Source organism: Erythrobacter sp. (assembly GCF_011765465.1).
In the GTDB taxonomy this organism is placed as follows: Bacteria; Pseudomonadota; Alphaproteobacteria; order Sphingomonadales; family Sphingomonadaceae; genus Erythrobacter.
Window position 1 is genome coordinate 1744370 of record NZ_CP050265.1, and the last position, 224912, is coordinate 1969281.

The 224912-nt window shown below is 67.7% G+C and carries 218 protein-coding genes, 4 tRNA genes and 1 riboswitch (2 of these 223 running past the window's edge); of the genes, 102 read left to right on the forward strand and 120 right to left on the reverse strand.

The annotated features are described in order from the left end of the window. The 5 genes from thiL to G9473_RS08380 all read left to right on the forward strand — a co-directional run. Positions 1–223 carry the end of a thiamine-phosphate kinase gene (gene thiL, locus G9473_RS08360; protein WP_291132368.1) on the forward strand. 638 nt of this gene lie to the left of the window's left edge, so 223 of the gene's 861 nt are visible here — the last part of the coding sequence; its start codon lies off the left edge, out of view; the stop codon is at positions 221–223. A 228-nt stretch (positions 224–451) separates the two neighbouring features. Continuing rightward, positions 452–2560 carry a sodium-translocating pyrophosphatase gene (locus tag G9473_RS08365; protein ID WP_291132371.1) on the forward strand — a complete coding sequence of 703 codons (2109 nt, stop codon included), beginning with the start codon at positions 452–454 and terminating at the stop codon, positions 2558–2560. 223 nt (positions 2561–2783) lie between these two features. Further along, entirely contained in the window at positions 2784–3980 is a 1197-nt protein-coding gene (locus G9473_RS08370) for a GNAT family N-acetyltransferase (protein WP_291132374.1), read from the forward strand. Beyond that, positions 3977–4852, forward strand: a complete 876-nt coding sequence (locus G9473_RS08375) for a transcriptional regulator (protein WP_291132377.1) — start codon at positions 3977–3979, stop codon at positions 4850–4852. Before G9473_RS08370 ends, G9473_RS08375 begins: the two co-directional genes overlap by 4 nt. Before the next feature lie 41 nt (positions 4853–4893). Beyond that, a complete protein-coding gene (locus G9473_RS08380; RefSeq protein WP_291132380.1) occupies positions 4894–5817 on the forward strand; it encodes an acyl-CoA thioesterase II in 924 nt (307 codons plus the stop codon). 99 nt (positions 5818–5916) lie between these two features. Here the strand turns inward: G9473_RS08380 and G9473_RS08385 are convergent, their stop codons facing one another. Then, positions 5917–6732, reverse strand: coding sequence for a universal stress protein (locus G9473_RS08385; protein WP_291132383.1), 816 nt, complete (start codon positions 6730–6732; stop codon positions 5917–5919). Between the two features lie 137 nt (positions 6733–6869). Here G9473_RS08385 and G9473_RS08390 point away from each other — a divergent pair, with 137 nt between their 5' ends. Next, positions 6870–8462, forward strand: coding sequence for a carotenoid oxygenase family protein (locus G9473_RS08390; protein WP_291132386.1), 1593 nt, complete (start codon positions 6870–6872; stop codon positions 8460–8462). A gap of 24 nt (positions 8463–8486) precedes the next feature. On the opposite strand, the gene G9473_RS08395 is transcribed toward G9473_RS08390, so the two are convergent. From G9473_RS08395 to uvrC, 3 genes are all read right to left on the reverse strand, one after another. Continuing rightward, the gene (locus G9473_RS08395) at positions 8487–8765 is read right to left on the reverse strand and encodes a S24/S26 family peptidase (RefSeq protein ID WP_291132389.1); all 279 of its coding nucleotides are present in this window, start codon (positions 8763–8765) and stop codon (positions 8487–8489) included. Between the two features lie 165 nt (positions 8766–8930). Continuing rightward, complete coding sequence (locus tag G9473_RS08400; protein ID WP_291132391.1) at positions 8931–9401, reverse strand: MarR family transcriptional regulator; 471 nt, start codon at positions 9399–9401, stop codon at positions 8931–8933. A 98-nt stretch (positions 9402–9499) separates the two neighbouring features. Continuing rightward, positions 9500–11458 (reverse strand): excinuclease ABC subunit UvrC, encoded by a 1959-nt coding sequence (gene uvrC, locus G9473_RS08405; protein WP_291132393.1) that lies wholly within the window; start codon positions 11456–11458, stop codon positions 9500–9502. Between the two features lie 259 nt (positions 11459–11717). Here uvrC and G9473_RS08410 point away from each other — a divergent pair, with 259 nt between their 5' ends. Both G9473_RS08410 and G9473_RS08415 read left to right on the forward strand, forming a co-directional pair. Further along, positions 11718–13142 carry a heme peroxidase family protein gene (locus G9473_RS08410; RefSeq protein WP_291132396.1) on the forward strand — a complete coding sequence of 475 codons (1425 nt, stop codon included), beginning with the start codon at positions 11718–11720 and terminating at the stop codon, positions 13140–13142. A 146-nt stretch (positions 13143–13288) separates the two neighbouring features. After that, on the forward strand, positions 13289–14458 hold the full coding sequence (locus G9473_RS08415) for an NAD(P)/FAD-dependent oxidoreductase (RefSeq protein ID WP_291132399.1): 1170 nt from the start codon (positions 13289–13291) through the stop codon (positions 14456–14458). A 111-nt stretch (positions 14459–14569) separates the two neighbouring features. Here G9473_RS08415 and G9473_RS08420 read toward each other — a convergent pair whose 3' ends face one another. After that, the gene (locus G9473_RS08420) at positions 14570–17704 is read right to left on the reverse strand and encodes a hypothetical protein (RefSeq protein ID WP_291132402.1); all 3135 of its coding nucleotides are present in this window, start codon (positions 17702–17704) and stop codon (positions 14570–14572) included. 221 nt (positions 17705–17925) lie between these two features. Here G9473_RS08420 and infA point away from each other — a divergent pair, with 221 nt between their 5' ends. From infA to purC, 6 genes are all read left to right on the forward strand, one after another. Next, on the forward strand, positions 17926–18171 hold the full coding sequence (infA, locus tag G9473_RS08425) for a translation initiation factor IF-1 (RefSeq protein WP_007163491.1): 246 nt from the start codon (positions 17926–17928) through the stop codon (positions 18169–18171). A 19-nt stretch (positions 18172–18190) separates the two neighbouring features. Then, positions 18191–18763: a Maf family nucleotide pyrophosphatase gene (locus G9473_RS08430; RefSeq protein WP_291132443.1), complete on the forward strand. Its 573-nt coding sequence runs from the start codon at positions 18191–18193 to the stop codon at positions 18761–18763. Continuing rightward, positions 18756–19718, forward strand: coding sequence for a ribonuclease E/G (locus G9473_RS08435; RefSeq protein ID WP_291132446.1), 963 nt, complete (start codon positions 18756–18758; stop codon positions 19716–19718). Before G9473_RS08430 ends, G9473_RS08435 begins: the two co-directional genes overlap by 8 nt. Continuing rightward, a complete protein-coding gene (locus G9473_RS08440; protein WP_291132448.1) occupies positions 19715–19903 on the forward strand; it encodes a DNA gyrase inhibitor YacG in 189 nt (62 codons plus the stop codon). Before G9473_RS08435 ends, G9473_RS08440 begins: the two co-directional genes overlap by 4 nt. Positions 19904–20010: 107 nt before the next feature. After that, positions 20011–20086: transfer RNA gene (locus tag G9473_RS08445), tRNA-Phe, on the forward strand. A gap of 35 nt (positions 20087–20121) precedes the next feature. Next, positions 20122–20922: a phosphoribosylaminoimidazolesuccinocarboxamide synthase gene (purC, locus tag G9473_RS08450; RefSeq protein ID WP_291132450.1), complete on the forward strand. Its 801-nt coding sequence runs from the start codon at positions 20122–20124 to the stop codon at positions 20920–20922. Between the two features lie 477 nt (positions 20923–21399). Here the strand turns inward: purC and G9473_RS08455 are convergent, their stop codons facing one another. Next, positions 21400–23610, reverse strand: a complete 2211-nt coding sequence (locus G9473_RS08455; RefSeq protein ID WP_291132453.1) for a TonB-dependent receptor — start codon at positions 23608–23610, stop codon at positions 21400–21402. Between the two features lie 270 nt (positions 23611–23880). On the opposite strand from G9473_RS08455, the gene purS reads away from it, so the two are divergent. Both purS and purQ read left to right on the forward strand, forming a co-directional pair. Next, positions 23881–24123 (forward strand): phosphoribosylformylglycinamidine synthase subunit PurS, encoded by a 243-nt coding sequence (purS, locus tag G9473_RS08460; protein WP_291132456.1) that lies wholly within the window; start codon positions 23881–23883, stop codon positions 24121–24123. Next, on the forward strand, positions 24123–24812 hold the full coding sequence (gene purQ, locus G9473_RS08465; protein ID WP_291132458.1) for a phosphoribosylformylglycinamidine synthase subunit PurQ: 690 nt from the start codon (positions 24123–24125) through the stop codon (positions 24810–24812). Before purS ends, purQ begins: the two co-directional genes overlap by 1 nt. Before the next feature lie 17 nt (positions 24813–24829). On the opposite strand, the gene G9473_RS08470 is transcribed toward purQ, so the two are convergent. Further along, positions 24830–27184, reverse strand: coding sequence for an EAL domain-containing protein (locus tag G9473_RS08470; RefSeq protein WP_291132460.1), 2355 nt, complete (start codon positions 27182–27184; stop codon positions 24830–24832). 238 nt (positions 27185–27422) lie between these two features. Between G9473_RS08470 and G9473_RS08475 the strand changes: the two genes are divergently transcribed. The 5 genes from G9473_RS08475 (at position 27423) to G9473_RS08495 (ending at position 32170) form a co-directional block, all read left to right on the forward strand. Further along, positions 27423–27722 carry a hypothetical protein gene (locus tag G9473_RS08475; protein WP_291132463.1) on the forward strand — a complete coding sequence of 100 codons (300 nt, stop codon included), beginning with the start codon at positions 27423–27425 and terminating at the stop codon, positions 27720–27722. Between the two features lie 303 nt (positions 27723–28025). Then, positions 28026–28394, forward strand: coding sequence for a PAS domain-containing protein (locus G9473_RS08480; protein ID WP_291132466.1), 369 nt, complete (start codon positions 28026–28028; stop codon positions 28392–28394). A gap of 61 nt (positions 28395–28455) precedes the next feature. Then, positions 28456–29892: a chemotaxis protein CheW gene (locus tag G9473_RS08485; protein ID WP_291132468.1), complete on the forward strand. Its 1437-nt coding sequence runs from the start codon at positions 28456–28458 to the stop codon at positions 29890–29892. A 2-nt stretch (positions 29893–29894) separates the two neighbouring features. Beyond that, on the forward strand, positions 29895–31337 hold the full coding sequence (locus tag G9473_RS08490) for an aromatic amino acid lyase (protein ID WP_291132471.1): 1443 nt from the start codon (positions 29895–29897) through the stop codon (positions 31335–31337). After that, positions 31334–32170: a hypothetical protein gene (locus G9473_RS08495; RefSeq protein ID WP_291132474.1), complete on the forward strand. Its 837-nt coding sequence runs from the start codon at positions 31334–31336 to the stop codon at positions 32168–32170. Before G9473_RS08490 ends, G9473_RS08495 begins: the two co-directional genes overlap by 4 nt. A 45-nt stretch (positions 32171–32215) precedes the next feature. Here G9473_RS08495 and G9473_RS08500 read toward each other — a convergent pair whose 3' ends face one another. After that, positions 32216–32860: a DUF1826 domain-containing protein gene (locus G9473_RS08500; RefSeq protein ID WP_291132477.1), complete on the reverse strand. Its 645-nt coding sequence runs from the start codon at positions 32858–32860 to the stop codon at positions 32216–32218. A gap of 76 nt (positions 32861–32936) precedes the next feature. On the opposite strand from G9473_RS08500, the gene G9473_RS08505 reads away from it, so the two are divergent. Further along, positions 32937–33314 carry a MerC domain-containing protein gene (locus tag G9473_RS08505; RefSeq protein ID WP_291132480.1) on the forward strand — a complete coding sequence of 126 codons (378 nt, stop codon included), beginning with the start codon at positions 32937–32939 and terminating at the stop codon, positions 33312–33314. Between the two features lie 49 nt (positions 33315–33363). Here the strand turns inward: G9473_RS08505 and glmS are convergent, their stop codons facing one another. The 3 genes from glmS to G9473_RS08520 form a co-directional block, all read right to left on the reverse strand. Next, positions 33364–35199 (reverse strand): glutamine--fructose-6-phosphate transaminase (isomerizing), encoded by a 1836-nt coding sequence (gene glmS / locus G9473_RS08510; RefSeq protein WP_291132483.1) that lies wholly within the window; start codon positions 35197–35199, stop codon positions 33364–33366. A gap of 114 nt (positions 35200–35313) precedes the next feature. Then, the gene (locus tag G9473_RS08515; RefSeq protein WP_291132486.1) at positions 35314–36201 is read right to left on the reverse strand and encodes a DMT family transporter; all 888 of its coding nucleotides are present in this window, start codon (positions 36199–36201) and stop codon (positions 35314–35316) included. A 66-nt stretch (positions 36202–36267) separates the two neighbouring features. Then, a complete protein-coding gene (locus G9473_RS08520) occupies positions 36268–37641 on the reverse strand; it encodes a hypothetical protein (RefSeq protein WP_291132489.1) in 1374 nt (457 codons plus the stop codon). Between the two features lie 325 nt (positions 37642–37966). Between G9473_RS08520 and G9473_RS08525 the strand changes: the two genes are divergently transcribed. After that, positions 37967–39505 carry an ATPase, T2SS/T4P/T4SS family gene (locus G9473_RS08525; protein WP_291132491.1) on the forward strand — a complete coding sequence of 513 codons (1539 nt, stop codon included), beginning with the start codon at positions 37967–37969 and terminating at the stop codon, positions 39503–39505. Positions 39506–39610: 105 nt separating this feature from the next. Here the strand turns inward: G9473_RS08525 and G9473_RS08530 are convergent, their stop codons facing one another. Continuing rightward, the gene (locus G9473_RS08530) at positions 39611–39859 is read right to left on the reverse strand and encodes a hypothetical protein (RefSeq protein ID WP_291132494.1); all 249 of its coding nucleotides are present in this window, start codon (positions 39857–39859) and stop codon (positions 39611–39613) included. Between the two features lie 83 nt (positions 39860–39942). Here G9473_RS08530 and G9473_RS08535 point away from each other — a divergent pair, with 83 nt between their 5' ends. The 3 genes from G9473_RS08535 to G9473_RS08545 all read left to right on the forward strand — a co-directional run bounded on the left by G9473_RS08535 (position 39943) and on the right by G9473_RS08545 (position 41298). Continuing rightward, positions 39943–40881 (forward strand): DMT family transporter, encoded by a 939-nt coding sequence (locus G9473_RS08535; protein ID WP_291132498.1) that lies wholly within the window; start codon positions 39943–39945, stop codon positions 40879–40881. A gap of 38 nt (positions 40882–40919) precedes the next feature. Then, positions 40920–41048, forward strand: coding sequence for an entericidin A/B family lipoprotein (locus G9473_RS08540; protein ID WP_150132460.1), 129 nt, complete (start codon positions 40920–40922; stop codon positions 41046–41048). 118 nt (positions 41049–41166) lie between these two features. After that, positions 41167–41298 (forward strand): Entericidin EcnA/B family protein, encoded by a 132-nt coding sequence (locus tag G9473_RS08545; RefSeq protein WP_291132500.1) that lies wholly within the window; start codon positions 41167–41169, stop codon positions 41296–41298. A gap of 6 nt (positions 41299–41304) precedes the next feature. Here G9473_RS08545 and G9473_RS08550 read toward each other — a convergent pair whose 3' ends face one another. The 15 genes from G9473_RS08550 to G9473_RS08620 form a co-directional block, all read right to left on the reverse strand. After that, complete coding sequence (locus tag G9473_RS08550; RefSeq protein WP_291132502.1) at positions 41305–41904, reverse strand: DUF938 domain-containing protein; 600 nt, start codon at positions 41902–41904, stop codon at positions 41305–41307. Continuing rightward, a complete protein-coding gene (locus G9473_RS08555) occupies positions 41901–43490 on the reverse strand; it encodes a fatty acid--CoA ligase (protein ID WP_367159093.1) in 1590 nt (529 codons plus the stop codon). The genes G9473_RS08550 and G9473_RS08555 overlap by 4 nt, the downstream gene beginning before the upstream one ends. Before the next feature lie 49 nt (positions 43491–43539). Beyond that, positions 43540–43992, reverse strand: a complete 453-nt coding sequence (locus G9473_RS08560; RefSeq protein WP_291132504.1) for an ABA4-like family protein — start codon at positions 43990–43992, stop codon at positions 43540–43542. A gap of 5 nt (positions 43993–43997) precedes the next feature. Beyond that, the gene (locus G9473_RS08565) at positions 43998–44732 is read right to left on the reverse strand and encodes an NAD(P)H-binding protein (RefSeq protein WP_291132506.1); all 735 of its coding nucleotides are present in this window, start codon (positions 44730–44732) and stop codon (positions 43998–44000) included. Positions 44733–44744: 12 nt separating this feature from the next. Further along, positions 44745–45923 carry a deoxyguanosinetriphosphate triphosphohydrolase gene (locus tag G9473_RS08570; RefSeq protein ID WP_291138355.1) on the reverse strand — a complete coding sequence of 393 codons (1179 nt, stop codon included), beginning with the start codon at positions 45921–45923 and terminating at the stop codon, positions 44745–44747. A 300-nt stretch (positions 45924–46223) separates the two neighbouring features. After that, positions 46224–46934 carry an amino acid racemase gene (locus G9473_RS08575; RefSeq protein ID WP_291132507.1) on the reverse strand — a complete coding sequence of 237 codons (711 nt, stop codon included), beginning with the start codon at positions 46932–46934 and terminating at the stop codon, positions 46224–46226. 78 nt (positions 46935–47012) lie between these two features. Next, positions 47013–48017, reverse strand: coding sequence for an alpha/beta hydrolase (locus G9473_RS08580; RefSeq protein WP_291132509.1), 1005 nt, complete (start codon positions 48015–48017; stop codon positions 47013–47015). Then, the gene (locus tag G9473_RS08585) at positions 48014–49057 is read right to left on the reverse strand and encodes an SO2930 family diheme c-type cytochrome (protein WP_291132511.1); all 1044 of its coding nucleotides are present in this window, start codon (positions 49055–49057) and stop codon (positions 48014–48016) included. The genes G9473_RS08580 and G9473_RS08585 overlap by 4 nt, the downstream gene beginning before the upstream one ends. After that, a complete protein-coding gene (locus G9473_RS08590) occupies positions 49023–50234 on the reverse strand; it encodes a parallel beta-helix domain-containing protein (protein WP_291132513.1) in 1212 nt (403 codons plus the stop codon). Before G9473_RS08590 ends, G9473_RS08585 begins: the two co-directional genes overlap by 35 nt. Before the next feature lie 59 nt (positions 50235–50293). Next, the gene (locus tag G9473_RS08595) at positions 50294–51790 is read right to left on the reverse strand and encodes a hypothetical protein (RefSeq protein ID WP_291132515.1); all 1497 of its coding nucleotides are present in this window, start codon (positions 51788–51790) and stop codon (positions 50294–50296) included. A gap of 53 nt (positions 51791–51843) precedes the next feature. After that, positions 51844–52251 carry a hypothetical protein gene (locus tag G9473_RS08600; RefSeq protein WP_291132517.1) on the reverse strand — a complete coding sequence of 136 codons (408 nt, stop codon included), beginning with the start codon at positions 52249–52251 and terminating at the stop codon, positions 51844–51846. Position 52252: 1 nt separating this feature from the next. Beyond that, positions 52253–53752 (reverse strand): NAD(P)(+) transhydrogenase (Re/Si-specific) subunit beta, encoded by a 1500-nt coding sequence (locus G9473_RS08605; protein ID WP_291132519.1) that lies wholly within the window; start codon positions 53750–53752, stop codon positions 52253–52255. A 2-nt stretch (positions 53753–53754) separates the two neighbouring features. After that, positions 53755–54036, reverse strand: a complete 282-nt coding sequence (locus tag G9473_RS08610; RefSeq protein WP_291132520.1) for an NAD(P) transhydrogenase subunit alpha — start codon at positions 54034–54036, stop codon at positions 53755–53757. Between the two features lie 57 nt (positions 54037–54093). Beyond that, positions 54094–55206 carry an NAD(P) transhydrogenase subunit alpha gene (locus G9473_RS08615; protein WP_291132522.1) on the reverse strand — a complete coding sequence of 371 codons (1113 nt, stop codon included), beginning with the start codon at positions 55204–55206 and terminating at the stop codon, positions 54094–54096. Positions 55207–55244: 38 nt separating this feature from the next. Then, positions 55245–55367, reverse strand: a complete 123-nt coding sequence (locus tag G9473_RS08620; protein ID WP_291132523.1) for a hypothetical protein — start codon at positions 55365–55367, stop codon at positions 55245–55247. A gap of 369 nt (positions 55368–55736) precedes the next feature. Between G9473_RS08620 and G9473_RS08625 the strand changes: the two genes are divergently transcribed. Both G9473_RS08625 and G9473_RS08630 read left to right on the forward strand, forming a co-directional pair. Continuing rightward, on the forward strand, positions 55737–57131 hold the full coding sequence (locus tag G9473_RS08625; RefSeq protein ID WP_291138358.1) for a sigma-54 dependent transcriptional regulator: 1395 nt from the start codon (positions 55737–55739) through the stop codon (positions 57129–57131). 32 nt (positions 57132–57163) lie between these two features. Further along, on the forward strand, positions 57164–57928 hold the full coding sequence (locus G9473_RS08630) for an SDR family oxidoreductase (protein WP_291132525.1): 765 nt from the start codon (positions 57164–57166) through the stop codon (positions 57926–57928). 10 nt (positions 57929–57938) lie between these two features. On the opposite strand, the gene G9473_RS08635 is transcribed toward G9473_RS08630, so the two are convergent. The 5 genes from G9473_RS08635 to G9473_RS08655 form a co-directional block, all read right to left on the reverse strand. After that, positions 57939–59096 (reverse strand): alkaline phosphatase, encoded by a 1158-nt coding sequence (locus G9473_RS08635; RefSeq protein ID WP_291132527.1) that lies wholly within the window; start codon positions 59094–59096, stop codon positions 57939–57941. Between the two features lie 79 nt (positions 59097–59175). Next, complete coding sequence (gene folP / locus G9473_RS08640) at positions 59176–60303, reverse strand: dihydropteroate synthase (RefSeq protein WP_291132529.1); 1128 nt, start codon at positions 60301–60303, stop codon at positions 59176–59178. Between the two features lies 1 nt (position 60304). Then, positions 60305–61438 (reverse strand): site-specific DNA-methyltransferase, encoded by a 1134-nt coding sequence (locus G9473_RS08645; RefSeq protein ID WP_291132531.1) that lies wholly within the window; start codon positions 61436–61438, stop codon positions 60305–60307. Positions 61439–61666: 228 nt separating this feature from the next. After that, positions 61667–62590: a sodium:calcium antiporter gene (locus G9473_RS08650; protein ID WP_291132533.1), complete on the reverse strand. Its 924-nt coding sequence runs from the start codon at positions 62588–62590 to the stop codon at positions 61667–61669. 30 nt (positions 62591–62620) lie between these two features. Beyond that, entirely contained in the window at positions 62621–63256 is a 636-nt protein-coding gene (locus G9473_RS08655; RefSeq protein ID WP_291132534.1) for a ribonuclease HII, read from the reverse strand. On the opposite strand from G9473_RS08655, the gene G9473_RS08660 reads away from it, so the two are divergent. The 6 genes from G9473_RS08660 to G9473_RS08685 all read left to right on the forward strand — a co-directional run bounded on the left by G9473_RS08660 (position 63255) and on the right by G9473_RS08685 (position 68322). Then, the gene (locus G9473_RS08660; RefSeq protein WP_291132536.1) at positions 63255–64424 is read left to right on the forward strand and encodes a PQQ-dependent sugar dehydrogenase; all 1170 of its coding nucleotides are present in this window, start codon (positions 63255–63257) and stop codon (positions 64422–64424) included. The genes G9473_RS08655 and G9473_RS08660 overlap by 2 nt on opposite strands. A 14-nt stretch (positions 64425–64438) precedes the next feature. Next, positions 64439–64981 (forward strand): GNAT family N-acetyltransferase, encoded by a 543-nt coding sequence (locus G9473_RS08665; RefSeq protein ID WP_291132538.1) that lies wholly within the window; start codon positions 64439–64441, stop codon positions 64979–64981. Positions 64982–65043: 62 nt separating this feature from the next. Further along, positions 65044–65592 (forward strand): DUF1285 domain-containing protein, encoded by a 549-nt coding sequence (locus G9473_RS08670; protein ID WP_291132540.1) that lies wholly within the window; start codon positions 65044–65046, stop codon positions 65590–65592. A 6-nt stretch (positions 65593–65598) separates the two neighbouring features. Next, positions 65599–66213 carry a CoA pyrophosphatase gene (locus tag G9473_RS08675; protein WP_291132542.1) on the forward strand — a complete coding sequence of 205 codons (615 nt, stop codon included), beginning with the start codon at positions 65599–65601 and terminating at the stop codon, positions 66211–66213. Positions 66214–66314: 101 nt separating this feature from the next. Next, on the forward strand, positions 66315–67487 hold the full coding sequence (locus tag G9473_RS08680; RefSeq protein ID WP_291132544.1) for a CCA tRNA nucleotidyltransferase: 1173 nt from the start codon (positions 66315–66317) through the stop codon (positions 67485–67487). A gap of 262 nt (positions 67488–67749) precedes the next feature. Further along, positions 67750–68322: a hypothetical protein gene (locus G9473_RS08685; RefSeq protein ID WP_291132546.1), complete on the forward strand. Its 573-nt coding sequence runs from the start codon at positions 67750–67752 to the stop codon at positions 68320–68322. Positions 68323–68542: 220 nt separating this feature from the next. Here G9473_RS08685 and parC read toward each other — a convergent pair whose 3' ends face one another. After that, positions 68543–70849, reverse strand: a complete 2307-nt coding sequence (gene parC / locus G9473_RS08690) for a DNA topoisomerase IV subunit A (protein WP_291132548.1) — start codon at positions 70847–70849, stop codon at positions 68543–68545. 191 nt (positions 70850–71040) lie between these two features. Between parC and G9473_RS08695 the strand changes: the two genes are divergently transcribed. After that, on the forward strand, positions 71041–71583 hold the full coding sequence (locus tag G9473_RS08695) for a type 1 glutamine amidotransferase domain-containing protein (RefSeq protein ID WP_291132549.1): 543 nt from the start codon (positions 71041–71043) through the stop codon (positions 71581–71583). A 159-nt stretch (positions 71584–71742) separates the two neighbouring features. Here G9473_RS08695 and G9473_RS08700 read toward each other — a convergent pair whose 3' ends face one another. The 5 genes from G9473_RS08700 to G9473_RS08720 all read right to left on the reverse strand — a co-directional run bounded on the left by G9473_RS08700 (position 71743) and on the right by G9473_RS08720 (position 75853). Continuing rightward, positions 71743–72837 (reverse strand): AI-2E family transporter, encoded by a 1095-nt coding sequence (locus G9473_RS08700; RefSeq protein ID WP_291132550.1) that lies wholly within the window; start codon positions 72835–72837, stop codon positions 71743–71745. An 83-nt stretch (positions 72838–72920) separates the two neighbouring features. Beyond that, positions 72921–73400, reverse strand: coding sequence for a hypothetical protein (locus G9473_RS08705; RefSeq protein ID WP_291132552.1), 480 nt, complete (start codon positions 73398–73400; stop codon positions 72921–72923). A gap of 34 nt (positions 73401–73434) precedes the next feature. Next, positions 73435–73764, reverse strand: coding sequence for a 2Fe-2S iron-sulfur cluster-binding protein (locus G9473_RS08710; protein ID WP_291138361.1), 330 nt, complete (start codon positions 73762–73764; stop codon positions 73435–73437). Positions 73765–73766: 2 nt separating this feature from the next. Next, positions 73767–74864 carry a cysteine desulfurase family protein gene (locus tag G9473_RS08715; RefSeq protein ID WP_291132553.1) on the reverse strand — a complete coding sequence of 366 codons (1098 nt, stop codon included), beginning with the start codon at positions 74862–74864 and terminating at the stop codon, positions 73767–73769. Then, on the reverse strand, positions 74861–75853 hold the full coding sequence (locus tag G9473_RS08720; RefSeq protein WP_291138364.1) for an aminotransferase class V-fold PLP-dependent enzyme: 993 nt from the start codon (positions 75851–75853) through the stop codon (positions 74861–74863). Before G9473_RS08720 ends, G9473_RS08715 begins: the two co-directional genes overlap by 4 nt. A gap of 177 nt (positions 75854–76030) precedes the next feature. On the opposite strand from G9473_RS08720, the gene G9473_RS08725 reads away from it, so the two are divergent. After that, on the forward strand, positions 76031–76687 hold the full coding sequence (locus G9473_RS08725; RefSeq protein WP_291132554.1) for an alpha/beta hydrolase: 657 nt from the start codon (positions 76031–76033) through the stop codon (positions 76685–76687). 199 nt (positions 76688–76886) lie between these two features. Further along, a complete protein-coding gene (locus G9473_RS08730; protein WP_291132555.1) occupies positions 76887–77579 on the forward strand; it encodes an energy transducer TonB in 693 nt (230 codons plus the stop codon). An 18-nt stretch (positions 77580–77597) separates the two neighbouring features. Here G9473_RS08730 and G9473_RS08735 read toward each other — a convergent pair whose 3' ends face one another. After that, the gene (locus G9473_RS08735) at positions 77598–77813 is read right to left on the reverse strand and encodes a hypothetical protein (protein WP_291132557.1); all 216 of its coding nucleotides are present in this window, start codon (positions 77811–77813) and stop codon (positions 77598–77600) included. A gap of 115 nt (positions 77814–77928) precedes the next feature. On the opposite strand from G9473_RS08735, the gene G9473_RS08740 reads away from it, so the two are divergent. Continuing rightward, positions 77929–79818, forward strand: a complete 1890-nt coding sequence (locus G9473_RS08740) for a DUF885 family protein (protein ID WP_291132559.1) — start codon at positions 77929–77931, stop codon at positions 79816–79818. 126 nt (positions 79819–79944) lie between these two features. Next, positions 79945–81585, forward strand: coding sequence for a DUF1570 domain-containing protein (locus G9473_RS08745; protein WP_291132560.1), 1641 nt, complete (start codon positions 79945–79947; stop codon positions 81583–81585). Positions 81586–81602: 17 nt separating this feature from the next. On the opposite strand, the gene G9473_RS08750 is transcribed toward G9473_RS08745, so the two are convergent. Together G9473_RS08750 and G9473_RS08755 are read right to left on the reverse strand one after the other, a co-directional pair. After that, positions 81603–81962, reverse strand: coding sequence for a hypothetical protein (locus G9473_RS08750; RefSeq protein WP_291132562.1), 360 nt, complete (start codon positions 81960–81962; stop codon positions 81603–81605). Positions 81963–82079: 117 nt separating this feature from the next. Next, positions 82080–83687: a phosphoenolpyruvate carboxykinase gene (locus G9473_RS08755; RefSeq protein WP_291132564.1), complete on the reverse strand. Its 1608-nt coding sequence runs from the start codon at positions 83685–83687 to the stop codon at positions 82080–82082. Positions 83688–83989: 302 nt separating this feature from the next. Here G9473_RS08755 and G9473_RS08760 point away from each other — a divergent pair, with 302 nt between their 5' ends. From G9473_RS08760 to G9473_RS08790, 7 genes are all read left to right on the forward strand, one after another. After that, positions 83990–84868: a response regulator transcription factor gene (locus G9473_RS08760; RefSeq protein WP_291132566.1), complete on the forward strand. Its 879-nt coding sequence runs from the start codon at positions 83990–83992 to the stop codon at positions 84866–84868. A 121-nt stretch (positions 84869–84989) separates the two neighbouring features. After that, positions 84990–86525, forward strand: a complete 1536-nt coding sequence (locus G9473_RS08765; protein ID WP_291138367.1) for a stimulus-sensing domain-containing protein — start codon at positions 84990–84992, stop codon at positions 86523–86525. An 8-nt stretch (positions 86526–86533) separates the two neighbouring features. After that, entirely contained in the window at positions 86534–86983 is a 450-nt protein-coding gene (locus G9473_RS08770) for a serine kinase (RefSeq protein WP_291132568.1), read from the forward strand. 76 nt (positions 86984–87059) lie between these two features. Next, the gene (rapZ, locus tag G9473_RS08775) at positions 87060–87998 is read left to right on the forward strand and encodes an RNase adapter RapZ (RefSeq protein ID WP_291132570.1); all 939 of its coding nucleotides are present in this window, start codon (positions 87060–87062) and stop codon (positions 87996–87998) included. 60 nt (positions 87999–88058) lie between these two features. Continuing rightward, positions 88059–88496 carry a PTS sugar transporter subunit IIA gene (locus G9473_RS08780; RefSeq protein ID WP_291132572.1) on the forward strand — a complete coding sequence of 146 codons (438 nt, stop codon included), beginning with the start codon at positions 88059–88061 and terminating at the stop codon, positions 88494–88496. 32 nt (positions 88497–88528) lie between these two features. Next, positions 88529–88819 (forward strand): HPr family phosphocarrier protein, encoded by a 291-nt coding sequence (locus tag G9473_RS08785; protein ID WP_291132575.1) that lies wholly within the window; start codon positions 88529–88531, stop codon positions 88817–88819. A 20-nt stretch (positions 88820–88839) separates the two neighbouring features. Beyond that, a complete protein-coding gene (locus G9473_RS08790; RefSeq protein ID WP_291132577.1) occupies positions 88840–89640 on the forward strand; it encodes an RNA methyltransferase in 801 nt (266 codons plus the stop codon). Positions 89641–89891: 251 nt separating this feature from the next. On the opposite strand, the gene G9473_RS08795 is transcribed toward G9473_RS08790, so the two are convergent. Genes G9473_RS08795 through G9473_RS08805 form a run of 3 tightly spaced genes read right to left on the reverse strand, consistent with a single transcriptional unit; the run spans position 89892 to position 92533 of the window. Further along, positions 89892–90596: an SH3 domain-containing protein gene (locus tag G9473_RS08795; RefSeq protein WP_291132578.1), complete on the reverse strand. Its 705-nt coding sequence runs from the start codon at positions 90594–90596 to the stop codon at positions 89892–89894. 54 nt (positions 90597–90650) lie between these two features. Next, positions 90651–92087, reverse strand: a complete 1437-nt coding sequence (gene rmuC / locus G9473_RS08800; protein ID WP_291132580.1) for a DNA recombination protein RmuC — start codon at positions 92085–92087, stop codon at positions 90651–90653. 59 nt (positions 92088–92146) lie between these two features. After that, positions 92147–92533 (reverse strand): DUF1622 domain-containing protein, encoded by a 387-nt coding sequence (locus G9473_RS08805; RefSeq protein ID WP_291132582.1) that lies wholly within the window; start codon positions 92531–92533, stop codon positions 92147–92149. A gap of 108 nt (positions 92534–92641) precedes the next feature. Between G9473_RS08805 and G9473_RS08810 the strand changes: the two genes are divergently transcribed. Next, positions 92642–93055 (forward strand): four-helix bundle copper-binding protein, encoded by a 414-nt coding sequence (locus G9473_RS08810; protein ID WP_291132583.1) that lies wholly within the window; start codon positions 92642–92644, stop codon positions 93053–93055. A gap of 132 nt (positions 93056–93187) precedes the next feature. Here the strand turns inward: G9473_RS08810 and G9473_RS08815 are convergent, their stop codons facing one another. Genes G9473_RS08815 through recR form a run of 3 tightly spaced genes read right to left on the reverse strand, consistent with a single transcriptional unit; the run spans position 93188 to position 94619 of the window. Then, positions 93188–93760 carry a peptide deformylase gene (locus G9473_RS08815; protein ID WP_291132585.1) on the reverse strand — a complete coding sequence of 191 codons (573 nt, stop codon included), beginning with the start codon at positions 93758–93760 and terminating at the stop codon, positions 93188–93190. Between the two features lie 50 nt (positions 93761–93810). After that, positions 93811–94026: a hypothetical protein gene (locus G9473_RS08820; protein ID WP_291132587.1), complete on the reverse strand. Its 216-nt coding sequence runs from the start codon at positions 94024–94026 to the stop codon at positions 93811–93813. Further along, positions 94023–94619: a recombination mediator RecR gene (recR, locus tag G9473_RS08825; RefSeq protein ID WP_291132589.1), complete on the reverse strand. Its 597-nt coding sequence runs from the start codon at positions 94617–94619 to the stop codon at positions 94023–94025. The genes G9473_RS08820 and recR overlap by 4 nt, the downstream gene beginning before the upstream one ends. 53 nt (positions 94620–94672) lie before the next feature. On the opposite strand from recR, the gene fmt reads away from it, so the two are divergent. From fmt to G9473_RS08845, 4 genes are all read left to right on the forward strand, one after another. Then, entirely contained in the window at positions 94673–95590 is a 918-nt protein-coding gene (gene fmt / locus G9473_RS08830) for a methionyl-tRNA formyltransferase (RefSeq protein ID WP_291132591.1), read from the forward strand. Further along, entirely contained in the window at positions 95587–96363 is a 777-nt protein-coding gene (gene truA, locus G9473_RS08835; RefSeq protein ID WP_291132593.1) for a tRNA pseudouridine(38-40) synthase TruA, read from the forward strand. The genes fmt and truA overlap by 4 nt, the downstream gene beginning before the upstream one ends. Next, complete coding sequence (locus G9473_RS08840) at positions 96360–97472, forward strand: zinc-binding dehydrogenase (protein WP_291132594.1); 1113 nt, start codon at positions 96360–96362, stop codon at positions 97470–97472. Before truA ends, G9473_RS08840 begins: the two co-directional genes overlap by 4 nt. Positions 97473–97655: 183 nt before the next feature. After that, a complete protein-coding gene (locus G9473_RS08845) occupies positions 97656–97943 on the forward strand; it encodes a GIY-YIG nuclease family protein (RefSeq protein WP_291132596.1) in 288 nt (95 codons plus the stop codon). A 124-nt stretch (positions 97944–98067) separates the two neighbouring features. Here G9473_RS08845 and G9473_RS08850 read toward each other — a convergent pair whose 3' ends face one another. The 4 genes from G9473_RS08850 to G9473_RS08865 form a co-directional block, all read right to left on the reverse strand. Further along, a complete protein-coding gene (locus tag G9473_RS08850) occupies positions 98068–99054 on the reverse strand; it encodes an asparaginase (protein WP_291132597.1) in 987 nt (328 codons plus the stop codon). A gap of 1 nt (position 99055) precedes the next feature. After that, positions 99056–99892, reverse strand: coding sequence for a hypothetical protein (locus G9473_RS08855; RefSeq protein ID WP_291132598.1), 837 nt, complete (start codon positions 99890–99892; stop codon positions 99056–99058). Positions 99893–99984: 92 nt separating this feature from the next. After that, positions 99985–101403 carry an amidohydrolase family protein gene (locus tag G9473_RS08860; protein ID WP_291132599.1) on the reverse strand — a complete coding sequence of 473 codons (1419 nt, stop codon included), beginning with the start codon at positions 101401–101403 and terminating at the stop codon, positions 99985–99987. 82 nt (positions 101404–101485) lie between these two features. Beyond that, on the reverse strand, positions 101486–103270 hold the full coding sequence (locus G9473_RS08865; RefSeq protein ID WP_291132601.1) for a DUF885 domain-containing protein: 1785 nt from the start codon (positions 103268–103270) through the stop codon (positions 101486–101488). A 170-nt stretch (positions 103271–103440) separates the two neighbouring features. Between G9473_RS08865 and G9473_RS08870 the strand changes: the two genes are divergently transcribed. Together G9473_RS08870 and G9473_RS08875 are read left to right on the forward strand one after the other, a co-directional pair. Continuing rightward, positions 103441–104268 carry a mechanosensitive ion channel domain-containing protein gene (locus G9473_RS08870; RefSeq protein ID WP_291132602.1) on the forward strand — a complete coding sequence of 276 codons (828 nt, stop codon included), beginning with the start codon at positions 103441–103443 and terminating at the stop codon, positions 104266–104268. A gap of 73 nt (positions 104269–104341) precedes the next feature. Next, positions 104342–104417, forward strand: a tRNA-Val gene (locus G9473_RS08875). A gap of 89 nt (positions 104418–104506) precedes the next feature. Here G9473_RS08875 and G9473_RS08880 read toward each other — a convergent pair. Beyond that, positions 104507–106159 (reverse strand): DUF885 family protein, encoded by a 1653-nt coding sequence (locus G9473_RS08880; RefSeq protein WP_291132604.1) that lies wholly within the window; start codon positions 106157–106159, stop codon positions 104507–104509. A gap of 83 nt (positions 106160–106242) precedes the next feature. After that, positions 106243–106824: a TlpA disulfide reductase family protein gene (locus tag G9473_RS08885; protein WP_291132605.1), complete on the reverse strand. Its 582-nt coding sequence runs from the start codon at positions 106822–106824 to the stop codon at positions 106243–106245. A 55-nt stretch (positions 106825–106879) separates the two neighbouring features. On the opposite strand from G9473_RS08885, the gene argH reads away from it, so the two are divergent. Genes argH through G9473_RS08905 form a run of 4 tightly spaced genes read left to right on the forward strand, consistent with a single transcriptional unit; the run spans position 106880 to position 110649 of the window. Further along, positions 106880–108271, forward strand: a complete 1392-nt coding sequence (gene argH, locus G9473_RS08890; protein WP_291138370.1) for an argininosuccinate lyase — start codon at positions 106880–106882, stop codon at positions 108269–108271. Next, positions 108268–108516 carry a lipoprotein gene (locus G9473_RS08895; RefSeq protein ID WP_291132607.1) on the forward strand — a complete coding sequence of 83 codons (249 nt, stop codon included), beginning with the start codon at positions 108268–108270 and terminating at the stop codon, positions 108514–108516. The genes argH and G9473_RS08895 overlap by 4 nt, the downstream gene beginning before the upstream one ends. Before the next feature lie 15 nt (positions 108517–108531). Beyond that, a complete protein-coding gene (gene lysA / locus G9473_RS08900; RefSeq protein ID WP_291132609.1) occupies positions 108532–109788 on the forward strand; it encodes a diaminopimelate decarboxylase in 1257 nt (418 codons plus the stop codon). Between the two features lie 15 nt (positions 109789–109803). Continuing rightward, positions 109804–110649, forward strand: a complete 846-nt coding sequence (locus tag G9473_RS08905; protein ID WP_291132610.1) for a bifunctional precorrin-2 dehydrogenase/sirohydrochlorin ferrochelatase — start codon at positions 109804–109806, stop codon at positions 110647–110649. On the opposite strand, the gene G9473_RS08910 is transcribed toward G9473_RS08905, so the two are convergent. The 3 genes from G9473_RS08910 to G9473_RS08920 all read right to left on the reverse strand — a co-directional run bounded on the left by G9473_RS08910 (position 110646) and on the right by G9473_RS08920 (position 113640). Beyond that, positions 110646–111629 (reverse strand): MarR family transcriptional regulator, encoded by a 984-nt coding sequence (locus tag G9473_RS08910; RefSeq protein ID WP_291132612.1) that lies wholly within the window; start codon positions 111627–111629, stop codon positions 110646–110648. The genes G9473_RS08905 and G9473_RS08910 overlap by 4 nt on opposite strands. Positions 111630–111722: 93 nt before the next feature. Continuing rightward, entirely contained in the window at positions 111723–112283 is a 561-nt protein-coding gene (locus G9473_RS08915) for a L,D-transpeptidase family protein (RefSeq protein ID WP_291132614.1), read from the reverse strand. 67 nt (positions 112284–112350) lie between these two features. Continuing rightward, complete coding sequence (locus tag G9473_RS08920; RefSeq protein ID WP_291132616.1) at positions 112351–113640, reverse strand: adenylosuccinate synthase; 1290 nt, start codon at positions 113638–113640, stop codon at positions 112351–112353. Positions 113641–113830: 190 nt separating this feature from the next. Here G9473_RS08920 and G9473_RS08925 point away from each other — a divergent pair, with 190 nt between their 5' ends. Both G9473_RS08925 and G9473_RS08930 read left to right on the forward strand, forming a co-directional pair. Further along, complete coding sequence (locus tag G9473_RS08925; RefSeq protein WP_291132618.1) at positions 113831–114886, forward strand: alpha/beta hydrolase; 1056 nt, start codon at positions 113831–113833, stop codon at positions 114884–114886. A 238-nt stretch (positions 114887–115124) separates the two neighbouring features. After that, positions 115125–115748 carry a hypothetical protein gene (locus tag G9473_RS08930; protein ID WP_291132620.1) on the forward strand — a complete coding sequence of 208 codons (624 nt, stop codon included), beginning with the start codon at positions 115125–115127 and terminating at the stop codon, positions 115746–115748. Between the two features lie 111 nt (positions 115749–115859). Here the strand turns inward: G9473_RS08930 and G9473_RS08935 are convergent, their stop codons facing one another. The 4 genes from G9473_RS08935 to G9473_RS08950 form a co-directional block, all read right to left on the reverse strand. Continuing rightward, the gene (locus tag G9473_RS08935) at positions 115860–116162 is read right to left on the reverse strand and encodes a RidA family protein (RefSeq protein WP_291132622.1); all 303 of its coding nucleotides are present in this window, start codon (positions 116160–116162) and stop codon (positions 115860–115862) included. Between the two features lie 81 nt (positions 116163–116243). Beyond that, positions 116244–117374: an ATP phosphoribosyltransferase regulatory subunit gene (locus G9473_RS08940; protein ID WP_291132624.1), complete on the reverse strand. Its 1131-nt coding sequence runs from the start codon at positions 117372–117374 to the stop codon at positions 116244–116246. Positions 117375–117462: 88 nt separating this feature from the next. Then, entirely contained in the window at positions 117463–119049 is a 1587-nt protein-coding gene (gene serA, locus G9473_RS08945; RefSeq protein WP_291132626.1) for a phosphoglycerate dehydrogenase, read from the reverse strand. Positions 119050–119167: 118 nt separating this feature from the next. Further along, complete coding sequence (locus G9473_RS08950) at positions 119168–120349, reverse strand: phosphoserine transaminase (RefSeq protein WP_291132628.1); 1182 nt, start codon at positions 120347–120349, stop codon at positions 119168–119170. 354 nt (positions 120350–120703) lie between these two features. Here G9473_RS08950 and G9473_RS08955 point away from each other — a divergent pair, with 354 nt between their 5' ends. Further along, positions 120704–121885 (forward strand): glycosyltransferase family 1 protein, encoded by a 1182-nt coding sequence (locus tag G9473_RS08955; RefSeq protein ID WP_291132630.1) that lies wholly within the window; start codon positions 120704–120706, stop codon positions 121883–121885. A gap of 22 nt (positions 121886–121907) precedes the next feature. Here G9473_RS08955 and G9473_RS08960 read toward each other — a convergent pair whose 3' ends face one another. After that, positions 121908–122384, reverse strand: a complete 477-nt coding sequence (locus G9473_RS08960) for a hypothetical protein (protein ID WP_291132632.1) — start codon at positions 122382–122384, stop codon at positions 121908–121910. Between the two features lie 129 nt (positions 122385–122513). Continuing rightward, positions 122514–123167, reverse strand: coding sequence for a PadR family transcriptional regulator (locus tag G9473_RS08965; protein WP_291132633.1), 654 nt, complete (start codon positions 123165–123167; stop codon positions 122514–122516). Between the two features lie 100 nt (positions 123168–123267). On the opposite strand from G9473_RS08965, the gene G9473_RS08970 reads away from it, so the two are divergent. The 3 genes from G9473_RS08970 (at position 123268) to G9473_RS08980 (ending at position 125627) form a co-directional block, all read left to right on the forward strand. After that, on the forward strand, positions 123268–124590 hold the full coding sequence (locus G9473_RS08970; RefSeq protein WP_291132635.1) for a replication-associated recombination protein A: 1323 nt from the start codon (positions 123268–123270) through the stop codon (positions 124588–124590). Next, the gene (locus G9473_RS08975; protein WP_291132637.1) at positions 124587–125483 is read left to right on the forward strand and encodes a hypothetical protein; all 897 of its coding nucleotides are present in this window, start codon (positions 124587–124589) and stop codon (positions 125481–125483) included. The genes G9473_RS08970 and G9473_RS08975 overlap by 4 nt, the downstream gene beginning before the upstream one ends. Positions 125484–125551: 68 nt before the next feature. Next, positions 125552–125627, forward strand: a tRNA-Thr gene (locus G9473_RS08980). A 15-nt stretch (positions 125628–125642) separates the two neighbouring features. Here the strand turns inward: G9473_RS08980 and G9473_RS08985 are convergent. Continuing rightward, positions 125643–126038 carry a hypothetical protein gene (locus G9473_RS08985; protein WP_291132639.1) on the reverse strand — a complete coding sequence of 132 codons (396 nt, stop codon included), beginning with the start codon at positions 126036–126038 and terminating at the stop codon, positions 125643–125645. 122 nt (positions 126039–126160) lie between these two features. Between G9473_RS08985 and G9473_RS08990 the strand changes: the two genes are divergently transcribed. Then, positions 126161–127441 carry an NADH:flavin oxidoreductase/NADH oxidase family protein gene (locus G9473_RS08990; protein WP_291132641.1) on the forward strand — a complete coding sequence of 427 codons (1281 nt, stop codon included), beginning with the start codon at positions 126161–126163 and terminating at the stop codon, positions 127439–127441. 69 nt (positions 127442–127510) lie between these two features. Here the strand turns inward: G9473_RS08990 and G9473_RS08995 are convergent, their stop codons facing one another. The 3 genes from G9473_RS08995 to queF all read right to left on the reverse strand — a co-directional run bounded on the left by G9473_RS08995 (position 127511) and on the right by queF (position 129204). After that, positions 127511–128215 (reverse strand): autotransporter outer membrane beta-barrel domain-containing protein, encoded by a 705-nt coding sequence (locus G9473_RS08995; RefSeq protein ID WP_291132643.1) that lies wholly within the window; start codon positions 128213–128215, stop codon positions 127511–127513. Between the two features lie 60 nt (positions 128216–128275). Next, positions 128276–128626, reverse strand: coding sequence for a hypothetical protein (locus tag G9473_RS09000; protein ID WP_291132645.1), 351 nt, complete (start codon positions 128624–128626; stop codon positions 128276–128278). A 116-nt stretch (positions 128627–128742) separates the two neighbouring features. Beyond that, positions 128743–129204, reverse strand: coding sequence for a preQ(1) synthase (gene queF / locus G9473_RS09005; protein ID WP_291132646.1), 462 nt, complete (start codon positions 129202–129204; stop codon positions 128743–128745). Between the two features lie 941 nt (positions 129205–130145). Here queF and G9473_RS09010 point away from each other — a divergent pair. The 8 genes from G9473_RS09010 to G9473_RS09045 all read left to right on the forward strand — a co-directional run bounded on the left by G9473_RS09010 (position 130146) and on the right by G9473_RS09045 (position 137307). Further along, positions 130146–131000, forward strand: a complete 855-nt coding sequence (locus G9473_RS09010; protein WP_291132648.1) for a sulfurtransferase — start codon at positions 130146–130148, stop codon at positions 130998–131000. After that, on the forward strand, positions 130997–132220 hold the full coding sequence (metC, locus tag G9473_RS09015) for a cystathionine beta-lyase (RefSeq protein ID WP_291132649.1): 1224 nt from the start codon (positions 130997–130999) through the stop codon (positions 132218–132220). The genes G9473_RS09010 and metC overlap by 4 nt, the downstream gene beginning before the upstream one ends. Then, positions 132217–133293, forward strand: coding sequence for a mechanosensitive ion channel domain-containing protein (locus tag G9473_RS09020; RefSeq protein WP_291132651.1), 1077 nt, complete (start codon positions 132217–132219; stop codon positions 133291–133293). The genes metC and G9473_RS09020 overlap by 4 nt, the downstream gene beginning before the upstream one ends. 81 nt (positions 133294–133374) lie before the next feature. Next, complete coding sequence (gene cobA, locus G9473_RS09025) at positions 133375–134157, forward strand: uroporphyrinogen-III C-methyltransferase (RefSeq protein WP_291132652.1); 783 nt, start codon at positions 133375–133377, stop codon at positions 134155–134157. Further along, positions 134154–134453: a DUF2849 domain-containing protein gene (locus tag G9473_RS09030; RefSeq protein ID WP_291132654.1), complete on the forward strand. Its 300-nt coding sequence runs from the start codon at positions 134154–134156 to the stop codon at positions 134451–134453. Before cobA ends, G9473_RS09030 begins: the two co-directional genes overlap by 4 nt. A 1-nt stretch (position 134454) precedes the next feature. Next, positions 134455–136083 (forward strand): nitrite/sulfite reductase, encoded by a 1629-nt coding sequence (locus tag G9473_RS09035; protein WP_291132656.1) that lies wholly within the window; start codon positions 134455–134457, stop codon positions 136081–136083. Then, on the forward strand, positions 136076–136555 hold the full coding sequence (locus G9473_RS09040) for a DUF934 domain-containing protein (protein ID WP_291132658.1): 480 nt from the start codon (positions 136076–136078) through the stop codon (positions 136553–136555). Before G9473_RS09035 ends, G9473_RS09040 begins: the two co-directional genes overlap by 8 nt. Continuing rightward, complete coding sequence (locus G9473_RS09045) at positions 136552–137307, forward strand: phosphoadenylyl-sulfate reductase (protein ID WP_291132660.1); 756 nt, start codon at positions 136552–136554, stop codon at positions 137305–137307. Before G9473_RS09040 ends, G9473_RS09045 begins: the two co-directional genes overlap by 4 nt. Positions 137308–137311: 4 nt before the next feature. On the opposite strand, the gene G9473_RS09050 is transcribed toward G9473_RS09045, so the two are convergent. The 30 genes from G9473_RS09050 to G9473_RS09195 all read right to left on the reverse strand — a co-directional run bounded on the left by G9473_RS09050 (position 137312) and on the right by G9473_RS09195 (position 170552). Beyond that, complete coding sequence (locus tag G9473_RS09050; protein WP_291132662.1) at positions 137312–138256, reverse strand: NAD(P)-dependent oxidoreductase; 945 nt, start codon at positions 138254–138256, stop codon at positions 137312–137314. Then, positions 138253–139380, reverse strand: coding sequence for a glutamate 5-kinase (gene proB / locus G9473_RS09055; protein WP_291132664.1), 1128 nt, complete (start codon positions 139378–139380; stop codon positions 138253–138255). The genes G9473_RS09050 and proB overlap by 4 nt, the downstream gene beginning before the upstream one ends. Then, entirely contained in the window at positions 139365–140435 is a 1071-nt protein-coding gene (cgtA, locus tag G9473_RS09060; protein WP_291132665.1) for an Obg family GTPase CgtA, read from the reverse strand. The genes proB and cgtA overlap by 16 nt, the downstream gene beginning before the upstream one ends. Before the next feature lie 39 nt (positions 140436–140474). Beyond that, the gene (locus G9473_RS09065; RefSeq protein WP_291132666.1) at positions 140475–142391 is read right to left on the reverse strand and encodes a TonB-dependent siderophore receptor; all 1917 of its coding nucleotides are present in this window, start codon (positions 142389–142391) and stop codon (positions 140475–140477) included. A gap of 170 nt (positions 142392–142561) precedes the next feature. Next, a riboswitch (cobalamin riboswitch) is annotated at positions 142562–142781 on the reverse strand. 58 nt (positions 142782–142839) lie between these two features. Beyond that, positions 142840–142915 (reverse strand) — tRNA-Ala (locus G9473_RS09070). A 114-nt stretch (positions 142916–143029) separates the two neighbouring features. Then, a complete protein-coding gene (locus tag G9473_RS09075) occupies positions 143030–144028 on the reverse strand; it encodes a hypothetical protein (RefSeq protein WP_291132668.1) in 999 nt (332 codons plus the stop codon). A 164-nt stretch (positions 144029–144192) separates the two neighbouring features. Next, positions 144193–144933, reverse strand: coding sequence for a Bax inhibitor-1/YccA family protein (locus G9473_RS09080; RefSeq protein ID WP_291132669.1), 741 nt, complete (start codon positions 144931–144933; stop codon positions 144193–144195). A 152-nt stretch (positions 144934–145085) separates the two neighbouring features. Beyond that, complete coding sequence (locus tag G9473_RS09085) at positions 145086–145886, reverse strand: pyrroline-5-carboxylate reductase dimerization domain-containing protein (RefSeq protein WP_291132670.1); 801 nt, start codon at positions 145884–145886, stop codon at positions 145086–145088. Positions 145887–145895: 9 nt separating this feature from the next. Then, positions 145896–146402, reverse strand: a complete 507-nt coding sequence (locus tag G9473_RS09090; RefSeq protein ID WP_291138373.1) for a YbjN domain-containing protein — start codon at positions 146400–146402, stop codon at positions 145896–145898. Between the two features lie 182 nt (positions 146403–146584). Then, positions 146585–148051, reverse strand: a complete 1467-nt coding sequence (locus G9473_RS09095) for a tetratricopeptide repeat protein (protein ID WP_291132671.1) — start codon at positions 148049–148051, stop codon at positions 146585–146587. A gap of 124 nt (positions 148052–148175) precedes the next feature. Further along, positions 148176–149864: a cell division protein FtsZ gene (gene ftsZ, locus G9473_RS09100; protein ID WP_291132673.1), complete on the reverse strand. Its 1689-nt coding sequence runs from the start codon at positions 149862–149864 to the stop codon at positions 148176–148178. Positions 149865–150061: 197 nt separating this feature from the next. Next, positions 150062–151390, reverse strand: a complete 1329-nt coding sequence (gene ftsA / locus G9473_RS09105) for a cell division protein FtsA (protein ID WP_291132675.1) — start codon at positions 151388–151390, stop codon at positions 150062–150064. Beyond that, complete coding sequence (locus G9473_RS09110) at positions 151390–152322, reverse strand: FtsQ-type POTRA domain-containing protein (RefSeq protein ID WP_291132677.1); 933 nt, start codon at positions 152320–152322, stop codon at positions 151390–151392. The genes ftsA and G9473_RS09110 overlap by 1 nt, the downstream gene beginning before the upstream one ends. After that, on the reverse strand, positions 152315–153250 hold the full coding sequence (locus G9473_RS09115) for a D-alanine--D-alanine ligase (protein ID WP_291138376.1): 936 nt from the start codon (positions 153248–153250) through the stop codon (positions 152315–152317). Before G9473_RS09115 ends, G9473_RS09110 begins: the two co-directional genes overlap by 8 nt. Positions 153251–153279: 29 nt before the next feature. Beyond that, positions 153280–154257 carry a UDP-N-acetylmuramate dehydrogenase gene (gene murB, locus G9473_RS09120; protein WP_291132678.1) on the reverse strand — a complete coding sequence of 326 codons (978 nt, stop codon included), beginning with the start codon at positions 154255–154257 and terminating at the stop codon, positions 153280–153282. Beyond that, entirely contained in the window at positions 154254–155714 is a 1461-nt protein-coding gene (gene murC, locus G9473_RS09125) for a UDP-N-acetylmuramate--L-alanine ligase (RefSeq protein WP_291132679.1), read from the reverse strand. Before murC ends, murB begins: the two co-directional genes overlap by 4 nt. Beyond that, complete coding sequence (gene murG / locus G9473_RS09130; RefSeq protein ID WP_291132681.1) at positions 155711–156937, reverse strand: undecaprenyldiphospho-muramoylpentapeptide beta-N-acetylglucosaminyltransferase; 1227 nt, start codon at positions 156935–156937, stop codon at positions 155711–155713. Before murG ends, murC begins: the two co-directional genes overlap by 4 nt. After that, positions 156934–158160, reverse strand: a complete 1227-nt coding sequence (locus G9473_RS09135) for an FtsW/RodA/SpoVE family cell cycle protein (protein WP_291132683.1) — start codon at positions 158158–158160, stop codon at positions 156934–156936. The genes murG and G9473_RS09135 overlap by 4 nt, the downstream gene beginning before the upstream one ends. After that, positions 158160–159545, reverse strand: coding sequence for a UDP-N-acetylmuramoyl-L-alanine--D-glutamate ligase (gene murD, locus G9473_RS09140; protein ID WP_291132685.1), 1386 nt, complete (start codon positions 159543–159545; stop codon positions 158160–158162). Before murD ends, G9473_RS09135 begins: the two co-directional genes overlap by 1 nt. A gap of 10 nt (positions 159546–159555) precedes the next feature. Further along, the gene (mraY, locus tag G9473_RS09145) at positions 159556–160626 is read right to left on the reverse strand and encodes a phospho-N-acetylmuramoyl-pentapeptide-transferase (RefSeq protein ID WP_291132687.1); all 1071 of its coding nucleotides are present in this window, start codon (positions 160624–160626) and stop codon (positions 159556–159558) included. An 18-nt stretch (positions 160627–160644) separates the two neighbouring features. After that, positions 160645–162114, reverse strand: coding sequence for a UDP-N-acetylmuramoyl-tripeptide--D-alanyl-D-alanine ligase (gene murF, locus G9473_RS09150; RefSeq protein WP_291132689.1), 1470 nt, complete (start codon positions 162112–162114; stop codon positions 160645–160647). Then, positions 162111–163625: a UDP-N-acetylmuramoyl-L-alanyl-D-glutamate--2,6-diaminopimelate ligase gene (locus tag G9473_RS09155; RefSeq protein ID WP_291132691.1), complete on the reverse strand. Its 1515-nt coding sequence runs from the start codon at positions 163623–163625 to the stop codon at positions 162111–162113. Before G9473_RS09155 ends, murF begins: the two co-directional genes overlap by 4 nt. Next, entirely contained in the window at positions 163622–165496 is a 1875-nt protein-coding gene (locus G9473_RS09160) for a penicillin-binding protein 2 (RefSeq protein ID WP_291132693.1), read from the reverse strand. The genes G9473_RS09155 and G9473_RS09160 overlap by 4 nt, the downstream gene beginning before the upstream one ends. Further along, complete coding sequence (locus tag G9473_RS09165; protein ID WP_291132695.1) at positions 165493–166071, reverse strand: hypothetical protein; 579 nt, start codon at positions 166069–166071, stop codon at positions 165493–165495. Before G9473_RS09165 ends, G9473_RS09160 begins: the two co-directional genes overlap by 4 nt. Next, positions 166068–167027: a 16S rRNA (cytosine(1402)-N(4))-methyltransferase RsmH gene (rsmH, locus tag G9473_RS09170; protein ID WP_291132696.1), complete on the reverse strand. Its 960-nt coding sequence runs from the start codon at positions 167025–167027 to the stop codon at positions 166068–166070. The genes G9473_RS09165 and rsmH overlap by 4 nt, the downstream gene beginning before the upstream one ends. After that, positions 167024–167518, reverse strand: a complete 495-nt coding sequence (locus G9473_RS09175) for a division/cell wall cluster transcriptional repressor MraZ (protein WP_291132698.1) — start codon at positions 167516–167518, stop codon at positions 167024–167026. Before G9473_RS09175 ends, rsmH begins: the two co-directional genes overlap by 4 nt. Before the next feature lie 220 nt (positions 167519–167738). Then, positions 167739–168725 carry a hypothetical protein gene (locus G9473_RS09180; RefSeq protein ID WP_291132700.1) on the reverse strand — a complete coding sequence of 329 codons (987 nt, stop codon included), beginning with the start codon at positions 168723–168725 and terminating at the stop codon, positions 167739–167741. Further along, complete coding sequence (locus G9473_RS09185) at positions 168722–169144, reverse strand: hypothetical protein (protein ID WP_291132701.1); 423 nt, start codon at positions 169142–169144, stop codon at positions 168722–168724. Before G9473_RS09185 ends, G9473_RS09180 begins: the two co-directional genes overlap by 4 nt. Positions 169145–169153: 9 nt before the next feature. Beyond that, entirely contained in the window at positions 169154–170179 is a 1026-nt protein-coding gene (locus G9473_RS09190) for a cysteine synthase A (RefSeq protein WP_291132703.1), read from the reverse strand. A gap of 55 nt (positions 170180–170234) precedes the next feature. After that, positions 170235–170552 carry a 2Fe-2S iron-sulfur cluster-binding protein gene (locus tag G9473_RS09195; protein ID WP_291132705.1) on the reverse strand — a complete coding sequence of 106 codons (318 nt, stop codon included), beginning with the start codon at positions 170550–170552 and terminating at the stop codon, positions 170235–170237. Between the two features lie 124 nt (positions 170553–170676). Between G9473_RS09195 and G9473_RS09200 the strand changes: the two genes are divergently transcribed. The 3 genes from G9473_RS09200 to G9473_RS09210 all read left to right on the forward strand — a co-directional run bounded on the left by G9473_RS09200 (position 170677) and on the right by G9473_RS09210 (position 174243). Continuing rightward, entirely contained in the window at positions 170677–171294 is a 618-nt protein-coding gene (locus G9473_RS09200) for a DNA-3-methyladenine glycosylase 2 family protein (RefSeq protein ID WP_291132707.1), read from the forward strand. Between the two features lie 115 nt (positions 171295–171409). Continuing rightward, positions 171410–173365 (forward strand): S9 family peptidase, encoded by a 1956-nt coding sequence (locus G9473_RS09205; protein ID WP_291132708.1) that lies wholly within the window; start codon positions 171410–171412, stop codon positions 173363–173365. A 68-nt stretch (positions 173366–173433) separates the two neighbouring features. After that, the gene (locus G9473_RS09210) at positions 173434–174243 is read left to right on the forward strand and encodes an SDR family oxidoreductase (RefSeq protein WP_291132710.1); all 810 of its coding nucleotides are present in this window, start codon (positions 173434–173436) and stop codon (positions 174241–174243) included. A gap of 10 nt (positions 174244–174253) precedes the next feature. Here the strand turns inward: G9473_RS09210 and G9473_RS09215 are convergent, their stop codons facing one another. After that, a complete protein-coding gene (locus G9473_RS09215) occupies positions 174254–174544 on the reverse strand; it encodes a 4a-hydroxytetrahydrobiopterin dehydratase (protein WP_291132711.1) in 291 nt (96 codons plus the stop codon). A gap of 68 nt (positions 174545–174612) precedes the next feature. Here G9473_RS09215 and ccmA point away from each other — a divergent pair, with 68 nt between their 5' ends. From ccmA to G9473_RS09230, 3 genes are read left to right on the forward strand one after another with little or no spacing between them, the layout of a single operon-like run. Then, positions 174613–175233, forward strand: a complete 621-nt coding sequence (gene ccmA / locus G9473_RS09220; protein WP_291132712.1) for a heme ABC exporter ATP-binding protein CcmA — start codon at positions 174613–174615, stop codon at positions 175231–175233. After that, positions 175230–175880 (forward strand): heme exporter protein CcmB, encoded by a 651-nt coding sequence (locus G9473_RS09225; RefSeq protein ID WP_291132714.1) that lies wholly within the window; start codon positions 175230–175232, stop codon positions 175878–175880. The genes ccmA and G9473_RS09225 overlap by 4 nt, the downstream gene beginning before the upstream one ends. Further along, complete coding sequence (locus G9473_RS09230; RefSeq protein ID WP_291132716.1) at positions 175880–176542, forward strand: hypothetical protein; 663 nt, start codon at positions 175880–175882, stop codon at positions 176540–176542. Before G9473_RS09225 ends, G9473_RS09230 begins: the two co-directional genes overlap by 1 nt. 18 nt (positions 176543–176560) lie before the next feature. On the opposite strand, the gene G9473_RS09235 is transcribed toward G9473_RS09230, so the two are convergent. The 3 genes from G9473_RS09235 to G9473_RS09245 are packed head-to-tail and all read right to left on the reverse strand — an operon-like array spanning position 176561 to position 178676. Beyond that, entirely contained in the window at positions 176561–176965 is a 405-nt protein-coding gene (locus tag G9473_RS09235; protein ID WP_291132718.1) for a hypothetical protein, read from the reverse strand. Between the two features lie 24 nt (positions 176966–176989). Next, positions 176990–177817 carry a type I methionyl aminopeptidase gene (gene map, locus G9473_RS09240; protein ID WP_291132720.1) on the reverse strand — a complete coding sequence of 276 codons (828 nt, stop codon included), beginning with the start codon at positions 177815–177817 and terminating at the stop codon, positions 176990–176992. A gap of 52 nt (positions 177818–177869) precedes the next feature. Continuing rightward, entirely contained in the window at positions 177870–178676 is an 807-nt protein-coding gene (locus G9473_RS09245; protein ID WP_291132722.1) for a hypothetical protein, read from the reverse strand. Positions 178677–178751: 75 nt separating this feature from the next. Here G9473_RS09245 and G9473_RS09250 point away from each other — a divergent pair, with 75 nt between their 5' ends. The 8 genes from G9473_RS09250 to G9473_RS09285 all read left to right on the forward strand — a co-directional run bounded on the left by G9473_RS09250 (position 178752) and on the right by G9473_RS09285 (position 190198). Then, positions 178752–180140, forward strand: coding sequence for a M17 family metallopeptidase (locus G9473_RS09250; RefSeq protein WP_291132724.1), 1389 nt, complete (start codon positions 178752–178754; stop codon positions 180138–180140). Positions 180141–180226: 86 nt separating this feature from the next. Then, positions 180227–180607 carry a hypothetical protein gene (locus G9473_RS09255; RefSeq protein ID WP_291132725.1) on the forward strand — a complete coding sequence of 127 codons (381 nt, stop codon included), beginning with the start codon at positions 180227–180229 and terminating at the stop codon, positions 180605–180607. Beyond that, entirely contained in the window at positions 180604–181536 is a 933-nt protein-coding gene (argC, locus tag G9473_RS09260) for an N-acetyl-gamma-glutamyl-phosphate reductase (protein ID WP_291132727.1), read from the forward strand. The genes G9473_RS09255 and argC overlap by 4 nt, the downstream gene beginning before the upstream one ends. Positions 181537–181690: 154 nt before the next feature. Continuing rightward, the gene (locus tag G9473_RS09265) at positions 181691–182029 is read left to right on the forward strand and encodes a P-II family nitrogen regulator (protein ID WP_034903458.1); all 339 of its coding nucleotides are present in this window, start codon (positions 181691–181693) and stop codon (positions 182027–182029) included. An 80-nt stretch (positions 182030–182109) separates the two neighbouring features. Continuing rightward, complete coding sequence (gene glnA, locus G9473_RS09270; RefSeq protein ID WP_291132730.1) at positions 182110–183519, forward strand: type I glutamate--ammonia ligase; 1410 nt, start codon at positions 182110–182112, stop codon at positions 183517–183519. A gap of 358 nt (positions 183520–183877) precedes the next feature. Beyond that, positions 183878–187288, forward strand: coding sequence for an autotransporter domain-containing protein (locus G9473_RS09275; protein WP_291132732.1), 3411 nt, complete (start codon positions 183878–183880; stop codon positions 187286–187288). Positions 187289–187425: 137 nt separating this feature from the next. Next, positions 187426–189375, forward strand: coding sequence for an alkyl sulfatase dimerization domain-containing protein (locus G9473_RS09280; protein ID WP_291132733.1), 1950 nt, complete (start codon positions 187426–187428; stop codon positions 189373–189375). Positions 189376–189523: 148 nt separating this feature from the next. Beyond that, the gene (locus tag G9473_RS09285) at positions 189524–190198 is read left to right on the forward strand and encodes a lysozyme (protein ID WP_291132735.1); all 675 of its coding nucleotides are present in this window, start codon (positions 189524–189526) and stop codon (positions 190196–190198) included. 3 nt (positions 190199–190201) lie between these two features. Here G9473_RS09285 and G9473_RS09290 read toward each other — a convergent pair whose 3' ends face one another. Both G9473_RS09290 and G9473_RS09295 read right to left on the reverse strand, forming a co-directional pair. Next, positions 190202–191050 carry an arginyltransferase gene (locus G9473_RS09290; protein ID WP_291132737.1) on the reverse strand — a complete coding sequence of 283 codons (849 nt, stop codon included), beginning with the start codon at positions 191048–191050 and terminating at the stop codon, positions 190202–190204. A gap of 215 nt (positions 191051–191265) precedes the next feature. Continuing rightward, positions 191266–192531 (reverse strand): threonine ammonia-lyase, encoded by a 1266-nt coding sequence (locus G9473_RS09295; RefSeq protein ID WP_291132739.1) that lies wholly within the window; start codon positions 192529–192531, stop codon positions 191266–191268. A 167-nt stretch (positions 192532–192698) separates the two neighbouring features. Here G9473_RS09295 and G9473_RS09300 point away from each other — a divergent pair, with 167 nt between their 5' ends. The 3 genes from G9473_RS09300 (at position 192699) to G9473_RS09310 (ending at position 195891) form a co-directional block, all read left to right on the forward strand. Beyond that, the gene (locus G9473_RS09300; protein ID WP_291132741.1) at positions 192699–193604 is read left to right on the forward strand and encodes an NAD(P)-dependent oxidoreductase; all 906 of its coding nucleotides are present in this window, start codon (positions 192699–192701) and stop codon (positions 193602–193604) included. 2 nt (positions 193605–193606) lie between these two features. Next, complete coding sequence (locus G9473_RS09305; RefSeq protein WP_291138380.1) at positions 193607–195247, forward strand: amidohydrolase family protein; 1641 nt, start codon at positions 193607–193609, stop codon at positions 195245–195247. 425 nt (positions 195248–195672) lie between these two features. Next, positions 195673–195891 carry a hypothetical protein gene (locus G9473_RS09310; RefSeq protein WP_291132743.1) on the forward strand — a complete coding sequence of 73 codons (219 nt, stop codon included), beginning with the start codon at positions 195673–195675 and terminating at the stop codon, positions 195889–195891. A gap of 230 nt (positions 195892–196121) precedes the next feature. On the opposite strand, the gene tatC is transcribed toward G9473_RS09310, so the two are convergent. The 9 genes from tatC to G9473_RS09355 all read right to left on the reverse strand — a co-directional run bounded on the left by tatC (position 196122) and on the right by G9473_RS09355 (position 203881). Then, entirely contained in the window at positions 196122–196964 is an 843-nt protein-coding gene (gene tatC, locus G9473_RS09315) for a twin-arginine translocase subunit TatC (protein WP_291132745.1), read from the reverse strand. A gap of 7 nt (positions 196965–196971) precedes the next feature. Next, positions 196972–197406: a Sec-independent protein translocase protein TatB gene (tatB, locus tag G9473_RS09320; RefSeq protein WP_291132746.1), complete on the reverse strand. Its 435-nt coding sequence runs from the start codon at positions 197404–197406 to the stop codon at positions 196972–196974. 77 nt (positions 197407–197483) lie between these two features. Then, positions 197484–197729 carry a twin-arginine translocase TatA/TatE family subunit gene (locus G9473_RS09325; protein ID WP_291132748.1) on the reverse strand — a complete coding sequence of 82 codons (246 nt, stop codon included), beginning with the start codon at positions 197727–197729 and terminating at the stop codon, positions 197484–197486. A 132-nt stretch (positions 197730–197861) separates the two neighbouring features. Then, complete coding sequence (gene scpB / locus G9473_RS09330; RefSeq protein ID WP_291132750.1) at positions 197862–198506, reverse strand: SMC-Scp complex subunit ScpB; 645 nt, start codon at positions 198504–198506, stop codon at positions 197862–197864. Next, a complete protein-coding gene (locus G9473_RS09335; protein ID WP_291132752.1) occupies positions 198503–199390 on the reverse strand; it encodes a ScpA family protein in 888 nt (295 codons plus the stop codon). Before G9473_RS09335 ends, scpB begins: the two co-directional genes overlap by 4 nt. Beyond that, positions 199387–200412 (reverse strand): beta-N-acetylhexosaminidase, encoded by a 1026-nt coding sequence (nagZ, locus tag G9473_RS09340; protein ID WP_291132754.1) that lies wholly within the window; start codon positions 200410–200412, stop codon positions 199387–199389. The genes G9473_RS09335 and nagZ overlap by 4 nt, the downstream gene beginning before the upstream one ends. An 85-nt stretch (positions 200413–200497) precedes the next feature. Next, a complete protein-coding gene (locus G9473_RS09345) occupies positions 200498–201241 on the reverse strand; it encodes an SPOR domain-containing protein (RefSeq protein WP_291132756.1) in 744 nt (247 codons plus the stop codon). Then, complete coding sequence (gene argS / locus G9473_RS09350; protein ID WP_291132757.1) at positions 201238–203040, reverse strand: arginine--tRNA ligase; 1803 nt, start codon at positions 203038–203040, stop codon at positions 201238–201240. The genes G9473_RS09345 and argS overlap by 4 nt, the downstream gene beginning before the upstream one ends. Before the next feature lie 193 nt (positions 203041–203233). Then, positions 203234–203881, reverse strand: coding sequence for a hypothetical protein (locus G9473_RS09355; protein WP_291132759.1), 648 nt, complete (start codon positions 203879–203881; stop codon positions 203234–203236). A 151-nt stretch (positions 203882–204032) separates the two neighbouring features. Between G9473_RS09355 and ispH the strand changes: the two genes are divergently transcribed. The 3 genes from ispH to rnhA are packed head-to-tail and all read left to right on the forward strand — an operon-like array spanning position 204033 to position 206527. Continuing rightward, positions 204033–205037: a 4-hydroxy-3-methylbut-2-enyl diphosphate reductase gene (gene ispH, locus G9473_RS09360; protein ID WP_291132760.1), complete on the forward strand. Its 1005-nt coding sequence runs from the start codon at positions 204033–204035 to the stop codon at positions 205035–205037. A gap of 24 nt (positions 205038–205061) precedes the next feature. After that, positions 205062–206033, forward strand: coding sequence for a homoserine kinase (locus tag G9473_RS09365; RefSeq protein ID WP_291132762.1), 972 nt, complete (start codon positions 205062–205064; stop codon positions 206031–206033). Between the two features lie 53 nt (positions 206034–206086). Next, entirely contained in the window at positions 206087–206527 is a 441-nt protein-coding gene (gene rnhA / locus G9473_RS09370; protein ID WP_291138383.1) for a ribonuclease HI, read from the forward strand. A gap of 133 nt (positions 206528–206660) precedes the next feature. Here rnhA and G9473_RS09375 read toward each other — a convergent pair whose 3' ends face one another. The 3 genes from G9473_RS09375 to G9473_RS09385 all read right to left on the reverse strand — a co-directional run bounded on the left by G9473_RS09375 (position 206661) and on the right by G9473_RS09385 (position 209047). Then, complete coding sequence (locus G9473_RS09375; protein ID WP_291132764.1) at positions 206661–206837, reverse strand: YegP family protein; 177 nt, start codon at positions 206835–206837, stop codon at positions 206661–206663. Positions 206838–206930: 93 nt separating this feature from the next. After that, positions 206931–208037: an FAD-binding oxidoreductase gene (locus G9473_RS09380; protein ID WP_291132766.1), complete on the reverse strand. Its 1107-nt coding sequence runs from the start codon at positions 208035–208037 to the stop codon at positions 206931–206933. A gap of 8 nt (positions 208038–208045) precedes the next feature. Continuing rightward, positions 208046–209047, reverse strand: a complete 1002-nt coding sequence (locus G9473_RS09385; RefSeq protein ID WP_291132768.1) for an alpha/beta hydrolase — start codon at positions 209045–209047, stop codon at positions 208046–208048. A gap of 112 nt (positions 209048–209159) precedes the next feature. On the opposite strand from G9473_RS09385, the gene G9473_RS09390 reads away from it, so the two are divergent. From G9473_RS09390 to G9473_RS09420, 7 genes are all read left to right on the forward strand, one after another. Then, positions 209160–209726 carry a prepilin peptidase gene (locus tag G9473_RS09390; RefSeq protein WP_291132770.1) on the forward strand — a complete coding sequence of 189 codons (567 nt, stop codon included), beginning with the start codon at positions 209160–209162 and terminating at the stop codon, positions 209724–209726. Between the two features lie 77 nt (positions 209727–209803). After that, positions 209804–210889, forward strand: a complete 1086-nt coding sequence (cpaB, locus tag G9473_RS09395; RefSeq protein ID WP_291132772.1) for a Flp pilus assembly protein CpaB — start codon at positions 209804–209806, stop codon at positions 210887–210889. 107 nt (positions 210890–210996) lie between these two features. After that, complete coding sequence (locus tag G9473_RS09400) at positions 210997–212619, forward strand: type II and III secretion system protein family protein (RefSeq protein WP_291132774.1); 1623 nt, start codon at positions 210997–210999, stop codon at positions 212617–212619. Positions 212620–212642: 23 nt separating this feature from the next. Continuing rightward, complete coding sequence (locus G9473_RS09405; protein ID WP_291132776.1) at positions 212643–213344, forward strand: CpaD family pilus assembly protein; 702 nt, start codon at positions 212643–212645, stop codon at positions 213342–213344. 3 nt (positions 213345–213347) lie between these two features. After that, positions 213348–214634, forward strand: coding sequence for a pilus assembly protein CpaE (locus G9473_RS09410; RefSeq protein WP_291132777.1), 1287 nt, complete (start codon positions 213348–213350; stop codon positions 214632–214634). Positions 214635–214794: 160 nt separating this feature from the next. Continuing rightward, positions 214795–215766 (forward strand): type II secretion system F family protein, encoded by a 972-nt coding sequence (locus tag G9473_RS09415; RefSeq protein WP_291132779.1) that lies wholly within the window; start codon positions 214795–214797, stop codon positions 215764–215766. Between the two features lie 16 nt (positions 215767–215782). Continuing rightward, entirely contained in the window at positions 215783–216775 is a 993-nt protein-coding gene (locus G9473_RS09420; protein ID WP_291132781.1) for a type II secretion system F family protein, read from the forward strand. Between the two features lie 85 nt (positions 216776–216860). On the opposite strand, the gene G9473_RS09425 is transcribed toward G9473_RS09420, so the two are convergent. From G9473_RS09425 to G9473_RS09435, 3 genes are all read right to left on the reverse strand, one after another. Beyond that, positions 216861–217373, reverse strand: a complete 513-nt coding sequence (locus G9473_RS09425) for a MarR family winged helix-turn-helix transcriptional regulator (RefSeq protein ID WP_291132783.1) — start codon at positions 217371–217373, stop codon at positions 216861–216863. Between the two features lie 73 nt (positions 217374–217446). Then, a complete protein-coding gene (locus tag G9473_RS09430) occupies positions 217447–218319 on the reverse strand; it encodes a crotonase/enoyl-CoA hydratase family protein (RefSeq protein WP_291132785.1) in 873 nt (290 codons plus the stop codon). 133 nt (positions 218320–218452) lie between these two features. After that, complete coding sequence (locus tag G9473_RS09435) at positions 218453–219541, reverse strand: hypothetical protein (RefSeq protein ID WP_291132787.1); 1089 nt, start codon at positions 219539–219541, stop codon at positions 218453–218455. Between the two features lie 269 nt (positions 219542–219810). Here G9473_RS09435 and G9473_RS09440 point away from each other — a divergent pair, with 269 nt between their 5' ends. Beyond that, positions 219811–219924 (forward strand): enoyl-CoA hydratase, encoded by a 114-nt coding sequence (locus G9473_RS09440; protein WP_291132789.1) that lies wholly within the window; start codon positions 219811–219813, stop codon positions 219922–219924. 90 nt (positions 219925–220014) lie between these two features. Here the strand turns inward: G9473_RS09440 and G9473_RS09445 are convergent, their stop codons facing one another. The 3 genes from G9473_RS09445 to G9473_RS09455 form a co-directional block, all read right to left on the reverse strand. Continuing rightward, positions 220015–220992 carry a hypothetical protein gene (locus tag G9473_RS09445; RefSeq protein WP_291132791.1) on the reverse strand — a complete coding sequence of 326 codons (978 nt, stop codon included), beginning with the start codon at positions 220990–220992 and terminating at the stop codon, positions 220015–220017. Positions 220993–221157: 165 nt separating this feature from the next. Next, positions 221158–221943, reverse strand: coding sequence for an SDR family NAD(P)-dependent oxidoreductase (locus G9473_RS09450; protein ID WP_291132792.1), 786 nt, complete (start codon positions 221941–221943; stop codon positions 221158–221160). A 41-nt stretch (positions 221944–221984) separates the two neighbouring features. After that, positions 221985–223154, reverse strand: coding sequence for an acetyl-CoA C-acetyltransferase (locus G9473_RS09455; RefSeq protein ID WP_291132794.1), 1170 nt, complete (start codon positions 223152–223154; stop codon positions 221985–221987). A 142-nt stretch (positions 223155–223296) separates the two neighbouring features. Here G9473_RS09455 and G9473_RS09460 point away from each other — a divergent pair, with 142 nt between their 5' ends. Both G9473_RS09460 and G9473_RS09465 read left to right on the forward strand, forming a co-directional pair. Then, entirely contained in the window at positions 223297–224043 is a 747-nt protein-coding gene (locus G9473_RS09460; RefSeq protein WP_291132796.1) for a 2OG-Fe(II) oxygenase family protein, read from the forward strand. Continuing rightward, positions 224040–224912, forward strand: partial view of a putative 2OG-Fe(II) oxygenase gene (locus G9473_RS09465; RefSeq protein WP_291132797.1) — the 5' portion only. 876 nt of this gene lie beyond the right edge of the window; only the first 873 of its 1749 coding nucleotides appear in the window; its start codon is at positions 224040–224042; its stop codon lies beyond the right edge, outside the window. The genes G9473_RS09460 and G9473_RS09465 overlap by 4 nt, the downstream gene beginning before the upstream one ends.

Consider the following 224912-nt stretch of genomic DNA (forward strand, 5'->3'; position numbering starts at 1 on the left):
GCTGATCGACCCGCAGCTCGTCCCCGTCGCCGCGCCCGACCGGGTCGACGACTGCATGCGCTGGGGCGATGATTACGAGCTGCTCTTCACCGCCAGCTGGGACACGGAAATCCCGGTGGACGCGGTGCGGATCGGCTGCATCGAGGAAGCGGGCGCGGCCCCGCTGGTGCTCGGCGCGTCGACCTTCACCGATCCGGACGCGCTGGGCTACCAGCACGGCTGAGCCGCACGCCGCGCGCCGCGCGGCGCCCCCTGTCAAAATGAGGGAAATCCCCCGCTTTGCGCCGCGCCGAGGCGGTTAAAGGCTTGCCACGCCCCGAGCGCGCCATAGACTGACGTCACGCAGCCCCCGCTGCGCACAAGTGGGATCGGGGGAAAGGACGGGGGCTCGATCCCCCGCGCGACTCCGGAAAAACCGGGGCGATTCCCACGTCAGGAGAGGGGATTTTTCGTGGAGCTTGTCTATATTTCCATCGGGCTGGGACTGCTCGCCGTGGTCTACGGCTTCGTCACCAGCAGCCAGGTGCTCGGCGCGAGCGCGGGCAATGAGAAAATGCAGGAAATCGCCGGCGCGATCCAGGAAGGCGCGCGGGCCTATCTCAACCGGCAATACACCACCATCGGCATGGTCGGCGTGGTCGCGGCGATCGTGGTCGGGGTCTTCCTCGACATTATCCCGGCAATCGGCTTCGTCATCGGTGCGGTGCTGTCGGGCGTGGCGGGCTATATCGGGATGAACATCTCGGTGCGCTCGAACGTGCGCACCGCTGCCGCGGCCGAGGCGGGTCTCCAGCAGGGCCTAACCATCGCGTTCCGCGCGGGCGCGATCACCGGGATGCTGGTCGCCGGGCTCGCCCTGCTTGCCATCGCGGTGTTCTTCGCGGTGCTGGTCGGGCCGATGGGCCTTGCGCCTGCCGACCGGACGGTGATCGACGGGCTGGTCGGCCTCGCCTTCGGCGCTTCGCTGATCTCGATCTTCGCGCGTCTGGGCGGCGGGATCTTCACCAAGGCGGCCGATGTCGGCGCGGACCTCGTCGGCAAGGTCGAAGCCTCGATTCCCGAGGACGACCCGCGCAACCCGGCGACCATCGCCGACAATGTGGGCGACAATGTCGGCGACTGCGCCGGCATGGCCGCCGACCTGTTCGAAACCTATGTCGTGACCGTCGGCGCGACCATGGTGCTGACGGCGCTGCTCTTTTCCGAGGCGCTGGGCGACCTGCTCCTGCCGATGATGGCGCTGCCGCTGCTGATCGGGGGCGCGTGCATCGTCACCTCGATCATCGGGACCTATTTCGTGCGGCTCGGCAGCGGGACCAACGTGATGGGCGCGATGTACAAGGGCTTCATCGTCACCGCCGTGCTGGCGATCCCGCTGATTTTCTTCGTCACGCAATATGCGCTCGGCGACATGAACGCGGCGCTCGGCACCGGGCCGGGCGGGGTCGGCTTCAACGGCATGGACCTGTTCCTTTGCTCGCTGATCGGGTTGGCTCTCACCGGCGTCATCATCTGGATCACCGAGTATTACACGGGCACGAATTTCCGCCCCGTGCGCTCGATCGCCAAGGCTTCGGAGACGGGCCACGGCACCAACGTGATCCAGGGTCTTGCGATCAGCCTTGAATCGACCGCGCTGCCTACGGTCGTCATCATCGCGGCGATCATCGCGGCCTACCAGCTCGCCGGCCTCATCGGCCTGGCCTATGGCGCGACCGCGATGCTGGCGCTTGCGGGCATGGTCGTGGCGCTCGATGCCTATGGCCCGGTAACCGACAACGCGGGCGGCATCGCCGAGATGGCGGGGCTCGACGACAGCGTGCGCGAGAAGACCGACCTGCTCGACGCGGTCGGCAACACGACCAAGGCCGTGACCAAGGGCTATGCGATCGGTTCGGCGGGGCTTGCAGCGCTCGTGCTGTTCGCCGCCTACACCGCGGACCTGCGCGAATTCTTCCCCGATGCGAACGTCGATTTCGGGCTGGAGAACCCCTACGTCATCGTCGGCCTGCTGCTGGGCGCGCTGCTGCCCTACCTGTTCGGGGCGATGGGCATGACCGCCGTGGGCCGCGCGGCGGGCGACGTGGTGAAGGACGTACGCGAGCAATTCGCTGGCGATCCGGGCATCATGGCGGGGACCTCGCGCCCCAACTACGCCCGCACGGTGGACCTCGTCACCAAGGCCGCGATCAAGGAGATGATCGTGCCCTCGCTGCTCCCGGTGCTCGCGCCGATCGTGACCTATTTCGTGATTCTCCTGATCGCGGGGCAGGACAACGCCTTCGCGGCGCTGGGCGCGCTGCTATTGGGCGTGATCGTCGGCGGGCTGTTCGTCGCGCTGTCGATGACCGCCGGCGGCGGGGCGTGGGACAACGCCAAGAAATACATCGAGGACGGCAATCACGGCGGCAAGGGCTCCGAAGCGCACAAGGCCGCGGTGACGGGCGACACGGTCGGCGATCCCTACAAGGACACCGCCGGCCCGGCAGTGAACCCGATGATCAAGATAACCAACATCGTCGCCCTGCTGCTGCTCGCCGCGCTCGCCGGCGCGCACTGAGCGCGGCCCCTAAGGCACACAGGAAACCCCGCCGGGCGCCCTGCCCGGCGGGGTTTTCCTTTGGGCAGGGTTTTCATTGGTGGCGCCTTAACCTTTACGCCGGGCTAACGTCCCACCTGCGGACAGGGCCTAAGCGAGCGCGCGCATCGCTGCGCCGCGTGTGGCATAAGCCTCGGGCACGCGCGGGGATTGCCGCGCGGCAGACGGACGGGAAACGCACGCGATGGATCTGGCGAATGCGCCGAAGCCGAGCTGGCGGAGGGGGCGCGCGGCGGCGCCCGCGCCGCCGCGCGCCCCTTGCGCCCCCTCCCAACTCGAAGCGGGACGCATCGTCCTGCTCGATGCCGAGGCGCTCGCCGAACCGGGTTTTCGCGGACAATGGGAAAGCCTCGCGCGCGAGGCGAGCGTGCCCAATCCCTTCTTCGAACCCTTCTTCCTGCTCCCCGGCCTCGAGCGCTGGGGCAGGGACGCGCGGGTCACGGTCAAGGCGTATTTCGTCGGCGGGCAATTGTGCGGCCTCTACCCCGTGGTGCGCTGGAGGCGCTACTATGGCTACCCGGTGGCCCATGCGACCGGCTGGCTCCACGCCAACGCCTTTTGCGGAACGCCCTTGGTGGCGCGCGGGCACGAAGAGGCGTTCTGGCGCGCCCTGCTCGCCCATTTCGACCGCTCCGCCCGGCGCGCGCTGTTCCTCCACCTGCCGCAGCTGCCCGAAGGCGATGCGGTGGGCGATGCGCTCGAAGCCGTGCTCGCCGAGCAGGGCCGTATGCGCACCGTCGCCAGGCGCGAAAGCCGCGCCATGCTCGCCTCCGAACTTTCGCCGGAAGCCTATCTCGAAGCCTCGATGAGCGCCAAGAAGCGCAAGGAACTGCGCCGCCAGCACAAGCGGCTGGGCGAGGAAGGTGCGCTCACTTTCGAGCGGCTCGAAGGCGAGGCGCGGCTCGTGCAATGGACCCGCGAATTCCTCGCTCTCGAAGCGGCGGGGTGGAAAGGCGAGGCGGGCTCTGCGCTCGCCAGCGCGGAGGAGACGCGCACCTTTTTCGCCGAAGCCCTGCGCGGCGCGGCGGAAGGCGGGCGGCTCGAACGGCTCGCGCTGCGGCTCGACGGGCGGCCGGTCGCCATGCTCGCCAACCTCATTGCGCAGCCGGGCGCGTTCAGTTTCAAGACCGCCTTCGACGAACGCCACGCGCGTCATTCGCCCGGCCTGCTGCTGCAGCTCGAAAACCTCGCCCTGCTGGAGCGGCCCGGCATCGCATGGGCCGACAGCTGCGCGGTGGAAGGCCATTCGATGATCGAGCGGCTGTGGCGCGAAAAGCGCACGCTCACCAGCCACAACATCGCGATCGGCGGACCCGCGCGCCGCGCGCTTTTCGCCGCGCTGATGGCGTGGGAGAACCGGCATCGCAGGAGGCCATCATGAACGCACCTTTCCGCCCCTTCGCGCCGAGCCTGCGCCCGGTCTTCGATAGCGAGACGCGCCGGACCTTCGCCGCGCATTACCCGGAAAAACCGGTGAAGCTCGCCCACGGACTTGCCGGACACCACCTGCTCGAAATCCCGGCGCTGGCCGAGCTTGCAGAGCGGCTCCCGGAAAGCAGCGTCGAATACAATCGCGGGGATTTGCCCGTCGGCATCGACGGCAAGCCGGGCGCGACGGGGCTTTCGATCACCGAGACGATCCTCTCGATCGCGCGGGCGAACAGCTGGGCCGTGCTCAAGAATGTCGAGCAGGTGCCCTCCTACGCCGCGCTGCTGCACGACCTGCTGGGCGAGCTGGCCGAGGCGATCGAGCCCAAGACAGGCCCGCTGATGGACCCGCAGGCGTTCGTGTTCATCTCCAGCCCGGACGCGGTCACGCCCTATCATTTCGATCCCGAACACAACATCCTGCTGCAGCTTGCCGGGACCAAGGTCATGACCCAGTTTCCCGCGGGCGACCCGCGCTTCGCCCCTGACGAGCGCCATGAGCAATACCACCTCGGCGGCCCGCGCGAGCTGCGCTGGGACGAGAGCTTCATGGACGCCGCCCGCGAATTCCCGCTCGCCCCGGGCGAAGCGGTCCACGTGCCCGTCATGGCCCCGCATTTCGTGCGTAACGGCCCCGAAAGCTCGATCTCGCTGTCGATCACCTGGCGCTCCGAATGGAGCCATGCGGAAAGCGACGCGCGCTGTTTCAACGGCATGGTCCGGCGCTTCGGCCTCGCGCCGCGCGCGCCCGGCCGCTGGCCCGAGACGAGCCGGGGCAAGGCGCTTGCGTGGCGGGCTTACAGACGGCTGTTCGTGAAGGGCTGACGCTTGACCTTGGCGCATGGTCGCAGCACAGCCTCGCTCCCATGACCGATACGCCCTCCGCTGAAAAACTCGTCGCCGGCCTCGTGCGCCTGCTCACCGTCGAAAAGCGCGCCGCCGACGTCTATCTCGGCCATGCCCAGAAGGGAGGCGTGGGCCGCGTCTTCGGCGGGCAGGTGCTCGCGCAGGCGCTGATGGCGGCGCAGGGCTCTATCCCCGCTGGGAAAGTCGCCCATTCGCTCCACGCCTATTTCCTGCGCGGCGGGCGCGAGGGCAGCCCAATCGAATACCGCATCGCGCGCGATTTCGACGGGAGGAGCTTCGCCAACCGCCGCGTCGTCGCCGCGCAGGAGAACGAGGACGGATCGTGCACCCCGATCCTCAACCTCACCGCGAGCTTCCAGACGCCCGAGGACGGCCTCGAACATTGCGACGCGCCCATGCCCGACGTCGCCGGGCCGGAGGAACTGAAACCCGATATCGAAACCCGCCGCGAACTCGCCGAGGCGATGGGCGACCGGCTCGACGAGGCGCAGCGCGCCATGATGCTGCGCCCGCGCCCGATCGAGATGCGCACCCTCGACCAGCTCCACTGGATGAGCCGCGAGCCGCGGGAGCCGCGCGCGCACACCTGGTTCCGCACGGTCGCGGCCCTGCCCGACGACCCGCTGCTCCACCGCGCGGTCATCACCTATGCGAGCGACTACACGCTATTGGGCACGAGCGCGCTGCCGCACGGGCTTTCGTGGATGCGCAACGAGTTGGTGGGCGCGAGCCTCGACCACGCGATCTGGTTCCACCGCGAAGCGCGCGCGGATGAATGGCTGCTCTACGCGACCGACGCGCCGTGGTCGGGCGGCGGGCGCGGCTTCAACCGCGGGCGGATCTTCGACCGCGAAGGCAATCTCGTGGCGAGCGTTGCTCAGGAAGGCATGATGAGGAAGCGGCGCGCGAAGAAGGCCCAGTAAGCCCCATCGCCCATGTCTCCGCCCGCACAGCGGCCGCAAGCGTCACCACGTGCCCGCAGCGAGGCGTGATGGGCAGCCCGGATGGACTGCCCACAAATATCAGTGCGCCAGCAGGATCGGCATCTGCGGGTCCGACAGGCTGCGCCGCGTGACACCGCCGAACAGCATCTCGGCCAGCCGCGAATGGCCATAGGCGCCCATCACCATGAAGCCGCATTCGCGCACCTGCGCCGCCGAGAAAAGCGTGTCGGAAATCTGCGCCTCGCCGCGCGGTATCTCGATGATTTCCGAAGCGATCCCGTGGCGACTGAGGTATTTCGCGCCCTCGGTCGGGGGGAAGTCGAACCGCTCGCGCTCCGAATCCTCCGACACGGTGGCGAGGTAGACCTTCGAGGCGTGCTTGAGCAGCGGCACGGCGGCGCGCAGCGCGACGCAGGCTTCGCTCGATCCGTTCCACGCGACCAGAGCGGGCTGCGACAGGTCGAGCCTCTTCGTGTCCTTGGGAATGACGAAGACCGGGGCGGGCGCTTTCAGCACCAGTTCGCCGACCATGGCCGAGGGCGCGCGCCCTTCCTCCCCGACATCGTTCGGCCCGACGAGGATGACGTCGTGCAGCGCCGATTGTTCGAGCAGGCGCGTATCGGCCATGCCGTACATGAAGCGCCATTCGAAGGAGACGCCTTCGTTTTCGAGATCCTTTTCGATCTCGCCGCGCAGTTCCTCGGCCGCTTCCTTGATCCGCGGCATCGCGGCGGCGAGCGCGGAGCCGTAAAAATCGCCCGGCGCGAAGACCTCGTAGCTGACCGCCTGCAGGCAGGTGATATGCGCATCGCACGTGCGCGCGATGTCGAGCGCGGCCTGCTTGCGCGCCTCCATGCAGCTGTCGCCTTCGATGTGAAGCAAAATGGATTTCATGGCCTGTCTCCCTCGATATGCGGGCCGTTCTGCCCCGCGCCGCGCGAGGCTGCCTTGATCGGGATCAAATTTGCAGGCGAGCGGCGCGCTTGCAACCCGCCCGGCGCGCGCTAGGCTCGCGGGCGAGGAGAGAACCCATGGAAATCACCCGCCTGCCGCCTGTCAGGACGAGCCTGAAGCCGTCGAACCATCCCTATCTGTCGGGTCCGTGGACCCCGCTCCACGAAGAGGTCGACGTCGCCGAACTCGAGGTGATCGAGGGCGCTATTCCCGCCGACATCGACGGCATCTACCTGCGCAACACCGAAAACCCGGTGCACCAGCCGCTTGGCCGCCACCATCCCTTCGATGGCGATGCGATGATCCATGCGGTGAGCATATCGGGCGGCAAGGCGAGCTATCGCAACCGCTTCGTGCGCACGCATTGCTTCGAGGCGGAACAGATCGCCGGCGGCTCGCTGTGGGGCGGGCTGATGGACCCGCCGGGAACCTCGCGGCGGCCCGGTTTCGGCGCGCATGGGGGGCTCAAGGACACCGGCTCGACCGACATCGTGGTTCATGCAGGCATCGCCTATGCGACCTTCTACCAGTGCGGCGAGGCTTGGATGGTGGACCCCGTCACGCTGGAAACGCTCGGCAAGGCGCCGTGGGGGCCGCTGGACGGCGTATCCGCCCATCCCAAGGTGGACGAAGAGACGGGCGAGCTGATGTTCTTCAACTATTCGAAGCACGCGCCCTTCATGCATTACGGCGTGGTCGATCGCGCCGGGCGGCTCGCCCATTACGTGCCGATCCCGCTGCCGGGGCCGCGCCTGCCGCACGACATGGCGGTGACGAAAAACTGGTCGATCCTCAATGATATGCCGCTGTTCTGGGACGCCGGGCTGCTCGAACGCGGAATCCATGCGGCGCGGCTGCACGACGGCGTGCCGACCCGCTTCGCCCTGATCCCGCGCCGCGGCCAGCCGGAGGATATCCGCTGGTTCGAGGCCGCGCCGACCTATGTCCTGCACTGGACGAATGCGTATGAGGACGGCGACGAGGTGGTGCTCGAAGGCTATTTCCAGGACAAGCCGATGCCCGACCCGCTCGAGGAAGCGGGCGAATACAGCCACATGATGGCCTATGTCGACGAACACTCGTTCCAGTCCCGCCTGCACCGCTGGCGCTTTAACCTTCGCACGGGCGAAACCCGCGAGGAGCGCCTGTCCGACCGGATCGTCGAATTCGGCATGATCAACCCGGCCTTCGCGATGACAAAGAGCCGCTATGTCTGGTCGACCACGACGAAGCCCGGCTGGTTCCTGTTCGACGGCTTCGTCTGCCACGACACCGAAACCGGCGCCGAAGAGGTCTACCGCCTGCCCGAGGGTGTCTATGCGAGCGAAGCTCCGGTCGTGCCGAAGAAGGGCGCGGCAGGCGAAAAGGGCGCCTCAAGCAGCGAAGCGGTAGGCGGGAAAGACGCCTCAAGCAGCGCAGCGGTAGGCGAGAAAGACGCCTCAAGCAGCGAAGCGGTAGGCGAAAAGGACGCGTATCTCGTGACCTTCCTGATCGACGAGAACACCGGCACATCGAACTGCGCAATCCTCGATGCGGGCGACATCGCGAAAGGCCCGGTGTGCCGGATGAAGCTGCCGCACAAGATTTCGAGCGGGGTGCATTCGACCTGGGTGGAGCACGCGCAATTGCGACGGGACGCCGAATGGAAGCGCGCCGCGACCGGAGCCTGAGCCCTTACAGCGGCGCCTGAGCCCTTACAGAATACGGCAGACCATCGCCCCGCGCACCCATTCGGGCTCGATCGGGCCGAGACGAAGGCGTTGCTCGGACTGTCCCAGAGGTTCGAGAGAATAGCGGCCCTTGCGCCCAACCACGTGGAGACGCCGGACAATCTTTCCATGCTCCGGGTGGCGCACGAGCAGGATGTCACCGCGAACGTAAGCGCGCTTCTTCATGAACAGCGCAAGGCTGCCGCCCGGCAGAATGCGGCTCATGCTTTTGGCAGGCACCCATGCCAGCCTGATGCCGACCATTTCCTCTTCCCGTTACTTATCTTCTTTTTGGGCGCATTGCCGGTCTTTGGAGACTGAGCAACGCCGTTAATTGCAAGTTTGGAATTGAGCAAGCCTCACCGTGCAGCTGGGCAAAAATGCTTGATCCTGCGCAGGAATATGTCGGTTTCCTGCACGTTTGCTCCTTTACTCCGGCCGGGACACGCGTGCCCATTCGACCAGACGGGCGAAGTCGCGCAATTGCTTCGCCGCCGCCTCGCTGCGTCCCTGCCCGAGCCGCTGCGCGATGCGGTCGGTGATCGCGGCGAGCGGGGCATAGGCTTCGCCGACGGCGCGGCGAGCGGGCGGCAAAGCGTGGACGGTGAGCGCGCGGCGGTCGGCGGGATCGTTTGCGCGCCGCACGAGCCCGCGCGCCTCGAGCCGGTCGATCAGCGTGGTGACGCTGCCGCTGGTGAGGCCGAGCGCATGGCCGATCGCGCGCGGAGGCTGCGCCCCGCCCTCGACCAGCAGGCGCAGCGCGCGCCAGTCGTTCCGCCCGAGCCCGAGCCTCTGCGCCGCCTCCACGTCGAATCGGTCGATCGCCCCCTGCAGCGAACGCATGGCATCGGACAGCCTGGCATCGGACAGGCCCAGGGGCTCGGGAGGGACGGCGGCCATATCCCTTGGATCGCCCGTCATCGCTCGCCGATCAAGTGAGGGGAAACGCGTGTTTGCGGGCAATCGAGATGCTCGATCGTCAAGCGACCCGGCGGTTCTCAGCCCCCCGCGTGGTAGAAATCATAGACCGTGCGCGCGACCTTGTCGCTCACGCCGGGCGCGCGGCGCAGGTCTTCGAGCGCGGCGGCGCGGACCTTGCTCGCGGTGCCGAAATGGAGCAGCAGCGCGCGCTTTCGCGCCGGGCCGATGCCGGGGATCTCGTCGAGCGGGCTCGCCGTGATCCCCTTCGACCGCTTCGCCCGGTGCGCGCCGATGACGTAGCGGTGGACCTCGTCGCGCAGGCGCTGGGCGTAGAACAGGACCGGCGAATTGGTCGGCAGGGTTTTCTCCCTCCCGTCGGGAAAGTGGAACACCTCGCGCCCCTCGCGGCCGTGATGCGGGCCCTTGGCGATGCCGACCACCGGGACATCGTCGGCGAGCCCGTATTCCTCGAGCACGGACATGACACTCGACAGCTGGCCCTTGCCGCCGTCGATCAGGACCAGGTCGGGCAGGACAGCGTGGTGGCCCTTGGCACCCTCCCCCGGCTCCTCCCCGTCGGCAAAGCGGCGAAAGCGGCGGCGCATCACCTCGCGCATCATGCCGAAATCGTCGTTCGATTGCGCCTCGCGGATGTTGAACTTGCGGTATTGCGACTTCTCGAAGCCTTCGGGGCTGGCGACCACCATCGCGCCCACCGCTTTCGCGCCCTGGATATGGCTGTTGTCGTAGACCTCGATGCGCTGCGGCGGTTCTTCGAGTTCGAGGAATTCGGCCAGTTCGCGGTGGACTTTCGCCTTGGTCCCCGTCTCGGCCAGCCGCCGGTCGAGCGCTTCCACCGCGTTGCGGCTCGCCTGCGCCATGAGCTTGCGCCGGTCGCCGCGCTGGGGGACCGAAAGCACGACCTTCTTTTCCGCCAGTTCGGACAAAGCCGCCTCGACCAGCTCGCGCTCGGGCAAGTCGCGGTCGACCAGCACGGTCGGCGGGGGCGGCACTTCCTCGTAGAATTGCAGCATGACATCGGTCAGGACTTCGGCCTCGTCGACCTCCTTCACGTGGCGCGGGAAGAAGGCGCGGTGGCCCCAGTTCTGCCCGCCGCGGATGAAGAAGGCCTGGACGCAGATCTGTCCGCCCTTGGCGGCAAGCGCGAAGACGTCGGCATCGCCCACCGCCTTGGCATTGATCGCCTGGCTCCCCTGGATGAAGGTCGCCGCGCGCAGCCGGTCGCGCAAAATCGCGGCGGTCTCGAAATCGAGCTCTTCCGCCGCCTTCGCCATCTGCCGTTCGAGATCGGCCTGCACCGCGCCCGATTTGCCCGCGAGGAAGTCCTTCGCCTGCCGCACGAGGCCCGCATAATCCTCTTTCGAGATGCGCCCGACGCAGGGGGCCGAACAGCGCTTGATCTGGTAGAGCAGGCAGGGGCGGTCGCGGTTGTTGAAGAAGCTGTCGGTGCAGCTTCGCAGCAGGAACAGCTTCTGCAGCGCGTTCAGCGTCGTATTCACGCTCCCGGCGCTGGCGAAGGGGCCGTAGTAATTGCCCTTCGCCCGGCGCGCGCCGCGATGCTTGTGGATGCGCGGGAATTCATGATCGGCGCGCAGCAGGATGAAGGGGAAGCTCTTGTCGTCGCGCAGCAGCACGTTGAACGGCGGGCGGAAGCGCTTGATGAGCTGCGCCTCGAGGAGCAGCGCCTCGGCCTCCGAATTCGTCGTGACGATCTCCATGCTGCGGGTCTGGCTGACCATCCGCTGGAGCCGCCCGGAGAGCGCCTTCCACTGGGTGTAGTTCGCCACCCGCGCTTTGAGGCTGCGCGCCTTGCCCACGTAAAGCACGTCGCCCCTCGCATCGACCATGCGATAGACGCCGGGGACCGGCTTCAGCACCTTCACCGTCTCGCGGATCGCGCTCACGCCTGCCTCGAGGTCGGGCTGGGCGCGCGCGACCGTGGAGGCCGCGCGGCTTTCGTCGAAGCGCCCGGCCCCTCTCGGATCGTGCGGCGTGCCGGCTTCGGTTCGGGACATGGCCGAGGAGATAGGGCGCATCGGCGCGCGATGGAAGATGCGCGCCCGACGATTGCCACAGGCCGCGGGTCCCTTGCGTTCACCGGGGACGCAGCGAACCGGCGCAAAATGTATTCGTCCCTAAAAATGCACGAAAAGGCGCAATGGATTCGCGCAATATCCTTCTAAAGACAAATCTATATCAATAAATATCGAATCGGGTTGCCTTACTTTTAGTTAACTTCTCTTTCCGTATCGGTTTTATTGGGGGATTAATGGCATGAGTAACACCGAACACCATGGAATGAAGCCGCTTGAAGGTCTTTCGCCCTATTGCCGGATGAGCCAGTATTCCGCGCAGCAGCGCGACGACCGCTTCGGCCGGCTCTTCAAGGATCTCTCCCCGGCCTATACCCGGCCCGAAATCCTGCAGGCGATCGGCGCGCCTGGCGGGCCGATGGACGGCAAGAGCCAGGCCGACCGGACCGACACGGTCGCGGTCGGGCAGGTCTTCTTCGGCCAGTTCGTCGACCACGACATCACATTGGATGCCTCGACGACATTCGACAGCGTGGTCGACGATCCCGGCGAGATCGCCAACCTGCGCACGCCGACGCTCGATCTCGACTGCATCTACGGGCTCGGGCCCGAGGCGCAGCCCTACCTGTTCGAACAGGGCGGCGATTTCGGCGGGGTGCGGCTGCTGACCGGGGCGGACAATCCGGGTCAGGCGGGGCTGCCGGAGCACGACCTGCTGCGCGCGCCCAACGGCCGGGCGATCATCGGCGACCCGCGCAATGACGAGAACCGGATCATCAGTCAGATCCAGCTCGCCATCATCCGTTTCCACAACCTCGTCGCCGAAACGATCCATTCGGAAGAAGGGCTGACCGGCCATTCGCTCTACGAAGAAGCGCGGCGGGTGACGACCTGGCATTACCAGTGGGCGGTGGTGCACGATTTCCTCGTCGCCATGTGCGGCCTGCCGGTGGTCGAGCGCATCCTCGGCTGCGGGCGGCAGGTCTATTGCGGCCCCGTCCCCTTCATCCCGGTCGAATTCTCGGTCGCGGCCTACCGCTTCGGCCATTCGATGATCCCGATGAAAATCCAGACGCAGAAGGGCGGGAGCCAGTTCGAACTCTTCGGATCGACTCTGGGTTCGGGCTTCGACCCGCTGTCGGACCCCGACGCGGTGGTGGACTGGCACGAATTGCTGTTCACGCCCGAGAACCGCCAGGTCGAACGCGCGCTGAAGCTCGATACCAAGCTTGCGGGCGACCTGCTCAAGCTGCCTTTCATCAACAACCCGCCCGACGAGGATTCGCTCGCCACCCGCAACCTGCTGCGCGGCAACACCTTCCTGCTGCCGGGCGGGGAGAAGGTCGCAGAGGCCGTCGGCTGCCCGCAGGCGCAGATCGACACCGTGCTCGACCTGGTCGAACAGGTGAACGGCGACCTCGGGCGCGACGGCATTCCGCTGTGGCTCTACCTGCTTGCCGAAGCCGAGGTGATCGGCCGGGCCGAGGCGAACGGCAGCGACAAGGAGGGCGAAGGGCTCGGCCCGGTCGGCGCAACCATCGTCGCCGAAGTCATCATCGGCCTGATGGAACTCGACGACCATTCCTTCCTCGGCGCGAACCGCAACTGGTCCCCGCGCGAGGAGTGGAACACGCTCGGCAAGCTGGTCACCGCGGCCCAGCCCTGAGCGCGCAATCCGCGCCGCCTCACCAAACGGCCCCGGCTGGGGCGGCGCTCCTTGCGGGACGGGACGGCCATTTGCGACCCCGGGCCGACCCGTCCCGCGCTTTTTGCCCCCTTCCTTGGCGGCGCGCGCGGCCCTATCGCGCGAGGATGGAGCATTACGACGCGATCATCCTCGGTGCGGGCGCGGCCGGCCTGATGTGCGCCGCGCGCGCGGGCCAGCGGGGGCTGCGCGTCGCCGTGCTCGAACGCGCGGAAAAGCCGGGCAAGAAGATCCTCATTTCGGGCGGCGGGCGGTGCAATTTCACCAACCTCGACGCCGGGCCGGAAAATTACCTTTCGGCCAACCCGCATTTCGCCAAGAGCGCGCTCGCCCGCTACACGCCCGCCGATTTCATCGCGCTGGTCGAAAGCCACGGCATCGCGTGGCATGAAAAGACGCTCGGGCAATTGTTCTGCCACGGGTCGGCCAAGCAGATCGTCGCCATGCTGCTCGCCGAGTGCCCGGGCAGCGTGGACGTGATCTGCAACGCCGATGTCACGGCGGTGGTGAAGGATGGGGACCACTTCGCCGTGTCCGCGTCGGGCGTCAGCTATGCCGCCCCGTCGCTCGTCATCGCCACCGGCGGGCCGTCGATCCCCAAAATGGGCGCGACCGGCTTCGCCTACGAGCTTGCGCGGCAATTCGGCCTCAAGGTGGTCGAACCGCGCCCCGCGCTCGTCCCGCTGACGCTGGGGGGCGAGGACGTGCTGTTCCGCGAATTGTCGGGCGTCTCCGCCTCGGTCCGGGCGCGCTCGGGCAAGGGCAGCTTCGACGAGGCGGCGCTGTTCACGCACAAGGGGCTGTCGGGCCCGGCGATCCTGCAGGTCTCCTCCTACTGGCGTTCTGGCGAGGAGGTCGCCGTAACCTTCCTCCCGCAGGCGAAGCCGGACTGGCTGGTGGAACTGAAGCGCGACCGGCCCAAGGCGACCTTGCGCGCGGCGCTGCGCGAACACCTGCCCGACCGGCTAGCCGATGCGCTCGCCGAAAGACTGGGCGTGGAGCGCGAACTCGGCAACGTGTCGGATGCCGCCCTTCGCGAAGCGGGAGCGCGCCTCGCGAACTGGCGCTTTCGCCCGACCGGGACCGAAGGCTTCGCCAAGGCCGAGGTGACGATCGGCGGCATCTCCACGGACGAACTCTCCTCGCGCACGATGGAGGCGAAGCGCGTGCCCGGCCTCTACGCCATCGGCGAGGCGGTCGACGTCACCGGCTGGCTCGGCGGGTACAATTTCCAGTGGGCCTGGGCGAGCGGGGTCGCCTGCGGGGAGAGTGTTTGATTTGCGCACGCCATCCGGCGTGCGATGTCCTCGGCCCTTACGGGCCTGCGGGCGGCCGGTCGGCCTTGCGGCCCTTCGGGCCGGTCCAGCGCGACCGATCTATCGTCCTTCCTAGAACAACTTCCTTATGTCGATGCCGAGGAACAGCCCGTTGGGGTCGATCAGCAGCGGCTGGTAATTGATCGGCGTGTTGCCCGCCTCGTCCCGCACCCGGCGCTGGGCGTCGAAGATGTTGTCGGCCCGCAGCGAGACGCGGACATTGTCGAGCCACTTCTCCTCGCTGCCGGTCAGCTCGTCGATATTGGCGAAGATGCGCAGGTCGAAAGTCACGATGTCGTCGAAGAACAGGTCGGTGCTGCCCGGCAGGCCCGACCCGTCGAGCCGCGTCTTGCCGGTGTAGCGGCCCGAAAGGCGGAAACCGAGGCCTTCGCCGAACACGCCCGCTTCGAGCCGCGAGGTGTGGCGCGGCAGGCCGAAGGCACCGGTCGCATCGCCATCGAGCTGGTCGAGCACGGGCACGCCCGGCGCGATTCTGATCTCGTTCTGGAGCTCGATCGTGTGAGTCAGGTTGGCGAAGTAGAAGAAGCCGCTCGGCCGCCCGTCGCCCGCGAGCGGGTTGAACGCCGGGCCGCCGCCTCCGCCGCCGCGCTGTCCTTCGTCCCCGGCACTCTGGCAGATGCGCGAGCGGAAGCGTTCGAGCACTTCGTCGGGGATGGTCCCGTCGGGCCCGCGCGAGCGGTCGATGCCCATCTTGACGAAAGCCGGATCGACACCGGGCAGCAGCGCGGACACGTCCTCGCCCGCCTCGATCCTGGCGATCAGTTCCCTGAGCGCGGCTATCCCTTCGTCCCCGCACAGGCGCGCGCGGAAGGCTTCGTATTCCGGGGACTGCTCGCCGCCCCCGCCCGGTGCCGCCGGAGCGCCTGCCGGGGGACCGGAACGCCCGCCCATCATGGCCGGGTCGATGGCGCAGATGCGCTCGCGGAACATGGCGAGGCGCTCGGTGTCGATGGTCCCGTCGTCGCCGCGCGCGCGGGCGATCATCGCCTTGAAGCGATCGGCATCGAAGCCGGGTATTTCAGCCGAGAGGTCCTCGCCCGCATCGGCCCGCGCGATGAGGTCGGTCAGCCATGCGACCCCGTCATCGGCGCACAGGCGGGTGCGGAAGGCCATGAACTGCTCGCGCCGGTCGGCCGAAGGCGCGCCGCTCTCGCCGCCGCCGCGCGAGGCGCCCGGAGGCGGCCCGCCCTGCGGCCTGCCGCCGCCGCTCCGATCGCCGCCGCCGCGCGCGCCCGGAGGCCCGCCGCGCTGGTCGTCCCCGCCGAAGCGCCCGCGCGTGCCGAGCGTGAACTGCAGCCGGTCCGAGCGCGTCTCGGCAAAGCTCACCGCGCGCCGGTCGAGCGCGACCAGCCGCCCGGTCGCATCGCGCGTGATCCGGTCGGGGAAAGCCGCCTCGATCTCGGGCGTGACCTGCGGAAAGCCGCTCGTCACATTGTCCGAACGGTTGCGGATATATTCGACCGTGAAGCGCGTGTTCTCCCAGAAGGGCAATTCCCAGTTCGCCTGGAACCGCCAGTCGGTCTGGGTCTCGGCGGGAAGGTCGGGATTGCCCCCGGTGGTGACGGTCGCGAGCACGGTCTCGCCGGTGACGAGGTCGAACACGGGCACATTGGGCTGGACCACCTGCGGATTGCCGAGCGTCGCCAGCCCCGGCGCGACCTCGCGGTAGATATAGGTCGCCGACAGGTCGAGCTTGTCGGTCACGCCCCAGTTCAATCCGACCGAATAATCGCCGAGCGTGCCGAAATCCGACAGGTCGTTGATGCCCGCATTGAGGTTGAGCGTGAAGCTGCCGAGCGCATCGGCAAAGCCGCGGCGGCGGCTGGTGATCGGCACGACGAGGTTCGCGCCGGTCGAGATATCGCCGCGTGTCAGCTGGACCGGCAGGTTGCCGCGCGTGTCCGATGTCTCGATCCGCTGCCAGTCGTAGCCGAGATCGAAGGTCGCCATTAGCTCGCCGCCCGGCAGGTCCGCGAGCGGGCCGTTCAGCGTGTGCAAGGTCGTCGCATTGATCCCGCGCGAATTCGCGACGTCGAATCCGCCGTCCACCGCGCCCGGCAGCGGCGCGTCGAGCGCGAGCGTCCCGGCGAGCGCCTGCGCCTCGAGCGCGGAGGTGTCGAAGCGGCGGTCGATGACCTGCTCGGTTTCGGAAAGCCCCGCGTCGAAGGTGCCCGTGTACTGGAAGGCATTGACCCGCTTGCTCAGCGAACCCGAGGCGTTGAGGAAATCGCTCGCGCTGGTCTGGGTGAGCGGGGTCTCCTCGCCGAAAGTGCGCGTCAGGCTGTCGCCGCCCGGCCCCGTCAGCGTGACGAAATTGAGCCCGTTCAGCGACCGGCTGTCGTTGCGTTCGTAATTGATATTGGCCGAGATCGACACGCCGGTGTCGATGAAAGCCTTGGCATAGCTCAAGTTCGCATCGAGCGAACGCGTGTCGGCGAGCAGGCTGCGGAACTCGGCCTGGTCGGGATCGCCCGCAAGGTCGGAGGTCGAACCGGGCGTCTGGATGATGCCGCGCTCCGCCTCGGTCAGCAGCGAGCGGTCGCGCGCGGTGAAATTGGCGTTGATCCGCCCGCCGTCGGCGATGCGCAAATATCCCAGTTCCTGCTCGGTCTGGAGATAGCCGCCGCGGCTCGGCCCCTCGAATTCCAATTCGACCTCGGCGTTGTCGTAATTGTCCTTGAGGATGAGGTTGATGACGCGGCGGTCGGGCGGGAAGCCGAAACGCTGGGCGACTTCCTCGGGGAACACTTCGACCCGGGCGAGCGCCTCGGGCGGATACTGCGCGAATTCGCGGAAGGAGCCGACGCGGATGCCGTTGACCAGCACGACCGGCCGCCCCCCGCCCCCGCGCCCGCGCGCCGAGCCGGTGCGCGCCTGGATCTGCTGGATGAGATCGCTGATCGAAGCGACGCCTTCGGACGCGATCGCTTCCTCGTCGAGTTCGAGCAGCGGGGCCTGTTCGACATCGAGCTGGCCGCGCAGGCGCTGGGCGCGCACGATGATCTCGCCCCCGCCGCTCGAATCCTGCTCTTCCGCCTCCTGCGGCGCGGGCGCGGGCGCCTCGGCGCTCTCGCTCCCCTCGCCCGCCTCCTGCGCGCCGAGCGGCATCGCGCAGAGCGCGAGCCATGCGGCGGAAGAGGCAAGGACGGCGCGCGTTGGGGTGCGCGGGGAGGCAAAGCGGTTCATGCGGCTCTCTCTTGAGCGGAAGGGGGCACGGCGCAAGCGCTTCATTTGTAACGCTTTGCACCCGGACCTACGGATCGCTGGCGCAAGGGGATGCAATCCGCTCGCCCCCGCGCGCACGGCCCCCTAACGCACGACCCTTCCCTTTTGTCCCATGCATCGCTAAATGCCGCGCTCACATCGACGAACGCATTGTGCGTTGCAACACGGGTGCAAGGAATTTCATGGCGAAAGAAGAACTCCTCGAAATGCGCGGGCGTGTGGTCGAGCTGCTGCCCAATGCGATGTTCCGGGTGGAGCTTGAAAACGGCCATGAAGTGCTCGGCCATACGGCGGGCAAGATGCGCAAGAACCGCATCCGCGTGCTCGTCGGCGACGAAGTGCTGTGCGAGCTGACCCCCTACGACCTCACCAAGGCGCGGATCACCTACCGCTTCATGCCGGGCCGCGGCGGTCCCGGCCCGCAGTAATCTGCGCGCTGCCCGGCTGATGGGCGCGCTTCACCTCACTCTCGCATCGGCCTCGCCCCGGCGGCGCGACCTGCTCGCGCGGCTGGGCCTCAAGCCCGATGCGGTCACGCCCGCCGACATCGACGAGACACCGCTGAAAGGCGAGCTTCCGCGCGACTATGCGCTGCGCATGGGGCGTGAGAAGGCGCTCGCCGTGGACGCTCCCGGCCATGTGCTGGCGGGCGACACCGTGGTCGCCGCAGGCCGCCGCATCCTTCCCAAGACCGAGACGCGCGAGGAGGCGCAAGGCTGCCTCAAGCTGCTTTCGGGCCGCCGCCACACCGTGCTTTCCAGCGTTGTCCTGCGCGCGCCCGACGGAACCCTACGCGAACGGCTGAGCGAGAACACGGTGCGCTTCAAGCCGCTCTCGCGCGAGGAGATCGCCGCCTATCTCGCGGGCGATGAATGGCGCGGCAAGGCGGGCGGCTATGCGATCCAGGGCGCAGCCGAAGGGCTCATCCAGTGGATTCGCGGGAGCCATTCCAGCGTGATGGGACTGCCGCTCTACGAAACGCGCGCGCTGCTCAAGGCGGCGGGGTTCCAGATTGCCTGAGTGGCTGGTCGAAGACGGAATCGGCGAGCGGCGCGCGCTGCTGGTCGAAGGCGGCGAAGCGCTTGCCGCGAAGGTGCTGTGGCCCGGCGAGATGCGCGCGGGCGACGTCGTTTCGGCACGGCTCGTCGCCAAGCGGGCGGGCAAGGCACGCGGCTCGGCGCGGACCGAAAATGGCCGCGAAATCCTCGTCGACCAGCTGCCGTGGGGCGTGACCGAGGGAGCGGCGCTCACCGTGCTCATTACGCGGGCAGCGATCGCCGAACGCGGACGGCTGAAACGCGCGCAGGGCCGGGTCGTGGACGGCGTGCCGAAAAATGAGGCAGCGCACCGGCCGACCCCCGACGCGCGCCTCGTTCGCCATTTTCCCGCCGGGCTGTGGGAAGAGGCGTGGCACGCGGCGTCCTCTGGCAGCCTCGACTTTCCGGGCGGCGAGGTTCTGTGCTCGGTCACGCCCGCCATGACCGTGATCGACGTGGACGGCGACGGACCGCCCCGCGACCTCGCGCTCGCCGCGATCCCGACCATCGCCCGCGCGCTCACCCTGTTCGACCTCGGCGGCAATATCGGCATCGACTTTCCCAGCATCGAGGCCAAGGCCGACCGGCGCGCGGTGGACGAGGCGCTGGCCGCGGCGCTCGCCGATTTCCCGCACGAGCGCACGGCGATGAACGGGTTCGGATTCGTCCAGATCGTCGCGCGGCTCGAAGGGCCATCGCTGCTCCACCGCTTCGCCGCCAGCCGCACCGGGATGTGCGCGCGCGGCGCCCTGCGCGTGGCCGAGCGCGCCGAGGGCACGGGGCCGATCCTCGAACTGCGCGTCCACCCGGCGCTCAGGGCCAAGCTCAAGGCCGAATGGCTGGACGAACTCGCCCGCCGCACGGGACGCGAGGTGCGGATCGAAACCGATCCCGGCCTTGCGCTCGAGGCGCCGAGTGCTCAGGTTCTTGCGCAATGACGACGAATCCGACCCGCCCCTGCCCGATCTGCCGCAAGCCCCGAAGCGCCGATTTCGCCCCCTTCTGCTCGCAGCGCTGCAAGGACCGCGACCTCGCCCAGTGGTTCGGCGACGGCTATGCCGTGCCCGGCCGCCCGGCGCTTCCCGAAGAACTCGCCGAGCGCAACTGGGACGAGCAGGACTGAACCTTCCGCGCAGAGGAATTTGCCTCTTGCCAAGGCGGCTGCCTTGTCCCATAGGCCCGCTCTCATTCGCTCGCCGGCATGGTTTCCATGTCGCCGCGGAGTAGAAAGCCCAAGTAGCTCAGTTGGTAGAGCATACGACTGAAAATCGTAGTGTCGGTGGTTCGATTCCGCCCTTGGGCACCACTCCCCTCCCTGACGCGAGGCCCTTGCACAGCATCATGTCCCGCCGCACCAAGATCTACGAAGGCAAGGCCAAGATCCTCTACGAAGGGCCCGAGCCCGGCACGCTCATCCAGTATTTCAAGGACGATGCGACCGCCTTCAACGCGGAGAAGAAGGGCACGATCAGCGGCAAGGGCGTGATCAACAACCGCATCAGCGAACACGTCTTCACCCGGCTCGCCCATATCGGCATCCCGACCCATTTCATCCGCCGCCTCAATATGCGCGAGCAGTTGATCCGCCAGTGCGAGATCATCCCGATCGAGGTCGTGGTGCGCAACGTCGCGGCGGGGTCGATTTCCAAGCGGCTCGGGATCGAGGAGGGCGAGCCCCTCCCCCACACGCTGATCGAATATTACTACAAGGACGATGCGCTGGGCGATCCGCTTATCGCCGAGGAACACATCGCCTGTTTCAACTGGGCCAGCAACGAGGAGATGCACGACATTTCCTCGATGGCGATCCGTGTGAACGATTTCCTGTGCGGGATGTTCGCCGCGATCGACATCCGCCTGGTCGATTTCAAGCTCGAGTTCGGGCGGCTCTACGACGGCGATTACAGCCGCGTGATCCTCGCCGATGAAATCAGCCCTGACGGCTGCCGGCTGTGGGACATGAGCACGGGCGAAAAGCTCGACAAGGACCGCTTTCGCCGCGATCTCGGCGGCGAGGAAGAGGCTTACCGCGAAGTCGCCCGGCGGCTCGGCCTGCTGGCGGGCGAGGATAACGGGCCGGGCGAAGTGCTCGACCTGTCGACCCACCGCTCGCGCCTGCGCACGCCCCCGCCCAAGAAATAACCCCGTCCTGCGCGCGGGGTCGAACCGCGCCTGACGCCGCCGGGCCGCTCGCTCGCCCTGCCCGATTGACGGGCAGCAGCAACAAGGCCGAGCGGACGCCTTGGCGCTGCCACCAATGCGTACCGCGAAAGCGGGCAGTCAGACGAGCAGGGCCGGTGTGCCGCTTTGCGCGGCAGTGCTTCAGGAACGGGCAGGCGCACCGGGCCAAAGTGAGCGGTCGCGCACTCGCTTCGGCCCGAAAACTCGCCATGCTCGCGAATCGAGCAGGCGGATCGTCGTGATCGATGCCCGTTCTCCGGGCAGCTCGCGCAGCGCCGGCAAGAGGATGCCGCGATTCGTGCCGCGTCCCGGCAACCGCGCGCCGTCCTTGCCCGCGGTTTGCGCACAAAAAAGGGGCCGGCAAGTCGCCTCTTGCCAGCCCCCATTCTGATAATCGGGTCCGGGTTCGAAGCCCGTCCCCCCTCTCGTTGTGCCCCCTTAGTAATCGACTCCGAAGGAAACGCCAATAATGCGCGGGTCGTTCACGAAGGCGGTGAGGTTGTTGAAGTCGACCGCGCCGAGGATGTTGTCCTCGTTGGTGATGTTGCGCGCGAAGAGGGCAAGCTCCCACTGGCCGTCATTGCCGGCATAGCCGACGCGCAGACCGCCCTCGATCCGGCTGTCGGCGTTGAACTCGGCGCTTTCGTAGAGGAAGAAATTCGTCTCGCCGAGGTAGATCCAGTCGGTGAAGACGAAGAACTCGCCCGAATCGCCCACCGGCACGCCATAACGCGCGGTGAAGTCGCCGCTCCATTCGGGCGCGTTGGGGAAGGGGTTGCCGTCCACCAGCGCGCGGGTCGCGCCGCCGAGATTCACCGTCGGGTCGAGCACGGTGCACTGCGCGCACACACCGACCGCGAGATTGGGATCGTTGATCTGCGTGTCGTTGTAGGCGACGCCGAGCGTCAGGGTGAGGTTCGGCGTCGGCTGGAACGCGGTGTCGAATTCGAAGCCCCACGCCTCGCCTTCGTTCGCGTTGATCAGTTGGACGAGATTGCCCGCCCCGCCGACCGCGGTGAACTGCGGGTCCTCGACCGTGTAATAGAACGCCGCGCCGTTGATGCGCACCTTGCGGTCGGCGAACTCGGACTTGAAGCCCGCTTCGTAGCTGGTGATATTCTCCGACTGCGCGACCGAGGGCGCGGCGAAGAAGGCGACGTCTCGGCCCTGGATGGTCGGCGCGCGGAAGGCATTGGCGACGCGGGCATAGACGCTGGTCGTGTCGGTCACGTCGGCGAACAGGCTGATGTCCCAGTCGATATTGTCGTCCTGCACGTTGACCGGCTGGAGCGGCGCGCCCGAGCGCACGAAGAAGTCCTTTTCATCGTCGGTGTAGCGCAGGCCCGCGGTCACGCGCAGCGCCTCCGTCAGCTCGTAGCTCGCCTGCCCGAACACAGCCCAGGCGGTGTTGGTGTGGTTGACGGTGACGGGCGGCGGGAAGGTGAAGCCCACGGTCGTCACGTCGAAATCGCTGTCGAAGAGGAACGCACCGACCTGCCATGACAGCGGCCCGTCGCCGTTCGAGGCGAGGCGCACTTCGTGGGTGAATTGTTCGAGGTCGATCGAATCCTGCGTGTCCGAGGGGAAGGGAATGAAGCCCGGGCCCGTCACGAGGTTGCCCCCGTCGATGTCGCCGCGGCTGAAGCCTTCGGACGTCCAGTAGCTGGTGATCGAGGTCAGGGTGGCGAAATCGAATTCGTAGGAACCGTTCAGCGTCGCGCCGAACTGGTTGTATTCGGCCGGGTTGCCGCCGCCCGCATCGTAGAACACGGTGTCGCGGTCGTAGTTCTGGTTGAGCTCGTTGCTGCCGGGCGACAGGACGTTCGCGCGGAAGAAGGTCGAGGAGCCCTTGAGGTCGCGGAAATTGACCTGTGCGAGGATTTCGCTGCGCTCGTCCGGAGTCCACAGCAGCTGGCCGCGCACCGCGAAATCGGTGAACCCGCCGAGCGCGTTCTCCTCGCCGGTGAAGCCGTTGTCGATCCAGTCGCCGCGGCGCTGGAGCTGGGCCGACACGCGGAAGGCCAGCGTGTCCTCGACGATCGCCCCGCCGACCGCTCCGTTCAGCGACAGCGTGTCGAGCGAGGCGAAGGAAACGCTCGCCTGCACGTCGCTTTCGAAGCCGGGCTTGACCGTCTCGATCTTGACGATGCCCGCCGGGGTGTTGCGGCCGAACAGCGTGCCCTGCGGCCCGCGCAGCACTTCGACGCGCTCGACATCGAACAGCGGGAAGCTTTTCAGCGTCACGTTCTCGAGCACGATCTCGTCGAGGATGACCGAAACCGGCTGCGAGGCGGCGAGGTCGAAATCGGTGTTGCCGAGCCCGCGGATGTAGAAGCGCGGGGCGACGCGCCCGTTCGAGCTTTCGACGTTGAGGCCGGGCGCGGCGCCGGCGAGCGCGGTCGTGTCGGCGGAGCCGGAGAAGATGAGGTCGATGCGGCCTTCGTCGAGGATGTCGGCGGAAACGGCGACGTCCTGCAGGCTTTCCTCGCGGCGGTTGGCGGTGACGATGATGGTCGGAAGCTCGCCTTGTGCGGCTTCGGCCGTTTCATTGTCCTGCGCCGCGGCCGGGGCGGCAAGGCCGAACGCGGCGGCGGAAATCAGGCTTGTCGAGGCCCACAGGGCGCGGCGGAACGGAACAGGCTGTGACATCGTGGAAATTCCCCTTGCTTGTCACATGGAGAGGCGGTGACGCCTTACGCGCTGGCAGGTTTGCGCGATTCTGGCGAGATGCTGCAGCGCATCAATGACGGACAAGCGGCGTTTGCGCGTCATTCTCGCGTCACCTGTGGCAATCCGGTTACATTTGTTAATATCTGCGCGCCGCCTCCCGAACCGGGGAGAGACACCGCAAAACCCCTCCCACTCGCGCTCTTGCCTCGCTATAGGCCGCCCCACCACTCGCAGTCGCAGGAACAGCCCATGAAAGTCCGCATCCTCGTCCGTCTCAAGCCCGGCGTGCTCGATCCGCAGGGTCGCGCGGTGCATCATGCATTGGACGGGCTCGGCTTCACCGGAGTCGAGGACGTGCGCGTGGGCCGGATGATCGAACTGGAGGTCGCGGAAGGGACCAGCGACGAGACGCTGGCGAAGATGTGCGAACAACTGCTCGCCAACATGGTGATCGAGGATTACGCGATCGAGCATATCGGGGAGCGCGGCTGATGGGCTTTCGCGCAGGGGTCGTCACCTTTCCCGGCTCGAACTGCGACCGGGACATGGCCGTGGCGCTCGAAAAGGTGTCGGGCGAAAAGGCGATCCGCATCTGGCACGGCGATGCAAGCCTGCCCGAAAATCTCGACCTGATCGCGCTGCCGGGCGGCTTTTCCTATGGCGACTACCTGCGTTCGGGCGCGATGGCCGCGAAAAGCCCGATCCTGCGCGCCGTTGTCGAAGCCGCCGGGCGCGGCGTTCCGGTGCTGGGCGTGTGCAACGGCTTTCAAGTGCTGACCGAGGCGGGCCTGCTGCCCGGCGCGCTGATGCGCAATGCCAACCAGACCTTCATCTGCCGCACCGTGCCGCTGACGGTCGAGAACGCCTCCAGCCCCTTCACCCGCGGCTATGACAAGGGCGAGACGATCCGCATCCCCGTCGCGCATCACGACGGCAATTATTTCGCGGACGAAGACACGCTCGACCGGCTCGAAGGCGAAGGCCGCGTCGCGTTCCGCTACGGCGAGACCTGCAACGGCTCGCGCCGCGACATCGCCGGGGTGCTGAGCGAGAACGGGCGGGTGCTCGGCATGATGCCGCATCCCGAACGCGCGATCGAGCCTGCGAGCCATCCCTCGCTCGGCGGGGACGACGGACGGCGGCTGTTCGAAGGGCTGATCGGCGCGCTCGCTACTGCCTGAACCTTTGCGGCCCGACGTCAGGCGCGGATGCGGCGCTGGCTCCTGAACAGGCGGCGCGCTTCCTCGTTCGACATCGGGCGGCCGAAATAGAAGCCCTGGATCTTGTCGCAGCCCAGGTTGCGGATGAGCGCGGCTTCCTCGGCATTCTCGACCCCTTCGGCGGTGGTCGTCATGTCGAGGCTCTTCGCCATCGCCACCACGGCGTTGATGATCGCGAGGCTTTCATTATTCCCCTGCGCCGCGCCCTGGACGAAGCTGCGGTCGACCTTGATCGTCGAGAACCGCAGCTTCCGCAAATAGCCGAGCGAGGAATAGCCGGTCCCGAAATCGTCCAATGCGACCGAACAGCCCAGCGCCATGACCTGTTCGAGCGCGTTCCTCGCGACGCTCGCATCGCGCAGGAAAATGCTTTCGGTGACTTCGACCTCGAGCCTTTCGGGGCGCAGGCCCGAGGCGGCGAGCGCGTCCACGACATCCTGGTGGAAATCGGGTTCTAGCAATTGCTCGGGCGAGACGTTGACGTTGACCTTGACGTCCTCGGGCCATTCGCGCGCTTCCATGCACGCCTGGCGCAGCACCCACTTGCCGATCGGGACGATCAGGCGCGTGTCCTCCGCGAGCGGGATGAACTTGCCCGGGCTGACGAAGCCGTGCTCGGACGAATTCCAGCGCACCAGCGCCTCGAAGCTGACCACGTGTTCGCTGCGCGCATCGACCACCGGCTGGTAGTGGAGCACGAATTCGTCGAGCCCCAGCGCCTTGCGCATCGCCACCTCGAGCTGGCGACGCTCTTCGGCCGATGCGTGCAGGACCGGTTCGAAACGGCAATGCTCGCCCCCGCCGATGTCCTTCGCCTGGTAGAGCGCGAGGTCGGCGTTGCGCATCAGCTCCTCGACCGTCTTGCCGTCGCGCGGGCCGATCGCGGAGCCGACGCTCGCCCCGACGTAAAGCGTGTGCTGTTCGACCTGGTAGGGCTCGGACAAGGTCTCGATCACCCGCCGCGCGACCGTGCCGACGAGTTCGCGGTCGCTCGCATCGCGGATGACGATGGCGAATTCGTCCCCGCCGAGACGGCCGCACATGAGCTCCTCGTTCATGAGCCCCTTGAGCCGCGCGGAGACCTGCGCGAGCAGCTTGTCGCCCGTCATGTGGCCGAGCGAATCGTTGACCGCCTTGAAGCGGTCGAGATCGACCATCAGCAGCGCGCAGCGCGAGCGCCATTGCTCGGCATAGCGCAGCGCCTCGCCCAGCGCCTCGGTGAGCTGGAGGCGGTTGGGCAATTGGGTGAGCGTGTCGTAGCGCGCGAGATAGGCGATCTTTTCCGACGACTGGCGCTGCTCGGTGACGTCCGAGCCGACCCCGCGGAAGCCGTCGAACCGCCCGCGCTCGTCGCGCATCGGCGTGCCCGACAATTCCCACCAGCGCTTCTCGCCCTGGATCGTGACCTCGACCAGCAGGTTGGAGAAGCTCTCGCGGTTCTTTAGCTTGTCGGCGAGTTCGTGGAGGCTTTCGGGAAAGCGCCCCTCGCCCCAGCGCCCGCCCGTGACCAGTTCGAGCAGCGGCTTGCCCGTCACCGCAGCCTGCGTCGTGCCCAGCGCGAAGGCGAAGCGCGGGCTGACCGAGCGCAACTTCCTCGCGGTGTCCACCTCCCACAGCCAGTCGGCCTCGTTCTCCTCGAATTCGCGCAGCAGCAGCGAGACGACCTCCTCCTTTTCCGCGACCGCCGCTTCGGCGAGGCGAGCGATGAGGTATTGCCGACCGGTCTCGATCGAACCGATGACCGTGACGATGGTGAAGACGACCGAGACGACCATGGTGAGCCATTCGCCCGCGATGGCGAGCGCCAGCGCCGTGCCCGTGCCGACGATGACCGCAAAGACCACCACGCCCAGCGGGGCGGCGGTGTTGAAGAACACGCCGCCGGTGATGAGAATCGCGAGGATATAGAGCATCGCTCCGAACGCGCCGGGCGATCCGAACTGGCCGAAGCCGACCACGGCGCCGGCCCACAGCAGCCCGGAAATCGCCGGGGTGAGCGTCTGGCGATTGAATTCGCTGGTCGTTATCCGGCGGTGCTCGACATCGCCGAGCGAGCGGTCGAACGCCGCCCCCCGGACATGGACGAAGGCCAGCGCCGCCATCCACAGCGCGATCCACACGAAAGGCACGCTGTCGCGATAAAGCACCGCGACGAAGAGCGCGAAAAGGGCGTGCGAATAGGAGCGCAGGAAAGTCAGCCCGGAGAGCGCGGAATACTGGAGCCCTCTCAGCCGCGCCCATTCGGCCCCGCCGCGGTCGGAAAGGCCGAGCACGGCCGCAGCCGTCAGTCCGGGTATCGCCGGCTGGGATTGGGATGATGACTGCTCGCTCACGGCCACCGCGATTAACCGAGAAAGGTTAGAGGCCAGTAAAGCAAGCGGGCTTTTCACAAGCGGGCGGCCGGAGTCGCAGGCCGGCTTTTGCGCCCGCTGCGAACCTGCGCGCCGGGTTTTCCCGCGGCCCGGCGCGAGGCCCGTATTTTCCCCCGCCTTGCCCGCGCCGCGATCTTAACCGCCCTCATCCATCACCCTTTCCGACATTGCGACAATGTCCAACGAAAGGAGAGTGAACATGACCGAACCACTGACGGGATCGTCCGGCAATCTTGCGGAAATGCTCGAGAGCCTCGAAGCGCAGCTGGTCGCGCTCTACGAGGAAAAGCAGGCCGCAGGGTCCGACGGGGCCGAAATCGCCGCCATGCGCGAAAGCCTCGCCAGTCTCGAAGCACAGATCGTCGAACTCTACCGCGAGAAGGAAGAGCTGTCGCGCCCCGAGGGCGTGCTCGCGCAGAAGGACGAGACGATCGCCAATCTCGAGGCGCAGATCGTCGAACTCTACCGCGAGAAGCAGGAAACCGCCCTCGCGGCGTGAGCGCCCGCGGGAGCCCCGCGTGCCCGCCACCCCGTGACGCCTGCGCCGCCCGGCTTCCTGCAGAGGATAACGGCCAGCGCCGGGCCACCGAAGGTCGCCGATGGCAATCCCTCTCCGCCGCTGCGCGAAGGAGGGACCGGCTTTGCGGCATCCTTCCTCGGCGCGCCGACCCGCTTTTCCGGGTCCGGGGCGTCCCAAGACCGTGTCCCGACAGGTCGATCATGCCGGCCCATCATGTCGCGACAGCCATGACGTAACCAATCCCCAACCCCGAAGCCCAACCTGAATACGAGGAGAAGAATGATGTCTTTCGTTACCGCCGAAATCGATTCCGGCCTTGCCACCCTCTCGCGCGAAGCGGCCGATGCCGCCGACTTCGGCATCGTCAAGGTCGACGACGAGGGCAAGATCGAACTCTACAACAAGTACGAGGCCGAACTCGCCGGCGTCACCCCCGCGGCGGCCGAGGGCCGCAACTTCTTCACCGAGATCGCGCCCTGCACCAACAACAAGCTGTTCCACGGCCGTTTCAAGTCGGGTGTCGAAGCCGACGAGCTCGACACCGAATTCAACTACACCTTCACCTACAAGCTGCGCCCGACCAACGTCGCGATCCGCCTGAAGCGCGACAAGGAAAGCAAGTCGAACTGGGTCTTCGTCAAGAAGAAGTGATCCACCGGCAACCGACCGGGCCGCCTCGCGGGGCGGCCCGGCCCGGCCAAGGGCGAGGACGATGGACAACCCGACCTCGAAAGTTGAGGCGCTGCGCCGCGCGCTGCTCGACCCGGCCGAGGTCGAGGCGACGATGGCGGTCGTCGCGCTCACGCCCGATGTCACGCCCGAAATGCTCGCCGAGATCGAGGCCGACTATCGCGCCCGCTGCACCGACATCTGCACCGCGATGGAGGATCTCACCTTCGAAGGCGACGAGAGCGAGGCGGAAAAGCACATCCCGCTGACTTGGCTCGCGCTGCGCTACGAATGGTCGCGCTGCAACGACCAGATGCAATACCAGACCATCATCAAGGGCCAGGCCGACACAAGGACCATGGCCCACGGGTCGATGCTGTCGAAAATCGCGGAAAAGCTCGAGGGGCTGCAGACCCGGCAGGAATTGTTCTGGACCCTGAAGCTCGCCGCCGACCCGTTCGGCACGGTCGGGCGGATTCCCACCATGGCGCGGCGACTGATGAGCGTCACAGCCTCGGCCGGCCGCGCGGTCGGCGAGGTGCTGCAGGAATTCAACGCCGCGCGCGATCTTGTCGGCAGCGTGATCGAGGATCGCGACGTCCTCGACAAGATCGACAAGTCGCTCTCGCGCTCGATCGAATGCGTCGATCGCAATGTCGGGATCGAATTGGACGACCTGCACGCCGCGCTCGAGGCGGAACTCGTCGAACGGCTCGCCGATGCCGGTGTGACCGCGCTCATCGAACTGAGGAATCCCGACGGCTCGCAGCTCATCCCGCCCGATGTTTCGGACCTCTTCTTCGCTCTCGCTCGGCTCTGGTTCGAGCACCTCTTCACCCATTCGATCGAACCCACCCCCGAAGATCGCGAGAAAAGCGGCAAGAACGCCCATGTCACGCTGGGGTGGCGGATCGAGCGCGACGAGCGCAAGCTGAGCTTCATCCTCGAGGACGACGGCCTCGGCGCGGCCGGCTTCGCGGTCCCGCGCGACGCGCTCGCGCCCGGGCTGCAGGTGCGCCAGTCGCACGATCCGGGGTTGGGCAGCAAACTGGTCGTCGAATCCAATTTCATGCTGAGCGGCAATGCCGAATACCTGAGCTTCTCGGTCCATAACGGACGCGATTGCTCTACCCTCGCGGTCCCGGCGCAATATGTCAGCTTCATCGAACTGGTCGACGCCGCGCGCCTCGCCTCGGCGGCCAACCTGCTCTCGACGTCGAGCGGGGATTACTACCCCGTGCTCGACACCTCGCTCGCCGTGTTCGGCGCGCGCGCCGATTACGAGCGCAATCTCGTCGTCTTCGCCGATCTGGGCGATGCCGGGCGGGTGGCGCTCAGGGCGAACGAAATCCACGGCATCACCCGCGGGCGGGTGCGGCCCTTGCCCTTCGATGCGGGCGGCCACCGGGTCGCCGGCGTGCTCAACACTTCCGGGGATCTCGTGATGGTCCTCGACATCGAGGAAATGCTTTCATCGTGAACATGGCCGCTCCCGTCTTCGCCCCGTCCGCGCCGCCGCAATCCGAGCGGGAAAGCTGCCGCGACGCGCCCGAGCGCGCCGGAATTCCCGCGCTCGACGAACTCGATGCCCTGGGCGATGCCGCGCTCGCGTTCGAGCCGTCGCGGGCCGAATACGAGCCCGCCCGGCGCGCTTACGAGGCGCTGATGCAATTCCTCGCGGCCAACCCCGAAAAGCGCATCTACGGCATCCACACCTATTACGGCGCCGATATCGAGGATCCGCGCGATCCGATCGACTGGCGGCGGCAGCAGGCCGAATTGCTGCGCTATCTCCATGTCGGTGTCGGTGCCCCGCTGCCGGCCCGCGTGGTGCGACGGGCGCTCAGGATCCAGGCGCTCAAGTCACTGCAAGGGCGCTCGGCAATCCATCCCGACACGATTGCCGGGCTCGTCCGCCTTGCGAACGGCGATGCGCTGCCACAGGTGCCACGCTTCGGCAGCCTCGGGGCGAGCGGCGATCTCGTGCCGATGGCCCATGCGATCGCTCCGGTGATCGAGGCAGGCGGGGTGCTTGGCCCGCGCGACGTACTCGGCCTCGTCAACACCAATGCCATGATGAGCGCGCTGGCGGTCGAGCTGTTCGGCAAGGTGCGCGAGCTTTTCGCACAGGCGTGCCGGACGACGGCGCTCGCGAGCATCGCGCTCGGCCTCGACGAGGAATTCTGCGCCGGGGGAACGCTTGCGATCAATCCCGCCCATCGCCGCAACGCCGAGGCAGGCGCGATGATCGCGTTCGCGCGGCGGCATTTCCTTGCGCGGCACGGCGGGGGCGAGATCGAGCGCGAGCCGGAATGTCCGCCCCAGCCACGCTATTCGATCCGCTGTGCGCCGCAGGTGCTCGGCAATGCGCTCGCCCAGCTTGAATTCGCCGCCGAGCGGATCACGGCGGAAGCGCTGTCGGTAGCCGACAACCCGATCATCACCGCCGAGGACGGGGCAATCGAGGTCGCGCATGGCGGCCTGTTCTACACCGCCGGCCTTGCGACCGCGGCCGACCAGATGATCGATGTCGCCTGCAAGTGCGCCGAGATGCTCAATCGCCAGACCTTTCTGCTGGTCGACCCGCGCGAGAGCGGGGGGCTGCCGCGCAATCTCGAATGCGCGCCGGGCGACCACGTCAAGGGCGTGCACCAGCTCGTCAACGCGCTCGAACAATCGCTGCGGGCGGGCGGCGTTCCGGCGCGCAACATGACCTCGCCCGCCGAAGGCTACAACCAGGACATCGTGCCCGGCAGCATGGCGGCGCTGCTCGATTGCGGCGAACGGATCGGGATCGCGCACGACCTGTCCCGCGGGGCCGCCTTCATCGCCGAGCGCGCCGCCCTGCTGCGCCGGGAACGGCCCGTGCCCGAGCGCCTGACCCTTGCCGCTTGGCCCGACTTCGCCCTGCCGACCGCGGCATGAGGGCCTTCTTCAAGCAACTGCTGAAAGGCTGCGGCACGCCGGTCATCCAGACCGCCGGAGCGGAAGGAGAGACGATCCTTTCCGCGGCCAATATCTGGACGTCGGCCCATGCCCGGCGAATTGCCCTGCGCGACCGGGGTGTGGCGGCGGGCGACGTGGTGTGCGGCGCGCCCGGCCCGTTCGAGGCGGCGGTCGATTTCGTCGCCTGCTGCATCGGCGGCTTCACCTATGTGCCGCTGGGACCGGAAAGCCTGTCCGACCTGCGCGCGGAACTGGCAGAACGTCCAGCCCCCGGGCGCGCAGGGTTCGCGATCATCCAAGCCGACGGGATCGCGCATCACCCCGCGCTGCTTCCGGAAAGCCTCGCCGCCCTCCACGACGCCCCGCAGGCGCAGCTGGCGCTCTTGCCGCCGGCCCTTGCCCATTTCACCGGCGAGCAAATCGAGCGCATCCTCGAACGGCTCTCCTGCGAACTCGCGACGCCTGTCGGCGCAAGCCGCCTGACCCGGCGCGGGGCGCTCGACGACGCGGGTTTCATCAGCGACTTCCTGCTCGCGCTCGCCTGCCGCCAGACGATCCACTGGCGCGGGCAGGAACGGCCGGACGAAGCGGAAACCCTCGCCGAGATCTTCGCGCTCAGGATCGACGACCTCGTCCTGCCGCCTGCCCTGCTCGCGCCGTTCGACCACGTCGCCGCGCGGCTCGCCGAAGACACGCGTGGTAAGCTGTCGCGGGTCAGGCTCCACACCGGCGGAGAAGCCCTGTCGCCCGCCCAGCGCGAAATCGCGGAGCGCCTGTTCGCAACGGTCCTGATCGAACCGCCTTTCGAATAGCGCGCCGCATGATGCGGTCTTTGGCGCTGGCGCCAGCCGTCGCCGTCACTTGCTCTCCAAGCTGTTGAGCACGAGCAGCAGCCGTTTGCCCTGCGCGCTCGCGATCGGGGGAGAGCGGTGGATCGCGGGATATTCGGTCGCGAGCTTGCCCTTGAAGATGCCGACATCGCCGGGTTCGAGCTGGTGGATACGGCGCGGCTCGCCGCCGCTGCGCACGCGCGCGGCGTCCTCGCGCGTGAGCCATTGCGTGCCCGGCCCGACATAGGTCGTGATGAGCCGCGCGGCGACGTAATCGGCGTGGAACTTGCGGCAGGAATCGGTCGTCACGACCTCGAGCCGCACTTCGACGCTGTCGCATTGCATGACCGCGCAGAGGCGTCCCGCGAGCAGGGCGACGTCCTCGGCGAAAGCACGGTGGAGATGCCGGCCGCCGAAGCCGTGATCGGCCAGCGAGGCCGTGAAACGAGGTGCAAGCGCGGCGCGCGAGGTTTCGAAGCGGATGTCCCGCGGGCTCCCTTCGAGCAGCGCGCTCCAGTCGAGGATCGCGTTGCGCTGCCAGACGGCGAGGCTGCAATTGGCGTTTCTCACGGCATCGAGTATCCCGGCAGCGGTAGAGATCGCAGCGCCGGTCTCGCCGAGGGTTTCGGGGTGGGGCGCAAGAGCGGTTTCGGAAGCGATCGTGGCGGTCAAAGCGAATGCCTTTGCGATATTGATGTAATGTTGTAACGTCGCTCTATCCTCTCTCCCCCGCCCATGCAAGGGACCCATGAAAACCGCCCCGAACCCTCTCTTCGATTCCGCCGGGATCGCCCTTTCCGCGCTGTGCCTCGGCCATTGCCTCGCCTTGCCGGTCGCGCTCGCCCTCCTGCCCGTGCTCGCATCGAGCGGCCTCGCCAGCCTCGCAGAGGCCGAGCTGTTCCACGCCGCGTTGCTGGTCCCGGTCTTCCTCGTCAGCGGCACCGTCCTCGGCCGGCGGGCGCTGGTCGTGCGGTGGCTCGGCCCGCTCCTCGTCGTCGCGCTCGGCGCCATGACGGGCGCGCTTTTCGTCGAGGCGGAATGGCAGGAGCAGGCCCTGACGGCGGGCGGGGCCAGCCTGCTCATCATCGCACACTGGCTGAACCTTCGCGGACGCGTCCGGGCCTGACCGCGCGACACACGCGCGAATACGGGGACGGGCTACTGCGCGAGCGCGCTCACTCCACGGTGACGGATTTCGCCAGGTTGCGCGGCTGGTCGACATCCGTGCCTTTCACCACGGCGACATGGTAGGCGAGCAGCTGGACCGGAATCGCATAGACCAGCGGCGCGATCAGCGGGTGGACCACCGGCATCTCTATCGTCGCAAGGCAGCCCTCGCCCGCCTCGGCGACTCCCTTGGCATCGGAAATCAGCACCACCTGCCCGCCGCGCGCGCGGACTTCCTCCATGTTGGAGACGGTCTTCTCGAAAAGCGGACCCGAAGGCGCGATCACCACCACCGGCACCTCGTCGTCGATCAGCGCGATGGGGCCGTGCTTCATTTCTCCGCTGGCATAGCCTTCGGCGTGGATGTAGCTGATTTCCTTGAGTTTCAGCGCGCCTTCCAATGCCAGCGGATAGTCCTGCCCGCGCCCGAGATACAGCACGTCGCGCGCGGGGGCGATCAGCGGGGCGATAGCGGCGATGTCCTCATCATGGTCGAGCGCCGCGTTCAGCGCCGCGGGCGCTTCGAGCAGGTGGCCGACCACCTCCCGCTCTTCCTCGCGCGTGAAATGGCCCTTCCTCACCGCCATGTGAGCGGCGAGCGCGGCGAGCACGGCGAGCTGGCAGGTGAACGCTTTGGTCGATGCGACGCCGATCTCCGGCCCGGCATGGGTCGGCAGCAGCAGGTCCGCCTCGCGCGCCATGGTGCTGGTCGGCACGTTAACGACGACGCCGATGGTCTGCCCCTGTTCGCGGCAATGGCGCAGCGCAGCCAGCGTGTCGGCGGTCTCCCCGCTCTGCGAAATGAACAGGGCAAGCCCGCCTTCCTCCAGCACCGGCTCGCGGTAGCGGAACTCGCTCGCCACATCGACATCGACCGGCAGGCGGGCGAAGCGTTCGAACCAGTACTTCGCCACCATCCCGGCGTAGAAGGACGTGCCGCAGGCGACGATGGTGAGCCGCTTCACGCCCGAAAGGTCGAAATCGAATTGCGGCAGGGCGACCGTGTTGTCCTCGCGCCGGAGATAGGAGCCGAGCGTCTGTGCCACGACCGTCGGCTGCTCGAAGATCTCTTTTTGCATGAAGTGGCGGTAATTGCCCTTCTCGACCGCCGCCGCCGAAGCGCCCGAAGCGCGGATTTCGCGCTCTACGGGCTTGTTTTCGGCATCGAAGACCTGCGCCCCGCTGCGCCCGACGACAACCCAGTCGCCTTCCTCGAGATAGGAGATGCGCTGGGTGAGCGGCGCGAGCGCGAGCGCGTCGGAGCCGAGATACATCTCCGCCTCCTCTCCTTCCGGCCCATAGCCGACCACCAGCGGCGAGCCGAGCCGCGCGCCGATCAGCAGGTCCGGATGCGAGCGAAAGGCGATCGCGAGCGCGAAGGCTCCGCGCAGGCGCGGGAGCACGTCCTTGACCGCATCGACCGGGTCCATGCCCGCCTCGATCCGGCTCGAGATCAGGTGCGCGACGACCTCGCTGTCGGTCTCGCTTTCGAAGGTGCGCCCTTCGGCGGCAAGCTCGCTGCGCAGTTCTTTGTAATTCTCGATGATGCCGTTGTGGACGATCGCCACTTCGCCGGTCGCGTGGGGGTGGGCATTGGTCGCGGTCGGCGCGCCGTGAGTCGCCCAGCGGGTGTGGGCGATGCCGGCATTGCCGGGCGCCGGGTCCTCTCCCAGCACGCGGGCGAGATTGGCGAGCTTGCCCTCGGCCCGGCGGCGCACCAGCGCGCCCTCGTGCAAGGTGCAGACTCCGGCGCTGTCATAGCCGCGATATTCCATCCGCCTGAGGCCGTCGAGAAGCCGCTCCGCGACCGGCGTGCTGCTGACGATACCCATGATGCCGCACATAGACCCTGCCCTTTTCTCCGGCGGCAAGCACGTCTGCGCCGCCTTGCGGATTGCCCTCCGGTCGCTCTAGCGTTTCACATGGTCACGGCAAGCCCGAGCGTTTGCGATAGGAACCTATGCCCGCCGCGCGCCCGAGCGCCAGAGATACAGTCCCGATGCGATGATCAGCGTGGCCCCGGCGATGGTGTAGCCGTCGGGCACGTTGCCGAACCACCACCACCCCATGCCGACCGCCACGAGCATCTGGACGTAGATCGCAGGCGCAATGGTGGAGGCCCCCGCCTTCGCCGTGCCGATATAGACCAGCCAGTGCGCGCTGCTCGCGGTCACCGCCACCACCGCGCAGCGCGCGACGACGTGCCATTCGGGCCAGCCGAAATCGAGCGCGGGCACGCCGGACAGCTTTGCCGCCGCGGCCAGAAAAATCAGGATAGGCGCGCAGATGCCGGCGACGAAGACCTGCATCGACAAGGCGCTGCCCTGCCCGGCGCTCGCCCGGTTGGTAATCATCAGCAGGGCGAAGAAGGTCGCCGAGACGAGCGGGAGGAGCGCGCCGAGGCCAAGCTCGGCAAGATTGGGCCGCAGGATGATCGCAACGCCGCAAAGCGCGACCAGCGAGACGAGATAGACCGACGGGTGCACCTTCTCGCCCAGCAGCGGGCCGGCGAGCGCCTGCGTAAGCACCGGTGCGAGGAAAGCGATCGCCATCGCTTCGGCGAGCGGCATGATATAGATCGCCGAAAAGAACGCGACCGACGCCAGGGCGAGGCACGTGCCCCGCGCGAGCTGGAGCCAGGGATGGGTCGGACGAAAGGCGCGCGGCCCTTCCGAGCGCGCGAGCAGCGCCGCAAGCCCCATAGCGCCGAGACTGAACCGCAACGCCGCAACCGCGAAGGCGGGCCAGTCGGAGGCCATCGACTTGACCACCGCATCGCCCACCGAAAGCGTGGCAAAGCCCGCGATCGCATAGAGCAATCCCGATCGACGCTGGTTGTCCGCCATGCGGGCTCCCTAGGGCCGGGATACCTCGTCTGGCAATCGCTATCGCGTCGGTCGGCAGAGCCGGGTCTAGCTCACTTCCGGTTCCGGATCCTGCACGGCCTCGCGGGCCGCCCTGTTCTCGAGGTAAATCCACGGCACGTGGGCCGAATCGAAGCGCGTGCGGATCGTGCGCTGGAAGAACGGCGGCATATGATCGCCCACGATCAGCAGGTCGGCTTCCGGGAAGGAGGGGTCCATGACCTGCTCGACGATCGCATCCGCGACGACCTTGTGCACCTTGTAGCTGCGGCACAGCATCGGGAAGGATTCGCTCCATTCGCCATTGCCGAGCGAACACTCGTTCGTGCCGAACTTCTCGTCCGGAGGCACGGGAAGGTGCGCATTGAGCGTCAGCCAGTAGATGAGATTGCGCTCGGCGGGCGAATTGCGAAGGTCCTCGGCGATGATCCGGGGAACGTCGGGGTCGCAGGCCCCGGGAAAGACCCCGTCGCAATGGCGCGCCCCGCGAGCGAACAGATCCAAGTCGAAATGGGATTCCTGGAAGCCGATCTTGGGATACCATTCCCCGCGGTCGAAGAATTCGTCGTTGAAGCTGTGATAGGCAACGGTGCGAAAGCCCGCCTGCCGAAAGCGTTCGGGAAGGCAGTCCACCTTGTCGAAATCGGTCGACAGGTGGTCTCCCCAAAGGCTGCACCATTCGCGCACTTCGGCATTGGTGGTCGAGCCGTAATAGGTGCTGACGCCCCGGCTTACCGCATAACGGGACGCGACGCGGTCGAGCGCCCAGATTTCATCGTCCAGCGCGCGTTCGAACGGGTTGGACGGAACGCCCCAGCTTTCCACCATGATGACCACCAGATTGTCGGCGGCCACGGTCTCGGGCGAAATCGCGGTCTGCAGAATCGCCGAATCCACCGGGGCATCGTCCGGTGCGACGGTCTTGTAGGTTCCCCTCGTCCCGAAAGTGGCCGCCGCATCGGCATTGACCAGCAAGGCGACAAGGGCGAATGCGCCGAGGAGCTGGTTGCGATTGTTCATCTTCTCGATGCGCACACCAAAGCGCATCGAACAGACGATCGCGATGACGACGACCGCGGCTGCAACGACATATTCGGGCGATTTCGCGGGGTTCAGTTCGGCCAGATACTGGTCGAGCAGCATCACGTTCCAGAAGTCGATGTTGAACGAGGAGGTGACGTAGAGTGTCAGCTGGACGAGGAAGATCATCAGCAAGGTGATCGCGCGCGCGATCCGGCTTTCGCTTTGCACCGCGATGACCGCGATCGTCCCGCTGATCAGCATCGAAGCCGCCATCATGGGCCCGCCGATCGGCCACATCACCATGAAGGCCAGGTTCGGCAGGACAAGCCACCACAACGCCCAGCTCCACGGAATTTCCCGGATGATGCTCTTCTGCCAGTAGTTCGCGAGTGCCGCCATCAATCCAACCTCCGTTGGTTGCGACTAGGGGATAATGGTTAATGATTCGCTTGAGCGCGCAGGAAGCGCCCGCCTCTGCCCAGGCTGCAAGCAAGGCGCGACGTGGCCGCAGGCACCCTTTCCCGCTCGCCGAGGGCAATCGCGCAACCGCTTCGCCGTTCTCCTTCGACGCCGGGGCGGGCGGGCAAGCGCGGCTACAGGTCTTCGGCCCGCTTTAGGAAAAAGATAAGGTTTCCCAATTATTGACTGCGGTTCGAGAGGCACGGTTTGCCGGACGGCGAAACGTGCGCGGACATGACCTAAAAAAGCCTCGGGGGCTTCGACAATGAGCGCATTCGGCAAGAAGGGCGGCGGGAGCATGAAGCCCGGCGGGCGACCTGCTTTCGGAGTGGCCCGGCCGATGAAGGGGGGCGGACGCCCCAGCGAACCGCAGGGCGGCGACCAATTCCCGCCGCTTCCGGGCGAGGAAAAGCCCGCCGTGCCCGAAGCGCCGGGGCCGGCGCAGGCCAGCCCGCCCAAGGGCGGCGCGACCTCGGACGCGATGGATCGTCTCGCCGAGCGCATGAACGCGGTCCACAATGCCGATTCGGAAGTCGGCGGCTTCGAGGCCAGCGTCCACAAGATCAAGGAACAGGTGCTCCCGCGCCTGCTCGAGCGAGTCGATCCCGAAGCGGCGGCGACGCTGTCGAAGGAGGAGCTCTCCGAGGAATTCCGCCCGATCATCATGGAAGTGCTGGCCGAGCTCAAGGTCACGCTGAACCGGCGCGAACAGTTCGCACTCGAAAAGGTCCTGATCGACGAGCTGCTCGGCTTCGGCCCGCTCGAAGAGCTGCTGAACGACCCGGACGTGTCCGACATCATGGTGAACGGGCCCGACCAGACCTACATCGAAAAGAAGGGCAAGCTGGTGCTCGCCCCGATCCGTTTCCGCGACGAACAGCACCTGTTCCAGATCGCGCAGCGGATCGTGAACCAGGTCGGCCGCCGCGTCGACCAGACGACGCCGCTGGCCGACGCCCGCCTCAAGGACGGCAGCCGTGTCAACGTGATCGTCCCGCCGCTGTCCCTGCGCGGCACCGCGATCTCGATACGTAAATTCTCCGAGAAACCGATCACCTTGGATATGCTCAAGGAATTCGGCTCGATGTCGGAAAAGATGTGCACCGCGCTCAAGATCGCGGGCGCGTGCCGAATGAACATCGTCATCTCGGGCGGTACGGGTTCGGGTAAGACGACCATGCTCAACGCCCTGTCGAAGATGATCGACCCGGGCGAACGCGTTCTCACGATCGAGGACGCGGCGGAACTTCGCCTGCAGCAGCCGCACTGGCTGCCCCTCGAAACGCGTCCGCCGAACCTCGAAGGCCAGGGCGCGATCACGATCGGCGACCTCGTCAAGAACGCCCTGCGTATGCGCCCCGACCGCATCATCTTGGGCGAAATCCGCGGCGCGGAGTGTTTCGACCTGCTCGCCGCGATGAACACCGGCCACGACGGCTCGATGTGTACGCTTCACGCCAACAGCCCGCGCGAATGCCTCGGCCGTATGGAAAACATGATCCTGATGGGCGACATCAAGATCCCCAAGGAAGCCATCAGCCGCCAGATCGCGGAGTCGGTCGACCTCATCGTGCAGGTCAAGCGCCTTCGCGACGGTTCTCGCCGCACCACCAACATCACCGAGGTGATCGGGATGGAAGGCGACGTGATCGTGACGCAGGAGCTCTTCAAGTTCGAGTATCTCGAAGAGAGCGAGGACGGCAAGATCATGGGCGAATTCCGCTCGTCGGGCCTGCGCCCCTACACGCTGGAAAAGGCGCGCCAATTCGGCTTCGACCAGGCGTATCTTGAGGCGTGTCTTTGACACGCAGATCCGGGCCGTCCGGTCCGGCATCTGCGGCCTGACGGCCGGCGCGCAGTCGCACTTGAGGCGGCTGCTCCGCCGGGGTCTTCCTCCGAAAGCCGGCGCCTACAACATCTCGCCCAGCACCACCGGCGCGCTCATCGACAGCATCCCGCCGCCGATGATCGCGCAGCCGACGAAGATCGGGGTCCAGGGAACCCAGCCGACCGCCTCCAGCCGTTCGAGCGGGCGTTTTCTGACCCGCCGCCGCTCCATCAGCAGCGCGAAACCGGCGACCAGCCAGAATGCGAGCCCCGCGAGCGTCATCAGCACGGCGTCGCTCGCGAGCAGAAGGCGGTGGAAGAGGTCGATCATGGCAGGCGCTCCGGGCGGTCGCCGGAGCATTTAGGCGCGCTCGGCGCTTGCGCAATCCCCCCGCCGGCCTAAGTCCTCATGCGATGGATGGCTCGATCGCCCGCCCCCGCCCCTTTCTCGCGCTCGCCATCCGACTTGCGACCGCAGGCGTGCTCGCGACAATGGGAATGCTGGTCAAGCTGGCAGGCGAACGCGGCGCGCACCTGCTCGAACTGATCTTCTGGCGGCAGGCGCTGACCGTCGTCGCGGTCGCGGGCCTGCTTGCCGCGTGGGGCCGTCTTGGCACGATCCGCACCAAGCGCATCGGCGCCCATGCGCGCCGCGCGGCCTATGGCATCACCGGCATGATGTTCGTCTATGGCGCGGTCATGCTGCTGCCCCTGCCCGAGGCGACCGCGATCAGCTTCACCGCGCCCTTCTTCGCCGTGATGATCTCGGTCGTCCTGTTTGGCGAGCGCGTGGGCCTCTATCGCTGGGGCGCGGTCGCGCTGGGATTTGCCGGAGTGCTCGTCATCACCTCGCCCGGCTTCGGTCTCGCGGAGGGCAGCGCGATCGACCCCTGGGGCGCTCTCGTGGGCCTGATCGCGGCCTTTCTCGTGGCGCTCATCAGCTTCCAGGTGCAGGATCTCAACACGACCGAAAGCCCGTGGAGCATCGTCTTCTGGTTTTCCGCCATCACCGCCCCGCTGATGGCGCTCGCCCTGCCCTTCGTGATCGGGCCCCACGACACCGAGACCTGGCTCATCATCCTCGCCATGGCGCTGTGCGGGGCGCTCGCGCAGATATTGCTGACCACCTCGCTCAGGTTCGGATCGGCGGCGGTGATCCTGCTGATGGACTACACCTCGCTTTTGTGGGCGACCTTCTACGGCTGGCAGGTGTTCGGCCGCGCTGCGCCTGCGAGCCTGTGGATCGGCGCGCCGCTCATCATCGGGGCGGGCGCGCTGATTGCGTGGCGCGAGCGGCAACTCGCCCGCCAAAGGGCGCGGCCCGCCGCAGTTTCGGAACGCCCGTCCGCCTGACTCCTTGATTCGGCGTGAACCACAAGGAGAGCAAGACAATGATCCGCAAGACATTCATCGCCATCGCCGCGAGCACCCTGACCCTCGCCGCGGCCGCCTGCAACACCGTCGAAGGCGCGGGCGAAGACCTCGAATCCGCCTCGAACGAAGTCGAAGAGGAAATCTGATCCCGCCGCCATGGCAAAAGGGGGTTCGCCATCGCGGCGAGCCCTTTTTTCGTTGCGTTTCGCGCCCGCGATGCCAATTTCGACGCCCGAAGCCCCCAGAACAACCGAGGTCCAGACGATGAAACTGAAGATCCTGAGCGCCGCCGTCCTTGGCGCCCTTCTCGCCGCCACCAGCGCCTGCAACACGGTCGACGGGCTGGGCGACGACATCAAGTCGGTCGGACAGGCGGGCAAGCGCGCGATCGACTGACGCGGCTCAGCGCCGCCTGTAGACAAGAGTGAGGTTGTTGGCCGGCATCGCGTGGCGCGCGGTGCGGGTGAAGCCGCTGCGCGCGGCGAGCCGGTCGACCTCGGCGAGATCGCGGATGCCCCAGCGCGGGTCGCGCGCTTTCAAAGAGCGGTCGAATTCGAGATTGGACGCGGCAGGCTCGACGTCCGCCTCGAAATAGGGCCCGTAGAGGATGAGCGGCGCGCCCTTTGCAAGCAAGCGGGCGGCACCGTCGAACAGGCCGGTGCTCGCCTCCCACGGGCTGATATGGACCATGTTGACGCAAAGCACGGCGTCGGCCCGCTCCACCGGCCAGTCCCGCGCCGAGGCATCGAGCATGACGGGGGCGGCAAGGTTTTCGCCCGCGTAATCCTCGCGGTAAGCGGCGATTGAGGCGATCGCTTCGGGCGAAGGATCGCTCGGCATCCATTCGACCTGCGGGAAAGCGCCTGCAAAGAACACGGCGTGTTCGCCCGTCCCGGCCGCGATTTCAAGCACGCGCCCGCTCGTCGGCAATTCCTTGCGCAGCACGGCGAGGATCGGTTCGCGATTGCGCAGCGTTGCGGGGGCGTGTTGTTTCGCGGTCACGAAACCTGCCTTTCCTGCCCCTCCCAATAGGGCGCGCGCAGCTGGCGGCGCAGGATCTTGCCCGAGGGGTTGCGCGGCATTTCGGGGATGATGTCGACGCTCTTTGGAGCCTTGAACGCGGCGATACGTTCGCGCGCATAGGCGATGACTTCGGCCTCGTCGATCTGGGCGCCGGGCTTGGGCACGACGCAGGCTTTGACTTCTTCACCCCACTTCTCGCTCGGCACACCGATGACGGCGACCTCGGCGATGGCGGGATGGCCGAAGATCGCGTTCTCGACCTCGGCCGGATAGACGTTCTCGCCGCCGGAGATGATCATGTCCTTGATGCGGTCCTGGATGTAGATGTAGCCGTCCGCGTCCATGATCCCGGCATCGCCGGTGTGAAGCCAGCCGTCCGGGTCGATCGTCTTCGCGGTCGCCTCGGGCAGCTTCCAGTAGCCCGCAGTGTTCGAGGGCGACTTGATGCAGACCTCGCCGATCTCGCCTCGGGGAAGCTCGGTGTTGTCCGGCCCCCTCACCTCGATCGTGACCCCCGGCACGGCCTTGCCCGCCGAACGCATCCGCTCGTTGCCTTCGAGGCTGTGGTCCTCCGGCGGCAGGATCGAGATGGTCCCGCTCGTCTCGGTCATGCCGTAGGCTTGGAGGAACTTCGTCCCCGGCATGGTGCGCACCGCCTGCTTGAGCAGTTCGAGCGGCATGGGCGCCGCGCCGTACATGAGATAGCGCAGGTTGGAAAAATCCGTCTCTGCCGCGCGCGGGTGCTGGACCACCATCTGCAGGGCGGCGGGCACGATGAACATATGCGTCGCCCCGTTCTCGATCGCCTCGAGCACACCGACGGGGGTGAACTCGGCCTGCACAAGGCTGCGCACGCCGTTAGCGACGGCGATGTTCATCAGTCCCGTGCCGCCGATATGCGCGCACGGCATGGCGATCAGCATACAGTCGCCCGGCTCGTAATAATTCCATTCCAGCCCGGCCTCGTTGCCCGGATTCCTGAGGCCGAGCAGGTTGCGATTGGACAGCACCGCGCCCTTCGGATTGCCTGTCGTGCCTGAGGTATAAAGCTGCAGCACGGCCTCGTCCGGACCCGGCGCCTCGAAACTCGCCGGGGGAAGCGCCGCCGCCTCGCGCCGGGCCGCCTCGGCCTCGATCACCTGCGGCTTGACCGGCACGTCGCCCGCGACCCGGCTCGCCGTCTCGACGAATTCCGCGCCGCAGAACAGCAGCTTGGCGCCGGTATCCTTGAGGATGTAGGCAATCTCGGGCGGGGCGAGCCGCCAGCCGATCGGGACCATGACCGCCCCCACCCGCGCGGCGGCGAGATAGAGCAGGAAATAGGTGTCCGCGTTCTTGCCGAGCCAGGCGATCCGGTCGCCCTTGTGGACGCCGCGCTCGCGGAACAGGGTGATCAGCCGCCGGGTCAGCTCGTCCGTCTCGGCAAAGGTGGTCACGCGGCCTTCCTGTTCGAAGGCGGGAGCATCGCCGCGTTCCTTCGCCCAGAAGGTCAGGATTTCGTCGAAGGTGTAAAAGTCGTGGTGGGCCTCTCGCGCCATGGCCGTGCTCTCTCCCAGCTTGGTCACAGGCGGGGGATTAAGCACGGCGGGCGGGCGAGGTCCACCGCCTAGATTGTCAGCGGAACCGCCCGGAACGCCGCGCGGCGGGTTCGCGCGCGACCAGCCAGATCAGAAGCCCCAGCGGCCCGGCCATGAAGGTCGCGAGCAGGATCGGAGCCTGGATGAGGCGCGAGACCGCCTTCGCGTCGGCATCGCGCGCGATCCACAGGCCGACGAAAAGGTCGAAGGCGAGGTAATGCGTCCAGCCCACGGTCACGCCCGCGCGCGTGGCGAAGATCGCCTTGACCCCTTCGATGCTGGTGAAATCGACCCCGCCGGTGGCTTCGGGATTGGGAATGAGACCGCTCACGAGCCCGATCATGCAGGCGGCGTAGACAAGGCACAGCAGCCCGACGCCGAGATAGAGCACGCCCGAAAGCACCGCCGGCCAGCGCGGCAGCAGGATGAGCGCGCCCCAGGCGAGCAGCGCAAGCAGGTTCACCGCGTTGAAGATCGCTCCCCAATCCATGCCTCTCAGCTCCTTCTCGCGCGCCAGTCGCGCGCGGCGCGTTTCATAGCCTCGTTGTCGTGGGTGAAGCGTCCCTGCGCGCGCCGCTGGGCAAGGAACAGCGCAGCCTCGGCGACCACGTCCGCCTCGATCGAGCGGTATTGCGCCCATTTCGCCGGAAGGAACGGCTCGATCACTGGGCTCGCCATCAGCGCGAGCCTTTCGGCGAGCCGCCAGTCATCCTGCCGTTCTCCCCTGAGCAGGCCCGGGCGCAGGATGTCGAGCCGCTTGAACCCGACCTTGGAAACCATCGCCTCCGTCTCCCCCTTTACCCGCATATAGAGGCTCTTCGCATCGCGGTCCGCGCCCGCGGCGCTGACCAGCACCATGTTCGGCACGCCCGCCGCCTGCGCGGCCTTTGCGGTCGCAACGATCAGGTCCTGGTCGACCGCCCGGAACGCGGCCTCGTCGCGGCCCGCCTTCTTCCATGTCGTCCCGAGCGCACATATCAGCGCGCGCGGGCGCACTGCCTCGAAGATTTCGCCCCACTTGTCCGCTTCCGCGACGAAGACTTCGACCCGCGCGCCTTTGGGCAAGGGAACCTCGCGCCGGGCGATCCCGACGATGCGGCACTCCTCGCCCGCACTGGAAATCGCAATCAGCCGGCTGCCGATGAGGCCGGTCGCCCCGACCAGCGCGAGCCGCACCGGGCCGGAGCGACGCGTCGTTTCCTCGTCGGCCCCGTGCAAGGGGCGGCTCACACGCGCCTCCCCTCAGACATTGGTGAGGCCCATCGGCCGCTCGCCATAGATTTCGGCACAGGCGCGGATCGCGAAGCGATCGCTCATCCCGGCGATGAAATCGGTGATGACGCGGCTGCGATATGGCTCGCGCTCGGGCAGGCGCTCCTGCCATTCGGCGGGCATCAGCGATGAATCCTGCGAATAGGCCGCGACCAGCCGCGCGACGACATCGCGTGCGCGTTCGGCGGCGGCGATCTGGTCGGGGTGGTAATAGAGCTTGTCGTACATGAACCGCTTGAGGCGGCGTTCGGCCTCGGCCATTTGCGGTGAGAACCCGGCGAGCTGGCGGCCCGCCGCGCGCACCTCGCCGACAGAGCCCACGTCCTTCACCTGTTCGCGCGTGTGGGCGATCACGTCGTTCACCATCAGCCCGATCTGGTCGCGCACCATCTCGCGCAGCAGCCGCTCGCGCGGGGCGTTCGGAAAGCGCTTCTCGACGCTGCGCCACTGCTGGCTGAGGAAATCGAGCTGCATCAGGTCGTCGAGATCGAGAAAGCCCGCGCGCAGCCCGTCGTCGATGTCGTGGTTGTCATAGGCAATGTCGTCCGACACCGCCGCGACCTGCGCCTCGAGCGAGGGCCAGGTCGAAAGGTCGAGCGGGAATGCCTCGTCGAGTTCGGCCAACGCCCAGTTCGGCGCGGTCACTGGGCCGTTGTGCTTGGCGAGCCCTTCGAGAAGATCCCAGGTGAGGTTCAGCCCCTCGTGCTCGGGATAGGGGCTTTCGATCCGCATCACCGTGCGCAGCGCCTGCGCATTGTGGCAGAATCCGCCATGGCGCAGCATGGCATCGGACAGCGCCGCCTCGCCCGCATGGCCGAAAGGCGGGTGGCCGAGATCATGCGCGAGGCACAACGCCTCGGTCAGATCCTCATCGAGGCCGAGCGCGCGCGCGATCACCCGGCCGATCTGCGCAACCTCGAGGCTGTGGGTGAGCCGGGTGCGATAGTGATCGCCTTCGGGCGCGATGAAGACCTGGGTCTTGGACTTGAGCCTGCGAAAGCTCATCGAATGGATGATCCGGTCGCGGTCGCGCTGGAAATCGGTGCGGGGCCCGCGCTGCTCGCCGCGCGGCTCGGCATCGCCGGGCCGGCCGGTCCATTCGCGCCCCCCATGGGCGTGCGGGTCGGCTGCATAGGGCGCGCGCGTCATCACGCCGACGCGCTTAGGTCAGCGCGCGGCGCGGCTCAACGGGAACAGATCGGCAACGCCGACCGGACGGGCTGGAAAAAGGGGGAAAGGGGCCACTCCCCGGGTGCATTGGGGGGGAAGGAGAGCGGCCCCAAGAGCCTTGCGGCCCTGGGCCATCGGTGCGACCCGAAGACCCGGAACTTGTCGTTACGTTTGTATGACGAAGTTCTGCCGGCTCACGTAGGCCCGCCGCTGCACCCTTGCATCCCTTGCAATGGAGCATTGCGGCGGAACGTGTGGATTCATCGACCAGCCGCCGGGTCAGTCGACAAGCTCCTGATCGAGCACCCAATCGGCGGCCGCCTCGCAGTGAATCCGGGTCGAATCGAACACGGGAAGGACATTGGCGTCGATGTCGACCACGAGGTTCAATTCGGTGCAGGCGAGCACGATCGCATCGGCCCCTTCCTGCGATTTCGCGGTGATCATGGTCTTCATCTCGCGCTGCGCGTCGCGGCTGACCTTGCCCACCATCAGCTCGTCATAGATGATCCGGTCGAGCGTCTCGACATTGTTCATGTTCGGCGGCAGCAGGTCGATCCCGTGCGCCACGAGCCGCTTGCGATAGAAACTTTCGGTCATCACGTTGCGCGTCCCGATCAGTGCGGCGCTCTTGTGGCCCGACCGCTTGAGCGTACGGCCGACATAGTCTGCGATGTGCAGGATCGGGATGTCGACCGCGCCGGCGACGTCGTCATAGACCTTGTGCATCGAATTCGCGCCGATGATCAGCCCCTCGGCCCCGGCCTGCTCGAGACGCCTGGCACTCTCCGCGAGCACTTCTGCCGCGCGTTTCCAGTCCTGCTCTTCGCGCAGGGCATAGAGCTGGGCGAAATCGAGACTTTCGATCAACAGCGGCGCGCTCGCCATGGGGGCTGCGCGTTTCTGAACGATGCGGTTGATGCGATCGTAATAGATGCCGGTCGACACCCAGCTCATCCCGCCGATCAATCCGAGTTTGCGCAGTGCCATGCCGATATTCCGTCTGTCCTTCCCCGTTCGTGTAGCGAGGAAGCGCAAGGACAGTCCATAGCATGCGTTTAGACGAGCCTATTTCGCGGCTTGCGTAGTAAATTGACGGTTTGCGAGCCACTCGCGGACATCCGCGAGGCTGCGCTCGGGCACCTCCTTCTGCGGCAGGTGGCCGACTTCCTCATACACGACGAACGTGCTTTGCGGCATGACCCGGTCGAGCCAGCGTCCCGCAGCGAGCGGGATAAGGCGATCCTCGGCGCCCCAGATGATCAGCGTCGGCGCGGCTATTCCGGCGATCTCCTCCTTACTCAGCGGGTCGTACTCGCCCGAAAAGCGCTGCAGCGTCGCGCGGCGATTGCCGGGATAGCGCAGCAGTTCCCAGTAGCGGTCGATCAGTTCCTCGGTGACGACCGACTTGACCGAGACGCTCTGCTCGAGGCTGCTTTCGATGAGCGAGCGCGGCGTGACCTGTTCGACGATCCGGTTGATTCCCGGCATCTGCGCTATGGCGAAACCGATATTGCCGCCGCCGTCGTCGTCCTGCCCTTTCTCGCCTTCCTGCTCGATTGCCTCGCGCAGCATCGGCCCGCCGCTCGCATCGACGAGGACGAGGCCGAGCACCCGCTCGGGATGGGCCGAGGCGTAGGCGAGCGCGTGCTTGCCGCCCATCGAGTTGCCGCCGATGACGAACGCTTCGAGGCCGAGCGCGTCGGCGACCTCGCCGATGTCGGCGGTGTAGTTGGCGCGACCATAATCGGCCTGAGGGTCCGGCCCGGTCAGCCCGTGGCCGACCTGGTCGAAGCGGATCACGCGATAGGTGTCCTCCAGCCCGGTCGCCCATTCGTCCCAGGTGTGGAGATCCGAATTGGAGCCATGAAGGAGCACGATCGGCAAGCCGTCGCGCGGGCCGGTGTCGCGCAGGTGGACGACCGCGCCATCTCCGATCTCGACGAACTGCGAGGGCGCGCCACCATATTTCGCGCGCATCGCCTCCGCGTCCGTGTCGGGCGTGCGAAAGATGAGGAACAGGACGACCAGCGCCGCGACCAGCGCTAGCCCTGCACGAAGCACCCATTTCATTGGTGAGGCATCTCCGAAATCCAGCGCCGCACGACAGCGACGCCGTCATGATCGACGGTTTCCTTGCCGAGCTCGGGCATGGCGATGCCGGGCTCTGCCGATTGCATCCGGTAGGCGAGGATCGAGGCGTCGGGATCGCCCGGAGCGATGCTGACGAGGAGCCCGCCCGCGCCGCGCCCGGCGGCGACCGGCGGCTTGCCGATGCCGATCGCGTGCGGGTCGTCCTGTTCCCAGCGCAGGTCGAGCCCGGAATTGGACGCCGCCCCGCCCAGCTGGTGGCAATGGGCGCAATTGACATCGAGATAGGCCCGCGCGAGCGCCGCAGTCTCTCCCTCGCCCGCGCTCCAATCGGGCAGGGTATCGAAACTTTCCGGCATGGCGGTGAGCAGTCCGGCGCGCTCCATGTCGGTGAGCCATTCGGCCGACAGGTTGCGCGCCTTGGGCCCGATGGGGATGACCTCGCCGTCCTTCGAATGGCACGACTTGCACTGGTTCTTGTTAGGGATGCGGTAGCTGATTTCCTCGCCCGCCGGCGTGGTTATCGGCAGCCTCGCCCCGGCGAGAGCGAGCGCCGCGTCGGTCTGCTCATCGTTCCAGCGATAGGGCAGCGCGACCCAGCCTTCGGCCCGGTGCAGCAGGACGCGGGTTTCGATCAGGCGGCGCTCGGCCCCCTCCCCGAATGCGAAGGTCTTGATAATCGCGGAACCGACGGGAAAGCGCAGCAGGCCCTCTCCGTCCGGCTCCAGCGGCGCGCCTTGCGGCACATAGACGAAGCGCAGCTTGTCCGCCCCGTCCGACCAGAGCGGTGTGTTGAGCGCGTATCCGGCGACCCGGGGGCAGGCACCTGCGCGACGGGATCGGCGAAAAAGCCGTATTCGGACAGCGCGCGCGGCATCCCTTCCATCACGGCGGCATCGTTCACGCCCGCAGGGGCAGGCGCGGCGGAATGACCGACCGCCCCCGCCAGCGCGAGCGTCGCCGCCGCAAGAAGGGCTGCGCCGCGCCTCACTTGAGCCGCGCTTCCAGTTCGGCAGGCGCACCAATGTCGCCCATGTCCCACGGCGAGGTGTAGGCCGGCGCCGCGAAGGGCGCGGGACTGGCCTCGGCAAGCGGCTGGCCCTGCCGCGACAGGCCGAGCGACCAGCCGCGAATGTCGGGATGGGTGGCAAGCGGGTGGACATCAGGACTGCCCGGATCGGCAAGCCCGTCGGTAACCAGCGGGGGCAGCGTCCCGCCGAACGCCGCGAGCAGCATCTCGCCGCCCGGAAGGTCGGGATCTCTCGCGCCCGCATCGACCGTGTTGTCCGCGATCACGACCTCGCGCGGATAGGGATTGTAGCGCGCATCGTCGAAGGCTTGCGTATAGGCGATCACCATGAAGGGCGCGGTGGGATTGTCCATCACCACGTTGTCCTCGACCCAGACCTTCTCGTTCGCCATCACCATGATGCCCGTGCCGCGCGGCACGCCGCCCACGATATTGCCGGGAGGCGCGAAATTGGGCGTGTTGTTGCCCGAGACGAGGTTGTTCTTCACCAGCACGTTGCCCCCGCCCATCACCGGCAAGCCCGGCAAGTCGAAGACGAGGATGCCGCCGGTGTTGCGGGTGACGTAGTTGTCGGTGACGATCGCATCGCGGCTGTTCTCGATCTCGATCCCTGCGACGTTGTCGGTCGCGATGGAATTGCGCACCGTGATCTTTGTCGATTGGCCGACATAGATCCCCGCATCCGACGCGCCGGAGACTTCCGAATGGCTGACGAGCACCCCGGTGCTTTCGACCGGATAGATGCCGTAGGCGCCGTTCTCCGGCTTCGGCCCGCCGGTCCAGGTCACGCGGATGCGGTGATAGACGATGTTGTCCGCGCCCTTCGACTTGATCCCGTCGCCCTTGGGGTTCTCGAGCGCGAAATCGCGCAGGGTCACGCCGTCGCTGGTGACGAGCAGACCCTCGCCCGCGCCTTGCTGGGTCGTGAAGTCGAGCACGCTCTGCGCCGGCCCGGCCCCGCGCACGGTGACACCATCGACATCGAGGCTGAGCCCGTCGGTGAGCGTGTAGCGCCCCGCTTCGAGCACGATCTCGTCGCCCGGTTCGGCCAGGATGAGCGCTTCCTGCAGCCGCTCCTGCGCGCCCTCTCCCGGCGCGATCACATGGGTTTCGGCGGCAAGCGGGGCGGCACCTGCCAGCAGCAGCGCGCCAAGGGCAAATCTGGTCATCGTCTCTCTCCCTCCAGTCCGCGCACTCTGGCCCATGAAAGGGAGCGATGACAAGGGTTTCACGTGCCCGAGGTCGCCGCTTCGAGCCCCTTCAGCGAAAGCAGACGACCCGGCGCGAAGGCGAGCGACTTGCGAAACGCGTCCGCGGCTTCGGCCTTGCGCCCCGACGCCAGCAATTCCTCGCCGAGCAGTTCCCAGCTCGGCTTGGGCATGGCGGGCGGACCGAACACGGTCGGAAGCGCGGATTCCGCCTCGGCGGCGGCGCGCAGGGCCGCAAGGCCGTCCTTCTTGTCTCCCGCGGCGAGCAGCGCGAGCGCCTCGACCTGTGCGATCGCGCGTTCGACCCATGGCATCGTGGTGCGATCATCGGGCGCCATGCGTGCAAGCAGGCCGGGAACGGCCTCGGCATCGGCCCGCATTTCGGCAAGCGCGGCTTCGACAGCTTGCGGATCGTCGCGGCCCCGCAGCGCTTCGACATGGGTGAGAGTAAGCCGCGGCAGAAGAAAGGCGCGTGCCTCCTCGCCCAGAGGCTCGGGCCATTCGCCGGCATCGACCGCCTGCCACGCGGCCATCACGCTGTAGCTCCTGACCGGGCCGTAGGAAGGCTCGTCCGTGTCGGCGGCAGCGCGGCAGGCCGCCACGCGCTCGCTCGCGTCCTTGCCCTGCTGGAGCAGCGCATAGACCAGCCATTCGTTGTAGTGCCCGCAATCGGCCGGCGCGCGCCCCGCTGCGATGCGCTGGCGATCGACCACCGCATCCGCCTTGATGTTGGCCGCTTCCGACGCCTCCCAGTCGGCGAGCGCGTGGAAGATGTGGCTTATCATGTGCTGCGCGTGGCCCGCATCGGGCGCGACGGTGGCGTAACGCTCGGCCATGCGTTCGCCGAGCGGGGCGTGGACCGGGTCGTCGTAGGAATGAATGAGGTAGTGCAGGATGCCCGGGTGCTGCTCGTGCGTCATGAAGCCCAGTTCGAGGATGCCCGCCGCTTCCATGTAGATCGGCACCTGCCGCCCGCCATGCGAGGAGCCGAGCACGGCAAGTCCGGTAAAGGCGCGCACGTCGATGTCGTCGGGCCAGCGTTCAAGCATCGCGCGCATCTTTGCGAGATAGGCGAGGTCGCGCTCCTCCTTGGTCCCCTCCTCGGCATAGAGCGTCTCGATCGCGTCCAGCCATGCCGCCTCGCGCGCGTTCGCGGCCTTGGCAGCACGGTCGGCGGCGGTGGGTGCGAGCCGGGCGAGGATCCCGCGCGCGGCCTCGCGGTCCTGCTCCTCCCACAGCGGGTGATTGTAGGTCATCGCCTCGCCCCAATAGGCCATGGCAAAGTCAGGGTCGGCCTCCTGTGCTGAGCGGAAGGCGGCGGCGGCGCGGGAATATTCGAAATTGTGCAGCAGCGCGAGGCCGCGCAGGAACTGCGCCTCGGCCGCTTCGCTCGCCTCGGTGTCGAAGACCATGAATTCGGTTCCGACCCGCTCGCCCGCGGTATCGGCATTTTGCGCGTGGAGAGCCCCCGGCACGGCAAAGGCGAGCAAGGCGGCGGCGAGCGAAAGTCTGGTCATGAAAGTCCTCCCTTGGCGGCAGTCTGCGCAAGGGACAGGGGCAAGGCAAGCGTTCAGAAGCGTTCGCGCAGCAATTCCACCCCGCAGCCCGCCGCCGAGGTCGCGAGCGCTTCGACCGCAGCGGGATCGTCCACGCGTCCGAGCCTGTCCAGCGCCTCGCGCACGGAGCTCGGGACGGCGGCTTCCCCTTCCTGCGGGGCGAGGCGTTCGAGGCGGCGCAATTGCGCGATCGTCAGACGATCGACGAGGCGTTCGCCCATGCACTCGGCCATCGGCGCGGGCATTCCATTGGCAACCAGCGCATCCTCGACCCGCTCGGCCGTCACCTGTTCGAGCAGGCCGTCCTCGCGCAGGACGAACCACGCGCCGAGAGCGATGAGGACGATGGCGATGAGGACGATGGCGAGGAGGATCGCAAGAAGCCGCAGCGGGCGCGCTCCCTGTCCTCCCTCGCTCGCCACCTCAGTCGAGCGCCTTGACGATTTCCTCGACCATCTTCTTCGCGTCGGAAAGCAGCATGGTCGTCTGGTTCATGTAGAACACGTCGTTGTCGACCCCGGCATAGCCGACCCCGCCCATCGAACGCTTGATGAAGAAGACCTGCTTGGCCTTGTCGACGTCGAACACCGGCATCCCGTAGATCGGCGAGGACTTGTCGGTCTTGGCCGCCGGGTTCACCACGTCGTTCGCGCCGATGATGAAGGCGACGTCGCAGCTGGCGAATTCGGAGTTGATGTCCTCCAGCTCGAAGACCTTGTCATAGTCGACGCTGGCTTCGGCGAGCAGCACGTTCATGTGGCCCGGCATCCGGCCCGCGACGGGGTGGATGGCGTATTTGACCTCGACGCCCTTCTCCTCGAGCAGTTCGGCCATTTCCCTGAGCGCGTGCTGCGCCTGCGCCACCGCCATGCCGTAGCCGGGGATGATGATGACCTTTTCCGCCTGTTCGAGCATGAAGGCGGCATCATCGGCGCTGCCCTGCTTGTAAGGACGCTGCTCGCGCGCCTCGCCGCCTGCGCCTCCGGCATCGTCCGCGCCGAAGCCGCCCGCGATGACCGAGATGAAGCTGCGGTTCATCGCGCGGCACATGATGTAGGACAGGATCGCGCCCGAGGAGCCGACCAGAGCGCCGGTGATGATCATCGCCGTGTTGCCGAGCGTGAAGCCCATCGCCGCCGCGGCCCAGCCGGAATAGGAGTTCAGCATCGAGACGACGACCGGCATATCGGCCCCGCCGATGGGGATGATGAGAAGGAACCCGATCGCAAAGGCAAGGGCCGCGATCACCAGCACCATCCAGCCTTCGCCCGCTGCCCCTTGGGGCGACACGGCATAGAGCCCGATCAGCACGAGGATAGCGGCGAGCGTGCCGAGGTTGATGAGGTGGCGCGCCGGCAGCAGGATGGGCGAACCGCTCATCCGGCCCGACAGCTTGAGAAAGGCGATGACTGAACCGGAAAACGTGATCGCGCCGATCGCGATGCCGAGCCCCAGCTCGATCCGGCTCACCAGCAGGATCTGCTCTGCATCGTCGAGGATCCCGAACGCGCCCGGATTGAGCCACGCGGCGAAACCCACCAGGACGGCGGCCATGCCGACGAGGCTGTGAAAGCCCGCGACCAGTTCGGGCATCGCGGTCATGGCGATGCGCCGCGCGATGATGAAGCCGATCACACCGCCGATGGCGATGGCGATGGCGATTTCGACGATATTGGCGATGTCGTGGGTGACAAGAGTGGTCGCCACGGCGATCACCATGCCGATCATGCCGTTGCGATTGCCCGCCCGGCTGGTCGAGGGATGCGAAAGCCCGCGCAGCGCCAGGATGAAGAACACGCCCGCGACAAGATAGGCGAGCGGAACCCAGGTCGGCACGCCTTCAGCGGCGGTCGCGGCGTGGGCGGGAGTGGCGAGCAGCGCAGTCAGCGCGGCGAGAGCGAAGGAGGGAAGCAGGCGGCCCATGCTCACTTCTCCTTCTTCTTGTACATCGCGAGCATTCGCTCGGTCACGGCGAAGCCGCCGAAGATGTTGACGCTGGCGAGCACCACGCCCGCAAGGCCGAGATACTTGGCAACGTCGCTTCCCGCTTCTGCGGACGCGATCAGCGCGCCGACCACGATGACCGAGGAAATCGCATTGGTCACCGCCATTAGCGGCGTGTGCAGCGCCGGGGTGACCGACCACACCACGTAATAGCCGACGAAACACGCCAGCACGAAGATCGAGAGGATTGAGACGAATTCCATTGCTTACCCCTGTCCGGCACCCGGCCCGCTGATGTCCTTGGTCGATGCGCCTCGGCGCTATCCCTTCAGCCTTTCGCTCACGATCTCGCCGCCCTTGGTCAGGCGGATCGCATCGCCGATTTCCTCGTCGAGTTCGGGCTTGCCCGCCTCCTTGTCCCAGAAGGCCGAGAGGAAATTGAAATGGTTGCGCGCGAACAGCGCCGATGCGTCGGCGGGAAGATGCGCGGGCGTGTTCGAATAGCCCATGATCTTCACCCCGTGCTTCACCACGACCTCGTCGGGCTTCGAGCCCTCGACATTGCCGCCCTGCGCGACGGCGAGGTCGAAGATCACGCTGCCTTCCTTCATCGTCGCGATCTGTTCGTCGGTGATCAGCACCGGCGCCTTGCGCCCCGGGATGAGCGCGGTCGTGATGACGAGATCCTGCTTGGCGATGTGTTCGGAAACGAGCGCGGCCTGCTTGGCCTTCTGCTCATCGCTGAGTTCGGCCGCGTAACCGCCCTCGCCAGCCGCCTCCAGCCCTTCGGCGAAAACCGCCTTGGCGCCCAATGAGGTGATCTGTTCCGCGGTCTCGGGCCGCACGTCGGTCGCCGAAACCTGCGCGCCGAGGCGCTTCGCCGTCGCGATCGCCTGGAGGCCCGCAACGCCCACGCCCATGACGAAGCAGCGCGCCGCCTGCACCGTGCCGGCCGCGGTCATCATCATCGGGAAGGCGCGCCCGTATTCGTCCGCCGCCGCAACCACCGCCTTGTATCCGGCGAGGTTCGACTGGCTGGAAAGCACGTCCATCGACTGCGCGCGGGTGATGCGCGGCATGAATTCCATCGACAGCGCCTCGAGCCCGGCCTTGGCATAGGCTTCGACCCGCTCGCCCTGCTGGAAGGGATCGAACAGCGCCGCGACCCACGCGCCCGGCTTCGCGCCCTTGAGCAGCGCCACGTCAGGCGCCTGCACGCCGAGGACGATGTCCGCGTCCTTGATCACCGCCGCCGCATCGCCGGTGGTCGCGCCCGCTTCGCCATAGGCTTCGTCGGTGATCGAGGCGGACGCGCCCGCGCCTGCCTCGACCGCGACTTCATTGCCGAGGCCGATGAATTTCTTCACCGTTTCCGGCGTCGCCGCGACGCGCGTTTCCCCTGCGGCGCGTTCTTTCAGGACTGCGATCTTCACTAATGCCCCCCAGGAAGCTTCGGCAAGATTTCGGGCGTTTACCCGGCGATGAGCGAGACGACGAACAGGGTGATGAGGGCGATGATCGGGACGGCCCACTTGAGCGCGGTCATGAACGACTCATAGGTCGAGCGCGCCTTGTCCATGTCGTGCGTTGCCATGATTGTTTGTTCCCCTTGAAAGTGCCTAACGGGATTCAGGGCAAAAGGTTGCCGTGAAAAGTGATAGGCGCACGCGTTATCCGAGCCTGCCCGCACGCTCAAGTGCGCAGCTTCCCATTTGCGCCTCTGACCGGGCGCGACAAAGACCGGGCAATGCCAACAGGCTTAATCCAGTCTTTACCTGCCTGCCGTAAAGCGATCCGACGTTTCACCCCGGGACGGTTGTCCGGGGCGCTGAGGGAGCTTGGGCACGCGGCCATGTCGGAAAAGGCGATCCCCGATTCGAACCGGCAGGTGGCGGCGCAGGCCGGGGCTCTCGATCACCTCGGCGAGGCGGCGCGGACGGAAAGCGAGACGCCGCGCCTTGTCATGCTGATCGACGACGAGCCGGCGCAAAGTCGGCTCATTTCCGCGATTGCCGCGCGCGAAGGCTGGCGCACGCTGGTCGCGCCCGATGCGGACACCGCGATCGCCATGCTCGGCACGCGCGAGGGGATGCAGCTGTCGGCGATCCTGCTCGACCAGTGGGTTCCGGGCGACGATGCCTGCGCGCTCATCGCCGAACTCAAGCAGCGCCGCCCGGCGCTGCCGATTCTCATGCTGACAACCAGTGCCTCTCCCGTCCTCGCGGTCGAGGCGATGCGCGCGGGCGCGAGCGACTATCTCGTCAAACCCGTCTCTCCCGACCGGCTGATGGAGGCGCTGCGCGCGGTCACGACCAATGAACGCCAGCGCGACGAACTCGCCCCGCTGACCGAGAAGATGGGCGCCGACCTCGATTTCGACGCGATGATCGGCACCGCGCCCGGCTTTCGCACCGCGCTCGCTCAGGCCGCCAAGGCTGCACGCGGGCACGGCCATGCTCTGATCGAGGGCGAAAGCGGGACGGGCAAGGAAATGCTGATCCGCGCGATGCACCAGGCGAGCCCGCGGGCAAAGGAAGCGCTGCGAATCGTCAATGTCGCGAGCATCCCGGCCGGATCGCTCGAATCGGTCCTTTTCGGACACGAACCGGGCGCCTTTCCCGGCGCTTTCGACCGCCAGATCGGCGCATTGCAGCATTGCGACGGCGGCTCGCTTGTCCTCGACGAGGTCGACCGCCTGCCTGCGAGCGTCCAGCAGCGCCTGCGCGAAGCACTGGAAAGCGGTATCGTGCGGCCGGTCGGGGCGAGCTACGGCTATCGCATCGATATGCGCCTGTTCGTGGCTAGCAATGTCCCGCTTGCGATGCTGGTCGAGGAAGGCGGGTTCGATGCGGAGCTCGCGCAACGCCTGTCGGCCACCCGCATCGTCCTGCCGCCCCTGCGCGAAAGGACCAGCGACATTCCCGCACTTACCCGCCATTTCCTCGCCCGGATCGGCGAGCAGCCGGGGCTCAATCACCTCTCGGTGTCCGACAGCGCGCTGGCGCTGCTCGCCGCCTATGACTGGCCGGGCAATGTCCGCCAGCTGCAATCGGTCCTGTTCCGCGCGGCTGTCTATTGCGAAGGCCAGACCCTGACAGCTGAAAGCTTCCCGCAATTGTCCGAAGTCGTCGGCGAGCGCGGCGAGCCACCTGTCCCCGCCTTCAACGAGGGCGCAGGCGTCATGCTCTACACCGAGGACGGAAACCTGCGCCCGCTCGAAGAGATCGAGGCCGACGTGATCCGGCTTGCGATCGGCCATTATCGCGGGCGCATGACCGAAGTCGCCCGGCGGCTCGGCATCGGTCGCTCGACGCTTTACCGCAAGCTTTCCGACCTTGGAATCGACAACGCCGCTTGAACGCGCGACTCGCCGGGCCTAGCGCTCTGGCCATGAATGACACCAAACATGATTTCGAAGGGCGCAGCGCGCTTGTCACCGGCGCAGGCTCGGGCATCGGGGCCGCCTGCGCCGAAGCGCTCGCCGCGCGCGGTGCGGCCAAGCTGTTCCTGAACGACATCGACGCGGCAGGGCTGGAAAAGCTCGACCTCGGCCAATGCGAAGTCGTGCGGGTCATCGGCAGCGTCGCCGACCCCGAGCTATGGGCCGACCTCGAGGGCGACCTCGCCGGGCTTGACCATGCCATCGTCAATGCGGGTGTCGGCGCGGGCGGTGCGCTGACGGAGCTCGACTTCGCCGAGTGGCGGCGGGTGATGGACATCAATCTCGACGGAGCCTTCCTGACGCTCTCGACCGCGATGCGGGCTATGGCCGGCAAGGGCGGGAGCGCAGTGGTCGTCTCCTCCACCACCGGTCTGAAGCCCGTGCCGGGCATCGGACCCTATGGGGTGTCCAAGGCGGCAGTCGCGCACATGGCCCGCATCGCCGCGGTCGAGGGCGCGCCGAAGAAGATCCGCGTCAACGCGATCGCACCGGGCGGGGTCGACACGGCGATCTGGGAATCCTCGGAGGACTTCAAGCGTTCGGTCGAAGCGCATGGCCGCGAGGCGACGCTCAAAGCAATGGCGAAAACCACGCCGTCGGGGCGCTTCGCCAGTTCCGCAGAAATGGCCGAGACGATCCTGTTCCTGCTGGGCGATGCCGCCGCCAACGTCACGGGTCACGTGATGGTGTCGGACGGCGGCTACACGCTCTAGCGCTCGGCGGTCACCAACTCACGGTCCGGCTGGCGCGCTCCTCGCCCTGGTTCCCGCGCAGGGTCAGGGTGAAGGTGCGCGCCTGCCAGTCGATGTCGACGAGGCCGAAATTTTCCTCGGAAATGAAATCGGTCAGCCGCTTGGGATCGGGTTCGCGCGCGGTGTTGGTCGCGGTGTCGTTGAAAGCGAGGTTGAGCGAGGAACTGGTCAGCTCCCACAATTGCTCGCCGCCTGTCTCTTCCGGCGTGTCGGTGTAGATGCCGCCCGCGTGGCGATCGCCCGAAAGCAGCACCAGCCCGCTGTCCTCGCGCGCCGCAAGCAGGCGGTAGAGCTTTGCGCGCTCGAGCGGCATCGTCTCCCACGCCTCGTAGTTGTGCGCGTCGGTCAGCACCTGGATCGAGCTCGCCACGATACGGAAATCTGCCGGTTTCGCGAGTTCGGCCTCGAGCCATTCCCACTGTTCCTCGCCCAGCATGGTCTTTTCCGGGTCGCTGCTGGGCACATAGGGACCGAGCGGCGGGCGGCGTTCGGAATAGCCCCCTGTCTCGAGGTCCGAACGGAAGAAGCGGGTGTCGAGCAGGATCACCTGCACGCGCCGCCCCTCTTCGCCCACGATGCGCGAATCGTAGACGCCCGGCCGCGAGCGGACCTCTTCGGAAGAGCCCCAGAACGTCTCGAAGATGGTTTCGGACCAGCGCCGCGGCGTGAAGCTCCCCCCGCCGTCGTTGAAGCCGTAATCGTGATCGTCCCACACCGCCATCATCGGCACGGCCTTGCGGAAGGCGGCAAGTTCGGGTGTCTCGGCCTGCTTGGCATAGGCCGCGCGCAGCGATCCGAGGGCAGCATCGCCCTCCCAGCCGTTGTCGCCATAGTTGTTGTCGCCGATGAAGAGGAAAAGCTGCGGGTCGGCCGCGGCGATTTGCGCCCACATATGCTGGGAACGGCTCTGGTGGTTGCACGAACCGACGCCGATGCGGGTAAGCACCGTGTCCTCGGCAAGCGCCGCTCCGGGCGGAGCGACGGGCAGGTCGAGTTCACGCTCGAGCTTGGCGTAATAGGGCGCGAGCATATCCTCGGCGCTCACCTCCACCTCGGGATTGGCGGAAAGCGGCGCGATGGCGGCGAGCGCGGCGGTTCCGACCGCGGCGAGAAGGAGTGGAAAACGCATCGAGAAAGTCCTTGTCGTGTCTGGCGAGAGGCCCTTGCCTTCCCTCCATGACGCGATTGCGACAGCGCGCAAGACCCAATCAGGAAAGCGGCGGCAATTGGCTGAAATCGGTCAGCGCCGCATCGCGCAGGCCGCGCCAGACATTGCGGGCCTGCACCGTTTCGGGAACGTCATGGACGCGCAGGACGTGGACGCCCGCATCCATAGCCTTCACGGCAAGCGCGATCGATCCGGCAAGGCGGTCGCTTGGCCCTTCCTCGTTGGAAAGCGCGCCGATCATCCTCTTGCGGCTGACACCGACCAGCAGGGGCGAACCGAGCGCATGGAACAGCGGCAGCGCGTTCATCAGCGCGAGATTGTCGGCGAGCGACTTGCCGAAGCCGATACCGGGATCGAGCAGGATGCGCTCCTCGGCGATGCCGCCGGCGATCGCCTTCTCGCGGGCGTGGCGCAGGAAATCGAACACCTCGGTCACGACATCGCGGTATTCGCCGCCCTCGTGGAGATTCTCGCCGCTGCCGGGCGCGTGCATCAGCACGACCGGGCATTCATAGGCCTCAACCACCTCGCTGCTGCGCGGGTCGTAGCGCAGCGCGGAAACGTCGTTGGCGATATGCGCGCCCGCGGCAAGCGCCTGTTCGATCACGCCCGCGCGGCGCGAGTCGATGCTGATCGCAGCCCCCATCGCGGCGCAGTAGCGCACGGCGGGCACGACGCGCTCGATCTCCTCGGTCTCGAAGGTCGCCTCCGCACCCGGGCGCGTGCTTTCGCCGCCGATGTCGATGATCGCCGCGCCCGCTTCGAGCATGGCGGCGGCATGGGCACGGCCTTCCTCTTCCTTGCCGTCGAAGGCGCCTCCGTCCGAAAAACTGTCGGGAGTCACGTTGAGCACACCCATGACCTGCGGCTGGTCGAGCCGGATCACCCGCTCGCCCGCGTCGATCGGGGGGTGGACGCGCGCGAGGTTGGCCCATTGCCGCCGCGCCTCGGCTTCCTCGATCGGGCCGAGCGTCTCGAAGACGCGTTCGGCATCGGCGAGACCGAAGACGTGCCGGTCCACAACCGCGCCATCCTCGCGCAGGACCAGCGCGAAGCGGCTGGCATAGGCCATCGACCCGCCCAGCCGGATTGCGCCCGGACCGTGCTCGCCCGCCTCGGCCTGCGGGCCGGAAGCGAGCGCGATGGGGTGGAGATAGACGTCGCTCACCTCAGTCTTCGCTCGCAAGCAGGTAGAGCTGGCGCGCGGCATCCACGGGGACGATCTCCCCGCCCTTCTCGTAATGCCAGAAGCTCCACCCGTTGCACGAAGGCGCGCCCTGGAGATCCTTGCCGAGCCCGTGGATCGAGCCCACCTGCCCGGCGCAATCGAGCGAGCCGTCGGCGCGGACGGTCGCGGTCCAGCGGCGCTTCTTGTCGAACACCTTCGTGCCGGGCGCGATCAGTCCGTTTTCCACCAACGTCCCGAAAGCGACCCGCGGCGCGGATTTCTTGCTCTGCATGGTCTTCAATGCGCTCTCGTCGAGCGGCAATTCCTTTTCGATCCGCTTCAGCGCGACCTCGCGGTAGAAGCCCTCGCGCTCGCAGCCGATCCATTCGCGCCCGAGCCTTTTCGCGACCGCCCCGGTCGTGCCCGTGCCGAAGAAGGGATCGAGCACCACGTCGCCCTTTTCCGTGGTCGCCAGCAGGACGCGGTAGAGCAGCGCCTCGGGCTTCTGCGTTGGATGCGCCTTCTTTCCGTTTTCCTTGAGCCGCTCGCCCCCGGCGCAGATCGGGATGACCCAATCCGAGCGCATCTGAAGCTCGTCGTTGAGCGTCTTCATCGCGCGGTAATTGAAGTGGTAGCGCGCCTTCTCGCCCATGCTCGCCCAGATCAGAGTTTCGTGCGCATTGGTGAAGCGCGTGCCCTTGAAGTTCGGCATCGGATTGGTCTTGCGCCAGACGATGTCGTTCAGGATCCAGAAGCCGGTGTCCTGCAGGATCGCGCCGACGCGGTAGATGTTGTGGTAGCTGCCGATCACCCAGAGCGAGCCGTCGGGCTTGAGCACGCGGCGCGCTTCGGCGAGCCAGGCGCGGGTGAAATCGTCGTAGGCCCGGAAGCTGTCGAAGCGGTCCCAATCGTCGGTCACGGCATCGACATGGCTGCCGTCGGGACGGTTGAGATCGCCGCCAAGCTGGAGGTTGTAGGGCGGATCGGCGAAGACGCAGTCGATCGAATTGTCGGGCAGCGAGCGCATCGCCTCGATGCAGTCGCCCGCGAGGATCGTGCCGAGCGGAAGCGCGGTCTTTGCGGACGCTGGGGCGGGCGCGGCTTCGCGGGCTTTCGTGCCCGTCCTCGCGCGCATTTTCGCCGTCTCCATAACGCCCACGTCTCGTCTCCCTGATGCCCTGGATGCAAAGTTATCCACAGGCATGAGTCCAAGCGGACTCCCCGTCAACCCGGTAAATCTGGCGCAGGTATGGTTAAGGAAAAGTGAGCGGCGCGGAACGAAACGGGACCGCAACAAGATATGGAGTCCGCCCCCGCAGGCAGGACTCCAGATCGGGTGGTGTTGCCGAAAGGACTCGCCCGGTCAGCTGAACACCAGCACCACATTCCCGGCAAAGGCGGCGACCAGCAGCGCGCCGATGACCCGCCCGATCCGCTTCCCCCACCAAAGCAGCGCGAGCAGGACAGCCGCGCTCGCGGTCAGCAGCGCCATCTGCACCCCGGCAAGGTCGGCGGGCAGCGGGTAAGGCGCGATGCTCATGGTCGCACCGCCGATCAGCAGGATGTTGTAGATGTTCGAGCCCACGACATTGCCGAGCGCCAGCCCCGCCTTGCCGCGCAGGGCGGCGGCGATCGAGGCGGCGAGTTCGGGCAGCGAAGTGCCTACCGCTACGACGGTAAGGCCGATGACGGTCTCGGGCACCTTGAGGATCGTCGCCAATTCGATCGCGCCGTAGACCAGCGCATTGCCTCCCGCCACCAGCACGCCCAGCCCGCCGAGGAACAGCAGCGCGGCGAGCCAAGCCTTCATCGGCGCGGCCTCCACATCGCTGTCCGGCGGCGAGCTTCCCGGGTGGCGATAGCGCCAGACGATATAGGCGAGAATTCCGAGAAGGAAGGCGAACCCGATCCAGCGCCCGCCCAGGCCCGACAGCGCGAGCGCCCACAGCACCAGCGTCAGGCCGAGCGCCGTCACCGCGTCGCGCCGCCCGGTCCCGATCAGCACGATCGGCGCGACCAGCGCGGACACGCCGAGGATCAGCAGCGTGTTGGCGAGATTGGAGCCCACGATATTGCCCCATGCGATCTCGGGCGAACCCGACAGCGCGGCCTGCACGCTCGCCACCATTTCGGGCATCGAGGTGGCGAAGCCGACGATGACGAGTCCGGTGAAAAGGGTCGACACGCCGAGCTTCTGCGCGATCCCCACCGCCCCGCGCACGAGGAGTTCGCCGCCCACGGCAAGGCCGACCAGCCCGGCCAGCGCATAGAGGATCGCTTCGATCATGGGGCTGGGCGCCTAGCCCAATCCGCAGCGCTAGAGAAGGTTCGCCTGCGCGACGGGTGCGAAGGAACGGCGATGAAGCGGGCTCGGTCCATGCAGGCGCAACGCCTCGCGGTGTTCGGCCGTTCCGTAGCCCTTGTTGCGTTCCCAGCCATAGGCTGGGTGCTCCCGCGCGGCCTCGATCATCAACCGGTCGCGCCATTCCTTGGCGATGATCGAGGCGGCGCTGATGCACGGCTCGATCCCGTCGCCGCCGACGATCGGGCGTGCCTTCCAGCGCCATCCTTCGCAGCGTCCGTGCGGCGTCATGTTGCCGTCGATCAGCACTTCGCGCGGGGGCCCGTCGAGCGCGGCGCAAAGCTCGGCAACGCAGCGGGTCATCGCCTCCATCGTCGCCATGAAGATGTTGAGCCGGTCGATCTCCTCGGGTTCGACCACCGCCACAGCCCAGCGGCATTTCTCCCGGATGACGAAGTCGAGTTCGGCCCGGCGCGCGGGCACAAGCTTCTTGGAATCGTCGAGCCCGGCGGGTATCGGCTCGCACAGCACCACCGCGGCCGCGACCACCGGCCCGGCGAGCGGCCCGCGCCCGGCCTCGTCGACACCGATGACGAAATCCGGCGCGGCGCGCTCGGCACGAAAGAAGTCCTGGGGAGTTGCCGTATCCATGAAAAGCCCGAACCCGATCCTCGCCGCCTTGTCGCTCCCCGCGCTCGCTCTCGCAAGCTGTGCGCAGGCTGAAACCGGGGATAGCGCCGCTCAGACCGACAGCCAAAGCGGCGAGCGCCCCTTCGCGAGCGAGGTCAAGGCGGTGTTCGAGGAACCCTGGGCGATCGAATTCGCGCCGGGCACGGGCGTGCTTTTCGTGACCGAACAGGGCGGCACGCTCAAGGTGATGGACACATCGACCGGCGAGATCGGGACCGTCTCGGGCGTGCCCGAAGTCGATTACGGCGGCCAGGGCGGCCTGGGCGACATCGCCTTCCTCCCTTCGCAGGAGGACATGATGCTGACCGGGCGCACGATCTACCTGTCCTATGCCGAGGCCGGCGAAGGCGACACGCGCGGCGCGGCGCTGGGCCGGGGCACGCTCGATTGCAGCGCGACCGACGATTGTTCGATAGAGGGCTTCGAGGTGATCTGGCGGCAGGCGCCCAAGGTCACGGGGCGCGGGCACTATTCGCACCGCATCCAGGTTTCGCCGGGCGGCGAGCACCTCTTCGTCGCGAGCGGCGACCGCCAGAAGCAGACGCCCGCGCAGGATCTCACCAACACGCTCGGCACGATTGTCCGCCTGAACCTCGACGGGACGCCCGCTGCGGGCAACCCCTTCATGGACGAGCCCGGCGCGCCGGACGAGATCTGGTCCTTCGGCCATCGCAACATCCTCGGCATGGATTTCGATGCCGAAGGCCGCCTTTGGGAAGTCGAGCACGGCCCGGCGGGCGGGGACGAACTCAACCTCGTCCTTGAAAGCCGCAATTACGGCTGGCCGGAGCGCTCCTATGGCGACAATTACAACGGCACACCGATCCCCGACCACGAACCGCGCGACGGGTTCGAAAAGCCCAAGGTCCACTGGACCCCGGTGATCGCACCGGGCGACATGATCATCCACTCGGGCAAAATGTTCGAAGGCTGGCAGGGCGATGCGCTGATCGCCGGGCTCAAGACGCAGGCGATCATTGTCGTCGCGCTCGAGGGCGAAAACGCGCGCGAGGTCGCCCGCTACGACATGAACAGCCGGTTGCGATCGATCGAGGAAGGTCCGGACGGCGCGGTCTGGATCGCCGAGGACGGCGACGAGGGTCGCCTGCTCAAGCTCACGCCGCGCTGATCGCGCCGACACGCATGACCGGCGAAGACGCCACCCTGATCCCGCTTTCCGCGGTCCCGCCCGCCATGGTCGAGGACCTGCTCGACCGTGCCTTCGGCGAGGACCGCCATGCCCGCACCGCCTATCGCATCCGCGCCGGGATGGAGGCGCTGGACGCGCTCAGCTTCGCCGCGCTCGATGCCGAGGAAATGCTGGTCGCGACGATCCAGTGCTGGCCGATCGCGCTGGTCACGCCCGAGGGCAATTCTGTCCCGCTCGTCATGGTCGGCCCGGTCGCGGTCCTGCCCGAGCGGCAGGGCGAAGGCTTCGGCAAGGGGCTGATGGCGGCGATGCTCGATGCCGACGCGCGGCTGGCGAAGGAGACGGGGGCGAGCTTTCCGCAGGTGCTGATCGGCGATGCGGACTATTACGGGCGCTGGGGTTTCACCGACGCGCATACACGGAGCTGGCGCTGCCCCGGCCCGTATGACCAGGAACGCCTGCTCGCGCGCGGTGCGGCGCTTGCCGCGATGCCGCACGAGGGGATGCTGGGACCGTGGCCGGGTTCCACGTCCTGACCCCTTCACGGGCCCAAACCCCTTCACGGGAACGCGGCGATCTGGCAACGCATTTCCCGACCATGCCTTACGAACCGCCTCCCTACCTCGCCGAACTCACCCTCGCCGAAATCGCAGAGCAGGTCGCCGCGCGCAAGATCCCGCCGGTCGAGAACTGGGCGCCGCAGCAATTGGGCGAAAGCGCGATGCGGATCGCCGCCGACGGGACGTGGTATCACGAAGGCTCGCCGATCACCCGGCCGGCCATGGTGCGCGCCTTTTCCGGCCTGCTGACCCGCGACGACACCGGCCAGCACTGGCTGATGACCCCGTTCGAGCAGCTCTCGATTGAGGTCGATGACGCCGCCTTCATCGCGGTCGACTGCGCATTGAAGGAAGGCGAGATCGCTTTCCGCCTCAACACCGACGAACTGGTCGTCGCCGGGTCCGACAATCCCCTGCGCGCGGCGGGCGACCCGGACACGCCCGCGCTCTACCTCGGCGTGCGGCGCGGCTGCGAAGCGCGCTTGAACCGTTCGACCTATGCCCAGCTCGCCGAGATCGCGCTCGAGACGAATGGCGACGAATGGATCGTCTCGAGTCAGGGCGCGATCTTCTCGCTGGTTCCCTGACGCGCCATGGGCGACCTGTTCGACCGGCTTTCGCAAAGCCTCGCGCGCGGGCACGAGCGGGACATTCCCGACCTGTTGTCCGATGCCCGCTTCGCGACCGGCGAACCGACCCCGGCCGCCGTCCTCATCGCCGTCACCGACCGGGCCGAGCCGGGCATCGTCCTGACCCAGCGACCCAAAGGTATGCGCGACCATCCGGGCCAGGTCGCCTTTCCCGGCGGCAAGCTCGACCCGGGCGAGGACGCGATCACCGCCGCCCTGCGGGAAGCGAACGAAGAACTTGCCATGCCGCGCGAGGCGGTGCGCGTGATCGGCGAGACCGACCGCTATCAGACCGGGACCGGCTTCATCGTCACCCCGGTCCTCGCCGTGATACCGCCCGATCTCCCGCTCGAACCCCATCCGAGCGAGGTCGAGGCGTGGTTCGAGGCTCCGCTCGCGCTGCTGCTCGACGAGGAGGCGTGGACCGCCAACGAGGTGTTCTGGCGGGGCGCGACGCGGCGCTATCTCGAGATGGACTATTCGGGTTTTCGCATCTGGGGGGTGACCGCCGCGATCATCGCCAACCTCGCCCGGCGGATAGCGGTCGAGGAGGTGATGCCCGGTGCGCGGCGAGGCTGACCCCTTCGCTAAGGCTTGTGAAAGGCGCTCATAATCCCTTAACCCTCCTGCCGCGACGAGGATAAGGGGCCGCGAATGGTCCGCTCACGGAAATTGGGCCGGTGAACCGAACGCTCGACAATGCCGACTGGACCAAGCGAGCGGGCCTCGCGGCGCTGACGCGCGCGCTCGGCGCGGAGAATATCCGCTGGGTCGGCGGAGCGGTGCGTGACGGGCTGCTCGGCATTGCGGTCCATGACCTCGATTGCGCCACCGTGCTGCTGCCGCAGGAGGTGATCGAACGCTGCGCCGAGGCCGGGCTCAGGACCGTGCCGACCGGGATCGAACACGGCACGGTGACCGCGATCCTCGAGGACGGCCCGGTCGAGGTGACGACCCTGCGCCACGACGTTTCGACCGACGGGCGGCGCGCGACGATTCGCTATGCGAGCGACTGGCGCGAGGACGCGGCGCGGCGCGATTTCACCATCAATGCGCTCTATGCCCACCCCGAAACGCTGGAGATCGTCGATTTCTTCGGCGGGCTCGAAGACCTGCGGGCGCGGCGGGTTCGTTTCATCGGCAACCCGCGCGAGCGCATCGCCGAGGACCACCTGCGCATCCTGCGCTATTACCGCTTCCAGGCGCGCTTCGGGGCGGAGCTGGACGAAGCGGCGGAGGAAGCCTGCGCCGATATGGCCGCGACGCTCAAGGGGCTCTCGCGCGAGCGGATCGCGAGCGAGCTGCTTGCCATTCTCGCCCTTCCCGACCCGCATCCGACCGTGGAGCGGATGCACGCGCGCGGCGTGCTCGGCGTGATCCTGCCCGAAGCCTGCGCCGCGCACCTCGCAGCGCTCGCCCGACTGGTCGCGGCCGAGCGCGAGCAGGGCTTCGCGCCCGAGCCCCTGCGCCGCCTCGCCGCGCTGCTGCCGCCCTCGCCCGACATCGCCGAAACGGTCGCCGCCCGCCTGCGCCTGTCGAAAGCCCAGCGCGCGCGGCTGGTGAACGCCGCCGAGCGCGGCGCGGGCGATGCGTCGGACATCCATGCGCTTGCCTATCGCGCCGGACCCGATTTCGCGGTCGATCGGCTGCTCCTTTCCGGGGCGGACGCTCGCCCGCTTGCAGGCTGGCAACCGCCCCTCTTCCCGCTCAAGGGAGGCGAAATCGTTGCGCAAGGTGTTGCAGCAGGGCCGCAAGTTGCAAAAATTCTCCAGGCGGTGGAACGGCGCTGGATTGCGGAGGGCTTTCCCGATGCTGCGCGGGTGCGACAGATCCTTTCCGAGGAGATCGACTAAGCGATTGATAAAGCGTTCAGCACCGCTTCATGCGCGCCCTGCCATAAGCATAGCCGGGTCGCTCGTGTTGTCACACAAGTCATTTTTCCCTAGGGAACCCCTTGCGCGTTTTGCACATTGAACATTCGCGCGCATCCATCCGCACCTGGCACAGTCCGGGGCTTCACCGCCCCGAAGGATCGCTTGGTGTCGCGTGTCCGGCCCGCGTCGCCCGCTCCCGTGTGGCGGCGTCTCGTTGAACTGAAGAACGGAGTACTCTCAGATGAAACTTGCCAAGCTGGCTTTCCTGGCCACCGCCATGGCGGCGACCCCGATCGCGGCTTCCGCGCAGGACGTGGGCGATACGGTTTACGGCAATGACGGCAACCCGATCGGCACGGTCACCGTGACCGACGATGCCACCGTCACCGTCGACACCGGCACCTACAAGGCTCCGCTGCCGCGCGGCGCGATTGCCGAGCGGGCGATCAACGATGCGGGCGACATGGGCTTCCGGGTCGAGGCGACCAAGGGCCAGATCGACGCCATGATGGCCGACCAGGTCGCCAAGGCGAAGGCCGCCGAGGAAGCGCGCAAGGCCGAACTCGCCAAGGCCGAAGCCGAAGCGATGGCGAAGCTCGCCGAACTGCTCGTGGTCGGCGCGCCGATCGTGACCGCCGACGAACAGCCGCTCGGCATGGTGGAAACCATCGAGAACGAAGGCGAGATCATCGTCGTCAAGGTCGAGGAAGAACTGATCAGCCTGCCGCGCACCCTGATGTGGGTCGACGAGGACGACACCATCATGGCGCGCGCCAATTACGACGACATCATGGCCGCCGCTCACGGAGGCTGAACCGAACCGGACGCACCGTTCGGTCGGACGAAAAGGGCCGGCAGGAGCAATCCTGCCGGCCTTTTTTGTTTGCGCAGCGCATCCGCGCTGCGATGTCCTCGCTCACACGGCCTCGGGGCCGCATCGCCCCGGGTGCGCGTCGAGGTGTGCTTCGCTCATCTGAACCTTCGGCTTCGACATCGCGCTTGCTCCGGGGTCACGGCCGCAAGACCCGCAGACCTCAGTCAAACCTGTTATCCTTGGGGAAGCCCTGCGGCGGCATCCGCCCCGCCGCCCCGCGCGCAACCTTCCACTGCCAGATCTCGGTCTCGGTCCGCGTACGCCCCTGCGCGCCCCCCATCGTCCAGCTCAGCCCGTCCTCGAGCCGGAAGGTCGTCGCGTCCGACAGCCCGCCGTCGCGGTAGCGTTGCAGCTGCACGCCCTGCCCGCGCGCCATCTCGGGCATTTCCTCGATGTTGAAGACGATCAGCTTGCGATTGTCGCCGACTGCCGCGACGTGGTCGTGCTCAGCCGCGACCTGGCGAACCACCTGCAGCCGCGCGCCGCCCTTGAGATTGACCACCTGCCGCCCCTTGCGCGTTTCGGCCAGCAGGTCGTCGCTCTTGGCGAGAAATCCCTTCCCGCTCGAGGCCGCGAGCAGCAGCCGACCGCCTGCTTTATGGACAAGCATCTTGGCAATCGAGCTTTCCGCTTCGAGATCGATCATGGTGCGCACCGGCTCTCCGAACCCGCGCGCGCCCGGCAGCTTGTCGCAGCCCAAGGTATAGAACCGCCCGTCAGACCCGGCGATGAGCAGCTTGTCGGTCGTCTGCGCGTGAGCGATGAAGGCGAGCGCATCGCCTTCCTTGTACTTGAATTCCTGGTCCAGCGGGACGTGGCCCTTGGCCGCGCGGATCCAGCCCTTCTGCGAGAGGATCACCGTGATCGGCTCCTTCTCGATCATCGCGTCCATCGAGAATTCGACCGCGGGCGCGGCCTCTTCGATCTTCGTCCGCCGCGCACCCAGCGCCGTGTCCTCGGCATAGTCCTTGCGCAGCGCCTTGAGGTCGCGCTTGAGCCGCGTGCGCTGGCGGGCCGGGCTTTCGAGCAGCTTGGTCAGCTCATCCTGCTCGGCCAGCAGGTCGTCCTTTTCCTGCCTCAGCTGCATTTCTTCCAGCTTGCGCAAGGACCGCAGCCGCATATTGAGGATGGCCTCGGCCTGCCGGTCGGTGAGCGAGAATTCCTCCATCATCACCGGCTTGGGCTCGTCCTCGGTGCGGATGATCTCGATCACCCGGTCGAGGTTGAGGAAGGCGATGATGTAGCCCTCGACCAGTTCGAGCCGCTTTTCTATCTGGTCCAGCCGGTGGCGCGTGCGGCGCTGGAGAATCTCGATCTGCGCCGCGACCCAGTTGCCGAGCAGTTCCTTCAGCCCCATCACCATCGGCGTGCGGTTGGCGTCGAGCACGTTGAGATTGAGGCCGAAGCGCGTTTCGAGGTCGGTCAGCTTGAAGACGCTCTCCTTGAGGAGGTCGGGATCGACATTGCGGCTCCTTGGCACGAGGACGATGCGGATTTCCTCGTCGCTCTCGTCGCGCACGTCCTCGAGGATGGGGAGCTTCTTGTCCGCGATGGTGGCGGCGATCTGCTCGATCAGCTTGCCCTTGGCGACCTGGAACGGGATTTCGGAGATGACGAGCTGCCATTGCCCGCCGCCGAGCCGCTCGATCCCCGCCTCGCGGTCGGCCTCGGCTTCGGCCTCGGGCGCGCGAAACACGCCGCGAACCCGGAACGAGCCGCGGCCGGTCGCATAGGCTTCCGAAATCGCGTCCTTGCTGTCGACGATATGGCCGCCGGTCGGGAAATCCGGCCCGGCGAACAGCTCCATCAGGCGGGCGTGTTCGACATGGGGATTGTCGATCAACTCCAGCGTCGCGTCGATGATCTCGGCAACGTTGTGCGAGGGGATATTGGTCGCCATGCCGACCGCGATCCCGCTCGCGCCGTTGGCGAGCAGGTTCGGGAACAGGCCGGGCATGAGCTCCGGCTCCTGCTCCTCGCCATTATAGGTCGGGATGAAAGTGACAGTGCCCTCGTCTAGGCCCGCCATCAGCTCCATCGCGGTCTTCGTCAGCCGCACTTCGGTGTAGCGGTAGGCGGCCGCGTTATCGCCGTCGATATTGCCGAAGTTCCCCTGCCCCTCGACCAGCGGGTAGCGCAGCGAGAACGGCTGGGCGAGGCGGACCATCGCGTCGTAGGCGGCGACGTCGCCGTGCGGGTGGTACTTGCCGACCACGTCGCCGACGACGCGGGCGGATTTCTTGAAGGCGCTGTCGGGGCGCAGGCCCAACTGCCGCATCGCCCACAGGAGGCGGCGATGGACGGGCTTCAGCCCGTCGCGCAGGTCGGGAAGCGAGCGGGCGGTGATGGTCGAGAGCGCGTAGACGAGGTAGCGCTCCTCGAGCGCCGCATCGAAGGGCGCATCTACGATCTGGTCGAAGGGATCTTCCGGCGGCGCGGGCGCGCCCGGAGCGGTCGTGTCTGCCATGGAAAAAGCCTCTAGCAAGCCTCGCACGCCCGTGGGAGAGGCGTTTCCACAGTCTCGCACCGCCATGCACCGCGCATCGACGCCCGCGGTTCACGCCCCGCCGAGACAGAACAACGCACGAGCGAAGGAAGCGGAACGCGCCTTCTCCTTTTTCCGTTGATTGCTCAAACGCTTAAAAGGAGACCCCCGATATGAAACGCATCCTGATCATCGCCACCGACGGTTTCGAGCAGTCCGAACTGACGAAGCCGCGCGATATCATGTCCGATGCCGGCGCCGAAGTGACCATCGCCAGCCCCGAAGACGGCTCGATCAAGGGCTGGGACAAGGACAACTGGGGCGACAGCGTCGATGTCGACATCACGCTCGACGAGGTTTCGAGCGGCGATTTCGACGCCCTCATGCTCCCCGGCGGCCAGATCAACCCAGACGTGCTGCGGCTGAAGCCCCGCGCGATCGAACTGGTGCGCGAATTCGATGCCGCCGGAAAGCCGGTTGCCGCGATCTGCCACGCGCCCTGGCTTCTGATCGAGGCAGGCATCGCCAAGGGCAGGACCATGACGAGCTGGCCCTCGGTGCGCACCGACCTCGCCAATGCCGGAGCCGATGTGGTCGACCGCGAAGTCGCGGTGGACGGCAACATCATCACCAGCCGCAAGCCGGACGATATCGGCGCGTTCGCCGCTGCCCTGAAGGAAGCGCTCGCGATGGAACGCGTCGGCGAGAACGCCTGAATGGAACGCGTCGGCGAGAACGCCTGAGCCAGCCCAGATCCGGCCCGGCTCGACACAGTCAAAGCCGCGGCCGGTCCCGACCTCCCCTCTGCGGGGCCGGTCGTGGCAAGCGCCCCGTCGCGCCATTGGTGCGGCGGGGTTTTGCTGCCCGCCCGCGCCTCAGTCGGGGCTGCGGTATTCCTCGAGCTCTTCCATGGTCGAACAATCGGTCAGCAGCAGGGCAAAGCCCTTGGTCCGGTCGAAATGGGCCATCACCATGGTCAGCAGGACCGTCAGAGGCACGGCCAACAGTGCGCCGGGAATGCCCCAGATAATCGACCAGAACATCAGGGCGACCAGCACCACCAGCGGCGAGATCGCGAGCCGCTTGCCCATCAGCCTGGGGTCGAGGAAATTGCCGATCACCTGCTCGATCGCAAGCAGGCCCCCGCCGATGATCGCCGCCGTGCCGAGGTCGCGGGTCACCAGAACGTAGAACACCGGCAGCACTCCGCTGATGATCGACCCCACCGTGGGAATGAAATTGAGCAGCACGGTCAGCACAGCCCACAGGACGAGGTAATCGACCCCGAACAGCGCCAGCCAGCCTATATAAAGAGCAGCGCTGATAAGGCTGACGATGAAGCGCGTGGTGAAATAGGCGCGGAATTTCTGCCCGACGCTGCGCCCGATCTCGATCCAGCGCCGGTCGCCGCCCTGGCTCGACAGGGTGAGGATCTTGCTGTGCCAGTTCTCCGCCTCGGTCAGCATCAGCAGCATCAGGAAGACGATGAGGATGAGCCCTCCCAGAGTGCTGGCGGTCATATCGAGGGCGGTCAGGGCGGTGGACACCAGCGGGCCGTCGGCCGACAGCGCGCTCCCGCCGGGCGATCCGTCGAGGAAATCGGGCATCGGGCCGGGCAACGCGCCGAGCCTCTCGCGCAGGGCCGGGCCGACATCCTGCGCAAGGCCGTAGACCTGCTGCGCGGCAAGGCCGAGGCCGAAGAGGAAGGCGGCGAGGATACCCACCACCAGCAGCATCCCCGCCAGCGCCCCGGTCCACTTGAGCCGCGGCGGCATCGCCTCGCGGATCGGCTCGACCAGCGGCCACACGCCCAGCGCCAGCAGCAGCGCGGCGAAGAACGGCATGGAGATGGTCATCGTCTCCATCAGCAGCCAGAAAACCGCGGCGAAGGCGACCGCGCCAAGCAACGCGTTGCGCACCGCGCCGGTGCGTTTGGAGGTCTGGTCCGCTTCGTGGGTGTTCTCTTCCATGCAAGTGATTGAACGAGGTGCGCCCGTGGGCGTTCCGGCGCGCAGAGCGGCTTCCGGCTGCCAAGACTTAGGACAACACGGGCTCAGCCGAACTTGGCCTCGCGAGCAAGAAAGCCGAGCATCTCCTCGTAATGCGCATCCGCCTTACGGTTGAAGATCAGATGGAAGGCGATCGGAACCGCTGCGAGCGCCATCGCTGCCGCGGCGACGAGCAGCGGTCCTGCGTCTTCATGCCTGGTGCTGGCCGGTAACAGGATCAGGCTTGCGGAGATGATGCCGAAAAGCCCGTACCACACGGCGAGGAACACGCGCAGAAAACCGCTCGCGCCATAGGACGCCGTAAGCCGCGTTCCCTTGCCCGTGGCGACCAGCCTGCCCGCGAAGACCGGACGAAAGCCGTTTTCGAACATGGGGATGCTCCAGACCAGCCGAACGAAACCGAACCGCGCCCACCCCGCGACACCGTGATGCGCGAAGGACCACACCGGGCCTGCCGTCCGGTCGATCCGCCTTGCGGCCTCGTCGGGCGGCAGCGGCGAATGAAGCGTGACGCGCCGTCCCAACAGGTACTCCCGAAGCCGCACGCGCCCTTACCGCCTACATCCGCCGCGCGTCGACGCTTTCGCCCGGCACGGTGACGGTCAGCCCGTCCATCGCCTCGGTCAATTCGATCTGGCAGGACAGGCGGCTCGTCCGGCGCACGCCGGCGGCGAAGTCGAGCATATCCTCTTCCTCTTCGCTCGCCTCGGAAAGCCGCTCGAACCATTCGGGCGCAACGACGACATGGCAGGTGGAACACGCCATCTGGCCCTCGCACGTCCCTTCGAGCGGCAGGCCCGCCGCCTGCCCGACGCGCAGCAGGCTGTCGCCCGGCTCGGCCTCGGCTTCGACCACGCGGCCATCGGGGGCGATGAATTTCACCTTTATGCTCACGGCCACTGCCCTCCGGCGGCATCGACGATCGCGCCTGCCGCCTGTTCTATGTCGTCCATGCGCGTGTAGCGCCCGAAGCCGAGCCGGATCGAGCTTTTCGCCTCGCGCTCGCCGAGCCCGATGGCGGTCAGCACATGGCTCGGTCGGCCCGACCCGCTGGCGCAGGCGCTCCCGGCGGAGAACATGACATTGCGGCAATCGGACATCAGGCGGGCAACGTCCAGCCCCTCGCGGCGGATATTGAGATTGCCGTGCCATCTTTCGGTGGCGCTGCCGTTGAGGGTCCAGTCCGCGAAGAGTTCGCGCGCGCGGGTCCACAGGGCCTCGACGTGCTCGGCATCTTCGGCCATGCGTTCCTCGGCGATCTGGGCGGCCGCGCCGAAGCCGGCGCACAGCGCGGGCGAAAGCGTGCCCGAGCGCAGGTGCGCCTCCTGCCCGCCTCCGAACATCAATGGTGCGAGTTCCACCCCATCGCGCACCCACAGCGCGCCGATGCCCTTGGGCCCGTGGATCTTGTGCGCCGAGATCGCGATCATGTCGGCATCGAGCTCGGTCAGGGGCACGCGGCCATAGGCCTGCACCGCGTCGACCAGCACCAACGCGCCTGCCTGCCGGGCGACCCGCGCGATTTCGGCAAGGGGATGGCGCGTGCCGATCTCGTTGTTGATCGCCATGGCGGCGACGAGGCCGGTATCGGGACCAATCGCGCCTTCGAGCGCGGCGAGATCCGCGCGCCCGTCCCGCTCCACCGGCAGCACGGCAAAGCCTCTCCCAGTCGCCTCCACGGGCCGCGCGCAGTCGAGGACGGCGGCGTGTTCCGTGGCGAAGGTCAGCACGTCGCCGCTTGTCCCACGAAGCGCGGTGTTGAGCGCCTCGGTCGCGCCGCTGGTGAAGACCACGCGCCCGCCCGGCGGCAGCAGCGCGGCGACCCGTTCGCGCGCCGCCTCGACCGCGGCGGAGGCCGAGCGGCCCATGCGGTGCGCGCTGTGCGGATTGCCGAAGCCGCTCCCTTCCGGCCCTTCGAGCCAGCGCAGCATCGCCTCGCGCGCCTCGGGCGCGAGCGGGGTGGTGGCCTGGTAATCGAGGTAGATCATGCGCGCGCGAACTCCCGCCATTGCTCGCAGAACCGCTCCACCTCTTCGCGCGTCGTCGACCAGCCGACCGAGACGCGGATCGTGTTCGCGGCGATGCCCGCATCGAGCCCCATTGCCTCGAGAACGTGGCTCGTCTTCATCGTGCCCGACGAACAGGCCGAGCCCTGCGAGACGGCAAAGCCCGCCATGTCGAAGCGCATCACCTGCGCGCTCCCGCTCATGCCCGGCATGGCGAGCGCTCGGACATAGGGCGTGGGGTCCGCAAGAGTATCTCCAAGCCATGTCCCGCCGAGCGCGCGACAGTCCGCGGCCAGCGCCTCGAAGGGTTCGAGCACGTCGGGCGCGACGTAAGGCTCGCCGCAGGCCTCGAGCGCGGCCGCCATGCCGAGCGCGCCGGGCAGGTTCTCGGTCCCGCGCCGGTATCCGCGTTCGTGCCCGCCGGAAGGCTCCAGCATCGCGTAATCGCGCACCAGCAACGCGCCCACGCCGATCGGTCCGCCGAACTTGTGCGCCGAGACGATGGCCATGTCGCAAGGGGGCAGCGCGAACCTACCCGCCCCTTGCGCGCAATCGGCGAGCAGCAGCCCGCCAGCCTCGTGGACGATGGCGGCGATGGCTGCGAGGTCCTGCCGGTTGCCGGTTTCCGAATTGACCTGCTGCACCGCGACCAGCGGGCGCTCGCGCTGCACCGCTTCGCGCAAGGTGTCGAGGTCGAGCGCGCCATCAGGGCGGACCGGCAGGCGCTCGGCATCGGGCGCGGCTTTGAGGATCGCGTCGTGTTCGAGAGCGCTCACCAGCCGCGCGCGCGCCTTGGCGCGGGTCAGGGCAAGCTCGGCGCTTTCGCTCGCGCCGCTGGTGAAGATCAGCTCGCCCTGCCAGCCGAGCGCCGCCTTGATCCGCGCGCGCGCGTCCTCGAGCGCCGCCCTCGCCTTGCGTCCTTCGGCATGGGGGCTCGACGGGTTCGCCCACTGCGCGAAGCCTTCCTCCATCGCGCGCCTCGCCTCCGGACGCAGCGGCGAGGTCGCGGCGTGATCGAGATAGATGCGCGTCACGCTGGGATCACCCGACAAAAAATTGCGAAATTGCCATCGCGGCCTATATAGAGCGCGCTTTCGCGGGGACCAACCGGTCGTCCGCCATCGATTCTACGCAAGGTTCACACCCAGATGCCCTCAGTCATCTTCCCCGGCCCCGAAGGCCGCCTCGAAGGCCGTTTCTCCCCCCCGCCGCGCCCGCGCGCGCCGGTCGCGCTCATTCTCCACCCGCATCCCGAAGGCGGCGGCACGATGAACGACCGGATCGTGCAGCGGCTCTACAAGACCTTCGCCGACCGAGGTTTCGCCACGCTCCGCTTCAATTTCCGCGGGGTCGGGCGCTCGCAGGGCAGCTTCGATTCGGGCGTGGGCGAGTTGTCCGACGCGGCTTCGGCTCTCGACTGGGTGCAGTCGATCCATCCCGAAGCGCAGACCACCTGGGTTGCGGGCTATTCCTTCGGCGCGCTGATCGGGATGCAGCTTCTCATGCGCCGCCCCGAAGTGCGCGGCTTCATCTCGGTCGCGCCGCCTGCGAATATGTACGACTTCTCCTTCCTCGCGCCCTGCCCGGCCTCGGGCATCTTCGTCCAGGGCGCGGCCGACACCGTGGTCCAGCCCGCGGCGGTGCAGAAGCTGGTCGACAAGCTGCGCACACAGAAGCACATCACCATCCACCATGAGGAAATACCGCGCGCCAACCATTTCTTCGAGAACGAGCTCGAGGAATTGATGGGTTCGGTCGACAATTACCTCGATTTCCGGCTTTCTCCCGACTGCCCCATAAAGTGACGTCGTACATGCGGGGTCTTTCCGAAACTTATTCTTTGCGTAATTAAATTGCGCAAGTAGGATTGGTTTCAATCCGCGACGGGTCGCAAAGCGCAACTCGAAACAACTTCGTTTCCTTCCCGTTTGACTATAGCCTCCCTGTCGAGCGGGCCGTCCCCTACGGCCCGCCGCCCAGGAGGCAACGGGAAAGGAGCCTTTCATGAACTATGTCGCATCCCGCGCGAAGCCGAACCCGGCCGCGCTTGCCGGCGCGCTCGGCGTGCCGACCGCTATCGCCACGCTGCTCGTCGCCGGCCTCGCCGTCACCGTCGTCGCGCCCGAATTCGTGCCCAACCCCGAGGCGACCCAGATCGAGGACAAGCCGGTGCTGGTCGAGGTCCCGCCCGAGCCCGCAAGGCCCGAGCGGCCCGTCGATCCCGCCGCGACCGCGAACCGCGACAACCTGATCCTTCCGCCCCGGCCCGACCGGCCCGTCGACAGCGCTTTCGACTTCGGCGAAGCATCGCCCATCGAAAGCCTCCCCGGCGCGGGCGAAGCGATCGGGGACATCGGCGACATCGGCCCCGTAGGGCTGCCGCCCGGCCCGTCCTTCGCCGATCCGGTGCTCGCGAAGCCGCGCGGCAATCCCCGCGAATGGGTCACGGATGCCGACTATCGCGCGCGCTGGATTCGCGAAGGGATGAGCGGCACGGCGCGCTTCACGCTCGCGATAGAACCTTCGGGCAAGGTCGGCGAATGCACCATCACGCGCTCGTCCGGCCATGCCGAGCTGGATGCCGCCACCTGCCGCCTGATCGAGCGCCGCGCGCGCTTCGAACCGGCGCGCGATGCGCAAGGCAACCGCGTCGCAGGGAGCTATTCGAACGCGATCAACTGGAAGATCCCCGATTGATGGCGGGGCCGGGGAGGCTCAGCCCTTCCCGGCCTCCTCCAATCCGTCCAATGGCCGCGTCCCGTCCTCGCCCGGCACGGTCCAGATGAGGACATTGGCGAGCGCGACCAGCGCCAGCACCACCATCAGCGCGGGGTTCCTGACTTCGCCCGTGCGCCGCCACAGCACGAAGGCCCCGGCGAGCAGCGCGAGCGCCGCCAGCATCACGATCGAAAGCACGATGTCGGTGTTCATCAGGTGTCCTTAGCGGCGAATGGGCCGCGCGCGATATGATCGCCGAGCGCGCGCGGATCAAGCGCGCCGGGCCGCGCGATTGACACCTCGCCCCCGGCCTTTAACACCCGCGGGCATGAGAGAGAGCACCCCCACCACCATCGCCGCCCGCCCCGTCAACCGCCGCGAGGCGCTCGGCACGCTTGGCGGCGTCTCGGCGCTCGCCCTGCTGCCGGGCTGCGCTGCCGGATATTCCCAGCCGAGCCTGCGCGATGCGCCTCCGGCGACGCTGACGCCGGGCGAGATGCTCGACAAGATCGCCTACGCCATGCTCGAACACGAACCGGGCCGTGCGACCGGGCTGGGCATCGACAACGGCGAATTCGCAGGCTGGCGCGGGACGTTCGGCACGCTTGGCGAGGAGGGGCGCGAAGCCTATGCAGCGACCCTGCGCAGCTCGCTCGAACAGGCGCGCGCCTTTCCGCGCGAAGGGATGAGCGCGGACGAGCGGGTCGGCTTCGAGGTCGTCGAAACCGCCTTCGCCAGCGCGTTGGAGGGCATGGCGCTGCCCTATGGCGAAGTCGCGGTGGGAAGCTGGCGCAACGCGCCCTATGTCGTCATCCAGAACGTCGGCGGCTATATCGACTACCCGCGCTTCTTCGGTTCGACCCAGCCGGTGCGCTCGAAATCCGACGTCTATTTCTACCTCAATCGCCTCAGCCAGATTCCCGCCATCCTCGATGCCGAGCGCGAGCGGATGCGCGAGGCGCGGGGTATGGGCGTGGTGCCGCCTTCCTTCCTGCTCGACAAGGCGATCGCCCAGATGGAAGCGAGCATCGCTGCCGCGAACGAGGGCACGCCCTATGCCGGCCCGCTCGCCGAGGGCATCGCGCAGAACGTGCCCGACGGCTCCTTCGACCAGCAGGTGGAGATGGCGCGCGAAATCAGCCGGCTCGACATCGCGCCCGCGCTCGACAAGCAATTGGAGGAGCTCAAGGCCCAGCGCGCGCTTGCCACCGACGATGCCGGGATGTGGGCCCGCCCGCGCGGCGAGGAATGGTACGACTGGGCGATCCGCGCCTCGACCACGACGAGGCTGTCGCCCGACGAAATCCACGAACAGGGGCTTGCCGAACTGGCCGAGCTGCACGGGAGAATGGACCCGATCCTCAAGGAAATCGGCTACACCAAGGGCTCGGTCGGGGAGCGGATGCAGGCGCTGTCGAAAGACCCGCGCTACCAGTTCGCGCCGGGCGATCCGGGCCGCGCCGAAATCATGGCCTTCATCAAGGAGCGCATCGACTGGATCAGGGCGCAGATGCCGCGCGCCTTCACTCAGCTGGTCGATCCCAATCTCGAAGTGCGCCGTCTGCCGCTCGCCGAAGAGCCGGGCGCGCCGGGCGCCTATGGCGGGGCGGGCAGCAAGGACGGGACGATCCCCAGCCGGATGTGGATCAACCTGCGCACCACGGACCTGCACCGCAAGTACGACCTGGCCGACCTGACCTATCACGAGACGATCCCCGGCCACGTGTGGGAAGGCGAGTTTTCCAACCGCCTGCCGCTGATCCGCTCGATCCTCGCCTTCAACGCGTTCAGCGAAGGCTGGGCGCTCTATGGCGAGCAGCTCGCCGACGAACTCGGCGCCTATGACGATTTCAAGGTCGGGCGGCTCGGCTACCTGCAGAGCCTCGCCTTCCGCGCCTGCCGGCTGGTGGTGGACACGGGGCTGCACCACAAGCGCTGGACCCGCGAGGAAGGCCGCCGCTTCTTCGTCGAGGAGAACGGGTCGAAAGCCGAGGAAGTGGCATCCGAAGTCGATCGCTATTGCAGCTGGCCGGGGCAGGCCTGCGGCTACAAGGTCGGCCACACCCGCATCGTCGAGGAACGCGCGCGGGCGAAGGCGGCGCTCGGCGGAGCGTATGACCTGCGCGATTTCAACACCGCGGTGATCCTCGGCGGCAATGCGCCCCTCAACGTGGTCGAGAACACGGTGAGCCGATATATCGCCGAGGCGCGCGGGTAAGGTCGCTCGCGCCGCGCGGTCTTGCCAAGTGCTTCAATAATCGAGGTTTCGAGGTGGCAATGTAAAACCGCCTCGTTATAGTCCCGCCTGCCGACCAGCGTATCGCAGACGCTCAAGGGGGGACTCATGATTACCGACATCGCGCGCCTTTTCGCCCGCGCGGCCGCGTTTTTCGCCGCCGCGCTCGTTCTCGCCGTGCCTGCGCAGGCCGAATGGCACCGGGCCGAAAGCGAGCGTTTCATCATCTATTCCGATTCGCGCGCGGATGATCTTGCCGAATTCGCCGAGACGCTCGAACGCTACCACGTCGCGCTCTCGCTCGAGACCGGGCGGCAGGTTCCCGTGCCGAGCCCGTCGAGCCGGCTCACCGTCTACATGGTCGGCAGCCGCGACGACCTCAAACGGCTCTACGGCTCGCGGCGCTCGGCGGTGGGGGGCTTCTACATCCCGCGCGCCAACGGGTCGGTCGCCTTCGTCCCGAATGTCCGCGTGCGCGTGCGCGATGCGGGCCGCGGGCGGGTCGGCACGCGCTATTCGCGCAGCGTCAATGTCGGCGTGGACCCCGCGCTGTCGACGCTGCTGCACGAATATGCGCACCATTTCCTGATCGGCTCGGCCCGCCATGCGATGCCGAGCTGGCTGAGCGAAGGGGCGGCGGAATATTTCTCCTCGGCGCGGTTCAACGAGGACGGATCGGTCGATATCGGCCTGCCCAACAACGACCGCGCGTGGGAACTGAGCCAGGCCGCGCCCGTGTCGCTCGCCGAACTGCTCGATTACGAGCTCTACCGGGAGAACAAGGGCAATCGCTACGATGCCTATTACGGCAAGGCGTGGCTGCTCTATCACTACCTGCGCTTCGAGCCCTCGCGCGCGGGCCAGCTTGCGACCTACTGGCAGGCGGTCGCGCAGGGGGCCGGGTCTCTCGAGGCGGCGCAGGCGATTTTCGGCGACCTTGGCAGGCTCGAAAAGGAACTCCACGCCTACGCCACCCAGCGCCGCATGGCCGGGATGCGCTTTGCCGCGGACGACATCCGGATCGGTGCGGTCCGGGTCGAGCCGCTGTCGGAAGGGCACGCGGCGATGATGGACGTGATCCTGCGCTCGAAGCGGGGGGTCGACGAGGAACTCGCCGCCGAGGTGGTCGCCGATGCCCGCGCGGTCGCGGAGCGCTATCCGGGCGATGCGGAGGTGCTGGCAGCGCTCGCCGAGGCGGAATACGACGCCGGGAACGACGACGCGGCGATTGCCGCTGCGAGGCGCGCCATCGCGGCGGATCCTTCCGTGACCAACGCCTATGTCCAACAGGGCTATGCCCTCTTCCGTAAGGCCGAAGCGGCGCAGGATGCCGCAGCCGCCTTTGCCGCTGCGATGGCTCCGTTCGAGGCCCTCAACGCGCTCGAGACGAACCACACCCAGCCGCTGATCTATTACTACCGCAGCTTCACGCGGCAGGGGATCAGCCCGCCCGAAGACGCGCGCTTCGCGATCGAGCGGGCGACGCAGCTCGCCCCGTTCGACAAGAACCTTGCGATGGAAGTCGCGGTGATGAAAGCGGGCGAGGGACAGCCGGCCATCGCGCGCTACCTGCTCGCGCCGGTCGCGGCCGATCCGCACGGCGGCAGCCGCGCGGCGACTGCGCGCGAGATGATCGCTGTCCTCGAGAAAGTGCCCGACGGGCGGCGCGTGACCTTCAAGAACCTAGGCGAGGCCGGGGACAAGGAAGGCGATGACGGGGATAACGGGGGCGGAGGCGAGGGCGACTGAGCCTCGCCCGCACCCGGTCAGCCCTTCCCGCCGAACAGCCCCTTCGCCATGCCGGCGATGTCGTCCATCGGATTGCCGTCGCCGTCGAAATCGAGCAGCCCCGCAAGCAAGGACGGATCGTCCTGCACCATGCGCGCGAATTCGCCGAGCGAGCCCTCGCCGCCGATCTGCGCCACGATCTGCGACAGGACCCCGGTGTCGAGCCCGGTGCGCTGCGAGGCGAGTTCGACCGTGTCGCCGTCCATCTGGTGCGTGCGCGACAGCACCGCGATAGCCTTTTCCGCCAGCCCCGGGTCGATCCCGACCTTGCTGGCGAGATTGGCCACGTCGTCGGGCGCCCCGCCCACATTCTTAAGGATACCGTCGAGCACGCTCATACCCGTCCTCCCTCTGGTGACCGCGCGAAGGGGATTCGCGCGCGGGACGCGATGATGACAGGCTGATTTTCCGGTGCAAGGACACTCCCTGTTTTCGGCGGGGAGCGCCCCGCCCGATCAGGCCGCGACCGGCGCCGCCTTCCGCACGCCCTCGTCGACGTGCTCCGCGAATTCCGCGAAGTTGTCGATGAAGAGCTGCACCAGCTTCGCCGCGGTCGCGTCGTAATCGGCCTTGTCGTCCCATGTGCTGCGCGGGTCGAGGATCGACTGCTCGATCCCCGCCTCGGACAGCGCCGGGACCGAGATCGGCACGTCGAAGCCGAAATTGGGATCCTGCCGGAACTCGACATTGTCGAGATCCCCGTCGAGCGCGGCATTGAGCAGCGCGCGGGTCGCCTTGATCGGCATCCGCTTGCCGACCCCGTATTTCCCGCCGGTCCAGCCGGTGTTGATGAGCCAGCACTGCACCCCGCCAGAGGCGATCCGCTCTTTCAGGAGATTGCCGTAGACGCTCGGATGGCGCGGCATGAAGGGCGCGCCGAAGCAAGTCGAGAAGGTCGCTTCCGGCTCGGTCACGCCGATCTCGGTCCCGGCGACCTTGGCGGTGTAGCCCGACAGGAAGTGATACATCGCCTGCTCCGGCGTCAGCCGCGCGATCGGAGGCAGCACGCCGAAGGCATCGGCGGTGAGCATCACCACGTTCGACGGCACGGGGCCGAGGTTCTTTTCGCTCGTGTTGGGGATGAAATCGATCGGATAGGCCCCGCGCGTGTTCTCGGCGAGCGAGTTGTCGTCGAGGTCCAGCTCGCGCGTGTCGGGGTCCATTACCACGTTTTCGAGCACCGTGCCGAACCGGCGAGTCGTGGCGTAGATTTCCGGCTCGGCCTCTTCGGACAGGCGGATCATCTTGGCATAGCAGCCGCCTTCGAAATTGAAGACCGCGGTGTCCGACCAACCGTGCTCGTCATCGCCGATTAGCGTGCGGCTGGCATCGGCCGACAGCGTCGTCTTGCCCGTGCCCGACAGGCCGAAGAAGACGCTGGTCTTGCCGTCGGCGGAGATATTGGCCGAACAATGCATCGGCATCACCCCCTTCGTCGGCAGCAGGTAGTTGAGGATGCCGAAGACGCTCTTCTTCATCTCGCCGGCGTATTTCGTGCCGCCGATGAGGATCAGCTTTTCCGAGAAATTGACCGCGATCACCGTCTCGGAGCGGGTGCCGTGGCGTTCAGGGTCGGCGCGGAAGCTCGGCAGGTCGATGATCGTGTATTCGGGAGCGAAATCCGCCAGTTCATCGGTGGTCGGACGGACCAGCAGGGTGCGGATGAACAGGTTGTGCCAGGCGAGCTCGTTGATGACGCGGACATTCACCCTGTGTTCCGGCTGCGACCCGCCGAACAGGTCGGCGACGTAGAGCTTTTCCTTCTGCGCCACCGCCTTCATGAAATCGGCCTTCAGCGCGGCGAAATGTTCGGGCGTCATCGGCACGTTGACCTTGCCCCACCACACGCTGTCCTCGGTTTCGGCGTCGCGCACGATGAACTTGTCCTTCGCGCTGCGCCCGGTGTGCGCCCCGGTTTTCACCACCAGCGCGCCGTGCTTCGACAGGGAACCCTCGCCATTGGCAAGCGCGGCCTCGACCAGTTCTGGGGTGGAGAGATTGGGGTGGATTTCGGCCGGGGTCTCGATGCCCTGGCCGGCAAGCGAATGGGCGAGCGGGGTCAACTTCTTGATCTCCTGATCCGGATGGTGCTGATGCGGGCCGTCATATTCGTCTTCGTTTCGGAAGGCCGGCGAATGCACAATCGCACCTCACGAATGCGGAGCGATTCGCAATGGTCCAGACCCCCTTGGCGCTTGGGCATAGGGGCGCGCCGCGGCTCCGTCAAACCGGGCTGCGGCAGGCCGGGGCGAGGCTCGTGCGGACCGCCCTGCAGGCGCGCGGCAGGCCCCGCGGCGTTGCCCTGACGGGGCGCGCGCGCTAATCCGGCACGAGGGGGCAGAGCGCGCGAGAGAGGAAGGCACGAATGTCTGGCAGCGACGAGGCAAGCGGCGCAAGCGGACCGCCCCCCGGCCCCGATGCGCCCGTCTCCGCGGACGCGCCCCGGCCCGCGTCCCCGCCCCCGCCCGTGACGGCGCAGGGCCAAGCCGCCCCTGCGACCGGCGCTCCCAAGGGCGGCGAAATCGCGCTGGTCGACGATGATCGCAACATCCTCACCACCGTCTCGATCGCGCTCCAGGCCGAAGGCTTCGTCACGCGGCTCTATTCGGATGGCGAGACGGCGCTCAAGGCGCTGCTCGACAATCCGCCCGACCTTGCCGTGTTCGACATCAAGATGCCCAAGATGGACGGGATGGAACTGCTGCGCCGCGTGCGCGAACATTCGCCGCTGCCGGTCATCTTCCTGACCAGCAAGGACGACGAGGGCGACGAGGAAGCGGGGCTGGAACTGGGTGCGGACGATTACATCTCCAAGCCCTTCAGCCAGCGCCTGCTGATTGCCCGCATCCGGGCGATCCTGCGGCGGGCCGAACCGCTTCGCGCGAGCGGCGCAGAAGGAGGCGAGAGCAGCGGCGAAGGCGGTGGGGCCGAGGCGGCGCATCCGACCATCGCGCGCGGGCGGCTGTTCATGGACCCCGCGCGCCACCACGTCACGTGGGACGATCGCCCGGTCAGCCTCACCGTGACCGAGTTCCTGATCCTCGAAGCACTCGCCGCCCGGCCCGGCGTGATCAAGAGCCGCAACCAGTTGATGGATGCGGCCTATCCCGACGACGTCTTCGTCGACGACCGGACCGTGGACAGCCACATCAAGCGAATGCGCCGCAAGTTCCGCAGCGTCGATCCCGAATTCAGCGCGATCGAGACGCTTTATGGCGCGGGCTACAGTTTCAATGACGGCTGACCGCAGCGGGCCTGCGGCGCGGCCCGCCGCACCCCTCCCGCCGCGCGCGCTCTCGCCCGCCCGCGTTCCGGGCCGCCTGCCGCCGGGCGCGCGGCGGGGCGCGGGCGAGGGCAAGTCCGCGATGCGTTCGGGCGAACAGTTCACCACCACCGGCCGTTTCGCGCTGACCGCGCGCATTCTCGTGGTCAACATCATGCCGCTGGCGCTGCTGGGCGGCGGGCTGTTCTATCTCGACGGCTATCGCACGCAGCTCATCAATGAACGCTTCAAGCTCGCCCGGATCGAGGCGCAGATCACCGCCGAGGCGCTCGCCGGGGCGACCCGCGAGCGGCAGGAGGCGCTGCTCGTCCAGATCGGCAAGGAACAGCGGATGCGCCTGAGGATGTTCGATGCCGAGGGCCGGCTATGGGCCGACAGCTTCGCGCTGGCCGAGCCCGCCTTCCAGTTCGACGACATCACCGACGACAGCTGGGACCAGCAATTCGCCCGCTGGCTGGACCGGACTGTGGACACGATCGTCTCGGCCGAGCCGGTGCAGGACTATATCGAACCCGAAGCGCAGGAGGCCGATGCCTGGCCCGAACTCGCCCGCGCTCGCGAGGAAGGGGTGAGCCAGGTGCGGCTCTACGACTGGCGCGACGGAACGCCCGTCATCACCGCGGCCGCGCCGGTCGGCCTCAACGGCGCGACCCTGCTGACCGTGCGCAACGCGGTCGACATCACCGAAAGCGTGCGCGCGGCGCGCTCGACGCTGGGGATAGCGGTGCTGTGCGTGCTCGCCGCCTCGATCCTGCTCTCGCTCTTCCTTGCGCGGACCATCGTCACTCCGCTGCGCCAGCTCGCCAAGGCGGCGATGCGGGTGCGCGCGGGCCGAGAGCGCGAGGTCGAGGTGCCGCGCCTGCCCGAACGCCGCGACGAAATCGGCCTGCTCGCCCGCGCGGTGTCCGACATGACCGGCGCGCTGCGTCACCGGATCGACGCGGTCGACAGCTTCGCCGCCGATGTCGCGCACGAGATCAAGAATCCGCTCGCGTCGCTGAGGAGCGCGATCGAGTCCCTCCCCCGCGTCGAGGATCCCAAGCTGCGCCGCGAGCTCGAACAGATCGCGACCCACGATGTGCGCCGGATCGACCGGCTCGTCTCCGAGATCTCCGATGCCAGCCGGATCGACGCCGAGATGAGCCGCGCGACACTGGAGCGGATCGACCTCGCCGAACTCGTGCGCGCGATCATCGGCAGCCGCGAACACCGCTCCGAGAACGAAGGCCGCGCGATCGAGCTTACGACGCGCGGTTTCGCCGCGAACGTGGCGGGAGTCGGCGCGCGGCTCGAGAGGGTGGTCGAAAACCTGCTCGACAACGCGGTGTCCTTCTCACCGCCCGATGCGCCGATCGAGGTCGGGATCGACAATGACGGCGACTGGGTGACGCTGACCGTGTGCGACCACGGGCCCGGCATCCCCGACGACGCACGCGACAAGGTGTTCCAGCGGTTCCATTCGGTCCGGCCCGAGCAGGAGGATTTCGGCAACCATTCCGGCCTCGGCCTCGCCATCGCCCGCGCCATCGCCGAAGCGCATGACGGCACGCTTGCCGCCGATGCCCGGCCCGACGGCGCGCGCGGCGCGTGCCTGCGGCTGCGCCTGCCTGCAGCCTGAGCGCAGGCATGGCGACCTCGCGCGAAACCGTCCTACAGGCGAGCGCGGTCGCGATCGGCGGGCGCGCGCTGCTGATCGAAGGGCCGCCGGGCAGCGGCAAGTCGAGCCTCGCACTCGCTCTGATCGACCGCGGCGCGGGCCTGATCGGGGACGATGCGGTGAGGCTTTCGCGCAGGCCGGACGGCGTGCTGGTCGCATCGCCCCCGCCCAATATCGCCGGGCTGATCGAATTGCGCGGTGTCGGCCTAGCGGCGCTCGAGACCGCCCCGCCCGCGCCGGTCGCGCTGGTACTCGCCCTGCCCGGCCCGGGCGATGCGTCACCCGAGCGCCTGCCCGAAACGCTCCCGCGCCGCGCCCTGCTTGGCTGCAATGTGCCGCTGCTGCGCTTCGACCCCGGCGGCATCGCGCCGGCTGTTCGCGCCGAGTGGGCGCTGCGCCTCCACGGCCTGTCGCCATGAGCGCTTCCGCACCCTGCAGGGCAAGGTGCAAAAAAGGCGCTTCCCATTGCCGCCGCGGGGCGCGAAAAGGCGCGCCATGACGCAAACGGGCGAAACCGACACTCCTGCGGGCGAGACGAGCCGCCAGCGCCTGCTGCTCGTCACCGGCCTGTCGGGCGCGGGCAAGTCGACCGCGCTCGACGTGCTCGAGGACCTCGGCTGGGAGACGATCGACAATTTCCCCGTCCGGATGCTCAAGCGGCTGGTCGCGCGCCCCGGCGAGGAACACGGGAAGCTCGCGATCGGGTTCGATTCGCGCACCCGCGGCTTCGTCCCCGCCGATGTTATCGCGCTGGCGAAGGATCTCGCCGGGCGCGAAGGGCTGACCACCAGTTTCATGTTCATCGACTGCGCCGATGCCGAGCTTGAGAGGCGTTACAACGAGACGCGCCGCCGTCACCCGATGGCGCAGGGCCGCCCGGTTCTCGACGGGATCGCCGCCGACCGCGAACTGCTCGAGCCGCTGCGGCGCTGGGCAGACATCGTGATCGACACGACCACGCTCTCCACCAACGAGCTGCAGGCGCGCGTGCGCGAACTCTTCGGCGAACGCAGCGGCGACGAGACGACGCTGACCATCTCGAGCTTCGGCTTCGCGCGCGGGATGCCGCCGCTCGCCGACCTCGTCTTCGATATGCGCTTCCTCGACAACCCGCACTGGGTTCCGGGCCTGCGCGAACTGACGGGGCGCGATGCGGCGGTGGGGGCGCATATCGAGAAGGATCCCGCCTTCGCCGACGCCTTCGCGCGCATCCGCGACCTGCTCTTGACACTGCTCCCGCGCTACCATGCCCAGAGCAAGGTCTATGTCCACGTCGCTTTCGGCTGTACCGGGGGAAGACACCGCTCGGTCTACACCGCCGAGCGCATGGCAGGGGCCTTGCGCGAGGCGGGTTTTTCGCCCACTGTCCGCCACCGCAACCTCGCCTCGCGCGCCGCCGACGAGCTGGAGCGCACGCGGACCGGGGCGACATGATCTCTCTCCTCTCCAAAGAGGCGCGCCAACGCCCTTAGAATACACGGATTTTTGCCCCGCATGATTGGTTTGATCCTGGTCACACACGGCCGCCTTGCCGACCAGTTCGTCGAGGCGATGGAGCACGTCGTCGGGCGGCAGGAAGGAATCGCGACGGTCTGCATCGGACCGAACGACGACATGGAACAGCGCCGCGCCGAGATCGCCGAAGCGATCGCCGCGGTCGATGCGGGCGAGGGCGTGATCATCCTCACCGACCTGTTCGGCGGGACGCCTTCGAACCTCGCGATCTCGCTGCTCGACGCAGGGAGGGTCGAGGTGATCGCGGGGATCAACCTGCCGATGCTGATCCGCCTCGCCGGCGCGCGCAAGACGATGGGCGTGGTCGAGGCGGTCGAAGCGGCGCAGAGCGCCGGGCGCACCTACATCACGGTGGCGAGCGAGCTGCTCGGCGACGACAGGAGCGCGCCGCGCAAGGCGAGCGGCGGATCGGGCTGAGCGCGCCGGAAAGGCCGGGGAGAGGGGCCGGGATGAACGAGAACACGACCGAAATTCGGCGAGAGGTGACGATCGTCAACCGTCGCGGCCTCCATGCCCGGGCGAGCGCACGTTTCGTCGGCGCGGTGAGCGCCCTGCCCGAAGGCGTAGACGTGCGCGTGGCGAAGGACGGCAACAGCGCGGCGGGCGGGTCGATCCTCGGCCTGATGATGCTCGGCGCGGCCAAGGGCGACACGGTCGAACTGATCGTCGCCGGCGACAACGCGGCTGGCGTGATGGACGAGCTTGCCGCGCTGGTCGAAAGCGGCTTCGGCGAGGACTAGGGCGCAGGGCCGGCACTTCGATGCGCAGACACATCACCGGTTTCTCCAACCCGACGGTCAAGCACTTGCGTTCGCTGCGCGACAAGAAGCACCGGCGGCGCGCGGGCGAATTCCTCGTCGAGGGGCTGCGCCTGCTCGAGGACGCGCGCGCCAGCGGCCGCCTGCCGCGCCTGCTCGTCATGGCCGAGGAGCGAAGCGCCCACGACCTGCTCGCCCGGCTCGAGGCCGAGGTCGAGGCGGCGGGCGGCGAGATCGTCACGACGACGCCCGACATCCTCTCCAGGATCACCGGCAAGGCCAATCCGCAGGCGGTCGCGGGGGTCTTTGCCGAATGGGACACGGGGCTCACCCGAATCGACCGGAGTGCCGCGCCGATCTGGCTCGTCGCGCAGGACCTGCGCGATCCGGGCAATCTCGGCACCATGCTGCGCACCGGCGACGCGGTGGGCGCGGGCGGGCTGATCCTCGTGGGCGACTGCGCCGATCCCTTCAGCGCCGAGGCCGTGCGCGCGAGCATGGGGGCGGTCTTCACCGTGGCGCTGGCGCAGGCGCGGTGGGAGGAATTCCTCGGCTGGCTGCGCGGCGGAAAGGGCCAGCTCGTGGCCGCCTCCCTGCGCGATGCCGTGCCCTATCGCGGCGCACCTTACGAAGCGCCCTGCTTCCTCCTCGTCGGCAATGAATCGCAGGGTCTGCCCGAGGCTTACGAGGCCGAATGCGACCTGCGGGTGACCATGCCGATGAAGGGCCGGGCCGATTCGCTCAACGCAGCCGTTGCCGGTGCGGTGCTGGCCTATGAGGTGCTCGCCGCGCTGGGGGAATAAGGCGCGAAAAGCGGACAAAGATTACACCCTGTCACCTTTACTTGGAACAGACGTTCCGTTCGTTTCCAGCGACATAAAGCGGGTTTCGGCGAGCGGACGGACAGGGAGGACGGGCCTGTTTTCGTTCCCCCCCCGTCGCATGGATCGCGCGTCGTGGCGGTTTCGGACCGTGGGAAAGAGCCGGGCGCGATGATCGGCCTGCCGCGCCAAGTAGGAAATGGCCCGGAAGGCCCCAATCCGCGGCGTCCGCTTCAATCCCCCGCAACGAAGGCGGTGAGCCGCCATTCGCCCTCGACCCTGCTTGCAACCAGGCGATAATCGACGAGACTGCGCAGATAGGCACGCGCAATATAGCCTGCCTGCCCGCCGAGCGTTTCGACCCGCGCATAGGGGCGCGTGGCCGATTCTTCGGTGTAAGGTTCGACAAGGCGGACGTAGTCCCAGCTGACCGATCCGATCACGGGCGCATCGAGCGATGGGCCGGAGCGCAGGCGCACGCCCTCGCCGGTGACGATATGGGCCTCGAAGGCGTCGAAAGGCGGATCGCGGTCGGCAACGAAATACCAGGGCCAGGAGGCATAGGTTTCGCCGCCATCGCCGTCGACCGGTTTCGAGAGACCGCACCCCAGCGCGAGCGCGCGGTCGATCTCGTCCCACAGCCGGTAATCCGGCGCATTCAGCCGGCGGCGCAATTCCGCCTTGCCCGAGCCGCCACCGAAGTCGAGCAGGATACCGTCATCGGCAAGCGCCAGCAGCGCATCGGCATCGCGCGCGGCGAGGGCGCGTTCGAGATGTGCGACGAGTTCGGCGAGCCCCGGCACAGCGCTGCATTCATCGCGCGGGGCGAGCGGGCCTGCGGGCGTTTCCGCATGGCTGCCGAGCGGGAGCAGGAGCGCTGCACCCAGCACCGCGACAACGCGCGCCTCTATCGATGAAATGCGCCTGCTTCGCCCCATATGCTCCCCCTTGCAACTGATGGGAAAGTGGCGCGGCCCCGCGCTCCCTGCAAGCTATTCCGCAGCGTCGCGGTCCGCCGGAAGCGCCGGATATTCTTCATCCACCCCTTCGGCATCCTCAGCATTGTAGCGCGGCGCGGCTTCGACCAGCGGGACTTCCTCGATTTCCTTGGCGATCTCGAGGCCCTTTTCGGCCATGCGCCGCCCGGAGGTGAGCACGTTGCGCTCGAAACTGCCGACGAACTTGTTGTAGTTGTTGACCGCCGTCTCAAGGCCGCCACCGACGCGCTTCATGTGTTCGGCGGCCACCCGCAGCCGGTCGTAGAGTTCGGCGCCCATGCGTCCGATCTCCGCCGCCTCGCTCGCCATCTTGTCCTGCCGCCAGACCTGCGCGACCGTGCGCGCGATCGCTACAAGGTTGGTCGGCGTCGCCAGCAGCACCTTGTTGTGGAAGGCGAAGTCCCACAGTCCCGGATCGTGTTCGAGCGCGGCGGCGACGAAATGTTCGCCGGGCACGAACATCACGACGTAATCGGGCGCGTCCTCGAACTGGCTCTGGTAGCCCTTGCTCCCCAAGGTCTGCACGTGATTGCGCATGGATTTGGCGTGGAGATCAAGGTGACGCTTGCGCTCGGCATCGTCCTCGGCCTCGAACGCGGCCTGGTAGGCGTTCAGCGACACCTTGGCGTCGATCACCAGCTTCTTCTGGCCCGGCACGTTGACGATCGCATCGGGGCGCAGCCGCCCGCCCTCGGTCTCGACCGATTGTTCGAGGCTGAAATCGGTGTGCTCGGACAGCCCGCATTGCTCGAGCACGTTCTGCAAGGCCCGCTCGCCCCAGCGCCCGCGCGCCTTGGGCGCGTTGGTCAGCGAATTGCCGAGCCGCTGCGCTTCCTTGCGCACTTCCTCCTGCGAGAGGCGCATGCTTTCGATCTGCTGGTGCAGGCGCGAGAAGGCATCGGCGCGCTGTTTTTCGAGCGTGCCGACCTGTTCCTCGTATTTCTGAAGGCGTTCGCTGACGGGCTTCAGCAGGTTCGCGACCGCTTCCTTGTGCTGGACCTGCGCTTCGCCCAATCGCTTGGTCGCCTCGCTGTCGAAGCGCTCGCGCGCGGCCTCTAGCACCTTGGCGCCTGTATTCTCGAATTCCTTCAACAGCTTCTCGCGCGACTCCTCGAGCAGGCGCTTCTGCTCCTCGAACCCGGCGCGCTCGGCGCGGAAGGTCGCGTTCTCGCCGCGCATCTTCTCGAGCTCTTCGGAGAGACGCGCCGCGTGGGACGCGCGCTCGTTCGCCGCCGAAAGTTCCGCCTTCGCATCCGAAAGATCGACCCGTGCCTCCCCCAGTTCGGCGACCGCCGTCTTGAATTCTTCCTCACGCGAGGCGAGCCTTGCGCGCAGGTCCGCGACCGGGCGCGCGCCGAACCAGTGGCCTGCGGCAAGGCCGAAAATCGCGCCGACCAGCAGCGCGCCGAGAGCGAGAATCGTCGGGTCCATGCTGCTTCCCTACACGGAACGAATAGGGAACGCCAGAGGCTTTTCCATGATTTCCCCGACTATTGCCCGCCCCTCTGCCCCTTCCCTTTCTGCCAGGGCCAGCGCCCGTCGATCTCGACTTCGAGACTGAAGGAAAGGAAGGTCCGGATCAGCACGATCGCGCCCAGCACCAGCACACTGTCGAGCGTCGGGTCGACCGCCACCGTCAGGATGATGTCGGCCGCGACCAGCAGTTCGAGGCCCGTGAGGATCGCGCGGCCGAGCATCCGGCGAAAGCGCGCGATGCTGTCCTCTTCGTCCTGCTCGCTGCGCTTGCCGCGCAGCGAATCCTTCGCCAGCCGGCCGAAAGCGATAAGCGCGCCGAGGATGATCGCGGCAATGCCCGTAAGCTCGAACCCGCGCGCCACGGTCTCGGTGATGAGCAGCATTGTTTCGTCGTTGACCATGCAACGCCAACGGGCGGCGGAGCGGGCGCGTTCCGCTCTGAGCGGGCGCGATCTCGGAACCGATTGCCCGCGCGGCTCGCTTGTCTGGGTGAAGGAGGAGCGAGCCCCATGTCGATCAAGGAAATGCTCAAGGAACATCCGCTGGACAGCGGCGATCACGGCGACAAGCTGGGCGAGGCGGTGAAGCACGCCATGTACGGCGCTGCGATCATGAACGCCTGCGCCGATGCGTGCCTTGCCGAAGCCGATGCCGAGGACCGCGCCGAATGCATCCGCCGCTGCCTCGATGCGTCCGACGCCTGCACGGCGTTCACCCGCATCGCCTCGCGCCGGGTGGGCGGACACGTCCGAACGATCAAGGCGGCGGGCGCTGCGGCGATCATCGCCTGCGAGGAATGCCACGCGCTGTGCAAACAGCACGAGGACGCCCATTGCCAGCGCTGCGCCCGGATGTGCGAGGAAGTGATCCGCGACGCGAAAGCCGCCGTGCAGGGCCTCGTCGACAGCGAAGCGGCGAGCTGAAGCGCGCCGTTCCCTAGCGCGCTGATACGGCGCGAAGCGCCGCAAGCGCGACTGCGCGCCCGCAGGGGCCCCGCAGCGAAGCGAAGGGAACAGCCCCGAGGACGAAGGCGCGGATGCGCCTTCGCAGAAATGTCACGCCGCCTGGCGCAGCTTCTTGAGCTTCTTCAGCGCCATCGAGCGCTTCAATCGCGAGAGGTGGTCGATGAACAGGATGCCCTCGAGGTGGTCCATCTCGTGCTGGAGGCAGGTCGCCATCAGCCCTTCCAGGTGCTCCTCATGGGTGTTCCCGTCGAGGTCCTGGTAGCGCACCGTGCAGGTCGCCGGGCGATCGACGTCGGCGTAGATGTCGGGGACCGAAAGGCAGCCTTCCTGATAGGTCGACAACTCCTCCGCCGGATCGAGGATCACCGGATTGATGAAAACGCGCGGGTCTTTCTTTGTTGCCGGATGCGTGTGCTTGTGCCCGTCATGCTCGCATTCGACGGGTTCGGCGTCCGGGTCCTCGGGCTGGAGGTCGATCACCAGCACGCGCTTGGGCACGCCGACTTGGATCGCGGCGAGGCCGATGCCGGGGGCATCGTACATCGTATCGAACATATCGGCGACGAGCGTGCGCAACTCATCATTGAATTCGTGCCCTTCCACCGGGGTCGAGACGGTCTTGAGCCGGGGGTCCGGCACTTCGAGGATTTCGCGGATAGCCATGGGACAAAAGATAGTCGCGGGGCGAGCCTGCTGCAAGCGGGCAGCTTCGATCAGAGTGATCGGCTGACCGTGCGCAGCGAGACGCGGCCGCAGGCCCGGCAGCGCCCGCGGACCCGCTTCGTCCCGGCCGCCTTGTAACGAATACCGCCCAGCTCCCACACGCTTTCGGCATGGCGGCAATGGCCGCATTCGACCATCCACTGGCGGGACTCGCGCGCGACGCCGGGGCCGAGCATCCACGTCGCAAGGCGCTGGGCGAGGTTCATTCCACCGGCCGCCGCGCCCTAAGGGCCTGCGCCAGCGTGCCCTCGTCGAGATAGTCGAGCTCGCCCCCGACCGGCAGGCCGTGGGCAAGCTGGGTGATGCGGACCTTGTGCGGCTCGAGGCGTTCCGCGAGGTAATGCGCGGTCGTCTGCCCTTCGAGCGTCGCGTTCATCGCGAGCACCACCTCGTCGACCGCGCCGCCTTCCACGCGCGCGAGGAGCGAGGGGATCGCGAGGTCTTCCGGACCGATGCCGTCCAGCGCGGAAAGCCGCCCGCCGAGCACGTGGTAGCGCCCCTGGAACAGCCGCGCGCGGTCGAGCGCCCAGACGTCGGCGACATCTTCGACCACGCAGATCGCGCGCGCGTCGCGGCGCGGGTCGGCGCAGATGCCGCAGGGGTTGCGCGTATCGACATTGCCGCAGGTCTCGCATTCGACGAGGCTCTGCGAGACCGCATCGAGCGCCTCGAGCAGCGCGGGCAGCGCCGCCTCGCGGTTCTTGACCAGCCACAGCACCGCGCGCCGCGCCGAGCGCGGGCCGAGGCCGGGCAGCCGGGCGAGCGCGCTCGCGAGGGTCTCGATCTCTTGCGATGCCATGGGGGGAGAGATAGGGGCGCGGGACGGTTTCACAAAGCTCGGCCCCTGCCTTTATGCGCATCATCTTCATGGGAACGCCCGATTTCGCCGTCCCGGCGCTGGTCGCGCTGCACGGGGCAGGCCACGAAATCGCCTGCGTCTACACCCAGCCGCCCGCGCGCGCCGGGCGGGGGAAGAAGCTGCGCCCCTCCCCCGTGCAGGCGAAGGCGGAGGAGCTGGGCCTGCCCGTGCGCCATCCCAAATCGCTGAAAGGGGCGGCAGAACAGGCCGAATTCGCCGCGCTCGGCGCGGATGTCGCGGTGGTCGCCGCCTATGGCCTGATCCTGCCGCAGGCGGTGCTCGATGCCCCCGCTCAAGGCTGCCTCAACATCCACGCCTCGATCCTGCCGCGCTGGCGCGGGGCCGCGCCGATCCACCGCGCCGTGCTGGCGGGCGACGAGGCAACCGGCGTGACGATCATGCAGATGGAAGCGGGGCTCGACACGGGACCGATGCTGCACGTGGTCAGGACTCCGGTCGCGCACAAGACGACCGGAGAGCTGACCGCCGAACTGGCGCAGATGGGCGCGGAGGCGATGGTGGACGTCCTCGCCGACCTTGCCGCCTTCCCGCCCCAGCCGCAGGACGATGGCGCGGCGACATACGCGCCCAAGATCGACAAGGCCGAGGCGCGGATCGAATGGACCCGCGACGCCGCGGAAATCGAGCGGCAGGTGCGCGGCCTCGCCCCGTTTCCGGGCGCGTGGTTCGAATGGCCGAATGACGACGATGCAGAGCGGGTGAAGCTGCTGCTCGCCGAACGGGTGGAAGGCTCGGGCGAGCCGGGCGAAGTGCTGGACGCGGACATGACCATCGCCTGCGGCACGGGCGCGATCCGCCCGCTTCGCCTGCAACGCGCAGGCAAGCCCGCGATGGGCCGCGAGGAGGTGCTGCGCGGACGGCCCGCGGTGCCGGGGACGCGCCTGTCTTGACCCGCTTCGCCCTCACTCTCGAATTCGACGGCGCGCCTTTCCACGGGCTCCAGCGGCAGGCGCACGGGGCCAGCGTGCAGCAAAGCATCGAGGAGGCGCTCGGGCGCATCACGGGGGAGGAAGCCACGCTCCACAGCGCCGGGCGCACCGATGCCGGGGTCCACGCGCTCGCCATGCGCAGCCATGTCGACATCGAAAAGGACATCGCCCCGTTCCGCCTGATGGAAGCGCTGAACGCGCACCTGCGGCCCGACCCGATTGCCGTGACCCATTGCGAGATCGTCCCCGACGACTGGCACGCGCGCTTTTCCTGCATCGGGCGGCGCTATCTCTATCGCATCGTCAACCGCCGCGCGCCGCTGACGCTGGGCAAGGGGCGCGCGTGGCACGTCGCGACCGAGCTGGACCCGGAGGCCATGCACCGCGCGGCGCAGGCGCTGGTCGGGCGGCACGATTTCACCACCTTCCGCTCGGTCCAGTGCCAGGCGAAGGATCCGGTCAAGACCCTCGACCGGCTCGACGTGACCGCGCACGACGGCGAATTCGGCCCCGAAATCCATATCCGCGCCGAGGCGCGCAGCTTCCTCCACCACCAGGTCCGCTCGATGGTCGGCTGCCTCAAGCTGGTCGGCGCGGGAAGCTGGCCCGAACGCCGCGTCGCAGCCGCGCTGGCCGCGCGCGACCGCGCCGAATTGGGGCTTAACGCCCCGCCTCACGGCCTCTACTTCGTCGAGGCGATCTATCCCGAAACCGGAGAGGAACAGAAATCATGACAACGACCGGAAAGCAGCTTTTCACAACCCTTACCGCCGACGGCAAGCTGACGCTCGAAATCGCCGAGGAGACCTTCCCCGAGCCGACCGGCAACCAGGTCCTCGTCAAGATGGAGGCGGCGCCGATCAACCCGTCGGACCTTGCGATCCTGACCGGTGCGGCCGATTTCGAAAACGCCGAATATTCCCCCGGCAAGGTCGTCGCGACCATGCCCGAGCCGTTCCTTTCGGGCCAGAAGGGCCGCCACGGCCAGCGCCTGCCCGCGGGCAACGAGGGCGCGGGCACGGTTGTCGCGACCGGCGACAGCGACGCGGCGAAGGCGCTGATGGGCCAGCGCGTCGCCTGCGTGCCGGGCACGGCCTTCTCGCAATACGCCATTGCCGATGCGATGATGTGCCTGCCGCTGGGCGATCACAGCGCGGAGGAAGGCGCGTCCTCCTTCGTCAACCCGATGACCTCGCTGGGCTTCGTCGAAACGGCGCGCATGGAAGGCCACGACGCGATCGTCCACCTCGCCGCCGCGTCGAACCTCGGCCAGATGCTGAACCGGATTTGCCAGGAGGACGGCATCAAGCTCGTCAACATCGTGCGGCGCAAGGAGCACGTCGATCTGCTGAAGTCGCAGGGCGCGCAATATGTCGTCAATTCCTCGGACGATGACTTCATGGACCAGCTGCGCTCGGCCATCGCGGAAACGGGGGCTTTTCTCGGCTTCGATCCCATCGGCGGCGGGCAGAACGCCGACCACGTGCTGAAGGCAATGGAACAGGTCGCCGCCAGCCAGATGAAGGAGTTCTCCCGCTACGGCTCCAATCAGGACAAGAAGGTCTACATCTACGGCCGGCTCGATTTCGCGCCGACGATCCTGACTCCGTCCTACGGGTTGCAATGGACCGTGTCGGGCTGGCTGCTGACGCCCTTCCTGCAGCGCGCAGGGATGGAGACGGTGGTGAAGATGCGCCAGCGGGTTCTGTCGAACCTGACGACAACCTTCGCCTCGCACTACAAGACCAAGGTCGATCTGGAAGGGATGCTGACGAAAGAGGCGATTCTCGACTACCGCCAGATGAAGACGGGCGAGAAATACCTCGTCACGCCCTGGGGCTGATCCGGGCGCGCCTCCGCTGCGGCGGGGGCGGCTTTACCGCGCGGATGGCGGCTTTCATGGACCGCCGGATTAGCGGATTGTTGCAGGGATTGGGTGGGTAGCTGCCGTCTTGCAAAGCTCCTCGGCAAACCCCCGCTCAGCCTGAGCTTGTCGAAGGCCAAGCACCAAGGTTAGCCTCCAGGTATGGACTTTCACGCCTACCTGCTGCGGTGCAATGACGGCAGCTATTACGCGGGCCACACCGACAATCTCGAAACCCGCATCGCCAAGCATCGGTCCGGCGCGCTCGGCGGATACACCGCCAGGCGGCTGCCGGTGACACTGGTCTGGTCCGAGGCATTCGCAACCCGGGACGAAGCGTTCGCCGCCGAACGCCGGATCAAGGGATGGAGCAGGGCGAAGAAAGAGGCGCTGATCGCGGGCGACTGGAAACAGATTTCCCTTCTCGCCCGCAACAGGCAGGAAGATTGAGGCAATGTCGGCGCGCGGCCTTCGACAGGCTCAGGCCGAGCGGGTGTTGTGCGTGGCGTTGCTACCGCAATTGGGTCGTTGGCGGACAGTCCGCTTTCGGCCTCGGAAACGCAGGAAGCAGATCTCACCGCCCGTCGAATGCCGCCTGTATCCGCGCTGCATCCCTGATTCCGTTCGCGATCAGCACCATCAGGAGGATGCGCGCCTTTGCCGGACCCAGCGCGCGGGCCGCGACGAAGCCGTGGGCGTCGTCGTCTACCTCGACATTGCGGTCGACCATACCCTCGTCGACCCGGGCCGAGCGGACAACGGGGACGCCGTTCGCCGCCGCCTTCGCCAGCGCCTCGATCACCACGCGCGGCGCGTTGCCCTGCCCCATGCCCGCAAGCACGATGCCCGCGCACCCGATGCCGAGCAGCGCCTCGACCGGCTTTTCGTCCATGCACGCCCCCGCCGTCAGGATCGCGACGCGCGGCAGCGCTTCGGGCCAGGCGTAGCGCGCCGGGCTGCCCACGCGGTGTGCGGGGGCGAACCAGTCGAGGCTCGACGGCGTGACGCGCGCGAGCGGCCCGCGCGGAAACCCTCGGAAGGCGTCGACATTGGCGGTCGCGGCCTTGCGCACATCGGCGGCGGCGAAAACCGTGTCGGCCATCACCACCAGCACTCCGCGCCCGGCGCTGTCAGGATCGCTCGCCACCCGCACCGCATTGGCGAAATTGCGCATTCCGTCGCTGCCCACCGCATCCGAAGGGCGCATCGCGCCGACCAGCACCACGGGTTTGCCCGCGGGCAGGGTGAGGTCGAGCAGGAAGGCGGTTTCCTCCGCCGTGTCGGTCCCGTGGGTGACGATCACCCCGGCGATCTCGGGATCGTCCTCGGCCCGTGCGATTTCGGCATGGAGCGCATCCCATTCGCGCCAGCCGATGTCCTGCGAGCCGATCCGCGCGACCGGCCGAGGAACCAGCTCCGCCTCCAGCCCCAGGGCGCCGACCTCGCCCAGCATCGCTTCGAGCGCGACCTCGCCCGCGGCATAGGCTTTGCCCGTGCGCGAACGCGCGGTCCCGGCGATGGTCCCGCCGGTGCCGAGGACGAGGAGGCGCGGTAAAGCCACGTCAGAGCGCGAGCGCGACGCGCGAGGAAGCGGCGAGCAATTCGCCCGGCTCGGCATCGAGGCGCGCCGGGCGTTCGGCCCCCGGATAGGCCCGCGCGAGCAAGTCGAGCGCGGCACGAATGCGCGCTGCCAGATCGGGCTTCACGGCGAGGATCGCGGGCTCGGCGTCCTCGAACGCGCCCGCTCCGGCCAGCGTGTAGCCGTAGCCGTCGAGATAGGGCTCGTAGCGCTCCGAGCCTTCCGCCTCGCGGTACATTGCGGCGGCGCGGGCGATCATGTCGGCGATGACGCGCGCGGCGATGTCGGCCTCGGCCATGTCGCTGCCGGGCGCCTTGGCCGCAGCCTGATCGAGCGCGGCGAGGATCGCGCCGTAGCGTTCGTCCACCTCGACCGCGCTGCGCCCGTCCAGCACCGCCTGCGAAGCCTCGTTGAAGCGCGCCGTGAAATCGGCAACGCCCAGTTCGGAGAAGACCGGCCCCATGTCGGCGAGCACCTCGCTTACCGGGTGGCCGAACATCTCGGCGGCGGGGTCGGTCTTCCCGGCGAGGAAGGCTTCGTGCGCGGCCATGGCATGGGCCTGTGCAACGGCAAGCGCGGTGCGATAGGCGACCGGATCCTTTGCGGCGGCGGCGACATCGACCCCGCCTTCGCCGCTTTCACCGCCCTCGCCTGCTTCGCCGCCTTCGCCTTCCCCAGCCTCGCCGCCCTCGCCGGGCTCGACCGCCTCGGTGAGGTCCGCGTCATCGCCCGGCGTATCCTCGGCGCATCCGGCAAGGCCCGAGCCGATCAATGCACCCGCGAGCCCGAGCCCGGCCCAAGTCTTCATTTCGGTCTTCATCGCGCCCTCGTCCAAATGGGTTCTCGCGCCCGCCCCTACGCCCGGCAGGCGCTTCGCGCAAAGGAAACGCTGCGCGATGAAAGGGCGCGCGCTCACAAGCCGAGGCTGGCCGGGTCAATGCCCTGCGCCTCCAGCGCCTCGACGAGGTTCGCCTGCGTGCGCGCGACGTCATGCTCGGCGGAGGAGCGGCCCATTTCGGCGAGCGCGGCCCGGTCGAGGAAGCGCCCCGCAACGATCACCGCTTCGGGTTCGGCCAGCACGGCAAGATCCGCGCGCGGGTCGCCGCCGAGCAGCAGGAGGTCGGCGCGCTGGCCCTCCGCCACCGATCCCCATTCGCCTTCCTCGCCCAGCACGCGCGCCGCGTTCAGCGTCGCCATGCGCAGTGCGTCGGCAGGCGCGATCCCCGCCTCGACCAGCAGGCGCAATTCGTCGTGGAGCGAGACGCCGGGGATGTTGGTGAAGATGCCCGCATCGCTGCCTGCGACCATCAGCACGCCTTCCTCATGCAGCATCCGCGTCATCGCCTTATAGAATTCGAACGCCTCGCGGTGGCGCGCCGGGTCCTCGTTCGACCAGCGTTCGTATTCGGCCCCGCTGGTGGCGACGAGCAGCGGGTTGATCCGCTCGGTTCCGGGGCGGGTGAGGTATTCGCCCTTCGTCTCGGCGACGCGCAGAAGGTTGTAGAAGGCGAGCAGGGTCGCATCGACCGGCACGCCGGCTTCCGCGATGCGCCGGGCGAGCGCGCGGCCCTCGCCCGCGTCCCGCCCATCGCGAAGGCCGTGCCAGACGATCGATTCGACGTGCTCGATCGTGACGAAGCCGTCGTCCAGCACCTCCTCGAAAGCGATGTCGAAGGGCTTCCGATAGGGCATTCCGGGCCGCCGCTCGCCTTCGGGCGTGTGGCCCATGATCGTCATGCCGAGCAGATCGGCCTCGTCCCGCACGGCCTCGTAGGCTTCGCGCGTGAGATTCGAATAGACCTTGAGCCGGCGAAAGCCCGCTGCGTGATGCGCGCGCACCGCCGCGCGGGCTTCCTCGGCGGTCGCGACCATGTGGTGATTGACCTGCGCATTGGGGCCGGGGCTGTTGAGGATCGGGCCGGTGGTGACGAGCCGGGGGCCGAGCACCTCGCCGCGCTCGATCCGCCCTGCGAGCCGCAGATGGAACGGCATCCCCGAGGCGTTGCGCACCGTCGTCACCCCGGCGGCGAGATAGGCGCCGAGCGACGCCTCGTCCCAGACGTGAACGTGCATATCGACCAGTCCCGCCATGACCATGCGGCCCGCCCCGTCCACGACGCGCGCGCCGTCGGGCGGCATGATCGTCCCGGCGGCGGCAATGCGCGTAATCGTACCGTCCTCGACGAGGACCGAGCGGCCTTCCGCGAGCTGCGCTTGCGCGCCCGAAAGGTCGAGCACCGCGACATCGCGCAAGAGCAGCGCGTCGCGCGCCTCGACCGGAAGCGCGGCGAGGATCGCCGCCAAAACGATGACGAAACGCGCGAACCTCATTTCCCTCTCCCTTGCGTCCCTTGCGGACGCCCGACAGGTGTCATGGCACGTTCGCGCGCGCCGGGCCAGCGCGGGGGCCTTTTCAGCCGCCGCGCTGGGCGGGGATGAATTCCTCGCGCACCGCCTTCGCGATCAGTTCGAGCGGGATGACCCCCTGGCTCAGCAGGAAATTGTTGAACGCCTTCTCGTCGAAGTCCTCGCCCAGCGCGAGTTCGGTTTCGACCCTCAGGTCGATGAGCTTGCGATAGCCGTAGTAATAGGACCCCGCCTGACCCGGCATCCGGAACTGGTAGCGGTCCAGTTCCTGCTTGGTCATGCCGGGCGAGAAAAGCGCCTCCTCGCGCAGCACGCGCTCGGCTTCCTCGCGGGTGGTGAGGCCGAGGTTGAGCGCGGGATCGAGAAACGCGCGCGCCGTGCGCAGCAGGCGGAACTGAAGCGCGATGAACTGGCCCTCGATCGGCTCGTGCGGGAGCATCTCGGCCTCGGCATAGAGCGCCCAGCCCTCGACGTTGACGCTGTTGAAGGCATAGAGCAGCCGGGCGAGGCTGACGCCCTGTTCGACGAGGGCTGCGAACTGCATCTCGTGACCGGGCCGCGCCTCGTGCGCGCTCAGCGTCCAGCTCGCGGCGGGGAAGTTGAAGTCGTCGTAGCGGTCCTCCGGCCCCGCGGTCGGATTGCCGACGGTGAGCACGAAAGTGCCCTGCTCGCCCGTGTTCCCGACGAGGCGCGGCGGGCGCATGTGGGGGGCGGGCTGGGCCGCGCTTTCGGCGGGCGAGGCGACGCGCATCTGCAATTCGGTGTCGGGCAGCGAGACGATGTCGTGTGCGCGGATTTCCGCTTCTAGCTTGCGGTTGATCTCGCGGTAGAACTCCTCGATCTCGTCATCGGGCACGGTCATCTGCTTGAGCCGCGCCATGACCGAGGCCATGTCGGTTTCCTCCCAGCCGTATTTGGCCGCGATCTGCGGGGCGAGCGCTTCCATCTGCGCGCGCAGTTCATAAAAGCCGCGCCGCGCCTCGCTCATCAGCGTGCGCGGGTCCTGGTCGATCCCGACGCGCCTCAAATTGAGCGCATAGAGCTCTTCCGGCAGGCGCGCCTCGGTGCGACTCGCAGGGATCACGGTGGTGCGGGTCCATTCGCCATATCCGGTGAGCTGGCGCTCCATCGCATCGAGCGATTCTTCCGCGCCCGCGATCTCGTACTTGGCGAAAAGCTCGCGGATGCCGGCGATGAAGGTCGGGATCTTGGCGATCGATTCCTCGACCTCGACGCGGTACGGCCCGATCTTGCCCTCGTCCCGGCTCGCCTCGAAACGGGCCTTGGCAAGCTCGGTCATCGGCTCGGTGCCGGGATAGGTCCCGGTATAGCGCTGCAGCAGTTCGAGCGCCTTGCCGCGCCGCTCGGGCGCGGTCTGGTCGGACAGGAGCTGGCCGATATCGCGGAACATCGCCTGCGGCACCTCGATGAATTCGAGCGTCAGGCGGTTGCCGAGCTCGATCCCTTCGATGTCGAGCCGGAGCGAATCGATCAGGATCTGCAAGTCCTGCCGGACATAGGGATTGCTCTCGCGCGCCTTCGCCGCCTCGAACCGCTGCGCCAGCGCGCGGGCGGCGGCGAGATAGCGTTCGTCGCGGTCCGGCGCCATGTCGTTCACGAGGCCATCATATTCCTCGTAGCCCGCCGAGGATGCGCCGGTCGGAAAGAACTGCGCCTGCATCTTCACCACTTCTTCGGTGTAGGCGTTGCTGGTTTCGACCCAGTCGGGCGTGGCGGGCGCTTCGGCGGTTTCCTGCGCGGTGAGCGGCGCGGAGGCGAGAGCTAAGGTGGAGGCAGTGCCGAGCGCGATGGCGGCGATGAGATGCTTCATGTGGATTTCCCCGTTTCGATGCCGCCGGAGTGATCTCTGCGCACCTCGAGGGCAAGCGCCCCTTCGACGAAGCCCGCCTACAGCCGGACGAGAGACGAGCGGCAGGTCTGCAAGCAGCGCCCCTTACGGCCAATTGCGCTGGCGCGGGACGGGGGGTAATCGGCTGGCCCATGCCGCTCGCGCCCCGAAAGGCCCGCCACGATATGCCGACGAACCTGCCGCTTCCGCCCGAATCCTCGCTGCCCGACGTGCTCGCCTCGATCGCGCTGCTGGCCGCGCTGCTGGCGGCCTGGGCGATCACCGGGCGCGCGCTCAAGGCGAAGGGCGATCTCTCCCAGCAGGTCGCGCGGCGCTGGACCGCCAATGTCCGCAACGCGCTGCTGCTGGTCGCGGTCGTCGGCCTGCTGATGATCTGGGCGCCGCAGCTTCGCACCTTCGCGCTGTCGCTGACCGCCGTCGCGGTCGCGATCGTCGTGGCGACCAAGGAGCTGATCCTGTGCCTGTCGGGCTCGGCCTTCCGCACTTTCACGCGGGCCTATTCGATCGGCGACATCGTCGAGATCGGCGACAATCGGGGCGAGGTGCTCGACATCAACCTCCTGTCGACGCGGCTGCGCGCGCTTGACGGACGCGAGGGGTCGCTCAGGTTCTCTGGCAATAGCGTGGTCGTGCCGCACAGCCTGCTGTTCACCCAGCCCGCCCGCATTCTGGCGCGCGAAGGCAGCCCCACGCGCCACGGCTTCGCGCTGGTGTTCGAGACGAAGGCCGACCTGTTCTCGCGCCTCGACGAGATCCGCGAACGCGCGGCCGCCGCCCTGCGCACCGGGGATGGCGAGGCGGACGAGCCCGCCGTCGCGATTGCGACCACCGACCTGGGTCGCACGCGGCTCGAATTTGAAATCGCAACAAGACCAGAGGATGCCGGGCGGCTCGAACAGGCGATCGCGGTCGCGGTGGGCGGCTTCGTCCTCGCTCTCCCGCCCGCGCAGGAGGCGTGAGGCGCGCGGCGGGCTTGCCCCGATCGGCGCTTGACCACCCCCTTCCGGCCCCGTAATCGGCGCGCTCCCACGGGGGCGATTAGCTCAGTTGGTAGAGCATCTCGTTTACACCGAGAGGGTCGGCAGTTCGAGCCTGTCATCGCCCACCAGTTTTTACTGGCCGAAACCGTCCGGGGGACCGTTTCGCGTAAAAACTCCCGAGCGCAAGCGAAGGGCGAGCGGCCCTCGCGCCCAAGGACTAGCGTGCGGCGGGGATCGGCGGCGTTTCCCAGAATAGTGCCACTTCCTCGTCCCTGCCGGTCATCTCGTAGCGGATGAGCGCGATCGGCAGGCGGCCAGCGGCGAGGAATTCATCGTGGAATTCGCGCAAGCCGAAGGCTTCGCCCAGTTGGCTCGCGCGGTCGGCGAGGAGCGCGTCCATCTGCAGCTTCCCGATCGTGTAGGCGATGCCGTAGCCCGGCGGGCGGCGCAGGTAGATTTCGGCATCGACCCGCGCGACGTCCTCGTCGAGCCACGGCGTGCGCTCGCGCATATAGGCGACCGCCTCGGCGACGCTCCAGCGGTTGTGCTGCATGGCGATGTCGGCGGGGACGCGCGCGGCGCGAAATATGCCGAAGATCTGCATGAATTCGTCCGCGCGCGGCGAATGGCGCGTCGCCCCGGCCAGCATCAGCGCTTCCTCGAGATAGGTCGCCCAGCCTTCGGCCCGGCCCCCGTCGCTGTAGCGGCCCCGGATCGGCCGCGTGTCGCGCGCGGCCAGCACGGCGTCGAAGCGATGGCCCGGAATGACCGCGTGGAGATGATCGGGAATGGGATCGCGGAACTGGATCTGCTCCCAGAAATTGGGCCCGCCGGGGCGCTCGATATAGGGCGTGTTGCTGCCCAGCTCGCCGACGAAATCGGGGACGGTGACGATGTCCTCCTCCACGAGGAAGCGGCGCACGATGGCATCGGTCTCGGCGATCTTGGCGGCCTGTTCCTGAGCGCTGCGCGAAAGCTCCAGTTCCGGCTCGTCCCGGTTGCGGTGGCGCAGCAGGGCGAGCGCGGCGGTCATCCTTTCGTGCTCGCGCTCGGCAAGGACCAGCATCTCGGACGCCTTCAGCGGGATCATGCGCACATGGCGGATATACCAGTCATAGCGCTCTGCCCCGACACCCGCAGGCGCGGTCATGCGGGGTCGTTCGGCTTCGAGCCAGTCCCTGAAGGCGACCAGCGCCTCCCGCGCCGCGACGACGTCCCGGGCGAGGTCGGGCCGCGCCGCGCGGCTGCGTTCGAGCAGGTCGTCGTACCAGCCGATGATCCCGGCGGGCGGGACCGCGCGATAGGGGTGGTAGTGATTGACCCCGTCGCTGTTTTCGAGGTTGTAGAGCGCAAGATCCGCGAAATCGCCCGCGACTTCGGTCAGGTTGGCGCGGGCCGAGGCGAGCAGCGGCGGCACGAGCCTGAGCTGTCGGCGCAGTTCCTCGATGTCCGCGCTCTCGCCGGAAACTTCCGAAAAGGCGACGCGCATCAGCGGGTCGAGATAGAAGCCCGGATCGCGCTTCCACGGGCGCAGCACTTCGAGATTGAAGCGGTAGCCGTTGAGGATCGATTTGACCGCGAGGAAATCGACCTGCTCGGCGCGGGTCCAGTCCTCGACCGGCATGGCCTCCAGCCGCGCCTCGAACCGGTCGAGCCCGGCGAGCTTCGCCGCCATGACCTCGTCGCCATAGACCTCACCGATGCGCGCGCCGGATTCGAGCACGACCCCGGCGGTGAAGCCGGGAACCATGTACTCGCGCAATTCCTCGTGCAGTTGGACGAGGTCGTCGTAGTCGGCGGCAGGCTCCTGCGCCTGCACCGCGCCTGCCCAGAGCATCGCCAGGCCAATAAGGAAAAAGATTGATCGCATTACCGCCTCCCTGCCGGGCGAGATTGCGTAAGCGCTGCGCTGCTGTCCAGAGCAGTTCTCGCTGCGGGCGAGAAAGCCGCCGCCTAGTTCCCCAGAGCCTCGGCGATCAGCGCGCGCGCTTCCTCGCTGTCCCATTCATACCCGCCCGCGACCCGCAGCACTTCGCGCCCCTCGGCATCGTAGAGCACGGTGAGCGGCAATTGCCCGCCCTCGCTCATCCGCACGGCGAGCTCGCTGTCGGGATCGAGCCACGGTTCGAGCGCGGCGAAATCGCGCTGCTCGAAGAAAGGCACGACCTTTTCCGCCCCGCGAATGTCCTGGCTCACGGTGACGACGCGAAGCTCGCCCTCCATGTCCCGTGCCAGCGCATCGAGCATCGGCATTTCGACGACGCAGGGCGCGCACCATGTCGCCCATAGGTTAAGCAGGACCGGCTGGCCTGCGAGCGCGGCGAGGTCGAGCGTGTTCCCTTCCGGATCGGTCACGGTAAAATCGGGCAGCGGCGAGCCCGCCTGTTCGCGCGAAACAACGCCTGCCAATGCGCTCGCATCGGACGCCCCGTCGGCTTCGGGCGCGCTGGCCGGTTGCGCCTCGCCCTCGCTCGCCCTATCGCAGCCGCCGAGCGCACAGACCATCGCGGCGAGAATGAACGAGACACGCAACATAAAGGATACCCCTTCCGACGCCGCGCCCGCCACCGGGACAGGCGGCGGCAACACAATGTGGGGCGGCAGGTTCGCCGAAGGCCCTAGCGCCATCATGCGCGAAATCAACGCCTCGATCCCCTTCGACAAGGCGCTGTGGCGGCAGGACATCGCCGCGTCCGAAGCGCACGTCGCCATGCTCGCCGCGCAGGGCATCGTCTCGGCCGAGGACGCGCGCGCGATCAGCGACGGGCTCGCTTCGATCGCCGCGGAGTACGAACGCGATGGCGTGCCCGAGGACTGGGACCTCGAGGACATCCACATGACCACCGAGGCGCGGCTCGCCGAACTGATCGGGCCTGCCGCCGGGCGGCTCCACACCGCGCGCAGCCGCAACGACCAGGTCGCGACCGATTTCCGCCTCTGGGTGCGCGAGGCGATCGACCAGATGGACGAAGGGCTTACCGCGCTCCAGCGCGCGCTGGTGACGCGCGCGGGCGAGCACGCCGCGAGCATCATGCCCGGTTTCACCCACCTCCAGACCGCACAGCCGGTGACGCTCGGCCATCACCTCATGGCCTATTACGAGATGTTCCGCCGCGACCGCTCGCGCCTTTCGGACGCGCGCGCGCGCCTCAACGAATGCCCGCTGGGATCGGCGGCGCTGGCAGGCACGGGCTTTCCCATCGACCGCGAGATCACCAGCGAGGCGCTGGGTTTCGACCGGCCGACCGCCAATTCGCTCGATGCCGTGTCCGACCGCGATTTCGCGATGGATTACCTCTTCGCCGCGAGCCAGTGCGCGCTCCATCTATCACGGCTTGCCGAGGAACTCGTCCTGTGGGCGAGCCAGCCCTTCGGCTTCGTCCGCCTGCCCGACAGCCTCTCGACCGGCTCCTCGATCATGCCGCAGAAGAAGAACCCCGATGCCGCCGAACTCGTGCGCGGCCATGCGGGCCGGGTGATCGGCTGCGCGACCGCGCTGATGGTGACGATGAAGGGCCTGCCGCTCGCCTATTCGAAGGATATGCAGGACGACAAGCCGCCGGTGTTCGAAGCCGCCTCGCTGACGGCGCTGTCGATCGCGGCGACGACCGGCATGGTCGCCGATGCCACCTTCGACACCGCGCGGATGCGGCAGGCGGCGGAGCAGGGCTATGCCACCGCGACCGACCTTGCCGACTGGCTGGTGCGCGAGGCGGGTATACCCTTCCGCGAAGCACATCACATCACCGGCGCGGCGGTCAAGCTGGCCGATGGCCGCGGCGTGGCGCTCGACGCCGTGCCGCTCGAGGACTTGCGCGCGATCGACGAACGCATCGACGAACGCGTGTTCGAGGCGCTGTCGGTCGATGCATCGGTCGCGGCGCGCGCATCCTATGGCGGAACCGCACCGGTCGAGGTGCGCCGCCAGGTCGAACGCGCGCGCGCCGCGCTCGGCATGGCGCAAGGCGAGGTGGGCGGGTGAACCGCGCCGCGCCGACAATCGCGCTCATCGCGCTTGCCGGCGTGCTCGCCGCTTGCGGGACGACCGCGCCGCTCGAGCCGCCGCCCGGCGAAACCCTGCCGCCCGCACCCTATGGCGCGCCCGCGCGGCCCGATGCCGAAGAACTGCTCGAACTCGATGCCCTCGCCGCCCCCGAACGCTCGGTCGAGCTGCGCCGCCGCTCGGAAGAGCGCGAGGACGACCCCTTCGATTTGCCCCCCGAATAGAAGCCCGGACCGACCATGGATCATTTCGCTTACAAGGCCGGCGTCCTGCACGCCGAGGACATTCCCCTGCCACGCATCGCCGAGGAAGTGGGAACCCCCGTCTACGTCTATTCGCGCGCGACGCTGGAGCGCCACGCGCGTGTCTTCCGCGAGGCGCTGGACGGCGTGCCGGACAAGCTGATCGCCTTCGCGGTCAAGGCCAATCCCAACCTCGCCGTGCTCAAGGTGCTGAAGGGACAGGGGTACGGCGCGGACGTGGTTTCGGTGGGCGAGATGCGGCGCGCGCTGGCGGCAGGGATTGCGCCGGAAAAGATCGTGTTCTCCGGCGTGGGCAAGACCGCAGCCGAGCTCGCCGCCGGGCTGGAAGCCGGGATCGGCCAGTTCAACATCGAAAGTGCCGAGGAAGGCGAGGAGCTCGCCGCGATCGCTGCCGGGATGGGGCGGACCGCGCGCTGCGCGCTGCGGGTGAACCCCGATGTCGATGCGGGCACGCACGACAAGATTTCGACCGGCAAGGCCGACAACAAGTTCGGCGTACCGATCGACGAGGCGGGGCAGATCTTCGGCCAGCTCGCCGGGCAGCCGGGCGTCGAGATGCGTGGGATCGCGGTGCATATCGGGAGCCAGCTCGCCGACCTCGCCCCGCTCGAGCGGGCCTTCGGCAAGCTCGGCGAACTCGTCGGCGCGCTGCGCGGGGCGGGGCACACCATCACCCATGTCGATCTCGGCGGCGGATTGGGCGTGCCCTATCGCCGGGGCGAGGAATTGCCGAGCCCGGCGGAATACGGCGAAATGGTCGCGCGGGTGACGAAGGACTGGGGCGTGACCCTGATCTTCGAGCCCGGACGGGTGATCGCGGGCAATGCCGGCGTGCTGCTGACCCGCGTGGTGCGGGTGAAGCGCGGGCTCAACCATCCCTTCGTCATCGTCGACGCGGCGATGAACGACCTTGCGCGCCCGGCGCTCTACGGCGCCTATCATGATTTCGTCGCAGTCGAACCTTCGGGCGAGCACACGACCGCGAATATCGTCGGGCCGATCTGCGAGACGGGCGACACCTTCGCCATGGGCCGCGAATGCGACAAGCTGGCGGCGGGCGAGCTTGCCGTGTTCCGCACCGCGGGAGCCTATGGCGCGACCATGGCCTCGTCCTACAATTCGCGTGGCTTCGTCGCCGAAGTGCTGGTCGACGGCGACCGCTACGCCGTGGTCGCCGACCGGATCGAGGCCGGCGCGATCATGGATGCCGAGCGCGTCCCCGAATGGCTCTGAACCACGCCCGCCGAGATGGCTGAACTCGCCAGCCTCCCCCTGTTCCACCGGATCGCCGGGCAGCAGGTGCTGGTGCTGGGCGAGGGACCGGCTGCCGAACCCAAGCGCCGCCTCGTCGAACGCGCGGGCGGAATCGTCGTCGACGACATCCAGCGCGCGATCGACGAAGGCGTTCGCATCGCCTTCATCGCCTTCGAGGACGCGAAGGCCTGCGAAACGGCGGCGATCAACCTGCGCTGTGCCGGGATGATCGTGAACGTCGTCGACCGGCCCGACCTGTGCGATTTCACCACCCCGAGCGTGCTCGACCGCAACCCGGTGCTGATCGCGGTCGGAACCGGGGGGGCGTCTGCGGGGCTCGCCAAGCACGTGCGCCTGCGCTTGGAGCGGCTGCTCCCCTTTACGCTCGGCAAGCTGGCCGACGCGCTTTACGCGGCGCGCGGAAAGCTGCGCGAGCGCTTTCCCGATGGAACGGAGCGCCGCCGCGCGATCGACGCGGCCCTGCGCGAGGGCGGCGCGCTCGACCCGCTCGACCCGTCATCGCATGAGCGCGTCGGCGACTGGCTGGAGCGAGGCGACCGCCCTGCGATGCCCGAGGCGGTCGAATTCGCCATATCCAGCGACGATCCGGAGGATCTCACCGTGAAGCAGGCGCGAATGCTCGGCGAGGCGGATGTCGTGTGCGCCGAGCCCGGCGTTGCGCCGGCCATTCTCGCCCGCGCCCGCGCCGATGCGGAGCGCCTCGCCTGCGACGGGATGTCCTGCCGAAGTGCGGGCCTGACCCGCTGCCAAAGACTATGCGCACAGGGCGAGAACCCCGGCCTGACCGTGATCCTGCGCCGCGAGCGCGCGGCGGACTAGGCCGCCTGCGCGAGCGGCACCTCGACCTCGGCGAAATAGCGGGACATCGCCTCGAGCGAACTATCCGACAATGCGATGAAGGCGCGGCGACGGTCGGTCTCGTCCGCGATGCGGCGGAATATCCCGGTATCGACCATCTGCTTCAGCCAGCGCAGCGCGGTCGTCGCGGGAACCCCGGCCGCGATGCACAGCGAGGTGACGGACACCTGCTGCCCTTCGCCATGCGCGGCGGTGAGGTCGAGCAGCATATCCCATGCCGGATCGGCGAACAGGGCGCTGTCGAAAAAGCGGCCGCGCGCCTGTCGGCTGGCGATGATCTTGCGCACCATGCGCGGGTCGGGCAGCGGCGGCTTCTTCGAATCGTAAAGCAGCGCCGGGCTGGAGGGCTGGCGCGCGGCCCTGTCCGGAAGAGATTGCGAAGGCCGCACGGCCTGTTCGTGCGGAGCGGCGAGCGGGGCGCTGCCCGAAAGACCTTCGAGTTTGTTCGCGATCGCTTCGACCTGCTGCGACAGGCGCAGCAGGCTCAGGCGGTCTTCTTCCGTCATTTCGCGCACCCGCGGGTCGGCGATTTCCGCCATCACACGCCCGACCGCGACAATCCGGTCCGCCCGGCTGGGCGAAACGAGAATCTGCGGTTCGCTCTGGTCAAGCGCGGCGAAGACATCGTCGAGCGCTTCCATCGAGGTCGAGACGACCAGCCGCGCCCCGGACTGCGCCACCCGCATATCGAGCCGGGCGAGCGCGGCGAGATGCGGCGCTTCGAGCACGGGGCACTCGACCAGCACGACATCGCCCATCAGCGTGATCGGCCCGTCGATCAGCGCGTCCAGCGTGCCTCCGTCGACCGAGCGGAAGCCCGCCCCGGCAAGATCGCCGAGCATTTCGTCGCGCCGGGATGCAACGTCGGCGAAGACGGCGATGCGGGAGGGAAGTCCGGCGGCATCTTCCGCCAGGTCGTAGGTGAAATCACTCGCGCTCATCGAATCGCCCCTTTCGCTTTAGTGAACGAAGGTAGAACAAAGGGCGATCATGTCAAGTCCAGCAACCGTCCGACCCCCTGGACGCGGGGGCGCTCAGGGGCGGATTTCGATGGTTGTCCCGTCGGGGACAAGCCGCCACAATTCCTCGATTTCGGCGTTGGAAACCGCGATGCAGCCGTCGGTCCAGTCGCCCGGAAGCGGCGGGCCGGGATAGCCGTTCGGCTGACCGTGAATGAAGATGTCGCCCCCCGGCGAACGCCCGAAGCGCGCGGCATAGGCGCGGTCGCGCGCGTTGGGATAGGAGATGCGCAAGGAAAGGTGATAGCGGCTGTTCGGATTGCGCCAATCGATCGTGTAGATCCCTTCGGGCGTGCGTTCGTCGCCTTCGAAACGTTTGTGCCCGGTGGGCGCGTCACCGAAGGCGAGCCCGCGATAGGCGCGGATCGGCTCGCCCTTGCTGTAGGCGACCATCAGCCGCTCCGACTTGTCGACAAGCAGGTAGTCGGCAACCAGTCTGCGGCCCGAAGGCAATTCGCGCGAGGCCGGGGGCCTCGTCTTCGAAATGCCTTCGCCCGGAGCGCGCACCACCTCTTCGGGCGGGCCCGCGCAGGCTGCGAGGACGAGGCAAAGGAAGGCGGCGAGGAGGCGGGCCATCGGGTGCATAGCATACAGCCGCGCACCTTACCCGGCAATTGCACCGCTTCTCCGGCGCGCCCCCGCCTCAGTCCTCGAACGGGTCGCGCATCAGGATCGTGTCGTCGCGCTCCGGCGAGGTCGAAACCAGCGCGACGGGGCATTCGATCAGTTCCTGGATCCGCTGGATGTACTTGACCGCATTGGCGGGAAGGTCGGCAAAGCTGCGCGCGCCCGCGGTCGATTCCTTCCAGCCGTCCATTTCCTCGTAGATCGGCTCGACCGCCGCCTGGTCGCCGGCATGGCTGGGAAGGTAGTCGTAGACATTGCCGCGCAGGCGGTAGCCGGTGCAGATCTTCACCTTGTCGAGCCCGTCGAGCACGTCGATCTTCGTGAGAGCGATGCCGGTCACGCCGGAAATCGCGCAGGTCTGGCGCACCAGCACCGCGTCGAACCAGCCGACGCGCCGCTGGCGGCCGGTCACGGTGCCGAATTCGTGGCCCCGCTCGCCCAGCCGCTTGCCCGTGTCGTCGTCGAGCTCGGTCGGGAAAGGGCCGGAGCCGACGCGGGTGGTGTAAGCCTTGACGATGCCGAGTACGAATCCGGTCGCGTTCGGCCCCAGCCCGCTGCCGCTCGCCGCGGTGCCACTCACCGTATTGGAGCTGGTGACAAAGGGATAGGTGCCGTGGTCCACATCGAGCAGCACGCCCTGCGCGCCCTCGAACAGGACCTTGGCCCCGGCCTTGCGGATCTTCTTCAGCCGCTTCCACACCGGCTGGGCGAAGCGCAGGACGAAGGGGGCGACATCGCGCAGTTCGGAAAGCAGTGCGGCGCGGTCCACCGGAGGCTGGTCGAACCCGGCCCGCAGAGCGTCATGGTGCGCGCACAGGCGGTCTAGCTGCGGCTCCAGCGTGTCGAGATGGGCGAGGTCGCACACCCGGATCGCGCGCCGTCCCACCTTGTCCTCGTAAGCCGGGCCGATCCCGCGCCCGGTGGTCCCGATCTTGCCCTTGCCCGCCGCACCTTCGCGCAGCGCGTCGAGATCGCGGTGGAGCGGCAGGATCAGCGGGCAGTTGTCGGCAATGGCGAGGTTGTCGTCATTGATCGCAACGCCCTGCTTTTCAAGCTTTTCGACCTCGTCCCGCAGCGCCCAGGGGTCGAGCACCACGCCATTGCCGATGAGACTCATCGTACCCGAGACGATGCCGGACGGCAGCAGCGAAAGCTTGTAGGTCGTCCCGTCGATGACGAGCGTGTGGCCGGCATTGTGCCCGCCCTGAAAGCGCACCACGGCATCGGCGCGGCTCGCCAGCCAGTCGACGATCTTGCCCTTGCCCTCATCGCCCCACTGGGCGCCGATCACGGTGACGTTGGCCATGTATGTCCCTTGTGAAAATCCTCGGACGCGGCGGCGGGGCCGCGCGCAAACCGGGCGGGGTTAGGCGCTTGGGGAGCCGAGAGCAAGCGGCACGCGGCGAGCGGTCTTGCGCGCGTCACCCGGCTGCGCGAAGGGTCGCAGCGCGCCGCGCGTTTCCCTTCGCGAAACCATCCACGCAAAGGCTTGCCCCATGAACCGACCCGTTCGCATTCTTGCCCACCTGCTCGCGGGCACACTCGCCGCGACGCCGATCCTCGCGCAGCAGCAGCGCGGGGCGGGCATATCGGAGGATTGCCGTGAGGAACTCATCCAGCTGTGCTGGGAAGCGGGCGAAAGCGACCGCGCCGCCTTCCGCGCCTGCGTGCGCGAGAAGCGGGCCGAAATCTCCGAAAGCTGCACCGCCGAATTGCGCGAGCGGATGCGGTCGCGCGGACGCGCCGGGCCGCTCGAAACCCGGCCCGAGGGCCTGCGCCCGGCGGCGCGACCGGCGCGCAGCGTGCTCTACGGCGAGCATCCGCGCCAGCAGGTCGACGTCTACGAGCCCGAAGCCGCGGTCGACCCGCTGCCGCTGGTCCTGTTCGTCCACGGCGGCGGATGGCGGATCGGGAGCCACAAGCTGGTGCAGGTCAAGCCTGCGCATCTGAACGCGCAGGGCTATTACTTCGCCTCGACCGGATACCGGCTGGTCCCGAACGTCACCGTCGAACAGCAGGCCGAGGACATCGGCGCGGCGCTGAAGGCGCTGCGCGGACAGGCGGGCGCGATCGGGTTCGATGCGGACCGGATCGTGCTGATGGGCCACAGCGCGGGCGCGCACCTCGCCGCGCTGGTGGCGACCGATCCCAAGTATGCGGGCGAGGCGTTCGAGGCGATCCGGGGCGTCGTCCTCCTCGACGGGGCGGGCTACGACGTGAAGGCGCAGATGGCGGGGGCCGCGCCCGAGCTCTGGCAGGTCTATTACAACGCCTTCACCGCGGACGAGGCGGTGCAGGAGGCGCTGTCACCCGTCACCCATGTCGGCGGCAGGGACGCGCCGAACTGGCTCGCGCTCTACGTCGCGGACCGCGAGGCTTCCTCGGCCCAGTCCGAGGCGCTCACCCAGCGCCTGCGTGCGTCGGGCGTGGAGGCCGAGGCTGTGGCGGTCGAAGGGACCGACCACGGGCGGATGAACCGCGAGCTGGGGATGGAAGCGGGCGAAGCGCAGACGCGTGCGGTGGATGCGTTTCTGGCGCGGGTTTTTGGGTAGTCTTCATTCAGCCGGATCAGGCCAGCGGTTAACGAGCTCCTTCTCCAGCCATAGGCAAGAGCACTCCTGCGGCGTTTTACTCGGCCATTATCTTCCAATCACTTGGCCAAGATAATTTGGGACGGCTGGCTCGCCTGCATCACGCTCGGGGTCAATTGTTACCTTCCCATTCACTTTGCCGATTCAGCTTTCCTTCTCGAAGCCCTGAAAAAAGAGTTTTGAAATCAAGGAGGAAATCATGAAGAAGATTGCAATTCTCACTTCGTTGATCGGCTGTCTGACGGCTATCCCCGCCGGAGCGCAGGAAACCTATCAATGGCCTGCAACCGAAACGAGCACCGAACTTCAGAAATTCTATTTCTCTCGCGGCACGCCTGTCGAACTCCAGACGACTCACTTGATTTCGACGAAAGACTTCGAGCCGGGCGATCGGGTCTATCTCGAAGTCGCCGAACCTCTCATGTTTCGCGGACAGACTATTGTGCCCGCCGGAACGAGGGTGCGAGGCGAAGTCGCGACGGTCCAGCGCAACGGCCACTTCGGCCGCAAGGGCAAGATCGAAATCAGGCTGGTCTCAATGGTGACGCCGCACGGACCGGTCCGTGTGTCCGGCTCGGAGTATGATGAGGGCGAGAGCGGTGCGGTCGCCTCATTCGGAACCATGCTCCTGGTCTCGGGCCTCGGTTTCATCATCAAGGGGACGAGCGGCTACATCCAGCCGGGAACGCCCGTCACCGCGCGCCTCGATGAGGACCTCCAGTTCACCTACAATCCTTCGGCTCGCTCACTGGCCCGCAAAGGAGCGGAAGTTTTCCCTGACGGAACGAGGACCGCTGCCCCGGGATTCTCCCTGAGGGACTGACGCAAGGCCCTTGACCGTTCGGATAATGAGGGGCGCAAAGCCCAACCAGCAACCCCCTCCTTTCCGAGGAGGGGGTTGAAGGATCTTTCACGCCAATTGAGATGACCTTTCTCAAACCACCGCGGTAACGTCGATCTCCACCATCAGTTCGGGCAGCGCCAGCCCCTTCACCTCGACCGTCGTATCGGCCGGGTAAGGCGGCTTGAAATAGCGTTGCCGCGCTTCCACGATCTTCGGGAAATGCGCCATGTCGGTCATGTAGATCACGACCTTGATCACCTTGGAAAGATCGCTTCCCGCCGCGGCCAGCACGCGCTCGATATTGGCGAAGGTCTGGGCAAGCTGGGCGTCGAAATCGCCCTCGCCCACGATGCTGCCGTCCTCGGCGATGCTCGCCTGCCCGGAGCACAGCACGAGGTCGCCGACGCGCCATGCGGGCGCGATGAAATAAGGGGCGAGCGGGTCGTTCTCGACTTCGATAGGGGCGGCTTTCGGTCATTGGATAGCTTCCAGTTCCTTCGGCGTATCGCCTTCGAGAACGTGGGTGCAACCCAGCCCCGCTGCATCCTCGCCCTCGCCCAGCTGCGCGAGCGTGCGCCAGCCCTCGGCGCGCAGCTTCGCCGCCGCGCCCGCGTCGTGGCCAAGCGGGAGGTAGACGAGCCGCCCACCGTCCGCCTCGGGCGCGACCTCGGCGAGGTGGTCGACATAGAGCGAAAAGCCTGTCGCCGCCTCCTCGCTCCCGCCGATGCGGTAAGTCCCCCCGCGCCCCGCCGCGCCGCGCAGGGCCTCGGCATAGAGCGTGAAGCCGAACCAGCTCTGGTATTCGAAGCCATATCGCTCGGTCGGGTCGAGCGTCAGGCGCACGTCGGGCCCGTGCGCCGCCTTGACCCGCGCGGCGATCGCTTCCAACCCGTCGAGCCGCGTCGCGAGCGCCCCGCCCGCATCATATTCGCGCAGGTCCGCGAGCGCGCTGTCGAACGGCCCGGCGGCATAGAGCAGCGGGAGATAGGCTTCGCCGCCTGCATCCTTCAAACCCCCTGCGTCCTTGGTATCGAGCTCGCGCCGCACCGCCTCTATATGCTCCGGGTCGCTGTCACCGTCGCGCGCGACGAGCGTGTCGACGAGGTCGGGCAGAGTGAAATCGACGCTGATGCCGGTCAGCCCGGCGGCCTTGAGCGCCTCGACCGCGACCATCACGATCTCGCTCGCCGCAGCGACCGTATCCGCGCCGATCAGCTCCGCGCCCAGTTGCAGCCTCTCGCGCGCCGGGTCGAGCTGGCTTGCGCGGATGAGCGCCGTGTCGCCGCAATAGGCGAGGCGAAGCGGGCGTGGGCAGCGCCTCATGCTGGTCGCCGCGATGCGTCCCACCTGCGGGGTGATGTCGGACCGCAGGGCGAGTGTCCGAAGGCTCGCCGGGTCGACGAAGCGGAACATGGCCTGCGTGCGAAGCCCGCGCATCCGGCTCGCCAGCGAGCGCTCGAATTCGAGCAGCGGCGGGCGCACCCGCTCGTAGCCATGCGCATGGAGCACGTCGAGGCAGGCGCGCATCGCATTGGTGATGCGCGCGGCGGACAAGGGCAGGCGGTCCTCGAGCCCCTCGGGCAGCAGGTCGGTCGGTCGGGTCATGATGGCGCAGGCGCTAAAAGGAAAACGGCCCCCCGGCAAGCATTCGCGCCGGGGGGCCGCCGGATGGTCTCGCGTTGGAGGCGTAGGATCAGAAGGTGAGAGCCTTCACCGTCTTCACGCCTTCGAGTGCTTCCGCCTCGGCCATGATGTCGGCGCCCGGATGCTCGTCGAGGCTCAAAAGCAGCACCGCTTCCCCGCCCGCGTCGCGGCGGCCGAGGTTGAAGGTGCCGATATTGATCCCGTGGCCGCCCAGCATGGTCCCGATCCGGCCGATGAAGCCCGGCTTGTCGTCGTTGACCACGTAGAGCATATCGCCTTCGAGTTCGGCCTCGATACCGATGCCGAAAATCTCGACAAGGCGCGGGGACTGCGTCCCGAACAGCGTGCCCGCGACCGAGCGCGGTCCCGAGGAGGTTTCGACCGTCACGCGGATCAGCGTGTTGAACGCGCCTTCGCGGTCGTGGCGGATTTCCGACACGTCGAGCCCGCGCTCCTTGGCGAGATAGGGCGCGTTGACCATGTTCACCGTGTCGGAATAGCGCCGCATGAAGCCCGCCAGCACCGCGCCGGTGATCGGCTTGCCGTTCAATTCCGCCGCCGCGCCCTCGCGCTCGATGCTGATCTTGGTGAGGCTTCCGTGCGCGAGCTGGCCGACGAGGCTGCCGAGCTTTTCCGCAAGCGCCATGTAGGGCCGCAGCTTGGGCGCCTCCTCGGCCGACAGGCTGGGCATATTGAGCGCGTTGGTGACACCGCCGTTGACGAGGTAGTCGCTCATCTGCTCGGCCACCTGCAGCGCGACGTTGACCTGAGCTTCAGTGGTCGAGGCGCCGAGATGCGGGGTGCAGATGAAATTGGGCGCGCTGAACAGCGGGTGGTCGGCAGCCGGCGGTTCGGTCTCGAAAACGTCGAGCGCAGCGCCCGCGACCTGCCCGCTTTCGAGGCAGTCTTTCAGCGCCACCTCGTCGATCAGCCCGCCGCGCGCGCAGTTGATGATGCGGATGCCCTTCTTCGCGTTTTCCAGCCGCTCGCGCGAGAGGATGTTGCGCGTCTCGTCCGTCAAAGGCGTGTGGAGCGTCACGAAATCGGCGCGCGCCAGCAGGGTGTCGAGGTCAACCTTTTCGATGCCGAGTTCGACCGCGCGATCCTCGGTCAGGAAAGGATCATAGGCGATCACCTTCATGCGCAGGCCCAGCGCACGGCTGGCCACGATCGAGCCGATATTGCCCGCACCGATCAGGCCCAGCGTCTTGCTGGTGACCTCGACCCCCATGAAGTCCTTCTTCGGCCATTCGCCCGCCTTGGTGCGGACATTGGCATCGGGGATCTGGCGGGCGAGCGCGAACATCATCGCGATGGCGTGTTCGGCGGTGGTGATCGAATTGCCGAAAGGCGTGTTCATCACGACCACGCCCTTGCCGCTGGCATAGGGTATGTCGACATTGTCGACACCGATCCCGGCTCGGCCGATCACCTTGAGGTTGGTCGCCGCGTCGAGGATGTCGGGCGTGACCTTGGTCGAGGAACGGATCGCGAGGCCGTGATAGTCGCCGATCACGGCCTTGAGTTCGTCCGGCGTCATGCCGGGCTTCACGTCGACCTCGCAGCCGCGCTCTTCGAAGATGCGCGCAGCGTTGGGGTCCATCTTGTCGGAAATGAGTACCTTGGGCTTGCTCATGGGAAATTCCTCGAATGCGTCATTCCCGCGCACGCGGGAACCCAGTGCGGCTTGGTGAAGCGTTCTGAAACCCTGGGTCCCCGCGTTTGCGGGGATGACGAGGGAAGGGAAAGGAGGCTCAGGCCGCGCCCTTGACGGTGGCGTACGCCCATTCGATCCACGGCAGGAGACGCTTGATATCCTCCTGTTCGACCGTGCCGCCGCACCAGATGCGCAAGGACGGGGGCGCGTCGCGATAGCCGTTGAAGTCGTAGCCGACGTGCCGCTCCTCGAGCAGTTTGACGATTTTCTTGGGTACCGCCGCCTTCTCGTCCTCGGGCAGGTTGTCGTACCATTCGCCCTGGAAGACCATGCACACGCCGGTGTTCGTGCGCAGCGCGGGATCATCGACCATGTTGCGCAGCCACGGGGTCGATTCGATCCAGTCGTGGAGGATCTTGGCGTTCGCATCGGCGCGCTCGATCATCGCCTTGCGCCCGCCGATCGACTTCGCCCATTCGAGCGCGGCGATGTAATCCTCGGTCGCCAGCAGCGAGGGCGTGTTGATCGTCGCGCCCTCGAAGATACCGCGGTTGAGCTTGTCGCCCTTCTTCAGGCGGAACAGCTTGGGCAGCGGCCATGCGGGATCGTAGCTTTCAATCCGCTCGACCGCCTTGGGGCTGAGGATGAGCATCCCGTGCTGGGCTTCGGAGCCCATCACCTTCTGCCAGGAATAGGTCGTCGCATCGAGCTTCGGCCAGTCCATTTCCTGCGCGAAGATGGCGCTGGTCGCATCGTTGATGGTGACGCCTTCGCGGCCCTTTTCGAGCCAGTCGGTGTTCGGAATCTTCGCGCCGGAGGTCGTGCCGTTCCAGGTGAAGACGACGTCGTTGCGCTGCGGGATCGTGGTGAGGTCGGGGATCTGCCCGTAGTCGGCGGAAAGGACCTGCAGGTTGGGAAGCTTCAATTGCTTGACCGCATCCTGGATCCAGACATTGCCGAAGCTTTCCCACGCCGCCACCGTCGCAGGGCGCGCGGGGTCGAGCATGGTCCACATCGCCGCCTCGAGCGCGCCGGTGTCGCTCGCGGGCATGATGCCGACGAGATAATCGTCGGGCACGCCGAGCAGCTCTTTCGACAGGTCGATCGCGTATTTGAGACGGCCCTTGCCCTCTGCCGAACGGTGCGAACGGCCGAGCGAGGCGGTCTTCAGCTTGTCGAGGGACCAGCCCGGGAATTTCACCGTGGGGCCGGAGGAAAATTGCGGACGTTCAGGTTTCACGGGCGGCTCGTGCAGGAGCCCGCGTGCGTATGCAGTCATGTATTCTCTCCTTCCAGAGAGCTCGCGCGGCGTTGGGACCGCGTGGCCCGCAGACGCAGTTAGAGGGATTGCGGGACAAGTCAATGACGCTGCGAGTTTATTTCTCACGGCGCTGTTTTCGGGAACTTTTCCGACCACATCTGCGTTACGCGCGCACCCGAGCCACGGCCCTGCCGTCTCCACCCTTGCACAAGATCCGGTCGCCGGGATGCCGAATCCGTCGGCCCTGCCGCCCGGCCTGCGCCCATGGCGATGCTCGCGGTGCGACACCGCACGTCAGCTCGCTCACCCCTTTCGGTCTCCTTGACCTGTCTGCTTGAGCGCGCGCCTCCGCTGGCCTAAACGGACCGGCTAATGGAAACCCGTGACCTCCGCATCGCCCTGTTCAGCGGCAATTACAATTACACCCGCGACGGGGCGAACCAGGCGCTCAACCGGCTGGTGGGCTCGCTGCTCGGCAAGGGTGCGGCCGTGCGGGTCTATTCGCCGGTCGTGGCCGAGCCCGATTTCGAGCCGACCGGCGACCTCGTCGGTGTGCCGAACATCCCGATGCCGGTGAAGGGGCGCGGCGAATACCGCCTGCCGACCGGGCTCGGCGGCAAGGTGAAGCGCGACCTCGAACGCTTCAAGCCCAACATCGTCCACCTTTCATCGCCCGATCCCGCAGGCCACGCCGCGCTCAGATGGGCGCAGGAGCACGACGTGCCGGTGCTCGCTTCGGTCCACACCCGGTTCGAGACCTATCCGCGCTATTACAACATGGCCTTCCTCGAGCCGCTGGTGGTGCGGTTGCTGCGGCGGTTCTACAATCGCTGCGACGCGCTCGTCGCGCCCTCGCAGAGCATGATCGACGAACTGCTGGCGATGAAGATGCACGACGACATCGGCCTTTGGAGCCGCGGGGTCGACCGCACGGTTTTCGCCTCTTCGCGGCGCAATCTCGAATGGCGCCGCTCGCTCGGCCTCGCCGACGAGGAGGTGGCGATCGTCTTTCTCGGGCGGCTGGTGATGGAAAAGGGGCTCGACATCTTCGCCGAGACGATCGTCCAGTTGAGGAAGCGCCAGGTCCCGCATCGGGTGCTGGTGATCGGCGACGGCCCGGCGCGCGGCTGGTTCGAGGAGGCGCTGCCCGGCGGCATCTTCGCAGGGTTCAAGACCGGCGCGGCCTTGGGCGAAGCGCTCGCCAGCGGCGACGTCTTCTTCAACCCGAGCATCACCGAGACCTTCGGCAACGTCACCCTCGAAGCCATGGCGAGCGGGCTTCCGGTGGTCGCGGCGGGGGCGACTGGCGCGTCCAGCCTCGTGGTCGACGGGAAGACTGGGCGGCTGGTCCCACCCGGCAATGCCGGCGCCTATGCCGAGGCGATCGCGCCCTATTGCACCGACCCGGCCCTGCGCGCGGCCCACGGTGCGGCCGGCGAAGCCAGGGCGCGCGAATACAGCTGGGAGGCGATCAACCAGGTCGTCGCCGACATCTACATCCGGCTTGTCGAGGAGCGGCGAAAGCTCCAGCAGCAGGAAGCCGAAGCGGCCTGACGCGCCTCGCTCGCCGGGCCGGTCAGCGCATCACCCCCGCCCGCGTCATCCAGCGCGAATAGGCCCACTGGCCGATGATGGTCGCGAAGATCAGCGCGTTGAAGCCCCAGAAGAACACGCCCGCGCTGACGCCTTCGAGCGGTGCGACCAACTGGTAAATGACGCCCAAGACGAAGCCGATCGCCGACAGCGCGAAGGCGAGCGCGGCGAAGCGGCTGCGCAGCAGGATCAGCACCGACCCCGCGACCGCGCCCCACACGCCGAAGCCATAGGCGATGTCGGCCCAGAGCGGGTAGTTGGCGAAATAGTCGCTCACCACTTCAGGCGTTGTCCCGAGCATCTCGGCCTGCCGGGCGAAGAATTCGGGGCTCGCCTGCTTGACCTGCAGGTAGTTCGCAGCCCCGCCCCCGCCGTTCCAGAGCAGGCCGAGCACGCCGACCACCCACAGGTGCCACGGCGCTTTGGCGCGTGCGCCATCTTTCGGAATCGTATCGGCCATTGCCAAGCCTCCCCTTCCCCGAGGCGCGACCCGTCATGCGAGGCTAGGCCGAAGGGGGCCACGCGGCAACCACGCTTGCGGACGAACCGCGCGAACGCCTCTGCGAACGGCCTCGGCAAAGCGCGGCGGCTAGAGCCGCTCGATGCGCTTGGCGACCTCGTCGATGATGTCGACGATCTCCTCCATCGCCGCCTTGTCGAGCCCGCCGGAGCGCGCCTTGTTGCGCAGGACACTGGCGAGGTTGCCGAGCGCGCGCATCAGGTCGGGCGAGCGGGCCTTCTGAGCACGGTCGCCCTGTTCGTCCAGCCGACCCATCAGCGCCTCGACCTCGTCCCTGCGCTCTTCCAGCTCGGCGCGGCCCTCCTCGGTCGCCTCGAAGGGCTTCTTCGCGCCTTCCGCCTCGGCCTCTGCGATCTTTCCCTCGTCGGCGAGCAGCTGGAGCGTCGGATAGACCGCGCCCGGGCTCGGCGCATAAGTGCCGCCGGTCATGTCCTCGATCGCCTTGATGAGTTCGTATCCGTGGCGCGGCTGCTCGGCGACGAGCGCGAGGAGAGCAAGGCGCAGTTCGCCAGACCCGAACATCCGCTGGCGCCGCCGACGCCTTCCGCCGCGCGAGCCGCCGAAAGCGTCGCCCATGTCGTCGGCAAAGTCCGCGCCCCAGTCGGCGTTCCAGCCACCTCTGCGCCCGCCCGAGGCGGCCATCGCCATCAGCGGGCCGTAGAACTGCCACGCCGAACCGCGCCGCCCGCGCCCGCCATGGCGGGTGTACCGAAATCCTGTCATTGCATCCTCCGTGTCTTAGATGGCTCAAAGATATATCTTGGATACAGCGATGCAAGCGCGCCGTGGCATTTTCCGACCGAAAGCCTATGTCGCCGGACGAATGGCAGACCTTTTCGGAGACGACGCACCCCCGCCCCCTTCGCGCAATGCCCTGCGCGAGGATGCCCCCTTGGCAGACCGCCTGCGCCCGCAGTCGCTCGCCGAGGTGATCGGGCAGGAGCACCTCACCGGGTCCGAAGGCGCGATCGGGCGGATGGTCGCTGCCGGGAGGCTTTCGAGCATGGTGTTGTGGGGCCCGCCCGGCACGGGCAAGACCAGCATCGCCCGCCTGCTCGCGGACGCGGTCGGGATGCGCTTCGTCTCGATCAGCGCGGTGTTCTCCGGGGTGGCGGACCTCAAGAAGGCTTTCGCCGAAGCGGACCGCATGGCCGAGGCGGGGCAGAAGACGCTGCTCTTCGTGGACGAGATCCACCGCTTCAACCGCGCCCAGCAGGACGGCTTCCTTCCTTACGTCGAGCGCGGCACAGTGACGCTGGTCGGCGCGACGACCGAGAACCCGAGCTTCGCCCTCAACGCCGCGCTGCTCAGCCGCGCGCAGGTCTTGATTCTCGAACGGCTCGATCACGAGGCGCTCGGCAAGCTGCTCGCCCGCGCCGAGGCGCTCGAAGGGCCCCTGCCGCTGACGGACGACGCGCGCGCCGCGCTTATCGCCAGCGCCGACGGCGACGGGCGCTTCCTCTTGGGACAGGCCGAAACGCTCTATAATGCGGGGCTAGCCGAGCCGCTCGGCCCGGCGGAGCTGGGTGCCTTCCTCCAGCGCCGGGTGGCGGTCTACGACAAGGACCGCGACGGGCATTACAACCTCATCAGCGCGCTTCACAAATCGCTGCGCGGCTCCGACCCGCAGGCGGCGCTCTACTACCTCGCGAGGATGCTGACCGCGGGCGAGGAACCGCTCTATGTCCTGCGCCGCCTCGTGCGCTTCGCCTCGGAGGATATCGGGCTTGCCGACCCGCAGGCGCTCACGCAATGCCTCGCGGCGAAGGACGCCTACCAGTTCCTCGGCAGCCCCGAAGGCGAGCTCGCGATCGTGCAGGCGTGCCTCTACTGCGCCACCGCGCCCAAGTCGAACGCCGCCTATGCCGCCCAGAAGGCCGCGTGGAAAAGCGCGAAGGAGACGGGCAGCCTGATGCCGCCCGCCAACATCCTCAACGCGCCGACCAAGCTGATGAAGGACATCGGCTACGGCGAGGGCTATTCCTACGACCACAACTCCGAGGAAGGCTTTTCGGGCGACGATTACTGGCCGGAAGGGATGGAGCCGGTGGAATTCTACGCCCCGGTGGAACGCGGCTTCGAACGCAAGGTCCGCGAACGCATCGCCTACTGGAACCGGCTGCGCGAAGAACGGCGCGGGGGATGAGGCGCTTCGACCATTTCCTCGCCATCGACTGGTCGGGCGCGGCGGGGGAGCGGCATCGCGGCATCGCGCTGGCGCTCGCCCACGCCGAAGGCGGTCCGCCGGTGCCGGTCGAGCCCCCGCATCCGCGCGGCTGGTCGCGCGGTGAGGTGCTCGCCCTGCTGCTGGACCTGCCGGATGGCACGCTGGTCGGCATGGACCTTGGCATCTCGCTTCCCCATGCGGATTGCGGAGCCTTCTTTCCCGGCTGGGAGGCTTCGCCAGCGTGTGCGCGCGAATTATGGGCATTGATCGACTCACTGGCGGCTGACGACGATCACCTCGCCGCCTCCTCCTTCGTCGACCATCACGAAATCGCGCCCTTTTTCCGCCGCCACGGTGGGCGCGAAGGCGCCCGCTTCCGCGCCGGCCCAATCGCGCAGGGGGCCGCGCCCGGGCGCGGGCGGCTGCGCGTGACCGAGCACGCCCAGGCGGCGATGGGATTGAAGCCGTATTCCAATTTCAACCTCGTCGGCGCGGCGCAGGTGGGGAAGTCCTCGCTCACCGGGATGCGCCTGCTCCACCGGCTGGCAGGTCGCCTGCCCGTCTGGCCGATCGACCCGCTGCCGCCGCGCGGATCGGTGGTGTGCGAAATCTACACCTCGCTCGCCGCGATCGAGGCGGGGCGCAGCGCAGCGCGCGCCAAGATGCGCAGCTTCGAGGAACTGAACGCGGCGCTCGGCGCACTCGGCTCGCCGCCGGTGCCCGGCGAAGGCCCGCTCGACGACCATTCCTGCGACGCCGCGCTCACCGCCGCCTGGCTGCGCGCCGTCCACCGCGAGGACGCACGCTGGAACCCGCGCGCCCTGACCCCCGCCATCGCCGCGACGGAAGGCTGGACTTTCGGAGCGTTTTGATCGGCCCTACCGCTTCGCTACTTGAGGGCAGGGAAGGTTTGGCATAGGGCACCTCACCTTCGCGAGAAGCCGGCTTAGCTCAGTTGGTAGAGCAGTTGATTTGTAATCATCAGGTCGCGGGTTCGATTCCTGCAGCCGGCACCATCGCCCGACCACGCCTCACGCAGCCGCACCCGGCGGCGCTACGAGGCCGAGATACTGCATCAGGCACGCCTGCCCCACCATCACCGCGAGCCAGTGCAGCGCCGCCGAAACGGTCTGACCCGTGCGCATCTCGTAGGCCATGAAGGTCACCCACAGCACGGGCACGACGAATCCGATCCAGATCACCACGGCGCTGCCCACCGCCATCACCCATTCGCCCGCCTGAGGCGGCGCGAGGATCAGTGCGCCTGCAAGGATCGAGGCGAGCCAGAACTCGGCCAGCGCCGCGCCCGCGAGCGTCTTCCAGCCGGGCAGCAATATGTCCGAGGCGCGCAGCCAGACGATCCCGATGACAAGGCCCAGCGCGGTCGCGGCGGCGATCGGGAGGAAGTTGAGAAGAATGTAGATCATGGTCGTGCCCCTTGCCCCATCAATGCGCGAGTCCCCATCGGGTGCCGAACCGCCGTGTGCTTGAGCGCGAGGCGAGGATAGGCCAGAGATGTTGCATTTCCAGCGACAGCGGAGCGCGACCAATGCTCGACGAGCCTCTCACCCTGCCCTGCGGCGCCGTGCTGCCCAACCGGATCGCCAAGGCGGCGATGACCGAAGGGCTGGCGACACCTGACGGCGTTCCGACTGGCGAGCTCGAGCGGCTCTATGGCCTGTGGTCGGATGGCGGCGCGGGCCTGCTGCTCACCGGCAATGTGATCGTCGATCACGACCACCTAGAGCGCCCCGGCAATGTCGTGATCGAGCGCGAACCCGATGCGGAGATGGCCGCAGCGCTCGCGCGCTGGGCGAAGGCGGGGACGCGCGGCGGAAACCATCTCTGGGCACAGATCAGCCACGGCGGGCGGCAGGTTCAGAAAAGCGTCAACCCGGCCCCGAAATCGGCTTCCGACGTCCAGCTTGCCCTGCCCGGCGGGCAATTCGCAAGGCCCGTCCCGCTCACGCGCGAGGAGATCGCCGACCTCGTCAATCGCTGGGCGGTGGCGGCCAAAGCGTGCCGCGAGGCAGGCTTCACCGGCGTGCAGGTCCACGCCGCGCACGGCTATCTCGTTTCGCAATTCCTCAGCCCACGCGCGAACCTTCGCACCGACGAATATGGCGGCAGCCTCGAGAACCGCGCGCGCTTCCTGCTCGAGATCGTGGCCGCGGTGCGCGCGGCGGTCGGGCCGGACTTTCCCGTTTCGGTCAAACTCAACAGCGCCGATTTCCAGAAGGGCGGTTTCGATTTCCATGACAGCCTGAAAGTCGTCGAATGGCTCGAGGAAGCCTCGGTCGACCTGATCGAGATCTCCGGCGGAACCTACGAACAGCCCAAGCTCATGGGCATGGAAGGCATGGAGGAAGAGGAAAAGCAGGATGTCGCCCCCTCGACCGCCGCGCGCGAGGCCTATTTCGTCGATTTCGCCAAGGCGATGCAGGACGAGGTGGCGGTCCCGCTGATGGTGACGGGCGGCTTTCGCAGCCGGGCGGCGATGGAGCAGGCGCTCGCAATCGGGGCGGCGGACGTGATCGGGCTGGGCCGCCCGATGTGCGTGATGACCGACGCGCCGCGGCGCCTGCTCGACGGGCTGGAACGCCTGCCGCGCTACGAGGACGATCTCGAAGTGATCCCTTCCTGGCTCGGTTTTCTCAAGCGGTTGCAGGTGATGAAGGCGGTGAACGGCTTTGCCGGGATGGCGTGGTTTTACCATCAGCTCTGGATGCTCGGCCGCGAGGGGCGGACCGAGGAGGGCATGGCCCCGTTCAAGGCGTTCCTCGCGCTCGAAAAACGCAACAAGGCGATCCTCGCCGCGCGCGCGGGCTGAAGCGGCGGACAAAGCGAGGGGGCCGGCCGCTCGCGCGGCCAGCCCCCTTTGTCGTTGCGCTTGCGGCGATCAGAAGGCGATGCGCGCGGTCGCGCGGGCCGAGTTCCCCCGGTAGCCCTCGTTGAAGTCGCCGAGATAGCCCACGTCGATTGCGAAGGTCTCCGACACGTCGATCGAGGCACCCGCGGCGAGTTCGAAGCGGTCGCATTCGCGCAGCGGAAGCGCCGTGAAAAACGTGCCGAGCTGCGAGGAGCTCAGGCGGAAACTGCGCTGCGAATCGGCGAGATCGCGGATGACATTGCCCGACACCAAGCCGCTGACGCCTTCCGACACCCGCGCGCCCAGTTGGAGCCCGCCGCGCAGCTCGAGGAATTCGGCATCGCCGCGCTCGACCGTGAAGCCGAAGCTGCCGGCCTCGGTCACGTCGTCGAACTCGATCCGCGCCGCATTGACCCCGATCGTCGGGGTGATCGACACGTTCTCGTCCGCGATCAGGTCGTAGCCCGCCGTCGAACGCGTCATCAGCCCGTCGAAGTCGTAGTTCGACGCGATCGTCCCGAGGAAATCGTCACGCCGGCTCTCGATCTCGCCGGTGGGGTAGGCGACTTCGGTGTTGATGAAGCCCCGCTCGAGGAAGCTGGCGGCGATGTAGCCGCCGAGCTTGATGCTCTCCGCCTCGTTCAGCTCGGTCGGGATGCGGTCTGCGCGCAGGTCCTGCGTCTCGATGTCGGCATAGCTCGCGACAAGCCCGAGCCGCACGCCTTCGGTCCGCAATGGCGAAGATCGCGCGCGCGTTCTCTCCGCCGGCGATGATCGAACCGGTGACCGAATTGGTTATGACCGAGCTGGCCCCGCGACGATGCCCCACGAATCCCCGTTCTGCGTGGTAATCAGACCTTTGTTGAGAACCGTCGCATCCGCACCAAGCCGAACGGCGTCCGCGCTGCCCAGCGCATTGCCGTCATTGATCGTCGCGATCGTCCCGTTGTTGACCAGCGTGACGCGCTCGGCGGTGTCCATGTCGATCGCTTCGCGGCCGGCTCCGGTGGCAAGGATCAGGCCGTTATTGGTGATGGTCGAGGCCGTACCGAGATCGAGCGCGTCGGCATCGACCACCATATCCCCGTCCATCGTGGCATCCACGTTCAGCAGCAGGTGCGCGAGGCGCGGACCCGATGCGCGCAAATCCCCTTCTGCACTGCGGTCTTCATGCCGCTTGCTGTGACAAGGCTATGAAAATGCGATCGGTTCCGCAAGGCTGGTTGCGGCTATAAATATTTGTTATACATAGGAATTAGAGACTACCCCCGGCCGCGGTAAGGGGCCACTCCCTGGTCGGGCAACCACAGGTCTTCGGGCGGCCTGCCGGTCTGCCAGAACACGTCGATCGGGATGCCGCCGCGCGGATACCAATAGCCCCCGATGCGCAGCCAGACGGGCTTCATTTCCTCCGCTAGCCGCTGTCCGATCCCGACCGTCACGTCCTCGTGAAAGCCGTTGTGGTTGCGGAACGAGCCGAGGAACAGCTTGAGGCTTTTCGATTCGACGATTGTCTCCCCCGGCGCGTAATCGATCACAAGATGGGCGAAATCGGGCTGGCTCGTGACCGGGCAGAGCGAGGTGAATTCGGGCGCGGCGAAGCGCACCAGGTAAAGCGTGCCTGGGCGCGGATTGGGGACGTAGTCCAGCCGCGCCTCTTGCGGAGAGGCGGGCAGCGGGGTGTCCTTGCCGAGGAAGGCGGGGCCGGATTGTGTGGTTTCCATGCCGCGCTGTTGCCGGGAAAGGACGGGCGGTGCAAGGCGGGAGGTGGCCTTGGGGCGCGCCGCGTAACGGGAAATCGGAACTTCGCCGAAAACGACGCATGGTGCGCCGGTTTCGGTTTGAGGACGGGTTACGACCGGCCAATGCGCCCCGCTGACGACCTGCTGCGCCCGCTTGTGACCTGCGCGTCTCGCCTCGTGGCGACACTCGCTCTCGCGCTCGGTGCAGCGAACGGCCTCCCGGGCGGGGCCGCTGCCCAGCAGCGCCCGGAAAGCTTCCTGCTGCAGCCCCGACCAACCCCCGGCCCGCGCCCTCACCATCCGAAAGACCGCCGGTCCGGGTTACCGCCCGGCCTGCGGTCCCGCCCGCGACCGGCGGTGAGGGCAATTCCACCGGTGCAGCGCCGGCCCCGGCCAACGACCTCGCCCTACCGCAAGTCGCAGGCCCGGATGGGCCGGCCATCCCTCCTTTGGACGACAGCACCGCCCCCCTCCCGGCTCCCCCGAACCCGGCGGCGACGACGGATGCCGGGGCGAACCTGGAATTGCGGGTCCACCGGCCAGGGTTCCTCGACTTGATGCGCGCCTAGGAGAGCTGGATCCTCGCCGGGCTCGGCCTGCTGGTCGCGCTGTTGCCGCCCCTCTGGATCGCGGAGCGCCGTCGCCGCCGCACGGCCCCGCCGCGCCTCTCCCCGCCGGAGCCCCGGAGCCTAGCGGGCGCGGGGCGTGCGGCGCAGCCGCGCCCCGCGCCCGCTCCCACCTCCTTCCACGGCATCGCTTCGCAGCCGGCGCGGATCAACGCACGGCTCGACGTGGTCGGCTTGATCCCCGGCCTCGCCGCGCAGCTCGTGCGTATCCCGCAAGCGCCCGCCGCGCCTGCCGGATCGCGCCCGGCCTCGCCGCCCCCCTTGGCGCGGAGCCGCTGGCGCGCTACCCGCCGGGGGATGGAAAGTTTCCCGAGCCTCGTTTCGAGCGACTGGCTGGCCGAACGGCTGGACGGTCCCGGCATCGCCGTGCTCGACGCCTCGCGCCACCTGCCCGCCACCGGCCGCGACCCGCAGGCCGAATACGAGTCGGCGCATATCCCCGGCGCGCGCTTTCTCGACCTTGCGAGCCTGACCGACCCTGCCTCGCCCGTCCCCGCCGCGCTGCCCACCGGCGAACAGGTCGCAGCGCGGCTCGCAGCGCTCGGTATCGGGCCGGAGACGGCCATCGTCCTCTACGACGACAGCGCGGTGAAGACCTCGGCCCGCGCGTGGTTCGCCCTGACGGAAGCGGGCCGCGAACGGGTCGCGATCCTCGACGGCGGGTTTGCGAAATGGCGCGCCGAAGGCCGCCCGCTCGAAAGCGGCCCACCGGTCGTCGAGCGCGCCGAGCCCCAGCCCCTGCACACCGCGCGGCGGGTGCGGAGCAAGGCCGATATGCTCGCCAACCTCGATAGCGGGGCCGAACAGGTGCTCGACGCGCGCGGGGCGGACCGCGTCTTCGGCACGGGGCAAGATCCGGTCCACGGAGGGGCGAACGGTCGCATTCCGGGCTCGAGGAACCTGCCCTTCGGCGAAGTCTTCAACGAGGACGGCACGTTCAAACCGCCCGAGGAGCTGCGCCGCGCGTTCGAGGCGGCGGGCATCGACCTTGCCCGCCCTCTCGTCACCACCTGCGGCAGCGGCGTCACGGCAAGCGTGCTGCTCTTCGCGCTCCACCTGATCGGCAAGCAGGACGCCGCGCTCTACGACGGCAGCTGGATGGAATGGGGCGCCGACCCCGCCACCCCCAAGGCGCAGGGGCCCGAGGCATGAGCGGCGGGAAGGAGCCCGAAAACCTGCGCGAGGCGACACGCCTCGCCCGCGCCGGACGGCGGAGCGAATGGACCGGCAAGGTCGTCAACACCCCGGTCTGGCGCGGCTCGACGCATCTTTACGAAAGCGATGCCGAGCGCAAGCGCGCCGGCGGCAGGGACCATGACGGCCAGTTCTTCTACGGCAGGCGGGGCGCGCCGACCCAGTGGTCGCTGGCCGAGGCGTTGACCGAGATCGAGCCGCGCGCGGAAGGAACCGTGCTCTACCCGAGCGGCGTCGCCGCGATCGCGGGATGCCTGCTCGCGGTGCTGTCCCCCGGCGACCGCCTGCTGATGAGCGACAATGCCTATGATCCCTCGCGGAGCATGGCGACCGGGCTGCTCGCACGGCTGGGGGTGGAAACGCGCTTCTTCGACCCGCTCGACCTTGCCGCCTATGCCGCCCTTGTCGCCGAGTTCCGCCCGCAGGCGGTCTGGCTCGAAAGCCCCGGCAGCCTGACGATGGAGGTGTGCGACGTGCCCGAACTCGCCCGCATCGCGCGCGAGGCGGATGCGGTCAGCATCATCGACAACACCTGGGCGAGCCCGCTCGGCTTTCCCGCGCTGGAGCGCGGCTGCGACATCGCCATGATGAGCCTGTCGAAGCACGTCGGCGGCCATTCCGACCTCATGATGGGCTCGGCGAGCGCGCGCGAACCGCTTTACCGCAAGCTGCGCCGCACCGCGCAGGAGCTCGGCCAGGTCGTCTCGCCCGACGACGCCGCCCTCGCCGCGCGGGGCCTGAGGACGATGCAGGTCCGGCTCGAAGCCTCGACCAGAAGCGCCGCGCGGATCGCCGCTTGGCTCGCGGAGCAGCCGCAAGTGGCGCGCGTGATGTGCCCGTTGCTCGAAAGCGATCCGGGCCACGCGCTCTACAAGCGCGATTTCGCCGGCGGCTGCGGATTGTTCAGCTTCGTCCTCGACAGCGACGACATGAAGGCATCGGGCCGGGTGGTCGATGCGCTCGCCCTGTTCGGCATCGGCTATTCGTGGGGCGGCTATGAAAGCCTCGCCCTGCCGATCGCACCGCACACCCACCGCACGGTCATGGCATCGCCCACGCGGCCCGGCGGGGCCGGGGGTGGCACGCGGCCCGCCATTCGCCTATCGATCGGGCTCGAGGACAGCGAGGACCTCATTGCCGATCTTGCGCGGGGCCTCGCCCGCATGGACGCCGAATGACCGCGACGACACCGCCGACACCAGCCGCGACCGGAACCGAGGCCGCCCCGCCGCCCGAACCGGCGCTGCCGGGCCAGGTCTGGAGCCTCGCCGAGACCGCACCGCAGGACAAGATCATCGGCGTCGCGAGCGGTGCGAAGGAAGGCATTGCCAGCCAGAGCGAGACGGTCGGCGCGGTGGTCGAGGGGCTCGACAGCTGGGCCTTCGTCATCGGCACGGTGCGGATTTCGGCGTTCGACATCCTGTTCGTGCTGGCGACGATCCTGATCGTGCTCGGCGCGGCGTGGCTCGGCACGCGGCTGGTGCGCAAGGCGTTCCGGCGGATGAACCGGCTCGACGGGGCGCAGCAGCTGCTCGCGGAGAAGATCGCGACCATCGTGATATGGACCGCGGCCTTCTTCATCGGGGTCGACCTGCTCGGCATCGATCTGACCGCGCTCGCCTTTTTCGGCGGCGCCTTCGGCCTTGCCATAGGTTTCGGCTTGCAGAAGACCTTCGGGAACCTGATTTCGGGCATCATCCTGCTGCTCGACAAGTCGATCAAGCCGGGCGACGTCATCTCGGTGCACGATTCCTCGGGCGCCGAAAGCTTCGGCCAGATCCGCAAGATCGGCATCCGCGCGATCTCGGTCATCACCCGCGACAGGACCGAATACCTGATCCCGAACGAGACGCTGATGATCAACCAGGTCGTCAACTGGTCCTATTCCTCGCGCGATGTGCGGGTGAAGGCGCCGGTGGGCGTGTCCTACAATTCCGACATCGAGCTGGTGACGAAGCTGCTCTACCAGGCCGCCGAGGACACCGACCGCGTGCTCAAGACGCCGAAACCGCGCGTCAACATCATGGAATTCGGCGATTCCTCGGTCAATTTCGAGCTGCGTTTCTGGATCCAGGACCCGGAGGAGGGGATGGCGAACATCCGCTCCGACATCTACCGGCGCATCTGGCACCTGTTCAAGGAACACGGGGTCGAAATCCCCTTCCCGCAGCGCGACCTCAACGTGCGCCAGTCCGAGCAGTTCGACCGGTTGATCGCGGCGCTCGAGGGGGACCCGAAGACAACGGACTGAGCCGGGCGCACAAGTTTCGCTTGCGCGGGGCAAAATCATTCTCGCTGGCGGGTGCGCGCGGTTTCGCGCATCTCGCGGGCCATGCAAAGCACCTCCTCCACGCAGGCGCTCGTCCCGGGCACGGTCTTTCTCGTCGGCGCGGGGCCGGGCGATCCGGACCTTCTCACCCTGCGCGCCGCGCGGCTGGTCGAGCGCGCCGCCACCATCGTCCATGACGGGCTCGTCAGCGACGACATCCTCGCCATGGCCCGCCCCGATGCACGGCTGATCTCGGTCGCCAAGCGGCGCGCGCGTCACACCCTGCCGCAGGAGGAGATCAACGCCCTGCTGGTGCGCGAGGCGCTCGCCGGGCGCGACGTGGTGCGCCTCAAAGGCGGCGATCCCTTCATCTTCGGGCGTGGCGGCGAGGAGGCCGAGGCGGCACGCGCGGCAGGCGTTCCGGTCGAGATCGTGCCGGGCATCTCGGCCGCGAACGGCGCGGCGGCGGCGTCCGGCATCCCGCTCACCCACCGCGACGCGGCGAGCGTCGTCAGCTTCGTCGCGGGCCAGTGCAAGGGGCTATCGGACCAGGACTGGTCGGGCCTTGCCGGCAAGGGCCGCACGCTCGTCATCTACATGGGCGTGAGGACCGCAGGCAAAATCGCCGAAAAGCTGATGGCGGACGGGCTTTCCCCCGCCATGCCGCTGGCGGTGATCGAGAACGGCGCGCGGCCCGAAATGCGGGTCGTGAGGGGACCGCTCGCAGGGCTCGCGGACCTCGTCGCGGACCACGGGATAAAGAGCCCCGCGCTGATCGTCATCGGCGAGGTCACGCAGCGCGACGACGTGGCGCTCGCGCGGATCGCGATGGAGGCGCACCAGTGAAAATCCTGACCGGAAACGATCTGAACACGGGCGCAGTCGTGTGGTGGACCGGCGAGTTCTGGTCGCTCCACGTCGACGAGGCGGTCGATGTCGGCGACCGCGCCGAGGAAATCATGGCGGCCGAAGAAGCCGCGCGCCGGGTCAACGTGCCCTATGCGATCGAAGCGACCCGCGAAGCCGACGGCCATGTCCGCCCCGCCCATATCAAGGACCGCGTGCGCGCGCTCGGCCCGACGGTCCGCCCGGACCTGACGCTGAAGCCGCAGGACCCCGAAGCATTGGACTGGGTGATCTGAGATGTATTTCTACGACCACTACGACCAGGCGATGGTCGATGCGCGCGTCGCGGAGTTCCGCGACCAGGCGCGCCGCCGCCTCGAAGGCAAGCTTACCGAGGACCAGTTCAAGCCGCTCAGGCTGATGAACGGGCTCTATCTCCAGCTTCACGCCTATATGCTGCGCGTCGCGATCCCCTATGGCACGCTCAATTCGCGCCAGATGACGATGCTGGGCGACATCGCGGACAAGTATGACCGCGGCTACGGCCATTTCACGACGCGGCAGAACATCCAGTACAACTGGGTGAAGCTGGAGGACGCGGCCGACATCCTCGCCGACCTCGCCACGGTCGAGATGCACGCGATCCAGACGAGCGGGAACTGCATCCGCAACATCAGCAGCGACCACTTCGCCGGCGCGACCTTCGACGAGGTGACCGACCCGCGCCCCTATGCCGAACTGCTGCGCCAGTGGTCGAGCTTCCACCCGGAATTCAGCTACCTCCCGCGCAAATTCAAGATCTGCGTGATCGCGTCGGAAAAGGACCGCGCGGCGATGCGGCTGCACGACATCGGCATCCGGATTATCGAACGCGACGGCGAGCTCGGTGCGCAGTTCTTCGTCGGCGGGGGCATGGGCCGCACCCCGATGATCGCGCCCATGATCCGCGAATTCGTGCCATTGGATCACCTCGTGACCTATGCCGAGGCGTGCCTTCGGGTCTACAATCGCTACGGGCGGCGCGACAACAAGTACAAGGCGCGGATCAAGATCCTCGTCCATGAACTCGGCGCGGAGGAATACACGCGGCAGGTCGAAGAGGAATTCGCGCACCTGCTCGAACAGGGCGTCGAGCCGCCCTTCGCGGAACTGGAACGCATCCGCACCTTCTTCAACGACCCGCCGTTCGAGGACGGGCCGAAGACCGTGGACCGCTCCGACCCCGATTTCGCCGTCTGGGTCGACCGCAATACCCACCGCCACAAGCACGACGCCTATGTCTCCGCCGTGATCTCGCTGAAGCCGGTCGGCGGCATCCCCGGCGATGCCACGGGCGAGCAGATGCGACTGATGGCGCGGCTGGCGAAGGAATACTCCTTCGACGAGATCCGCGTGATGCACACGCAGAACGTGGTCCTTCCCCATGTCGCCATCCGCGACTTGCCGAAGCTCTGGGCCGAACTCAACGAAGCGGGTCTCGCCGCGCCGAACATGGACACGATCGAGGACATTATCGCCTGCCCCGGCCTCGATTACTGCTCGCTTGCCAATGCCCGCTCGATCCCGCTCGCGCAGCGCATTTCCGAAAGGTTCGATGCAAGCGGCAAGACCGGCAAGCTGGGCGAACTGAAGCTCAAGATCTCCGGCTGCATCAACGCCTGCGGCCACCACCATGCCGGCCACATCGGCATCCTCGGCGTCGATAAGAAGGGCAAGGAGAACTACCAGCTCTCCCTCGGCGGCAGCGAGGCGGAGGACGTGAGCCTCGCCCGCATCACCGGCCCCGGATTCGACGAGGACGGGGTAATCGAAGCCGTCGAGAAGGTCACCGACCTCTACCTTGCCGAGCGAACCGAGGGCGAGCGCTTCATCGACACCTACCGCCGGCTCGGCATGGAGCCCTTCAAGGAGGCGCTTTATGAATAACGCCGCCGATTTCGGCACGAGCCCCGACGACGTGCAGTTCCGCTTCCGCGACGACGAGCCGGTCGATCACGGCACGGTCACGGTCGATTCCGCGCTGGAGCAGACCAACGCCACCGCCGTGCGGATCGAACCGGGCGACGACGCGCGCCTCCTCCTGCCCTTCCTCGACCGGCTGGCGCTGGTCGAGATCAACTTCCCCGCCTTCACCGACGGGCGCGGCTATTCCGCGGCGCGCATCCTGCGCGAGGCGGGCTATACCGGCGAATTGCGCGCGGTCGGCGATGTCCTGATCGACCAGCTTTCCCATATGCGCCGCTGCGGCTTCGACAGCTTCGCGCCCGACCGGCGGCTCGACGAAGAGGACGCGCGCCGCGCCTTCGCGACGTGGGAGAACGTCTACCAGCACGCCGCCGACACCCGCTTCGGCGCGCGCGCGACCATCCCGCAAGAACGCCACGGGGCTGACGCATGAACGATCTTCGCAAGATCGACCGGCTCGACGCCGCCCCGCGCTTCACAGAGCACGACGCGGTGCGTCTCAACCGGATGTTCCGCGGCGCCTCGACGCAGGAAATGCTCGCCGCCGTGATCGAGGGCGACCTCGCGGGCGAGCTTGCCGTGGTGTCGAGCTTCGGCGCGGAAAGCGCGGTGCTGCTTCACCTCGTCGCCGAGGTCGACGCCCGCATCCCCGTTCTCTTCCTCGACACGGGCAAGCATTTCGCCGAAACGCTGGCCTATCGCGACGCGCTGGTGGAGCGGCTCGGGCTCAATCTCGTGGTTCTCGAGCCCGACGCAGCGGAACTCGCGGCGAAGGACGAAAGCGGGCTTCGATGGTCCTATGACCCCGACGGCTGCTGCGAGATCCGCAAGGTGAAGCCGCTCGCCAAGGCGCTCGAGCGGTTCGATGCCAGCCTGACGGGGCGCAAGGCGTTCCAGTCCTCGACCCGGGCGAACCTGCCGCGCTTCGAGATCGACACCTCGGACGCGCAGGGGCGACTGAAGATCAACCCTCTGATCGACTGGTCGGCGGCGGACATCGCCGCCCATTTCGAGGCCCACGACCTGCCGCCACACCCGCTGGTGGCGCGCGGGTTCCCCTCGATCGGCTGCGAACCGTGCACCCACAAGGTCGCGCCGGGCGAAGACCCACGCTCGGGCCGGTGGAAAGGCTGGGACAAGACCGAATGCGGCATCCACAAGCCGGGCGAGGAGCCGTTCCTCTAGGCCGTCACAGCCACCCCTCGCGGACGTACCACTCGGCGGTCGCCTTCAGCCCCTCTTCCCCGCCGATGCGCGGCTCCCAGATCTCGCCCGGCACCTGGCGATCCGAACGCGCGACCCAGTTGGGATGCGCCATGTAGCCGACGCGGTCCGCGGTGAGCTTGGCCGCGTCGCCGCGCAGCATCCGGTCGGCGCGCGCCGCCATGTCGAGCACGCCGCGCGGCAGGTGCGGCGCGAAGACCGCCCTGCGCCCCACCGCGCGGCCGATCGCCTGCGCCAGTTCCTTGTGCGCCCAGCCGCCCTCGCGCCCGTCGTCGGGTTCGAACACCTTGCGAAAGGCAGCTTTCGGGCCATGCGTATCCCCAAGCGCGACCAGCAGCGCGGCAAGGTCGTGCGCATGGATGATCGAGGTCGCCCCGCCCGGCGGCAGGGGAACCACGCCGAGCCGCGCCGAGCGGAAGAGTTCGAACATATCCGTATCGCGCGGGCCATAGACCGCGGGCGGGCGCACGATTGTCCAGGTGAGGCCGCTTTCCATCACCAGCTTTTCGGCCCGCGCCTTCGAGGCGCCATAGGCCGAAAGCTCGGGTTCGCGCGCGGAAAGCGAGGAGACGAAGACGAAGCGATCCACGCCGGCAGCCTTCGCGGCGGCGATCATGTTCGCCGTGCCCGCGACATTGGCGCGCTCGAATTCGGCCGGATCGGGCGTGTTGGTAAGGCCCGCGACATGAATGACCGCGTCCGCGCCTTCGCACAATTCCTCGAGCGACGTCTGGTCGTGCAGCGTGCCCTCGACCCATGCCACCCCGTCGCGCGCGGCCTGTGCGCGGCGGGTGAGCGCGCTCAGGTCGTGCCCGTGGCCGAGCGCCTCGTCCAGCACAGCGCTGCCGACGAAGCCGGTCGCCCCGGTCAGCGCGAGCCGCGCGCGGAGCCGCTGGAACGTGCCGCTCACGCGCGCACCATGTGGTCGCGGTGGACGACCGCCGCGCGCGGGGCGTAGCCGAGCCGGGCTTCCTGTTCGCCCGTGCTGAGCCCCGCGATGGCGCGGCATTCCTCGGCGGAATATTCGACGAGGCCCTGTCCCAGCCGCTCGCCCTTCGGCCCATGGAGCGAGACGAGCGCGCCGCGCTGGAATGCGCCCTCGACCTCGACGAGGCCCGCTGCGAGCAGGCTCGCACCCTCGGCGAGCGCCTTCACGCAGCCCTCATCCACGGTCAGCACGCCCTCGGGCGCGAGCCGCCCGCCGAGCCACGCCTTGCGCGCGCTGTCGGTGCGGACGGGGAGGAAGATCGTGCCGCGCTTCGTCTCGCGCAGGCGGGAAAGCGGCGCTTCGCCGCGCCCGTCGATGATGCCGAGCGCGATCCCTGCCCGCTCCGCGATCCGCGCCGCCTGCAGCTTCGCCAGCATCCCGCCCGAGCCGAGGCCCGAGCCCGAGCGCGCGTCGGCCATGGCGATGATTTCGGGCGTCACGCCCTCGACTCGCGCGAAGTGGAGCGCGCCTTCCTCGGAGGGAGGGCGGTCGTAAAGCCCGTCGACATCGCTCAGCAGCAACACGCCGTCCGCCCCCGCCGCCTGCGCGACGCGGGCGGCGAGCCGGTCATTGTCGCCGAAACGGATTTCCTCGGTCGCCACGCTGTCGTTCTCGTTCACCACCGGCACGGCCCCGCGCGCGAGCAGCATCTCGAGCGTCGCCGCGGCGTTCAGATAACGCCGCCTGTCCTCGAGGTCGCCGAGCGTCACCAGCATCTGCGCCGCGACGAGCCCGCGCGTCTCCAGCACGCCCGCCCACAGCTGCGCCAGCGCGACCTGTCCGACCGACGCCGCGCCCTGCGCTTCGGCAAGGCTCGCCCGGCCGCCTTTCGCCAGCCCCAGCCGCGCCGCGCCCAGCGCGATCGCGCCCGAGCTGACGACGATCACCTCGGCCCCGCCCGCGCGCAGGGCCGCAAGGTCGTCGGCCAGCGTCTCGAGCCATTCGCGGCGCGGCTCGCCCTTGTCGACCAGCAGCGCCGAGCCGACCTTGACCACCAGCCGGCGGCAGCGCGCCGGGTCGAGCAGGGCTGTCAGATCGGGGACCACTCGCCCGGCTCCCCGCCGTCTTCATCATCGACCTCGGCCGCATTCGTTTCGGTCGAGGTGCGCGTCGGCAGATAGGAAAGGACCGCATCGAGCAGCGGCTCGATCCCTTCGCCGGTCGCGCCCGAAACCGCGAAGACCTCCTCCGCCCCCGCCTCGATCAGCTCCTCGGCGAAGCTCTCCACCAGTTCCTCGTCGGCAAGGTCGAGCTTGTTTAGCGCGACGAGGCGCGGCTTGTCCGCCAGCCCTTCGCCATAGGCTTCGAGCTCCTCCTCGACGATCCGCATGGCGGTGGCCGGGTCCTGTTCGCCGGTGCCCGAAATGTCGATCAGGTGGATCAGCACGCGGCAGCGCTCGATATGGCCGAGGAAGCGGTCGCCGATGCCCGCGCCGTCGGCCGCGCCCTCGATCAGGCCGGGAATGTCGGCGAGCACGAATTCGCGCCCCTTGTGCCGCACCACCCCCAGTTTGGGCACGAGCGTCGTGAAGGCGTAGTCGCCGACCTTGGCGCGCGCGTTCGACACCGCATTGATGAAGGTCGACTTGCCCGCATTGGGAAGCCCCACCAGCCCGACGTCGGCGAGCAGCTTGAGCCGCAGCCAGACCCACATTTCCTCGCCCGGCTCGCCCGGCTGGTGCTGGCGCGGCGCGCGGTTGGTCGCGGTCTTGTAGGAGGCGTTGCCGCGCCCGCCCATCCCGCCTTCGAGCAGGGTGAGGCGCTGGCCGACCTCGGTGAAATCGGCGAGCACTTCCTCGCGGTCGTCGGAGATGACCTGCGTGCCCACGGGCACCTTGATGACGAGCGGCTTGGCGCTTGCCCCGGTGCGGTTCTTGCCCATGCCGTGCCCGCCGCGCGCGGCCTTGAAATGCTGGGCGTAGCGAAAGTCGATCAGCGTGTTGAGACCCGGCACGGCTTCGAACACGATGTCCCCGCCGCGCCCGCCGTCACCGCCGTCGGGCCCGCCGTATTCGATATATTTCTCGCGGCGAAAGCTGACCGCGCCCGGCCCGCCCGCGCCCGATTTCAGGTAGATCTTGGCCTGGTCGAGGAAATGCATGGGCTGCACCTATGCATTTCCTCGGGCTTTGGCGAGTGTTTAGAAGCGCGCTTCGATACCGATCACCGCGCTGCGACCGGGCGAGACGAAGCTGAAGACCTGTTCGTAGCGTTCGTCGAGCAGGTTATCGATCCGCCCGAAAGCCTCGATGCCTTCCGCGATGCGCACCCGCGCGTTGAGGTTCACCAGCGTGTAATCGTCCAGCACGACGCGCACCGGGACGAAGCTGGGGTCGATGAAGGCATCGTCGAGCGCCGCGCCGTTGTGCCGCACGACGAGGGTGGCCGACGCCGCATCGCCCGGCGCGCTCCATGTAAGGGCGGCGCTGGCGATGTCCTCGGGCCGGCGGACCTCGGTGGTCCCGTCCTCCTCGCTGTCGATGTGGCTGTAGGCCGCGTTCAGCGTGAAGGCCCGGCCAATCGCGGCGGAAAGCGCCACTTCGACGCCCTGCTGCGTGCTCACCGTGTCGCGGTTGCCGGGGGTCGCGACGAAGGTCGGCGGGGGGAAGGTCGTGAAGATCTCGCCTTCGAGTTCGCTGTCGAAATACGTCGCGGAGACGGTGACGCGCTGGGCGAAAAGGCGCTGGTCGATACCGACCTCCCAGCCTTCCGACTTTTCCGGGCGCAGGTCGGCATTGCCTATGAAGCGCCCGTCGACGAACCCGAACAGTTCGAAGAAGCCCGGGTTCTTGATCCCCGAAGCCGCCGCCGCGCGCAGGCGGGTCGTGTCCGTAAGGTCGTACCCCGCGCCGATGCGATAGGTCGTCTCGTCGGCGAAACGGTCGTTGATGTCGTGGCGCAGCGCCGCCGAGAAATCGAACCGCGTTGTCTCCAGCCGGTATTCGCCGACGAGACCGGTGTTCTCGATCTGGCGCCGGCCGGTAAAGGCGAAGCCCGACGGGTCGGTGTTGCGGAACCGCTCGCGTTCCCAGTCGGCGGCGAAGGTGAGGGTGTGCGACGCCTCGCCCGTGTCGAAGGCGTAGGCGGTGACGTAGGACGCTTTCAGGCGGTCGCCTTCCGAGCCGTTGGTCCGCCCTGCAGGACCGAACGTATCGCGCGCGATGTCGGCGACCTGTGCGGAAAGGTCGTGGGTCCACGCTCCGTCCAGCGCCTCGTAGCGCGCGCCGATGAGCGCATAGACGGCCTCGTTGTCATAGCGGACTTCGGGACTGTCGACGATGAAGCCGAAGGTCGGGCTGGCGGGATCATTGTCCGAATTGTTGAAGCGGCCCTCGGTCAGGATGTAACGCCCCACCGCGCGCACGCTGAGGCCGGGGGCGAGGTCGACGCCGCCCTGGGCCGAGACGGTGTAGCTGTCGCGCCCGATGTCGCGGCTGCCGCCTCTCGCATTGGGCTGGCCGTCGGTGCTGACCACGACCGCGGAAAGCGCCGCGTCCCAGCCCGCACCGCTCGCGCCATAGCGCGCCGCGCCGTTGGCCGTGCCTTGCGTGCCGCCTTCGATGCGGGCGCTGAACCCGCCAAGGTCGCGCCCGCTCGCGCTCTGGTAGGCGATGACGCCGCCGATCGCGTCGGGACCGTAGAGCGCGGATTGCGGCCCGCGCAGCACTTCGACCCGCGCGCCCGGTTCGGCCTGCAAGGTGGTGAGGTCGAATTCGCCCGCGAAGGGATCGGACACCTCGATCCCGTCGACGAGGACGAGGACGTGGTTGGCCTCGCTGCCGCGCAGGCGCACCTGCGTCTGGCCCGCAACGCCGCTAACCGCGACACCGGGCACGTCGCGCAGCGCCTCGGCGATGTCGCGCACCTGGCGGTTTTCGAGCTGTCCCGGGGTCAGAACGCTGGCTGATCCGGTATAATTGTCGAGATTGATGCTCGTTTCCACTCGGCTGGCGGTGACGAGTATATCCCCTCGCTTCTCGTGGAACAAATCGAGCTCGATGCGCTCACGCGCGGCGGCGTCCTTTTCGCCGTTCTTGTCCTGCGCCCCCGCAGGCATACCCCATCCAAGCGCGCACGCAGCGACACCGCACAACAAAACAACAGAATTTCTCACGGATTCCTCCCGTCCCAAAGCGACAGGCCGCACGGGGGATGTCCCCGCCCGGCCACACGAATGTCGCTCAGAACGAAAGCCTTTTTCCGCGCCGGGCCAGTCCCTGAGCCAGGCAAAGAGCGACACGCCCCGGTCGGTCTCCTGGCTCGCGGGTCAGCGCGTCCGGCTCTCACCTTCCCAGGCCATCGGGCCCAGTGGCTGCGCGCCCCGAGGGACACGCGCGAGACGAATGCTCACCGCTTACAGTTGCAGGGACAGCTGCGGATTTTCACCGCATTCCCGTTACCGATGCGTGTCAGGAGGATTAGACACAACGAAGCGCGCAGGCAAGGAGGGGCTTGCCGCAATGCCTCTAAGGATCATCAATGCTGGAGAAAAGCGCCCGGACACCTGGTGGAGCCGAGGGGAATCGAACCCCTGACCTCGTCATTGCGAACGACGCGCTCTCCCATCTGAGCTACGGCCCCGTTCAGGTGCTTGGGCGGGGGGCGAGAACCGGCCCCCGCGTCGGGCAGGCGCGCGCCTTAGCGTGAAGGCATGACGCTTGCAACGCCAATCTTTGCCTCCGCCTCGCCCCGCGCTCAACCCTCGGACGAATCGCCTGCGCCGTCTGTCTCGCGCTCGTTCGCGTCGGTCGGCAGGGGCTGCGTCACCGGCTGCGAGAGCACCCGCTCATCGACCGGCACGACCGGCACCTTCTCGCCCGTTTCGGGGTCGGTGACGCTCATCGCGCCGCTCGGATTGGTGATCGTGGTCGAAGGGTCGCTCTCGCCCGCGCGGGGCACTTCTACACCGTTCGCGCGCGCTTGCTGCACCGCGACCCAGCCGGGCTGCGAGGGGCCATAAAGCGCGCCGTATTTGGCATCCCATTCGGCCGAGAGCCGCTGGTAGCGTTCGTAGCGGTCGAAGAAGGTGTAGAAGGGCTCGGTCAGCTGGTCGAAATTCTCCCGCGCAAAGCCGAGCGCGTCTTTCGGCGGGCTGGCGAGCGCGCGGTTCGCCATTTCGAGCGCGGCGGCGCAGAACTCGGTCCGTGCGGGCGGCAGGGCGAAGAAGTTGTAGACCATCGTGGTCTGCCCATCGCGCGCGACCATCGCCTCGCGCCGGGTGCGGGCCTGGCTGCGATAGACCTTCTCGAGCCGGTCGTTGACCCGCTTAAGCTCGCGCTCGTTGTCCTTGATGAAGGCGCCATAGGCATCGAGGATCGGCTGGTAGCGGTCGGCGACGCAATTGAGCGCGGCGACGTTCCAGCCCGAGCGGAAATGCCACACCAGCTCGTCCTCGGTCAGTTCGCGGTTGACGGTCATGCGGCGGCCGTCGGGGCCCTTGGGCGGGATTTCCATGACATAGGCCGCGCCGCCGGGGGGCAGCGGGCGATAGGGTATCTGCTCGACCGGGGGCGGAGGCGGCGGCGGGGGCGGCGGGGGAGGCGGCGGCGGGGGCGGCGTGGCGCAGGCGGCCACCATCCCGGCGGCCACGGCCACGGTCACGATCCTGAGGCCGAAACCGGTCACATCCATGCGCGTCGTCTCTCCCATAAGTCCGTCCGTATCCCTGTCGTGCGAGGTCTTGGGCGTCGCCATTCATACCCCCTGCCACGGCCCGCCTTGCGCTGGCCTGAAGCGGCGGCTCGGCACTCGCCCTGTTAATCGCTGGCGCGGACAAAGCAAACGCCCGGACCCTCGAAAAAGGGCCCGGGCGTCTGAGATTTCACCAGCGCCGCGAAAGACGCCTCGTGAGCTTCCCCTTATTCGCGGTTGCCGAGCAGGTTGAGCAGGAACATGAACATATTGATGAAGTCGAGATAGAGGCTCGTCGCACCCATGATCACAGCCTTACCGGCATATTCGGTCCCGCGGACATACTGGTATTCGTTCTTCAGCCGCTGCGTGTCCCACGCGGTCAGGCCCGCGAAGATGAGAACGCCGAGCACGCTGATGACCAGCGCGAGCGCACCCGACTGCAGGAAGAAGTTGAGCAGCATGGCGATCAAAAGGCCGACCACGCCCATGATCAGGAACGTGCCGAAGCCCGACAGATCCTTCTTCGTGGTGTAACCCCACAGCGACAGGCCGGCGAAGGCACCGGCGGTCGCGAAGAAGGTCATCGCGATCGATTCGTTGGTGAAGCGCAGGAAGATCGTCGACATCGACAGACCCATGACGGTCGCGAAGGACCAGAAGACGATCTGCAGCGTCGAACGGCTCATCTTGTGGAGGCCGAAACTCATCGCGAGGATGAAGCCCAGCGGCGCCAGCGCGATCACGAACCAGATGCCGCTCGAAGCCAGCGCAAGGGTGATCCCGCTTTCCGCCGCGAGCAGCGCGACGATGCCGGTCAGCAGCACGCCCGAGGCCATGTAGTTGTAGATCGAGAGCATATGCTTGCGCAGGCCCTCGTCGTAGGTCGCGCGGCCCTGGACGTCGCCGCCCGCGCGCGGCACCGAGCCGAAGCGGTCGGTGCGCTCTGTGTTCTTCCAATCAGCCATCGTGGAACCTTTTTCTCCAAAAGCGGCGCGGTTCGTGCCCGCGCCTTATGGTCCGCAATATCGGAGCTTCGCCCCTGCTTTTCAAGCGAAACCGGCAGGCGATCCTTGCCCCGCGTTAACCCTCGATTGCCCGCAGATGAACGAGGGCGCGCTCAACCCACCTCGCGTGAGAGCGCCGCGCCCTTGTCCGCCGTCGCGCGCAGGGTCTCGGCGAGCAGGCGGCGCAGCGCGTCCTCGCGGTCGAGCACGTTCATCCCCTCGCGCGTCATCCCGCCGGGGCTGGCAACCCGGTCGGCCAGCGCGCCCGGCGCAACGTCCGCAGCGGCGGCAAGGCTCGCCGCGCCTTCAACCATGACGGTGGCGAGCCGGGTCGCATCGCCTTCGTCAAGGCCGAGGTCGCTGGCAGCACCCGCGAGCGCGTCGATGAAGCGGTAGACGAAGGCCGGCCCCGACCCCGCGAGCGCGGTGACGAGGTCGAAGCGCGTCTCGTCAGCCTCCCACACCGCGAGGCCGAGCGCGTGGTAAAAGGCGCGCAGCTCCTCGCGCTCGGCTTCGGCAAGCCCCTGTTCGGCAAGGATCACCGGCGACTTGCCGATCCGCGCGGCGAGATTGGGCATGACCCGGACATGGGCGCGCGCCTCGGGAAAGGCGGCGGCGACCTGCGCCAGCGTCACCCCGCCGAGCAGCGAATGAACCGCCACGCCCGGCCCCGCGAGCCGCTGGAGCGTCGGCGCGAGCGCGCGCAATTGCTGCGGCTTGAACCCGAGCAGGACCGCGTCATGGCCCGCCCTCTCCGCCTCTTGCGGAGTGCCAAACAGCGCAACGCCTTCGGGCGCGGTTTCGAGCGCGGGGTCGAGCACGGCGAAGCGCGCAGGGGCTAAGCCCGCCCGCAGCCACCCGGCGAGCATCGCGCCCGCCATGTTGCCGCAGCCGATGAGAAGGAGCCGCTCCACCCGCGCGGCCTATGCTTCGCCAGCCGCATCGACCAGCGCCGCGTCGAGCGCCTCGCGCGCGGCCTTGTCGCCCCACAGCACGAACTGGAAAGCGGGGTAGAACCGGTCGCATTCGTCGAGCGCGCACTCGACCAGCGCCTGCGCCTGGTCGAGCGAGAGCATCCCATCATCGCTCAGCAAAGCGCCATGGCGATAGAGCAGCACATCGCCATTCGACCAGATGTCGAAATGCCCCAGCCACATCTGTTCATTGACGAGGCTGAGCAGTTCATAGGCCGCCGCGCGCTTTTCCGGCCCCACCCGGATGTCGGGCAGGCAGAGGAACTGCAGGACATTGTCCGCGCCCCGCCATATCGCGCGCAACTGGTATTTCGCCCATGCCCCCTGGATTTCGCCGGACATCTCGTCATCGGAGACGATCTCGCACGGCCAGCCGCGCGCCTCGAACAGCGCGGCGAGCATATCGAGCGGGGCGGCGTCGTCCCTGTGGTTATGGGAATGGTCGCGGCGCGGCATCATGCGCGCTCTCTTTGTTTGGTGCTGGTCCTTTGCATCGCGGCCAGGAATGCGCACGGCCTTTGCCGATTGGCAACACGCTTGCCCGCGCGGCTTGGGGAGAAGCGATTTCGGCTGTTCAAACCCTGTGCACAGAAAGCCGGGGACAGAAGCGGGGCGGACCCGTCGCGCGCGCGGCGCGGTCAGTCAAGCTGTTGTATTTCCTTGCCTTCCGGACTCGTGAAGGGGAAGGTGTCGAGCCCCTTCGCTTTCAGCGCATTGACCATTTCGCGCGCCTCGCCTTCACCCTTCAGCGGGCCGGCGAGCAGCCGGTTCGCCTGCCCCCACGGAGTCGTGTGCGGGGTGTAACCGTCGAGCAGCCCGCCAGCCGCGCGCGCGATCCGGCGCCAGTCGAATTTCAGCGCCTCGAGATCCTGCCCGGTCGCCACCTGCACCCAGATGCGCCGCGGATGGGCGGGGGGCTCGGGCTCCGGCGGCTTTTCGCGCGGAACCTCGATCGCGGCTATATCGACCGCCTCGGGCGGCTTTTCGGCGGCGGGCAGCTCGTCCGTGTCGAGATCGGCGAAGGCATCGGCGACCTTCGGCTGGGGAAGCGGCTGGACGACCGGGCGGCTGGCCGCCTGCGCCAGGTCGAAGCCGGGCCGAACCTCCGCAGCCGCGGCGGCCGGCCCAGGGGTCGGCGCAAGCGGCTGCGCTTCGCCAGCGTCCCCGGCCTGAGGAATAGCCTTCGCTGCGGTCTCGGCGGGGGATTCGGGCTCTACCTCGGCGAAGCGCGTGCCGAGCGGCGCGCCCGCCGGTTCGAGCCGCCGGTCGGCTTCGGCCTCGCGCGCGAAACGGGCGATGCGCGGATCCTCGCGCCCGATTTCCGCCGCGCGCGGGAAGATCCCGAGATTGGCCGCCGCGGCCTGCTGGGCCGGGGTCAGGCGCGGCATATAGGCGAGATAGGGCGTAAGCCGCCCGGCAAGGTCGCGCGGCATCACCGCATCGACGATCGCCGCCGCGCGCGCCTGGTCCCCGAGGATCGCAAGGCCGAAGGCGCGGGTGCGGAAGGCGGCGTAATCGCGCGCGTCGAGCAGCGGGCGCAGCGTGTCCTCGAACCCCGCCCGGTTGCCCGCGATGGCGAAACTGAGCGCGAGGCGGCGGCGCGTCTCCGGGTCTTCGCGACCCACCGCGAGCGCCTCTTCGTAGGCCGTGCGGGCCCGTGCGTGGTCGCCGACGAGGTCGTAGGCGAGCCCGCGGTCGCGGGCGTATTCGGGCGGCTTCGCCCCGGCGCGCTCGGCAAGGGCGAAGGCTTCGAGTGCCTCGACAGGACGCCCCGAACGCAGGTAGACCGCTGCGATGCCGAGCTTCACCCGGGCATTGTTCGCATCGAGATCGTCGGCCCGCCCATAGAAACCCATTGCCGCATCGAGATCGCCCGCCGCAAGCGAGGCATCGCCCGCCTCGACCAGCGCATCGAGGCTCTTGGGCGCACGGGCGAGTTCCATCAGCGCGCGGTTCAACCGCTGGATTTCGGGCGAGGGAAGCGGCTGCACGACCTCGCGCGAGGTCACTTCCTGCGCCGTGGCGGGATGCGCCGCGATAAACGCAGGCAGGACGGCGGCAAGCGCGGCCAGCGGCAGACGGCGGGGTATCACGGCGGTTTTCATGCGAAAGCGGGAACTAGTCACCCGGCCGCCCTGCGCCAGACCCCCAGCATCGCCGGCGCGGCAGGCGGCGCGGAGAAATCGACGAAGCGTTTGCAGAGCCCGCGCGCGGCGCGCCGGGCCTCGCCTACTGGTTGTTCTGCCGGTCGAGAAAGCGCGGGATGCTGAGGGCGGTGGCGTCGTCGTCGTCCTCGTCGTCGTCGTCCTCGTCGCGCGCCGTGCTGCGCGAAAGGCTCGCCATGCGTTCGAACAGGGTGCTGCCCCCCGCCGAGCCGCCACCCGGTGCGGCATCGCCGCCGTCTCCGGCGTCGCCGCTGCCACCAAGCAATCCGCGGCGGCGTTCGCCCCGGCGCGGCGAAACCGGGCCGTCGGTCTTGGCCAGGCGGTCGGCATCGGCCAGCAGGTCGCTCTGCCCGTCGTCGGCCGCGCTGTCGCTGTCGTCCTCGGCTTCGGCGTATTCGGCATATTCGCCGGTCAGGTCGAGCGGTTCCTCGTCTTCTTCCTCCGCTCCGCGCAGGCCGGCGAGCGGGTCGACGATATCGTCGACGTCGTCGTCCTCGGGCTCGCCCATGTCGTCGCCCGCCTGCATCCCGGTGAGGTCGAAAGGCTCGCTGTAATCCTCCTCGGCCTCGCCGTGCTCGCCCTCTTCCGCAGGGGTGGGAGCGGGGACCGCGAGGTCGGGTTCTGCAGTCGCGCCCGCCTCGGGCTCGGGCACGCTCGGCGCATCGAGTTCGCTTTCGCCCGGCAGTTCGAGCACGGGCCGCTTGGGCGCGCGCGAGCCGCCGAGCCCTGCGCCGAGACCGCTGCCGATCGCCGCGCCCGCCGGGCTGCGGTCATGCGCGGACGAAGCGCCCTGTTCGATGCCGGTGGCCACCACGGAGACGCGGATCTTGCCGTCGAGATCGGGATTGAAGGCGCTGCCCCAGATGATGTTCGCGTCCTCGTCGACCAGTTCGCGGATGTGATTGGCCGCCTCGTCGACCTCGAGCAGCTTCATGTCCTCGCCGCCGATGATCGAGATGATGACGCCCTTCGCGCCCTGCATCGACACGCCGTCCAGGAGCGGGTTGGCGATCGCCTGTTCGGCCGCTTCGAGCGCGCGGTTCTCGCCTTCGCCCTCGCCGGTGCCCATCATCGCCTTGCCCATCTCGCTCATCACCGAACGCACGTCGGCGAAATCGAGATTGATGAGGCCCGGCATGACCATCAGGTCGGTAATCGAGCGCACGCCCTGCTGCAGCACCTCGTCGGCGAGCTGGAATGCCTCCTTGAAGGTCGTTTCCGCCTTGGCGACGAGGAAGAGATTCTGGTTGGGAATGACGATCAGCGTGTCGACGCACTGCTGGAGTTCGGCGATCCCGGCTTCGGCGGCGCGCATCCGGCGCGTGCCTTCAAACAGGAAGGGCTTGGTCACGACGCCGACCGTGAGCACGCCCTTGCGCCGCGCGGCTTCGGCGATGACGGGCGCTGCGCCCGTCCCGGTCCCGCCGCCCATGCCGGCGGCGATAAAGCACATATTGACGCCGTCGAGCGCCTCCTCGATCTCGGCGACGGTTTCCTCCGCTGCGGCCTTGCCGACTTCGGGCCGGGCGCCCGCGCCGAGCCCGCCGGTGATGTCCGGGCCGAGCTGGATGCGCTTTTCCGCAGGGGAGCTGCTGAGCGACTGCGCGTCGGTGTTTGCGACGATGAAATCGACGCCTTCGATCTCGGCCGCGATCATGTTGGCGATCGCGTTGCCGCCGGCGCCGCCGACCCCGATCACGGTGATGCGGGGCGCGAGTTCCTCTGCCGCGGCGGGTCCAATATTGATGCTCATCCGTTCTTCCTCCGGCCGCCGTCCCGCTTTTCACGGAATTCCGGGCTTTTTGCGATTCTCTGACACAATCGTGGCTTGCGGTTTATACCGTCTTAACCCTTATCCACAGCGGCCCTTATGCTTTTGCCCCGGTGCGCGCCCGAAACCATGCCACATCCGCGCCGCGCGCGACAGGTTCGCGGGAGACGCGCGCGCGGTCAGAAATACTCCTTCAGCGCGCGCAGCAGCCGGGTGACGGCGAAAGTCCCGCCCGGCGCACCCGCCACCCGCGTGCGGGCAAAACGGTCGCCCAGCGCGCGGATGTCCACCGGATCGTCCGCGGCATAGAGGCACAGACCAGCCAGCGTCGCAAACCCCGGCTTGGCGTGCGCTTCGGGCAGGCCCTCGAAAGCGGGCGGGCGGCCGATCCGCACAGGCATCCCGAGCGCGCCTTGCGCGAATTCGGCGAGCCCGGCGAGTTCCGCGCCCCCGCCGGTGAGCACGACCTGCCCCGCGCGCATACCGCTGAAGCCCATGGATTTCAACGCCTTGCCGATTTCGGTCGTGAGCCGGGCGAGATGCTGGGTGATGACCGAGACGAGCTCTGCGCGCGCGATCCGCCCGCGGTCGTCGGCCCCGCGCGCGACCGTGGCGGAGCCGTCCATCCCGTCCGGCCCGGTCAGCGCGATCATCTCGCGGTGGTCGCTCGGCGACGCGATCGCCGAACCCGACACGCATTTCAGCCGTTCGGCTTCCGAACGGCGGATGCCGAAAGCGCTCGCCACCGCATCGGTGATGTCGCCCGAGCCCATCGGCAGCGCCGCAAGGCCGAGCAGCATCCCGCCGGCGAAGACCGAGACATTGGTGACGTCCGCCCCGATCTCGACCAGCGCGACGCCGAGTTCGCGCTCTTCCTCCGAAAGGCAGGCATAGCCCGCCGCGAGCGGGGCGGCGACCACGCCCTCGACATCGAGATGCGCGTTCTGGACCGCTTCCATGAGGTTCTTCACCGGCGCGCCGTCGGCGAGCATCACGTGGATGTCGACGCCGAGCCTTTCGGCATGAAGCCCGCGCGGATTGGCGACGCCGTGCGCCCCGTCGAGCGTGTAATGCGCCGGCTGGGCGTGGAGCACGGTGCGCCCGTCGGGCTGGATCGCCCCGCGCGCAAGGTAGAGGAGGTGTTCCACATCCTCCTCCTCGATCCGCCGCCCGCCGATCTCGGTCTCGACGCTTTTCACGTCGCTTTTCAGCCCCGCCCCGGCGCAGGCGATCCACACGCCGTTGACGCTTGCACCGGCGCTCTTCTCGGCCCGCTCGACCGCGTCGCGGATGGCGAAGCTCGCGGCGTCCATGTCGACGACATAGCCCTTCTTCACGCCCTTGCTGGCGCGGTGGCCCGACCCCAGCAGGACGAGGTCGCCATTGTCGGCCTCGCCCATGATCATAGCGGAAATGCGGAACGAGCCGACATTGACCGCGCCGATCGTGCGGGTGATGCGCGGTCCCCTGCCGGCGCCGCGCGCGCCGCCTGCCGAAGACTTCGCCACTATTGGCCTCCCTCACCGCTCGACGTGTCCGAGGCGTCCGCCAGCACGCGCTCGCCGCGGCCGGGCACGCGCATATAGACGCGCGGCGGGTTCCTCATGTCGAAGCTTGCGACCTTGCCGCCGATGAGCCGGTTCTGCCCGTCCATCCGGGCGAATTTGACGAGCGCGCTCGCCGCCTCGTTCTCGCCTTCGGGAAGGGCGAGCACCTGGCCGCTTTCGAAAGTCACGTTCCAGCGCCGGTTGCCGACCCATTCGGCCGCCTCGACCTTGGGCGCGAGCGCAGGCGCGGCGGCGAGCAGGCGGTCGAGCGCGGCCACCTGCCGGCCCGCGCCGGGGCCGGAGATACGAAGCCGGTCGGCGGCATCCTCGGGCGCGACGATGGAGAGTTCGTGGCCGGTGATGTCGACCAGCACCAGCCGGTCGGGCTTGACCAGCACGGCATGGGGTTCGCGCTCGACGATATCGATGGCGAGCGTTTCGGGGAGCTGTTTCGACACCCGCGCATCCGCGACCCAGGGAAGGTCGAGCAATTCGGCGCGCAGCGCCTCGACATCGACTTCGGGCATGGCGCGGTCGCGCTGTGCGAGCGCTCGGGCATAGACTTCGCGCTCGTCCATGCGGTTCGTGCCGGTGACGCGCACGCGGCGCACCTCGAAGCCCGCGCCCGATGCCATGCGCGCGACTTCGGCTTCGGCGAGCGCGGGGAGCCCCGCGAAATTGGCGATGACGAAGCCGAGCGCTACGCCTGCACCGATGATGACCGAGAGCCAGATGCGGGTCCATTGCTCTTCGGTGAAGGGCAGCAGGCCCATCGCCCTGTCGAGCACGCCGCTGGTCTTCGCCTTGGCCCGGCGCGCGCCCGCGGCGCGGCTCTGCGATTTCGCCGCGCGCCGCACGCCCCTGCCGTCCGAACGCCTGATCCGGTTAGCCATTCGCCTTCTCCTTGGAAGCGTGGACCCGCAGCGCCTCCTTCACCAGCAGGTCGACGAGATCGGCATAGTCGATCCCCGCGTGGCTCGCCTGTTCGGGAACGAGGCTTAAGGGAGTCATGCCGGGCTGGGTGTTGGTTTCGAGCACGAACAGGCCCTCTTCGCCCAGCTCGTCGTCCCAGCGGAAATCGGTCCGGCTGGTGCCGTGGCAGCCGAGCACCTTGTGCGCCTTCAGCGCATATTGCTCGCACAAGGCGGCGATTTCGGGCGGGATCCGCGCGGGGCAGACGTGCTCGGTGCGGCCTTCGGTGTACTTGTGCTCGTAATCGTAGAAGCCTTCGGCGATGACGAGTTCGGTGACGCCCAGCGCGCGCGGGCCGTCCGCCCCGTCGATCACGGCGGTGGTGAGCTCGCGCCCCTTGATGAAGGGTTCGGCGAGGAGCTCGGCGAATTCCCGCCACGGCCCCGGTGCCTCGCGCACGATGGGATTGCCGCATTCGCTGTCGTCGGTGACGATCGCGACTCCGACCGAGGAGCCTTCGTTGACGGGCTTCAGGACATAGGGGCGCGGCAGGGGGTCGCGCTCGAACAGTTCCTCGCTAGCGACGATCCGCCCGCCGGGCATCGGGATGCCTTGCGGGACGAGCGCCTGCTTGGTGAGCTGCTTGTCGATCGCGATGACCGAGGTGGCGAGCCCCGAATGGGTGTAGGCGAGGCCCATGAGGTCGAGCATCCCCTGCACGCTCCCGTCCTCGCCCGGCACGCCGTGGAGCGCGTTGAAGACGACATCGGGCGCGGCCTCGGCGAGCCGTGCGGCGACGTCGCGGCCCATGTCGATTTCGGTGACGCGGTAGCCCTTCGCGCGCAGCGCCTCGGCGACACCGCGGCCGGACATCAGCGACACTTCGCGCTCGTTCGCCCAGCCGCCCATCAGGACCGCGACGTGGAGTTGGCTGTCGCTCACGGCCGCCCCACCCGCTGGATTTCCCAGTCGAGCATCACGCCCGAATTCTTGTAGACCTTCTCGCGCACGAGTTCGCCCAGCCCTTCGATATCGGCGCTGGTGGCGTTGCCGGTGTTAATGAGGAAATTGGTGTGCTTCTCGCTCACCTGCGCCCCGCCCAGCGTCATGCCGCGACATCCCGCCGCATCGACCAGTTCCCACGCCTTGGCCCCTTGCGGGTTCTTGAAGGTCGAACCGCCGGTCTTGGTGCGGATCGGCTGCGAGTTCTCGCGCGCCTCGGCGATGCGGTCCATCTCCGCGCCGATTTCCTCGGGGTCGCCGGGCCGCCCCTTGAACCGGGCGGAGACGACGATCGCCCCGTCGGGAAGCTCGCTGTGGCGATAGGTGTAACCGAGGTCGCTCGCGGACAGCGTCACCATCTGGCCGCCCGGCAGGATCACCTCGCAGTCGACCAGCACGTCGGCGACCTCGCTGCCGTAGGCCCCGCCGTTCATCCGCACGAAGCCGCCCACCGTGCCGGGTATCCCGCGCAGGAATTCGAGGCCCGCAATGCCCGCATCGCGCGCGGTCGAGGCGACCAGCACGCCCGGCGCGCCCGCGCCGCAGGTGAGCGTCGAATCCTCGCCCGCATCGGCGGTCATGAAAGGCTTGCCCAGCCGAACGACGATGCCCGGAACGCCGCCGTCGCGGATGATGAGGTTCGACCCCAGCCCCAGCGCCATGACGGGAAGCTGCCCGCCCAGCCGTTCGATGAACAGGCGCAGGTCGGCAAGGTCGGCCGGCTCGAACAGCCAGTCGGCCTGCCCCCCGCTCTTGAACCAGACGAGCTTGGCGAGCGGCGCCTTGCAGGTGAGCTCGCCCCGGATGCCTTCCAGCGGCACGGGCGCCGCCACCGCGCCCTCGACCGCGCAGGTCGGGGCGCGTCCGTCGTCGTATTTCCAGGTGTCGCCGGGCTGGACCATGTGTTCCGTCATGCCCTCACGTGTGCTTGGACCGCGCCTGCAAGGGTAGCCGCCCAGCGGGTGATATCCCCCGCGCCGAGACAGACCACCATGTCGCCGGGGCGAAGCGTCGCGGCGAGCGTTTCGGCTAGCTGCGCGTGGCTTTCGACCGTGGCGGCGCTGCGATGGCCGCGCGATTTCAGGCCCGAGACGAGCGCTTCGCTGCTGACGCCTTCGATCGGGCTCTCGCCCGCTTCGTAGACCGGCGTGACAAGCACCATGTCGGCATCGTTGAAGCACGACTGGAAGCCGTCCATCAGGTCGTGGAGGCGGGTGTAGCGGTGCGGCTGGGCGACCGCGATCACCCGCGCGCCCTCTCCGTTCGCCGGGCTGCCGGTGCTGCCATCGGGGGCGACCGCCTCGCGCGCGGCGGCGAGCACGGCGCGGATCTCGACCGGGTGGTGGGCATAGTCGTCGATGACCTGAGCCGACCCGCCGGGCAGCGCGATCTCGCCGACGCGGGTAAAGCGCCGCCGCACACCGCCGAATGCGCCGAAGCCTTCGCGGATCACCTCGTCGCTGCACCCCATCTCGATCGCCACCGCGATCGCGGCGAGCGCGTTCTGGACATTGTGCCGCCCCGGCATGGGCAGGTGGACGCCCTCGATCCGGCGGTCGTGTTCACCCCTCTGGCGCACGATCACGTCGAAGCTGTTGCCGCCCTTCTCCGCGCGAATGTTGACCCCACAGATGTCCGCCTGAAGCGAGAAGCCGTAGGTCACCACCTTGCGGTCGCGCACCTGGCCGATGACGGCCTGCACCTCGGGGTGGTCGACGCACAAAATCGCCGCGCCGTAGAAGGGCACGTTCTGGATGAATTCGAGGAAGGCGCGCTTCACCCCGTCGAAGTCGCCGTAGTGGTCGAGATGTTCGGGGTCGATGTTCGTCACCACGGCGATGGTCCCGTCGAGGCGCAGGAAGCTGCCGTCGCTCTCGTCCGCTTCGACCACCATCCAGTCCGAATCGCCCAGCCGCGCGTTCGAGCCGTATTGCTCGATGATCCCGCCGTTTATCACCGTGGGGTCGATCCCGCCCCTATCGAGCAGGCTTGCGATCATGCTCGTCGTGGTGGTCTTGCCGTGCGTCCCCGCGACCGCGACGGTGGATTTCAGCCGCATCAGCTCGGCCAGCATTTCCGCCCGGCGCACCACGGGGATGCGCGCTTCCAACGCGGCGACGACTTCGGGATTGTCGCGCTTGACGGCGGTGGAAGTGACGACCACCGCCGCGCCTTCGACATTGCCTTTCGCGTGGCCGATATGGACCGCGATGCCGCGCGCGCGCAGCCGCTCGACGCTCGCGCCTTCCGCGATGTCGGAGCCCTGCACGGCATAGCCCAGATTGTGCATCACCTCGGCGATGCCGGACATTCCGATCCCGCCAATGCCGACGAAGTGGATCGTGCCGATGTCGGTCGGAACGCCTCTCACGCAGCCATATCCTCGTCGCGCGTCGAAGGCTGCGCGCGCACCGCCGCCGCCGCGCCGCGCGGCGCCGTCTCGCCGACGCGGATCACGTCCATGAGGTCGATCCCGCCGAGGCTCTCGACGAGGTCCGCCAAATCCTTCGTCGCATCGGGCCTTCCGCAATTGAACGCGGCGTGCGCGGCGTTGCCGAGGCTCGCCGGGTTCTGGGCGAGCGCCTGGATCTGCTTGGCGAGTTCCTTGGGCGTGAATTTCTCCTGCCGGATCATCCGCGCGCCGCCCGCCTTGACGATCTCGCGCGTGTTCGCCGCCTGGTGGTCGTCGGTCGCAATCGGCAGCGGCACGAGGATCGCAGGGCGGCCAACGCCGGTCAGCTCGGCAATGGTCGAAGCGCCCGCGCGCCCGATGAACAGGTGCGTGTCGGCGAGACGTTCGTGCATATCCTCGAAATAGGTCCCGAGTTCGGCGGGGATATCGTGCTCGGCATAGCGGGTGCGGACCGCATCGAGGTCCTCCGGGCGGCATTGCTGGGTAACCTGCAGGCGCGAGCGCAGCGCCGGGGGAAGCATGGCGAGCCCGTCGGGCACGATCTGCGACAGCACCCGCGCGCCCTGGCTGCCGCCGGTGACGAGGACGCGCAGCAGCCCCTCTTCGGTCAGCGCGGGGAAATCGATGTCGCGCAGCGCCAGCACCTCCTCGCGCACCGGGTTGCCGGTGAGGTGGACCTTGGGCGCGTGCTTGGCCTTCAGCCGGTCGACCTTTTCGTAAGACGTGGCGATCGCATCGACCCGGCCTGCCAGCAGCCGGTTGACCCGGCCCAGCACCGCGTTCTGTTCGTGGATGACGCTCGGCACCTGCGCGCTCGTCGCGGCGAGCAGGGCGGGAAGCGCGGGATAGCCGCCGAAGCCGATGACGGCGGAAGGCTCGAAGGCGTCGAACAGGCGCAGCGCCATGCTGCGCCCTTCGAGCACGGCGCGGATGCCCCCGATCCACTTGAGCGGGTTCTTTCCGAAGCGCCCGGCGGGAAGGACGTGCGCGGTCAGCCCCTCGGGCTTGCCGGGAATGTTCGCGCCGCGCTCGTCGGTGATGAGCGCGACGTGGTGGCCGCGCGCTTCGAGTTCGACCGCCAGCGCAAAGGCCGGGATCAGATGCCCGCCCGTGCCCCCTGCGGCGAGGACGAAATGGCGGCTCGCGCCCGTGCGGGGCGTCTGGCGCGTTTGAGTGGTCATGCGCGCTCCTCCTTGCGCTCGATCAGGTCGCGCAATCCCCCGCCCTCGCGCTTGAGGTAGGGATTGCGCCGGGTGATCGCCAGCAATAGCCCGAGCGCGAAGCACACCGCCAGCATCGAAGACCCGCCATAGCTGATGAGCGGCAAGGTCGCGCCCTTGGACGGGAACAGCTGGAGATTGACGAGCACGTTCATGAAAGCCTGCCCGCCGAACTGCGCGACCAGCCCGGTCCCGGCGAGCAGGGCGAACAGGTCGTCCTCGTTCACCAGCCGCATCAGCGCCTTTAGCACGGCGGCGCAATAGAGCGCCACCACCAGCGCGCACAGGGCAAGGCCGAATTCCTCGCCCATGACCGAGAAGATGTAGTCGGTGTGCGCTTCGGGCAGGTTCATCTTGCGCGTGCCGAGCCACAGCCCGGTCCCGGTCCAGCCGCCATTGGTGAGCGTGCGATAGGCAAGGTCGACCTGGTCGAAGGCGGTCCCCCCGCCGATGAAGGCGTCGATCCGGTTCCTCGCATTGTCGTAGAGGAAATAGGCCGCGGTCAGCAGCGCGACGCCCGCCCCCGCGACCGCCGCGATGCGGGACAGCGATACGCCCGCGAGCATCACCATGACGAACCAGATCCCGCCGAACAGGATCGTCTCGCCGAGGTTGGGCTGCATCATCAACAGCCCCGCGATCAGAGCCATCAGCGCGCTGGCGAAGGCGAGCACGGGAAGCTGCGGGTCGCGCAGTCGCCACGACAGGATCCACGCCAGCACGATGGCGAAACCGGGCTTGAGGAATTCGCTCGGCTGCAGGCTCATGCCCACTTCCAGCCAGCGGCGCGAGCCGTTCTTCTCGACCCCGATGAAAGGCACGAGGAACAGCAGGAACAGCATGAAGGCGAAGGCGAGGATGCCGACGCGGCGCGCGTCGTCGCGGCTCATGAAGGACAGGCCGACCATGAGCGCGAGGCCGAGCAGCTGGAAGACGAGGTGGCGCTTCAAAAACAGGAACGGATCGAGCGTGACCTCAGCGGTCGAAAGCTGGTCGGCGCTCGCGGGCGAGGCGGCGGCGACGGCAAGCGTGCCGAAGCCCATCAGAAGCACGATCAGGCCGAGCAGCCACTTGTCGACCTCGCGCCACCAGATGCGCAGCTCTTCGCGCCAGCCGCGCCGCACCAGCGCGGGCGGGAGCGCGGCGCCCCGGCGCGAGGGGGGAAAGGCGCTCGCCCCGGCCATCAGGCTTCCTCCCCGGCGAAGTCGCCGGGCGCGCAGGTTTCGCAGCCGGCGATCACGCCGACGAGATTGCGGAAATGCTCCCCGCGCTTTTCATAATCGCGGAACTGGTCGTAGCTGGCGCAGGCGGGGGAGAGCAGGACGACCTCGCCCGGCCGCGCCGCCTCGCCCGCGCGGCGCACCGCCTCGGCGATCAGCTCGCAGCGTTCGACGCGCGGGACGCGGCCTTCGAGCAGCCCGGCGAACATCGGCCCCGCCTCGCCCACGGTGTAGGCCGCCGCGATCTCGCCCAGATGCGCCTCGCATTCGGCGAGCGTTTCTTCCTTGGCGAGCCCGCCGAGGATCCAGTGGATACGCGGGGCGCCGCCGTTGATGCCTGACTCGCGCGGGAAGGCGGCAAGCGCGGGCGCGGCGGAGGCCGGGTTGGTCGCCTTGGAATCGTTGACGTAGAGCACGCCGCCCGTCTCGCAGACCCGCTCCATCCGGTGCGGCAGGCCGCGAAAGCGCGGCAGGGCGTGGCGCCACTGGGCCTCGCTCACGCCCAGCTCCTCGGCAAGCGCGACCGCGACGGCGACGTTCTGGAGATTGTGCGGTCCCTGCAGCGCGGGCCATTCGTGCTGGAGCGCCTCGAACCGGGTGAGCTCGGCCAGCACCGCGCGCCCCTCTCCCCGCCGCTCCACCTGCCTTGCCCGGATCGCGGCCGTAGGCCCCTCGTCCGTCCCGAACACGGCGAATCCGCGCGCAGATTGCATGGCGAACAGGCGCTCCTTCGCAGCGGCATAGGCGGCATAATCGGCATAGCGGTCGAGATGGTCGGGCGTGATGTTGGTCAGCGCGGCGGCTTCGACATCGAGGCTGAAAGTAAGGTCGATCTGGAAGCTCGACAATTCGAGCACGTAGACGCCCACCCCGTTCTCGTTGGGGCCGAGCGGCTCGCGCGCAAGCACCGGCTCGCCGATATTGCCGCCCATCACCGCCGGGATCCCGGCCATGGCGAGGATGTGGTGGGTGAGCGCGGTGGCAGTCGACTTGCCGTTGGTCCCGGTGATGCCGACCACGCGGTGCTCCACCATGTCGCGGCGGGCGATCGCGAACAGCTCGATGTCGCCGATCACGGGCACGGCGTATTTCGCCGCGTGCGAGGCGATGGGGTGCGTGTTGAGCGGCACGCCGGGCGACACCACCACGCCCTCGAAGCCCGTCAGGTCCAGCCCCAGCGGATCGGCGAGGTCGCAGCGCCCCTCGAACGCCGCGCGCCGCCCCTCGTCGCGGTCCCACGCCGTCACCGCCGCCCCGCTCGCCAGCAGCGCCTCGACGCTCGCCGCGCCCGACCGCGCGAGGCCCAGCACCGCGTAGCGTTTCCCGGCGAAGGCGGGGGAAGTGATCACGCCCGCGCCCCTACCTCAGCTTCAAGGTCGCAAGGCCCGCAAGCGCAAGCACGATGGCGATGATCCAGAACCGGATCACGACCTTGCTCTCGCTCCAGCCCAATTGCTCGAAATGGTGGTGGATCGGCGCCATGCGGAAGACCCGCCGCCCCGTGCGCTTGAACCAGAAAACCTGGATGATGACCGACACGGCCTCGAGCACGAACAGCCCGCCGACGATGGCGAGCACGACCTCGTGATGCGCCGCAACCGCGATCGCGCCGAGCGCACCGCCCAGGGCAAGGCTCCCGGTGTCGCCCATGAAGACCGCTGCCGGCGGCGCGTTGAACCACAGGAAGGCGAGCCCCGCCCCCATGATCGCGGCGCAGAACACCGCAAGCTCGCCCGCGCCCGGCACGTGCGGAATGCCGAGATAGCCCGAGAAATCGACCCGGCCCACGAGATAGGCGATGATCGCAAACGTCCCCGCCGCGATGATCACCGGCATGATCGCGAGCCCGTCGAGCCCGTCAGTCAGGTTCACCGCATTGCCCGCGCCGACCATGACGAAGGCGGCGAAGACATAATAGGCCGGGCCCAGCGGGATCTCGACATCGGAGAAGAAGGGCAGGTAGAGATTGGTGCTGATCTGGCTGACGATGATGTAGCTGGCGATGCCGGCGACCACGAATTCGAGCAGCAGCCGCACCCGCCCGGAAAGCCCTCCGGTGCTCGCCTTGGACACCTTGGCATAATCGTCGAGGAAACCGATGATTCCGAAACCGATCGTCACCGCGAGGCAGGCCCACACAAAGGGGCTCGACAAGTCCATCCACATCACCAGCGAAAGCGTGAGCGCGACGAGGATCATCAGCCCGCCCATCGTCGGCGTGCCGCGCTTGGCGAGGTGGCTTTGCGGCCCGTCCTCGCGGATCGGCTGGCCCTTGCCCTGCCGCACGCGCAGGATGTTGATGAAGCGCGGCCCGATGATGAGCCCGATGACGAGCGCGGTCATCAGCGTCGCGCCGAAGCGGAAGGTCTGGTAGCGCACGAGGTTGAGCGCGCCTTCGAACCCCAGCCATTCCGCGAGAAGATAGAGCATGGCGTGTTCCCGGCCCGCCTATGAGGCCGGCCTTTGCGTGAAATGTGACACAAGCCTGCCGAGCCCGACCGAATTGGAGCCCTTGACGAGGACGGCATCGCCATGGGTGAGACCATATTGCTCGAGCGCCGCGATCGCTTCGGCAGGCGTGTCGCAATGGTCGAAACCGACGGCAAATCCAAGCGGATTGGCGGGCGTTTTGCGCAGTTCGGCGGCGAGGAAGCCCATCTCGTCGCCCACGAGGATCGCGTGGTCGATTTTCGCTTCGGCAAGCGGCTCGGCAAGCTGGGCGTGGAAGGAGGGGGCGAAGTCGCCCAGTTCCTTCATGCTGCCGAGCACGGCGATGCGCCGGTGGGCGGGGGTCTGGCCAAGCGCGCGCAGCGTGGCGCGCATCGAGGCGGGGTTGGCGTTGTAGCTTTCATCGATCAGCAGCGCCTTGCCGCCCGGCACCTCGACCTGGAAGCGCGCCCCGCGGCCTTTCAGCCCGCCCATCTCGGCAAGCGCAAGGCCCGCAGCGCCAAGGTCGCCTCCGGCGGCGCGCACCGCCGCCATGACGCCGAGCGCATTGGCGATCCAGTGCTCGCCGGGCTCCGCGACCGAGAAGCACAGCCGCCCCGCTCCGCCCATATCGGCGGTGACGAGCGAGCCGCCATTGGCACTCGGGATCGCATCGAGCAGGCGCACGTCGGCTTCGGCGCTGCGCCCGAAGGTGACGACCTTGTGCCCCAGCGCCTTCGCGTGGCCGATGAGGCGCGGCGCCCATTCGCTGTCGGCGGGGATGATCGCGGTCCCGCCCGGCAGCAGCCCGGTGAAGATCTGCGCCTTTTCATCCGCGATCGCCTCGAGGCTGCCGAGGTTCTCGATATGGGCGGGCGCGATGGTGGTGATCAGCGCGACGTGCGGGCGGACATGGGCCGACAGCGGCGCGATCTCGCCGGCGTGGTTCATCCCCATCTCGAACACGCCGAAGCGCGCGCGGGCGGGCATCCGGGCAAGCGAGAGGGGCACGCCGACGTGGTTGTTGTAGCTCCTCACGCTGCGATGCGCCGCGCCCCGGCTCGCGCGGTCGAGGCAGGCGAAGATCGCCTCCTTCATCCCCGTCTTGCCGACCGATCCGGTGATGCCGATGCGCACCGCCTCGCTGCGCTCGCGCGCGGCATGGGCGAGGTCATGCAGCGCGCGTGTGGTGTCCTCGACGAGGACGTGGGGGAAATCGACCGGGCGATCGACGATCGCGGCGACGGCGCCACGCGCGAAAGCGGCTTCGACGAAACGGTGGCCGTCCATCGCCTCGCCCTTCAGCGCGACGAAGACATCGCCCGGCCGCACGTCGCGCGAATCCATTTCGACGCCGGATGCCTGGAAATCGTGGCTCGCCGTGCCACCGGTCGCCGCGGCGATGCCGGCGGCGTCCCACAGGGCGAGCGGCAGCGCGTCGCGCCTGTCTCGCGGCCAGCTCTTGAGCAGCGCTGATGTGTGTCGCGTCATCGACCCTTTTCCTCGTTCGCCCCGGCGGCGCATTCGCGCGCCACTTCCACGTCGTCGAACGGCAGGACCCGCATATCCGCTCCCGCCCCGATAATCTGCCCCTGCTCGTGACCTTTCCCCGCCACGAGTAGGATGTCGTGTTCGCCCGCGCCCCTGACCGCCTCGGCGATGGCCTCGCGGCGGCCTGCGACTTCGAGGATTTCCGCCGCGCCGCCTGCGGCCCGGGCGCCGTCGAGGACGCCCGCGCGGATCGCGCCCGGATCCTCGCCGCGCGGGTTGTCGTCGGTGACGATGACGCGCTCGGCGCCGCTCGCGGCGACTTCACCCATGGGCGCGCGCTTGCCCGGATCGCGGTCCCCGCCCGCGCCGAAGACGACGATGAGCCTGCCTCCCCGGCCCGCATCGACATGGTCGCGCAGGGCCGCGATGGCGGCTTCGAGCGCGTCGGGGGTGTGGGCGTAATCGACATAGATCGGCGCGCCGACCGGCGCGATGGCCGCACGTTCGAGCCGCCCGCGCACCGGCTGGAGCCGGGAGAGCGCGTCGAAGACCTGCCCCGCCTCGCAGCCGGTCGAGAGCGCCAGCCCCGCCGCGACGAGCGCGTTCGCCGCCTGGTATTCGCCGATCAGCGGGAGTTTCACTTGCCGAGCGTCGCCCTCATGCTCGATGGTCAACACCTGGCCGAGCTGGGTCGCTTCGCGTGCGGCGAGCCTTAGAAAATCCCCTTTCGCGCCGACCGTGCGCACGTCGAGCCCGCGCGCTGTCGCCCGTTCGATGACTTGCGGGGTCCACGTGTCGTCGCGCCCGCCGTCATGGATCACCGCCGGGCTGCCGGGCGGCAGGACTTCGTCGAACAGGCGCATCTTGGCCTCGAAATAGGCTTCCATCGTGCCGTGGTAGTCGAGATGGTCGCGGCTGAAATTGGTGAAGCCCGCCGCCGCCAGCACGGGCCCCTCGCTGCGGTATTGCGACAGGCCATGGCTCGATGCTTCGTAGGCGACGTGGGTGACGCCCTCGCGCGACAGCCCCGCCATGTTCGACAGGAAAGTGACGATGTCGGGCGTGGTCAGCCCGGTCGCAACGCTTCCGTCGGGCGTCGTCACGCCCAGCGTCCCGATGCTCGCCGCGCTGAGGCCGCACATCCGCCAGACCTGGCGGGTCATCTCGACACTCGAGGTCTTGCCGTTGGTCCCCGTCACCGCGACGAGCGTTTCGGGAAAGGGCGCGAAGAAGCGCGCGGCAAGCTGCGCGAAGGTCCGGCGCGGCTCCTCGCTCGCGATATGCGCCGCGCCCTCGACGCGCGCCTGCGGAGAGGCGACGACCGCGACCGCGCCTGCCGCGACCGCTTCGCCGATGAAATCCTCGGCGTTGAACCGTTCACCCCGGAACGCGCCGAACACCGTGCCGGGCGCGACCTTGCGGTGGTCGATGGCGAAGCCGCTCACGCTCGCGTCCTGCCAGTCGCCCGCAGCCCCGAGCCCCGCCGCCGCAAGGAGCGCCGACAGCCTCACGTCTCGCCGTCCTTGCCGCGCTTCTCCATGAGGTAGCGCAGGTCCGAGATGTCGACGTCGCGGTTGTCGTCCGGGCGCACGCCCAGCATCGGGCCGATCCGCGGCACGAGCCTGCCCACGATCGGCGCCGCGTTCCACGCCGCGGTGCGCTGGTAGGAGCTTGCGATGGTCCCGCGCGGCTCGTCCAGCGTCACCACCACGACATAGCGCGGGCGGTCCATCGGAAAGGCGGCGGCGAAGGTGGAAATCAGCTTGTTCTTGACGTAGCGCCCGCCGAAATTCTTCTCCGCCGAGCCGGTCTTGCCGCCGACGCGGTAGCCCTTGGCATCGGCGCTGCGGCCCGTGCCGTAGAGCGCGATCATGCGCAATAGCTGGCGCATCCTGGCCGAGGTCGAGGCCTTGAACACCCGCTTTCCGCGCGGAACCTCGCCCGCATCGAGCTTCCTCAGCGTCGCCGGGCGCCACAGCCCGCCATTGACCATCGCGGCATAGGCGCTCGCAAGATGCAGCGGCGTTACCGCGATTCCGTGGCCATAGCCGACCGTCATCGTGCGGATCCGGCTCCAGTCGTCCTTCGGCCAGAACGGCAGCGCGCGCGCGGGCAGCTCGATCTTGGGCCGTTCGTGCATATGCAGGTCCATCAGCACCCGCTTCATCCGCTCCGCGCCGAGCTGGTCGGCGACCCGCATCGTCACCGTGTTCGACGAATAGGCGAGTGCTTCGGGGATGTTGAGCGCATCGCCCTTGTCGCCGTGGTCGGCGAGGCGGCGGCGGCCGATCTCGACGGGACTTGCATCCCAGTCGCGCGACAGGTCGCGTATGACGCCCGCATCGATCGCCGCGGCGACGGTCAGCGGCTTGAAGGTCGAGCCCAGTTCGGAAACCTGGTTGGTCACCCGGTTGACCATGTTGGGCACGTCTTCCTCGGCGATCCGGTTAGGATCGAAATCGGGCAGCGAGGCGAGCGCCAGCACTTCGCCCGTATCGACGTCGAGCACCACGCCCGCCGCCCCGATCGCATCGGTCGCGAGCATCCCGGACCGCATCTCGTCCTCGAGCGCGCCCTGCACGCGCAGGTCGATCGACAGCGCGGCGGGCCGGCTGCGCAGTTCGGGATCGGACAGGCGTTCATCGAGCACCTGCTCCATGCCCACCCGCCCGCCGAGCGTGCCGTCCTCCTCCTCGACCACGTAGCCGAGCACGTGCGCGGCGAGCTTGCCCTGCGGATAATGCCGGTCCTGTTCGCGCGGCGTTTCGAGCGCGACTTCGCCAAGGTCGAAGACGGCGTTGGCCTCTTCGGGCAGGATGCGGCGGCGCAGGTAGGACGGGCGGCCGCTGGCGAGCAGGCGCGCGGTGCGGCTTTCGTCCATGTCCGGAAAGATCGCGGCGAGCCGGGCGGCGACTTCCTGCGGAGAGCGCACCAGCGGACTGCCGCCGTCATCCATCGCGCGCGGGTTGAACCACAGCGCATAGGCATCGAAGGCCCGCGCCAGCGGCACGCCGTTGCGGTCGGTAATCTCGCCGCGTTCGGGCAGCAGCGCGGCTTCGAGACTGGTGCGCGCCGGTCCCTCGCCGGCAAGGCCGAGCCAGCCGAGCCGCAGCAGCGCCGCCCCCGCGAGCAGCACGAAAAGCAGCGCGATCACCAGCAGGCGCGCGCGCGCGGTGAGCAGCAGTTCCTGCCTCAGGCTGACAAGCTGGACCCGCCCCGTCGGCAGCGCCGGGCGCGGCGCGGGAGCGGGCGATACGGGCGGATCGGCGGCGGGACGCCCGCGCGAGGACGGCAGGTCGAAGCCGAGCGGGAGCTGGCGCTGCGCCGCCCCCTCTCCGATTCCGGACGCAAGACGCCCGAAACCGGGAGCCTGGGCATTCATCGGGCGGCGCCCTGTGCCTCGCCCGCGGCCTGCACCTGCGCGCGGGCAGGGCGGATGGGCGAAGCATCGATCAGGAAGTCTCCGAAGGCATCGGCGAAGCGCGCGGCCGCGTCCTCGCTCGCGGCGGCTCCGGCGGAGGCGAAGGTGACCGGCTTGCCGGTAACGGGCGAGACCATCGCGCGCCCATTCTCGTCCGGCGCGCCGCCCCCGCCGGGCACGGATGCCTCGGGCAGGTCGGCACGGGCGACGCGGATCGGCGCGGGCGCATCGGGGCCGCGCGGCTGGCCGAGGCTGGCGAGCTGCCGCTCGCCTTCGATATACTGGTCCGCGCGCGGGGCCTCGTAGCCGAATTCGACCCGGTTCCATTCGGCCAGCTGGCGCTGGTTGGCGCGGGCCTGGAATTCGGTTTCCAGCCGACGCGTCGCGCGTTCGAGCCGGATGATCTCGCGCTCGGCGAGCAGGACTTCGCTCTTCACCGCGTGGACCTTGAGGCTGAGCAGGACGAACAGGCCGACGCACAGCGCCAGCACCGCGGCCCAGCCGAGCGAACGCATCCGGGCGTGCGTGACGTTCATGATGCCTCTCCTGCGTGGGGGCGCGGCGCAGCGGCGGTCCGCACGGCATGGCGCAGGACCGAGGAGCGCGCGCGCGGGTTGCGGGCGATTTCGGCTTCGCTGGCACGGATCGCCTTCGAGACGCGGGCGAAGGTCGGCGCGGGACCGGGAACTTCGCCCGGAAGGTGGCGCGAGACCGCGCGGCCCGCGCCGGATGCCGCTTTGAGGAACCGCTTGACGATGCGATCCTCGAGGCTGTGGAAGCTGACCACGGCGAGCACCCCGCCCTCGCGCAGCAGCACTTCGGCCGCGGCGAGCCCGGCGCGCAGCTCGCCCAGCTCGTCGTTCACGTGGATGCGCACCGCCTGAAAGGTGCGGGTCGCGGGGTCTTTCTTTTCATGCGGCTTGTGGCCCAGCGCCTTTCTCACCACGCGGGCGAGGTCGCCGGTGGTCTCCAGCGGGCGCGCGGCGACGATGGCGCGCGCGACCCGGCGCGACTGGCGTTCCTCGCCGTAGTGATAGAGCACGTCGGCAATCGCGGCCTCATCGGCGGTGTTGAGGAAATCGGCGGCGCTTTCCCCCTCGCCTGCCATCCTCATGTCGAGCGGCCCGTCGGCGGAAAAGGCGAAGCCGCGCTCCGCCCGGTCGAGCTGCATCGAGGACACGCCGATGTCCATCACCACGGCATCGACCTTGTCGACGCCGAGGCCGCGAAGCTCGTCGGCCATTTGCGAAAAGCGCCGCGCGTGGAGCGAGAGGCGGCCCTCGTAGCGCGCGACCAGCGCCTCGCCTTCGGCGATCGCGTGCGGGTCGCGGTCGAAGGCGAAGACGCGCGCGCCCGCATCGAGCAGCGCGCGAGAGTATCCGCCCGCGCCGAAAGTCGCATCGACGATGCTCATGCCGGGTGCGGGGGCGACGGCGGCGACGACTTCATCGAGCAGGACGGGGATGTGGCCAGAGGCTGGTGACGCGTTCACTTGCCGCCCCCTTTCGCCTTCGCCATCAGCGCGCGGCAGGTCGCCTGCGCGCCCTTGAAGCTTGCATCCATCCGCTCGAGTTCTTCCGGGTTCCAGACGAAGAAGAACTTGCCCGCGCCGTGGAAATAAAGCCCGTCGCCGACATGGCCGAGGTCTTTCAGGTGTTCGGGCATGACGAAGCGGCCCGAATCGTCGAACGGGATCTGCTCGAAACCGAACAATTGCTGCGCGCGCACGTCGGGGTCGAAATCGCTCTGGCCGAGCCGGATCGCGCGCTCTTCTTCCTTTTCGAGCTGCGCATGGAGTTCGTCGATGCGCGACAGGCCGAAGCCGACGAGGCAGTCGTACTTGTCGTGGACCATCAGGCAGAGCGTCTTCGCTCCCCCTGAGCTTTCCTTCACCGCCTTGCGGAAGGTCGGGGGCAGGACGAAGCGGCCCTTGTCGCCGGCGGGCGAGAAGGCCTGTCCGTTATATCCCGCAAATCCCGCCACGTGGCCCGTAATCCCCTCTCGAATGCACCGTCCCCGGACACGCCTCCCCCGTCGCCGCCCGAGCGCGAATTCAGGCGGCGCGCCGCGCGAGGTGCGGCGACGCGGGACGGATCGGCATATTTGATGGAGCCCGGTAATATCCGGGAAGGATGCGGGTGAAAAGGGGATTTCGCGGGATTTCGCGGGATTAATTGGTAAATATCTGTTTTATATAGATATTCTATCCTACACTCCGGTTTCGCACGGAGCTCCCCCCGTATGAATTGCGCGAACTAAGCCCCCGTTTCGCCCCGAAATCCCGCCCGATTCCCGCTCGATCCCCACTCATCCCGCCGCAGCGCGCAGGCTTTCCCGCGAGATCCCCGGAAGGCGCGCAGGCGAAGGCGAAATCGAAGAGAGCGGCGATGGCCGAAGCCCCCTGCCCGGCCTCTGCGGCGAGGCCCTCGTGCTCGAACAGGGCGGCGTCGGCGAGCAGGGTGACGCTGCCTTCGCCCACCCGGCACCGGGCGAGCGCGCGCTCGGCGGCGAAGGTGCAGGCCGCGCCCCGCTCGCCTTCCGCGCGCACCTCTCCGGCGAGCGCCAGCGGCAGCGTGCCTGCGGGAAAAGCGGCGAAGCGCGGAGCAGCATCCTGCGTCTCGTCATAGGCGACCGCGAGCCCCCAGCGCGCCACCACCGGCGGGATAAGCGCAACCGCGTTGGGACGGCGCGGATCGCCCAGCGGCAGGTCGTATTCGCCGGTCAGCATCGGGTCGAGCACCAGCAGCAGCCGCCCGCCGCCGCGCACCCAGCCATCGAGCGCGACATTGTCCGCCGGCGAAAGCCCGCGCGGCTGGATCACCGCGAGCCGGCCCAGCCCTTCGAGCGGGTCGATCTGTGGATCCTCGGGTGTCAGACCCGGTGTCGGGGCGAGCGTGTCGAGCGGGACCAGCCGCGCCGCGCGCTCCATCGCGCGGCGCTGCCACGGCGGCTCGCCCTCGCCCCGCGCCATCTCGGCAATCCCGATGCCGAGCGGGCGATAGAGCGGGAGGCCGGTGTGGAGGCCCACCTCCGGGCGCTCGGCCCGGGTTGCGGATGGCGCGGCGGAAGGGGCGGCGGCGACAGGCGGATCGCCGGGCAGAAGCAGGCGCGGCAGGAGTGCGCCGAAGCCGACCGCGAGAGCCGTGACGAGGCTGCCCACGAAAGCTGCGCGGGCCGCGCCCTGCCTCACCTTGCGCCTGCGTCGGAGTCCTGCTGCTCGGCCCCGGCGCCCGCCTGCGTCGAAGTGACCGGCCGCGTCCCCGGCGGGCCGTTGGTCGGCGCGGGACCGGGGCGCGAATGCGGATCGGGCGCGGGCTCGGGCTCGCTCGGCGGGACCACGCCCGCATCGGCGAGCGGGTCGCGCTGCGCCGGGGCCGGGCTCGGCTCGGTGGTGGGCGCGGCGTCGGGCACGGCGGCCTCTTCGACGAGGTCGGCCTGGCTGCCGATGATGCTGGCGAGCCCGACCAGCAGGACCATCGCGCAGATGCCGAACAGCCCGACCTGCAGCCGCTGCATCGCCTCGGAGCGCGTCCCGCCGAGCGGTGCGCCCTCGGGCGGATTTTCATCCGTCCCGGCGGGTTCCATCGCGAAGAGCCTGCGTGCCTTCATCGCGCAAGCCTAGCGCGCCGCATCGCCGCTTTCCAGCCAGTCGAACACCGGCAGGCCCTTCGAACGCAACCATTCGGCGTTGTAGAGCGTCGAGAGGTAGCGAAAGCCGGTGTCGCACAGGATCGTCGCGACCTGCGGGTCCTCGCGTCCCTCCGCGACGAGCTGCCGCCCCAGTTCGACCGCACCCGCGACATTGATGCCCGACGACAGGCCGAGGCACAGTCCCTCCTCGCGCAGCAGGCGTTCGACCCAGACGAGCCCTTCCTCGTCGGAGATGCGGAACTGGGTATCGATCGGCGCGCCTTCGAGATTGGCGGTGATGCGGCCCTGCCCGATCCCTTCGGCGACCGAGGAGCCCTCGGCCTTCAGCTCGCCATGGGCGAAGTAGTTGTAAAGCGCAGCGCCGTGCGGATCGGTCAGCGCGATGCGGATGTCGGGGTTCTTCTCTTTCAGCCCCATGCCCACGCCCGCGATCGTGCCGCCCGTGCCCGCGGCGCAGGTGAAGCCGTCGATCCGGCCTTCGGTCTGGTGCCACAGCTCGCGCGCCGTGCCTTCGATATGGGCCTTGCGGTTGGCGATGTTGTCGAACTGCCCCGCCCAGACCGCACCTTCGGTCTCCTCCGCCATGCGGCGCGAGACGTGCTGGAAATGGTTGGGGTCGGCATATTTCGTCGGCGGGACGAGGACGAGCTGGGCGCCCAGCGCGCGCAGCGTGTCCATCTTCTCCTTCGACTGGTTGTCGGGCATGACGATCACGGTCTTGTAGCCGAGCGCGTTGGCCACCAGCGCGATGCCGATCCCGGTATTGCCCGCTGTGCCCTCGATCACCGTGCCGCCCGGCGCAAGTTCGCCGCGCGCCTCGGCATCGCGGATCATGTAGAGCGCCGCGCGGTCCTTCACGGACGAGCCGGGATTGGCGAATTCGCACTTGCCCCAGATGGTGCAGCCCGCCGCCTCGCTCGGCCCGGCGAGCCGGACAAGCGGAGTGTTGCCGATAAGCGAAAGCGTGTCGCCGATGGGCGCGGTGATATTCATGGAACCGAACTAGGGCCGGATCGGCCCGCCCGCAACGGTGAATCCCGCTCCGGGATCAGTCCTCGGGCGCGATCGTCACCTTCAGCCCGTCGAGTTCGGCGGTGAAGGGGATCTGGCACGACAGGCGCGAGGTTTCAGTGCGGTGGTCGGAGCTTTCGAGCAGGTCGTCCTCGTCCTCGCTCATCTCGGGGAGCTTGTCGGTGAAGCCCGCGTCGACATGAACATGGCAGGTCGCGCACGAGCAGCACCCGCCGCACAGCGCGAGCAATTCGTCGAAGCCGTTGTCGCGGATGGCTTCCATCACCGTCAGGCCGTCCTCGACCTCGATCTCGCTCGTTTCGCCTTCGCGATTGGTGACGACCAGCTTGGGCATGGGCTTTCGTTCTCCTGCCGATGGGTTGCGCGCAGGCGGCCTGCGCTATCGATGAAACCTGCGGGCTGCTAGGCGAGTTTAAAGCGTGAGGCAAGTTAGGGGATTTGAGAGTGGGCGCTGGCACATGGGATTGAGCGAAGGGCAGTTGCGCGGCGCGCTGGACGAGGTCGCGGCGCGCGACGAACGGGTCGCGCGCGAACTGGAGCGGGTCGGCTATCCCGCCCCGCGCATCCGCGAGCGCGGCTTTCGCACCCTGCTGCGCACCATCGTCGGCCAGCAGGTCTCGGTCGCGGCGGCGGCTTCGATGTGGGCGAAGCTCGAAGCCGAACTGGGCGAGGATTTCGCCCCCGGCGACCTGCTCGCGCGCGATTTCGATAGCCTTCGCGCGTGCGGGCTTTCGCGGCAGAAACAGGGCTATGCCCGCTCGCTGTGCGAACTGGTGGCGGCGGGCGAGGTCGATCTCCACGCCCTGCCCGAAGGCGACGAGGAGGCGATCGCGCTGCTCACGCAGGTCAAGGGCATCGGGCGCTGGTCGGCGGAGATCTACCTGCTATTCGCCGAGGGCCGCCCCGACATCTGGCCCGCCGGCGACCTCGCCGTGCAGGAAGGCGTGAGGCGGCTCGCCGGCATGGAGGAACGGCCGAAGGAAAAGGAGACCCGCGCGCTCGCCGAAGGCTGGGCGCCGCATCGCGGGGCGATGGCGATCTTCACCTGGCACTTCTACGCCAATCCGGCGCTTTAGCACGCCCGTCGAAATCAAGTTGGCGCCGAACACAACTTTGGCGTGGAAAGCGCCTCTGGCATTCGCCGCCATGGGGCATACATGGCCCCGCAGCCCACCGAGAAGAGGAGAGACCATGCCCCCCGCCGAGACTTTTCCGATCATCCCGCGCGACCACCTCTTCGGCAACCCGACCCGCGCGCAAGGGAGGATAAGCCCGGACGGCAAGTGGCTTTCCTGGCTCGCCCCGCACGAAGGCGTGCTCAACATCTGGCTCGCCCCCGCCGACGATCCGGATGCGGCGAAGGTGATGACCAAGGCGACGGCGCGCCCGATCCGCGAGCATTTCTGGGCGCCGGATGCGAAGAGCATCGGCTATATCCAGGACAAGGACGGGGACGAGAACTTTCTGCTCTACCGCATCGACGTCGAAACCGGCGAGGAGCGGGCGATGACCCCGTTCGAGAACACGCGCGTGCAGATCGTCGGAGCCTCGCACACGATCAAGGACAAAGTGCTGGTCGGGCTCAACAACCGCGACCCGCAATTCCACGACGTATACCGGCTCGACCTCAACACGGGCGAGATGGAACTGGTCTACGAAAACAATTCCTATGCCGGGTTCATGGCCGACGACACGCTCACCCTGCGCATGGCGATGCGCCAGAACGAGGCGGGCGGGACCGACTATTTCCGGGTGACCGGCGGCGAGGTCGAGGACGAGCCGTTCGAAAGCACGGCGATGGAGGATTCGCTCACCACCTCGCCAGCAGGCTATACCGCCGACGGGTCGGTGCTTTACTGGATCGACAGCCGGGGTCGGAACACAGCCGCGCTCTATGCGCAGGACACCGCGACGGGCGAGCGCACGCTGATCGCCGAGGACGACAAGGCCGATATCGGCGGGACGATCCGGAACCAGGATACCGGCGAGGTTCAGGGCTATTCGGTCGATTACCTCAAGACCGAATGGACCGCGATCGACGCCGGGATCGGGGCGGCGCTCGACTGGCTCGGCGAGCGGCTCGAGGGCGAATTCGGCATTGCCAGCCGCACCGACGACGACCGCACCTGGATCGTCTGGAACGATCCCGTCACCGCGCCGATGCGGACCTTCATCTTCGACCGCGATGCCGAAACGCTGGAGCCGTTCTTCGTATCGCGCCCCGAACTCGAAGGCGCGCCGCTCCAGCCGATGCACCCGCTCGAAATCGAGAGCCGCGACGGCCTGACGCTCGTGTCCTATCTTACCCTGCCGCCGGGCAGCGATCCGGAGGGCACGGGTCGCCCGGGCAGCGCGCTGCCGATGGTGCTGCTGGTCCATGGCGGGCCGTGGGCGCGCGACGGCTATGGCTTCGATGCGATCCACCAGATGCTCGCCAATCGCGGTTATGCCGTCCTGTCGGTCAACTTCCGCGGCTCGACCGGCTTCGGCAAGGATTTCCTCAACGCGGCGAACAAGCAGTGGGGCCTTGCCATGCACGACGACCTCATCGATGCGGTCCGCTGGGCCGTCGGTGAGGGGATCGCCGAGGAGAACAAGGTCGCGATCATGGGGGGCTCTTATGGCGGCTATGCGACGCTCGCCGGGCTCGCCTTTACGCCCGAGGTCTTCGCCTGCGGGGTCGATATCGTCGGTCCCTCGAACCTCGAGACGCTGCTCTCGACCATCCCGCCCTACTGGGCGCCGATGGTGAAGATCTTCCACGAACGCATGGGCAATCCCGACACCGAGGAAGGCCTCGCCCTGCTGCGCGCGGCGAGCCCGCTGCACAAGGCCGAGAAGATCACGAAACCGCTGCTGATCGCGCAAGGGGCGAACGATCCGCGCGTGAAGCAGGCCGAAAGCGACCAGATCGTCGGCGCGATGAAGGAGGCCGGAATCCCCGTCACCTATGTCCTCTACCCGGACGAGGGCCACGGCTTCGCCCGGCCGGAGAATTCGATCGCCTTCTTCGCCATCGCAGAGAACTTCCTCGCCGAATGTCTCGGCGGGCGCGCGGAGCCGCTGGGCGACGTCCTCGCCCCCTCCACTGCCGAGATCGTCGAGGGCGAGGAATATGTGAAAGGACTTGCCGCAACGCCCGGTTGAAGTCTGCTGACAAACTGCGCCGCCCGCTCTAACGGTTGCAAAACGCAATCAATGGGAGAGGGACACTCATGGCGGACGAGCGGCGCAGCATCTTCATCAGCGGCGGGGCATCGGGCATCGGCCGCGCGATCGCGCGCCATTTCGGCGAGCGCGGCTGGTTCGTCGGGATCGGCGACATCAACATGGCCGGGATGGAGGACACGCTCGGCCTCATCCCCGGCGGCTTCAAGTATGCCCACAAGCTCGACGTGCGCGACCGCGCGGCGTGGGACGAGGCGCTGAACGCCTTCCGCACCGCCGCCGGGGGGCGGATCGACGTGGTCGTGAACAATGCGGGGATCGGCACGGGCGGCCCGCTCGCCGAGCTCGAGACCGACGAAATCGAGCGCTGCCTCGACATCAACCTCAAGGGCGTGCTCTTCGGCTCGCAGGCGGCCTATCCGCACCTTCTCGACACCGCGCCCGGATCGATTCTCGTCAACATCGCGAGCGCAGCGGGCATATCTGGCGGCACGGGGATGAGCGTCTATTCGGCGACCAAGTTCGCCGTGCGCGGGATCACCGAAAGCCTCGATGCCGAATGGGCGCCGGAGGGAATCAAGGTCGCCTCGATCTGCCCGAGCTTCATCGAGACGCCGCTGCTCGACGGGACGGGCAACCGCCGCTCGAACGAAATGGTGCGCGACCGGGTCAGGGCCGCCGGGCTCGAGATCACGCCGGTCGAGGAAGTCGCCGAGGCGGTCTGGAACGCGGTCCACGGCGAAGACCTGCACTACCTCGTCGGCAAGACCGCGCGCCGATTGAATTTCGCCAAACGCTGGTTCCCGAACAAGGTCCGCAAGCAGAACCGCGCGGGCGCGGCGCTGCTCGGCAAGTGATCGCCGGAGGCTAGACCAACCGATCGATCGCGCGGGCCATCGTCGCATCGCGCACCGACAGGCCGTCGGCATCGTGGGTGGTCAGCGTGATCTCGACCTTGGCGTAGACGTTGAACCATTCGGGATGGTGGTCCTGCGCCTCGGCGATCAGCGCGACCCGGCTCATGAAGCCCCAGGCTTCCGAAAAGTCGGCGAACTGGAAAGTGCGCCGGATCGCCTTGCCGTCGTTGATGAGCTCCCATTCGGGATGGTCCTTCAAAAGCGCCTTGCGGTCGTTCTCGTCGAGTTCGGATACGGCCATATCGGGGCTCCCTGTTGGCTGGTTCGCTGCTTGTGAGGTGGGGTTCTTTTGCCTAACGCACGAGCGCAATGGAAGGTTCTGTCCGCTTCGCTCCCGATATTCGCCTCACAGCGCAGGGCCTTGCCTGCCGCCGGGGCGAGCGGCTGCTGTTCAAGGGACTGTCCTTCGAACTTCGCGCGGGCGAGGCGCTGCACCTCACGGGCGCGAACGGGACCGGCAAGACGACGCTGATTAGGACGCTCGCGGGGCTCGCGCGGCCTTATGCGGGCGAGGTCGGGGCGGTCGGCGCGCTCGGCCTGCTGGATGAACGCCCCGCGCTCGATCCGGACCTGCCGCTTGGCCGCGCGCTTCGTTTCTGGGAGCGGGTCGACGGCGGCGCGGAGCGGGAGGCGATCCATGCGCGGCTGGGTCTCGACCGGCTGCACGAAGTGCCGGTGCGCTATCTTTCGACCGGGCAGAGGAAGCGCGCCGCGCTCGCCGTGCTGATGGGACGGGGCGTGCCTTTGTGGCTGCTCGACGAGCCGCTTTCGGGGCTGGATGCGGGGGCTATCGCGAACGTCACCGGCCTGATCGCCGAGCACGTCGCGGGCGGCGGCATCGCGCTCGTCGCATCGCACCAGCCGCTCGCGGTGCCGGGCCTCCAAAGCCTCGCGCTCGAGGATTTCGCCCCGCGGGAGGAGCCCGCGTGATCGGCGCGCTGCTCCGCCGCGACCTTGCGAAGTTCCTGCCTTTCACGGGGAGCGGGGCGGCGCTGCCGCTCGTCTTCTTCGTCGCGGTCGCCATGCTCTATCCCTTCGCCGTGGGGCCGGATGCGACCCTGCTCGCGCGGACCGGCGGGGGCGTGGTGTGGATCGCCGCCCTGCTCGCCGCGATCCTGCCATTGGACCGGCTGGTGGCGGAGGACATCGAGCTTGGCGTGTTCGACCAGTTGCGCCTGCGGGGCGTGTCGGAGGAGGTCATCATGGCGGTGCGCCTGCTCGCCCACTGGCTCAGTTTCGGTCCGCCGTTGGTGCTGGCGACCTTCCCCGCCGCCGCGCTTCTGGCGCTCGAAGGGCCGGCGCTGCACCTGCTGCTGCTCGGCCTGCTCGCGGGAACGCCGGGGTTGGCGGCAATCGGCCTCATCATCGCCGCGCTGACCGCTTCGCTGCGCAGCGGAGCCGCGCTGTCGGGGCTGCTGCTGGTCCCGCTGGCCCTGCCCATCCTCATTTTCGGAGCGGGCGCACTGGCGCGTCAGGACCCGGCGAGCCTCGGCTTCGTTGGTGCGGCAAGCCTGCTGCTGGTCGCCATCGCCCCCTTCGCGGCCGGAGCCGCCATTCGCGCCGCGAGGGAGAACTGATGCGCGCCCCCGAAAGCCATCGCCAATCTAACCTGCTCCTGAGCCGCATCGCGCAGGCGCTGCTCGGCTTCACCCTCCTCGCCTTCGCGGCCAAGGCGATTGCCGACCCGGCGGTGCAGGCGCGCTACACGCCGATCGTTGTGCTACACGCCACGAGCATGGTCGCGTGGCTCGGTCTCCTCGCCAGCCAAGCGTGGCTCGCGGCGGAGCATCGGCTCGATTTGCACAAGGCGTTCGGGCGGGCCTCGATGGCGCTGGTCGGAGCGATGGCGGTTTCGGGCGCGATCATCTCGGTCAATATCGGGCGGGAGCTGGGCCGCCCGGAGGTGACGGTGGTGAACCTTGCCGCCTTCGTGACCTTCCTCCCGCTCTATTTCGCCGCGCTCCATTTCGCGCGTCGGCGCGATATGCACGCGCACCGGCAGGCGATGCTGATCGGGACGCTGGCGCTGATGACCCCCGCCTATGCGCGCGTGGTGCAGGTGGCGGGCCTGCCCGATCCCGTCGCGATCGCGGCGCAGGTGCCGATTACGCTGGCGATTGCGCTGGGGTACGAATGGAAAGTGCTGGGGCGGGTGTCGAAGCAGATTGCGTGGATGCTCGGCTTCTCGCTCGGCGTGATTGCGGCGATGGTGGGCGTGCTGGTGGTGTGGTTCCTTTGATCTGATTGCATTGCTGTTTTAAGCTGATCCACCGATCTCCGTATTTAACAGCAATCCGGCAGAGAACTCTTCGGGATCAAAAAACAGATCCTCACCTTCCTCACACAACGGTTGGGAGGCAGCGCGTTCAATTACCTCTTGGTGAATGAACGTGGCACCGTCTGCGCCCGGCATTGTCCACCCTGCCGCCCCATTCTCACTGATCAATTTTGCCAAAGCCCTCAACCGAAAATTAAGCGCTAGGCACATGTCCTGTCGCTCACCATCGGGTAAGCCTAAGTCGTTAACTACATGGACTGCCGTGATCGACGAACCAACAAACCCCCGATCTTCAGGCGCTAACTCGCTTATCCGGCCCAAAACTTCTTCGAGGATTTCCGGATCGACTTCTATCGCGTTAATCTTGTCAGAAAACTTCGACATTAGGCGATCCTCCAATAAAGCCAATCAATAAGGCGGCTTGTCTCTTCCCGTAGGGCTCTTGGTGAAGATCTCCACCCCGTCCTCGGTGATCGCGAGGGAATGCTCGAACTGCGCGGAAAGCGACTTGTCGCGCGTCACCGCGGTCCAGCCGTCGCCCAGCACCTTCGCCCAGGGCTTGCCGAGGTTGATCATCGGCTCGATCGTGAAGAACATTCCGGGCTTGAGTTCCGGCCCCGTCCCCGCCTTCGCAGCGTGGACGACTTCGGGCGCGTCGTGGAACAGGCGGCCGAGGCCGTGCCCGCAGAACTCGCGCACCACGCCGTAGCGGAACTGCCTCGCATGGGCCTCGATCGCGGCGCCGATGTCGCCGAGCCGTGCGCCGGGCTTCGACGCCGCCTCGATCCCCAGCATGAGGCATTCATAGGTGACATCGACCAGCCGCTTCGCCTTGATCGACGGCTCGCCCGCGTAGAACATCCGGCTGGTGTCGCCGTGCCAGCCGTCCAGGAGCGGCGTCACGTCGATGTTGAGGATGTCGCCTTCCTTGAGCACCTTCTCAGACGGGATGCCGTGGCAGATCACGTGGTTGATCGAGATGCACGAGGAATGCGTGTAGCCGCGATAGCCGAGCGTCGCGGGAACCGCGCCCGCATCGAGCATCATCTCGCGGATCTTGGTGTCGATGCTCTCGGTCGTCACGCCCGGCTGCACCCACTCGGCGCATTCGTCGAGGATGGTCGCGGCCAGCCGTCCGGCCTTGCGCATCCCCTCGAAGCCTTCCTCGGTGTGAAGCTTGATCGTGCCGTCGCGGTAGACGGTGTCCTTGCTGTCGACGGGCTGGTATTCGGTCATTTCGGCTACATAGCGAGCGAAAGGCGGTCTTGCGAGTCCCTCGCGGGTGAAGTCAGGGCGCAGCGAAAGCTGAGCGGTAATCCTCCTTCACCGCATCGACCAATGCGCGCGTCACCGGGACGGTGACGACATAGGGCCCCTCGGCATAGGCCCCTGCGACATAGGGCGCTGCCAACACGCGGATCGCATCGATCGCCTCGCCGCCGCTTGAAACCGGGACGATCACGAGCTGGTCGAAACCGGGGCACCGCTCGATCATCTCCGCGCGCGAGGGATAGACCTCCCCGCGCCGCTCGGCCTGGGCATCGACAAGCGCTTCGCAATAGGGCTCACGCAGCGCATCGGAGAGCGCCGCGGGCGAGGTGAACAGGTCCATCGGCTCGAGCGCCTGTCCCCGTTCGCGGTCCCACACAGCCGCGTCGAAGAAAGAATTGGGATGCGCGCCGCCCGAATAGATGCTCGTCTCGCCTTCGAGCGAGAGGAAACGCGCCGTGTCGGCGGCGACATTCCACGACGTCGTATGGCTGCGCGCCTTGCAGCCGACGCAATCCTCGCCCGCGAAATCGACGAGCGCCTGCTCCCAGTCGTCCTTCTGCTCGGCAAGGGCGGAATCGCGCCGTTCGGCGAGAATGGCGGCGAGCTCGGGAATGGCAGAGGCGGCGGCGGGCCAGGAAAAAGCGAAGTCGCGCGTGCCGCCGTCCCTTTCGTCATTGTCCTCGAAATCGACGGGACGCGGGTCATCGGTCGGAGAGACGGCAAGTTCGACGCCCCGTTCGCCCGCGATCGCTTCGCCCATCTCCTCGGGCGAGGAACAGGCGGCGATCGCAAGCCACGCCCCCATCACCGGACCCAAACGCATCCTTCCCTCCCCTTGCGGCTCCGCCTGTGAGAATTGAAACGTGACAAGCGCCAACGCGCGATTAAGTAGCCCTCTATGACCGATGCCAGAGACCTGATCCAGCCCGATCGCGGCCAGGACGCGACCCCGATCCACCTCGTCAACAAGGACGGCTTCGAGGACTTCGCCAAGACCCTCTCCGCCGGCCAGCGGGCGAGCCTCGCCGCGCAGAAATTCGACGGGAGCGGCTATCAGGTCGGGATCGTGCCCGATGGCGATGGCTTCTTCGCGGTCGGCGGGGTCGCGAATCCCGACAGCCTGTCGAGCTGGTGCATGGCAGCCCTCGCCGAGGCGCTGCCAGAGGGGACCTATCGCCTTGCGGGCGAGCGCCAGCCGGGGGTCGCCATGTTCGGCTGGATGACCGGGCAATACCGCTTCACCCGCTACCGCGCGGAGGACAAGCCGGTAGGCGCGCGCGTCCTGCTCACCACCGAGATCGCCCGGATGGAGGCGCTCGCCGCAGAGGCCGCAGCCGAGATGAAGGTCCGCGACCTCGTCAATACGCCGGCCGAGGACATGGGCCCCGCCGCGCTCGAAGCCGAATGCGAGGCGCTGGCGAAGGCGCACGGGGCCGAGCTCAAGGTGACGCGCGGCGATGCGCTCGAACAGGAATATCCCATGGTCCACGCGGTCGGCCGCGCCGCCGCGCGCCACCATGCACCGCGCATCATGCACCTGATGTGGGGCAAAGAGGGCGACCCGGTCCTCGCGATCGTCGGCAAGGGCGTGTGCTTCGACTCGGGCGGGCTCGACATCAAGCCTGCCAGCGGAATGCGGCTGATGAAGAAGGACATGGGCGGCGCGGCGCACGCGATCGCGCTCGCCGGTCTCGTCATGGCAGCGGGGCTCAAAGTGCGGTTGCACCTACTGGTCCCGGCGGTCGAGAATGCGATTGCGGGCTCCGCCTTCCGCCCGGGCGACGTGCTGAAAAGCCGCAAGGGGCTGACGGTGGAGATCCACAACACCGACGCCGAAGGGAGACTGATCCTCGGCGATGCGCTGACCCGTGCGAGCGAGGAGGAGCCCGACCTGATCGTCGATTTCGCCACGCTCACAGGCGCGGCGCGGGTCGCGCTCGGCCCCGATTTCGCCGCGATGATGTCGCGGCGCGACGAAACCGCCGAGGCTTTCCTAGAAGCGGGCAAGGCCAATGACGACGCGCCCTGGCGCCTGCCCCTGCCCGATTCCTACCGCGAATGGCTCTCGAGCGACATTGCCGACCTTGCCAACGCCCACCAGAACGCCTTTGCCGGAGCGAGCGTCGCGGGCCTGTTCCTCGACCGCTTCGTGGGCGAAGGGATCGACTGGGTCCATTTCGACACCTTCGCCTGGCGCCCCTCGGCCAAGCCCGGACGGCCCAAGGGCGGCGGCGCCTACGGCCTGCGCGCGAGCTGGCACGCGCTCAAACAGCGCTACGGCGGGTGAGGCCGCCCGCCTCGCTTGCCCGCACGCAGGCTTGCAGCTAAGCGCGCGGTTTCACCGGTTCCCGACACAGGATTGCGACACGAGACATGAACGGCGCGCGAGGCGACAGCGTTGAGGGCAAGGCGGGCTACGCCGTGCCGGGCGGCGTGCTGGGCCTGACCGGCCCGGTCGAGCGCCCCGCGCCGGGCACGCTCCCGCTGCGCGGCGACCTTGCCCATATCGCGCTCGCCGGACAGCATCTTGCGGCGCATTACGTGATCCCCGAGGCCCGCACGCTCGGCCCGGACGGGGCCGAACTGCGCCTCCTCCCGCGCGAGGACAGCGAGGTGCTGCACCGGCTCGATCCGGGCACTCCATTCGAAGTGCTCGATATCGCGGGCGACTGGGTCTGGGGCTGTCTCGGGCCGGAGGGGCCGAGCGGCTATTGCCGGATCGGCGACCTCACGACGCTGGAACACGGCTCTTGACCCACCAGGTCTTCATCGACGGGGCGGCAGGCACGACTGGCCTCGAAATCCGCGAGCGGCTCGCGGGCCGCGAGGAATTCGACCTGATCGTGCTCGATGACGCGCAGCGCAAGGACGAGGCCGCGCGGCGCGAGGCGTTGCACGAAGCCGACATCGCGATCCTGTGCCTGCCCGACGAGGCCGCGCGCGAGGCGGTGAAGCTGGCCGAGGGCTCCGACACCCGGATCATCGACGCCTCCAGCGCGCACCGCGTGGCGGAGGGGTGGACTTATGGGTTCCCGGAAATCATCGGGCACGAGAAGATCGCCAAGGCGCGTCTGGTCAGCAATCCGGGGTGCTACCCCACCGGCTTCCTCGCGCTCGTCGCGCCGCTTGCGAAGGCGGGGCTGCTGCCGAGCGACTGGCCTTACACGGTCAATGCGGTGAGCGGGTACTCGGGCGGAGGCAATGCGCTTATCGCGCGGTTCGAAGCCCAGCCCGACATCGCCTTTCGCGCCTACGGGCTTCAGCTGGGGCACAAACACCTCGCGGAAATGCGGGCCTTTGCCAGTCTTTCATTCGAACCCGTATTCTCGCCCAGCGTCATCCCGGCGCACCGGGGCATGGTGGTCGACGTGCCGATCCCGGCCCCACTGCTGAATGACCGAAATTCGGCGCCTATGCTCGAGAGCGAATTGGCGAGCGTCTATGCGGACAGCGCCATTGTCACCGTGCTTCAATACCCCGACCAGCCGAACGAGATCCTGCTGAGCCGCGATGCCGAGCCCTGGGACGGGATGGAACTGGCCGTGTTCGATGGCGGCCCCGAGAGCGGGCAGGCCCGTCTTGTCGCCCGGCTCGACAATCTTGGTAAGGGCGCTTCCGGCGCGGCGATCCAGAACCTCAACATCATGTGCGGCCTTCCCGAAACCGCGGGATTGCGCCTGTGAGCGGGCCTTCTGCCCAAATTTCGGGCAGATTGCGGCACGTTCACGAGTCCTGTTGCGCCGCGCGTCACAATCTTGCTAATTCCATAGGCACACCTTCCGATTCCTTGCGCTACAGCTTGGGTCGAAAAACGGGCCGCGAGCGACAGGGGACGACGTGAAAAAGATCGAGGCGATCATAAAGCCCTTCAAGCTCGACGAGGTGAAGGAGGCGCTGCACGAAATCGGCGTATCCGGCATCACCGTCACCGAAGTCCAGGGCTTCGGCCGGCAGAAGGGCCACACCGAACTCTATCGCGGCGCCGAATACGTCGTCGATTTCCTGCCCAAGAAAAAACTCGAAGTCGTCGTCCCCGACGACCAGGCCGCGCGCGTGGTCGAAGCGATCGCGGCAGCGGCAAAAACGGGGCGCATCGGCGACGGCAAGATTTTCGTCAGCACGATCGATTCCGCCCTGCGCATCCGCACCGGGGAGACCGATGACGATGCGATCTAGGCATTCCTGATTTCCTCGCCCGCCGCTTGCGGCGGGCTCCTCTCCAACCACCATCGAAATCAAGTGGAGGCAGTGACACAATGGCAAGCGTGAATGACGTCCTCAAGCAGATCAAGGACGAGGAAATCGAGTGGGTCGACCTGCGCTTCACCGATCCCAAGGGCAAGTGGCAGCACCTCACCATGGCGGCGAGCGCAATGGACGAGGACGCGCTGGAGGACGGGCTGATGTTCGACGGCTCCTCGATCGAGGGTTGGAAGGTCATCAATGAAAGCGACATGATCCTCAAGCCCGATATGGAGGCGGTCTACACCGATCCCTTCTCGGCGACCCCGATGCTTGCGGTGTTCTGCGACATCGTGGAGCCCTCCGACGGCCAGCTCTACGAACGCGACCCGCGCTCGACCGCCAAGCGCGCCGAAGCCTACCTCAAGTCCTCCGGCATCGGCGACACGGTGTTCGTCGGGCCGGAGCCGGAATTCTTCATGTTCGACGACGTGCGCTTCGAGGACGGCTATGCCGGCTCGGGCTTCGCGATCGACGACATCGAACTGCCCGGCAACACGGGCAAGGAATACGAAGCCGGCAACATGGGCCACCGCCCGCGCGCCAAGGGCGGCTATTTCCCGGTCGCGCCCGTTGACAGCGCAGTCGACATCCGCGGCGAGATGGTCTCGACCATGATGGAAATGGGCCTCAACATGGACAAGCACCATCACGAGGTCGCCGCCGCCCAGCACGAACTGGGCATCACCTTCTCGACGCTCACCAAGACCGCCGACCAGGTGCAGATCTACAAATATGTCGTGCAGCAGGTCGCCCATGCCTACGGCAAGACCGCGACCTTCATGCCCAAGCCGATCAAGGACGACAACGGATCGGGAATGCACACCCATATGTCGATCTGGAAGGACGGCGCGCCGACCTTCGCCGGCAACGAGTACGCGGGCCTTTCGGAAACCTGCCTCCACTTCATCGGCGGGGTGATCAAGCACGCCAAGGCGGTGAATGCTTTCACCAACGCGACGACGAACAGCTACAAGCGGCTCGTCCCCGGCTTCGAAGCGCCGGTCCTGCTCGCCTATTCGGCGCGCAACCGCTCGGCCTCCTGCCGCATTCCCTATGGCGCGGGCGAGAAGGCCAAGCGGGTTGAATTCCGCTTCCCCGATGCGCTCGCCAATCCCTATCTCGCCTTCTCGGCGCTGCTGATGGCGGGGCTCGACGGGATCGAGAACAAGATCCACCCGGGCGAGGCGATGGACAAGAACCTCTACGACCTGCCGCCCGCCGAACTGGCCGAAGTGCCGACCGTGTGCGGTTCTCTACGAGAGGCGCTCGAGGCGCTCGAGGCGGACCACGAATTCCTGCTGAAGGGCGGCGTGTTCTCGACCGACCAGATCGAAGCCTATGCCGAGCTCAAGTGGGAAGAGCAGCTGCGGCTGGAAACCACCCCGAGCCCGGTCGAATACGATATGTATTACAGCGCCTGATCCGACCCGAAGCGGTCATGGAAGGCCGCAAGGACAAGACGAAGCCGCCCGGAGCCGATCCGGGCGGCTTTTTGTCTCCAGGGTATCAGTAACCCGGCGGTCGGTGCGCCCCGACGCGCGTCCAGGCAGGGCGATAAAGTGATCGGCCTGCGGCAGGAGATCGACGCATTGGCCGAATTCGTACCAAGGGCTTGATGCGAAGTGCGGGCCCATCCGATCCGCAACATCAGTTATGGAGTGTGACACATCTGCAACATGACTGCGGAACTCCATTTCGGGGTTGGATAGCAATTTACTCGCGAGATCATTCCATTAGGAATCCTTGCGAGTGTCCATTGAACAGCAACAGGGTCTAGCCATGAAATCCGATTTCCGCCTCCCCGGCCTTCTCGCCGGCTCAGCAACACTTGCCCTCGCTGCGGCCGGCATCGCCGCTCCCGCTCAGGCGCAGAACGCGCCGACCGCGCCGGACGTGATGGTGGTCCCGAACGAGACGACCGATTCCGAACAGATCGTCGACAATGAAGGTGAATTCGACGGTGTGGGTATGCTCTTCAGGGCGGACGGTTCGGTCTGCACGGGTTCGCTGATCAATCCGCGCACCGTCCTTTTCGCAGCGCACTGCGTAAACAATCGGGCCGCTTCCGATTACGGCCCGAACGGAGTCCCGGCGGCCTGGTCGTTCAATGTGGATGCCCTGCCCGGCTTCCAGGACTGGTTCAGCAATGCCTTCGCCAGCAATCCCGACCTCGCCGTCTTCAACGTCTCGCAGATTCAGTACGATCCCCGCTCGTTGGAAAATCCGGCGGCAGGCGGCTTCATCGAGGCGGATATCGCCCTTGCCACGCTCGACACGCCGGCCGCCAATATCCCGACGTGGGCCGTGCTGTTCTCCCCCCTGCCCGATCCGGGCGAGATCGATCCGGTCACCGGGACGGGCTATTTCGTCGATATCGTCGGGTATGGCGGGACCGGCACGGCGGCCACGGGGGCCAGCCTCGGGATCGATTTCCGTCGCCGCGCGGCGGAGAACATTCTCGGCGGGTTCTTCTCGCTCGACGATCGCAACGCGATCCTGTTCGGTCCGGGGCCGGAAAGCCTTTCGCAAAACCTCTATTTCACGGATTTCGATTCGCAGGATCGCAGCCCGTTCGTAGACATCAACATCACGCGCGACGATGCGCGACCGAATGAAGGGACGACGGCAGGCGGCGACTCCGGAGGTCCGCTGATCCTCGATGCTGAAAACAACACGCTGACCGACGAGGATCTCGTCATCGGTGTTCTCTCGGGCGGATCACGGGTGTTCGGCGTACCGTTCAGCTCGATCGGCACGCAGAGCTTCTATCAGCCGCTCTTCCTCTACTGGCAGTATATCGCGGCCAACAATCCCTATCGCTATGTCGGGACGAATGGCGGCGACGGGGCTTGGGAGGATCCCGATCACTGGGTCACCCTGCTTGATCCGGCCTACCGCATCATCGACGAAAGCGGCGCTGTCGTGAACGGCCTGCCTTCGACGCCGGAGCTTGCGCTCGAAGGGACCGAAGGCGATTTCGGCGCGATCTGCATCGAGTTCGAAGGACCGGGCGATTTCTGCACCGACCTTGCTACCGGCACGACAACGCCGACTTTCAACGCCGGAGCAAGCGCCACTGCCCCGGATGCCGAGCTCAGCGTCGGGGTCTGGAACAATCGGGGCCAGGTCACGCTCGAGCGCGGCGGCGAAGCGACCGAAAGCGACAATCGCGGTTTCGTCGACCTCGGGCTTGAGGATTTCCGGTCCGCTGCAAGCCAGCCGGGCGGCGAAGCAATCGCCCAGGAGGCTGTGGCCGAGGGCGGGGCCGGCGGCGGCCTGCCTGCCCCCACACTCGCCAACGGCCTTCCGGGCGCGAGCGGCTTCGTTCCGGACAATGTCGATCCCGTCGTCAGTGCCGACCCTGCGCTTGCCGTCCAGGGACGCTATTTCGACGTCACTCTTTCCGGATCGGGCACGACCACGCTTTCGAGCACGGTCGAGATTGACCGCCTTATCGTGCGCGATTCGGCGGGTCTTGCGATCGATGCCGATGGCGACCTGACCTCGCTCATCAACGTCAGCCAGTTCGGGGGCAATGTCGCGGTCGATGGGAGTCTTGCGAGCATCGGGGACTACACGCTTTTTGCCGGTATGCTGTCGGGGTCTGGCACGATCGAATCGCCCTTCGTGACCAGCATCATGGGCGCGATCTCGCCCGGTGAGATGGGGACGATCGACACGCTCACTATCGACGGCAATCTCGTCATGTCGTCGGGCGCGACGCTGCTGGCCGACATCGACGCGGCTGGAAATTCGGATACGCTCGCCGTCACCGGCCTTGCCAATGTCGGCGGTGTCGTCGGCATCGGCCAGGGCATCACCGGCCAGGTCAACGGCAATGGCCGCACCTACACGATCCTGACCGCCGATGGCGGGGTCAGCGGCGCGTTCAGCGAAACCACGATTTCCGCGATCCTGAGCCAGTCCTTCACCTACACCGAGAATGCCGTTCTGATGCAGATCGAAGCGGCAAGCTATGCCAGCGTCGTAGACCCGGATGATCCGGTCCAGTCGGCCTATGCCCAGTTGTTCGACCAGAATCGCTCGAACGACAATATCGCGGAGATTTTCGCGCTCGACTTTGCCGATGCCGACACGATCCGCTCGACCTTCAACGGCCTTGCCCCGGTTACCGAGGCGGCGGTGAGTTCGCTTACCCAGCAATCGGTCAACCTGCTGCAGAACTTCAACGACCGGCGCCTTCGCACCGCCGATCGGTCGAAAGCGGGCGGCAAGATCGCGAAAGTCGGCTCCCCGCTCGAAGCCACCCAGGCAAGCTTCCAGCGTTTCGGCCAGCCGGTCGGCGCGGGGGCGATGGCGCTGCAGGGCGGCGAAGGCGATGCCGAGGTGATGGACGCCGACCTGCCCGAAAACGTGGCGCTCTTCCTTGCCGGGGGCATCGTCTCCGGCGAAGCCGACCCGCTTCCCGGCTACACCGGCAACAGCGACATGGACGGCCTGTATGTCGCGGGCGGCCTCGAATTCTATCTCGGCGATAGCACGATGATGGGTGTTTCGGGGTGGTTCTCGTCGGTCGAGGCGGACACCGCCCTTGGCCAGCGAGCCGAAGCCGATACCTTCGCGGGGTCGCTCTATGCTCGACACCGCGCGGAAGGCGGCCTGATCCTCGACGGTCAGCTGACCCTGGGTTCGATGAACCTGACGACAGACCGCCGGGTCGATTTCCTCGGCAACCCCCAGGCCCTTTCGAGCGATGACAGTGACACGCTGTTCTCCGCTGCGGTGGGCGCATCCTATGATCTGCAAAGCGGGATCGGTACGCTTTCCCCAGGGGTCGAGGCGCGCTTTGCCAGCGTGGATCTGTCCACGGTCGAGGAACGGGGCGGCCCGCTGGGGCTTCAAGTCAACCGCGAAACCTATCGCAGCGCCCAGGCTCGCGGCGGTCTCGATTACGAGACGTCGGGCGATATGTTCCAGGTCAATGCGACCGCGCAGATGGTCTGGGAGTTCGAAGAAGGCCCGCAGCTTCTCTCCGCCCAGTTCGTGCGCGGAAACGGCCCGGCGGCGAACTTCGTAGTCGATGGCGCCGACCGGACGTGGGGCGAAGTCGGCATCGGGGCGACCATCGGCGATGGCCCCGTGACGGTCGGCTTCGGTTTCGACGCGACGATCGGACGCAGCACTGCGGACACCCGGGTCTGGAGCGCAGAGGCGACCTGGCGCTTCTGATCCGGTCGGCAGGCTTGGAATACAAGAGGGGCGCTTCACCGAAACGGTCGAAGCGCCCCTTTCATTTGCGCGAACGATTGCCGCGAAGCTCTTTGCTTGCCTATCCTTCCCGATCTCAAGGAGGGAGGGAGAGAGACATGACAGTTCGCATCCTCGCAATTCTAATGGCCGGTGCCGCTTTTACCGCTCCGCTCGGCGCGCAGGAGGGGTCAAAGCCGGCTTCCCCAGCGACCATTGCTGCGCAGCGCGAGGCAGCAGCGGCTCTCCCCCGGGATGGCACGCGGGATGCCGAATTCGCTGCGCGCGGTTTCCTTGCCACCCGCGCCGACCCGGTGATCCGCGACGCGCGCGGCCAGCCGGTCTGGAACCTCGATGCCTATGCTTTCGTCGAGGGCGACCCGCCCGCCACCGTCCACCCGAGCCTATGGCGGCATATGCGCTATCTCAAGCGGCACGGCCTGTTCGAAGTCGCCGACGGCATCTGGCAGGTGCGCGGCTTCGACCTTTCGAACATGACCGTGATCCGCGGTGAAACGGGCTGGATCGTGATCGACCCGCTGACGACGAAGGAAGTCGCCGAAGCCGCGCTCGAGCTTGTCAACGAAACGCTCGGCGAGCGCCCGGTCGTCGCGGTGATCTACAGCCACAGCCATGCCGACCATTTCGGCGGAGTGCGCGGCGTCGCCAGCGCCGAGGACGTAGCGGAAGGCCGGGTCGCGGTGATCGCGCCCGAGCATTTCATGGAAGAGGCGGCTTCCGAAAACGTCCTCGCCGGAGGTGCGATGCAGCGCCGCGCGGCCTACCAGTTCGGCGCGGGGCTTGGCCCGAGCGACACCGGCCAGATGGGCAGCGGGATCGGCATGGCGGTCTCGCGCGGAACGATCACCCTGATCGCGCCGACCGACACCATCCGCACGACCGGAGAGACGCGCGTCGTCGATGGCGTTCCGCTCGAATTCCAGATCGTCTCGGGCAGCGAGGCCCCGTCCGAGCTCAATGTCTACATCGCCCCGCAGCGCACCTTCCTCGCCGCCGAGATCGCGACCTGCACGATGCACAACATTCTCACCCCGCGCGGGGCGAAGGTGCGCGATACGCGGGCCTGGGCGCGATTCCTCGACGAGGCGGCGACGCAATATGCGCCGAAAAGCGACATCGTCATTTCGAGCCATTGCTGGCCGCAATTCGGCCGCGAGGCGGGCACGGACTGGCTGACCGCACAGCGCGACAATTACCGTTATCTCCACGATCAGACCGTGCGCCGGATGAACCGCGGCGCGACCATGGATGAAATCGCAGAGGAGGTGACGCTGCCGCCCCAGCTGGCCGAAGAATGGTCGGCCCACGGCTATTACGGGACCTACAGCCACAATTCCAAGGCGATCTACCAGTATTACCTCGGCTGGTACGACGCGGTCCCTGCAAACCTCCACCCGCACCCGCCGGTCGATCGCGCGCGCCGCATGGTCGAGGCGCTGGGCGGCGCCGGGCGCGTCACCGCGCTAGCCCGCGCGGCCATGGCCGAGGGCGATTATCGCTGGTCCTCCGACCTTCTCCAGCAGCTCGTCTTCGCCGAGCCGGGCAACGCGGCGGCGAAACGCCTGCTCGCCGACAGCTACGAACAGCAGGGCTATCAGTCGGAAAGCGCGATCTGGCGCAACCAGTTCCTCGTCGCGGCGAACGAATTGAGGAACGGGCACGCCGACAATTTCCGCACCCAGAGCAACGACCTCATCGCGGCCGTACCGACCGGGCTGCTGCTCGATTCGGCGGCAACGCGCTATGATCCGGCGAAAATGGCGGAGAAAGGCGTGGCGGTGCGTTTCGACCTCACGGACCGGCAGGAAAGCGCGCTCCTCGAGGCCAATCGCAGCGTCATGATCGCGCGCATGGGAGACGAGGAGACCGTGCCCGACGTCGTCGTTACCGGGCCGCGCCAGCTCGTGCTGGGCCTGCTTTTCCTCAAGCTTCCGCTGGCGCAGATGAAGGCGGCGGGCCTTTCGACCGAAGGCGACGAGGGCGCGTTGGAGGCGCTGCTTGGCGCGCTCGATCCGATGCCGGACGGCTTCGACATCGTCACGCCCTGAGGAGGGGCGCCGACCTGCGGTTTGCGCCGCGCGCCGCCCGAGGATTGCGGTCGAGGAGAAGGGTAGGCGAGATTTCGTTTTCCTACTCGGCTTTTGCGTGCCTAATCGTTTCGCCTGTGCTGCCAGACCTGCATAGGAGGCCCCCGCCATGACCGGTTTCGACCGCCGTTCCTGCCCCCCCCGTTCCTTTATCGAAACCCTGCGCGCGATAATCGGGAGCACGTCCCGACCGGCGGGGGATAAAGACCTTGATGAGGTTCCGGTCCCCGATATCGACCTAGCCCCCGTTCCCGAGCGCACGCCCGCGCCCGCGCCCGCGTCGGTGGCCGTGGCGAGCGTCCCGCGAGTCGCGCGCCGCGCGCCCGTTCACCGGATCGGGCCGGAGGGCATCGCCCTCATCAAGCGTTTCGAAGGCTGCGCGCGGCTGCGCCCCGACGGGTTGGTCGAGGCTTATCCCGACCCCTGCAGCGGCGGGGATCCCTGGACGATCGGCTGGGGCTCTACGGGCGCAGAGATCGGACCGGGCACGGTCTGGACGCAGGCCGAATGCGACGCGCGCTTCGAGGCCGATCTCGCGCGATACGCCGCCGAGGTCGCCGCGGCGATCGGCGACGCACCGACGACGCAGGCGCAGTTCGATGCGCTGGTGAGCTTCCATTACAACACCGGCGCGATCGCCCGTGCGACCCTGACCCGCAGGCATCGCGCCTGCGACCACGCGGGCGCGGCGCGCGAATTTCCCCGCTGGAACAAGGCCGCCGGGCGGGTGGTCAGGGGTCTGGTGAGGAGGCGCGCAGCCGAAGCGGCGCTATACCTGTCCTAGGAGCTATTCCGAGGAGGGGAAGCGCAGCGGCTGGCCGTCCTTGCCACGCCCGGCGGCAACATCCTTGTCGCCCGCCTTGCGCTGAGCGATCGCCTTGGCGATCAGGCGGTTCTGCTCCTCCGCGTCCATCACCTGCCAGCCTTCGCGGGTCAGCCGTTCGAGCGGGCGATAGCGCACCTTGTACTGCATCCGCGGCGACCCATCGACCCAATAGCCGAGATAGACATAGGGCAGGCCCTGTTCGGCCGCGCGGCGAATGTGGTCGAGGATGATGTAATTGCCGAGCCCCGCGCGGGTCGGATGCTTCGGATCGTAGAAGGAATAGATCATCGACAGGCCGTCGCCCTGCCGGTCGGTCAGGCAGGCACCGACCAGAGCACCGGGATTGCCGTCAGCATCGGGCTCGCGATATTCGACCACGTTGGTGGTGACGGGCGTGTGTTCGACCATGTCGGCATAGTCGAGCTCGTCCATCTGCGACATCCCGCCGTCGGGGTGCCTTTCGCCCAGATAGCGCGCGAGCAGTTCGAATTGCTCGTCGGTCGCCCAGGGGCGGCATTCGGTCGCGATGAGGTCGGAATTGCGCTTGATATCCCGCTTCTGCGTGTTCGAGGGGCGGAATTCGCCCGCCACCACGCGGACCGAAACGCAGGCCTGGCAATCGAGGCAGGAGGGCCGGTAGGCGACCGTCTGCGAACGGCGAAAGCCTATCCGGCCGAGCGCCTCGTTCAGCTGATCCGCGTGCGCGCCCTTAAGCTCCGTGAACACCTTGCGCTCCTGCCGGCCAGGAAGATAGGGGCACGGCGCGGGGCTGGTCACGAAAAAGCGGGGGAAGCGAATGGGGGCCGTCACGGGTCTGGTCGGGTCCTCTGGAAAGGGGAATCGGCGGGGGCTCGTGTTAAGACAATCTTATGCCTCGCAGAAGGGTCCGGTAAAAGTCCCTTAACCACGAAACAGGGTGAATAATGGCTTAGTATGCACAAGCTGGCGCACGAAGCCGCACCGTTCCGGAGCGATCCGGCAAAATGTCGCGCAAGGATATTGCGGGAACCGGAAACGCGCGGGAGTCAGTTCAGCTCGACCGGCTGGACAGAATAGCCCTCTTCCCGCAACGCCTTCACCAGCTGTTCGACCTGCGCCGCGTCGCGCGCTTCGCATTCGATGTCGGTGATGAGACCCTTGGCCGGAAGCGTCGTGAAAATCCGCTGGTGGTAGATCTCGATGATGTTGACATTGTGCGCGTCGAACAGGCGCATCACCTTGAACAGCGCGCCGGGGCGGTCCTGCAGGGTGACGCGAAGCCGGGCGAGCCGACCCTGCCGGGCGAGATCGCGCAGCAGGACATTGGCGAGCAGGCGCGTGTCGATATTCCCGCCGCACAGAACCAGCCCGATGGTCTTGTCGCGGAATCGGTCGGGATAGCTCATCACCGCAGCCAGCCCCGCCGCGCCCGCGCCCTCGACCACGGTCTTTTCGATCTGGAGCAGCAGCGACACGGCCTTCTCGAGGCTGGGTTCATCCACCAGCACGATATCGTCGACACGGTTTGCGATGACCTGCGAAGTGAAGGCGCCCGGCTTCTTGACCGCGATGCCTTCGGCCAGCGTGTCGCCGCCGCAATCGCGCTCTTCGCCCTTGATCGCGGAGAACATACTCGGGAACAGCGCCGACTGCACGCCGACGACCTCGATATCGGGATCGTGCGCGCGCGCCACCGTCGCCATGCCCGAGATCAGCCCCCCGCCGCCGATCGGCACGACGAGGCAATCGAGATCGGGCTTCGCCGCGAGCATTTCGAGCGCCACCGTCCCCTGCCCCGAGGCGATCAGCGGGTCGTCGAAGGGATGGATGAAGGTAAGCCCGCGCTCCGCCTCGATCTCACGCGCATGGGCGTAGGCATCGTCATAGGTCTCCCCGTGGAGCACGACATTGCCGCCGACGCTTTCGGTCTGCATCACCTTCACCGTCGGCGTGGTGCGCGGCATGACGATGGTGACCGGCACGCCCAGCCGGGTGCCGTGATAGGACAGCCCCTGCGAGTGATTGCCAGCCGAGGCCGCGATCACCCCGCGCGCGCGCTGTTCGTCCGACAGCGCCAGCAGCGCGTTCAGCGCGCCGCGCTCCTTGTAGGCGGCGGTGAACTGCAGGTTCTCGAATTTCAGCCAGATATCCGCGCCGGTGATCTGCGACAGCGTGATCGAATGCATCATCGGCGTGCGCACCACGGAGCCTTCGATCGCCTTCGCGGCGGCGCGAACGGTGTCGATGGTGAGAGCCTCGGGCCCGGGCGTCGCCGGGTGGGCGGGCTGCTGGGGGATGGATTGCGCGGTCATGACGGGCCGTGCCCTAGGCCGCCATGCGAGCGAGGGCAATTCCTTTGCGCGCCATGCGGGCACGCGTCCTTTACGCGCAATGCGGGCACGCGTCCTTTGCGCGTTATGCAAGGCTTGCGGACGCAATCCGTTGGCAAGCGCGCGGCGAGCGACTAGTCACCCGGGCCATGACTGGAACAACGCAGCTTGCCTTTATCGGGCTCGGCGTGATGGGCGGTCCGATGACCGGCCACCTCGCCCGCGCCGGCCACCGCGTCGCCGCCTACAACCGCTCGGGCGAGCGCGCCGCCAGATGGCGCGCGGCGTGGGAGGAAGAAGGGCTCGCCGTCGCATTCGCCGAAACCCCTGCCGAGGCCGCGCGCGGGGCCGACATCGTGTTCACCTGCGTCGGCAATGACGAGGACTGCGCCGCCGTCACGCTGGGCGAGGACGGGGTGCTGGCCGGGCTGTCCGAAGGCGCGCTGCTGGTCGATCACACCACGACTTCCGCCGTCATGGCGCGCGAACTGGGCGAAGCCTGCGCTGCACGCGGGATCGGCTTCGTCGACGCGCCGGTGAGCGGCGGCCAGGCCGGCGCGGAGAACGGCAAGCTCGCGGTGATGTGCGGCGGGGCGGACAAGGACGTGGCGCGCGCCCGACCGATTATGGAAGCCTATGGCAAAGCAATCGTCCACGTCGGCCCGGTCGGCGCGGGACAGACCGCCAAGATGGCGAACCAGATGTGCATCGCGGGCGTGCTTGCCGGGCTCTCCGAAGCGGTGCGGCTGGCCGAGGCCGCCGGGCTCGACCTCGACAAGACCTACGAAGCCATTTCCGGCGGCGCGGCGCAGAGCTGGCAGATGGACAATCGCTGGCGGACCATGTGCGCCGACGAATTCGATTTCGGCTTCGCGATCGACTGGATGCGTAAGGATCTCGGCTATGCGCTCGACGAGGCGAAGCGACTGGGCCTTTCCTCGCCCGTGACCGCCCTGGTCGACCAGTTCTATGCCGACGTGCAGGCCGCCGGCGGCAACCGATACGACACCAGCGCACTCATCACGCGCCTTCCCAAGGGTGAATCGACCAGATGACCATGCTCCGCTCCGTCTTCGCCGCCTCCGCGGCGCTTTTCGCCGTGCCCGCCGCCGCCGATACGCTTGTCTACAATGTCGACGGCGTGACCATCGGCGAGGAGGGCGAAGTCGTCCGCTTCACCGGCCTCGTGTTCGACGACGAGGGCATCGTCACCGACCTCGTGATGCGCGGCGAGGAGCGCCCGCAGGTCGACTACGCCGTCGACGGCGAGGGCCAGGTGATGCTGCCGGGCATGATCGACGCGCACGTTCACGTCATGGACATCGGCTTCGCCGCGCTCACGCTAGACCTGTCGGACACCAATTCGCTCGCCGAAGCGCTCGAGAAGGTCCGCCGTTTCGCCGAGGAGAACCCGGGCCGCCCGTGGATCCTCGGGCGCGGCTGGAACCAGGAGAAATGGGGCCTCGGGCGGTTTCCCACCGCAGCCGAGCTGGACGCGATCGTGCCCGACCGCCCGGTCTGGCTCGAACGCGCGGACAACCATGCGAACTGGGCCAACAGCCTTGCGATGGAGCGGGCCGGGATCACCGCCGACACGCCCGATCCCGAGGGCGGGCGGATCATCCGCGACGAAAACGGCGCTCCCTCAGGCGTCTTCGTCGACAACGCGATCCCGCTTGTCGGGGCAGTCGTCCCCGCGCCCCGGCCCGAAGACCGCGACAATGCCTTCGCCCAGGCCCAGCAGGTGCTGCTCGGCTACGGCGTAACCGCAGTCGCCGACATGGGGACGAGCGTGGTCGACTGGATGACCTATCGCCGCGCGGGCGACAGCGGAGCCTTGCGTATCCGCATCATGGCCTATGCCCGCGGCGTCGAGGCGATGGAGCTGATCGGCGGACCCGGGCCGACCCCGTGGCTCTATGACGACAAGCTGAAGCTGCTCGGCGTGAAGCTCTATCTCGACGGCGCACTCGGATCGCGCGGGGCGAACTTGAAAGAGCCCTATGCCGACGAGCCCGACACCCACGGCCTTCCCCTGCTCACGCCGGCGCAGCTCAGGAACCTGATGAGCCGTGCCGCGATGGACGGGTTCCAGAGCGCGGTCCACGCGATCGGCGATGCCGCGAACGAGGACGTTCTGCTGGCGATCGAGGAGCTTTCGGAAAGCTACACAGGCGACCGGCGCTGGCGAATCGAACACGCCCAGATCGTCGATCCCGTCGATCTCGAGCGATTCGGCCAGCACGGCGCGATCGCCTCGATGCAGCCGGTCCACCAGACCTCGGACATGATGATGGCCGAAGCCCGGCTGGGCGAGGAGCGGCTCGAGGGCGCCTATGCGTGGCGCAGCATTCTCGAGGCGGGCGGGCGGCTCGCCTTCGGCTCCGACGCGCCGGTGGAGCCCGCCGATCCCTTCGCCGGGATCGCGGTCGCGATCAGCCGTACGGACGCGAACGGCAAGCCTTTCGGCGGCTGGCGCGCGGAGGAGACGGTGACCCGCGAACAGGCGCTTGCCGGTTTCACCGCCGACGCCGCCTATGCAGGCTTTGCCGAGGGCCGTTTCGGACGACTGCTGCCGGGCGAGCGGGCGGATTTCCTGCTGGTCGACCGCGACCCGCTGCTCGCCTCGCCTTCGGACATCCGCGAAACCCGAATCAGTCAGGTCTGGGTCGGCGGCCAGCTCGCACTCGAGAAATAGGCGCTCGCTCGGCCCATCGCCGGAATTGCACGCATTGCTGGAGCAAGCCTACGCAATGCCCCTTAGTCGGTTGATCCGCGCAAATTCTTTCATCATTTGGTCATCGGACCGGCGCATAGGCGGCAGAGGAAAATTCGGGCGTCCCCTGCGATTGAGGTATCGGGCCGGAATGTCGCGCGAGTCCGGGGCATTCAGGGCCGTCTAAGGGGCGAGCGTGACATGAACGCAACGCTTTGCGGGGAATTCGTTTTGGCCTGTGCCTGCGTTGGCCGCTCGCCGGCGGGCGGAGTGCAATAGATTGATAAGGTGGCGTCATTTGGATGACCCCGGCGACACCTGAGAGGAAATACGGGGTTGTCAAGCAGCTATATCTGGCGTAATGCAGTGCTTGAGAACGAACACAAGAGCTCACAGGAGACGAATCGATGAAGTTTCGGAATATCGCCCTGGCGACCGCCGCGGTCTCGCTGGCTGCTTCGCCGGCCATCGCAGAAGCCGCCTTCGAACGTTCGGTTGCTCCGGTTGAGGGCGAAAGCGAAGTGGGCGGCTCGGGTATCCTGCTCGCCGTTCTTGCCGGTGCCGCAATTATCGGCGGCATCATTATCGCCGCCGACGGCAGCGACGACAACGCGGTCAGCCCGTAAGACTGACCACCCTGACAGTTTCGAAAAAGGCATCCCTCGTTGGATGCCTTTTTTTTTGTGTCCCGCGCCTTTCCGATGCGAGGCCCGTTCGTCCTCGAACCGCCCGCCGCACCAGAGCCGCACGCCTGCGTGACGGAACCCACTGAGATGGCGCCATCGTGGCCGCTCAGGGATAGGGACCGAGTGGAACCAATGCGAGCGCTTGGGAACTTAGCGTCGTCCCGCCGCGATCAGTCAGCCCTCGATTCGCCCCGGTCCGCTTCGACAGGCGCTCCGCCGCTCGCGGCATCATCGCCCGCATCCGCCGTGCCCTTGCGGCCCATCGTCCTCTCCTGCAGCCGCATCAGGAGGAGCGAGCCCTCGAACAGCAGCAATAGCGGCACGGCGAGGATCACCTGGCTCCCCGGATCGGGCGGCGTGACGATCGCAGCGAGCGCGACCACCCCTACGATCACGTAACGTCGCGCCGATGCCAGCTGAGCGCGCGTGACGATCCCGGCGCGGTGCAGCAGCATCAGCAGCACCGGCAGCAGGAAAGTCACCCCGAAAGCGAGGATGAACTGCATCACGAGGCTGAGATAGCGCCCTGCCGACGGTAGCGCCGTGACCGCCAGCCCTCCGGTTTCGCCCCCATAACCGAGGAAGAACAGGAAAGCGGTCGGCATCACCACGTAATAGGCCAGCGCCGCGCCGCCGAGGAACAGCACCGGAGTGGCGATCAGGAACGGCAGAAAAGCCTTCTTCTCGCGCGCGTAGAGGCCCGGCGCGACGAAGGCCCAGAGCTGGTTGGCGATGATCGGAAAGCTCACCATGAAACCCGCGAACAGCGCGACCTTGAGCTCGACGAAGAAGACTTCGGGAAGCTCGGTGAAGATCAATTGCCCCTCCCCCTTGGGAAAGGCGTCCTTCAACGGCTGGACGAGGAACCCCAGGATCGGGTCGGCGAAATAGAGGCACACGCAAAACCCCACGACCAGCGCGATGACCGAGCGCACGAGCCGCGTGCGCAGCTCGATCAGGTGGTCGAGCAGCGGGGCGCGGCTTTCGTCGATATCCTTGATCTGAAAAGGCATGACGCGCCTATTCGCCCGCCGCTCGCCCGGAGGCGTCCTGTCCGCCCGCGCCGTCTCCCGGCACGCCCGACCCGGCGATGTCCTCCGGTGTCGGAGGCGGCGGCGGGTCGTCGTGGGCCGGGTGTTCGGACGCGCCCTTCGGCCTGCCGTCGTCGATCGGCGGCGGTCCGGTCATCACCGGCTCGCCCGCGCGGTCCTCGGCGGAGATCGCGGTGCGGCGCATGATCTCCTCGTTCTGCGCCTTCCACTTCTTTTCCATGTCCTCCAGCTCCGCCTCGCGCACCATGGCATCGATGCCCGTGCGGAAATGGGCCGAGACGCGGCGCACCTTGCCGATCCAGCGCCCCGCCGTGCGCATGGCGAGCGGCATATCCTTCGGACCGATCACGATCACGGCCACGATGATGATCACCAGCAGTTCTGCAGCGCCAATGTCGAACATGGGGTTGCGGCGCGCGCCTCCTTGTCGCGGGCGGGACTAAGGGCCGCGAAAGCGTGGCCCCGTGACCTGACGCAGGCTCAGGAGCCGGTCTTCTCGTTAGCCTCGGTCGCCTTCGCTTCGCTGGGCGAAGCCTCGTGCGCGGGCGCCTCGATGCGCTTCGCCTTGGCCGGGTCGGACGAGGAATCTTCCTCGCTCATGCCCTTCTTGAAGCTCGAAATACCCTTGCCGAAATCGCCCATCATCTCCGAGATGCGCCCGCGTCCGAACAGGACGAGGACGACCAGCGCGATGATGAGGATTTGCCAGATGCCGATGCCGCCCATTGTATAATGCTCTCTTTCCGCCCGTCTTGGGACTGTGACGGTGAATATAGGAGCGATCCTTCGCTTGTGCCAGTCACCCGCTTGCGGGCGCGCGATTGCATAGCGCCGCGAAGGCGAAGCCGAGCGGCCCCCTCACCCTTCCTCGTCCCGCTCGTCGCCCTCCTCGCCCTCGCCGTCGCCTCCGCCGCCGAGCGATTCCATCGCTTCCTCGAAGGCTTCGTCGACCGGATCGAGCAGGCCGGCGGCGCGCAATTCGTCGAGGCCGGGCAGGTCGCGGCGCGATTCGAGGCCGAAGTGGTCGAGGAATTCGGGCGTGGTGGCGTAGATCACCGGGCGTCCCGGCACTTCGCGCCTCCCGGCGAGCTTGATCCAGCCCGCCTCCAGCAGCACGTCGAGCGTTCCCGCGCTGGTCTGCACGCCGCGGATCGATTCGATTTCCGCGCGGCTGACCGGCTCGTGATAGGCGATGATCGCGAGCACCTCGGTCGCCGCGCGGCTGAGGCGGCGGACCTGTTCCTGTTCGCGGCGCAGCAGGTGGGCAAGGTCGGGCGCGGTTTCGAAATGCCAGCGCTTGCCGCGCTCGACGAGGTGGACACCGCGCTTGGAATAGCGTTCGGCCAGCGCCCGCAGCCCGTCGCGCACAGCCGCGTTCTCGAGCCCGCCGAGATGGGCGGCGAGCTTTTCGACCGTCAGTGGCTCCTCTGCGGCGAACAGGGTCGCCTCGAGCGCGCGCTCGATCTCGTCCGGCGGCGGCGAATCGCCCGGTGCCTCGCTCACGCCGCCGCGTCCTTCAGGCGGCGGATGCGCAAGGGTGCGAAGGCTTCCTCCTGCGCCAGCTCCGCCCGGCCCATCTTCGCCAGTTCCAGCGCCGCGACGAAGCTAGAGGCCAGCGCGGACTTGCGCAGGGCAGGTTCGGCATGGGGCGGCAGGAAGTCGCGGATCTCCATCCATTCGAGCGTCACGCCGAGCATCGCCGAAACCCGCTCCAAAGCGCTGTCCAATGTCATCACAGGGCGATTGGCGACGTGGTAGATGCGAGGGGCCGTGCGCGCCTTGACCTGCCCGTATGCCTGGATCAGCGCATAGGCATCGCTCTTCCAAACGGTCTTGCGGTCGGTGCGCAGCCCCTCGGGGCGCCCGCGCAGGAAGATGTCGCGCCCTAGCCGGTCACGCGCCATCAGCCGCGCCGCCGCTTCGCGCATGGCCGAAAGCCGCTGGAGCCGCAGTTGCAGTCGCAGCGCGAGCTCCTCGGGGCTTGGATCTTCCTGCTCGTCCTTGGGCAGCAGCAGGGCGGACTTGAGATAGGCCAGCCATGCCGCCATCACGAGGTAATCGGCGGCGAGTTCGAGCCGCATCTCGCCCGCGCGCTCGATATAGGTGAGGTATTGATCGACCAGCGCGAGTATCGAGATCTGGCGCAGGTCCACCTTCTGCCGCCGGGCAAGGTCGAGCAGCAGGTCGAGCGGACCTTCCCATCCGTCGAGTTCGAGGATCAGGGGCGTTTCGCCTGCCCGCGCGCCCTGTTTTCCGGCTTCGTCTTCGGGCCATTCGGCGGTCGGCTCGCCTGCGCGCGCGGCTTCGCCCGCGAGCATGAAGCCGGCGTCGCTCGCCTCGGCAGCAGCTTCGCGCGCTTCGTCCAGTTTCGGCTGGTCGCCCGTCATGCCGCCTCCCCGGCAAGCGCGAGCAGCGCGTCGCGCTGGGCCAGAAGCTCGCCGTGCTCATCCGCCACCGTCTCGGCCAACCGCGTGTCTTCGAGAGCATGGTCGAGCCGGGCGAGCGCCCTGTCGCTCATCGCGGGAAGCGCCTCGCAGATACCGATCATGTCGTCCATCTTCGCCCAGCAATTGAGCACCGCGTCGCAGCCCGCCGCGATCGCGCGGGCGGAACGCTCGGGGATGGGGTCGGTGAGCGCCTCCATGTCGATGTCGTCGGTCAGCAGGAGACCGTCGAAGCCGATCGAGCCGCGGATCACCTCGGAAATGATCGTCGGCGAAAGCGTCGCGGGGTTCGCTTCGTCCCAGACGGGAAACAGCAGGTGCCCGGTCATTCCGATCCGCGCCTGCGAGGCGAGAGCGCGGAACGGGGCGAGGTCGCGCTCCAGTTCCTCGGCGCTTTCGCGGACGGTGGGCATTTCGCGGTGCGAATCCACCATCGAACGACCGTGGCCGGGCATATGCTTGATGCAGCCCGCGACGCCGCCTTCGGCCAGCCCTTCGAGCACCGCGCGCCCGATCGCGGCGACCTGCGCCGGGTCCTCGCCGAAAGCGCGGTCGCCGATGACATCGTGCGCGCCGGGCTGGCGCAGGTCGAGCGGCGGGTGGTAGTCGACCGTGATGCCCATTGCGGAGAGTTCGAGCGCCATCGCCCGCGCGCTCAAACGGGCGGCCTGGATCGCGCTTGCCGGGGCGATCCGATAGAGCCGGTCGAACGCCTCGCCTGCCGGATAGGCGCCCCAATGCGGCGGGCGCAGCCGGGCGACCCGGCCGCCTTCCTGGTCGATCGAGATGAGCAGGCGGTCGCGTCCGTGGAGGGCGCGCAGGTCGTCAGTCAGCGCGCGCAACTGCTCGCGCGAGACGCAATTGCGGCCGAACAGGATGTAGCCCGCCGGGTCCGCCTCGCGGAAGAAGGCGCGCTCGTCGGCGGTGAGTTCAGGTCCGGAACATCCGAAAATCGCCGGGGTCATGGACGAAACCTTGCACCACCGGGCCGGGCGCGCAAGCGGGGCGCGCCTCCGGCGTGGGGATAAGGCTGCGTCCGGGCCGCACCGTTCAGGGCTTGACCTGGCAATCGAGCCCGTCGGCCTTGAGCGCGGCGCACAGCGCATCGGCGCTCGCCCGGTCGCTTGCCATGGCCTGGAGGCGATAGACCGTGCCGATATCGATCCGCCCTTCGACCACGCGGTAACGCACGCCGGAAAGCGCTTCGGTGCGGCGGGCGAGCTCGTTCCAGCCCTGCTGCGCGCGCGCGCGGCTCGAATAGGCGGCGAGCTGGACCGCGACCCCGCCCGTTTCGACCGCCGGCTGGGGCGCGGGTGCCGGTTCGCTGGCGGTGGGTGCAGGCGTCGGCGCGGGTTCATCGGTCGCGACCCGGCCCTCGCGGGTCTGGCCCTCGCCCACCACCGGGGCGACATTGCCCGTGCCTTCGAATTCCTTGCCGCCGGGATCGTCCGGCTTCACTTTCACAGGCGTGTCGGGCGCTTCGATCGTGCTGCCGTCAGCGACGAATTCACCCTCGCCGCCGCGGCCCGCGAAATACCAGATGCCGCCCACGACCAGCACGAGAATGGCGAGCAGGATCGCCGCGAAGCCGATCACCTGCGCGGTGTCGATGCCGCCAGCATCCTCGTCGTCCTCGTCGGATTCGAGCCACGGCAGACTGTCGTCGCCGGTCAGCGCCAGCTCCTCGCCGTCGTCCTCGATCTCTTCGAATTCCGCCTCGACCATCACCTTGTCGCGCACCTTTTCTTCCATCCCCCAGTCCCGTTCCGGGTCGGCGAGGGGGCGGCGCCTCACATGGATTCGACCGCTTCCACCCCGAGCACCGCCAGCCCGCCGCGGATGACTTGCCCGATCGCTTCGGCAAGGAAAAGCCTCGCCGCCGTAAGCTCGGCGTCCTGTTCCACGATGAACCGTTTTTCCACCCGATCGTTGCCAAGGTTCCAGAACGCATGGAGCTCTGCTGCGAGCTCGTAGAGGTAGAAGGCGATCCGGTGCGGTTCGCGGGCGCGGGCCGCCGCCTCGATCTCGCGCGGGAAGCGCGCGGCGAGCTTGACCAGCGCGAGTTCCTCTTCACCCAAACGGTCGAGCGCGTCGGGCGACGGCGCAAAGCCCGCCTCGCCCGCCTTTCGCAGGGTCGAGCGGATCCGCGCATGGGCGTATTGCACGTAGAAAACGGGGTTGTCCTTCGACGCCTCGACCACCTTCGTGAAGTCGAATTCCATCTGCGCCTCGGGCTTGCGGGTGAGCATGGTGAAGCGCACCACGTCCTTGCCCACTTCCTCGACCATGTCGGCGATGGTGATGAAATTGCCCGAACGCTTGGACATCTTCACCGGCTCGCCGCCGCGTAACAGCTGGACCATCTGGACCAGCTTCACGTCGAAGGGGATGATGCGCCCCTCGCCCTGCGACAGCGCCTCGACGGCGGCCTTGATCCGCTTGACCGTGCCCGCATGGTCGGCGCCCCAGATGTCGATCAGCTCGTCCGCCTCGCCCGCCTTCTGCATATGATAGGCGAGGTCCGCGCCGAAATAGGTCCATGCGCCGTTCGATTTGCGGATCGGCCGGTCCTGGTCGTCGCCGAACCGGGTCGAGCGGAACAGCGGCAGTTCCACCGGCTCCCAGTCCTCGGGCGGGGCCTTGCCCTTGGGCGCTTCGAGAACGCCGTCATAGACGAGGTCGTGCTGCCGCAGCCAGGCTTCCGCCTCGGCCGGCTTGCCGGCGGCGTGGAGCGCGGCTTCGGAGGCGAAGACATCATGGTGGATGCCGAGCAGGGCAAGGTCGGACTTGATGAGGTCCATCATCTTTTCGACTGCGAAAGCGCGGAAGACGGGGAGCCACTCTTCAATGGGCTCGCTTACAAACCTCTCGCCAAATTCATCCCTAGCAGCCTGCCCCACGGGCTTAAGGTATTCGCCAGGATACAGAGCGTTCTCGCCCTGATTGTCCCAGGCAATGAATAACGAGTTCAGCCAAGGGAACTGCTCAACCGTGAAGTTTCCGGTGTGGCCGCAAGCTTGCGCATAGCGCAGGAAAACCGACTTCGCTAACTGATCCACCTGCCCGCCGGCATCGTTGATGTAATATTCGCGCGTGACGGCGTGCCCGGCGAATTCGAGCAGGCTCGAAAGCGCATCGCCCACCACCGCGCCGCGGCAATGGCCCATGTGCATCGGCCCCGTGGGGTTGGCCGAGACATATTCGACATTGACCCGGCGGCCCTTGCCCATGTCCGAACGCCCGTAATCCGCGCCGAGGTCATGGATCGCGGTCAGCTCGCCGAGCCATGCGTCGGGGGCGAGCCTGAGATTGATGAAGCCCGGCCCGGCGATCTCGGCGCTGGTGACGGTGGGATCGGCGGCGAGTTTCTCGACGATGGCCTCGGCCAGCGCGCGCGGATTGGTCTTGGCCGCCTTGGCCAGCACCATCGCGGCATTGGTCGCAAGGTCGCCATGCGAAGGATCGCGCGGCGGCTCGAGCGTGACATTGGCGAAGCTCGCGTCGGCGGGCAGCCGCCCTTCCGCGACGAGCGCCTTCAACACGGCTTCGATCCGGTCCGCGTATTCGGCGTAGAGTGTGGTGTGTTCGGTCATCAGGTTGTCGTGCTCTTCGACGGGAGAGTTGCGCGGATGCAAAGAAGGAAGCGGGGTCCCGGGTCAAGCCCGGGATGACGAGAGCGGAGCCGCCGGGCCGAAGGCCCGCAAGCCCAATCGGGCGCCCGCAGCCGCCCGGAGCGGAACGGAGGAACAGCGGCGAGGAGGCAGCCCGGATGGGCTGCCACGAACATCAACGCGTCGCGTTATACGCCAGCTGGTCCTCGGAAAGCTGGAAGCCGACCAGCATCTCGAACCGGGTGCGCGCAATCGCGGCTTTCACTTCGGGATCGGCCAGCGGGTCGAGCGCGGCTTCGGGATCGCCGGGGCGTCGTCGCCGCGTGATCTTCTCGCGGATGTCCTCGGGCAGCGAGGACGCGGAGCGGTCGACATAGCTCGCCGCCTGCCCGCTCGCCATGGCGCGCTCCTCGCCGTCGGCGAAAGTCAGCGTGACTTCGCCCACCCGCTTGGACACGACCGCCTGACCGGCGCGCAGCACGGTCACGAAATAGGGCAAGGTCACGGTGCGCGCGCCGCGCACGTCGGAGCGGCGGGCGACCACGTCGAAACTCGCGGTGGTGTAGACCTTCGCCCCGCTTTCGTCGCAGGTCGAGCGCAGGTTGGTCATCGCCGCGGTCACGTCGAGATTGGCGGCGGTGCGCTGCTCGCCCGTAAACAGGGTGACATCGCCGGTGTAGTCGGGAATCCCGACCGCCGGGCAAGAGGAAAGGACCGCCGTGATGCCGACGCCCTGGTCGACCACCAGCTCGCCCTCCTGCGAACACGCCCCGAGCGCGGCCAGTCCGGCAAGGGCGGGAACGAGACAGGTGCGTTTGAACATCGTGAGAAAGTCGTCCTCGATTATCGCGCCAGAAATGCCTTGGGGTTTGCGCCCCTGCGGGCCTACCCGTAATATGGCCCCGCGCCCCATGCGGGGAGCCCGACGAAACGTGCCCTAGCGAGGCGCGCCACAAAACGCTAGAGGGAGCGACATGAACGCGTCCTTGCCCGAAACGCCCGTCGCCGACGGTGCAGCCCCCGCCGCTTCCGCCGCTGCCGATGCGGCGCCGCTCAACCTCCTGATCGCCGCCCCGCGCGGGTTCTGCGCCGGGGTCGACCGGGCGATCGAGATCGTCGAGAAGGCGCTCGAACGCTACGGCGCGCCGGTCTATGTCCGGCACGAGATCGTCCACAACAAATACGTCGTCGAAGGGCTCGAGGCGAAAGGCGCGATCTTCGTCGAGGAACTCGACGAGGTTCCCGACGATGCGCCGGTCGTGTTCAGCGCGCATGGCGTGCCGAAATCCGTGCCGGCCGAGGCGAACCGGCGCAAGCTGCTCTATGTCGATGCGACCTGCCCGCTGGTCTCCAAGGTCCACCGCCAGGCCGAGCGCCAGATCGAGAAGGGCCGCCACATCATCTTCGTCGGCCACGAAGGCCACCCCGAAGTGATCGGCACGATGGGCCAGGTCGAACCGGGCCAGATGACGCTCGTCGAAACGATCGAGGACGTCGACAAGCTTCCCTTCGATTCCGACGAGCCGCTTGCCTATCTCACCCAGACCACGCTGTCGGTCGACGACACGCGCGAGGTGATCGAGGCGCTCGAATGGCGCTATCCGAACATCGAGGGGCCCAAGGCGGAGGACATCTGCTACGCCACTTCGAACCGCCAGGCCGCGGTCAAGGAGATCGCGCAGGACTGCGATTTCGTGCTGGTGATCGGCGCGCCCAATTCGTCCAATTCGCTGCGCCTCGTCGAAGTCGCCGAGCGGCTGGGCACGCCGTCGAAACTGATCCAGCGCGCGGACGAAATCGACCCGGCCTGGCTCGAGGGCGTCAACACTCTCGGCATCACGGCGGGCGCCTCGGCCCCGGAAGTGCTGGTGCGCGAAGTGGTCGACGCGCTGGGCCGGATGCGCCCGATCGCGGAGGAGACGATCACCGCGGCGGAAGAGAAGATGGTGTTCAAGCTGCCGCGCCAGCTGACCGAATAAGGCGCCTTCCGGCAGGGAGGCGACATGGCGGTCTACACCCATCTAGGCGCCGAGGAACTCGCGCGGCTGATCGGCGAATACGACGTCGGCGCGCTGGTCTCGGCCAAGGGCATTGCCGAAGGCGTCTCCAATTCGAACTGGCTGGTGGAGACGGCGGGGACCGGAGACGGCACGCGGCGCTTCATCCTGACCATGTACGAGCGGCGGATCGAGCTTGCCGACCTGCCTTACTTCCTCGGCCTGCTCGACCACCTTTCCGCGCGCGGCTGCCCGGTGCCGCGCACGATCCACGACCGTTCGGGCGCGGCCTTCCGGATGGAGAGCGGCAAGGCGCTCGCGCTGATCGAATACCTGCCGGGCGTCTCCCCCACCCGCCCCAGTCCCGCGCAGGCCGCCGCGGTGGGCGAGGCGCTCGCGCGGATGCACCTTGAAAGCGGGGACTTCGCGCTGACCCGCGCCAACACGATGGGGTTCGCCGACAATCTCGCCGTGCTCGAAGCCTGCGGAACCGAGGCGCTGGCGGCGATCGACCCGGCCCTGCCCGCGATGATCGAGCCCGCGCGCGCCGCCGCCGCGCTCGACACCTCGCACCTGCCGCGCGGCAATATCCACGCCGACCTGTTCCCCGACAACGTGCTGATGCTGGGCGAGCGGGTCACCGGCATGATCGACTTCTACTTCGCCTGCACGGACAGCCTCGCATTGGACCTTGCCACCACCCATGCCGCGTGGTGCTTCGATGCGCAGACGAACGCCTACGACCCGGCGCGGGGGCAGGCGTTGCTGGATGCCTACCAGCACGTGCGCCCGCTCGAGGAGGCGGAGCGGCGCGCCTTCGGGCGAATCGCGCAAGGCGCCGCCCTGCGCTTCGTCGCGAGCCGGGCGGAGGACTGGCACGCGACGCCCGGCGATGCGCTGGTGACGCGCAAGGACCCGATGGAATTCGCGCAGCGTTGGCGCTTCTATGCCGAGAACGGCGACCACCTTGTCGCCTGAGCCCTTGCCCCGGGGCGCGATCCCGGCGAGAGGATCAGCCCATGGAACGTCCGATGAAACAGGTCGAGATCTTCACCGACGGCGCGTGCAAGGGCAATCCCGGCCCCGGCGGCTGGGGGGCGCTGCTGCGCATGGGCGAACACGAAAAGGAGCTCTCGGGCGGCGAGGCGGAGACGACCAACAACCGCATGGAACTCACCGCCGCGATCCGCGCACTGGCCGCGCTCACCGAGCCCTGCCGGGTCGAGCTTCATTCCGACAGCAAGTATGTCCTCGACGGGATGACGCGCTGGGTCGAGGGCTGGAAGAAACGCGGCTGGGTCAATGCCAGCAAGAAGCCGGTCAGGAACGCCGACCTGTGGCATGAACTGATCGAAGTCGCCGCGCGCCACGACGTGTCGTGGCACTGGGTGCGCGGCCATTCGGGCCACCCGGAAAACGAGCGGGTCGACCGCCTCGCCAGCGACGAGGCCGAGCGCATAGCGCGGCTGTAGGGCGTTTCGCGGCCCAAAGTTGACGAAAGTCAGACGCGGGCGCCCCCTTTCGGTTGCACCCGCGCCATGAACTTTCCTACCCGCGCCCCGAAATATCCTTCACCCCGACGCGCGCGGCAATTTCCGCAAAGGCTCAGCTGTTGTCTTCGATCGGCGCGTCGGGGCCGTTCTTCTTGATCGAGGCGATCGCGTTCTCCGCGCTCGCCTTCGAGGAATAGCCCTCGGTCGAGAACATCACTTCCGAATTGTACTTGAACCGCACCCGGAATTCGCCCGCCTTGTCCTTGTAGATCTCGAACTTGTGAGCCATCGGCCCCTCCCCTTGTCGCAAACAAATGTGAGGCGCTCAACCTTACAGGCCGAAGGCGGCTTGGCCACCCCCAAACGCCCCTTTTTCCGCGCTTCAGCCGGCGTGAAAGCGCGCGGGCGAATAGCGCGCGGCATCGATCCCCGCGGTCATCGCATCGGGGCCGAGGCCGAGCATGACCTGCGCCCCCAGCCGCGCGGCGGCGGGCGCGGTCTGGATGCCGAAGCCGCCCTGGCCTGCGAACCAGATGAAGCCCGGCACTTGCGGGTCTTCCCCATAGACCGGCAGGCGGTCGGGGGCGAAGCTCCTGAGGCCCGCCCAGCGGTGCTCGACCGCCTCGATCCGCCAGTCGGTCACGCGCTCGAAGCGGTCGATGGCGAGCGCGACGTCCATTTCCTCCGGAGCGGCATCGCAGGGTTCGGTCGGCACTTCGTCATGGGGCGAGAGCCACAGGCGGCCATTGTCGGACTTGAAATAGAAGCCGCCATTGATGTCGAGCGTCAGCGGCAGGTCGTCGGGCGCGGCGGGAGAGACGCGCAGTTGCGCGACCGTGCGGCGCTTGGGATCGATGCCGAGCGGCTTTGCCCCCGCCAGCCGCGCGACGGGGTCCGCCCACGCGCCGGCCGCGTTGACCACTTTTTCGGCGCGGAATTCGCGCCCGTCCTCGCAGGCGATTCGCCAGCCGCCTTCCTCCCGCGCGAGCGCAGCGACGCGCGCTCTCACCGCCAGCTCGACCCCCGCCGCGCGGCCTGCCTTGAGGTAATGCTGGTGGAGGCCGGCCACGTCGATATCGGCGCAGGCCGGTTCCCAGATCGCATCGACCCACTCGCCGCGCATCTGCGGGATGCGCTCCTCCAGCCCCGCGCGCCCCAATCGTTCGATGGTGACGCCCGTGCCTTCGAAGGAGGTCACGAAGGCGTCCATTTTCGCCCGGTCCTCGCCGCGCCCGACATAGAGCGCCCCGCGTCCTTTCAGAAAGCCGTGTTCGCGCAGGAAATCGCCCGAAGGCAGGGTCAGCGGGACGACGCCCGGCCCGCCATAGCATTCCTCCCAGAAGGCGGCGGAACGCCCGGTCGAATGATAGCCCGGCGCGTCCTCCGCCTCTAGCACCAGCACGCGCGCATGGGGGGACAGCTCGGCGGCGATGCTCGCGCCGGCCATGCCCGCACCGATCACGGCGAAATCGTAAAGCGCGTCGCTCATCGCGCGGCTCAATTCCCTGATCGCGCGGCCTCGTCAAGGAAAGCGGCGATCGCGTCCATGGCGCGGGCGCGCACCGGGTCCGCTTCGCGCAGGATTTCGTGGCGCGCCTCGCGCCCGAATTCGACCAGCCGCGCGTTCGGAAGCCGCTTCGACGCGCGGACATTGGCCGAATGGCTCACCAGCTTGTCGGCGCTGGTCGACAGGATGAGCACCGGGGTCTCGACCGCTTCCAGCGCGCCCGATTCCTCGAGCCCGCGCCACGAGGCATAGGCGCGTTCGAGCCAGCGCCAGCTCGCCGGGCCCATGACCAGTTCGGGGCGGTGCTTGCGCCACCAGATCTCGTCTTCGTAGCGCTCGTCGTCGTGGGTGAGCAGGACATTGCGCGCCGCCGGCATCTCGCCCGGCTTTTCCGACCATTTCCACGCCTGCCGGGCGGGATCGCCGATCCGGGTCATGGTCTTCGCAATGGCGTGGAGAGCGGGCAGCGGCAGCGGGGGTCCGTTCATGCCCAGCATCGGGGCGGACAGCACGACGGCATCGGGATCGATCCGGCGCTCGACCAGCGCGCGCATGGAAAGATGCCCGCCCATCGAATGGGCGGCGAGGATGTGGGGGCCGGGCGTTTCGGCCTTCCAGAGCTCCCACAGGTGAGCGAGGTCATCGACCCAGTGGGCGAAATCCTCGACATGGCCGGTGACGGCATCCTTGCCGAGCCGCCCGGAGGCGCCCTGCCCGCGCCAGTCGGACGCGGTGACGCGCCAGCCCGCGCGGTGCCATTCCTCCAGCGCTTCGAGATATTTCTCGTAATGGTCGCCGCGCCCGGGAAGGAAGAGGATCGAGCCGCGCGGCGGCTGCGCGCCGGGCCAGTCGATCCGCCGCACATCGTGACCGTCGGGAGCGGTCCAGACCGTTTCGCGCGCATGGGGCGGGATCGCGCGGCGGTCTATCGGCGCGGCCTTGCGGCTTTCGGGCGAGCTTTCACCGGTTTCCTGCGCCGCCGCCTCGCTCATTATGCCGCTTCTCCGCCCGAAAGTGTGGTTACTATTTGGTAAGCCCTGACCTGTAGCACAGGCTAAGACAAGGGCCGCCCGCAAGGGTCGGCGGCCGCATATCGGGGGCCATATGCTTACGACCCAGATTCAACATGGCACAATTCACTACGGGCTGCTGGTTGCCTTGGCAATCGCGCTGGTCTTTGCCGCGTTCACCGACATCCGCCGGCGCCAGATCGACAACTGGCTTAACGCCGCCATCGCGCTGGGCGCGCCGGTGTTCTGGTGGTCGTCGGGCCTCTCGCTGTGGCCGGGGGTCGCCATGCAGCTGGGCGTGGCGCTGGCCGCCTTCGTCATCCTCGCCGGCCTGTTCGCGCTGCGCGTCATGGGCGGGGGCGACGTCAAGCTGCTGACCGCGCTGGCGCTGTGGATCGAGCCCGCCTCCTTCCTCCAACTGCTCGTCATCATGGCGATCGCGGGCGGGGTGCTGACCATCGTCATGGGCACCTGGCATTTCCTGCGCCGCCAGCGCGAGCGACTCGCCATTCCATACGGCGTCGCCATCGCTTTCGGCGGGCTGTGGGTGCTGGGCATGAATTACGTGCCTGAAAGCGCCTACGCCAGCCTTGCGGGGAGCGATCACACCAAAGTCGCGATTTCCGCCCCGGCGGCGTTTCCCGGGTCAACTCGATCTTAACCCTTCCGGGCTTACGCATCGCAACCATACCCGCCCGCACCACGTCTAAGGGCACTTACTAGGGGGCTAGATTAGCCATGGATAGGAAGAAGCTGGTTCTGCTGCTCGGCGCGCTGATCATCGCGGTCGGCACGGCTTTCGCCGCGCGCAGTATGTTCGCCGGAAACGCCGCGCCCGATGCGACCGCCGCGGTCCCGACCGGGCCCAAGGTGCTCGTCGCGCAGCGGGCGCTGCCTGCGGGCACGATCGTCACCGCCGATGCGCTGGGCTACCAGCAGTGGCCCGAAGAGCTCGTGCAGGACGCCTATTTCATCGACGGCGAAAGCGACGTGAACCAGCTGCTCGGCACGGTCGTGCGCTATCCCGTCACCGCGGGCGAGCCGGTCACGCAGGGCTCGCTGGTGAGCCCGGGCGACCGCGGCTTCCTTGCAGCGGCGCTGGGTCCGGGGATGCGCGCGGTGACCGTGCCCGTCTCGGCCCGCACCGGCGTTGCCGGGTTCGTCTTCCCGGGCGACAGGGTCGACCTCGTCCTCACCCAGTCAGTCGAGGGCGAAGGCCGCCCGCTCAAGGCCGCCGAGACCGTGCTGCGCAACCTGCGCGTGCTCGCCACCGACCAGTCGACCGAACAGGTCGCCGACGAACAGGGCAAGACCGTGGTCCGCGCCTTCCGCACGGTGACGCTCGAGGTGACGCCCAAGATCGCCGAGAAGATCGCCGTCGCCCAGACCGTCGGCACGCTCAGCCTCGTGCTGCGCTCGATCGCGGACAACCAGGCCGAGCTCGAACGCGCCATCGCCGCGGGCGATGTCACCATCCCCGAGGACGCGACTCCCGAAGAGGAAGAGCGCATCCTGCGCGCCGCGATGGGCCGCCCGATCGACAGCGGCACGACCTACGCCACCGGCGGCGACGTGTCGCGCTTCCAGCGCAAGTCGATCCCGCCGCAGGACGACGGCAAGCCGAAATACACCCCGCCCGCGCCCGGCGTCTCGGCCAAGGTGGACGGCGCGCCCGTCAACAAGGGCCCGAGCGTGCGCGTCACCCGCGGCAAGGCGACCACCGAAGTCCCCGTGAGCGGCGGCTTCGTGAGCACCGGCGCCCGCGGGTCGCGCGGGGGCGACAACGACGAGCCGGCCGAACTCGGCTCGCTGACGGTGCGCTGAGGAGAGCGATAATGACCGGGGCACACAACACACAGCTTACCGCAAGCTGCGCGGCGCAAGGGGCCGAAACCATGCGCGCACAGCCGACCATCCGAGGGGGTCAGACAATGAAACGCCGCCTGAAAGCGAAACTGCTGCTTGCCAGCCTGGCGCTCGCGCCGACATTCGCGGCCTTTCCCGCGACCACCGCGACCGCCCAGCAGGTGGTCAAGCCGAGCGAGGAGATCGTCCTGTCGATCGGCCGCGGCGAGCTTGTCACCGTGCCCGGCACGATGACCGATGTCTTCGTCGCCAATGAAAACGTCGCTGACGTCCAGATCAAGTCGCAGCGCCAGCTCTACGTCTTCGGACGCGCCGGCGGCGAGACCACGATCTACGCCAGCAATGCGCGCGGCGATGTCATCTTCTCGGCCAATATCCGGGTCGGCAACAACATCTCGAGCATCGACCAGATGCTCGCGCTCGCCATGCCCGATGCCCAGGTGAACGTGGCGACGATGGGGACCAACACGGTCCTTCTGACCGGCACGGTCGCCGCGCCCGAGGACGCCGCCGAGGCCGAGCGTCTCGTCCAGGCGTTCCTCGGCGAGGACGCCAATGTCATCAGCCGGATGAAGACCGCGACCCCGCTTCAGGTCAACCTGCAGGTCAAGTTCGCCGAAGTCAGCCGCAGCCTCGTGCGCGAGATCGGCGGCAACCTGACGACCTTCGACGGGTCGAGCGGTTTCCGCTTCGGCATCGGCACGGGCCGCCAGCTCGGCGGCACGGAAACGTGGTCGCCGCAGGGTCCGCTCGGCGTCGGCAACGACGTCGCGCAGTCGGCCTTCATCCTGCCCGACGGCACGCAGATCCCGGGTCCGGCGGTCGATTCGAACGATTCGACCACGCTGTCGGGCCTCGGCCGCCTGTTCGGGATCGACACGTTGGGCGCGCTCGACCTGTCCGAACGCCTCGGCCTCATCACCACGATCTCGCAGCCCAACCTCACCGCGCTGTCGGGCGAGACCGCGACCTTCCTCGCGGGCGGCGAATTCCCGATCCCGATCGCGCAGGGGCTGGGCAACGTGGCGATCCAGTTCCGCAATTTCGGGGTCAGCCTGTCCTACACGCCGACCGTGCTTTCCAATGGCCGCATCTCGCTGCGCGTCCGCCCGGAAGTCTCCGAGCTTTCGACCCAGGGCTCGGTCACGCTGAACGGCTTCCAGGTTCCCGCGCTCACCATCCGCCGCACCGAAACGACGGTCGAACTGGGTTCGGGCCAGAGCTTCATGATCGCAGGGCTCATGAGCACGAATTCGCAGAACGCGCTCGACAAGGCGCCGGGCCTCGGCGACGTGCCGATCCTCGGCAACCTCTTCCGCAGCCGGGAATTCCGCCGCGGCGAGAGCGAGCTGGTGATCGTCGTCACGCCCTATCTCGTGAAGCCCGTGGACGCGAAGGACATCGCGCTTCCGACCGACGGCTATCGCTCGGCGAACGAGCTCGAACAGCTCATAGCCTACCAGAACCATGCCGGCGTCTCGGGCGCCGAGCGTCCGAAGCCGACCGCTGCGGTCGGGGACGAGGCGCCCGCGCCCGACATCAGCAATGCCGACCCGGCCGCGATCGTGCCCAACAACGTGCCGAAGCTTCCCAAGCCCAAGCGGGCCGAGGACCGCTCGCGCGGGCGGACCGACCGCACCGCCGACGTCGATAAGGGTGGGGCGGCCGCGCCCGGCTTCAGCCTGTAACGCGAGAGGAAAGGTTTACGATCATGACCAAGCAACCCAACCGCACCCGGGCCCGCCTGCTCGGCGCCCCCGGTGTCGCCCTCGCCCTCTCGCTCGGCCTCGTGCTCGGCGGCTGCGCCGGGATGCCGGAAAACCGCACGCTCTATTCGGTCAAGCAGCCGGTGGTGGAGCGGACCAATTTCACGCTCGACGTGAACACCGCATCCGACGGCCTGCCGATTTCCGAACAGCAGCGCCTCAACGGCTGGTTCGAAGCGATGGACCTCGGCTATGGCGACCGCGTCTCGATCGAGAACCCGACGGCCAACCCGGCTGTGACCAACGCGGTCAACGACCTTGCCGGGCGCTATGGCCTGATCGTGTCGGAAACCGCGCCGACCACGCAGGGTATGCTCGCCCCCGGCCAGGCGCGGGTCGTGATTTCCCGTTCCGAAGCGCGCGTGCCGGGCTGCCCCGACTGGTCGGCCCCGGCCGATGCGAACTACTACAACGCGACCAGCCCCAATTTCGGCTGCGCGGTCAACAGCAACCTCGCCGCCATGGTGGCCGATCCCGAAGACCTTCTCGAAGGCAAGAAGGGTGACAGCGAGACGGTCATCTCGACTTCGAACAAGGCGATCGGCGCGCTGCGCGATGCCGAGCCCACCGGGGCTCGGGGCCTGATGAATGCCAACGCCGGTGGCGGCGCCGGAGGCGGCGGCGGCGGCGGTGCAGGAGGAAACTAAGCCATGAATGCTCCCTGGAAAAACGGCCTTCCCGGCAATCGCGATCCCTTCGCGGCTTTCATCTGCGACGACACCGCGCTGGACGTGCTGCGTCCGGTGGTGATCGAAATGGGCTGGCAGCCGGAAAAGTGCAACAAGGGCGGCCTGCGCAACGCGATCCAGTCGCTTTCGGTCAGCGCCTCGCCGGCGATCCTCGTCGTCGACCTGTCGGAAAGCGGCGATCCCTTGAACGACATCAACGCGCTCGCCGAAGTGTGCGAGCCGGGCACGGTCGTCATCGCGATCGGCCAGGTCAACGACGTGCGGCTCTATCGCGACCTGCTCGCGAGCGGGATCCACGACTATCTGCTCAAGCCGCTTTCGGCGCAGCAGGTGCACGATGCGCTGAACAACGCGCTGACCGTCTTCACCGCGCCGCGCGCGGGCGAAGGCGACGGCGTGCGCCGCCACCTCTCGACCGCGGTGGTCGGCACGCGCGGCGGGGTGGGCGCCTCGACGCTGGCGACCTCGCTCGCCTGGCTGTTCTCCGACGAGCACAAGGCGCCGACCGCGCTGCTCGACCTCGACGTGCATTTCGGGACCGGCGCGCTCGCGCTCGATCTCGAACCGGGCCGCGGGCTGACCGACGCGATCGACAATCCCAGCCGCATCGACGGCCTGTTCATCGAACGCGCCATGATCCGGGCGAACGACAACCTGTCGATCCTGTCGGCCGAAGCCCCGATCAACCAGCCGCTGATGACCGACGGGTCGGCCTTCGTCCAGCTGGAGGAGGAATTCCGCCAGGCATTCGAGATGACGGTCATCGATATGCCGCGCAATATGCTGATCAATTTCCCGCAGCTTCTGGGCGACGTGAACCTCGTGCTCGTCACCTGCGAACTCACGCTCGCCTCGGCGCGCGATGCGATCCGCATCCTCTCGTGGCTCAAGACCAACGCCGCGCACGCGCACCCGATGATCGTCGCGAACAAGGTCCAGCCGGCCGTGGCCGAGATTTCCAAGGCGGATTTCGAAGCCTCGATCGAGCGCAAGATCGATTTCGTCATTCCCTATGACATCAAGGCAGCCTCGAACGCGGCCAAGCTGGGGCAGGTCTTCGTCGATGCGAACCGGTCGAGCAAGGCGAGCGCGGCGATGCGTTCCATCGCCGAACGCATCGTCGGCGCGAGCGAGGACGATCTCGAAAGCGTCGCCGGCGGCCCCGAGAAGAAGTCGCTGCTCGGCGGGTTCGATTTCAAGTCGCTGCTGGCGAAGAAGGACAAGAGCGAGGCCGAAGCGGCCGAGTAGGCCCTATCGGCAAAGGGCGCCGGGCGGCGCCGGGGCGGCTGGCCGCCCGGCGCCGCCCGGCCCCCTCCCTCCCCCGGAGCGCGTCACGGGCACGGGGGTCACGGGCAAAGGGGCAAGGCTCGCGGAACCGGGCAGAGTTAAGAAGGCAGGAGCCAAAGGCATGAGTTTTTTCGAGACCCTGCTCATCACGGGCGCGATCTTCTGCATGATCGTGATCGGCTACCTCCTGCTCGAAGGCGCCGGCGCGGGCAAGGCGCAGAAGCGCCGCGTCGAGGCGCTGCGCTACCGCCATTCCGAAAGCGTCGATGCCAAGGTCGAAAGCCAGTTCAAGCGCGCGATCGCGCAGCGCAAGCCCAAGCTCTACCGCAAGGCGGGTTCCGGCTCGCGGCTCGAAGCGCTCGAAGGGCGGCTCGACCGCACCGGCAAGGGCTGGACCCTGTCGCAATATCTCTACACCAGCCTCGGCCTGTGGATCGCGGTTGCGGTGGTGATGTATATCCAGTCGGGCGCGCTGCTGCTCTCGCTCGGTGTGGGCCTGCTGATCGGCGCGGGGCTGCCGCACATGGTGGTGGGCTATTTCATCAAGAGCCGCACGTCCAATTTCAACGCCAAGTTCCCCGACGCGATCGAGCTGCTGGTGCGCGGCCTGCGCTCGGGCCTGCCGGTGACCGAAACGCTCGGCGTGGTCGCGCAGGAAGTGCCCGGCCCGGTGGGCGAGGAATTCAAGGGCATCACCGAACGCATCAAGATCGGCAAGACGATGGAGGATGCGCTCCAGGAAACCGCCGACCGGCTCGACATTCCGGAATTCAACTTCTTCTGCATCACGCTCGCGATCCAGCGCGAAACCGGGGGCAACCTCGCCGAAACGCTGTCGAACCTCGCCGACGTGCTGCGCAAGCGCGCCCAGATGAAGCTCAAGATCAAGGCGATGAGCTCAGAGTCCAAGGCATCGGCCTATATCGTCGGCGTGCTGCCCTTCATGGTGTTCGGCATGATCTACTGGATCAACCCGGATTATATCGGCGGCTTCTTCACCGACGACCGGCTGATCGTCGCCGGGCTCGGCGGGCTGGTGTGGATGGGCATTGGTGCCTTCGTCATGGCCAAGATGGTCAGCTTCGAAATCTGAGCCGGGAACAAAAGTCATGATCAACCAACCCCCCGGACCCACCCTGCTCGGCTTCGACGTCGTGCTCGTCGGCTCGATCCTCGCCGGGATCGCCGCGCTCGCCGTCCTGTTCGCGATCTACACCGCGGTGACGATCAAGGACCCGATGGCGAAGCGCGTGAAATCGCTCAATGCCCGGCGCGAGGAGCTGAAGGCGGGGATCGTCAATTCCACCGCCAAGAAGCGCGCGAGCCTGGTGCGCAAGACCGACACGACCGAAAAGGTCCGCGACCAGCTCAGCCGGATGAAAGTCCTGCAGCAGAGCCAGGTCGAAGCGGTCCAGCAGAAGCTCGCCCATGCGGGCTACCGCAACAAGGAACTCGCGGTCGTCATCATCGGCCTGCGCGCGATCCTGCCGGTGGTGTTCGGGATCGTCGGCTTCTTCGTGTTCTACTATGCCAACACCTTCGAGCTCGGCCCGTTCACGCAGCTGATGGCTTTCGCGGGGGCCGTGTTCCTCGGCTACAAAGGGCCGGAAATCTACCTCAGCAACAAGTCGTCGAAGCGCACGGCGGAAATCCAGAAGGGACTGCCCGATGCGCTCGACCTGCTGGTGATCTGCGCCGAGGCGGGCCTGACGGTGGACGCCGCCTTCAACCGCGTGGCGAAGGAACTGGGCCGGGCCTATCCCGAACTGGGCGACGAATTCGCGCTCACCGCGATCGAGCTTTCGTTCCTCAACGAGCGCAAGACCGCGTTCAACAACCTCGCCTACCGCGTCGATCTCGAAGCGGTGAAGGGCGTGGTGACGACCATGATCCAGACCGAGCGTTACGGGACGCCGCTCGCATCCGCGCTGCGCGTGCTCTCGGCCGAATTCCGCAACGAGCGCATGATGCGCGCCGAGGAAAAGGCCGCGCGCCTGCCCGCGATCATGACCGTGCCGCTGATCCTGTTCATCCTGCCGGTGCTGTTCATCGTCATCCTGGGTCCGGCAGCCTGCTCGATCTCGGATGCGATGCTGAGCTAGGCGGCTGGGGCCGCGAGGAGAGAGCCGGCCGGACCCGCCCAAGCGGCAGGTCCGGCCGGTTCGCGTCGGGGCTCGGGAAAAGGGCTCAGGCCGCGGGCGGGTCTTCGGCCAGCGCCATCGCGCGTTCGTAAAGCCGCTGAAGCAGGCGCTTGACCTCGCGCTGTTCGGACGGGGCCAGCCCCTCGAACAATTCCGCCTCGGTGGCGAGCGCCAGCGGCATTATCTCGGCATGGATCGCGCGGCCATCGCCCGTCAGCTCGAGCAGGTGCGAGCGCCCGTCCGCCTCGTTCGCCGCGCGCGCGATGAGGCCGCGCTCTTCGAGCACCTTGCACGCGCGGTTGACCGCGACCTTGTCCATCAGCGTCGCGCGGGCGAGTTCGCGCTGGGTGCGCCCTGCGCCGCCCTCCGCATCGCCCAGCACCGCCATCACGCGCCACTCGGGGATCTTCAGCCCGAAGCGCTTGCGATAGCGTTCGGCGATCAGGCTGCTGACCGCATTCGAGGCGACCGACAGGCGGTAGGGCAGGAACCCGCCCAGCCCCCAGGGTTCATCCGTGGTGGCGGTGGCGGGTGCGTCGGGCGTGAGCGTTTCGGTCATGAACTGGTTTCTAATGAAACTTGTGGTCCATGCAAGTGTCACGTGATGGCGTCACGTCGACGCAAGGCGCGCCTCATTCGTAGGCGCGCTCCTCCCACCAGGGGTAGAAATCGGGCATATCCTCGCTGACCTTGCCGGGATAGACCGGGCGGCGCTTGTCGAGGAAGCTGGCGATCCCCTCCTTCGCGTCGGCCCCGCGCGAGAGGCGATAGATCGCGCGGCTGTCGATCTTGTGCGCCTCCATCGGGTGATCGGCGCTCATCAGCCGCCACATCATCGCCCGCGTCATGGCGACCGAAATGGCGCTGGTGTTCTCGGCGATCTCGGTGGCGAGTTCCTTGGCCGCGTGCATCAGGTCGCCGGGCGCATGGACCGACCGCACCAGCCCGCCCGCCTTCGCCTCGGCCGCGTCGAACACCCGGCCCGAATAGCACCATTCCAATGCCTGGCTGATGCCGACGATGCGCGGCAGGAACCAGGACGAAGCGGCCTCGGGCACGATCCCGCGCCGCGCGAAGACGAAGCCGTAGCGCGCCGTCTCGCTGGCAAGGCGGATGTCCATGGCAAGCTGCATGGTCGCACCCACGCCCACCGCGACCCCGTTGCAGGCCGAAATCAGCGGCTTCTTCGATTCGAACAGGCGCAAGGTGAGCAGCCCGCCCCCGTCGCGCACGCGCTCGTCCGAGAGATCCTTGACTTCCTCCCCGCTCGAGAAGACCTGCCCGCCGCCCTCGGGCGTGAGGTCCGCGCCCGCGCAGAAGGCGCGCTCTCCCGCGCCTGTAAAGATCACCGCGCGCACGGCATCGTCGGCGTCGATGTCGTCCATCGCCGCCATGATCTCCTCGCCCATGGTGCGGGTATAGGCGTTCATCTTGTCCGGGCGATTGAGGGTGATCGTGGCGATGCCGTCGGCCTTTTCGACCGTGATCTGGGTGGGCTTGGTCATGGGTTCGTGTCTCTCCTCGGGGATCGGCGGTCCGGCATGGGGCCGGTGCCTGTCCGTCTGCCGAGGAGGCTAGAGCGAGCGGGTGCGCCGCGGCAAGCTCGCTTTTTTGGCGAGCCTCCCGGCGCGCGCCGCGTCAGTCGAGCACGCGGTCGACATAGCGCCGCTTCATCGCGTCATGCGCCGCGTTGCCGAACGTCCCCCCCACTTTCGTCCCGCGCCAGCCATGCCGCGCGAAGCGCATCTCGAATTCGCCCATGACGAACCAGCCATACCCTTCCCCGCCGGGCGCGAATTCGGCCCACACCGCCTTGAACGGGCGATCGGTGACGAAGACCGGACGGCTCGCCGCGACCGAAAGGCGCCGGTCGTAGACCATGTCGAGCGTCTGGTTGTAGCTCTGCGTCGGGTCCCTCACCGTCGCCATCATGGCGGCGCTTGACATGATCTTCATGCTCTTGAGGTTGCGCATCCGCGCCATCGGCAGCCCGCTCAGCTCCACCGCGACCCGCCCGTCGTCGAGCAGGCCGGTCCGCACGTCGAGCGATTTCTCCTCTTCGGAAAGGCCCTCCCACGTTAGCCTGAAGGACGTGTCGTTACGCGTGCGCCAGAACGGGTGGCCGGTGTCCTTGCCACCGCGAAACGCCTTGAAATTGTTGCGGCCATAGACGCCTTCATAATCCGCGCCGCGGCGGTTGGCCCAGGCGAGGTCGAACAGGTTTTCAGCCACCGGGCAGGCCGTCTGCGGCGCGCCGCGATAGGGCTCGGGCGTCTCGCCGCCCAGCGCCCCGGCGAAGGCGTCGATCAGCACCCGCTCCTTGAACGGGGTGTCCACCATCCGGGCGAGGCGCTGGCACGTGCCGGGCGCGTCGCGCACGCTTGCGAGCATGGAGAGGGCGAGCCGGCGCAGGCCCGCAAGGGCGCCCTTAACCTTTTCGCCGCCCGCGAGACTGGCGCAGTCGTTCACCTTCACGATGTTGCGCGCCTCGATGTCGTAGGGATCCTTGTCGGGATCGTAGGAGTTCCCGTCGCCGCGAACGTTCGCGCGGAATTGTTCGACGGCGACCCGGACGGTGGAAGGGACGAGATGGCACTTGATGTCGGCATGGAGCACGATGCGCGACAGGAGATAGCTCTCCTCCACCTTGCCGAGCGGCTGCGCGTGAAGCGCGGCGGGCAAGACGAGGAACAGCGCCGCGAAAGGCACGAGGATGACGGAGCGCATGGCCTTCCCCCTGCGACGCGACCCGAGGGGCTTGAGCCTAGCCACCCCCGGCCCGTCTGACAAGCCGCGCGCGGCAGGCGGAAAGGCCGCGGCCCAAGGGTTGGGAAAATTTCCCAAACTTGCGCCTCGCCCCCTTGGCCGCCAGCGGCGCTCCCCCGCGCAAAGCCCGGATTTCCGCCATTTCGCGAGTTTGGCACGGCTCCTGCAGCATATCGGGCAGGAAGCGGGAACGACCCGCAAACGCCACGAAAGACCAAGGAGACCGACCAATGTTCAACGCCGACACCAGCCGCAACCTCTTCGCCGCCGCCGTCTCGCTCGGCATCAGCGCGATCCTCTTCGCCTATGCGATCGTCCCCGCCAGCCCGAGCCTGATCGCCTGACCATCCCCCGCGGGTCCGGACCATCCCCCAACTCCGCACAACCGGACCCTTCGACAACCCCCGCCGCGTCCCCCGGCGGGGGTTTTTCGTTCAGCGGGCCGGCATCCGTTGCGGCGCGCTCTCCGGCCGGGCTGAGGCAGCGGGCGGCTCGATCCGCCAGAAGCTCGCAGCGTGGACGAAGAACAGCGCCGCGATCAGGAATTCGAGCAATTCGTCGTCGTAATGCGGGAGGTGGTCCGACCAGTTGATCGGCAGCGGCGTCGGCGTGCCGAGCGCAAGGCCGGTGACCGCATAGCAGCCCGCCGCGAAGGCGTAGAGCGCGGCCGAGCGCACTGGCGCGACCGGGAATTCCAGCGCGTCGAGCAGCCGCCGCAGCGCGGGCGCATGGCGATGCGCCAGCGGCAGGACGAACAGCAGCGCCGCCGTCACCGCGAGGCCGGGATAGACGAACAGCGAATTCGAATAGACGTTGTGCAGCGTGAATTCGCCCTGCACGTTGACCGCCGCGAGGTCATCCGGCGTGCCGAAGCCCAGCAGGCGCTGGCCCCAGCTGATCTCCTCCCCGCCGACGAAGACGAACAGCGCGGCGAGCCCGGCGAGCCACAAGCGCAGCCTCGCGCGCCCGCGCGCGCGCCCGGCGAGCGCGAGGCACGCCCCCGCCGCGCCGAAATAGAGCAGCGCCGAGCCGTATTCGAACGGCCCGTCTTCCTCGAACAATACGGTGAACGTGCGCGCATCGGCGATCGCGAGAATGGTGAGCCCCGCACCGGCGAGCGCCACGGCGAGGCCGCTCATGCGCTCGAAAGGTCCGGCTTCGGCGCGCCGGGCGAGCGGGGCGGCCTGCCCCTCCTCGAGCCGCCCTGCGATCCGCTCGGCAAGAACCGCGAGCCGCCGCCGCGCCAGCCATGCGCCCGAAAGGCCGAGCACGAGGCTCCAGATCGCGGCCTGGCCGAGCAGCAGCTTGACCCCGCTCGCTTCGGTCAGCCTCGCCATCACGTCCTGCAGCCACAGCCCGGCAGCAAGCCCGGCGAGGACCACGACCATGTCCGTGACGATGTTACGCATCATTCGCTTCCTGCCATGCCCCCGTCGCGGGGGTGAAAGCCTGCGAGGTTAGCCGCGTCGGGTGAACGCCGCGTAAAACCGCACCGCCCCCCTTCCAAAAAAGAGAGCGCCGCCCGCACCCGGGGGTGCGAGCGGCGCTGCGTGATCTGATGATGTCTGAGGCGGCGCTCAGCGCGGCGACATCCGGATCGCACCGTCGAGGCGCACGTCCTCGCCGTTGAAATAGCCCGTCTCGATCATGCACATGGCGAGCTTGGCGTATTCCTCGGGATGGCCGAGCCGCTTGGGGAACGGGACGGAGGCGGCGAGCGCTTCCTTCACCTGCGGCGGCGCGGCGTTCATCAGCGGCGTGTCGAAGATGCCGGGCAGGATCGTGTTAACCCGGATGCCTTCCTTCATCAGGTCGCGCGCGATGGGAAGCGTCATGCCGACCACGCCGCCCTTGGACGCCGAATAGGCCGCCTGGCCCATCTGGCCGTCTTCCGCCGCGACGCTCGCCGTGTTCACGATCGCGCCGCGATCACCGTCGTCCGAAAGCGGGTCGAGGCTCATCATGCCCGCCGCCGACTTGGCGATGCAGCGGAAGGTGCCGATGAGGTTGACCTGGATCACGAAGTCGAAGGCCGAAATCGGGAAATGCTTGATTTCGCCCGTCTGCTTGTCGCGGCTGGCGGTCTTGATCGCATTGCCGATCCCGGCGCAGTTGACGAGGATGCGCTCCTGCCCATGCGCCTCGCGCGCCTTGGCGAAGGCGGCGTCGACTTCATCATCGCTGGTCACGTTGACCTTGCAGAACACGCCGCCGAGTTCCTTGGCGGCCTTTTCGCCCTCGTCTTCCTTGAGGTCGAAGATCGCGACCTTGGCGCCCTTCGCGGCAATCGCGCGGGCGGTGGCAAGGCCGAGGCCGGAGGCGCCGCCGGTGACGACGGCGGGGGTGTTGGCGGATACTTCCATTACTCTCTCCTGTTGGTCGGAAACCTGTTGTTCTTGAGGGTCTACAGGGCCTCGACGATGGTGACGTTGGCGACGCCGCCGCCTTCGCACATCGTCTGGAGGCCGTATTTCTTGCCGTGGCGCTTCAGCGCATGGACGAGCGTCGCCATCAGCTTGGTTCCGCTCGCGCCGAGCGGGTGGCCGAGTGCGATCGCGCCGCCGTGGACGTTGAGCTTTTCGGGGTCCGCGCCGGTGTGCTTGAGCCAGGCGAGCGGCACGGGGGCGAAAGCCTCGTTCACCTCGTAAAGGTCGATGTCGTCGATCTTCATCCCGGCGCGCTCCAGCGCCTTGTCGGTCGCGAACAGCGGCTCTTCCAGCATGATGACCGGATCGCCCGCGGTGACGGTGAGGTTGTGGATGCGGGCAATCGGCGTCAGGCCATACTTCTTGAGCGCCTCTTCGGAGACGACCAGCACCGCGCTCGACCCGTCGCAGATCTGGCTCGACGAGGCCGCGGTGATCTTGCCTTCGGGCGAGAGCAGCTTGACCCCCGCGATCCCTTCGAGGCTCGCATCGAAGCGGATGCCTTCATCGACCGTGTGCATTTCCTCGCCCTCGGGCGTTTCGATGGCGATCGGCACGATCTCGTTCTCGAACGCGCCCGCCTGCGTCGCGGCGATGGCCTTTTCGTGGCTCGAGAGCGCGAACTTGTCGAGATCGTCCTTCGAGAAGCCGTGCTTCTTCGCGATCATTTCCGCGCCCATGAACTGGGAGAACTGGATGCCGGGGAACTTCTCTTCCAGCCGGGGCGACTTGTAGTGGCCCAGGCCCTCCTTCATGTGGAGCGTGGCGTTCGAGCCCATCGGCACGCGGCTCATGCTTTCGACGCCGCTCGCGATGACGACGTCCTGCGTCCCGCTCATCACCGCCTGCGCCGCGAACTGGATCGCCTGCTGGGACGAGCCGCACTGGCGGTCGATCGTCACCGCCGGGGTCGAATCCGGAAGGTTCGAGGCGAGCACACCCATGCGCCCGACCTGCATCGACTGTTCGCCCGCCTGCGTCACGCATCCGGTCACCACGTCGTCGATCGCATTCGGGTCGATCCCGCTGCGCTCCACGATCGCATCGAGCGAGGCTGCGAGAAGGTCGACCGGGTGCACCCCGGCAAGGCGACCGCCGCGCCGTCCCCCGGCGGTGCGGACGGCTTCGACGATATAGGCTGTGCTCATTTCTCTCTCCTTTGATCCCGAAAACCCGTTGCGGTTTGATACTCGCCTATGAGAGCGACGAGCCGGAATCAAGCGGGCAAAAGCGGCAGGGCGCGCGCTCGCGGCTTGCAAGCGCGCGAGGGTGCTGGCAGGCACTGGCCCCGTGACGACGGCTGCCCCGAAAACCCTTTTCGCGATCAATCCCGCGCTCGACCGGGCAGCGCTCGCGCGGCGGTTTGCCGAAACGGGCCGGGTGCAGGTGCGCGACGTGCTGACGCCCGAAAGCGCGCGCGAGATGCTGACCGTGCTGGCGAAAGGCACGGCCTGGGGCATGGCGACCGGCGCGGGCGAAGAAAAGCCGAAGAGCTTCCGCGCCGAGGAAACGCGCACACCGCAAGGCCAGCAGGCGCTCGGCGCGGCGTTCAAGGCGGCGGAGGAGCATACGGCGCGGGGCGAATACGGCTTTCGCTTCGCGCATTACCCGATCCTCAGCGCCGTGCAGGAAAACTGGTCGGGGAGCGAGGCGCACCAGATCCTGCTCGAACACATCAACGCGCCCGAATTCATGGGTCTGGCGCGCGAGGTCACGGGGATCGACACCCTGTTCAAGGCCGACGGGCAGGCGACTTTGTTCGCGCCGGGCCACTATCTCGGCAAGCACATCGACAGCCACGTCGCCGAAGGCTGGGAAGTCGCCTACGTGCTTAATTTCGCGCGCGAGGACTGGCATCCGGACTGGGGCGGCTACCTCCTTTTCCTCGACGAGGAAGGCGACGTGGTCGAAGGATTCCGCCCGCGGTTCAATGCCTTGAACCTGTTCAAGGTGCCGACCTCGCACATGGTGAGCTATGTCCCGCCCTTCGCGCCGGTGGGCCGGCTCGCGGTGACCGGCTGGCTGCGCACGAAATGAGCGCGCCCGCCCCCACCCTTTCCGCACCCGAGGCGATGGTGCGCGTGCGTATGGCGATGGAGCGCGGCGATCTCGCCGGCGCGCGCGCCGTGGTGGAGGAGGCGCGGCGCGCGCATCCGCGCGACGCCGCGCTGGCCGATGCGGCAGGCGACATTGCCCTCAAGTCCGGCGACGCACCCGCCGCCGCGGCGCATTTCGCCGCCGCCTGCGCGCTCGCGCCCGCGATGATGGACTACGCGCTCAACCACGCGATCGCGCTGCAACGGCTGGAACGCCACGCCGAGGCGCTCGCCGCCATCGCCCCGCACGAAAAGGCCGGGCGCGGTGTCGCGCGCTATGGCAGCGTCGCCGCGCTCTCGCACCGCGCGCTCGGGCAGCCGGGAGAGGCAGCGCGCTGGTACGAGGCCGCGCTCGCCGCCGAGCCGCGCCACCCGCGCGCGCTGCATGGCCGGGCGCGGGTCGCGCTCGAACGCGGCGAAGGCGACGCGCTGGCGCGGTTCGATGCGGCGCTCGCCGTCAATCCGGGCGATGCCGACCTGTGGCTCGGCAAGGCGCAGGCGCTGGAAGTCGCGGGCGACGTGACAGGCGCGCGGGCGATTGCCGAACAGGTCTGCGCGCAGGCCCCCGGCTTCATCGCAGCGCTGACCTTCCTCGCCGGGCTGAAGCACGCCGCAGGCGAGGCGGACTGGACCTCGCCCTTTGCCGAGGCGGCGCAAAAGCACCCGCAGGACCCCAATATCCCGGCCGCCCATGCCGAAGCCTTCGCCGGGCTCGACCACGCCGCCGAGGCCGCCGAAGTCGCCGCCGACGCGCGCCGCCGCTTTCCCGGCGAGCCGCATTTCGCGCTGATCGAGGCGGTGCATCGCGGC

Excerpts from the sequence above, each read along its gene's own strand:
- G9473_RS08370 (WP_291132374.1), top strand. The coding sequence starts at position 2,784 with ATGGATCTGGCGAATGCGCCGAAGCCGAGCTGGCGGAGGGGGCGCGCG.
- G9473_RS08375 (WP_291132377.1), top strand. The coding sequence starts at position 3,977 with ATGAACGCACCTTTCCGCCCCTTCGCGCCGAGCCTGCGCCCGGTCTTC.
- G9473_RS08380 (WP_291132380.1), top strand. The coding sequence starts at position 4,894 with ATGACCGATACGCCCTCCGCTGAAAAACTCGTCGCCGGCCTCGTGCGC.
- G9473_RS08385 (WP_291132383.1), bottom strand. The coding sequence starts at position 6,732 with ATGAAATCCATTTTGCTTCACATCGAAGGCGACAGCTGCATGGAGGCG.
- G9473_RS08390 (WP_291132386.1), top strand. The coding sequence starts at position 6,870 with ATGGAAATCACCCGCCTGCCGCCTGTCAGGACGAGCCTGAAGCCGTCG.
- G9473_RS08395 (WP_291132389.1), bottom strand. The coding sequence starts at position 8,765 with ATGGTCGGCATCAGGCTGGCATGGGTGCCTGCCAAAAGCATGAGCCGC.
- G9473_RS08400 (WP_291132391.1), bottom strand. The coding sequence starts at position 9,401 with ATGGCCGCCGTCCCTCCCGAGCCCCTGGGCCTGTCCGATGCCAGGCTG.
- uvrC (WP_291132393.1), bottom strand. The coding sequence starts at position 11,458 with ATGTCCCGAACCGAAGCCGGCACGCCGCACGATCCGAGAGGGGCCGGG.
- G9473_RS08410 (WP_291132396.1), top strand. The coding sequence starts at position 11,718 with ATGAGTAACACCGAACACCATGGAATGAAGCCGCTTGAAGGTCTTTCG.
- G9473_RS08415 (WP_291132399.1), top strand. The coding sequence starts at position 13,289 with ATGGAGCATTACGACGCGATCATCCTCGGTGCGGGCGCGGCCGGCCTG.
- G9473_RS08420 (WP_291132402.1), bottom strand. The coding sequence starts at position 17,704 with ATGAACCGCTTTGCCTCCCCGCGCACCCCAACGCGCGCCGTCCTTGCC.
- infA (WP_007163491.1), top strand. The coding sequence starts at position 17,926 with ATGGCGAAAGAAGAACTCCTCGAAATGCGCGGGCGTGTGGTCGAGCTG.
- G9473_RS08430 (WP_291132443.1), top strand. The coding sequence starts at position 18,191 with ATGGGCGCGCTTCACCTCACTCTCGCATCGGCCTCGCCCCGGCGGCGC.
- G9473_RS08440 (WP_291132448.1), top strand. The coding sequence starts at position 19,715 with ATGACGACGAATCCGACCCGCCCCTGCCCGATCTGCCGCAAGCCCCGA.
- purC (WP_291132450.1), top strand. The coding sequence starts at position 20,122 with ATGTCCCGCCGCACCAAGATCTACGAAGGCAAGGCCAAGATCCTCTAC.
- G9473_RS08455 (WP_291132453.1), bottom strand. The coding sequence starts at position 23,610 with ATGTCACAGCCTGTTCCGTTCCGCCGCGCCCTGTGGGCCTCGACAAGC.
- purS (WP_291132456.1), top strand. The coding sequence starts at position 23,881 with ATGAAAGTCCGCATCCTCGTCCGTCTCAAGCCCGGCGTGCTCGATCCG.
- purQ (WP_291132458.1), top strand. The coding sequence starts at position 24,123 with ATGGGCTTTCGCGCAGGGGTCGTCACCTTTCCCGGCTCGAACTGCGAC.
- G9473_RS08475 (WP_291132463.1), top strand. The coding sequence starts at position 27,423 with ATGACCGAACCACTGACGGGATCGTCCGGCAATCTTGCGGAAATGCTC.
- G9473_RS08480 (WP_291132466.1), top strand. The coding sequence starts at position 28,026 with ATGTCTTTCGTTACCGCCGAAATCGATTCCGGCCTTGCCACCCTCTCG.
- G9473_RS08485 (WP_291132468.1), top strand. The coding sequence starts at position 28,456 with ATGGACAACCCGACCTCGAAAGTTGAGGCGCTGCGCCGCGCGCTGCTC.
- G9473_RS08490 (WP_291132471.1), top strand. The coding sequence starts at position 29,895 with ATGGCCGCTCCCGTCTTCGCCCCGTCCGCGCCGCCGCAATCCGAGCGG.
- G9473_RS08495 (WP_291132474.1), top strand. The coding sequence starts at position 31,334 with ATGAGGGCCTTCTTCAAGCAACTGCTGAAAGGCTGCGGCACGCCGGTC.
- G9473_RS08505 (WP_291132480.1), top strand. The coding sequence starts at position 32,937 with ATGAAAACCGCCCCGAACCCTCTCTTCGATTCCGCCGGGATCGCCCTT.
- glmS (WP_291132483.1), bottom strand. The coding sequence starts at position 35,199 with ATGTGCGGCATCATGGGTATCGTCAGCAGCACGCCGGTCGCGGAGCGG.
- G9473_RS08515 (WP_291132486.1), bottom strand. The coding sequence starts at position 36,201 with ATGGCGGACAACCAGCGTCGATCGGGATTGCTCTATGCGATCGCGGGC.
- G9473_RS08520 (WP_291132489.1), bottom strand. The coding sequence starts at position 37,641 with ATGGCGGCACTCGCGAACTACTGGCAGAAGAGCATCATCCGGGAAATT.
- G9473_RS08525 (WP_291132491.1), top strand. The coding sequence starts at position 37,967 with ATGAGCGCATTCGGCAAGAAGGGCGGCGGGAGCATGAAGCCCGGCGGG.
- G9473_RS08530 (WP_291132494.1), bottom strand. The coding sequence starts at position 39,859 with ATGATCGACCTCTTCCACCGCCTTCTGCTCGCGAGCGACGCCGTGCTG.
- G9473_RS08535 (WP_291132498.1), top strand. The coding sequence starts at position 39,943 with ATGGATGGCTCGATCGCCCGCCCCCGCCCCTTTCTCGCGCTCGCCATC.
- G9473_RS08540 (WP_150132460.1), top strand. The coding sequence starts at position 40,920 with ATGATCCGCAAGACATTCATCGCCATCGCCGCGAGCACCCTGACCCTC.
- G9473_RS08545 (WP_291132500.1), top strand. The coding sequence starts at position 41,167 with ATGAAACTGAAGATCCTGAGCGCCGCCGTCCTTGGCGCCCTTCTCGCC.
- G9473_RS08560 (WP_291132504.1), bottom strand. The coding sequence starts at position 43,992 with ATGGATTGGGGAGCGATCTTCAACGCGGTGAACCTGCTTGCGCTGCTC.
- G9473_RS08570 (WP_291138355.1), bottom strand. The coding sequence starts at position 45,923 with ATGACGCGCGCGCCCTATGCAGCCGACCCGCACGCCCATGGGGGGCGC.
- G9473_RS08575 (WP_291132507.1), bottom strand. The coding sequence starts at position 46,934 with ATGGCACTGCGCAAACTCGGATTGATCGGCGGGATGAGCTGGGTGTCG.
- G9473_RS08580 (WP_291132509.1), bottom strand. The coding sequence starts at position 48,017 with ATGAAATGGGTGCTTCGTGCAGGGCTAGCGCTGGTCGCGGCGCTGGTC.
- G9473_RS08590 (WP_291132513.1), bottom strand. The coding sequence starts at position 50,234 with ATGACCAGATTTGCCCTTGGCGCGCTGCTGCTGGCAGGTGCCGCCCCG.
- G9473_RS08595 (WP_291132515.1), bottom strand. The coding sequence starts at position 51,790 with ATGACCAGACTTTCGCTCGCCGCCGCCTTGCTCGCCTTTGCCGTGCCG.
- G9473_RS08605 (WP_291132519.1), bottom strand. The coding sequence starts at position 53,752 with ATGGGCCGCCTGCTTCCCTCCTTCGCTCTCGCCGCGCTGACTGCGCTG.
- G9473_RS08610 (WP_291132520.1), bottom strand. The coding sequence starts at position 54,036 with ATGGAATTCGTCTCAATCCTCTCGATCTTCGTGCTGGCGTGTTTCGTC.
- G9473_RS08620 (WP_291132523.1), bottom strand. The coding sequence starts at position 55,367 with ATGGCAACGCACGACATGGACAAGGCGCGCTCGACCTATGAGTCGTTC.
- G9473_RS08625 (WP_291138358.1), top strand. The coding sequence starts at position 55,737 with ATGCTGATCGACGACGAGCCGGCGCAAAGTCGGCTCATTTCCGCGATT.
- G9473_RS08630 (WP_291132525.1), top strand. The coding sequence starts at position 57,164 with ATGAATGACACCAAACATGATTTCGAAGGGCGCAGCGCGCTTGTCACC.
- G9473_RS08635 (WP_291132527.1), bottom strand. The coding sequence starts at position 59,096 with ATGCGTTTTCCACTCCTTCTCGCCGCGGTCGGAACCGCCGCGCTCGCC.
- G9473_RS08645 (WP_291132531.1), bottom strand. The coding sequence starts at position 61,438 with ATGCGCGCGAGGACGGGCACGAAAGCCCGCGAAGCCGCGCCCGCCCCA.
- G9473_RS08650 (WP_291132533.1), bottom strand. The coding sequence starts at position 62,590 with ATGATCGAAGCGATCCTCTATGCGCTGGCCGGGCTGGTCGGCCTTGCC.
- G9473_RS08660 (WP_291132536.1), top strand. The coding sequence starts at position 63,255 with ATGAAAAGCCCGAACCCGATCCTCGCCGCCTTGTCGCTCCCCGCGCTC.
- G9473_RS08655 (WP_291132534.1), bottom strand. The coding sequence starts at position 63,256 with ATGGATACGGCAACTCCCCAGGACTTCTTTCGTGCCGAGCGCGCCGCG.
- G9473_RS08665 (WP_291132538.1), top strand. The coding sequence starts at position 64,439 with ATGACCGGCGAAGACGCCACCCTGATCCCGCTTTCCGCGGTCCCGCCC.
- G9473_RS08670 (WP_291132540.1), top strand. The coding sequence starts at position 65,044 with ATGCCTTACGAACCGCCTCCCTACCTCGCCGAACTCACCCTCGCCGAA.
- G9473_RS08675 (WP_291132542.1), top strand. The coding sequence starts at position 65,599 with ATGGGCGACCTGTTCGACCGGCTTTCGCAAAGCCTCGCGCGCGGGCAC.
- G9473_RS08685 (WP_291132546.1), top strand. The coding sequence starts at position 67,750 with ATGAAACTTGCCAAGCTGGCTTTCCTGGCCACCGCCATGGCGGCGACC.
- parC (WP_291132548.1), bottom strand. The coding sequence starts at position 70,849 with ATGGCAGACACGACCGCTCCGGGCGCGCCCGCGCCGCCGGAAGATCCC.
- G9473_RS08695 (WP_291132549.1), top strand. The coding sequence starts at position 71,041 with ATGAAACGCATCCTGATCATCGCCACCGACGGTTTCGAGCAGTCCGAA.
- G9473_RS08700 (WP_291132550.1), bottom strand. The coding sequence starts at position 72,837 with ATGGAAGAGAACACCCACGAAGCGGACCAGACCTCCAAACGCACCGGC.
- G9473_RS08715 (WP_291132553.1), bottom strand. The coding sequence starts at position 74,864 with ATGATCTACCTCGATTACCAGGCCACCACCCCGCTCGCGCCCGAGGCG.
- G9473_RS08720 (WP_291138364.1), bottom strand. The coding sequence starts at position 75,853 with ATGGAGGAAGGCTTCGCGCAGTGGGCGAACCCGTCGAGCCCCCATGCC.
- G9473_RS08725 (WP_291132554.1), top strand. The coding sequence starts at position 76,031 with ATGCCCTCAGTCATCTTCCCCGGCCCCGAAGGCCGCCTCGAAGGCCGT.
- G9473_RS08730 (WP_291132555.1), top strand. The coding sequence starts at position 76,887 with ATGAACTATGTCGCATCCCGCGCGAAGCCGAACCCGGCCGCGCTTGCC.
- G9473_RS08735 (WP_291132557.1), bottom strand. The coding sequence starts at position 77,813 with ATGAACACCGACATCGTGCTTTCGATCGTGATGCTGGCGGCGCTCGCG.
- G9473_RS08740 (WP_291132559.1), top strand. The coding sequence starts at position 77,929 with ATGAGAGAGAGCACCCCCACCACCATCGCCGCCCGCCCCGTCAACCGC.
- G9473_RS08745 (WP_291132560.1), top strand. The coding sequence starts at position 79,945 with ATGATTACCGACATCGCGCGCCTTTTCGCCCGCGCGGCCGCGTTTTTC.
- G9473_RS08750 (WP_291132562.1), bottom strand. The coding sequence starts at position 81,962 with ATGAGCGTGCTCGACGGTATCCTTAAGAATGTGGGCGGGGCGCCCGAC.
- G9473_RS08760 (WP_291132566.1), top strand. The coding sequence starts at position 83,990 with ATGTCTGGCAGCGACGAGGCAAGCGGCGCAAGCGGACCGCCCCCCGGC.
- G9473_RS08765 (WP_291138367.1), top strand. The coding sequence starts at position 84,990 with ATGCGTTCGGGCGAACAGTTCACCACCACCGGCCGTTTCGCGCTGACC.
- G9473_RS08770 (WP_291132568.1), top strand. The coding sequence starts at position 86,534 with ATGGCGACCTCGCGCGAAACCGTCCTACAGGCGAGCGCGGTCGCGATC.
- rapZ (WP_291132570.1), top strand. The coding sequence starts at position 87,060 with ATGACGCAAACGGGCGAAACCGACACTCCTGCGGGCGAGACGAGCCGC.
- G9473_RS08780 (WP_291132572.1), top strand. The coding sequence starts at position 88,059 with ATGATTGGTTTGATCCTGGTCACACACGGCCGCCTTGCCGACCAGTTC.
- G9473_RS08785 (WP_291132575.1), top strand. The coding sequence starts at position 88,529 with ATGAACGAGAACACGACCGAAATTCGGCGAGAGGTGACGATCGTCAAC.
- G9473_RS08790 (WP_291132577.1), top strand. The coding sequence starts at position 88,840 with ATGCGCAGACACATCACCGGTTTCTCCAACCCGACGGTCAAGCACTTG.
- G9473_RS08795 (WP_291132578.1), bottom strand. The coding sequence starts at position 90,596 with ATGGGGCGAAGCAGGCGCATTTCATCGATAGAGGCGCGCGTTGTCGCG.
- rmuC (WP_291132580.1), bottom strand. The coding sequence starts at position 92,087 with ATGGACCCGACGATTCTCGCTCTCGGCGCGCTGCTGGTCGGCGCGATT.
- G9473_RS08805 (WP_291132582.1), bottom strand. The coding sequence starts at position 92,533 with ATGGTCAACGACGAAACAATGCTGCTCATCACCGAGACCGTGGCGCGC.
- G9473_RS08810 (WP_291132583.1), top strand. The coding sequence starts at position 92,642 with ATGTCGATCAAGGAAATGCTCAAGGAACATCCGCTGGACAGCGGCGAT.
- G9473_RS08815 (WP_291132585.1), bottom strand. The coding sequence starts at position 93,760 with ATGGCTATCCGCGAAATCCTCGAAGTGCCGGACCCCCGGCTCAAGACC.
- G9473_RS08820 (WP_291132587.1), bottom strand. The coding sequence starts at position 94,026 with ATGAACCTCGCCCAGCGCCTTGCGACGTGGATGCTCGGCCCCGGCGTC.
- recR (WP_291132589.1), bottom strand. The coding sequence starts at position 94,619 with ATGGCATCGCAAGAGATCGAGACCCTCGCGAGCGCGCTCGCCCGGCTG.
- fmt (WP_291132591.1), top strand. The coding sequence starts at position 94,673 with ATGCGCATCATCTTCATGGGAACGCCCGATTTCGCCGTCCCGGCGCTG.
- G9473_RS08840 (WP_291132594.1), top strand. The coding sequence starts at position 96,360 with ATGACAACGACCGGAAAGCAGCTTTTCACAACCCTTACCGCCGACGGC.
- G9473_RS08845 (WP_291132596.1), top strand. The coding sequence starts at position 97,656 with ATGGACTTTCACGCCTACCTGCTGCGGTGCAATGACGGCAGCTATTAC.
- G9473_RS08855 (WP_291132598.1), bottom strand. The coding sequence starts at position 99,892 with ATGAAGACCGAAATGAAGACTTGGGCCGGGCTCGGGCTCGCGGGTGCA.
- G9473_RS08860 (WP_291132599.1), bottom strand. The coding sequence starts at position 101,403 with ATGAGGTTCGCGCGTTTCGTCATCGTTTTGGCGGCGATCCTCGCCGCG.
- G9473_RS08865 (WP_291132601.1), bottom strand. The coding sequence starts at position 103,270 with ATGAAGCATCTCATCGCCGCCATCGCGCTCGGCACTGCCTCCACCTTA.
- G9473_RS08870 (WP_291132602.1), top strand. The coding sequence starts at position 103,441 with ATGCCGCTCGCGCCCCGAAAGGCCCGCCACGATATGCCGACGAACCTG.
- G9473_RS08880 (WP_291132604.1), bottom strand. The coding sequence starts at position 106,159 with ATGCGATCAATCTTTTTCCTTATTGGCCTGGCGATGCTCTGGGCAGGC.
- G9473_RS08885 (WP_291132605.1), bottom strand. The coding sequence starts at position 106,824 with ATGTTGCGTGTCTCGTTCATTCTCGCCGCGATGGTCTGTGCGCTCGGC.
- argH (WP_291138370.1), top strand. The coding sequence starts at position 106,880 with ATGTGGGGCGGCAGGTTCGCCGAAGGCCCTAGCGCCATCATGCGCGAA.
- lysA (WP_291132609.1), top strand. The coding sequence starts at position 108,532 with ATGGATCATTTCGCTTACAAGGCCGGCGTCCTGCACGCCGAGGACATT.
- G9473_RS08905 (WP_291132610.1), top strand. The coding sequence starts at position 109,804 with ATGGCTGAACTCGCCAGCCTCCCCCTGTTCCACCGGATCGCCGGGCAG.
- G9473_RS08910 (WP_291132612.1), bottom strand. The coding sequence starts at position 111,629 with ATGAGCGCGAGTGATTTCACCTACGACCTGGCGGAAGATGCCGCCGGA.
- G9473_RS08915 (WP_291132614.1), bottom strand. The coding sequence starts at position 112,283 with ATGGCCCGCCTCCTCGCCGCCTTCCTTTGCCTCGTCCTCGCAGCCTGC.
- G9473_RS08920 (WP_291132616.1), bottom strand. The coding sequence starts at position 113,640 with ATGGCCAACGTCACCGTGATCGGCGCCCAGTGGGGCGATGAGGGCAAG.
- G9473_RS08925 (WP_291132618.1), top strand. The coding sequence starts at position 113,831 with ATGAACCGACCCGTTCGCATTCTTGCCCACCTGCTCGCGGGCACACTC.
- G9473_RS08930 (WP_291132620.1), top strand. The coding sequence starts at position 115,125 with ATGAAGAAGATTGCAATTCTCACTTCGTTGATCGGCTGTCTGACGGCT.
- G9473_RS08940 (WP_291132624.1), bottom strand. The coding sequence starts at position 117,374 with ATGACCCGACCGACCGACCTGCTGCCCGAGGGGCTCGAGGACCGCCTG.
- serA (WP_291132626.1), bottom strand. The coding sequence starts at position 119,049 with ATGAGCAAGCCCAAGGTACTCATTTCCGACAAGATGGACCCCAACGCT.
- G9473_RS08950 (WP_291132628.1), bottom strand. The coding sequence starts at position 120,349 with ATGACTGCATACGCACGCGGGCTCCTGCACGAGCCGCCCGTGAAACCT.
- G9473_RS08955 (WP_291132630.1), top strand. The coding sequence starts at position 120,704 with ATGGAAACCCGTGACCTCCGCATCGCCCTGTTCAGCGGCAATTACAAT.
- G9473_RS08960 (WP_291132632.1), bottom strand. The coding sequence starts at position 122,384 with ATGGCCGATACGATTCCGAAAGATGGCGCACGCGCCAAAGCGCCGTGG.
- G9473_RS08965 (WP_291132633.1), bottom strand. The coding sequence starts at position 123,167 with ATGACAGGATTTCGGTACACCCGCCATGGCGGGCGCGGGCGGCGCGGT.
- G9473_RS08970 (WP_291132635.1), top strand. The coding sequence starts at position 123,268 with ATGGCAGACCTTTTCGGAGACGACGCACCCCCGCCCCCTTCGCGCAAT.
- G9473_RS08975 (WP_291132637.1), top strand. The coding sequence starts at position 124,587 with ATGAGGCGCTTCGACCATTTCCTCGCCATCGACTGGTCGGGCGCGGCG.
- G9473_RS08985 (WP_291132639.1), bottom strand. The coding sequence starts at position 126,038 with ATGATCTACATTCTTCTCAACTTCCTCCCGATCGCCGCCGCGACCGCG.
- G9473_RS08990 (WP_291132641.1), top strand. The coding sequence starts at position 126,161 with ATGCTCGACGAGCCTCTCACCCTGCCCTGCGGCGCCGTGCTGCCCAAC.
- queF (WP_291132646.1), bottom strand. The coding sequence starts at position 129,204 with ATGGAAACCACACAATCCGGCCCCGCCTTCCTCGGCAAGGACACCCCG.
- G9473_RS09010 (WP_291132648.1), top strand. The coding sequence starts at position 130,146 with ATGGAAAGTTTCCCGAGCCTCGTTTCGAGCGACTGGCTGGCCGAACGG.
- metC (WP_291132649.1), top strand. The coding sequence starts at position 130,997 with ATGAGCGGCGGGAAGGAGCCCGAAAACCTGCGCGAGGCGACACGCCTC.
- G9473_RS09020 (WP_291132651.1), top strand. The coding sequence starts at position 132,217 with ATGACCGCGACGACACCGCCGACACCAGCCGCGACCGGAACCGAGGCC.
- cobA (WP_291132652.1), top strand. The coding sequence starts at position 133,375 with ATGCAAAGCACCTCCTCCACGCAGGCGCTCGTCCCGGGCACGGTCTTT.
- G9473_RS09035 (WP_291132656.1), top strand. The coding sequence starts at position 134,455 with ATGTATTTCTACGACCACTACGACCAGGCGATGGTCGATGCGCGCGTC.
- G9473_RS09040 (WP_291132658.1), top strand. The coding sequence starts at position 136,076 with ATGAATAACGCCGCCGATTTCGGCACGAGCCCCGACGACGTGCAGTTC.
- G9473_RS09045 (WP_291132660.1), top strand. The coding sequence starts at position 136,552 with ATGAACGATCTTCGCAAGATCGACCGGCTCGACGCCGCCCCGCGCTTC.
- cgtA (WP_291132665.1), bottom strand. The coding sequence starts at position 140,435 with ATGCATTTCCTCGACCAGGCCAAGATCTACCTGAAATCGGGCGCGGGC.
- G9473_RS09065 (WP_291132666.1), bottom strand. The coding sequence starts at position 142,391 with ATGCCTGCGGGGGCGCAGGACAAGAACGGCGAAAAGGACGCCGCCGCG.
- G9473_RS09075 (WP_291132668.1), bottom strand. The coding sequence starts at position 144,028 with ATGGCGACGCCCAAGACCTCGCACGACAGGGATACGGACGGACTTATG.
- G9473_RS09080 (WP_291132669.1), bottom strand. The coding sequence starts at position 144,933 with ATGGCTGATTGGAAGAACACAGAGCGCACCGACCGCTTCGGCTCGGTG.
- G9473_RS09090 (WP_291138373.1), bottom strand. The coding sequence starts at position 146,402 with ATGCCGCGCCGCGACCATTCCCATAACCACAGGGACGACGCCGCCCCG.
- G9473_RS09095 (WP_291132671.1), bottom strand. The coding sequence starts at position 148,051 with ATGAAAACCGCCGTGATACCCCGCCGTCTGCCGCTGGCCGCGCTTGCC.
- ftsZ (WP_291132673.1), bottom strand. The coding sequence starts at position 149,864 with ATGAGCATCAATATTGGACCCGCCGCGGCAGAGGAACTCGCGCCCCGC.
- G9473_RS09110 (WP_291132677.1), bottom strand. The coding sequence starts at position 152,322 with ATGGCTAACCGGATCAGGCGTTCGGACGGCAGGGGCGTGCGGCGCGCG.
- G9473_RS09115 (WP_291138376.1), bottom strand. The coding sequence starts at position 153,250 with ATGGGCGGCTGGGCGAACGAGCGCGAAGTGTCGCTGATGTCCGGCCGC.
- murB (WP_291132678.1), bottom strand. The coding sequence starts at position 154,257 with ATGACGGAACACATGGTCCAGCCCGGCGACACCTGGAAATACGACGAC.
- murG (WP_291132681.1), bottom strand. The coding sequence starts at position 156,937 with ATGACCACTCAAACGCGCCAGACGCCCCGCACGGGCGCGAGCCGCCAT.
- G9473_RS09135 (WP_291132683.1), bottom strand. The coding sequence starts at position 158,160 with ATGGCCGGGGCGAGCGCCTTTCCCCCCTCGCGCCGGGGCGCCGCGCTC.
- mraY (WP_291132687.1), bottom strand. The coding sequence starts at position 160,626 with ATGCTCTATCTTCTCGCGGAATGGCTGGGGTTCGAAGGCGCGCTCAAC.
- murF (WP_291132689.1), bottom strand. The coding sequence starts at position 162,114 with ATGACGCGACACACATCAGCGCTGCTCAAGAGCTGGCCGCGAGACAGG.
- G9473_RS09160 (WP_291132693.1), bottom strand. The coding sequence starts at position 165,496 with ATGAATGCCCAGGCTCCCGGTTTCGGGCGTCTTGCGTCCGGAATCGGA.
- G9473_RS09165 (WP_291132695.1), bottom strand. The coding sequence starts at position 166,071 with ATGAACGTCACGCACGCCCGGATGCGTTCGCTCGGCTGGGCCGCGGTG.
- G9473_RS09185 (WP_291132701.1), bottom strand. The coding sequence starts at position 169,144 with ATGAAGGCACGCAGGCTCTTCGCGATGGAACCCGCCGGGACGGATGAA.
- G9473_RS09190 (WP_291132703.1), bottom strand. The coding sequence starts at position 170,179 with ATGAATATCACCGCGCCCATCGGCGACACGCTTTCGCTTATCGGCAAC.
- G9473_RS09195 (WP_291132705.1), bottom strand. The coding sequence starts at position 170,552 with ATGCCCAAGCTGGTCGTCACCAATCGCGAAGGCGAAACGAGCGAGATC.
- G9473_RS09200 (WP_291132707.1), top strand. The coding sequence starts at position 170,677 with ATGGGATTGAGCGAAGGGCAGTTGCGCGGCGCGCTGGACGAGGTCGCG.
- G9473_RS09205 (WP_291132708.1), top strand. The coding sequence starts at position 171,410 with ATGCCCCCCGCCGAGACTTTTCCGATCATCCCGCGCGACCACCTCTTC.
- G9473_RS09210 (WP_291132710.1), top strand. The coding sequence starts at position 173,434 with ATGGCGGACGAGCGGCGCAGCATCTTCATCAGCGGCGGGGCATCGGGC.
- G9473_RS09215 (WP_291132711.1), bottom strand. The coding sequence starts at position 174,544 with ATGGCCGTATCCGAACTCGACGAGAACGACCGCAAGGCGCTTTTGAAG.
- ccmA (WP_291132712.1), top strand. The coding sequence starts at position 174,613 with ATGGAAGGTTCTGTCCGCTTCGCTCCCGATATTCGCCTCACAGCGCAG.
- G9473_RS09230 (WP_291132716.1), top strand. The coding sequence starts at position 175,880 with ATGCGCGCCCCCGAAAGCCATCGCCAATCTAACCTGCTCCTGAGCCGC.
- G9473_RS09235 (WP_291132718.1), bottom strand. The coding sequence starts at position 176,965 with ATGTCGAAGTTTTCTGACAAGATTAACGCGATAGAAGTCGATCCGGAA.
- map (WP_291132720.1), bottom strand. The coding sequence starts at position 177,817 with ATGACCGAATACCAGCCCGTCGACAGCAAGGACACCGTCTACCGCGAC.
- G9473_RS09245 (WP_291132722.1), bottom strand. The coding sequence starts at position 178,676 with ATGCGTTTGGGTCCGGTGATGGGGGCGTGGCTTGCGATCGCCGCCTGT.
- G9473_RS09250 (WP_291132724.1), top strand. The coding sequence starts at position 178,752 with ATGACCGATGCCAGAGACCTGATCCAGCCCGATCGCGGCCAGGACGCG.
- G9473_RS09255 (WP_291132725.1), top strand. The coding sequence starts at position 180,227 with ATGAACGGCGCGCGAGGCGACAGCGTTGAGGGCAAGGCGGGCTACGCC.
- glnA (WP_291132730.1), top strand. The coding sequence starts at position 182,110 with ATGGCAAGCGTGAATGACGTCCTCAAGCAGATCAAGGACGAGGAAATC.
- G9473_RS09275 (WP_291132732.1), top strand. The coding sequence starts at position 183,878 with ATGAAATCCGATTTCCGCCTCCCCGGCCTTCTCGCCGGCTCAGCAACA.
- G9473_RS09280 (WP_291132733.1), top strand. The coding sequence starts at position 187,426 with ATGACAGTTCGCATCCTCGCAATTCTAATGGCCGGTGCCGCTTTTACC.
- G9473_RS09285 (WP_291132735.1), top strand. The coding sequence starts at position 189,524 with ATGACCGGTTTCGACCGCCGTTCCTGCCCCCCCCGTTCCTTTATCGAA.
- G9473_RS09295 (WP_291132739.1), bottom strand. The coding sequence starts at position 192,531 with ATGACCGCGCAATCCATCCCCCAGCAGCCCGCCCACCCGGCGACGCCC.
- G9473_RS09300 (WP_291132741.1), top strand. The coding sequence starts at position 192,699 with ATGACTGGAACAACGCAGCTTGCCTTTATCGGGCTCGGCGTGATGGGC.
- G9473_RS09305 (WP_291138380.1), top strand. The coding sequence starts at position 193,607 with ATGCTCCGCTCCGTCTTCGCCGCCTCCGCGGCGCTTTTCGCCGTGCCC.
- G9473_RS09310 (WP_291132743.1), top strand. The coding sequence starts at position 195,673 with ATGAAGTTTCGGAATATCGCCCTGGCGACCGCCGCGGTCTCGCTGGCT.
- tatC (WP_291132745.1), bottom strand. The coding sequence starts at position 196,964 with ATGCCTTTTCAGATCAAGGATATCGACGAAAGCCGCGCCCCGCTGCTC.
- tatB (WP_291132746.1), bottom strand. The coding sequence starts at position 197,406 with ATGTTCGACATTGGCGCTGCAGAACTGCTGGTGATCATCATCGTGGCC.
- G9473_RS09325 (WP_291132748.1), bottom strand. The coding sequence starts at position 197,729 with ATGGGCGGCATCGGCATCTGGCAAATCCTCATCATCGCGCTGGTCGTC.
- G9473_RS09335 (WP_291132752.1), bottom strand. The coding sequence starts at position 199,390 with ATGACGGGCGACCAGCCGAAACTGGACGAAGCGCGCGAAGCTGCTGCC.
- nagZ (WP_291132754.1), bottom strand. The coding sequence starts at position 200,412 with ATGACCCCGGCGATTTTCGGATGTTCCGGACCTGAACTCACCGCCGAC.
- argS (WP_291132757.1), bottom strand. The coding sequence starts at position 203,040 with ATGACCGAACACACCACACTCTACGCCGAATACGCGGACCGGATCGAA.
- G9473_RS09355 (WP_291132759.1), bottom strand. The coding sequence starts at position 203,881 with ATGTTCAAACGCACCTGTCTCGTTCCCGCCCTTGCCGGACTGGCCGCG.
- ispH (WP_291132760.1), top strand. The coding sequence starts at position 204,033 with ATGAACGCGTCCTTGCCCGAAACGCCCGTCGCCGACGGTGCAGCCCCC.
- G9473_RS09365 (WP_291132762.1), top strand. The coding sequence starts at position 205,062 with ATGGCGGTCTACACCCATCTAGGCGCCGAGGAACTCGCGCGGCTGATC.
- rnhA (WP_291138383.1), top strand. The coding sequence starts at position 206,087 with ATGAAACAGGTCGAGATCTTCACCGACGGCGCGTGCAAGGGCAATCCC.
- G9473_RS09375 (WP_291132764.1), bottom strand. The coding sequence starts at position 206,837 with ATGGCTCACAAGTTCGAGATCTACAAGGACAAGGCGGGCGAATTCCGG.
- G9473_RS09380 (WP_291132766.1), bottom strand. The coding sequence starts at position 208,037 with ATGAGCGACGCGCTTTACGATTTCGCCGTGATCGGTGCGGGCATGGCC.
- G9473_RS09385 (WP_291132768.1), bottom strand. The coding sequence starts at position 209,047 with ATGAGCGAGGCGGCGGCGCAGGAAACCGGTGAAAGCTCGCCCGAAAGC.
- G9473_RS09390 (WP_291132770.1), top strand. The coding sequence starts at position 209,160 with ATGCTTACGACCCAGATTCAACATGGCACAATTCACTACGGGCTGCTG.
- cpaB (WP_291132772.1), top strand. The coding sequence starts at position 209,804 with ATGGATAGGAAGAAGCTGGTTCTGCTGCTCGGCGCGCTGATCATCGCG.
- G9473_RS09400 (WP_291132774.1), top strand. The coding sequence starts at position 210,997 with ATGAAACGCCGCCTGAAAGCGAAACTGCTGCTTGCCAGCCTGGCGCTC.
- G9473_RS09405 (WP_291132776.1), top strand. The coding sequence starts at position 212,643 with ATGACCAAGCAACCCAACCGCACCCGGGCCCGCCTGCTCGGCGCCCCC.
- G9473_RS09410 (WP_291132777.1), top strand. The coding sequence starts at position 213,348 with ATGAATGCTCCCTGGAAAAACGGCCTTCCCGGCAATCGCGATCCCTTC.
- G9473_RS09415 (WP_291132779.1), top strand. The coding sequence starts at position 214,795 with ATGAGTTTTTTCGAGACCCTGCTCATCACGGGCGCGATCTTCTGCATG.
- G9473_RS09420 (WP_291132781.1), top strand. The coding sequence starts at position 215,783 with ATGATCAACCAACCCCCCGGACCCACCCTGCTCGGCTTCGACGTCGTG.
- G9473_RS09425 (WP_291132783.1), bottom strand. The coding sequence starts at position 217,373 with ATGACCGAAACGCTCACGCCCGACGCACCCGCCACCGCCACCACGGAT.
- G9473_RS09430 (WP_291132785.1), bottom strand. The coding sequence starts at position 218,319 with ATGACCAAGCCCACCCAGATCACGGTCGAAAAGGCCGACGGCATCGCC.
- G9473_RS09435 (WP_291132787.1), bottom strand. The coding sequence starts at position 219,541 with ATGCGCTCCGTCATCCTCGTGCCTTTCGCGGCGCTGTTCCTCGTCTTG.
- G9473_RS09440 (WP_291132789.1), top strand. The coding sequence starts at position 219,811 with ATGTTCAACGCCGACACCAGCCGCAACCTCTTCGCCGCCGCCGTCTCG.
- G9473_RS09445 (WP_291132791.1), bottom strand. The coding sequence starts at position 220,992 with ATGATGCGTAACATCGTCACGGACATGGTCGTGGTCCTCGCCGGGCTT.
- G9473_RS09450 (WP_291132792.1), bottom strand. The coding sequence starts at position 221,943 with ATGGAAGTATCCGCCAACACCCCCGCCGTCGTCACCGGCGGCGCCTCC.
- G9473_RS09455 (WP_291132794.1), bottom strand. The coding sequence starts at position 223,154 with ATGAGCACAGCCTATATCGTCGAAGCCGTCCGCACCGCCGGGGGACGG.